The sequence below is a fragment of the Mycolicibacterium novocastrense genome, from assembly GCF_001499835.1.
GTDB lineage: Bacteria > Actinomycetota > Actinomycetes > Mycobacteriales > Mycobacteriaceae > Mycobacterium > Mycobacterium novocastrense.
In genome coordinates this window covers 230,687-404,378 of record NZ_LQIH01000012.1, presented here as the reverse complement: position 1 = coordinate 404,378, position 173,692 = coordinate 230,687, and the positions used below count along the sequence as shown (strand labels likewise).

The 173,692-nt window shown below is 66.6% G+C and carries 158 protein-coding genes (1 of these 158 only partly in view); 91 read left to right on the top strand and 67 right to left on the bottom strand.

The window, feature by feature from the left end:
* On the bottom strand, window positions 1-264 hold a 264-nt coding region (locus AU072_RS28785; protein WP_217266044.1), incomplete at its 3' end, for a hypothetical protein.
* Here AU072_RS28785 and AU072_RS27595 point away from each other — a divergent pair.
* Entirely contained in the window at window positions 218-661 is a 444-nt protein-coding gene (locus tag AU072_RS27595; RefSeq protein WP_064416715.1) for a cupin domain-containing protein, read from the top strand. The two genes, AU072_RS28785 and AU072_RS27595, sit on opposite strands and share 47 nt — an antisense overlap.
* Here the strand turns inward: AU072_RS27595 and AU072_RS12170 are convergent.
* Entirely contained in the window at window positions 600-2,282 is a 1,683-nt protein-coding gene (locus tag AU072_RS12170; RefSeq protein ID WP_064413998.1) for an Hsp70 family protein, read from the bottom strand. The genes AU072_RS27595 and AU072_RS12170 overlap by 62 nt on opposite strands.
* Before the next feature lie 110 nt (window positions 2,283-2,392).
* On the opposite strand from AU072_RS12170, the gene AU072_RS12165 reads away from it, so the two are divergent.
* The gene (locus tag AU072_RS12165) at window positions 2,393-3,898 is read left to right on the top strand and encodes an FAD-dependent oxidoreductase (protein WP_064413997.1); all 1,506 of its coding nucleotides are present in this window, start codon (window positions 2,393-2,395) and stop codon (window positions 3,896-3,898) included.
* Here AU072_RS12165 and AU072_RS12160 read toward each other — a convergent pair.
* A complete protein-coding gene (locus AU072_RS12160) occupies window positions 3,882-4,643 on the bottom strand; it encodes a DUF3159 domain-containing protein (protein WP_110765884.1) in 762 nt (253 codons plus the stop codon). The two genes, AU072_RS12165 and AU072_RS12160, sit on opposite strands and share 17 nt — an antisense overlap.
* A gap of 45 nt (window positions 4,644-4,688) precedes the next feature.
* Here AU072_RS12160 and AU072_RS12155 point away from each other — a divergent pair, with 45 nt between their 5' ends.
* The gene (locus AU072_RS12155; RefSeq protein WP_064414059.1) at window positions 4,689-5,147 is read left to right on the top strand and encodes a nuclear transport factor 2 family protein; all 459 of its coding nucleotides are present in this window, start codon (window positions 4,689-4,691) and stop codon (window positions 5,145-5,147) included.
* A 1-nt stretch (window position 5,148) separates the two neighbouring features.
* On the opposite strand, the gene AU072_RS12150 is transcribed toward AU072_RS12155, so the two are convergent.
* Window positions 5,149-5,802 carry a L,D-transpeptidase family protein gene (locus tag AU072_RS12150; protein WP_064414058.1) on the bottom strand — a complete coding sequence of 218 codons (654 nt, stop codon included), beginning with the start codon at window positions 5,800-5,802 and terminating at the stop codon, window positions 5,149-5,151.
* Window positions 5,803-5,910: 108 nt separating this feature from the next.
* Here AU072_RS12150 and AU072_RS12145 point away from each other — a divergent pair, with 108 nt between their 5' ends.
* Window positions 5,911-7,404 (top strand): bifunctional phosphatase PAP2/diacylglycerol kinase family protein, encoded by a 1,494-nt coding sequence (locus AU072_RS12145; protein WP_064413996.1) that lies wholly within the window; start codon window positions 5,911-5,913, stop codon window positions 7,402-7,404.
* Here AU072_RS12145 and AU072_RS12140 read toward each other — a convergent pair.
* Window positions 7,358-8,029, bottom strand: a complete 672-nt coding sequence (locus AU072_RS12140; protein WP_064413995.1) for a phosphatase PAP2 family protein — start codon at window positions 8,027-8,029, stop codon at window positions 7,358-7,360. The two genes, AU072_RS12145 and AU072_RS12140, sit on opposite strands and share 47 nt — an antisense overlap.
* Before the next feature lie 47 nt (window positions 8,030-8,076).
* Here AU072_RS12140 and AU072_RS12135 point away from each other — a divergent pair, with 47 nt between their 5' ends.
* Window positions 8,077-8,559, top strand: coding sequence for a hypothetical protein (locus AU072_RS12135; protein WP_064413994.1), 483 nt, complete (start codon window positions 8,077-8,079; stop codon window positions 8,557-8,559).
* A 34-nt stretch (window positions 8,560-8,593) separates the two neighbouring features.
* On the opposite strand, the gene AU072_RS12130 is transcribed toward AU072_RS12135, so the two are convergent.
* Window positions 8,594-10,081, bottom strand: a complete 1,488-nt coding sequence (locus AU072_RS12130) for an HNH endonuclease signature motif containing protein (RefSeq protein WP_064413993.1) — start codon at window positions 10,079-10,081, stop codon at window positions 8,594-8,596.
* 156 nt (window positions 10,082-10,237) lie between these two features.
* Between AU072_RS12130 and AU072_RS12125 the strand changes: the two genes are divergently transcribed.
* The 4 genes from AU072_RS12125 to cysC all read left to right on the top strand — a co-directional run bounded on the left by AU072_RS12125 (window position 10,238) and on the right by cysC (window position 15,250).
* Window positions 10,238-11,605: a sulfatase family protein gene (locus AU072_RS12125; protein ID WP_064413992.1), complete on the top strand. Its 1,368-nt coding sequence runs from the start codon at window positions 10,238-10,240 to the stop codon at window positions 11,603-11,605.
* A 65-nt stretch (window positions 11,606-11,670) separates the two neighbouring features.
* The gene (stf0, locus tag AU072_RS12120) at window positions 11,671-12,471 is read left to right on the top strand and encodes a trehalose 2-sulfotransferase (RefSeq protein WP_064413991.1); all 801 of its coding nucleotides are present in this window, start codon (window positions 11,671-11,673) and stop codon (window positions 12,469-12,471) included.
* A complete protein-coding gene (cysD, locus tag AU072_RS12115; protein WP_064413990.1) occupies window positions 12,468-13,379 on the top strand; it encodes a sulfate adenylyltransferase subunit CysD in 912 nt (303 codons plus the stop codon). The genes stf0 and cysD overlap by 4 nt, the downstream gene beginning before the upstream one ends.
* Complete coding sequence (gene cysC / locus AU072_RS12110; protein ID WP_064413989.1) at window positions 13,379-15,250, top strand: sulfate adenylyltransferase subunit CysN; 1,872 nt, start codon at window positions 13,379-13,381, stop codon at window positions 15,248-15,250. Before cysD ends, cysC begins: the two co-directional genes overlap by 1 nt.
* On the opposite strand, the gene AU072_RS12105 is transcribed toward cysC, so the two are convergent.
* Entirely contained in the window at window positions 15,238-15,999 is a 762-nt protein-coding gene (locus tag AU072_RS12105; RefSeq protein WP_064413988.1) for a trans-aconitate 2-methyltransferase, read from the bottom strand. The two genes, cysC and AU072_RS12105, sit on opposite strands and share 13 nt — an antisense overlap.
* A 41-nt stretch (window positions 16,000-16,040) precedes the next feature.
* Here AU072_RS12105 and AU072_RS12100 point away from each other — a divergent pair, with 41 nt between their 5' ends.
* Window positions 16,041-17,234 (top strand): alpha/beta hydrolase family protein, encoded by a 1,194-nt coding sequence (locus AU072_RS12100; protein WP_064413987.1) that lies wholly within the window; start codon window positions 16,041-16,043, stop codon window positions 17,232-17,234.
* Here AU072_RS12100 and eccE read toward each other — a convergent pair.
* The 13 genes from eccE to AU072_RS12035 form a co-directional block, all read right to left on the bottom strand.
* Complete coding sequence (gene eccE / locus AU072_RS12095) at window positions 17,221-18,138, bottom strand: type VII secretion protein EccE (RefSeq protein WP_064413986.1); 918 nt, start codon at window positions 18,136-18,138, stop codon at window positions 17,221-17,223. The genes AU072_RS12100 and eccE overlap by 14 nt on opposite strands.
* On the bottom strand, window positions 18,135-19,538 hold the full coding sequence (mycP, locus tag AU072_RS12090) for a type VII secretion-associated serine protease mycosin (RefSeq protein ID WP_064413985.1): 1,404 nt from the start codon (window positions 19,536-19,538) through the stop codon (window positions 18,135-18,137). The genes eccE and mycP overlap by 4 nt, the downstream gene beginning before the upstream one ends.
* A gap of 10 nt (window positions 19,539-19,548) precedes the next feature.
* Window positions 19,549-20,994: a type VII secretion integral membrane protein EccD gene (eccD, locus tag AU072_RS12085; protein WP_328586846.1), complete on the bottom strand. Its 1,446-nt coding sequence runs from the start codon at window positions 20,992-20,994 to the stop codon at window positions 19,549-19,551.
* Window positions 20,979-21,842: an ESX secretion-associated protein EspG gene (locus AU072_RS12080; RefSeq protein WP_064413983.1), complete on the bottom strand. Its 864-nt coding sequence runs from the start codon at window positions 21,840-21,842 to the stop codon at window positions 20,979-20,981. Before AU072_RS12080 ends, eccD begins: the two co-directional genes overlap by 16 nt.
* A 6-nt stretch (window positions 21,843-21,848) precedes the next feature.
* Window positions 21,849-22,139 (bottom strand): WXG100 family type VII secretion target, encoded by a 291-nt coding sequence (locus AU072_RS12075; RefSeq protein ID WP_064346860.1) that lies wholly within the window; start codon window positions 22,137-22,139, stop codon window positions 21,849-21,851.
* A 36-nt stretch (window positions 22,140-22,175) separates the two neighbouring features.
* Complete coding sequence (gene esxG / locus AU072_RS12070) at window positions 22,176-22,469, bottom strand: type VII secretion system protein EsxG (RefSeq protein WP_064413982.1); 294 nt, start codon at window positions 22,467-22,469, stop codon at window positions 22,176-22,178.
* A gap of 52 nt (window positions 22,470-22,521) precedes the next feature.
* Complete coding sequence (locus tag AU072_RS12065) at window positions 22,522-24,087, bottom strand: PPE family protein (protein ID WP_120270979.1); 1,566 nt, start codon at window positions 24,085-24,087, stop codon at window positions 22,522-22,524.
* A 2-nt stretch (window positions 24,088-24,089) separates the two neighbouring features.
* A complete protein-coding gene (locus tag AU072_RS12060) occupies window positions 24,090-24,398 on the bottom strand; it encodes a PE family protein (RefSeq protein WP_064404938.1) in 309 nt (102 codons plus the stop codon).
* Window positions 24,398-28,372, bottom strand: a complete 3,975-nt coding sequence (gene eccCa, locus AU072_RS12055; protein ID WP_064413981.1) for a type VII secretion protein EccCa — start codon at window positions 28,370-28,372, stop codon at window positions 24,398-24,400. Before eccCa ends, AU072_RS12060 begins: the two co-directional genes overlap by 1 nt.
* Window positions 28,372-29,937: a type VII secretion protein EccB gene (eccB, locus tag AU072_RS12050; RefSeq protein ID WP_064413980.1), complete on the bottom strand. Its 1,566-nt coding sequence runs from the start codon at window positions 29,935-29,937 to the stop codon at window positions 28,372-28,374. Before eccB ends, eccCa begins: the two co-directional genes overlap by 1 nt.
* Window positions 29,934-31,751 carry a type VII secretion AAA-ATPase EccA gene (gene eccA / locus AU072_RS12045; RefSeq protein ID WP_082680806.1) on the bottom strand — a complete coding sequence of 606 codons (1,818 nt, stop codon included), beginning with the start codon at window positions 31,749-31,751 and terminating at the stop codon, window positions 29,934-29,936. The genes eccB and eccA overlap by 4 nt, the downstream gene beginning before the upstream one ends.
* A 108-nt stretch (window positions 31,752-31,859) precedes the next feature.
* Entirely contained in the window at window positions 31,860-32,750 is an 891-nt protein-coding gene (locus AU072_RS12040; protein WP_064413978.1) for a class I SAM-dependent methyltransferase, read from the bottom strand.
* 150 nt (window positions 32,751-32,900) lie between these two features.
* Entirely contained in the window at window positions 32,901-33,791 is an 891-nt protein-coding gene (locus AU072_RS12035) for an oxygenase MpaB family protein (protein WP_064413977.1), read from the bottom strand.
* Window positions 33,792-33,871: 80 nt separating this feature from the next.
* On the opposite strand from AU072_RS12035, the gene AU072_RS12030 reads away from it, so the two are divergent.
* A complete protein-coding gene (locus tag AU072_RS12030; RefSeq protein ID WP_064414056.1) occupies window positions 33,872-34,492 on the top strand; it encodes a TetR/AcrR family transcriptional regulator in 621 nt (206 codons plus the stop codon).
* Between the two features lie 5 nt (window positions 34,493-34,497).
* Here the strand turns inward: AU072_RS12030 and AU072_RS12025 are convergent, their stop codons facing one another.
* Entirely contained in the window at window positions 34,498-35,073 is a 576-nt protein-coding gene (locus AU072_RS12025; protein WP_064413976.1) for a VOC family protein, read from the bottom strand.
* A 195-nt stretch (window positions 35,074-35,268) separates the two neighbouring features.
* Here AU072_RS12025 and AU072_RS12020 point away from each other — a divergent pair, with 195 nt between their 5' ends.
* The 5 genes from AU072_RS12020 (at window position 35,269) to AU072_RS12000 (ending at window position 40,368) form a co-directional block, all read left to right on the top strand.
* Complete coding sequence (locus AU072_RS12020; RefSeq protein WP_064413975.1) at window positions 35,269-36,411, top strand: alpha/beta hydrolase; 1,143 nt, start codon at window positions 35,269-35,271, stop codon at window positions 36,409-36,411.
* A complete protein-coding gene (locus AU072_RS12015) occupies window positions 36,387-37,424 on the top strand; it encodes a 2-hydroxyacid dehydrogenase (protein ID WP_235629860.1) in 1,038 nt (345 codons plus the stop codon). Before AU072_RS12020 ends, AU072_RS12015 begins: the two co-directional genes overlap by 25 nt.
* 9 nt (window positions 37,425-37,433) lie before the next feature.
* Window positions 37,434-39,665: an acyl-CoA dehydrogenase family protein gene (locus tag AU072_RS12010; protein WP_064413974.1), complete on the top strand. Its 2,232-nt coding sequence runs from the start codon at window positions 37,434-37,436 to the stop codon at window positions 39,663-39,665.
* Window positions 39,666-39,741: 76 nt separating this feature from the next.
* Window positions 39,742-40,017, top strand: coding sequence for a hypothetical protein (locus tag AU072_RS12005; RefSeq protein WP_120270978.1), 276 nt, complete (start codon window positions 39,742-39,744; stop codon window positions 40,015-40,017).
* Between the two features lie 39 nt (window positions 40,018-40,056).
* On the top strand, window positions 40,057-40,368 hold the full coding sequence (locus AU072_RS12000) for a hypothetical protein (RefSeq protein WP_064413973.1): 312 nt from the start codon (window positions 40,057-40,059) through the stop codon (window positions 40,366-40,368).
* A 34-nt stretch (window positions 40,369-40,402) separates the two neighbouring features.
* Here the strand turns inward: AU072_RS12000 and fadD2 are convergent, their stop codons facing one another.
* Window positions 40,403-42,259, bottom strand: coding sequence for a long-chain-fatty-acid--CoA ligase FadD2 (fadD2, locus tag AU072_RS11995; protein ID WP_082680805.1), 1,857 nt, complete (start codon window positions 42,257-42,259; stop codon window positions 40,403-40,405).
* A gap of 55 nt (window positions 42,260-42,314) precedes the next feature.
* Between fadD2 and AU072_RS11990 the strand changes: the two genes are divergently transcribed.
* From AU072_RS11990 to AU072_RS11980, 3 genes are all read left to right on the top strand, one after another.
* Window positions 42,315-43,559 carry a DNA polymerase domain-containing protein gene (locus AU072_RS11990; RefSeq protein WP_064413972.1) on the top strand — a complete coding sequence of 415 codons (1,245 nt, stop codon included), beginning with the start codon at window positions 42,315-42,317 and terminating at the stop codon, window positions 43,557-43,559.
* Between the two features lie 115 nt (window positions 43,560-43,674).
* Window positions 43,675-44,085, top strand: a complete 411-nt coding sequence (locus tag AU072_RS11985) for a hypothetical protein (RefSeq protein WP_064413971.1) — start codon at window positions 43,675-43,677, stop codon at window positions 44,083-44,085.
* Between the two features lie 133 nt (window positions 44,086-44,218).
* Window positions 44,219-44,590, top strand: a complete 372-nt coding sequence (locus AU072_RS11980; RefSeq protein ID WP_064413970.1) for an NYN domain-containing protein — start codon at window positions 44,219-44,221, stop codon at window positions 44,588-44,590.
* Here AU072_RS11980 and AU072_RS11975 read toward each other — a convergent pair.
* Window positions 44,574-45,209, bottom strand: a complete 636-nt coding sequence (locus AU072_RS11975; RefSeq protein ID WP_064413969.1) for a TIGR03086 family metal-binding protein — start codon at window positions 45,207-45,209, stop codon at window positions 44,574-44,576. The genes AU072_RS11980 and AU072_RS11975 overlap by 17 nt on opposite strands.
* A 51-nt stretch (window positions 45,210-45,260) precedes the next feature.
* On the opposite strand from AU072_RS11975, the gene AU072_RS11970 reads away from it, so the two are divergent.
* Both AU072_RS11970 and AU072_RS11965 read left to right on the top strand, forming a co-directional pair.
* Entirely contained in the window at window positions 45,261-45,695 is a 435-nt protein-coding gene (locus AU072_RS11970) for a MarR family winged helix-turn-helix transcriptional regulator (RefSeq protein ID WP_064413968.1), read from the top strand.
* Window positions 45,696-45,705: 10 nt separating this feature from the next.
* Entirely contained in the window at window positions 45,706-47,118 is a 1,413-nt protein-coding gene (locus tag AU072_RS11965) for an NCS2 family permease (protein WP_064413967.1), read from the top strand.
* Between the two features lie 6 nt (window positions 47,119-47,124).
* On the opposite strand, the gene AU072_RS11960 is transcribed toward AU072_RS11965, so the two are convergent.
* From AU072_RS11960 to AU072_RS11950, 3 genes are all read right to left on the bottom strand, one after another.
* A complete protein-coding gene (locus AU072_RS11960; protein WP_064413966.1) occupies window positions 47,125-47,790 on the bottom strand; it encodes a hypothetical protein in 666 nt (221 codons plus the stop codon).
* Window positions 47,791-47,814: 24 nt separating this feature from the next.
* Window positions 47,815-48,363 (bottom strand): CsbD family protein, encoded by a 549-nt coding sequence (locus AU072_RS11955; RefSeq protein ID WP_064413965.1) that lies wholly within the window; start codon window positions 48,361-48,363, stop codon window positions 47,815-47,817.
* Window positions 48,364-48,441: 78 nt separating this feature from the next.
* Window positions 48,442-48,921, bottom strand: coding sequence for a DUF4383 domain-containing protein (locus AU072_RS11950; protein ID WP_064413964.1), 480 nt, complete (start codon window positions 48,919-48,921; stop codon window positions 48,442-48,444).
* Between the two features lie 45 nt (window positions 48,922-48,966).
* Here AU072_RS11950 and AU072_RS11945 point away from each other — a divergent pair, with 45 nt between their 5' ends.
* The 6 genes from AU072_RS11945 to AU072_RS11920 all read left to right on the top strand — a co-directional run bounded on the left by AU072_RS11945 (window position 48,967) and on the right by AU072_RS11920 (window position 54,233).
* Window positions 48,967-50,013, top strand: coding sequence for a CobW family GTP-binding protein (locus AU072_RS11945; RefSeq protein ID WP_064413963.1), 1,047 nt, complete (start codon window positions 48,967-48,969; stop codon window positions 50,011-50,013).
* Window positions 50,014-50,041: 28 nt separating this feature from the next.
* Entirely contained in the window at window positions 50,042-51,001 is a 960-nt protein-coding gene (gene ligD, locus AU072_RS11940) for a non-homologous end-joining DNA ligase (RefSeq protein ID WP_064413962.1), read from the top strand.
* 49 nt (window positions 51,002-51,050) lie between these two features.
* Window positions 51,051-51,686, top strand: coding sequence for a TetR/AcrR family transcriptional regulator (locus tag AU072_RS11935; RefSeq protein WP_064413961.1), 636 nt, complete (start codon window positions 51,051-51,053; stop codon window positions 51,684-51,686).
* Window positions 51,687-51,724: 38 nt separating this feature from the next.
* On the top strand, window positions 51,725-52,645 hold the full coding sequence (locus tag AU072_RS11930) for a carbon-nitrogen hydrolase family protein (RefSeq protein ID WP_064413960.1): 921 nt from the start codon (window positions 51,725-51,727) through the stop codon (window positions 52,643-52,645).
* Complete coding sequence (locus tag AU072_RS11925) at window positions 52,642-53,010, top strand: hypothetical protein (protein ID WP_064413959.1); 369 nt, start codon at window positions 52,642-52,644, stop codon at window positions 53,008-53,010. The genes AU072_RS11930 and AU072_RS11925 overlap by 4 nt, the downstream gene beginning before the upstream one ends.
* A gap of 224 nt (window positions 53,011-53,234) precedes the next feature.
* Window positions 53,235-54,233: a YihY/virulence factor BrkB family protein gene (locus AU072_RS11920; RefSeq protein WP_064413958.1), complete on the top strand. Its 999-nt coding sequence runs from the start codon at window positions 53,235-53,237 to the stop codon at window positions 54,231-54,233.
* On the opposite strand, the gene AU072_RS11915 is transcribed toward AU072_RS11920, so the two are convergent.
* Together AU072_RS11915 and AU072_RS11910 are read right to left on the bottom strand one after the other, a co-directional pair.
* Window positions 54,203-54,817 (bottom strand): nitroreductase family protein, encoded by a 615-nt coding sequence (locus AU072_RS11915; RefSeq protein ID WP_064414053.1) that lies wholly within the window; start codon window positions 54,815-54,817, stop codon window positions 54,203-54,205. The two genes, AU072_RS11920 and AU072_RS11915, sit on opposite strands and share 31 nt — an antisense overlap.
* A 32-nt stretch (window positions 54,818-54,849) precedes the next feature.
* Window positions 54,850-55,932, bottom strand: coding sequence for an NAD(P)H-dependent amine dehydrogenase family protein (locus tag AU072_RS11910; RefSeq protein ID WP_064413957.1), 1,083 nt, complete (start codon window positions 55,930-55,932; stop codon window positions 54,850-54,852).
* 121 nt (window positions 55,933-56,053) lie between these two features.
* Between AU072_RS11910 and AU072_RS11905 the strand changes: the two genes are divergently transcribed.
* Complete coding sequence (locus tag AU072_RS11905; protein ID WP_064346916.1) at window positions 56,054-56,962, top strand: enoyl-CoA hydratase; 909 nt, start codon at window positions 56,054-56,056, stop codon at window positions 56,960-56,962.
* Between the two features lie 89 nt (window positions 56,963-57,051).
* Here AU072_RS11905 and AU072_RS11900 read toward each other — a convergent pair whose 3' ends face one another.
* Window positions 57,052-58,062 (bottom strand): acyl-CoA dehydrogenase family protein, encoded by a 1,011-nt coding sequence (locus tag AU072_RS11900; RefSeq protein ID WP_064413956.1) that lies wholly within the window; start codon window positions 58,060-58,062, stop codon window positions 57,052-57,054.
* Between the two features lie 101 nt (window positions 58,063-58,163).
* Between AU072_RS11900 and AU072_RS11895 the strand changes: the two genes are divergently transcribed.
* Window positions 58,164-59,324, top strand: coding sequence for an acyl-CoA dehydrogenase family protein (locus AU072_RS11895; RefSeq protein WP_064413955.1), 1,161 nt, complete (start codon window positions 58,164-58,166; stop codon window positions 59,322-59,324).
* On the opposite strand, the gene AU072_RS11890 is transcribed toward AU072_RS11895, so the two are convergent.
* The gene (locus AU072_RS11890) at window positions 59,313-60,101 is read right to left on the bottom strand and encodes a TetR/AcrR family transcriptional regulator (protein WP_064414052.1); all 789 of its coding nucleotides are present in this window, start codon (window positions 60,099-60,101) and stop codon (window positions 59,313-59,315) included. The two genes, AU072_RS11895 and AU072_RS11890, sit on opposite strands and share 12 nt — an antisense overlap.
* A gap of 125 nt (window positions 60,102-60,226) precedes the next feature.
* On the opposite strand from AU072_RS11890, the gene AU072_RS11885 reads away from it, so the two are divergent.
* Window positions 60,227-61,414: an amidohydrolase family protein gene (locus AU072_RS11885; protein WP_064413954.1), complete on the top strand. Its 1,188-nt coding sequence runs from the start codon at window positions 60,227-60,229 to the stop codon at window positions 61,412-61,414.
* Window positions 61,415-61,503: 89 nt separating this feature from the next.
* Here AU072_RS11885 and AU072_RS11880 read toward each other — a convergent pair whose 3' ends face one another.
* The 4 genes from AU072_RS11880 to AU072_RS11865 are packed head-to-tail and all read right to left on the bottom strand — an operon-like array spanning window position 61,504 to window position 65,339.
* Window positions 61,504-62,328: an enoyl-CoA hydratase/isomerase family protein gene (locus AU072_RS11880; RefSeq protein WP_064413953.1), complete on the bottom strand. Its 825-nt coding sequence runs from the start codon at window positions 62,326-62,328 to the stop codon at window positions 61,504-61,506.
* 1 nt (window position 62,329) lies between these two features.
* A complete protein-coding gene (locus tag AU072_RS11875) occupies window positions 62,330-63,403 on the bottom strand; it encodes a hydroxyacid dehydrogenase (RefSeq protein WP_064413952.1) in 1,074 nt (357 codons plus the stop codon).
* Window positions 63,400-64,515 (bottom strand): TauD/TfdA family dioxygenase, encoded by a 1,116-nt coding sequence (locus AU072_RS11870; RefSeq protein ID WP_064413951.1) that lies wholly within the window; start codon window positions 64,513-64,515, stop codon window positions 63,400-63,402. The genes AU072_RS11875 and AU072_RS11870 overlap by 4 nt, the downstream gene beginning before the upstream one ends.
* Window positions 64,516-64,547: 32 nt before the next feature.
* A complete protein-coding gene (locus AU072_RS11865; protein WP_120270977.1) occupies window positions 64,548-65,339 on the bottom strand; it encodes an HpcH/HpaI aldolase family protein in 792 nt (263 codons plus the stop codon).
* Window positions 65,340-65,416: 77 nt separating this feature from the next.
* On the opposite strand from AU072_RS11865, the gene AU072_RS11860 reads away from it, so the two are divergent.
* From AU072_RS11860 to AU072_RS11850, 3 genes are read left to right on the top strand one after another with little or no spacing between them, the layout of a single operon-like run.
* Entirely contained in the window at window positions 65,417-66,562 is a 1,146-nt protein-coding gene (locus AU072_RS11860) for an acetyl-CoA acetyltransferase (RefSeq protein ID WP_064413950.1), read from the top strand.
* The gene (locus AU072_RS11855) at window positions 66,562-66,993 is read left to right on the top strand and encodes a Zn-ribbon domain-containing OB-fold protein (RefSeq protein WP_064413949.1); all 432 of its coding nucleotides are present in this window, start codon (window positions 66,562-66,564) and stop codon (window positions 66,991-66,993) included. Before AU072_RS11860 ends, AU072_RS11855 begins: the two co-directional genes overlap by 1 nt.
* Window positions 66,990-68,297 carry an amidohydrolase family protein gene (locus AU072_RS11850; RefSeq protein WP_064413948.1) on the top strand — a complete coding sequence of 436 codons (1,308 nt, stop codon included), beginning with the start codon at window positions 66,990-66,992 and terminating at the stop codon, window positions 68,295-68,297. Before AU072_RS11855 ends, AU072_RS11850 begins: the two co-directional genes overlap by 4 nt.
* Before the next feature lie 15 nt (window positions 68,298-68,312).
* Here the strand turns inward: AU072_RS11850 and AU072_RS11845 are convergent, their stop codons facing one another.
* Window positions 68,313-69,881 (bottom strand): class I adenylate-forming enzyme family protein, encoded by a 1,569-nt coding sequence (locus AU072_RS11845; protein WP_064413947.1) that lies wholly within the window; start codon window positions 69,879-69,881, stop codon window positions 68,313-68,315.
* A gap of 55 nt (window positions 69,882-69,936) precedes the next feature.
* On the opposite strand from AU072_RS11845, the gene AU072_RS11840 reads away from it, so the two are divergent.
* Complete coding sequence (locus tag AU072_RS11840) at window positions 69,937-70,836, top strand: SDR family NAD(P)-dependent oxidoreductase (protein ID WP_064413946.1); 900 nt, start codon at window positions 69,937-69,939, stop codon at window positions 70,834-70,836.
* A gap of 3 nt (window positions 70,837-70,839) precedes the next feature.
* Here the strand turns inward: AU072_RS11840 and AU072_RS11835 are convergent, their stop codons facing one another.
* Window positions 70,840-71,649: an enoyl-CoA hydratase/isomerase family protein gene (locus tag AU072_RS11835; RefSeq protein WP_407937602.1), complete on the bottom strand. Its 810-nt coding sequence runs from the start codon at window positions 71,647-71,649 to the stop codon at window positions 70,840-70,842.
* Between the two features lie 112 nt (window positions 71,650-71,761).
* Here AU072_RS11835 and AU072_RS11830 point away from each other — a divergent pair, with 112 nt between their 5' ends.
* From AU072_RS11830 to AU072_RS11805, 6 genes are read left to right on the top strand one after another with little or no spacing between them, the layout of a single operon-like run.
* Entirely contained in the window at window positions 71,762-73,021 is a 1,260-nt protein-coding gene (locus AU072_RS11830; RefSeq protein WP_235629885.1) for a hotdog family protein, read from the top strand.
* A 7-nt stretch (window positions 73,022-73,028) separates the two neighbouring features.
* Complete coding sequence (locus tag AU072_RS11825; protein WP_064413943.1) at window positions 73,029-73,835, top strand: enoyl-CoA hydratase/isomerase family protein; 807 nt, start codon at window positions 73,029-73,031, stop codon at window positions 73,833-73,835.
* Window positions 73,836-73,842: 7 nt separating this feature from the next.
* Window positions 73,843-75,090 carry an acyl-CoA dehydrogenase family protein gene (locus AU072_RS11820; RefSeq protein ID WP_064413942.1) on the top strand — a complete coding sequence of 416 codons (1,248 nt, stop codon included), beginning with the start codon at window positions 73,843-73,845 and terminating at the stop codon, window positions 75,088-75,090.
* A complete protein-coding gene (locus AU072_RS11815; RefSeq protein ID WP_064413941.1) occupies window positions 75,087-75,899 on the top strand; it encodes an enoyl-CoA hydratase/isomerase family protein in 813 nt (270 codons plus the stop codon). Before AU072_RS11820 ends, AU072_RS11815 begins: the two co-directional genes overlap by 4 nt.
* Window positions 75,896-76,696, top strand: coding sequence for an enoyl-CoA hydratase/isomerase family protein (locus AU072_RS11810; protein ID WP_064413940.1), 801 nt, complete (start codon window positions 75,896-75,898; stop codon window positions 76,694-76,696). Before AU072_RS11815 ends, AU072_RS11810 begins: the two co-directional genes overlap by 4 nt.
* Complete coding sequence (locus AU072_RS11805) at window positions 76,693-78,138, top strand: class I adenylate-forming enzyme family protein (RefSeq protein ID WP_064413939.1); 1,446 nt, start codon at window positions 76,693-76,695, stop codon at window positions 78,136-78,138. Before AU072_RS11810 ends, AU072_RS11805 begins: the two co-directional genes overlap by 4 nt.
* Before the next feature lie 102 nt (window positions 78,139-78,240).
* Here the strand turns inward: AU072_RS11805 and AU072_RS11800 are convergent, their stop codons facing one another.
* Window positions 78,241-79,467 carry a cytochrome P450 gene (locus AU072_RS11800; protein WP_064413938.1) on the bottom strand — a complete coding sequence of 409 codons (1,227 nt, stop codon included), beginning with the start codon at window positions 79,465-79,467 and terminating at the stop codon, window positions 78,241-78,243.
* Between the two features lie 205 nt (window positions 79,468-79,672).
* Between AU072_RS11800 and AU072_RS11795 the strand changes: the two genes are divergently transcribed.
* Both AU072_RS11795 and AU072_RS11790 read left to right on the top strand, forming a co-directional pair.
* Window positions 79,673-80,197, top strand: a complete 525-nt coding sequence (locus tag AU072_RS11795; RefSeq protein ID WP_064414050.1) for a TetR/AcrR family transcriptional regulator — start codon at window positions 79,673-79,675, stop codon at window positions 80,195-80,197.
* Window positions 80,198-80,347: 150 nt separating this feature from the next.
* A complete protein-coding gene (locus AU072_RS11790; RefSeq protein WP_235629889.1) occupies window positions 80,348-81,481 on the top strand; it encodes an amidohydrolase family protein in 1,134 nt (377 codons plus the stop codon).
* Here AU072_RS11790 and AU072_RS11785 read toward each other — a convergent pair.
* The 4 genes from AU072_RS11785 to AU072_RS11770 are packed head-to-tail and all read right to left on the bottom strand — an operon-like array spanning window position 81,478 to window position 86,404.
* Complete coding sequence (locus tag AU072_RS11785) at window positions 81,478-83,022, bottom strand: class I adenylate-forming enzyme family protein (RefSeq protein ID WP_064413936.1); 1,545 nt, start codon at window positions 83,020-83,022, stop codon at window positions 81,478-81,480. The two genes, AU072_RS11790 and AU072_RS11785, sit on opposite strands and share 4 nt — an antisense overlap.
* Window positions 83,022-84,221 (bottom strand): acyl-CoA dehydrogenase family protein, encoded by a 1,200-nt coding sequence (locus AU072_RS11780; protein ID WP_064413935.1) that lies wholly within the window; start codon window positions 84,219-84,221, stop codon window positions 83,022-83,024. The genes AU072_RS11785 and AU072_RS11780 overlap by 1 nt, the downstream gene beginning before the upstream one ends.
* Window positions 84,218-85,204, bottom strand: a complete 987-nt coding sequence (locus AU072_RS11775) for an acyl-CoA dehydrogenase family protein (RefSeq protein ID WP_064413934.1) — start codon at window positions 85,202-85,204, stop codon at window positions 84,218-84,220. Before AU072_RS11775 ends, AU072_RS11780 begins: the two co-directional genes overlap by 4 nt.
* A 6-nt stretch (window positions 85,205-85,210) precedes the next feature.
* Window positions 85,211-86,404, bottom strand: a complete 1,194-nt coding sequence (locus AU072_RS11770) for an amidohydrolase family protein (RefSeq protein WP_064413933.1) — start codon at window positions 86,402-86,404, stop codon at window positions 85,211-85,213.
* A gap of 203 nt (window positions 86,405-86,607) precedes the next feature.
* Between AU072_RS11770 and AU072_RS11765 the strand changes: the two genes are divergently transcribed.
* From AU072_RS11765 to AU072_RS11745, 5 genes are all read left to right on the top strand, one after another.
* Window positions 86,608-87,726 (top strand): acyl-CoA dehydrogenase family protein, encoded by a 1,119-nt coding sequence (locus tag AU072_RS11765; RefSeq protein WP_064413932.1) that lies wholly within the window; start codon window positions 86,608-86,610, stop codon window positions 87,724-87,726.
* 14 nt (window positions 87,727-87,740) lie between these two features.
* Window positions 87,741-88,637 (top strand): TIGR03619 family F420-dependent LLM class oxidoreductase, encoded by an 897-nt coding sequence (locus AU072_RS11760; protein WP_064413931.1) that lies wholly within the window; start codon window positions 87,741-87,743, stop codon window positions 88,635-88,637.
* A 60-nt stretch (window positions 88,638-88,697) separates the two neighbouring features.
* Entirely contained in the window at window positions 88,698-89,330 is a 633-nt protein-coding gene (locus AU072_RS11755; protein ID WP_064414049.1) for a cysteine hydrolase family protein, read from the top strand.
* Window positions 89,331-89,419: 89 nt separating this feature from the next.
* A complete protein-coding gene (locus AU072_RS11750; RefSeq protein WP_064413930.1) occupies window positions 89,420-90,616 on the top strand; it encodes an amidohydrolase family protein in 1,197 nt (398 codons plus the stop codon).
* The gene (locus tag AU072_RS11745; RefSeq protein WP_064413929.1) at window positions 90,613-91,086 is read left to right on the top strand and encodes a MaoC family dehydratase; all 474 of its coding nucleotides are present in this window, start codon (window positions 90,613-90,615) and stop codon (window positions 91,084-91,086) included. Before AU072_RS11750 ends, AU072_RS11745 begins: the two co-directional genes overlap by 4 nt.
* Before the next feature lie 65 nt (window positions 91,087-91,151).
* On the opposite strand, the gene AU072_RS11740 is transcribed toward AU072_RS11745, so the two are convergent.
* The gene (locus tag AU072_RS11740) at window positions 91,152-93,509 is read right to left on the bottom strand and encodes a CaiB/BaiF CoA transferase family protein (protein ID WP_064414048.1); all 2,358 of its coding nucleotides are present in this window, start codon (window positions 93,507-93,509) and stop codon (window positions 91,152-91,154) included.
* Window positions 93,510-93,648: 139 nt separating this feature from the next.
* A complete protein-coding gene (locus AU072_RS11735) occupies window positions 93,649-95,106 on the bottom strand; it encodes an aldehyde dehydrogenase family protein (RefSeq protein ID WP_064413928.1) in 1,458 nt (485 codons plus the stop codon).
* A gap of 276 nt (window positions 95,107-95,382) precedes the next feature.
* Here AU072_RS11735 and AU072_RS11730 point away from each other — a divergent pair, with 276 nt between their 5' ends.
* The 8 genes from AU072_RS11730 to AU072_RS11695 are packed head-to-tail and all read left to right on the top strand — an operon-like array spanning window position 95,383 to window position 102,114.
* The gene (locus AU072_RS11730) at window positions 95,383-96,555 is read left to right on the top strand and encodes a cytochrome P450 (RefSeq protein ID WP_082680860.1); all 1,173 of its coding nucleotides are present in this window, start codon (window positions 95,383-95,385) and stop codon (window positions 96,553-96,555) included.
* Window positions 96,555-97,736: an acyl-CoA dehydrogenase family protein gene (locus tag AU072_RS11725; RefSeq protein WP_064413927.1), complete on the top strand. Its 1,182-nt coding sequence runs from the start codon at window positions 96,555-96,557 to the stop codon at window positions 97,734-97,736. Before AU072_RS11730 ends, AU072_RS11725 begins: the two co-directional genes overlap by 1 nt.
* Before the next feature lie 15 nt (window positions 97,737-97,751).
* The gene (locus AU072_RS11720) at window positions 97,752-98,309 is read left to right on the top strand and encodes an FAS1-like dehydratase domain-containing protein (protein ID WP_064413926.1); all 558 of its coding nucleotides are present in this window, start codon (window positions 97,752-97,754) and stop codon (window positions 98,307-98,309) included.
* Window positions 98,309-98,722: a Zn-ribbon domain-containing OB-fold protein gene (locus AU072_RS11715; RefSeq protein WP_064413925.1), complete on the top strand. Its 414-nt coding sequence runs from the start codon at window positions 98,309-98,311 to the stop codon at window positions 98,720-98,722. Before AU072_RS11720 ends, AU072_RS11715 begins: the two co-directional genes overlap by 1 nt.
* A 17-nt stretch (window positions 98,723-98,739) precedes the next feature.
* Window positions 98,740-99,852, top strand: a complete 1,113-nt coding sequence (locus AU072_RS11710) for an acyl-CoA dehydrogenase family protein (protein ID WP_064413924.1) — start codon at window positions 98,740-98,742, stop codon at window positions 99,850-99,852.
* The gene (locus AU072_RS11705) at window positions 99,849-100,301 is read left to right on the top strand and encodes a MaoC family dehydratase (RefSeq protein WP_064413923.1); all 453 of its coding nucleotides are present in this window, start codon (window positions 99,849-99,851) and stop codon (window positions 100,299-100,301) included. The genes AU072_RS11710 and AU072_RS11705 overlap by 4 nt, the downstream gene beginning before the upstream one ends.
* Window positions 100,302-100,309: 8 nt before the next feature.
* The gene (locus AU072_RS11700) at window positions 100,310-101,482 is read left to right on the top strand and encodes a lipid-transfer protein (RefSeq protein ID WP_407937599.1); all 1,173 of its coding nucleotides are present in this window, start codon (window positions 100,310-100,312) and stop codon (window positions 101,480-101,482) included.
* A gap of 29 nt (window positions 101,483-101,511) precedes the next feature.
* Window positions 101,512-102,114, top strand: coding sequence for a TetR/AcrR family transcriptional regulator (locus AU072_RS11695; RefSeq protein ID WP_064413921.1), 603 nt, complete (start codon window positions 101,512-101,514; stop codon window positions 102,112-102,114).
* A gap of 5 nt (window positions 102,115-102,119) precedes the next feature.
* Here the strand turns inward: AU072_RS11695 and AU072_RS11690 are convergent, their stop codons facing one another.
* From AU072_RS11690 to AU072_RS11680, 3 genes are all read right to left on the bottom strand, one after another.
* The gene (locus tag AU072_RS11690) at window positions 102,120-103,349 is read right to left on the bottom strand and encodes a cytochrome P450 (protein ID WP_064413920.1); all 1,230 of its coding nucleotides are present in this window, start codon (window positions 103,347-103,349) and stop codon (window positions 102,120-102,122) included.
* Window positions 103,346-104,566 (bottom strand): CaiB/BaiF CoA transferase family protein, encoded by a 1,221-nt coding sequence (locus tag AU072_RS11685; RefSeq protein ID WP_064413919.1) that lies wholly within the window; start codon window positions 104,564-104,566, stop codon window positions 103,346-103,348. The genes AU072_RS11690 and AU072_RS11685 overlap by 4 nt, the downstream gene beginning before the upstream one ends.
* Before the next feature lie 72 nt (window positions 104,567-104,638).
* Window positions 104,639-105,169 carry a nuclear transport factor 2 family protein gene (locus tag AU072_RS11680; RefSeq protein WP_064414046.1) on the bottom strand — a complete coding sequence of 177 codons (531 nt, stop codon included), beginning with the start codon at window positions 105,167-105,169 and terminating at the stop codon, window positions 104,639-104,641.
* 135 nt (window positions 105,170-105,304) lie between these two features.
* Between AU072_RS11680 and AU072_RS11675 the strand changes: the two genes are divergently transcribed.
* Window positions 105,305-106,915, top strand: coding sequence for a class I adenylate-forming enzyme family protein (locus AU072_RS11675; protein WP_064413918.1), 1,611 nt, complete (start codon window positions 105,305-105,307; stop codon window positions 106,913-106,915).
* A 132-nt stretch (window positions 106,916-107,047) separates the two neighbouring features.
* A complete protein-coding gene (locus AU072_RS11670) occupies window positions 107,048-108,127 on the top strand; it encodes an NAD(P)H-dependent amine dehydrogenase family protein (RefSeq protein WP_407937598.1) in 1,080 nt (359 codons plus the stop codon).
* Here the strand turns inward: AU072_RS11670 and AU072_RS11665 are convergent.
* Complete coding sequence (locus AU072_RS11665; RefSeq protein WP_064413917.1) at window positions 108,124-108,906, bottom strand: SDR family NAD(P)-dependent oxidoreductase; 783 nt, start codon at window positions 108,904-108,906, stop codon at window positions 108,124-108,126. The two genes, AU072_RS11670 and AU072_RS11665, sit on opposite strands and share 4 nt — an antisense overlap.
* Before the next feature lie 89 nt (window positions 108,907-108,995).
* On the opposite strand from AU072_RS11665, the gene AU072_RS11660 reads away from it, so the two are divergent.
* Entirely contained in the window at window positions 108,996-109,808 is an 813-nt protein-coding gene (locus tag AU072_RS11660) for a mycofactocin-coupled SDR family oxidoreductase (protein WP_064414044.1), read from the top strand.
* Here AU072_RS11660 and AU072_RS11655 read toward each other — a convergent pair.
* The 3 genes from AU072_RS11655 to AU072_RS11645 form a co-directional block, all read right to left on the bottom strand.
* Entirely contained in the window at window positions 109,805-110,761 is a 957-nt protein-coding gene (locus AU072_RS11655; protein ID WP_064414043.1) for a hypothetical protein, read from the bottom strand. The genes AU072_RS11660 and AU072_RS11655 overlap by 4 nt on opposite strands.
* A gap of 206 nt (window positions 110,762-110,967) precedes the next feature.
* Window positions 110,968-112,032 (bottom strand): spirocyclase AveC family protein, encoded by a 1,065-nt coding sequence (locus tag AU072_RS11650; protein WP_174523768.1) that lies wholly within the window; start codon window positions 112,030-112,032, stop codon window positions 110,968-110,970.
* Between the two features lies 1 nt (window position 112,033).
* Window positions 112,034-113,263 (bottom strand): cytochrome P450, encoded by a 1,230-nt coding sequence (locus tag AU072_RS11645; protein ID WP_064413916.1) that lies wholly within the window; start codon window positions 113,261-113,263, stop codon window positions 112,034-112,036.
* 153 nt (window positions 113,264-113,416) lie between these two features.
* Here AU072_RS11645 and AU072_RS11640 point away from each other — a divergent pair, with 153 nt between their 5' ends.
* The 3 genes from AU072_RS11640 to AU072_RS11635 are packed head-to-tail and all read left to right on the top strand — an operon-like array spanning window position 113,417 to window position 115,008.
* On the top strand, window positions 113,417-114,058 hold the full coding sequence (locus AU072_RS11640) for a hypothetical protein (protein WP_064413915.1): 642 nt from the start codon (window positions 113,417-113,419) through the stop codon (window positions 114,056-114,058).
* Window positions 114,058-114,237 (top strand): (2Fe-2S)-binding protein, encoded by a 180-nt coding sequence (locus AU072_RS27590; RefSeq protein ID WP_082680857.1) that lies wholly within the window; start codon window positions 114,058-114,060, stop codon window positions 114,235-114,237. Before AU072_RS11640 ends, AU072_RS27590 begins: the two co-directional genes overlap by 1 nt.
* A 12-nt stretch (window positions 114,238-114,249) precedes the next feature.
* On the top strand, window positions 114,250-115,008 hold the full coding sequence (locus tag AU072_RS11635) for an SDR family oxidoreductase (protein ID WP_064413914.1): 759 nt from the start codon (window positions 114,250-114,252) through the stop codon (window positions 115,006-115,008).
* 62 nt (window positions 115,009-115,070) lie between these two features.
* Here the strand turns inward: AU072_RS11635 and AU072_RS11630 are convergent, their stop codons facing one another.
* Window positions 115,071-115,913 (bottom strand): SDR family oxidoreductase, encoded by an 843-nt coding sequence (locus tag AU072_RS11630; RefSeq protein WP_064413913.1) that lies wholly within the window; start codon window positions 115,911-115,913, stop codon window positions 115,071-115,073.
* A gap of 97 nt (window positions 115,914-116,010) precedes the next feature.
* Here AU072_RS11630 and AU072_RS11625 point away from each other — a divergent pair, with 97 nt between their 5' ends.
* Window positions 116,011-117,096, top strand: a complete 1,086-nt coding sequence (locus AU072_RS11625) for an NAD(P)H-dependent amine dehydrogenase family protein (RefSeq protein ID WP_064413912.1) — start codon at window positions 116,011-116,013, stop codon at window positions 117,094-117,096.
* A 16-nt stretch (window positions 117,097-117,112) separates the two neighbouring features.
* Here AU072_RS11625 and AU072_RS11620 read toward each other — a convergent pair whose 3' ends face one another.
* Window positions 117,113-118,165: an NAD(P)H-dependent amine dehydrogenase family protein gene (locus AU072_RS11620; protein WP_064413911.1), complete on the bottom strand. Its 1,053-nt coding sequence runs from the start codon at window positions 118,163-118,165 to the stop codon at window positions 117,113-117,115.
* A 12-nt stretch (window positions 118,166-118,177) separates the two neighbouring features.
* Window positions 118,178-119,416: a cytochrome P450 gene (locus tag AU072_RS11615; RefSeq protein ID WP_064349337.1), complete on the bottom strand. Its 1,239-nt coding sequence runs from the start codon at window positions 119,414-119,416 to the stop codon at window positions 118,178-118,180.
* 125 nt (window positions 119,417-119,541) lie between these two features.
* On the opposite strand from AU072_RS11615, the gene AU072_RS11610 reads away from it, so the two are divergent.
* Window positions 119,542-120,630: an NAD(P)H-dependent amine dehydrogenase family protein gene (locus AU072_RS11610; protein WP_064413910.1), complete on the top strand. Its 1,089-nt coding sequence runs from the start codon at window positions 119,542-119,544 to the stop codon at window positions 120,628-120,630.
* Between the two features lie 36 nt (window positions 120,631-120,666).
* Here AU072_RS11610 and AU072_RS11605 read toward each other — a convergent pair whose 3' ends face one another.
* Entirely contained in the window at window positions 120,667-121,812 is a 1,146-nt protein-coding gene (locus AU072_RS11605) for an ABC transporter substrate-binding protein (RefSeq protein WP_064414041.1), read from the bottom strand.
* A 73-nt stretch (window positions 121,813-121,885) separates the two neighbouring features.
* Between AU072_RS11605 and AU072_RS11600 the strand changes: the two genes are divergently transcribed.
* From AU072_RS11600 to AU072_RS11565, 8 genes are all read left to right on the top strand, one after another.
* The gene (locus AU072_RS11600) at window positions 121,886-122,518 is read left to right on the top strand and encodes a TetR/AcrR family transcriptional regulator (protein ID WP_064414040.1); all 633 of its coding nucleotides are present in this window, start codon (window positions 121,886-121,888) and stop codon (window positions 122,516-122,518) included.
* Window positions 122,519-122,639: 121 nt separating this feature from the next.
* Window positions 122,640-123,428, top strand: coding sequence for an SDR family oxidoreductase (locus AU072_RS11595; protein WP_064413909.1), 789 nt, complete (start codon window positions 122,640-122,642; stop codon window positions 123,426-123,428).
* A 28-nt stretch (window positions 123,429-123,456) separates the two neighbouring features.
* Window positions 123,457-124,911 (top strand): aldehyde dehydrogenase family protein, encoded by a 1,455-nt coding sequence (locus AU072_RS11590; RefSeq protein ID WP_064414039.1) that lies wholly within the window; start codon window positions 123,457-123,459, stop codon window positions 124,909-124,911.
* Complete coding sequence (locus tag AU072_RS11585) at window positions 124,912-126,072, top strand: NDMA-dependent alcohol dehydrogenase (protein WP_064413908.1); 1,161 nt, start codon at window positions 124,912-124,914, stop codon at window positions 126,070-126,072. It abuts the gene before it with no gap.
* A 203-nt stretch (window positions 126,073-126,275) separates the two neighbouring features.
* Window positions 126,276-127,931, top strand: coding sequence for a PP2C family protein-serine/threonine phosphatase (locus AU072_RS11580; protein ID WP_064413907.1), 1,656 nt, complete (start codon window positions 126,276-126,278; stop codon window positions 127,929-127,931).
* Window positions 127,928-129,013 (top strand): cobalamin B12-binding domain-containing protein, encoded by a 1,086-nt coding sequence (locus AU072_RS11575; RefSeq protein ID WP_235629887.1) that lies wholly within the window; start codon window positions 127,928-127,930, stop codon window positions 129,011-129,013. Before AU072_RS11580 ends, AU072_RS11575 begins: the two co-directional genes overlap by 4 nt.
* The gene (locus tag AU072_RS11570; protein WP_064413906.1) at window positions 129,010-129,366 is read left to right on the top strand and encodes an STAS domain-containing protein; all 357 of its coding nucleotides are present in this window, start codon (window positions 129,010-129,012) and stop codon (window positions 129,364-129,366) included. The genes AU072_RS11575 and AU072_RS11570 overlap by 4 nt, the downstream gene beginning before the upstream one ends.
* A gap of 5 nt (window positions 129,367-129,371) precedes the next feature.
* Window positions 129,372-130,190 carry an MOSC domain-containing protein gene (locus AU072_RS11565; RefSeq protein ID WP_064413905.1) on the top strand — a complete coding sequence of 273 codons (819 nt, stop codon included), beginning with the start codon at window positions 129,372-129,374 and terminating at the stop codon, window positions 130,188-130,190.
* On the opposite strand, the gene AU072_RS11560 is transcribed toward AU072_RS11565, so the two are convergent.
* Complete coding sequence (locus AU072_RS11560) at window positions 130,147-131,040, bottom strand: LysR family transcriptional regulator ArgP (protein ID WP_407937601.1); 894 nt, start codon at window positions 131,038-131,040, stop codon at window positions 130,147-130,149. The two genes, AU072_RS11565 and AU072_RS11560, sit on opposite strands and share 44 nt — an antisense overlap.
* 61 nt (window positions 131,041-131,101) lie before the next feature.
* Here AU072_RS11560 and lysE point away from each other — a divergent pair, with 61 nt between their 5' ends.
* The 11 genes from lysE (at window position 131,102) to AU072_RS11505 (ending at window position 140,009) form a co-directional block, all read left to right on the top strand.
* The gene (gene lysE, locus AU072_RS11555) at window positions 131,102-131,701 is read left to right on the top strand and encodes an L-lysine exporter (protein ID WP_064413903.1); all 600 of its coding nucleotides are present in this window, start codon (window positions 131,102-131,104) and stop codon (window positions 131,699-131,701) included.
* A gap of 52 nt (window positions 131,702-131,753) precedes the next feature.
* On the top strand, window positions 131,754-132,557 hold the full coding sequence (locus tag AU072_RS11550) for an SDR family oxidoreductase (protein WP_064414037.1): 804 nt from the start codon (window positions 131,754-131,756) through the stop codon (window positions 132,555-132,557).
* On the top strand, window positions 132,557-132,850 hold the full coding sequence (locus tag AU072_RS11545; protein ID WP_064413902.1) for an EF-Tu/IF-2/RF-3 family GTPase: 294 nt from the start codon (window positions 132,557-132,559) through the stop codon (window positions 132,848-132,850). The genes AU072_RS11550 and AU072_RS11545 overlap by 1 nt, the downstream gene beginning before the upstream one ends.
* Window positions 132,851-132,997: 147 nt before the next feature.
* Window positions 132,998-134,107: a YeiH family protein gene (locus tag AU072_RS11540; RefSeq protein ID WP_064413901.1), complete on the top strand. Its 1,110-nt coding sequence runs from the start codon at window positions 132,998-133,000 to the stop codon at window positions 134,105-134,107.
* A 13-nt stretch (window positions 134,108-134,120) separates the two neighbouring features.
* A complete protein-coding gene (locus tag AU072_RS11535; RefSeq protein ID WP_064413900.1) occupies window positions 134,121-135,038 on the top strand; it encodes an ABC transporter substrate-binding protein in 918 nt (305 codons plus the stop codon).
* A gap of 12 nt (window positions 135,039-135,050) precedes the next feature.
* Window positions 135,051-135,752, top strand: coding sequence for a queuosine precursor transporter (locus tag AU072_RS11530; protein ID WP_064413899.1), 702 nt, complete (start codon window positions 135,051-135,053; stop codon window positions 135,750-135,752).
* A gap of 75 nt (window positions 135,753-135,827) precedes the next feature.
* Window positions 135,828-136,517, top strand: coding sequence for a 5-oxoprolinase subunit B family protein (locus AU072_RS11525; RefSeq protein ID WP_064413898.1), 690 nt, complete (start codon window positions 135,828-135,830; stop codon window positions 136,515-136,517).
* Window positions 136,514-137,401: a 5-oxoprolinase/urea amidolyase family protein gene (locus AU072_RS11520; protein ID WP_064414036.1), complete on the top strand. Its 888-nt coding sequence runs from the start codon at window positions 136,514-136,516 to the stop codon at window positions 137,399-137,401. The genes AU072_RS11525 and AU072_RS11520 overlap by 4 nt, the downstream gene beginning before the upstream one ends.
* A gap of 26 nt (window positions 137,402-137,427) precedes the next feature.
* Complete coding sequence (locus AU072_RS11515) at window positions 137,428-137,997, top strand: GNAT family N-acetyltransferase (RefSeq protein ID WP_082680859.1); 570 nt, start codon at window positions 137,428-137,430, stop codon at window positions 137,995-137,997.
* Between the two features lie 186 nt (window positions 137,998-138,183).
* Window positions 138,184-139,332, top strand: coding sequence for a uroporphyrinogen-III synthase (locus tag AU072_RS11510; RefSeq protein WP_064413897.1), 1,149 nt, complete (start codon window positions 138,184-138,186; stop codon window positions 139,330-139,332).
* Window positions 139,329-140,009, top strand: a complete 681-nt coding sequence (locus AU072_RS11505) for a sirohydrochlorin chelatase (protein WP_064413896.1) — start codon at window positions 139,329-139,331, stop codon at window positions 140,007-140,009. Before AU072_RS11510 ends, AU072_RS11505 begins: the two co-directional genes overlap by 4 nt.
* Before the next feature lie 29 nt (window positions 140,010-140,038).
* Here AU072_RS11505 and nirD read toward each other — a convergent pair whose 3' ends face one another.
* Together nirD and nirB are read right to left on the bottom strand one after the other, a co-directional pair.
* Window positions 140,039-140,386: a nitrite reductase small subunit NirD gene (gene nirD / locus AU072_RS11500; RefSeq protein ID WP_064413895.1), complete on the bottom strand. Its 348-nt coding sequence runs from the start codon at window positions 140,384-140,386 to the stop codon at window positions 140,039-140,041.
* Window positions 140,383-142,938: a nitrite reductase large subunit NirB gene (gene nirB / locus AU072_RS11495; RefSeq protein WP_064414034.1), complete on the bottom strand. Its 2,556-nt coding sequence runs from the start codon at window positions 142,936-142,938 to the stop codon at window positions 140,383-140,385. Before nirB ends, nirD begins: the two co-directional genes overlap by 4 nt.
* A 210-nt stretch (window positions 142,939-143,148) precedes the next feature.
* On the opposite strand from nirB, the gene AU072_RS11490 reads away from it, so the two are divergent.
* Window positions 143,149-143,583: an Hsp20/alpha crystallin family protein gene (locus tag AU072_RS11490; RefSeq protein ID WP_064413894.1), complete on the top strand. Its 435-nt coding sequence runs from the start codon at window positions 143,149-143,151 to the stop codon at window positions 143,581-143,583.
* Between the two features lie 54 nt (window positions 143,584-143,637).
* Here the strand turns inward: AU072_RS11490 and AU072_RS11485 are convergent, their stop codons facing one another.
* Together AU072_RS11485 and AU072_RS11480 are read right to left on the bottom strand one after the other, a co-directional pair.
* Window positions 143,638-143,931, bottom strand: coding sequence for a hypothetical protein (locus tag AU072_RS11485; protein ID WP_064413893.1), 294 nt, complete (start codon window positions 143,929-143,931; stop codon window positions 143,638-143,640).
* A 28-nt stretch (window positions 143,932-143,959) separates the two neighbouring features.
* A complete protein-coding gene (locus tag AU072_RS11480; RefSeq protein WP_064413892.1) occupies window positions 143,960-144,718 on the bottom strand; it encodes an isocitrate lyase/PEP mutase family protein in 759 nt (252 codons plus the stop codon).
* A gap of 111 nt (window positions 144,719-144,829) precedes the next feature.
* Between AU072_RS11480 and AU072_RS11475 the strand changes: the two genes are divergently transcribed.
* The 5 genes from AU072_RS11475 to AU072_RS28300 all read left to right on the top strand — a co-directional run bounded on the left by AU072_RS11475 (window position 144,830) and on the right by AU072_RS28300 (window position 149,145).
* The gene (locus AU072_RS11475; RefSeq protein ID WP_064349304.1) at window positions 144,830-145,123 is read left to right on the top strand and encodes an Rv0250c family protein; all 294 of its coding nucleotides are present in this window, start codon (window positions 144,830-144,832) and stop codon (window positions 145,121-145,123) included.
* 45 nt (window positions 145,124-145,168) lie between these two features.
* On the top strand, window positions 145,169-146,008 hold the full coding sequence (locus AU072_RS11470; RefSeq protein ID WP_064413891.1) for a succinate dehydrogenase subunit SdhC: 840 nt from the start codon (window positions 145,169-145,171) through the stop codon (window positions 146,006-146,008).
* A 33-nt stretch (window positions 146,009-146,041) separates the two neighbouring features.
* Window positions 146,042-148,057: a fumarate reductase/succinate dehydrogenase flavoprotein subunit gene (locus AU072_RS11465; protein ID WP_235629888.1), complete on the top strand. Its 2,016-nt coding sequence runs from the start codon at window positions 146,042-146,044 to the stop codon at window positions 148,055-148,057.
* The gene (locus AU072_RS11460) at window positions 148,054-148,806 is read left to right on the top strand and encodes a succinate dehydrogenase/fumarate reductase iron-sulfur subunit (RefSeq protein ID WP_064413890.1); all 753 of its coding nucleotides are present in this window, start codon (window positions 148,054-148,056) and stop codon (window positions 148,804-148,806) included. Before AU072_RS11465 ends, AU072_RS11460 begins: the two co-directional genes overlap by 4 nt.
* A 177-nt stretch (window positions 148,807-148,983) precedes the next feature.
* Window positions 148,984-149,145: a hypothetical protein gene (locus AU072_RS28300; RefSeq protein ID WP_090344556.1), complete on the top strand. Its 162-nt coding sequence runs from the start codon at window positions 148,984-148,986 to the stop codon at window positions 149,143-149,145.
* Between the two features lie 54 nt (window positions 149,146-149,199).
* Here the strand turns inward: AU072_RS28300 and AU072_RS11455 are convergent, their stop codons facing one another.
* Window positions 149,200-149,688: a flavin reductase family protein gene (locus tag AU072_RS11455; protein WP_064413889.1), complete on the bottom strand. Its 489-nt coding sequence runs from the start codon at window positions 149,686-149,688 to the stop codon at window positions 149,200-149,202.
* A gap of 182 nt (window positions 149,689-149,870) precedes the next feature.
* On the opposite strand from AU072_RS11455, the gene AU072_RS11450 reads away from it, so the two are divergent.
* Window positions 149,871-150,539: a GAP family protein gene (locus AU072_RS11450; RefSeq protein ID WP_064413888.1), complete on the top strand. Its 669-nt coding sequence runs from the start codon at window positions 149,871-149,873 to the stop codon at window positions 150,537-150,539.
* Window position 150,540: 1 nt separating this feature from the next.
* On the opposite strand, the gene pe is transcribed toward AU072_RS11450, so the two are convergent.
* From pe to AU072_RS11430, 4 genes are read right to left on the bottom strand one after another with little or no spacing between them, the layout of a single operon-like run.
* Complete coding sequence (pe, locus tag AU072_RS11445) at window positions 150,541-151,680, bottom strand: acyltransferase PE (RefSeq protein ID WP_064413887.1); 1,140 nt, start codon at window positions 151,678-151,680, stop codon at window positions 150,541-150,543.
* Window positions 151,677-153,389 carry an AMP-binding protein gene (locus tag AU072_RS11440; RefSeq protein WP_064414032.1) on the bottom strand — a complete coding sequence of 571 codons (1,713 nt, stop codon included), beginning with the start codon at window positions 153,387-153,389 and terminating at the stop codon, window positions 151,677-151,679. The genes pe and AU072_RS11440 overlap by 4 nt, the downstream gene beginning before the upstream one ends.
* Window positions 153,390-153,415: 26 nt before the next feature.
* Window positions 153,416-156,427: an MMPL/RND family transporter gene (locus AU072_RS11435; protein WP_064413886.1), complete on the bottom strand. Its 3,012-nt coding sequence runs from the start codon at window positions 156,425-156,427 to the stop codon at window positions 153,416-153,418.
* A 27-nt stretch (window positions 156,428-156,454) separates the two neighbouring features.
* On the bottom strand, window positions 156,455-157,876 hold the full coding sequence (locus AU072_RS11430; RefSeq protein ID WP_064413885.1) for a condensation domain-containing protein: 1,422 nt from the start codon (window positions 157,874-157,876) through the stop codon (window positions 156,455-156,457).
* 243 nt (window positions 157,877-158,119) lie between these two features.
* On the opposite strand from AU072_RS11430, the gene AU072_RS11425 reads away from it, so the two are divergent.
* The gene (locus AU072_RS11425; RefSeq protein ID WP_064413884.1) at window positions 158,120-168,949 is read left to right on the top strand and encodes a type I polyketide synthase; all 10,830 of its coding nucleotides are present in this window, start codon (window positions 158,120-158,122) and stop codon (window positions 168,947-168,949) included.
* Between the two features lie 22 nt (window positions 168,950-168,971).
* On the opposite strand, the gene AU072_RS11420 is transcribed toward AU072_RS11425, so the two are convergent.
* On the bottom strand, window positions 168,972-170,054 hold the full coding sequence (locus AU072_RS11420; RefSeq protein WP_064413883.1) for an NAD(P)H-dependent amine dehydrogenase family protein: 1,083 nt from the start codon (window positions 170,052-170,054) through the stop codon (window positions 168,972-168,974).
* Between the two features lie 238 nt (window positions 170,055-170,292).
* Here AU072_RS11420 and AU072_RS11415 point away from each other — a divergent pair, with 238 nt between their 5' ends.
* Window positions 170,293-172,128, top strand: coding sequence for an acyl-CoA dehydrogenase (locus tag AU072_RS11415; protein ID WP_064413882.1), 1,836 nt, complete (start codon window positions 170,293-170,295; stop codon window positions 172,126-172,128).
* Window positions 172,129-172,359: 231 nt separating this feature from the next.
* On the opposite strand, the gene AU072_RS11410 is transcribed toward AU072_RS11415, so the two are convergent.
* On the bottom strand, window positions 172,360-173,292 hold the full coding sequence (locus tag AU072_RS11410; protein ID WP_064413881.1) for a TIGR03564 family F420-dependent LLM class oxidoreductase: 933 nt from the start codon (window positions 173,290-173,292) through the stop codon (window positions 172,360-172,362).
* Window positions 173,293-173,451: 159 nt separating this feature from the next.
* Window positions 173,452-173,692, bottom strand: the end of a protein-coding gene (locus AU072_RS11405) for an acetyl-CoA C-acetyltransferase (protein ID WP_064413880.1). Its footprint extends 1,058 nt past the window's final position; only the last 241 of its 1,299 coding nucleotides appear in the window; its start codon lies off the right edge, out of view; it ends in the stop codon at window positions 173,452-173,454.

The window sequence follows — 173,692 nt, the reverse complement described above, 5'->3', positions numbered from 1 at the left end:
CACCACGACGCCGACCACCACGACAACGACGACGACAACCCCGCCCACGACGACCACCACCGCACCGACCACGACGACCGCTTCCGCCACGGCGACCACCACGCCGATGACGACCACATATCTGACCGTGCCGTTCGTGCCGGTGCCGATTCCGATCCAGGTGCCGCAGAACCCGTACCAGCCGGTGCCGTAGGCCGACAGCGGAGATAATGCGGCGATGAACCGGTTACATCCCGTCGCGGCGGCCCTGGCGATCACGGCCACGCTGACCGCACCGTCGGCGGCCGCCACACCCGCACAGGGCGACATCGAGCGCACCGACCTGGCGAAGGGTACGACGGATGCGCCCATCGCGATCGTCTCCGTGGGCCACCCGACCACCCTCTACGTGCAGAACCTGGTGCTCGCCCCGGAGTCGAGCAGCGGTTGGCACACTCACCCGGGTCCGGAGTACTCGGTGATCAACGGCGGCGAGGTGAGTCTGCAGACGGCGGGTGCCTGCCTACCTGCGGTCTTCGGGGCCGGCCAAGCGATCTTCGTCCCCGCCGGAGTCCCACACGTGGTGTCCAACAAGGGTTTTGAGCACGCGCAGGCAACAGTCACCTACACGTTGCCCGCCGACCGCGCGGTGCGGGACGACGCGCCGGCCGCCTGCCCGTAGGGCTAACGCCCGTACGTGTACTCCGGCTCATGGAACCGGTTGATGATCGGAATCCGCTCGATGATGCGGTCGCGTAGCCGCGGTTGCGGAGGCGGGACGTAAGCAGGTGCCGGCGGCGGCGCGTACACCGGTGCCGGTGGCGTGTACGCCGGGGCGTTGTCAGCGTCACGGTCTCGACCGGGGGCGGCGGCGCCTCGGGGGCGACCGGTTCGGGCGCCGGTGCCGACGACGGCGGAACCGGCGCGGTCTGCGGCGCCGGGGTCACACCGGTACTGCCGGTCGCGCTGGTCAGGGCGATCGCCACCCCGCCGACCGCGACCACCGCGATGGCCGCGGCCACGCCCATCACCAGCCCCGGTAGCCGCTGCCAGATCCGCGGTTCGTCGATCGGCCCGTCCGTGGGAGGCACGTACTGCGCGGGCGCCGGGCGCATCGGCCCGGAGTCATACGGGGTCTCATAGGGTCCCGAGCCGGTGTAGGGCACGGGGTCGTCCGCCGCGTCGTCCTGCGACCAGGCCAGCGCTCGAAAAGTCGACGACCCGGGGGACTCGGCCGCCGGCTGCGGCGCCGGCGCCAAACCCGTCGGGGCGTCCGCAGGAGTCACGGGCGCCAAGCCGGTCCGCGCCTCGGCGGCCGAGGTGTACGCACCGATCAACGCAGCACCCTTCGCGGCGTCGAGTCCCGGTTGCGGCGTGGCGAACACCGGCATGCCGGAGCGCTCGGCCAGCCGCCGTCGAATCAACGGCATGCCTGCGCCACCGCCGGCAACGACCAGGGCAGCGATGTCCTTCCAGTCAAATCTGTTGCGCTGCAACGTGTCATCGATCGCAACAAGGACACTGTCCAGCTTTGGCGCGACCAGAGCCTCGAGCTCGTCGCGTGTCACCCGGACCGCCAGGTGATGGTCCGGCAACTGCACGTCGACGTCGGTGGCTTCGTGCGTCGACAACTGTTCCTTGGCGTTGCGGCACTCGTCTCGCAGGCGGGACAGTGACCCCACGGCGGCCGTGCTCAAAGGGTCGTCGGCACCCGAGCCCGCGAGCCCGGCAAGGATGTGGCTCAGCAGGGCTTGGTCCACCAGGTCACCGGAGAACTCCGTGTGACGAGTCGTCTCGTCGATGGGCTCGAAGGCGTCACCTGCATCCGCCAACGTGATGCTGGTTGCGCCGCCGCCGAAATCGACCAACGTCACCACCCCCTGTGCCGGGAGGCCGAGGTCGCTCTGCAGTGCGGTCAGCGACGCCTTGGCATCCGAAACGAGTCGGGTGATCGTGGCGTCGGCGCCAAACAGGGGATGCCCGCGCAGTGCGCTGCGCAGCGTCCGCAGGGTGGCCGGCCCCCAGTGCGCGGGCACAGCGATTGAGACGTCGGAGGACGCCGGGCCGCTGCCTTCGACGAGATCTGCGAGCGCGGCGACCAACAGTCGGTCGGCCGAGTGCGACGATCCGTCGGCGGCGACCAGTGGTACGTCGTCACCCACCCGCTCGACGAAGCCGGACATCACGGTGCCGTCCGGCACGGTGAACACCGAACGACGGAGCACGGGCTGATCGGCTCGATTGTCGATGCGTACCGCGACCAAGTTCGTCGTCCCGATCGACAACCCCAATGGGTCGCTCATAACGGAGGACACGATAGTCCTCCGACCACCGGGAACCGGTCAGACACTCCGTGCGAACCCCGTTCGGGGGCCACGGTTTTGGGGTGCACCAAACGGGTACCTGCAATGCCATGACATCTCTGTGGCTAGCAAACCGCGTCGAGCGGCCGACACCGCCCGACCCGCTGGTCGAATCGGACCGGTCGGCCGACGTCGTCGTGGTCGGCGCCGGCATCACCGGCCTCATCACCGCGGTGCTCCTGGCGCGGGCCGGCAAGGACGTGTTGGTGCTCGAAGCCCAACGCGTCGGGGCGGGCGCCACCGGCAACACCACCGCCAAAATCAGCCTGTTGCAGAGCACCAAGCTCTCGAAGATCGTCTCCAAACACGGGCCCGGGACGGCCAGGCAGTACGTCGAGGGCAATCGCGAGGGCCTGGAGTGGTTGGTCCAGCACTGTGAGGCGCACGGGCTGTCGGTGCAACGCGAGGACGCCTACACCTACGCACAATCCGAGCAGGGTGTCCCCTCCGTGCGCCAGGAGCTACAGGCGTGCGAGGCCGCGGGATTGGACGTCGACTGGGTCGACGACGCCGATGTGCCCTTCCCGTTCCACGGTGCGGTCCGGCTGGCAGACCAGGCGCAGTTCGACCCGATGCCGTTGCTCGACAGCCTGGTCGTGGAGCTCGACGAACGGGGTGGACGGCTGGCGCAAGGCGTTCGGGTGCAGAAGGTTTCGAATGACGGCGACAGGCTGGCGTTGGGTGTCCGCACCACCGCGGGTGACGAATTCGACGTGCATGCCAAGCAATGTGTTCTCGCGACGGGCATCCCGATCCTGGACCGCGGCGGTTTCTTCGCCCGCCTCAAACCGCAGCGCTCCTACTGCATGGCCTACAAGGTGCCCGGCAACATCACCAGGGGTATGTACATCTCCGCCGACTCGCCCACCCGGTCGCTGCGTTATGCGCCGACACCGGACGGCGATCGGCTGATCGCCGGTGGCGCAGGACATCCCGTCGGCCACGAGAAGAGCCCGGCCTCGTCGGTGCAGGAACTCGACCAGTGGACGAAGCTGCACTTCCCCGGCGCGATGCAGACGCATTACTGGTCCGCGCAGGACTACTCGCCCATCGACGAACTGCCCTACGTCGGGCCGATCCTGCCCGGCAACGACAAGATCTTTGTGGCAACGGGTTTCGACAAGTGGCGCATGACCAACGGTACGGCTGCCGCGCTGGCGCTCTCGAGCCGCATCCTCGGGGGGCGGATGGACTGGGCCAAGGCCTTCGACAGCTGGAGCCCGCACGAGCTGTCGGGAATCCCGAAGGCGATGCAGACCAACGCGCAGGTGGCGCTCTATCTGACGCGCGGGTGGATCACGCCGGTCACCCGCATCCTCAATCGCACCCCCGAGGAGGGCGGTGTGGTCAGTGGCCCGCCATGGGATCTGGAGGCGCGAAGCGTGGTCGACGGCCGCGAATATCGCGTTTCACCGGTGTGCCCACACCTCGGCGGCATCGTCAATTGGAACGACGCCGACGAATCGTGGGAGTGCCCACTGCACGGCTCGCGGTTCGCACCCGACGGGACCTTGCTCGAGGGTCCCGCTACCCGCAATCTCACTGCGGCGCAGTAGTTATCGGCTTCTCCGGCAGAAAGCGCCGGACGGCGATCGACCCGACGATGCCGACCACGATCAGCGTGATCGCGACCGTGTCGGACGTGGAATCCGACACCCAGCCGACGATTCCGGTGACCGTGAGGAAGGGTGGAAGCCAGTCGATGGCACCCGACCACGAGTCCGACTCGCCCGTGGCGTAGTCGGGATAGAACTCGGTGAACGATGCGGCGAAGACGAGGGCGCCGATGGGGATGATCCACGCGGTCCAGAAGTTGTCGTTGTCGCGCAGGACGGCGTCGCCGATGCCCCCCGAGATGGCCGACACCACGAACGCGGCGGCCCATGCGCCGGTGATCGCGAAGTTGATGCGCCGGAACGGTGCGGTGTCCCAGAACTCACGAGGCGTCGTGTCCTTCGCGTACGCCATCGTGAACGGACGCCGCACGATCAGCGTGCCGACCGCGAACACGGCCAACACGATGTTGCTGAGCTCGCCGGACCACAGCTGCAGCCAATCGATCACCCGATCCGGCGCGAGGAGGCCGATCACGGCGAGGGCACCGAAGTAGGCGATGGTCAGTGCTTCAAGGGCGTGGACGGGAACACCGCGGCGGGTGCCGACCCAGAGTGTCAGCAGGGCGAGTCCCAGCGCCGCGGACGCGGCTTCCTCGAACCGGCCCGGACCTGCGACGACCGCCATGAGGATCCATGGCGCCAGCCCCGCAAACGGAGATTTGACATAGGCGTCGAGAAATTTCATGAGCGGACTGTACGCGCTGCGGAGATGTTGTGCTGCAATGTCGGCATGGGTGACATCGACGAGATCCAGCAAGTGAAGTTCCGCTACCTGCGCGCGCTCGACACCAAACACTGGGATGAGTTCGCCGACACCCTCACCGAGGACGTGGTGGGCAAGTACGGCGAATCGATCGGCGAGGAGCACCACTTCACCAACCGCGACGAGTTGGTCAAGTTCATGCGGAACTCGCTGGGCCCCGAGATCATCACCGAACACCGCGTCACCCATCCCGAGATCACCGTCGATGGTGACGAGGCGACCGGCACGTGGTACCTGCAGGACCGGGTGATCGCACCGGACTTCAACTTCATGCTGATCGGCGCGGGCTTCTATCACGACAGGTACCGGCGGACCAGCGAGGGATGGCGGATCAGCGAAACCGGTTACGACCGCACCTATGACGCGTCGATGTCACTCGAGGCGTTGAACTTCAAGGTGAAGCCCGGTCGGGCACTGAACATTTGAATCACTGAGCGATCGCGATCAACGCCCCCGGCCGAAGCCAACGCATGATCTCGACCAGCTTGCCGTCGTCGATCGCCACACATCCGGCCGTCGGCCCGCCGTCGGTGGCGTGCAGGAAGAACGCGCCGCCGTTGCCCGGCACCCGCGCCTTGTTGACCCCCATCACGACCGCGTGCACATACTGCGGGATCTGGAGATTCTCGGTGCCGCTGGCCGGGTCGGTGTCGAACGGGCACTGCGCCTTCTTACAGACCTGCATGGTGTTGTACGTCGGGCTCTTCATGTCGCCGTCCCACCAGTGATCCGGCCCGACCTGCACGTAGGGCAGACCTCCGCCGGGGTTGGGCGCCGTGCCGAAGGCGAAGTCGAGCGTGAAAACACCCATCGGGGTTTTCATTTCGCCGTCATGGCTCTGCGGAGTCATACCGTTGGCGCCGATCCAGGCCGGTATACCCGCCGCGACCGGTTGCCAGCCCGCCGCGGTCCGCTGGTAGACATCCATCTTGGCCTTCGAACCACCCACGCCGACAACGGAAATCACCTGAGTAGCCGAACCCACCGACCCTGCGAACCACGGAAGGGTCTGCGCCTGGCCGACGGGGGCGACCGCAAGGACCATCAAGCCCACACACAGCAGGGTCAGCAGTCGGCGCACCGACACATGCTAGGTCGCGGCGCGCTGTGATCCCCGTATGCCACGCGGCCCTGTGACTGATCTGCGATGACACGATTATTTTCCGACGCAGGTGGATACGTTGGGGAGATGGATGTTGCGCAGGTGGTCGGCCGGCCCGCAGGTCTACGGCGAATCACGCACGGTCTCGGCGCGCTCGACCGGGAGATCTTCGATGCGATCGCCGAGTCGCCGACCCCGCTGCTCGACACGGTGATGCCGCCGCTGACCCGCGCGGCCGACCATTCCAAACTGTGGTTCGCGATCGCCGCGGCCCTGGCCGCCACCGGTAACCCTCGCGCGCGGCGCGGCGCGGTCCGCGGGGTGCTCACGCTGGCGGCGACGAGCCTGATCACCAACCAGGGCGCCAAGCGCATCCGGCGACGGCCCCGTCCGCTGTTCGACGCCGTACCACTGGTGCGCCGTACGCGCCGTCGACCCACGTCCAACTCGCTGCCGTCCGGGCACTCCGCGAGCGCCGCAGCCTTCGCGGTGGCTGTCGGACTGGAGAGCGCTTCGCTCGGACTCCCCTTGGCGCTTCTGGCTGGCCTCGTCGGGTTGTCCCGCGTCGCCGTCGGCGCCCATTACCCCGGGGATGTGATCGCCGGATTCGGCCTGGGTGCCGCGGTCGCGGTGCTGGGCGGGCGGGTGGTGCCTCCAGTGGTGCCGACGAGGCTTCCGACCGCCGACCCGCTGCGGGTGGACACCCCGCCGCGGCCGGAGGGGGCCGGTGTGGTGCTGGTCGTCAATCCGGCGTCCGGCAGCGGGACCGGGGCAGACATTCTCGAAGAGGTCCGGGATGCGTTGCCGCGCGCTGTGATAGTCGAGCTTTCCGATGGCGATGACTTCGACGCGGCGTTACGCGCGGCGGCTCAGCGCGCTGAGGTTCTGGCGATCGGCGGCGGAGATGGAACGGTGTCGTGCGCGGCGGCCGCGGCCATCGAGGCGGGTGTGCCGCTGGCGGTGTTCCCGGGGGGTACCTTCAACCACTTCGCGAAGGACATCGGTTGCGACACGGTGGAAAAGACCGTCGACGCGATTCGGCGGGGCAGTGTCGCCTGCGTCGACATGGTGTGTCTGAACGAGAAGCAGATGGTGGTCAACACCGCGAGTATCGGGGCGTACCCGGCGTTCGTCCGCACACGAGAGAAGTACGAACGCAAGATCGGCAAGCCGCTGGCCGGTCTCTACGCGATGTATCACACGTTGCGGCACGAGGATCCGGTCCGCATCCGCTATGACAACAAGACGTTGCAGACGTTTCTGTTCTTCCTCGGCAATTCGGCTTATCTGCCTTCGGGATTCGCGCCGTCGCGGCGGGACCGGATGGACGACGGCCTGATGGATGTCCGGATCCTCGAGACCGGTCACCGGTTCAGCAAGCTGCGCATCCTGGTCGACGTCGCACTCGGCAGGCTCGAGCGCAGCCCGTTCTACCACGAGATGCGGGTACCCGAGTTCGAGTTCACCGCAGTCGACGGTCCGACGCTGTTGGCGCACGACGGTGAGATCGGAACCGAGTGCGAAAGGGCCAGCTTCAGCGTGCGATACCGGGCGCTTCCGGTGTTTCGTCCGCTTCCGTGACCCAAGACGACGGCCGCACGGTCAGCAGGCAGAGCACGAAATAGGCGTAGCCCAAAGCCCACCCGGCCATGACGTCGGTCGGATGGTGGACGTTGAGCACTACACGCCCGACGCCGATGAGGACGACGACGCCGATGCCCGCGACGATGAGCCACGCGCGGGCGGATGGACGCACGGCAGGTAGAGCGACTGTCAGCAGAGCGAGAACCGCGACGAGCACCCCGAGGGCATGGCCGGAGGGAAACGCTGTTCCCAGCGCGTCGACGAACGCGGTATCCGGGCGCGGACGGTCGGCGGCCCCCTTCGCGATCTCGGTGACGAGTCCGGCCAGTTCCACCGTCACGATCAGGAATATCGCGATGCGGATCCGGCGGCGCACGAACGCGACAATGATGAGGACAACGGTCACCACGCGGAACATGCCGGGCCCGAGAGCGGTGCAGAAGACATCCCATCCGAGCACCCACCCCGGATGGTCGACTCCCAGCGGGTAGAAGGCGTCGAGCGCCGCCGAATCGATGTCGACCAGCCATGCCCACTGCTGCGCGGAACCGATCCACAGCAGGGCATACACCGCGACCGCGGCCAGTGCCGATACCACCAGCCGAGGCGTGTGTGATGCCATCGTCCACCTCTACCACGTGGGTGCTGAGGCCGTTAGGGTGACTGCTCATGGCCGTGTTCCTGCGCAAGCTGCTCCGTATCGGCGGTATGCCAGACGATTTGCGGGCCGAGGTGGAAGCCGAGGGTGTGCTCTTCCTCGCCGAGTACATCGCGGTGACCCGACGGTTCAGTGGCAAGATCCCGGGACGACGTGCGAACGCGAACGTCACGAGTTACGTGGGCTCGCTGGCGCTGACCAACCAACGCGTACTCGCCACGCTGTCGACTGTGCCCAAGCTGGCCGGCCGCACCATCGATCAACGCTGGGACGCTAGGCAGTCCGGGACCGTCACCGCCCAGTTCTCGGAGACCGGTGTGCAGCTCGATGTCGACATCGCCGGTGTCGATTCCCGCTTCACCGGCGAACTTTCGATGCATTACAAGGTCTCCATCCCCGAGGACGTCCTCTCGCGCCTCCCCCGACGATCGGTGTCCTTCGATGTCCCGCCCGAATACGTGTTCCGGGCCGTGGGAGTGCCCTACGACCCGTAGGTGGCTGCTATACCGCGCGCTCGCCCCGTCGCTTTCAGAAGGGTGGGGGTTTGTTGCGTTCGGCGAGTTGTGCGTCGACGATCGGTTGGTTGTGGCGGCGTTCGTCGTTGATGGCTTGGGTTCGGGCTTGGGCTCGGGTTTGTTTGCGGCGCGGCATTTTCAGGGTGCGCGCGTCGTCGGATGCGGTGTCGATGTTGGAGTCGATCAACGCTGGGGCGGTAGGGCGGCACAGTTCGGGAAACAGCAGCCGGCTGCCAGGGTGGGTGATGTAGGTCTGGCCGTGTCGCGAGGTCCATTCGATCATGCCGTCGCGGTGCTGTACTTCGCGCCAGCCGGCGAAGGTTTTGAGCAGGTGGTGGTGTCGGCACAGGCATTTGAGGTTGGAGGCTTGGGTGGGCCCGACCGGATAGGCCACGCTGTGGTCGATGTCGCAGTCGGTGGCCGGGACATCACAGCCGGGGAACCGGCACGTCATGTCGCGGCAGCGCACAAACCACGCCAGCGCCTCTGAGGGGCGGTAGCGCGGTTCAGGCCCGGCGTCCCCGGGATGGATGACGGGTTGGATCGTGGCGGTGCCAGCCAGCTTGGCTGCCAGCAGCGGGGCCGGTAGCAGGCCCTTGCCCATCAAATAGCCCGGGTCGGTGCCCGCCGGAGCGGACGGTGGGTCCTCCTCGCTGGAGGGCACGCGCCCGTCCAACGTGGCCGGGGTGTCATCGGTCAGTGACTCTTCGCGCGCGATCATGTGCATGACCACCGCACTCGGTGTCGCCGCCGCGGCGCCGCAGTCGGGGCGCCCACAGCCACAGGCCAGGCGGTCGGCGCCCTGGCCGAGGGCGCCCAACGCATCAGAGCGGCGTTGGTCAACGGTACGTGGGTCGTGGGCACATACCGCGGCGGCCATCGCATCCAGGCGGGTGTCGAGGGCTTGGCCGTCGGTGGCCAACAATGTGGCTTCCAGCGCGACGGTGCCCGACCCGTCGCGGGGGTCGTGGATATCGACATGGCGCCCGCGTGCGGCGTATTCGGTGCGCCGCACCGCGGCGGGGTCATAGCGGTCCACGCAGGTGTCGATGGCGGTGTGCAACCGCTCGGTGGACAGGGTGCCCCACTGGGTCAGCTGGGCGGCCAGCTCGGCGTCGAGTTTGGCCAGGGCGCCCGCATCGCGCACCAGGCGGCTGCGGTGTGCCACTGCGGCCACGGTGCGGTACGAGATCGCCCCGGTGGCGAACACCGCGCTCACCGCCGGCAGGCGCCGGCGCAGGTCATCGGCGAGCAGCAACTGGTGGGAGGCCACCCCCAGCGAGACGCCTTGGGCGGCGGCGACCTCGGCGGCCGCGATCGCCCAGTTGTCGATGCACCACTGCTCACGGTCGACGGACCCCGCTTCACTGATCAGGCGATCGAGCACGTCAGCGGCGGCCGCCAGCCGGTACGCGCTGGCGGCGTTTTCCACCCGCGCCCACGCCCCGACCGCACCCGCACCCCGGGCACTGCCGGCCGCGGCCACCAGTTCATCGAACATGTGATCGAATCTATCGACCTGCTGGTGGTGGGACCAGCGGTCAACACCGATCTGTGGATGAATCCCAACTTGGGGATAACCCGCCGACCGAGCCGAAGGCTTGCCCCATCGGGCCGAGCACGCTGAAGTGGGACGTCGACGACGAAAGGATGTGACGTGACAGACCGACGCCGGGACAATGTGCTGATCATTCACTGGCACGACCTCGGCCGCTACCTCGGCGCCTACGGCCACCACGATGTGTCGAGTCCGCGTCTCGACGAACTCGCCGCCGAAGGCATTCTGTTCACTCGCGCGCACGCGACTGCGCCGCTCTGCTCGCCATCGCGGGGATCGTTGTTCACGGGCCGCTACCCCCAGAGCAACGGACTCGTCGGCCTGGCCCACCACGGATGGGAATATCGCGCGGGCGTCCGTACGCTGCCCCAGATTCTGTCCGAATCAGGTTGGCACACTGCATTGTTCGGTATGCAGCACGAGACCTCGTATCCTGCCAGGCTCGGCTTCGATGAGTACGACGTCTCGAATTCCTACTGTGATTACGTCGTCGAACACGCAACGCGGTGGCTGACCGAGCCGCCCGAGAAGCCGTTCCTGTTGACGGCGGGCTTCTTCGAGACACATCGACCGTACCCGCGCGACAGGTATGAACCCGCCGATGCCACCGGCGTCGACGTCCCCGGATATCTGCCCGACACTGCGGAGGTCCGGCAGGACCTCGCCGAGTTCTACGGATCGATATCGGTGGCCGACGCCGCGGTCGGCCGTCTGCTCGACACCCTCTCGGCGACCGGCCTCGACCGCACCACCTGGGTGGTGTTCATGACCGACCACGGCCCAGCACTTCCCCGCGCCAAATCGACGCTGTACGACGCGGGTACGGGCATCGCGATGATCGTGCGCCCACCGCGCGGCGCGACCATCCAGCCAAAGGTCTACGACGAGTTGTTCAGCGGCGTGGACCTGCTTCCCACACTGCTCGAAGTCCTCGGTGTCGAGATACCAGCCGGCGTCGAAGGCCTCTCACACAAGGCCGCTTTGCTGGCCTCCCCCGAGCCGCCCGTGCGCACCGAGGTGTACACCACGAAGACCTACCACGACTCCTTCGACCCCATCCGCGCGATCCGAACCAAGGAATACAGCTACATCGAGAACTACGCGTCGCGCCCGCTTCTCGATCTACCGTTGGATATCGCCGACAGTGCGCCCGGGCGAATCGTCGCCCCGCTCACCCGTACGGAGCGGCCGCAACGAGAGCTATACGACCTGCGCGCGGACCCCAACGAGTCGAACAACCTTCTGGCCCAACGCGGCTCGGACGTGGCGGAATCCATCGCCGACGATCTGGCCCTGCTGCTCAACGACTGGCGCGTCAAGACCAACGATGTGATCCCGTCGGAGTTCGCAGGCACCCGGATATCGGAGCGCTACACCGAAACATATCTGCGTATTCAAGGCCAGCTGCCGAGCCGCTCCGCACTCGCCGCCGAACGCGGCGTCACGGACGACCACAGCGACCAATAGTTTCGCTCAACATGAGCGAAAACTCCTGGGGTGTCGGATGTTTGCCCTGTGGGTAAGCTGCGCGCATGTCAGCCTCGAGGGCCTATCTCGTCCTGGCCTCCCAGCGCAGCGGCAGCACGCTGCTGGTGGAGTCCTTGCGCGCGACGGGTGTCGCCGGAGAACCCGGGGAGTTCTTTCAGTACCTGCCGAGCACCAGCCAGTCACCACAGCCCAGGCAGTGGTTCGAGGGTGTGACCGACGAGTCGATCCTGCGCCTCCTCGACCCGCTTGACGAGGGCAAACCCGACCTCGCTCCCCCGGAGATCTGGCGTGATTACATCCGCACGGTCGGCCGCACCCCCAACGGCATCTGGGGCGGCAAGCTGATGTGGAACCAGACTCCGCTGCTGCTCGATCGGGCCGGCGGGCTGCCCGACCGCTCCGGTACCGGCCTGTTGTCGGCCATCCGGGACGTCATCGGTAGCGACCCGTTCCTCATCCATGTCTTCCGTCCTGACGTGGTCTCACAGGCGGTTTCGTTCTGGCGGGCGGTGCAGACTCGGATATGGCGGGGCCGGCCCGATCCGGCACGCGATGCCCGGGCCCAATACCACGCCGGCGCCATCGCCCACGTCGTGACGATGCTGCGCGCCCAGGAAGAGGGCTGGCGCAACTGGTTCGCCGAGGAGGGAGTCGCGCCGATGGAAGTGCCGTACCCGGTGTTGTGGCGCAATCTCTCCCAGATCGTGGGCGATGTGCTCGAAGCGCTCGGACAGGACCGGCGGCTCGCGCCGGAACCGGTTCTCGAGCGGCAGGCCGACCAACGCTCAGATGCGTGGGTCGACCGGTACCGGGCGGACGCCGAAAGAGAAGGGCTTCCTACATGACAGTGGATACCCTGCACGTCGACGAGCTTCGACTGTTGGAGGCCGAGGCGGTGCACATCATCCGCGAGGTCGTCGCCGAACTGGAACGGCCGGTGCTGCTGTTCTCGGCGGGCAAGGACTCGATCGTACTTCTTCGCCTCGCGGAGAAGGCTTTTCGCCCGTCACCGCTGCCTTTCCCGGTCATGCATGTCGACACCGGCCACAATTTCGACGAGGTCATCGAGTTCCGTGACCGCCGAGTCACGGGCGAGGGGCACAAGTTGATGGTGGCGTCGGTGCAGGAGTCGATCGACAAGGGCCGCGTCCCCGATCCCGGGCCCGGGGCGTCGCGCAACCGTCAGCAGACCCGGACCCTGCTCGACGCGCTCGAAGAAGGGCGTTTTGACGCGGCGTTCGGCGGAGCCCGCCGCGACGAAGAGCGCGCCCGCGCGAAGGAGCGGATCCTGTCCTTCCGAGACGAGTTCGGCCAGTGGGATCCGCGGGCCCAGCGGCCGGAGCCGTGGTCGCTGTACAACGGCCGTATCAGGAAGGGCGAACAGGTCCGGGTCTTCCCCCTGAGCAACTGGACCGAACTCGACGTGTGGCGCTATATCGAGCTGGAGAACCTCGAACTGCCCTCGATCTACTTCGCGCACGAACGTGAGGTTTTCGAACGCGACGGCATCCTTCTCGCGGTGTCGGAGTACTCCAAACCCGTCGGCGGCGAGACAGCGTCCGTCGAAGAGGTCCGCTACCGGACCGTGGGCGACCTGACCATCACGGGTGCGGTGCGCTCCCGAGCCGTCGACATCGAGGGCGTCATCGCCGAGATCTCAGCTGCCACGGTGTCGGAGCGCGGCGAGACGCGCGCCGACGACCGCACCTCGGCCGCCGCCATGGAAGACCGCAAGCGCGAAGGGTATTTCTGATGACCCGCCAACTCCTCCGCATCACCACCGCCGGATCTGTCGACGACGGTAAGAGCACGCTGATCGGTCGCCTGTTGCACGACACCGACAGCCTGCCGACCGACCACCTCGACGCCGTCACCGACGAGGAGGGCATTGCCGACCTGGCAGCCCTGTCCGACGGTTTGCGCGCCGAACGCGAACAGGGCATCACGATCGACGTGGCCTACCGGTTCTTCTCGACGCAAACCCGAAGTTACATCCTTGCCGACACCCCGGGTCATGAGCGCTATACCCGCAATATGTTCACGGGTGCCTCGAACGCCCACGTCGCCGTCCTGCTCGTCGACGCCCGCGCAGGCGTGCTGCGTCAAACCAACCGGCACGCGCGCATCGCGAAGTTGTTGGGAATCAAGCACTTCGTCGCGACGGTCAACAAGATCGACCTCGTCGAGTTCGACCAACTGCGGTTCGCCGAGGTGCATACGCAGCTTCAACGGCTCTGCGCACGCCTCGGCAACATCGACATCACGGTGGTTCCGATTGCCGCCAAGCACGGCGACAACGTGGTCCACCGATCCCGCAACACACCGTGGTACGACGGGCCGACGCTGCTTGAATACCTCGAGAGCATCGAACTGAGCGCACCGCAGGCGCAATCGAGCAAGTTGCGCCTTCCCGTGCAGTGGGTGTCCCGCCCCACTGCCGACCAACGTCGCCGCTACACCGGAAGGCTCTCCGGTGGAACGCTCCAGGCGGGGGACCCGGTCGTCATCCTGCCTGCCGGTACCCGATCCACCGTGACACTCGTCGACACTCTCGATGACGAGCGCACCGTTGCTGTTGCGCCGCTGTCTGTTTCGGTGGAGCTGGCCGACGACATCGATGTCGGTCGCGGAGACGTCCTCGTCAGCGGATCCGACGACGCCGTCCTGCCCGTCCTTGCCCGCGAGCTCGACGCGACAGTGTGCTGGTTCCGGGAAGCTCCGTTGCGGGCGGGTGACCGGCTGGCACTCAAACAAGGTACGAAGACGGTCCGCGCAACCGTTCAGTCGCTGCACAGCCGCCTGGATCCAGAGACGCTCGATGACCTGGACAACCCTGTCGAGCTGGTGCTCAACGACGTCGGTGACGTCACGCTTCGCACGAGCTCGGTCGTGATCGCCGACCCCTACGCCGACAACAAGGACAGCGGCGCGTTCATCCTCATCGACGAGGCCACCAACGACACCGTCGGCGCGGGCACGATCATCGAACCGCGCGAGGTCAAGCCGGGCGAGCAGACACGTAACGACATCCGGTGGCACCCCTCCTCCCTCGACCGGGACTACCGGTGGTCGTCGACCGGTCAACGCGGGGCGACGATCTGGTTCACCGGCCTTCCCGCCTCGGGCAAGTCGACGATCGCGGTCGCCGTCGAACGCGCGCTCGTCGAATCCGGCGATGTGGCCTACCTTCTCGACGGTGACAACATCCGGCACGGGCTCTCCGACGACCTCGGGTTCTCGGCCGGCGACCGCGCCGAGAACATCCGCCGGGTCGGCCATCTCACGAGACTGTTCGCCGACGCCGGTGTGGTGGCGCTGGCGTCGTTGGTGTCGCCGCTGAAGTCGGATCGCGACACCGCCCGCGCCCTCAACGATGCCGCCAAACTGCCCTTCATCGAGGTGCACGTGGCCACCCCGGTCGGCGAGTGCGAACGCCGCGATCCCAAGGGCCTGTACGCCCGGGCCCGCGCGGGTGAGCTGAAGGGCCTGACGGGCATCGACGCACCGTACGAACCACCCGAGAATCCCGATCTGGTCCTTGACACCACCGAAGCGAATGTCGAGGATCTGGCCAAGCAGGTGATCGATCTGCTCAAGGCCAAACGGGACGCTCAGTTCACCTGAGCCACCACGAAAATGCGCCGGAACGGGAAGAACGTCCTGCCGTCCTTCCGCTTCGGATACGCCGCGTTCAGCAGCGGGGTCAATTCGTTGCGGAACTCGTTCCACTCGGTGTCGGTGAGCCTAGTGCGCACCGGGCGTAGCGCGGTTCCCGCGATCCAGTCCAGCACCGGGTCCTCACCGGTCAACACGTGCACGTAGGTGGTCTCCCACGCGTCGACCCTGCAACCGGCATCGGCGAGCAGATCTGCGTATTCGACCGGATCCTTCACCGGTGAGCCACGAAATGGGAAGTCTTGCAATCGTTCTGCCCAACGGTCCCGCTGGACGAGCTCACCTACCGTGCGGTGCGAGGGAGCATCGAAGTTACCCGGTACCTGCATTGCGATCCACGACCGCGCCGACAACTGTGCGGCCCACCTGACGAGTAAGCGTGGATGGTCGGACACCCAGTGCAGGGTGGCGTTGCTGATCACCACGTCGGTATCGGGTTTCGGCACCCAGTCGCCGATGTCACCGACGTTCGCGTCGATTCCCCTGTCGCGCGCGGCCCGCACCATTTCCGGCGAGCTGTCCAACGCCTCTATGCGAGCCTGCGGCCAACGCTGGGCCAATGAGGTCGTCAGATTGCCCGGCCCACAACCCAGATCCGCAACCCGCCGCGGGGCATCGGCACCGACCCTCGACAACAGATCGAAGTAGGGGCGCCCACGCTCGTCGGCGAACGTCAGATATGTGTCGGGGTTCCACATGTCGACAGTTTGACATCGCCCGATCGGGATACCATGCGGAAGTGAGCCAAACGGAGGCGAACCCGGTTGATCCGCCGATACCCGTTCCGGACGTCCCCGGCGCAGATGCCAGCGCAGGTCTGCCGCGGCGTGCCGACCTGACGCTGCGCCAGCGCTTCATCGTCGACTCGTCGGCCGTGGCGGATCTCGCCTTGCGCACCGCGATCGCATCACTGCTCGCGACGACGATGTTGCCGAGCCTGGCCGGCGGCCTACGCCGCTCGCAGTCGCGCGCGGAACGCGAACAGCTGCAGTTCTATGCCGAATTGGCCTCGGCGAAGGATCCCGCGCAGTCGTTCCCGGCCCCCACTTCACCGCCCCGGGTCGCATCGCGGGCAGCCAACCCGCTGGCCGAGTGGATCGCGAAGGGTCAGGTTCAGAACATTCGCTTCGAGAGCAGTTTCGAAGCGATCAACCCGGCCTTGCGCGCGCAGTGCAGCGGATTCGAACGCAACAACGTCGTCCACGCCCAGCACTGGCGCCACGACGACGGGCCACACCCGACCCTGTGCCTGATCCACGGGTTCATGGGTTCGCCGTATCTGTTCAACGGCCTGTTCTTCTCCCTGCCGTGGTTCTTTCGGTCGGGTTACGACGTCCTGCTGTACACCATGCCCTTTCACGGTCCCCGGGCGGAAAAGGGCTCCCCTTTCAGCGGCTACGGGTTCTTCGCCAACGGCTTCTCGGGCTTCGCCGAGGCGATGGCCCAGGCGGTGCACGACTTCCGCTCGGTCATCGACTATCTGGAGTTCACCGGTGTCGATCGGATCGCGTTGACCGGTATGTCGCTCGGCGGGTACACGTCAGCGCTGATCGCAGCCGTCGACGACCGGATCCAGGCCGTGATCCCCAATGTCCCTGTCGTCGCACCCGATCAGACGGTGGACGAATGGTTCCCCGCCAACAAAGTGGTCGGGCTGCGAAACCTGCTGACGGGAACCGACGCGGAACTCACCGGGGGCGCCACCCTGTTCTCCTCACCGCTGAACTACGCCCCGCTGGTCCCCAAGGACCGCCGTTTGATCATCACAGGTCTCGGCGACCGGTTGGCGCCGCCGGAGCAGGCTGAGATGCTGTGGGAACATTGGGACCGCTGCGCGTTCCACTGGTTCCCGGGCAACCACATCCTGCATGTCAGCCAGCCTGACTACCTGCGCAGGATGACCCGCTTCATGAAGGATTTCATGTTCGACTGAGCTCGGCCTGATTTCCCGCCGGCCAGTCGATCCGAGACAACTGATCGACGGTAACCGGCTTAGCCGGAAGATCGAATCTGCCAACGGCTTTGGGATCCAACGCCGTCAGTAATGGCCGCTGAACCCCGCGATGCGGTGCCAGTCCCGACACCGGGGCCCCGCGTACCGGCTCGGGTGTCCGGAACGCGCACACCGCCGCGACAGTCGGGTGCGCCGCCGAACCGCTGAACTCGACGGCGGTCCACGTCTCCGACGACTGGGACCGCACCTCGTCGAGAAGCTCACCCAGCCGCTCGTCGACCGGAATCCCGTATGCCGACACGAATCCGTCTTCGTCGTGGACACCGCGCCACTTCTCGCGGCCCTTTCCGATCAACGGCGCGTCCGAGTCGTCGACGGGCACCGCATCGAGCCCCGCCTCCCGCAGGTGATCGGCGAGCCGACGACCGGCGATCTCGGCAGTCTCGCGCAGGGGCAGCTCCGGTGAACGCGCCTGCAGAGCAACCAGATTCGCCTCGGCATCCAGGGTCAGGCTTATCCACGTGGTACGACTACCATCCACATCGCGGTTCGTCACGCGAACCTTCTCGCTGCGGACGCCGAACCGCTCGACGTAGCTCGCCACCAGGGCCAACGGCACACCGAGTCCCGACGGGTCCTCGACCCGCAACACCACGGTGGCCTGCTTCGCACTCTGCGGCTTCGGCGTGGAGTGGTTGCGTCGAAACACCGCCAACCGCCGGCCGAACATGTTCGTCACGAACTGGCCCCGCCACCATGCGAACACGACGACGACCACGGCGACTGCGATGCCGAAGATCCACCAATCCGTGGTTGTCTCCCACGGGTACGCCATGGCCGCCAGGACCACGGCCACCGACGCCAGCGCAATTCGAACGGTCACGATGCCTCCGCTTGGTTGTCTAGGTTCCTTCGCCGGTGGACCGCGACCGCGGCGGTGACGGCTGCGATCAGCGCCAGCACACCGGTTCCCACGAACGCGACCACCTTCGGGGTCTCATCAGGGGTGGCCGGTTGCGGCGGTGCGGCAACGGGCTGGGGTTCGGGCTCCCCGTTAGCGGCGACGGCCGCCGTCACGTCCCATGTCAGGGCGGCGACGGGGTCGACGAGTCCGGCGCCGGTCAGATTCGACGGCGCTCTCGCCGCCCCCTGCGCTCCGGCCGTGAGCCGATCCCGGACCTGTTCGGCGGTCAGCTCGGGAAACCGGCTCCGCACCAACGCCGCAACGCCGGACACGTAGGCGGCCGCGAAGCTCGAGCCGTTGAGTGGATACAGCCGGCCCCTCTCGTCGGGCAGCGCGTTGGCCAGGCCGCCACCGTCACCGTTGCCCACCGAGACAATGTCCTGCCCGGGTGCGCCGATTCCCACCCACGGGCCCGCCATCGTGAAATCCGATGGCCGCCCGGCAGTGTCGAGCGAACCCACCGAAAGCACGTAGGGCTGCCAGGACGACGGTATCGACACCGACGTCACCCCGGCCCAGTTGCGAGGGTCCTCCGGGCGGCTGGGATCCGACAACGGATTGGACGGACATGCCGACCCCGGGTTCAACCCCATCTTGTTGTTGCCTGCGGCCGCGACGATCACCGCGTCCTTGTCCACGGCGGCATACCGCAAGGCCGCGCCGAGTTCGTTCTGGTCGAGATTCTCCGTGGCGGGCAGACAAGTGACGGCGGAGATGTTGATGACCCGCGCGCCCAGGTCCGCCGCGCGGACAACCGCACGGGCCAGGGTGGCTACGTCGAGCGCGACGCGTGCCGTCGCCGGGTCCCCGCCGGTCTCGCGCGGGGAGAACCGCGACGACGTCGACCGGATAGCCAGCACGCGCGCGCCGGGCGCCACACCGGAGAACCCGTCGGCCCCCGGCTGGCCCGCGATCAGCCCGGCCACCAGCGTCCCGTGGCCGTCGCAATCGCTCAGTCCATCGGTCGACTCGACGAAATCTCCGCCGGGATCCACGTTCGGCAGCCGAGGCCCGGGTGTGACGCCGGTGTCGATGACCGCCACGAGCTGTCCGTCCCCGCGGCTGTACTCCCACGCACCCTCGAGGTTGAGCAGTTGTCGATTGGGGCTGGGCAAGCCGGGATCGCTACCGGGCAACACACCCGCACTGACACACGGCCCGCGTTGCGACTGCGGCTGGACGGGCCCGGCGGCACCCGACGGGGGCCGCACCGCCGGATCCACCTGGGGTGGCGTCATCGCCTGTGCGACCGGGGAACTCACACCCACGACGGCCACCGACGCCGTGGCGGCCAGTACAGTGCGCAGCCGGTCGCGCATCACCGATGCCTCATCGGTTGAGCACCCACGCGAACAGCCCGACGAGATAGGCCAGTACGGGGATCAGCGACGCGTCGATGCCGGAGGCCAGGAACCCGACCAGGCGACGCATGGGCAGCGAGTAGGTGTCCGGGGAGGCGACGCGCGGGAATGCCGCGACGATCACCCACACCACCGTCAAGCCGATGAGCGCCACCAGCGACCACCATGCGGCGCTGATGCGGTCGTCGACGCTGAACACGACCATGAACGAGATCGCCAGCAGGAACGGCTGGCTCAGCAACCACGCCTTGCACGGAGCGGAATCCCACACGCGTGCCCGCAGCACCGATCCGAGCGCCACTGCAGCCACGACGTACCACGCCCACGGCGACACGCCTTGGGGCGCAGCCAGTGTCAACGCTCCTGCGGTGGAGAGCAGCACTCCTCCGGCGATGAAGCCGGTCTGGTGCGAATCGCTGATCCGAACACGGCGCGGCAGATCGGCGAGCACCTTCATCGGGTGCGGCGCGGGGGTCGGGTCGCCGGGAGCCGGAATGACCGGCATCGGCAGCCGCGCCCACAATGCCGAGAGTTGGGCCGCCTGGACCGTGACCACCAACGCGAGCACCACCAGCACTGACCCGACGACGAGATGGTTCAGATGCCAGATCGTCGCGGCCCCCGCCGTGATCAGGGCACCGGCACCGACGACGGTGGCGGCCGTGAACACTGCGATGGCCCGTTGGGCGACAACGATGCTGACGATGGACCAGGCGGTCACGCCCGCGGCGGCGAGCAGCACATGTGACGGCCCGAACTCGCCGGGCACTCCGAGCGCGAGGGAAACTGCAATGGGCGCGAGCGCCGTCACGGCCAGCGCCGTGCCGAGCCGCGGGGAACGGCCCCACGTCAGCAGGGCCGCCAGCACCGTGAGCGCCGCTGCACCGCTGGCCACGGCGAGTCCGGCGAAGCCGCCGACGATTTCGCTGTGCGCCGCGGCAAACGCAGTGGCGATCACGATGAGCGTGATCACCGCCGCTGCCGCGCCACGCGCGATATGCGCTGCACCCCAGGGCTTCTCGCGGGCAGCCGAGAAGATGACGGCCGCGTCGCCGATATCCTCGACGATCCGCGGTGCCGCCGGACCGGCCGGAAGCGGTTGCAGCGCCAAAAGATCACCGTCGACGACACCGACGGTGTCCAGCGTGGCGTCCAGGCTGAACGGCGCACCGCCGACCGGCGCCAACGACAGCACCACCGGGGTCGCATCGCCGTACTCCTCGTCGGCGGGCATCGCCATCCGCCGCACGGCGGGCAGGATCTCGCGCAGCGGAAGCTCGGTCGGCAACGCCATGTCGGTGACTCGCCCGCCCGCCTCGCCCGCGGCGAGCACCGCGACGCGGACGATCGGCATCGACCGGGACGGGGCCGGATCCGCCAAAGACGCTGTCGCGCCGCTCAAACTGTCTGCCATTGATGTTCCGTTCTCTGGTTGGAGTCGAAGTCTCGGGTCAATCTCAGGTCGGGGAACCACGCCCCGTCGGGCAGCGTTGCGGTGAGCCGCTCGACCGCGGTGGCGATGGCCATCGGCGTGCCGGGCGTGAAGGTCGAGACCCATTCGCCGTCGAACGCCTTCGCCGGATAGACGAGTACCCGGCCCTCACGGGTGTCGACGACGCTGACGCCGACATCGGTGCTCACGCGGTGGCCGTCTCGGTGGTCACCGGCCACGATCTCCACATAACTGCGGTCCGTCGCGTAGGCCGCTTCGACGACCGCGCGTGCGCTCGGCGGGATGCCGAGGAACTCGATCACGTCGTCCAGCGTCGCGCCGTTGCGCAGCTTTTCGTCCGCGCGCGCGCCGATGCGCGCGGGAATCGCGAACTCGTCGAATCTGGCCGGCGGACGCCCCGACAGGCCGGCGGTGAGGATGGGAACCACGGCCTGCGGATGGTCCACCTCCAACGCGCTGAGGGTGACGAGGCCGCCGCCGCGCAGCGCGACGACGGTTTCGTCGTCGCGGCGCGCGACATGCCCGCGCAGCATCTTGCCCGAGCCGCGCACAAACCGGAGTTCGAGCCACCGCCGGGGCCGGCATGTCGCCGTAACCCATTGCCGGACATGGGGTTCGACGACGCCGTCGGCCGTCATCACGCCCATCTCGACCAGCTCGGCCGACAGCCTGTCCTCGACTGCCGCCCGCTGCGCGTGGTCGCTGTAGGGCGGGGTGATCGCCAACACCCACGGGTAGCTACCCGCCCCCGACGCGTCGGCGACGAACCAGGCCTGCTCCGCGGTCAGCTCGACTGCGTTAACTGCCACCGTCGGTTAGCCACCCCATTTGGCGCCTTCGGCCTGGTCCCGGGCGCTCATCGTCATGGTGTTCTGCTCGTGGGTGGCGGCCATCGCGCGGTATGCGCGCACCAGCTCCTCCAGGGCGAGGTTCCACTGCGCCTGCCACGCCTGATAGGTCGTGCCGGTGTCACCCTGCCAGGCCCCGGCCAGGGCAGCCTGCTCGCTGGCGATGTCTGCGCCGACGGCGTGCAGTGCGCCCGCATATCCGGCCATCTCACCCGAATGGGCCAGCATCGCCGGGTAGTTGTACATGATCTGCGACATCAGGTTCTCCCTTTTAGGTCTAGGTCAGTTCGAAGTTCAGATACCGGTGTAGGTGCTGGCCGCAGCCGCGTCCTGCGCCACATAGGTGCCCGCCGCGTCGCCCAGGTTGGCCTGCGCAATGTCGAGCAGGATGTTGACCTTCGCGGAGACCTCGAGGAAGCGCGCATGCGCTGCCTGGAAGGCGGCGGAGGATTCGCCCATGTGGAATGCCTGTGCCGACTGCGCTGCCTGCTCGGCCTGCGCCATGGTGCTGCGCATCAGCGCGGCCTTCGCCGAGAACGCGGCCTCGGATGACACGAGCTGAGGGATGTGAGCGTCCAGGAGGCTCATGGATGTTCCTTTCGGATAATGGTTCGCGGGAATGGGTTTGGGTCAGTTCGGTTCAGTCGTTTTCTCCCCCCTTGTGATCCCAGTCGCTGGGCAACATGGGTTCGGTGGGTCCGCCGCCGAAGGAGTCCCCGGCGAGCTCGGTCAGCCCACTGGCCTGCTCGGCTTCGGACTTGGTCGCTGCGCCGGTGAAACCCACTGCGCCCGCGCCCTTTTCCGATGCTGCGACATGCGGGCGCCGGGCCGTTTCGCGCGGCGGGGCCGCGTCCTCCGGCTCGTCGGGTTCGTAATCCATGTAGGCATCGGCGTACTGGCGTTGGTGGATCGGCTGCGGCTTCTTGCGGCGGGCCTTGCGTTTGGCCAGCGACGACGCGGCCGCGGCGGCGGCGGCCGACGCCGCGATGTCCGATGCGGGCGCCTTCAAGCCGGTGCCCTCGCGGAAGGTCGGGGAGACACCGTCTTCGGGGTCCGGGCCGGCGACCGCGTACGGAACCACCGGAGCCGCGGCGGGTGCCGGGGCGGCGCCCGCGGGCGCTGCGCCCGCAGCCACCGACGCGGCGGGAGCAGCCGGAGCCGCCGGAACCGTCGGCGCCACGGTGGCTATCGGTGGAAGCGACTCGGCGCGCGGCTCGGCGACGGGCCGGATGGGTGCAGGCGCGGGAGCGGGCGCAGGCTCGGGTGCGGCGGCCGGAACCGGCTCGGGGGTCTGCGACTGGACGATGAGGCCGATCAACAGCGGCAACCAGATCGGCGCACTGAAGATCAACGACCACGTGGTCCAGCCGAGCGGCTGCGTGATCGCCTGATAGAGAACGAACAACAGGATCAGTCCCGACGACGGGTTGAAGAGCCACCCGAAGAAGCCGTTCAGGAAGTCGCTGAGGACATCCAGGACGTTTCCGAAGAACTGTCGCGCGAAGTTGAGGATCGATTCGAAGAAGTCCTCGAAGAACCTCATGATCTCGCGCAACAGGTCCGCGATGGAGTCGGCGATGTTTCGTGCCCCGCCGGAGTCGGCCGCGGTGGCCAGCGCGGCGGCCTGCTGCACGTCGGCGGCGGCCGAACCCGCCTCACCCACGCCCGGCTTCAACACAAAAGGCGCCGGCGGCGTCATCGGCGTCGCCGCCACCGCGGCGCCCGACACCGCCTGATAGGTGCTCATCGTCGTGGCGGCTTGAATCCACATCCGAACGTAATCGGCCTCGTTCAACGCGATCGGAATCGTATTGATGCCCAGGAAGTTCGTGGCCAGCAGTACGGCGTGGGTGGACTTGTTGAGCGCCAGCTCAGCCATCGTCGGCATGGTGGCCACCGCGGTGGTGTAGGCCGCGGCGGCCGCCCCGTGCTGCGCGGCGGCGGCCGCGCTGTTCGCGCTGGCCTGGGCCAACCAGGCGAGGTACGGCGTATGCGCGGCCGCATACTGGGCGGCACTGGGCCCTTCCCATGCGCCGCCCTGCACCGTACCCAGCACGGCGGTCAACTCGGCTGCCGCCGAGGAGTATTCAGCCGCCAGCGACTGCCACGCACCCGCCGCCGCCAGCAGCGAACCCGGACCGGGTCCGCTGCTCAGCATCGCCGAGTGGACCTCCGGAGGGAGAGCCATCCAGATGGGAGCCGTCACGGTCAGCCTCCGGCGACCAGGTAACTCGCCGCGGCGGCCGCGTCACCGGTGGCGTAGCTCGTACCGGACTGGCCGACGCCGACTCCGGAGCGACCCAGTTCCTCCACACCGAGGGCCGCCATCGTGTTGTGCTGCGCGCCATGGGCGCTCAAGCTGACGGCGGTCTGGATCGACACCGCGTCGACGGCAGGCGGAATCACGGCGGTGACCGCGGGTGCGGCCGCGGCGTGGGCCGCTGCCAACCGGGCCGTCAACGCCTCGACAGCGGACGCTGCCGCGGCGAGGCCTTCGGGAACGACGCGAAGAGTCATCAGTTGAACTCCCTTCCACTGTTGCCGTTGTTTCCGGTATGTCCTGCCACCGCGTCCGCGAACGGGTTGACGAGTTGCAGGAACGTGGGGCCATCGCCGTCGTCCAGCAACATCGCGCGGCCTGCAGGAAGCCGACGGAAGCGATGTCCCCGGATCTTTCCGCTGTCCTGCGGGTTGCCCGACAGCATGAGGATCGCCGCCTGCAGCTCGTTGAGCCGGCGCAGCAGGGGTGCGGTCATCAGCGCGTGTGCCGAGCCGGTGGCCCGTGCGGTCACGATGACGCGCAGGCCCAGCTCGCTTGCCTGCGACAGCAATCCGATGATGCCGGTCCACGGCCGCTGGCCGACGAACGGTCCACTGACCGCGGGCGCGTCCGGGATCTGGTCGACGTCGTCGATGATCAGGTAGTGGGTGTGACCGTCATCGCCGGATCGGTAGTTCCACGTGCTCAGCTCCTGCGGTGACAGGCCGGCGGGCGGGCGGCGCTTCTCGAGCAGAGCTGTCAGCCCGAGCATCGCCGGGGTGATCCGGTCGATGTTCGGGGTGTACTCGTTGTCCGGGAACAGCGGCTCGTCGACCAGATGCAGACGCCGGTCGATCACCGTGAACGCGACGCGGTCCGGGGTGGAGTTCTCCCGGATGGTGCGAATCACGTGCCGCAGCAGGGTCGTCTTGCCCGACTTGGCATCTCCGAACACCATCAACAACGGGTTCTGGTCGAACGCGGCCGACACGGACGCGAGATCCTCCTCGCGTTGGCCGATGACCACCTGCTCCGGCGCCGGATACAGCGGTGCCACAGCGCTGGGAGCCAGATCGTGCGGCAACAACCGCACCGGCGGTGCGGTGACACCCCGATGGCGGGCGTTGATCACGCTGATGTCGCGCAGCGCCGGCTCGGCGAACAGGAAGTGCTCGGCGGCCATGGTCAGACCGCGGCCGGGCTGGTCGGCGGGCACGGCTTCGGCGGGCCGCCGCAGCGCACCGGTGACCCGCACATTGCTGTCGCGCGGATCCGACAGCTTCAGTTCGAGCCGCAGGCCCAGACCGTCGCGCATGGCCAACGGAACCTCGAGCCAGTTCGGTGTCGTGATGACGACATGGATGCCGTAGGACATACCGGTGTTCACCAGCTCGGTGACCTTCGACAGCAACGGGTTCCGGGTGTTGAAGGTGTCGGTGTTGTCTCGGCTGAACGCGTAGAGGTTGTCGATGACCAGGAAAGTCTCTCCGTACTCGTCGCGTTGACCATTACCCGAGTGTCCCCGCGCCTGGCGGGCACGAAGCAACTGCTCGAGCTCACCGAAGGTGCGCCGGATGCGCTCGGGTTCCAGCGGAGAGGCAACGCTACCGACATGGGCCAGGTCTTCGAGCGGCCGCAGCTGACCGCCGCCGTAATCCAGGCAGTAGAACGTCACATCGCGCGGCGAGTGCAGAGCGGCCGCGGACAGGATGAACGTTTGCAGCGCTGTGGTCTTCCCCGACTTCGGACCACCGTGGATCAGCAGATTGGCACCGGCGGACCTGGCGTCGAAGATCAACGGATCGCGCCGCATCGAGAACGGACGGTCGATCTCGCCGAGCGGCCAACGCCATTCGCGCTCGGTCACATCGGCGCGGGCGAGCAGCTCGTCGAGCGGGATCGGCTCGTCCAGCGGTGGCAGCCACAGCGGCGGCGCCTTCGGACCGTAGTGGGACAGCTGGTCACCGATGGTGGCGACCAGCTTGCGCGGCGGACGCTCCTCGTGAGCGGCGGGATCGGAAACGACGACCGTGTCGGCGGGCGCTTCGACGTGTCCCGCGGTGAACGGCTGTGGCACCGGAACCGATTGCACCACAACCGACCTCTCCGCCCGCGGCGGATCGTAGATGCCGTCGACATAGGTGCTGCGGAACTTGACCGGCAGAGCGCCCGGCGCAGGCACCAGGAATCCCTCGCCCTTGTGCTCGGGGCCGGCCTCGATGTGGAACGCGTCTTCCACACCGATGATCTGGCGACTGATGGCCGGGCTGGCCACCTTGAGCCCGATCCGGTACGAGGTGTTCTTGTCGATGTCCTTGATCCGGCCGACATCCAGCGTCTGCGACGCGAACAGGATGTGGATGCGGAACGAACGACCCTTGCGCGCAACGTAGTCGAACAGGTCGGCGTACTCGGGATGATCGGAGAGCATCAGCGAGAACTCGTCGGCGACCACCAGCAGCGTGGGCAGCGGCGGCAGGTCGTGGCCGGCCGCGATAGCCGCCTCGTATTCGAGCACCGAGTTGAACGCACTGCCCTGGACCCGGCGGCCGGCCTCCATCAGCAGTTGCTCGCGTCGTGAAACCTCGCCGCGCAGCGTGTCGGCGAACCGGTCGGCGAGCGAACGCTTCTCGGCCATGTTCGAGATGACGGCGACCACCTGCGGGAAGTCCCGGAAGATGTCGGCTCCGGCCTCACCCTTGAAGTCGGCGTAGATCACGATCAGCCGGTCGGCGGAGTGAGTCGTCAACAGCGACAACAGGATCGACATCAACGTCTGCGACTTGCCCGAGCCGGTCATGCCGATCATCAGGCCGTGCGGGCCCATACCGCCTTCGGCCTCGTCCTTGAGGTCGAAGATCAGCGGCTCACCGGTGGCGGTGACGCCGATGGGTACGCGCAGTTCGTCGGCGCGCGCCCGCGGCGCCCACAGGCTCGCCACGTCCAGCGCCGCGGCGTCCGGAATGCCGAGCAGCGTGGAGAAGGTCGCGACACCGGTGCTGCCGGTGCGCGCGTGGCTCGGGTTCGAATCCCACTTCGACAACCGGCGGGCGATGTGCCGCGCGGTCGCGACGTCGAGCTGATCGGCGGCGTCGACGTAGGGCTGCCAGCCGCCGGACTGCCAGCGCTGCAGTTTTCCGTCGGTCAGCTGCAGGATCGGCCGTTCCGGGTCGGGGTACTGCTCGCGGTGCGGCGGCTCGGCGACGCGTTGAACCAGCGTCACACCGGCCAGCCCGCCGCGCGGGACCAGCGCCGTGGTGTCCACGTCGGGATCGTCGACGATGATGAGCAGGTGCTTGACCTCGGCGTCGTCGTCGCTGCCGAACGGGGACCGGTCATCGAGCGCGGAGGCGAGCTGCGAGCGCAGTTCAACGATGTCCGACGACAGGTAGCGGGCGGGGCCGGCGCCGTCGATCGCACCGGGAATGTCGTTGTGGGGCAGCCACTTCAGCCACGACCAGTCGTCGCTCTCGATGTCCGGAGCCAACAGTGCGACGCCGAGCACGGCGGGGTCGTGCCAGGTGACGGCCTGGGCGATCCAGGCCCGTAGCGCTCCGCGGACCTCGTCGGGCTCACCGAGCACCGTGATCCGCGAGACCTTGCCGAGCCCGATACCGGTCGGTGCGGCCCGTACCGTCCGCTGCACGTCGAGCAGCGCGCGTAAGGCGCTGTGCGACACCGGCTCCAGGTCGACCTCGTCGGCGCTGTCCTTCACCCGCAGCGAGGCGTTCAGTGGGGCATCGTGCAATCCGGTGCGCACCACCAGGAAGTCAGGGTCGTGCGGATCGCGCTCCCATTGCCTGCGAGTGCCGGGGACGTCGATGAGCAGGCCCGGGTCCGGATGGGACCACTCCAGCGCCGCGCGCTGTTCGGCGGCATGTGCGCGCACGTTGTCCCGGACCACCGACAGGTAGCGCAGATAGTCGGCCCGCTCGGCATCGACCTCCTCGGTGCGCATCTTGTTGTCGGTGCCGCGGTAGAGCGCGGTCGCGGCCAGCAGCAGAACGAACGGAAAGAACAGCGTGGTCGGCGAGATCAGCCGCATGCCGGTGGCGAACAGCGCCACGATCATGCCGACGATCAGGATGACGATCAGAAACGGCAGCACCCGCCGCAGCAGTGACGGCGGAATCACCCGCGGCAGCTCCGGCGGCGGTTCGATCGTGATGGTGCCTTTGCGTGTCGTCGGCACCGGGATGCGGCGACGCGCCTCGAATATGAGCCGACTCATTACGGCGTCTCCCTCACGACAGCGGGGCGGGGGTCGGCGGCCAGCGCGTCATGGGCCAGCAACGCATCGCCTCGCGACAGCGTCGGGCCGGGCGCGAACTGGCTCAGCATCGACCATGGAATCGGTAGGGCGGGCGGGGTGAGGCCGAGCGCGGAGATGGCGTTCTCGTCACCGTCCACGTCGAGCCCGTACCGGACCCCGACATCGCTGAGCCAGAAGGCCGCGCCGCCGACGGGTGACGTCGACGCGCCCCCGCCGTCCTGACCGACCGTCTGGACCAGGTAACCGCGCCCGGGATTCAGCACGACCTGGTTGGCGGTCGTTCCGGACCCCGCACCGACCAGCGGCACGGGGCGCAGCTGATCGGACACCGGCAACGTGACCCCGGAACGCAGGTCCAGTGTCGCGCCCGTGGCATCGGCGGGCCGCTTCCACTGGGCGCACGTCAACGGCGCGTCGGCGGAGTCGACGAGCGAAATCGGCTCCGCGGGATAGGCATCGGTGTCGATGACGTCCGCGACGGGCAGACGTGCGATGTCGTCGGCGCCCAACCGCGGCGGCTGGTCGAGTCCGTACGAGTTCGCATTCCGCATGATTGCGGCGACGACCGGTGAAATCGGTTGCAGCCCTTCGCCGAGCACCGCGTAATGACGCAGGGTGTTGTCGGTGGCGAAGGCCGTGACCACCGCGCCGACCGGCGCAGGCGCCGGCAACGGGTATCGCGGCGGTTCCCCGGCGCCGGGGATGACCGGGGGAATCAACGCGGGAGCTTCCGGCACCGCATTGAACAAACCGGGTGCGATGGGGCGCGCGTCGGCGCCTGCGGTACCCAGACCGAGTGCACTGGTGACGGCGCGGTCGTTCATGTCGATCGAGCTTCGGCGCCCGTTCCACAACAGCCAGGTGCCGGCATTGGGACCGCTCGGGTTGGAGACCAGGATTGCCTTGTCATCGGGCAGCTGCGCCGCGCGCTCGCCGCCGTCGGTCAGCGGGCCCGCGATCATCGTGACACCGAGAGCCGGCCCCGAAACCCCGTCGCACACCGTCCAATCGGCGTCACGGGCGGTGCTCTGGACCATGCGTTCGGGTGCACCCGGGATGCCGATCAGATTGCCGCGGGGGAACTGGTCGATCTCGCTGGTCCTGACCTGCGACGGGTTGTCCGGCCGGCCCGCGATCAGGCGCGCCGACGTCAGGTTCAGCACCGGGTGCAGTTGCTCACCGAGGCGGACGTAGAGCGCGGAGGTGGTGCGGTCGGCGAGGATCGCGTCGTTGCCGGCGACGCCGCCCGGCCGGATCAGCGAGAACACGAAACACCCTGCCATCACGGTGATCAGCACCAGCGCGCCGACGAGCACCGAACGGGCTTGCGTGCGGAGCGGGTCGACGAGCATGCGGGTGTCGTGCAGCGCGACACCGGAGGCGATGCGTCGCATGATGAAGCGCCATCCGGTCACCTGATGACGGGTGACGAACCCGCGGCGGTACACGACCCGGTCGGGGTTCTCGTTGTCCGGTGTCCGCGAGGCGAACGCCCGGCGATCCGAATTGTCTTCAGTGCTCATTCGGGCACCGTCAGACCGAGGCCACGCAGCAGCGGAATGGCGGATTTGGTGACGTCTTCATCGGTAATGGTCATCAGCTCGTCATCTGTGAAGTCTTCGACATCGGAGTGATCAAGTCGGTACTCGCGCTCCTCCTCGGAACGCTCGACCAGGTTGCGGACGAAACGGCCGTTACCTGCAATGTCGAGGTTGCGCCTCTCCACGCCGGTGGCGTCCGGCGTCGTCGCCGCCGCCAACTGCCCGAACAGCGACTCCATGTGGGCGAGCGCCGCAGGTTCGAAGACGCTGTCGCGCTTCTCGGCCATCCGGACCGCGATCTCGACGAGTTCATGCGGTGTGTACGAAGGGAATTCGATGCTCCGGGTGAAGCGGGACCGCAGGCCCTCGTTGGTGTCGAGGAAGGCGTCGAGATCCTTGCGGTAGCCGGCGACGATCACGACCAACCGCTCGCGGTCGTTTTCCATGCGCGCCAGCAGCGTGTCGATCGCGACCAGGCCGAAGTCGTTCTTGGCGCCGGTCGACACCAGCGCGTAGGCCTCGTCGAGGAACAGCACACCGTCGAGCGCGCTGTCGATGATCGCGTTGGTCTTGGCCTCGGTCTCACCGATGTGCTGGCCGATCAGGTCGGCTCGGTGCACCTCGCGGACCGTCTCCTTCTTGAGAATGCCCAGCCCGCAATAGATTTTGGCGACGACGCGCGCGATGGTCGTCTTACCGGTACCGGGCGGGCCGGCGAACACCAGGTGGTTGGTGCGCTGGGCGACCGTCAGGCCGCGCTCCTGACGGCGGATGGCCATCGCGACCGAACTCTTCAGCCGAGCGACCTGGTACTTGACCTCGTCCAGGCCGATGAACTCGGCGAGCTCGGCCTCGGCCTCGATCAGCAGGTGCGCCTTGCGCTCCTTGGCGCCGGGGTCGACGAACTCGGACTCGCTGGGCTCGGTGGCGGGATCCCACGGATCGGAGCGGCCCTCGATACGCGCGGCCGTGGTCGGCACGATGCCGTAGGAGGTGTCCGACAGCGCGAGTTCGACCTGCTCGTTCTCCGGGTTGGCGGCGTAGAGCTCGGCGAGTACGTCGCCCGCGTCGAGCTCTTCGCCCTGGGCGCGCAGGCACAACGCCTTGACGAGGGTGCCGTCCACGGTCGCGACATCCACTGGGCCCGAGGGGTCTTCGAGATACGACAGGGCCGGCGCGTACATACCCAGGCGCGCCAGGGAGGTGCCGAGCGCGACGCGCGCCGCGTGTGCGTAGGTCTCGTCGAGACGGGAGTCGTTGACGATCGGCGTGATCAGCCGGACGACGTCCGACCACCGCTCGGTGCGGTAGTACATCGCGATCCGCACCCAGCGCGCATCCAGCCAGCTGGGGCGCCGGTCGATCAAGGGCTCGACGAGCTGATCCGCCTTTGCGTAGTCACCGGTGTCGCACAGCGTCACCGCATAGGCCAGCTGGAAATCGTCCGGTGTCGACGCCGAGAACTTCAGGTAGAGCCCGGTGTCGTAGGTGAACGCCAGATCGCGCTCGGCGAGCTGCACGTGGCGCTGGAGGACACCCGCCGTGGCGACGGTCTGCCAGATGGCCTCGAGCACCCTGGGACTGGTGTCCCCCGCCGCCGCCAGACCCGTCCACGCATCGCACTGTTCGCGGGCGATGCGGGTGAGCTCTGTGAAACCGGACAGGGCCGCGGCCGGATCCGGCGGGCGCCGACGGTCGTGCACCGACAGCCCAAGGGCCCGGCAACACGTGGCGAACCGACTCACCACGTCGTGGTCGACGCGCGAAGTCGCAGCAAAATCGGTCTGTAGCGGCACGCGCCGTGATCTCCCCGTAGTTATGGCAGGCTAACTTTCCGCCCGAAGTTAGCATTGACTAAGCTAACTTGTACAGACGCACGGGGTCCGCTCAGCGGGTGAACAAGCTCACGCCTTGACGGCGCTCACCAGGCTTATAGTCCCCGTCATCGTCGCCGCCTCCGACCCCCGCTCGGGCACCGGTCGGCCGTTTCTGCGCAACCAGTCCTCGAGGGTGATGGCCTCGGCGCGCCAGCCGCGGGCGCCGAACCACTGGGCGGCAGGTGCGTGCTGTTGGTTGTAGACGAGATTGAAGAACGCGTCCTCGTCCCCGGAGGACCGCTCTTCTTCCCTCTTCGCCTCGAAGGCAGCCGCGTCCATCGGTGCCGCCTCCTCCACGGCGGCGTGGCTGCCGGCGGCGGCCAGCGAGTCGATTCCGGTGAACAGCTCGCGCTGGGCGTCGGCCGGCAGGTAGATCAGTAGGCCCTCGGCGATCCAGGCCGATGGTTCGTTCGGGTCGAACCCGTTGGCGCGCAATGCTTGGGGCCAGTCGTCACGCAGATCGACCGGGACCTCACGGCGTTCTGCTCGCGGGGTGTGCGCGGTCAGGACCTGCCGTTTGAACTCGAGCACGCGGGGCTGGTCCAACTCGAACACCACGGTGCCGCCGGGCCAGTCCAGGCGGTACGCGCGCGAATCCAAACCCGCGGCCAGCAGCACAATCTGCCGGACTCCGGCGTCGGCGACAGCGCGAAAGTAGTCGTCGAAGTACCTGGTGCGGACAGCCTGGAAGTCGACGAAGGCCGCGCCGAAGTCGTCGGTTCGCAGGGGATGGTCGGGCGCTGCCCCGTCGAGCAGGTCCGCCCAGTCACCCCCCACCGCGCGACAGAAGGTCTCGGCGAAGGGGTCGACAGCGATCGGGTCGGGCTTCTGCGCCTCCAACGCACGGGCAGCGGCGACGAACAACGCGGTGGAGCCGACACTGGTGGTGATGTCCCAGGTGTCGTCGTCGCTACGCATGCGCCTCTTTGTACGCCGCGATTCTGACAGCACGCTGACAGGCCGCCCCAACATTCGCCAGCCTCTCGTGTGCGGTCAGATCGTCTTTTCGGCGCCTACCGTGAGGTTTTCCGATCTGAGTGCACACTAGAGCGCAATAGCTGGGCCGCCTCACACCAGCGGGCGGCCCGTGCGCACCCGCCAGTCCAGGTCTTTGAGCAGCACGTTGAACGGGAACTGCCGAACGAACCGGGGCATCACGTTGTTGATGCGGCCGAGTAGGCGCATCACCCGGTTGAACCGGCGCTGCTTTTTCGCGTCCCACGGCAGCCGCATCTCGTCACGGAAGCGCTGGGGCAGAAAACCGGTCGTGATGAAGAGGTTGAGCGCGTCGGTGCGCTTCTGCAACCAAGCCGGAGCCTTGAGTTTTCCGATCCGACCCGCGGCGAAGGGCCACAGGTATTCCCGCATCGCGTCGTCGATGTGGACCTTGTCCAGCGACTGCTGCCAGTACTCGTCGAAGGCCTTGCGGTCGGCGGGCCACATCTGGGCGGGCACCTGCAGCGTGGTGCCCAGCGCCGCACCGTCGCGGTAGTGGCGGTCGGCGGATTCGTCGTCCATCTCGCCGACGAAGACCCGGTACACGTCGACGAAACCCTTGTACAGGCAGGCCGCCACCCACAGCTGCAGGTCCTTATCGAACGCGTTGTACTCGACCGGGCTGTCCGGCAGCGAGTACACCTCGGCGTGCGACCGGTTGACCGCACGCCGGTACGTGGCCTTCTGCTCGTCGGTGCCCGCGAGGGCGACAGCGAGGTATGTGAACGTCGTCCGCGCCCGCTTGATGGGGTGCCGGTCGGCACGGCCACTCTCGACGCGGCTGTCCTTGACGCCGTATCCGACGCCCGGTCGCGAGAGTTCCATGATCACGTTGGCCGGTCCCGACAGCAGACCGATGCCGAGCATGGCGTCCTCGGGCGCGACGTTGCGACGCAGCTTGTGCCCGGGCAGCGGCGCATCGTTGACCGGTCTTCCGACGTGGTCGATCGGCTGGGAAACCATCGGGGACCCCTATCTCAAATGTGAGAACACGTGTTTCCTGATATTGCCCGCGCCCGGTGCCGGGTGTCAAGATGGCGGTCATGGCACAGGTCCGCCCCTACCGCGGCGTCGACGCGGCCCAACGCCTTGCGCAGCGCCGGCTGCGGCTGCTCGACGCCGGGCTCGAGTTGCTCGGCGCGGGTGCCGACGATCTCGCGGAGTTGACGGTGCGGGCCATCTGCGCCAAGGCCGGCCTCGGTGTCCGCTACTTCTACGAGACGTTCCGCGACAAGGACGACTTCGCCGCGCAGGTCTACGACTGGGTGATCGCCGATATCGCAGCGACGACCCAGGCGGCAGTCGTCGCGGCGCCGCCCCGCGAGCAGCCCCGTGCGGCGATGGCGAACATCGTCCACACCATCGCCGCAGATCGGCGTGTAGGCCGCTTGGTGTTCAGCGTTGAGTTGTCGAACACAGTGATCATGCGTAAACGCGTCGAGTCCACGGCCCTTTTCGCCCAGCTGCTGCTGCAGCATGTGGGTGCGGTCGTCCCCTACGACAACGAACTCGACGAAGCAACGGCGCATTTCGCGGTCGGAGGCGTGGGACAGACGATCAGCACATGGCTTGCGGGCCGCCTGGATCTGGCCGCCGACCAACTCATCGACCGGCTCGCGGCGAACATCAACGCGATCTCGGGTGTGCCGACGAACGACCCCTGAGAGGCTCAGGCGGTCACCCTCGGGCGCCGGTCCGCCGCGGTCCTCGGCGTGGCCTTCGCGTCGCTCTCGCTGAATTCTTTCGTCCAGCAGGCGAATTCGAGCGTAATGCCGTCCGGGTCCAGGAAGTAGAACGACCTGACATAAACACCGGGGTGCACCGTCGGCGAAACCTGCGCCTCGCTGTCGTCGTGATTGAGCACCGGACCCACCCGCACGCCCTTGGCCTTGAGGCGCTGTCGGTATTCGTCGAACTTCTCGGCGGGCACGTGAAATGCCAGATGGTTCATCGTACTGACGGCGCTGACGATGTCCCCGATTCCCGGAATGGCCTCGGGCGAGGAGATGCCCGCGACCCGGTCCGGCGCGTCGGCGAACCAGAAGAACGCGACGCAGTCGCCGTTGCCGGCATCGAAGAAGAAGTGCTGGCCCATGCCTCCGGGCAGATCGAGCGATTTGATCAACGGCATACCCAGGACGTTGCTGTAGAAATCGACGGTTTTCGCCATATCCGAGCACACCAGCGCGACGTGGTTGATGCCGCCGAGTTCGAACTCGGTGTTGGGATTGTCGGGCCTGATCACTGGGCGCCTCCTAGCGCGAATCTCTGGCCAGAAACGCAAATCGAATTTAGCATCAGGGACAGTCACGAGCAATGACGAACGGACCGGCACCGCTATGACGATCGTCCCGTACGCCCCGCTGCCGGTCAAACCGATCATCAAGATCACTGAACAGCCTGCAGCCCTTGGACTTTGGACAGATGGGGGGCGGCTCGAATGACGAGAACACCGTCGAGCAACGCCACACCGGGCGTCACCCGGGAGTTCGTCGGCCTCGACTCCCCGACGGCCCGGCGCGCGGGCGCGGGTGGACATCCGTGCCAGGGCCTCTATCACCGCGGCGTTGGCCGCAAACCGAAGGTCGCGATGATCGCCGCGCACTACCAGATCGATTTCTCCGAGCACTATCTCGCCGATTACATGGCCACCCGCGGTATCGGCTTCCTGGGCTGGAACACCCGCTATCGCGGGTTCGAGAGCAGCTTCCTGCTCGATCACGCGCTCGTGGACATCGGCGTCGGGGTGCGGTGGCTCCGCGAGGTCCAGGGCGTGGAAACCATTGTGCTGCTGGGGAACTCCGGCGGTGGTTCGCTGATGGCGGCGTACCAGGCACAGGCCGTGGACCCGCATGTGACGCCCCTTCCGGGGATGCGTCCCGCGGCAGGCCTGACCGACCTGCCGGCCGCTGACGGGTACGTCGCGACCGCGGCGCACCCCGGCCGTCCCGATGTGCTCACCGCCTGGATGGACGGGGCTGTCGTCGACGAAACCGACGCGGTCGCAAGCGATCCCCAACTCGATCTCTTCGACGAACGCAACGGGCCCCCCTTCGAGGCGGACTTCGTCGAACGGTATCGCGCTGCCCAGATCGCCCGAAACCACGCGATCACGGACTGGGCCGAGGCCGAACTGGAGCATGTGCGCGCGGCGGGTTTCTCCGACCGCCCGTTCACGGTGCTTCGGACATGGGCCGACCCGCGCATGGTCGACCCCGCCCTGGAGCCGACCAAGCGACCCGCGAACATGTGCTATGCCGGAGTGCCGGTGCAGGCCAACAGATCTGCGCGCGGTATCGCCGCGGCCTGCACCTTGCGTAACTGGCTCGGAATGTGGAGCCTGCGATACGCCCAGACCCGCGCCGAACCGCACCTCAACCGGATCACGTGCCCGGCGCTGGTGATCAACGCCGATCAGGACACCGGCGTGTTCCCGTCGGATGCCCAGCACATCTTCGACGCGCTTGCCGGCACGGACAAGGCACAGACCTCGATCGACACCGACCACTACTTCACCACTCCCGGGGCACGCAGCGAACAAGCCGATACCATCGCCAAGTGGATCGCGAAGCGGTGGCGTTAGACTCCGACTCGTCGCGCGGGCGCTCACCGCTGAGGGTCCTCGCTCACTTCACGCCCGGTTCGAAGGCCATCGATTTCGTTGCACCGCAATCCGATTGGCTCGACATCCGCTATTGCGCGGAGGACGACGACACCACCTTCTACCGTGAGCTCCCCGAGGCCGACGTGATCTGGCATGTGCTCCGGCCGATTTCCGGAGACGACCTCGCCAAAGCGCGGCGTTGCCTGTTGGTACACAAGATGGGCGCCGGGGTCAACACCATCGACGTGGACACCGCGACCGCCCTGGGCGTCGCGGTCGCCAACATGCCGGGGGCCAACGCCCCGTCGGTCGCCGAGGGCACCGTGTTGCTGATGCTGGCCGTGCTGCGCAGGCTGACCGAACTCGACCGTGCCACCCGCGGGGGCCGGGGCTGGCCGTCCGACCCGATCCTGGGCGAGACCGTGCGCGACATCGGCGGCTGCACGGTGGGTTTGGTCGGCTACGGCAACGTCGCAACGAGGGTCGAGCGCATCGTGCGGGCGATGGATGCCGAGGTCCTGCACACCAGTACGCGCGACGACGGCCATCCCGGCTGGCGTGCGCTGCCCGACCTGCTGGCCGCCAGCGACATCGTGTCGCTGCATCTGCCGCTGACCGATTCGACAGCGGGCATGATCGACCGCGCCGCGCTGGACCGGATGAAGCCGGGCACCGTTCTGGTCAACACCAGCCGCGGCCCCATCGTCGACGAGCCCGCCCTCGTCGAAGCGCTGCGGTCTCAGAAGTTGGCCGGCGCCGGCCTCGACGTCTTCGCCACCGAGCCCGTGCCGGTCGACAACCCGCTGCTGTCGCTCGACAACGTCGTGCTCACCCCGCACGTCACCTGGTACACCGCCGACACCATGCGCAGGTATCTGGAGCACGGTCTGGACAACTGCCGCCGACTCCGGGACGGCCGTGAATTGGCCAACGTCGTCAACGGTATCGTGTCTCCCAACCGACCGGTTATTAGGGACGGTCCGTCACAGTGAGGTGCAGGTATGCCCATCGCAATCAATCCTGAGCACAACGACTTGGCCGACTCGGTGCGGTCCTTCGTCGCTCGGGTGGCGCCCTCCGAGGTGCTGCACGAAGCCCTGGAGACGCCGATCTCCAATCCGCCGCCTTACTGGAAGGGCGCGGCCGATCAGGGCCTGCAGGGTGTGCACCTGTCCGAAGATGTTGGCGGACAAGGCTTCGGAATACTCGAGCTGGCCATCGTCGCCGCGGAGTTCGGTTACGGCGCGGTCCCGGGGCCGTTCGTTCCGTCGGCCATCGCCAGCGCGCTGATCGCCGCACACGACCCGAACGCCCCACAGCTGCCGAACCTGGCCTCCGGCGCAACGATCGCGACCTACGCCCTCGACTCGAGCCTGACTGCCACCCGGCACGGTGAAGGCGATGCCGCCGGACTGGTCATCCGCGGTGAGGTGCGTGCCGTACCCGCCGCGGCACAGGCGTCGCTGCTGGTGCTGCCGGTCGCCATCGAAAGCGGCGAGGAATGGGTGATCCTCGACGCCGACCAGCTGGAGATCGAACCCGTCACCAGCCTCGACCCGCTGCGCCCGTTCGCGCATGTGCGCGCGAACGCCATCGAAGTGGGTGACGACCGTGTGCTGAGCAACCTGAGCCGGCCGATGGCTCGCGCACTGATCTCGACGCTGCTGTCGGCCGAGTGCATCGGGGTGGCGCGGTGGGCCACCGACACCGCCGCCGCGTACGCCAAGATCCGCGAGCAGTTCGGCAGGCCCATCGGCCAGTTCCAGGCCATCAAGCACAAGTGCGCTTCGATGATCGCCGACACCGAGCGGGCCACCGCCGCCGTCTGGGATGCGGCCCGCGCCATCGACGAGTTCACCGCGCACGTGAGAAGCGGGCAAGACCCCGAAACCGGCTCTACCGAAGCCGCATTCGAGTTCGCGGCGGCCGTGGCGGCCACGCTGGCGCCCGAGGCCGCCCAGCACTGCGCCCAGGACTGCATCCAGGTGCACGGCGGCATCGGGTTCACCTGGGAGCACGACACGAACGTGTACTACCGGCGCGCGCTGGTGCTGGCGGCCGGTTTCGGCAGGCACGCCGACTACCCGCAACAGGTCGTCGACGTCGCGACCAGCACGGGGATGCGCAAGCTCAACATCGACCTCGATCCCGATACCGAGAAGCTGCGTGACGAGATCCGCGCGGAAGTGGCTGCGCTGAAAGCCATTCCACGTGAAGAGCGCAGTGTCGCGATCGCCGAGGGCGGCTGGGTGCAACCGCATCTGCCCAAGCCGTGGGGACGGGCTGCCGGTCCCGTCGAGCAGATCATCATCGCCCAGGAATTCGACAGCGGCCGGGTCAAGCGCCCACAGATGGGCATCGCGGCGTGGATCATCCCCTCGATCGTCGCGTTCGGCACGGACGAACAGCAACAGCGTTTCCTGCCGCCCACGTTCCGCGGCGAAATGATCTGGTGCCAGCTGTTTTCCGAGCCCGGCGCGGGGTCGGACCTGGCCAGCCTGACCACCAAGGCCACCAAGGTCGACGGCGGTTGGCGGATCACCGGCCAGAAGATCTGGACCACCGGGGCGCAGTTCTCGCAGTGGGGCGCGCTGTTGGCGCGCACCGACCCATCGGCGCCGAAACACAATGGGATCACCTACTTCCTGCTCGACATGGCCAGCGAGGGCGTGGAGGTCAAGCCGCTGCGCGAGCTGACCGGTAACGCGATGTTCAACACCGTGTTCATCGACGACGTATTCGTGCCCGACGAGATGGTGCTCGGCGAGGTGAACCGGGGCTGGGAGGTCAGCCGGAACACGCTGACCAACGAACGGGTTTCGATCGGCAGCAGCGAGCCGCCGTTCCTGGCCAGTTTGGCCGACTTCATCACGTTCCTTCAGGACGGGCAGTTCGACCAGATCGAGCAGCACCACGCCGGCAGGCTCATCGCCGAAGGACACGCCGCCAAGGTGCTCAACATGCGCTCGACGCTGCTCACGCTCGCCGGTGGTGATCCGATGCCGGCCGCGGCGATCTCCAAACTGCTGTCGATGAAAACCGGCCAGGGCTACGCGGAGTTCGCGGTGTCCTCGTTCGGCACCGACGGCGCGATCGGAGATCCGAAGCAGGAGCCTGGCCGGTGGGCGGAGTACCTGCTCGGCAGCAGGGCCACCACGATCTACGGCGGCACCACCGAGGTGCAGCTCAACATCATCGCCGAACGCCTGTTGGGACTGCCGCGCGATCCGTAAAGGCGCTTGCTCAACGGCGTAGCCTGAGATCAGCGGTTGCGTTCGAGCGGTTGGCGGTGAAGATGAGCGGCCAGCAATGAGTGGCTTGAGTGTCCGGATCGCCCGCGTCGTCGTCGGCGCCTCGGCGATGCTGGGGCTGTTGCTGGCGCCTGCGGTCTTCGCCGGTGATCCGGCGCCACGAGACCAGTCGGCGCCGTGCTATCCCGGCATCATCCCCGGGAACCCGTGGGCAACCTCGTGCAACTTCGGTAAACGTCCGCCGAAGATCCGCGGCGGTCCGCCCGACCAGACCGCGGTCATCGCGTGCCGTGACATCCCCGGATGCCTGTCGTGGTACATCAACGGACCCTGATGGGCGTTTAGCGATCGCACCGAAGGCAACAATTCAGTCATGACCAACGATGTCGAGAAGCGCTGGGACCGGCCCAAAGCGTTCCGGGCCGCCGCCACCTACACCGCGGTGGTGGTCGCGGTGGCCGCCGTCGCCTTCGTCATCTACGCCCTCGTGTCGAAGACTTCGGTCGTTGCCGCCTCGACCGTGCCCACAATCCTGTTGCTCGGCGGATTGGGCGCGTTCATCAGGACCTACCGCGAGTGGAAGGCCGAGGGCGCGTGGGTGCAGTGGCAGGGCGCGGGATGGTTCTTGCTGCTGCTGATGCTGGTGTGCCTGTCGATTCCGGGCGCCGCCGCGATGGCCGACTGAGACACCCGCCGTAGCGCGGGGTGCAGCGGCGTGACTAGTCCGACTTGTTGGCGTCCGCCTTCTCGTCAGCCTTCTCGTCGGCCTTCTTCTCAGCGCCGTCGGCCTTCCCCTTCTCGCCGCCTCCGTCGGCCTTGCCTTTCTCGCCGCCGCCGTCGGCCTTACCCTTCTCGCCGCCGCCGTCCGCCTTACCCTTCTCCCCTTTCTCGCCGCCTCCGTCGACGTCCATCTCCCGAAGTTCGCGTTTGAGGATCTTGCCGGTCGGATTGCGCGGCAACTCGTCGAGGAAGACCACCTCGCGCGGCACCTTGTAGCGCGCCAGATGCTCGCGGACGTATTGCTTGATGTCGTCCTCACCGATCGAGGCGCCGTCGCTCTTGACGACGAAGGCCCGCAACCGGTGACCCCACTCCTTGTCCTCGACGCCGACCGCGGTGGCCTCCACGACCTCCGGATGCCCGCTGATCAGGTCCTCCACCTCGGCCGGGAACACGTTCTCACCGCCGGACACGATCATCTCGTCGTCGCGGCCGCTGACGTAGAGCAGGCCGTTCTCGTCGAAATAGCCCACGTCGCCCGAGGACATCAGCCCGTCGATGATCTGCTTGTGGCCCCCGCCGGTGTAACCCTCGAACGGGAAGAAATTGCCGACGAAGATTCGCCCGACCTCGCCCTGCGGCAGTTCGTTGCCGTCGTCGTCGAGGATCTTGACTTTCACGCCCTTCACCACCGGTCCGACGGTCGCCGGGTTCTTCTCCAGATCCTGGGGCCGCGCGATCGTGGCGAACGCGATCTCGGTCGACCCGTACAAGTTGTAGATGACGGGTCCGAGCATCTTGAGCCCGCGTTGCGCCATCTCCGCGCCCAGCTGTGACCCCGAGACGAACACGATCCGCAACGAGGACAGATCGGGCTTGCGCTCCATACCGTCGAGCGCATCGAGCATGCGCGACAACATCACCGGCACGACCACCACCGCGGTCACCTTGTGCTTCTCGATGTCCTCGAGCACCTTCTCGGCCTTGAACCGTCTGCGGAGCAGCAGCGTCGTGCCCAACATCATCGAGATCGTCGCGTGCAGGAAGCCCAACGCGTGGAACATCGGCGCCGGAAGCGCGGTGATCTCGCCGCCCTTGAACGGCACATGCGACAGCACACCGCCGATCGGGGCGAGGGTGGGCGGCGTACTTCTGTTGGCGCCCTTGGGCGTTCCCGTCGTTCCGCTGGTCAAAATGATCACCGACGAGTGCTTGGTCGCCTTCGGTGCGGCCTTCCCCGAGTGGTGGGAGACGAAGTCCTCGAGCGTCTCGTCGGTGCTCTTCGACGGTTCGTCCTTGTCGGGGTTCACGCCGAGCGCGCGCAGCTTGCCCAGCGGCGGATCGGCCTTGGACACCACCTGGAAGTACTCGTCGTCGTAGATGATCAGCTTGGCGCCTTCGCGTTCGGACACCTCCTTGACCTGAGGACCGGAGAACTCACTGTTGAGCAGGATGATCCGCGCGCCGGTGCGGGCGGCGCCGTACAGCGCGACGAGGAACCACCGGTGGTTGCGGGCCAGGATCGCGACTCCGTCACCGCCCTTGACGCCCTTCTCCAGCAGGCCGTTGGCCACCGAGTGCGCGGCGTCGTCGAGTTCTTTGAACGTCATCTCGCCGAAGTCGTCGATGATCGCCGTGGCGTTCGGGGTGCGACGCGCGTTGAGGGCCGGGATCATCCCGAACTCGCCCCACCGACGGATGTCGGCGAGCATCGCGGCCACGTTCTGCGGGGGTTCGATCTTGAACGCACCCGCGCCGAACATCTTCGCGGCGTAGTGCAACTCGGCCGACCCGCGTTCGACGAGTTGCTGAGCCTTGGCGAACGCTTGCAGCGGGAGCTCCGAAAGTCTGGCCATGACCCCACCATATGTGACCCGCGTCGCACTGCGGCCGGGAAACTAGCATGACGCTATGGCCGCGACCCAGCACCTGGAGGTCGAGGGTCACCGGGTGCCCATCAGCCACCCCGACAAGGTCGTCTTCCCCGATATCGGCGTCAGCAAGTCGGACCTGATGCACTACTACCTCAGCGTCGCCGAGGGCGCCCTGCGCGGTGTTCGCGACCGGCCGATGATCCTCAAGCGGTTCGTCAAGGGCATCACCGAGGAGGCGGTCTTCCAGAAGCGCGCGCCGAAGAACCGGCCGGACTTCGTCGACGTCGCTGAGCTGAAGTACGCATCCGGGACGTCGGCGGCCGAAGCGGTGCTGCGCGATGCGGCCGGCTTGGTGTGGGCGGTCAACCTCGGCTGCGTCGACCTCAATCCCCACCCGGTCCGGTCGGACGATCTCGCGCACCCCGACGAGCTGCGCGTCGACCTCGACCCGATGCCGGGCGTCGAATGGCCGCAGATCATCGAGGTCGCGCTGGTCGCCCGCGAAGTGCTCGAGGACCACGGGTTGACTGCGTGGCCCAAGACGTCGGGATCGCGGGGTTTCCACATCTACGCCCGAATCCAGCGGCGGTGGCCGTTCAAGTTCGTCCGGCTCGCCGCGCAGGCGGTGGCCCGCGAGGTCGAACGCCGCGCGCCCGAGATCGCCACCGCGCGCTGGTGGAAGGAGGAGCGCGAGGGCGTCTTCGTCGATTTCAACCAGAACGCTTTCGACCGGACCGTCGCCTCGGCCTATTCGGTGCGCGCGACGCCGGACGCCAGGGTGTCGACGCCGCTGCTCTGGAGCGAGGTGCCCGGCTGCCGCCCCGATGCGTTCACGATCGCGACCGTGCCGCAACGATTCGCCGAACTCGGTGACCCGTGGGAGGGCATCGATGATTCGGCGGGATCGCTGGACGCGCTGTTGGACCTGGCCGACCGGCAAGGCCCGGCGGAGAAGGCACCGCGCGGCGCCAAACCATCGAGCCGTGGAACCGGCCGCCGGGTCTCCTCGAAGCCGCTCATCGAGATCGCCCGCACGAAGACCAAAGACGAGGCGATGGCGGCGTTGGAGAAATGGCGCCGACGGCACCCGTCCGTGGCCGAAAAGTTGGAGCCCGCAGACATTCTGGTCGACGGTATGCGCGGACCCAGCTCGATCTGGTACCGCATCCGGATCAACCTGCAACACGTGCCCGAAGGCGAGCGGCCCCCGCAGGAGGAACTGCTCGCCGACTACAGCCCGTGGGAGAACTACTCCGGCCCCCAGTGGATGCGCGATAGTTGACGTTTCATCAGCCCTTTCGCTTCTTACGAAAGTATTAGCCGCTGCTCCCGGTGGCCTTAAGTTGGCCGCTTACCTTGAGTACCAAGGTCGAGTTGAGGTGCTACAGGAGGCAGTGATGTACGGAAATCCGTCATTCGAATGCGCCGGCGCCCAGCTTCATGCGGTGTGCCGCCAGCTGGCGACTGTCGTGACGATCGATGGGATCATCGATGACACCAACATCGAACGGATCACCGCGTTCGCCCGTCGGTTCGTTCTCGCGGAGAAGCCGTTCGTCCTCAACCTCAGCGGTGTGAGTTCGTGCACGGGGCAGATTGTTTCGCTGATGTATGACATCGACGAGTGCTGCTTCGACACCGATGTGGAATGGATCGTCATACCCAGCAGGGCTGTCGAGCGCGTGCTGTGTGCTTCCGGCGTGAGTGTGCCGGTCGCCGATTCGGTACCCGATGCGCTTGCACAGTTCGCAAGCGACCTCAACCAACGGCGTCGCCCATTGCCGCTGTTGACCCAGAAGACCGCATAGCGGAAGGCGACCAGGTGCTACTCGATATTCGTTGGCTCGGTTACCTGCTTGGCCGTCGGCATTCGGCGGCCAAGCAGACCGGCCACGCCTACTGAACCCCCGACCGTCGGCCGAGGCCGGTCCTCGACACGCGATGCGGTGGATCGTCGACGGTATGAATGTGATCGGATCGCGCCCCGACGGCTGGTGGCGTGACCGTCATCGCGCCATGGCGACCCTGGTCGAGCGGTTGGAATCCTGGCGGCCGGACGGTGACGACGTCACCGTGGTGTTCGAACGCCCGCCCAAGCCACCGATCGACTCGTCGACCATTACCGTCACCTATGCCCCGCGTCCGGCGCCCAACTCGGCCGACGATGAAATTGTCCGCCTGGTCCGGGCCGACGACCGGCCGGGCGACATCAGCGTGGCCACGTCCGACCGCACCCTTGCCGATCGGGTACGCGAAGCCGGTGCGTCCGTCGTACCGGCGGAGAGGCTGCGCGACCTCATCGATCCGCGGTGACGCCTTCGGCCCGCCAGCCGGGAAATCGGCCCAGGTGGCGTAGCACCCGATCGAGGTCGCTCTCCCCCGCCTCCGGCGCCACAGCGCGGGCGAACGGAGAGTCGTCCGCGTCGCGGATCTCACCGTCGGGAACCGCCATCGCCAGTGGCAGGACCGCCGCCACCACGTCGTCGGGCAGCCCGAACGGCACGTCGATGCTGCGGGCGACGTCCCACCCGTGTGCGACGTAGTCGACGAAATGAAAACCGATCGCCATGGCACCCGCAACGGCGGCGTCCTCGCCGAACTCCGGTAACGCGAACGTCGACTCGAGCACGCCCTCGACAGCGAACGCGGCCAGCACCTCTGCAGCCGCCGCGGCATAGGTGCCCCCGGGATCGGCGCGGACATCCTCTGCGACGGTCATCGGCGCCCACATCGCAAGATCGCCGCCGGCGCCTCGAGCCGCGGCGGCGAATCCCTTGTGCTGCACGGTCATATGGGTCAGCAGCTCGAAGAGGTCCCACCCCTGACACGGGGTCGGGCGAGCGAGGTCGTCGGCCGTCACTCGCGAGACGACATCGACGGTGGCGTTGATCGCTGTTCGGTGGAAGGGTCGCGGATCGTTTATCGTATGCATTTGCTTACGATAAATGTTCGCTTATCATTGGTCAACGCTTAATATCCCTCCATGCCGCCCAAGTCGCGACGACGGGACCTCGCGGCGATGCTCGCCCCGCTACTGCGTCGCCTGATCGCCCTGGAGACCCCGGTGCTCGCCGAACACGACGTCTCGATGTGGGGCTACAGCGTGCTGTCGGCGCTCGACGAATCCCCGGTGCGCACCCAAGCCGCGCTCGCCGAGGCCATCGGCGCCGACAAGACCCGGATCATCCCCACGCTCGACGAACTCCAGGAGCGGGGCTATATCGAGCGGAGCCCCGACCCGGCCGACCGGCGTGTGCGGCTGCTGGCGATCACCGAAACCGGCCGCGCTCTGAAGGATTCGGTGCAGGCGCAGATTCAGCGCGGAGAGGAGCGGTTGCTTTCGGTGCTGTCGCCCGCCGACCGGCGAGCGTTCCTGCGCGCCCTGCACGAGATGACGGGTGTCGAGGACACCCCATAGGGTCTGAGGGGTGAACCGCCTCGACCGCTTCTTCGAGATCTCCGCGCGCGGGACGACGGTCGGCGCGGAGGCCCGCGGCGGCCTGGTCACGTTCATCGCGATGGCCTACATCATCGTGCTGAACCCGATCATCCTGTCCAGTTCCGAGGACGTCACCGGTCAGAGGCTGCAGTTCGCCGAGGTCTCGGCCGTCACGGCGCTGGCCGCGGGCGTGATGACGATCTTGTTCGGCCTCATTGCGCGGATGCCGTTCGCGTTCGCCGCCGGCCTCGGCATCAACTCGTTCGTCGCGACGACGCTCGTCGGCTCCCTCACCTGGGCAGAAGCCATGGGGCTGGTGGTGATCAACGGGCTCATCATCGTCGTGCTGGCGGCGACCGGGTTGCGGCGGTTGGTCTTCGATGCGGTGCCGATGCAGCTGAAGCTGGCCATCACCGCCGGTATCGGGCTGTTCATCCTGTTCATCGGCCTGGTCGACGCGGGGTTCATCGGCTCGACGGGGGCAGCGTCGCCGCCGGTCGGCCTCGGCGGCAACGGCAGCGGCTCCATCAGCACCGTGCCCACCGTCGTCTTCGCCTTCACGCTGCTGCTGACGGGAATCCTGGTGGCCCGAAAAGTGCGGGGCGGCATCCTGATCGGGCTCGTCACCGGCACCGTCGTCGCGGTCGTGATCGAGTCGATCTGGCACCTCGGGTCCGCCGCGGAAAAGCCCGGTGGATGGAGCCTGTCGGTTCCGACCCTGTCGGGGTCACCGTTCGCGCTCCCCGATCTCTCGCTGGTCGGCGCCTTCAGCATGGACAGCTTCGGGCGCATCGGGGTGATCGCCGCGACCATGTTCGTGTTCACGCTCGTGTTCGCGAACTTCTTCGACGCGATGGGCACCTTCACGGGGCTTTCGCGCGAGGCTGGACTCGCCGACGACAAGGGCACCTTTCCCCGCCTGCGGGCGGCCCTGATCGTCGAAGGCGCCGGCGCTGTGGTCGGCGGCGCATCGTCGGCCTCGTCGAACACGGTGTTCGTCGAATCGGGAGCAGGTATCGGCGAGGGCGCTCGCACTGGCCTGGCCAACCTCGTGACCGGCGTGCTGTTCCTCGCCGCGATGTTCATCTCGCCGCTGGCGTCGGTGGTGCCGACGGAAGTGGCCGCGGCTGCGCTGGTAATCGTCGGGGCGATGATGGTGTCGCATTTGCGCCACATCGACATCTCCGAGTTCTCGGTTGCGCTGCCCGTGGTGCTGACGGTGGCCACGATGCCGTTCTCGTACTCCATCGCCAACGGCATCGGCGTCGGCTTCATCGCGTGGGTGGTGCTGCGATCGGCAGCAGGAAAAGCCCGCGAGATCAGCCCACTGTTGTGGGTGGTCGCCGCGGGCTTCCTGCTGTACTTCGCGCGAGGCTGGATCGAGTCGCTGCTCGGGATCTAGCCGGCACTAGCGATCGGCTTGCCGCTTCTCTTTCTCCGCGTCGGCGAGATCCTCGATCTTCTCCGCCTGCGCACGCGTCGTCGCCGCATCGACGCGCTTGTCCTGAGCGTCGGCCATCTTGACGCTGGCCACCTTCGCGGCAGTGCGCTCCGCCGCATCGATCTGCTCTTCTTCGCGGCGTTTGGCGGTCTCGACGTTCTTCTTGCGCTGCTCGGCGATCTCGTCGGCCCTCTTCTTGTCCTCGACGATCTTCTTCTCGGCGTTCTCGACCGCCGCGCGCTTGCGCTGCTGGGCCTCGGTGCGCGCCTGGCGCGCTTCGGCTTCGGTCTCCTCGAAGGCCTTCTGCTTGTCCTGCAGCGCCTTCTCGCGGGTCACCTTCAGCTCTCGGCCCGCCTGCTTGACGTTCTCATCGGCGGCCGCGTCGAGCTCGGCCGCGCGGCGCAACGCGTCGCTGCGCTCGACAAGGGTGGCGCCGCGCTTCTGGAGTTCACGATCACCCAGCGCGGTGCCCACGGCAGTGTCGAGCATCCCCAGAGAACGCTCGTAGAACAGCCGGGCCAGCGCTTCGTCGTCCATCCGGGCGACGAACCGGTCGTCGATCAACTGCAGCGGCACACGGGCCACCTGGTACTGAAACTTCAGCACCGCCTTCGGAATAGCGGTGAGGCTCATGGTCAAGCTCCTTCTATGCCCTGCTCAGGCGTCGTCGTTGAGGTTTTCGGCCTGCCGCCGAATACGGGCGGCTTCAGCTTTCGCGCTCGCCGACTCCTCGACGGCTCCGCGGTGTTCTTCGAGTGCGTCGGCGAGCTGGGTGTCGGCGTCGTGCACCTCCGCCCGCTGCTCGGCTTTGGCCTCGCGGGCCTTGCGCTCGGCGTCGATTTCGGCCTGGGTGCGCTCCCGCTCGAGCTGCTGATGGGCGGCCGCTTCGGCGGCGCGCTTTTGAGCGGCCTTCTGGTTCTCCACCGCACCCTTTTCGGCGGCCGCTTCGGCATTGGCCGCGGTGCGCTCCTTGGCGCCTTCGCGCTTGGCCTCCACCACGTCGTTGCGGGCCTCCCGCGCCTCGGCGTCGGCGACCGCGTCGATCGTGTTGGCTTCTTTCCGCCGCTCGGCCTCGGCCTGCTGCAGTTGGCCTTCGGCGGTCAGCGAGTCGTTTCCGGTGATCGCGCCAAACATCTCTTTGGCCTTGCCCTTCACCGAGTCCATCAGGCCTTCTCGTGCCTGGCCGGCCTTGTCGTGGTCCGTCATTCGGGCCTCCTCTCAAGCCTCAAGGTTCCACGTCCGCGGGGGGCCGAAACCCCCTGTGGGCGGACGCACAGCAAATGGCTAGTCCCGCCGAAGATCAGGTGCGTCCCCGGTGCGGCCCAGCAGCACACCCAGGGCGAACATGCCTGCGGCAAGCCCCAGGTGCAGCCAGTTGTCGGCGGTGTTGACCGGCATGAAATTGGCCGGCGAATCGTGGTCGATCACCAGGCCGTACAGCCCTAACGCCGCGTAGACCAGGCCACCGCCGATCAGATATCCGCGTGCCGCGGTGAACGTTCCCGACAACGCGATGCCGAGGACGCCGAAGGCCAGGTGAACGATGTTGTGCAGCACCGAAACGTTGAACACGCCGAGAAGCTGGGCGCCCGAGTGGTGACCGGCGAACGTCAGTGCGTCGTAGTTCGTGGTCACGCCGGGGATGAAGCCCAGCACTCCGACAAGCAGGAACACCGCACCGACGGCCACCGCCGCGCGTTGCACGGGGGCGCGCCCCGCGGTCGGCGCCGCTTTGGGTGAGCCCTGAGATCCCGGAACAGCCATCGCCCGGCGGGATAGCCGTTCGAGCCCGATCGAAACGCTGCGATCATGTGTCGCGTGAGCACGACGACGATTCCGGCCATCGCCCTGACCGGCTACCTCGGCGCGGGCAAGACCACGCTGCTCAACCACGTGCTGCGCCAGCCGGGTGCGCGCGTCGGCGTCATCATCAACGACTTCGGTGAACTCAACGTCGACGCGGGACTGGTCACCGGGCAGGTCGACGAACCGGCGTCGATCGCCGGGGGGTGCATCTGCTGCCTTCCCGACGAGGGTGGACTCGACGACGCGCTGGCCAAGCTGGCCGACCCGAAGCTGGGTCTGGACGCCATCATCATCGAGGCCAGCGGCTTGGCCGACCCGATAGCGGTCTCGCGGATCATCCGATTCAGCGGGGTGGAGCGGGTGCGACCCGGCGGCATCGTCGACGTCATCGACGCCGCCGCGCATTTCGACACCGTCGACGATCACGCCACCCCGCCTGCCCGGTACGGCGCGGCGACGCTGGTGGTGGTCAACAAACTCGACCAGATACCCGAGGACGCCCGCGCAGAGACGCTTGGCCGAATCGAAAGGCGTGTGCGCGAACGGAATCCCGACGCGCACGTCGTGGGCGCCACGGCCGGACGTGTTGATCCGGCTCTGCTGTACGACGTGTCCGCGTCCGCCGACGTCGGTGAGCAACTCTCGTTGCGGGAACTGCTCGTCGACACCGAAGACGCGCAGGACCATCCGCACGTGCACGCCGATTCGGTCACCGTGACCAGCGCTGGTTGCGTCGATCCCGCAGCGCTGATCGACCTGCTCGAAACGCCACCCCCGGGTGTGTACCGGCTCAAGGGCACGGTCGCCGTCCGATACCGGGAGCGCACCCGCCGCTATGTGGTCAATGTGGTCGGCCCGTCTGTCCACATCGCGAACGCACCGTCGACGGCCCGAGTCGACGGGACGGCCAACGCCATCGTGGCGATCGGGACACACCTCGACGTCGACGACGTCCGGGTCCGCATCGCCGCGGCGCTGGCACCGTACGACGGCGCGGTGCCGGCCGCGGGGGTGCGACGTCTCCAGCGCTACCGCAGGCTCAGCATCTGAGTGCGACCCTCGCGCCTATGGTGAGGTGATGAGCGCCGACGAGCAGCGCGCCGGGGTGGAGTTGACGAACCTCGACCAGCCGTTGACTCCGGACGCCGATGCCACCAAGCGCGATCTGATCGACTACCTCGACGCGGTGTGCGACCGGATTCTGCCCGGCCTCGCCGGGCGTCCCCTGACGGTGTTGCGGGTGCTGCGCGGGCGGGCGCCGTTTATGCAGAAGAACGTGCCGAAGTACACCCCGGAGTGGGTGAGGACCGTCTCGATGTGGGCCGAGTCCTCGCACCGCGAGGTGCGCTATGCACTGTGCAACGATCGGCGCACCTTGCTATGGCTGGCCAACCAGCGCGCCGTCGAATATCACCCCACGCTGGGTCTGGCCGATGACATCTACCGCCCAACTCATCTGGTGCTCGACCTCGACCCGCCACCGGAGAGCGACTTCGCCGCCGTCGTCGCCGCGGCTCAGCTTGTGCAACAGGCACTTTCGGATTGCGGCCTGGCCGGAGCGGTGAAGACGAGCGGCGCAAAGGGAGTGCATGTGTTCGTGCCGGTCGACGACAGCGCACCGGTCGACGACGTCGCGGCTGCCACCCGCGCGCTGGCCGCCCGAGCCGAGGCGCTCGACCCATCCCGCGCCACAACGGCTTTCATCGTCGAGGACCGCGAAGGCAAGGTCTTCATCGACTCCACCCGCTCCGGTGGCGCGACCGTCGTCGCCGTATACAGTCCCCGGCTGCGCCCTGGCACACCGGTGTCGTTCCCGGTCGCCTGGTCGGACCTGGACCGCGTCACGCCGGCGGATTTCACCGTGCACAACGCGATCGACGCCCTGGGCGGGAGCGATCCGTGGGCGCAGGCGATGCCGGCACCGCAGAGGTTGCCGCCCGACCTCATCGAGCAGGGCCGCACCATCCCCGTGGCGCGGGTGGCCGCGATGCACGAGGGAAAGCGCCGGGCGCGGGCGCGACGCGCAGAGCGCGGCTGACGCCAGGTTGGCGCTGACGCATCGCGGCAGTTGTTCGTAGTCTCAAACGATGACCCCGCCGCCCAAGGCTCGACGCCCCGATCGCCGTACCGCGTTGACGACCTCGAACATTCTCGACACGGCCGAGCGGCTGTTCACCGAACGCGGGTTTCACGCCGTCACGATGGATGCGATAGCCGAAGCGGCCGACCTCGCGGTCGGCTCGATCTATCACCACTTCAAGAACAAGGAGCGGCTGTATCTCGCGTTGGTCGAACGCGCGCTGGAGGTGAATGAGCAAGCAATGGCCGGGGCCTACGGCAACGGACGCTCACCGATCGAGGAGTTACGCGCCGCAAGCGACGCCTACTGCGGATTCCACATGAGTAATCCGGGATACTTCCGGATGATCGCGCTGCGAACACTCGACGTTCCTCCCGGGGACATGGCCAGCGAGATAGAGCGCCGCATCGCCGACAAGGTCGAGCGGTTGGTGGGCGACATCGCCGACACCCTGCGCCGCGCCGATGCCGCCGGACAGCTGCGCTGTGCCGATCCGCATCGCACCTCGATGTTCCTGTGGGGCGCGTGGAACGGCGTGCTGTCCCTTCGTCTCCGACCCGACCGGCTGCGACTCGACGATTCCGAACTGCAGACGGTGCTCAACCTGGGGCGCGACATCGTCGAACGCGGGCTGCGGCCGTAGTCTTGAAGTGCCGTTCAATTTTGTAGTAGCGTTCAATTGTGACTTTGGTAGCGGCGGTCCAGCTGGAGGCGACCCTCGGTGACGTGAGCACGAACCTGACCGCCTGCGAACGCCTGGCCGACCAGGCGGGCCGTGCGGGCGCACAGATCATCGCGCTACCCGAGTTCTTCACCACCGGAATCGGCTTCGACGACTCACTCAAGGATGCCGCGCTGCCTGTGGACGGCGAAGCCACCGCGCTGCTCAGCGAGCTCGCGCGCCGCCACGGCGCGCTGGTCGGCGGCTCGTTTCTGTGCCGAGACCCCGACGGTCACGTGCGCAACGCCTACATCGCGGTAGACGCCGACGGCCTCGTTGGCCGGCACGACAAGGACCTGCCCACGATGTGGGAGAACGCCTTCTACGTCGGCGGAACCGACGACGGCGTGTTCCACCGGGACGGATATGACATCGGTGCGGCGGTGTGCTGGGAGCTGATGCGCACCGGCACGGTCGAACGTCTACGCTCGCGCGTCGATGTGGTGATGACCGGGTCCGGGTGGTGGTCCGTCCCTGCCTGGCCGCCCCGGGCCGTATCCGACCGCTGGGAACGCAGCAACGCGGCCACGGCCCGTCGGGCCGCGGCGTCGTTCGCGAAGTACGTCGGGGCACCGGTCCTGCACGCTGCGCATGCCGGCGAGTTGGCGTGCGCGATGCCGTGGCTGCCGATGCGGTACCGCGGCCGCTTCGAGGGGTCGACACTCATCACCGACGCCCGCGGAGAAGTTCTGGCGGAACGCCGGCCAGAGCAGGGACAGGGAGTTGTTCTCGCCGACATCGAGATCGGCCGCCGTACACCCGCATTGGACCCTCCGCGACAATTCTGGTTGCACCCGCGCGGTCCAGTCGCGACCGCGGCCTGGCACTACCAACGGTGGCACGGCCGCCGCTGGTACCGGCGTCATGTGATGGGCGCATGAGCACGATCGTGCGGGTCGGGCTGCTCGAACTGGCCTTCGGTGCGATGCTGGGATGGGTGGTAGCCGGCAATTTCATTGCGCCACAGCTGCTTCGGCGCGCCGGTGTGAATCACGCCCGCAGAATCCTGCAGGCACACCTCGACTACGTGATCATGGGCATCATATTGATCGCGGTCGGTTTGGCGGTACCGCAGTTGCCCGCCTGGATCGCAGCCGTGGTCATCTACGGCACCCTGATGAACCCAACGTTGTTCATTCCGTTGGCCTTCAACGAAGGACTCAAGGCGAATGCGATCTACCGCGTGGTGACGGTCAGTTCATTCCTTGCCACCAGCGTCGGGCTGACGCTGGTGGCCTTCCAATGACGACAAGAACCTGAGCAGGCAGCCGGCGCGGTTGGCCGGGCCGCTCCGGGTTTCATCACCGCGCCGATGGCGGTCGAGGACGCCGCCGCGACGGCTCAGTCATCGGCCGGCGGGCATCGCGCGTCACCGCGGAGGCCGCCGCTCGGCGACCGGTGCCGATACGCCGGATTGACGCACTCACGAAACGGGTATCGACCAGCCATCCATGCCGAGGGGGTCCCAACATGGTGGGCTGGCTGGACCGGCTGCAGCGACGCAACCGCCGCGTCGGGTTCGTCATCGCGGTGATCTACAAGTACATCGACGACCAGGGCGGCTATCTGGCCGCGCTGATCACCTATTACGCGTTCGTCTCCCTGTTCCCACTGCTGTTGCTGCTGACCACCGCGCTCGGGGTGATACTCGTCGGCCGCCCCGAAATACAGCAGCAGATTCTGCAGTCCACGCTCGGTCAGTTCCCCGTCATCGGTAGCCAACTCGAACGGCCGGAGCAACTCAGCGGTGGCGCCACGGCCGTCGTGGTCGGGATCGCCGGTGCGCTCTACGGCGGCCTCGGCGTCGGGCAGGCGCTGCAGAACGCGATGGACTCGGTATGGGCGGTGCCCCGCAACAACCGCCCGGACCCGATCCGGTCGCGGCTGCGCAGCCTGCTGCTGTTGTTCGTGCTCGGTTCGGCCGCGGTCACCGCGACGGTGCTCTCGGCGGTCGGCCACGCGACAGCCGGCCTGGGCTGGTTCGGCAAGGTGGGCGTCACCGTCGCCACCGTCGCCATCAACGCGCTCATCTGCCTGGTGGCGTTCCGAGTCACCACAGCCCGATCGGTGTCGTACCGCGACGTGTTGCCCGGCGCCCTCGCGGCGGCGGTGATATGGCAGCTGCTGCAGTGGTTCGGTGCGAACTACGTCTCCCATGTCGTCAGGTCGACCAGCGCGACCAATAGTGTGTTCGCGTTGGTTCTGGGCCTGCTGGCGTTCCTGTTTCTGGTTTCGGTGACGTTGGTGATGTGCGCCGAAGTCAACGTCGTCCGGGTCGACCAGCTCTACCCCCGCTCGCTGATGACACCGTTCACCGACGACGTCGACCTCACCCCCGCCGACCGGCGCACCTACACCCGTAGGGCGAAAGCCGAACGGGCGAAAGGTTTTCAGAAGGTCAGCGTGCGATTCGACGTGGACCGCGACGTGTCACCAGATCACCGCGGGTCGCGCGATGGCCAGGGTTGATCCCAGTTGTCGACCACCGCCACCTCCGACAACGGCTTGCGGCGAACGCTGTGGTGTCGGCCCGCGGGCCAACCGACGGTCACCAGCGCCGCCATCATCCAGTCGTCCGGAATGCCGACCAGCGAGCGCAGTTGGTCTTCACAACTGCTGTGCCACAACGTGATCGCCGCCCCCAGCCCCTGTGCGCGAGCCGCCAACAGGAAGTTCTGCACCGCCGGAAAGATCGAACCACCCTGCTGCAACTCAGAGGCCCCGGCCTGCGGGCGGACACAGAACAGAACGAGACCCGGTGCGGCGCCGCCGGTCCGCATGTGTTCGGCCATCGACCTCAGCACTCGCGACCTCGAATCGTCCTCGCCGTCGCCAGGTGCCGAGACTCCGTAGAACCGCTGCAGCTCCTCCCAGCTCCGATGAGCGGCCGCGGTGACCACCGCACGCACCTGCTCGGAGCGCAGCACCACGAACCGCCACGGCTGTTGGTTGGCGCCCGACGGCGCCCAGCTGGCCGCCCGTAGACATCTCTCCAGTGTGTCGTCGTCGACAGGGTCTTCGCGATACCGCCGCACCGCGGAGGCCGTTTCCATCACCGTCCAGATATCAGCGGACACGGCCGGGTTCACAACGCCGTGCCGGGTAGGACGCCCCGCCACGTGCCACCGCGCACAGGTCCGGTGATCACCGGCAGGTCCAGTGTCGACAGCATCCCGGGCGGCGCGGCCATCACAGCCGGGATGGCGTTCAACTCACGCATCACGGTCGCATACGTCAAGCCCCGCATGTTGTTTCCGCGCCCGTGCATCTCGATGTCGACGGTGTAGGTGGGCAGACCGTCGACGATGACGCGGTAACCCCCGTGCGGCGAGGGATGGCGTGGCCAGTCCGGAGCCGACCGCTCGCCCATGCGGGTGATGTGCTCGAGCACGACGCGCTCTTCGTCGTCCACCATGCCTGCCAGCTTGAACCGCATCCCGCCCATGGTGCCCGGCTCGATCCAGCCCGAGGCGACCTCGTAGCGTTCTGTGGCCAACCACTTGTCGATCGTGGTGAAGACGCGGTCGAGAGGAAGGCCCACGCCGTCGGCGACGAGATGGACTGTCGGCGCCCATAGTGCCGCAAGGCGCTCGGTGTCGAACAGCGGCGCCGGATGGTCGGGTGGATGCCCGAAACCCATGAAGTCGAACATGATTTCGGGCTGGTTGATCGGGCCGTAGTCGAGTAACTCGAGCATGGTGATGGTGTCGACTCGACTGCTGAATCCGGTCATAGTCAACGCGATGACGTCGTTGGCCCATCCGGGGTCCACGCCGCTGTTGAAGAAGCTTGTGCCACCTTCTTCACACGCCGACGCGATGAGGTCGGCGGTCTCCTTGTCGGCGGCAGGCGGGTAACACATCGGAACCAGGGAGGTGCACACCACGTTCTTGCCCGCGCGCAGACAGCGGGCGATGTCCTCGGCAGCCTCCCGGTAGCGGTAATCGCCCGAGGCGAAATAGGCGACCACATCGGCGTCTGACGACAGCGCGGAGTCGATGTCACGGGTGGCGATGACGCCGGTTTCGGGCATGCCGCACAGCGCACCCGCGTCCATGCCGTCTTTGGCCTCGGCGTGTACGACCACGCCCGCCAGGTCCAGGCCGGGGTGCGCGATCAGTGCGCGCAACGCGCCGACACCGACCTGACCCGGCCCCCAGAGGATCACCCGCGGGTTACCTTGGCAGTCCGACATGCACACCCTTTCCTACCCGCCCCGCCAGCCGTGAGAACATACCTTCTCAAATATTGATATCACCATTGTCGCAATCGAAGAACCGGAGGACACGATGAGCGAGTACCAGTTCCTGAAATGGGAGACCTTCGACGACGGCCAGATCGTGCGGATCTCGCTGAACCGTCCCGAGCAGCGCAACGCCCAGAACCGCGGGATGCTGGTCGAACTCGATGAGGCGTTCACCCGCGCCGAAGCCGATGACAACGTCCGCGTGGTCATCCTCGCCGGTGAGGGACCGATGTTCTCCTCCGGTCATGACATCGGCTCCAAGCAGGCCCGCGCGGAGTTCATGCCGGGACCCGGACAGCATCCGACGGCGGCCATCAACGGCGGCACGCGGGAGGGCGCCGAGAAGATCATGCTGCAGGAATGGCACTACTTCTTCCAGAACAACCTGCGCTGGCGCAACCTGCGCAAGATCACGATCGCCCAGGTGCACGGCGACGTGTTCTCGGCCGGGCTGATGCTGATCTGGGCCTGCGATCTGATCGTCGGCAGCGAAGAGGTGCGCTTCGCCGACGTGGTGGGCACCCGGCTGGGAATGTGCGGTATGGAGTACTTCGGCCACCCGTGGGAGTTCGGCCCGCGACGCACCAAGGAGCTGATGCTGACCGGCGACGCCATCGACATCGAGGAGGCCTATCGCCTCGGGATGGTGAGCAAGATCTTCAAGCGCGACGAATTGGCCGACCGCACACTGGAAATGGCGCGGCGCATCGCCACGGTGCCGACGATGGCGGCGCTGCTCATCAAGGAGTCGGTCAATCAGTCCGTCGACAACATGGGTTTCTACAACGCGCTGCAGTCGTGTTTCACATTGCACCAGCTGAACCACTCACACTGGGTCGGGGTCCGCGATGACAAGCGTGCCACCGCGGGCGAGGAGCAGGGCGTCCCGAACTGGCGCACCGCTCCCCCGATCGTGTTGTCGGTCAAAGACCAGGTGCGCGCCGAAGCCTGACGAGGTCCAGCCGGGCCGAACGTGGGTTACCGTCACACATTCGGCAGTTTGAGCGTGCATTAACCCCACACTCGCGGAAGGGGACCGGTTCAGCCGCTGACCGCTCCGTAGCGGGCATCCGCGACGCGGTCCAGGGCGACGGCGGGCTCGCCGAACGCCATGGCCCAGCCGCGCACCCGCCGGTAGTAGAGCTGGATGTCGCCCTCCATGCCGAAGCCGTAGCCGCCGTGGATGTGCAGGCTGCGATACGTCGCGTCCCGCGCGGTCTCGTAGGCGAAGGCGAAAGCCATCGCGGCCAGCTCGGTCGCACGGTCTGCTTCATCGGAGAACGCGCACGCGGCTTCGAACGCCAGCAGGCGCGCACCGTCGGTCGCGGTGGCACTGTCTGCAAGTGGGTGTGACACGGCCTGAAACGCCCCGATCGGGGTGCCGAACGCGTGCCGCTGCTTGGCGTAGTCGACCCCGATCTCGACGGCCTTCGCGGCGGCACCCACCAGAGCCGCGGCGGTGAGGGCAAGCCACAGGTCGACGGCGTTCGAGAACAACCGGCGGGCGTGCTCACCGTCGGCGAGAACGCTGACGTCGTCGGCGACGGTCACGTCCGCCAGCGGTAACGATCCGAGGTTCTGCACGTGAGTTCGGTTTGCCGTCGGCAACGTGACGAGACGCCCGCTGACCAACCCCACCACCGCATCGGCCACCGCACCGCCGGGCGCGAGTGCCAACACATCGCTGTCACAGGCGCGTGGCGCGAAGCTGACGAGCTTGTCACCCGACAAGGCCGAGCCCAACAGCTCGTCGCTGTCGCAGGCGGCCAGCAGCCGGGCGGCGATCTGCGCCTCGATGACCGGTGCCGATGCGAGGGCCCGGCCGTACTGCTCGGCGATCAGGGCCAGCTCCAGCTCGGAAGCTCCCCAGCCGCCGTCGGATTCGCCCACCGCCATCTCGACGACGCCCGTCTGGACCAGTGCCTCCCACAGCTTCGGATCGAATCCCAGAGGTTCGGCCGCCCGCACCCGTTGCGACGTCGACTCGCGCGCATACATCGCCGCGAAGGAGTCGACGAGTTGTCGTTGCTCGTCGGACAGGCTCAACTCCACTGAAGGTTCCCTCACGTGCGAATATGGCTACTCTCAGTTTTGAGAGTAGCATTATCGTCCACGTTGTCCGCCCGTGCTGTGCGACAGATTGGTTACTGCTCATGCACTTTCAGTCCGACGCCGCGACCGAAGCGTTCCGCGACGGTGTCCGAGAGCATCTGCACGGCGTGCTGACCCCCGACGTCGAAGAACGGATCTACCGCAGCGGTGTCGCGCACGACGACGACTTCGCCAAAGGACTCGTCGAAAAGGGCTACTTCGCCCCCGGCTGGCCGACCGAATTGGGCGGGCAGGATCGCAACGCCTGGGAGGAGCAGGCACTCAACGAGGAGCTGATGCGGACGGACGCGCCGGTATACCTGTCCGAGACCACCCGCATGGTCGCGTCGATCATCCGACAGATCGGCACACCCGCGATGAAGGAGCGCATCCTGCCCGGCGCTCTCAGCGGCGACGTCACCATTGCGCTTGGCTTCACCGAACCCGAATGCGGCTCGGATGTGGCCGCCGCCGCGACGAGGGCGATGCGTGACGGTGACGAGTGGGTCATCAACGGCTCCAAGATGTTCACCACGAACGGACACATCGCCGACTACGTCTTCCTGTTGGCCCGAACCAGTCCAGAGAAGCCGAAGCACAAGGGGCTCACGATGTTTCTCGTGCCGACATGCTCTGACGGCTTCGAGGCGCAAGCGGTGTGGACCCTGTCGGGCGAGCGTACGAACATCACCTTCTACAGCGACGTGCGCATCGGCGACGACTGGCGCATTGGCGATGTCGACGCCGGTTGGCAGGTGCTGGGGTTGTCGCTGCAGGACGAGCACGCATCGGGATGGGGACCGCACATCGCACGCCTGCTGCACCACGCCGAGCAGTGGGCGACCACCACACGCGCGCCCGACGACTCACCTGCGATCGCGAAAACCGATGTGCGGCGGCGGATCGCACGGGTGGCGATGGAACTCGAAGTGGCGATGCTGCTTCAGCGTCGCTGCGTCTGGATGACAGAGAACGGTCAGACACCGGTCGCCGAGGGGCCGATGTCGAAGGTGTTCTCGACCGAGGCGCTCGTACGCGCGAGCCAGGACATCACCGAACTCGTCGGGCCGGATGCGATGCGGTCTTTCTTCGATCCGACGGCACCGCAGCGCGGCCGCTTCGAACACCTCATGCGCTTCTCGCTGGGGACCACGATCTACGCCGGCACCAGCGAGGTGCAGCGCACCATCATCGCCCAGCGGGGGCTCGGTTTACCCCGTTAGGTCCTTGGCCTTGCGCGTTGTCCGCCTGCGCGGCGCCGCCTTGGCGGTCACAGCCTTCTTCGGGGCGTTCGCGGGCGGCGTCAACGCCTGCAGGCACCACGCCCACAACTGATCCTCGGTGAGTTCAGCGCCCTTGACACCCAGATGGAACACCCCGATCTGGGCGAGCGCGATGAGCGTCGAGTTCAGCAGCGTGGTGAGCTGGGCGGGCGTCAGATCCTTGCGGACCAGCCCCGCACGCGAGCACGCGGTGAGGATCTTGGTGAGCAGTTTCTGATGGGGCTCCCAGATCTTGGCGAAATCCGCGGGGCGCTCGATCTCCAAACTCAAGTTGTAGATCGTCATCACCCGGCCGCCGATGGCCTCCGACGACTCCGCGCGCGACAGGAATCCCCGGCAGAACGCCTCGAGCTGTTCCATCGGACCGTCGGCGGCCGCCACCTCGTGGCGGATCGCTTCGATGAACTGGCTGGTGGCGTTCTCGTACAGCGCCAGCAGCAGTTCTTCCTTGCCGGCGAAGTGCTGGTAGAACGCGCGCAAGCTGAGGTTCGAACGGTCGATGAGGGTCTGGATCGTGAAGTCGGCGCGACCGGATTCCTCGACCAGTTCGAGTGCGGTGGCCAAGAACCTCGAACTGCGCGCGAGCGCACGCGCACGCGCCTGACTCAGTCGCCGCTCGATCGTTCGCTCCTGCCAGCTGCCCGGCATCTCGACGTCGGTCTCGACGAGCTCCAGATCGGGTTCCGAGTCGCGGGCGCCCCGCTTCTTAGCAGTCATGATCACCTGAGAATACGCGTTCCCCTCGCCCAATTGCGATTCGCTGGTGCGCTACTCTTGGAAACGGACATTCTCGCCAAACGGGAATGGGTGTTGTCGCAAGCCGTCCCCGAAGGAGTGCAGCGTTGAGCGCAGACATTCTGATCGTCTCACCGGACGACCATCTGGTGGAACCGGCCGATCTGTGGACCAGCCGGTTGCCCGAGCGCTACCGGGACGTCGGACCGCGGATCGTCCGGCACCGCGGGCGCATGGACCCGTCGGTGACCTCCGATGTCGCGTTCATCGAGGATGAGGACGGCCGCGACGCCGACATCTGGCACTACGAGGATTCGATCATCCCGATTCCGCTGATCAGCGCTGCTGCCGGTTACGAACTCGACGAACTGTCCACCGACCCGATCACCTACGACGAGATGCGGCCCGGTTGCTATCGACCGGCCGACCGGCTCGCGGACATGGACGTCGCCGGCATCGAGGCCTCCGCCTGCTTCCCCAACACGCTGGTCCGCTTCTGCGGTCAGCGATTCCTCCACGCCAAGGACAAAGAGCTCGCATTGCTGTGCGTCCAGGCCTACAACGACTTCCAGATCGACGAATGGGGCGGCAGCTCGAACGGCAGGCTCATTCCGCTGGGCATCATCCCGTTGTGGGATGTCGAGCTCGCCGTCAAGGAGGTGGAGCGGGTTGCGGCCAAGGGAATGCCCGCGGTGTGCTTCTCGGAACTGCCTGCGCGACTGGACCTGCCGTCCATCCACAGCGGTTACTGGGACCCGTTCTTCGCCGCGTGCGAGAGCAACAACGTCGGCATCATGCTGCACATCGGGTCGAGTTCGTCGCTGACGAAGTCCTCACCCGACTCCCCGCACGTCGTCACCAGTGCGTTGATGGCGGTCAACTGCACCATCGCCCTGGTCGACTGGCTGTTCTCGGGCAAGTTGCGGCAGTTCCCCAAACTCAAGCTCGCCTTCGCCGAGGCGCAAGCCGGGTGGATCCCCTATTACCTGCAGCGCGTCGACGAGGTCTGGGAGGACCGGCGGGCCTGGGGCGGGATCCACCCGCTGCTGACCGAGCCGCCGAGCACCCAGGTGCCCGGACGTGTGTGGTTCTCCACGTTCGGCGACCCGGTCGCTTTTCGCATTCTCGATCTCGTCGGACCGGACCAGCTGATGTTCGAAACCGACTACCCGCACAACGACACGAACTGGCCCAACAGCATGGACGTCGCCAACAAGGCGACCGAGGGTCTCGACGAGGAGACCAAGCGGAAGGTGTTGTCCACCAACGCCAAGAACTTCTTCGGCCTGGTGTAACGGATGCCTTCCGCCCGACCGTGAAGTTTCGTACGCTACACGCCGCTGCGACCGTATGAGATCGCACGGTCGGAGCATCTGGGGACAGGCTAGCGCGCTTGCCAGTTGGGTTTGCGCTTCTCCAGGAAGGCGCGCGGACCCTCGATCGCGTCCTTGGTCAGGGCCACCTTCATCCGGTAGTTCTCGGCGAGCAGTTCCGCTTCGTAGATCGGCAGTGTAAGGCCCTTGCGCACCGCCATCCGCGAACCCCGCACCGCCAGGGGCGCATTGGAATTCACGATCTCGGCGACCTCCCACGCGCGGTCCATGAGCGTCTCGTGGGCCACCACTTCGGTGAAGACGCCGAGGTCGTAGGCGCGCTGTGCGTCGAGTTGCTCGTGCCTGCCCATCAGGATCAACCGCATGGCGACGGGCAGTGGCAGGATCCGGGCCAGCCGGACCCCCTCGCGCCCGGAGGTGACGCCGATGCTCACGTGCGGGTCCATCAGCGTCGCGCGTTCGGAGGCGATCGTGATGTCGGCCGTGGTGACGAGATCCATACCCGCACCACACGCAATGCCGTTGACGGCGCAGATGATCGGCTTGGTCATCTGCAGCCACGGGGGTGTCGCCTCCTGCGGCGCGTCCCATTGGCGCATCGAGCTGAGGATGGGCTCGCCCTGGTTGTCGATACCCGCCGCGTTCTCCATGTCGTGGTCGGCGGCCTTGTTGACGTCGGCTCCAACGCACAGCGCGCGGCCGGCACCGGTGATGATCACGGTCCAGATGTCCTGCGAACGTTCGATTTCGGAGTACACCTCGGCGAGTTCGGCGATCATCTCGTCGTTGATCGCGTTGAGCACCTCGGGCCGGTTCAACGTCACACACGCGGTGTGACCGCTGACCTCGAACGTGACGGTGTCGTAATCGCTCATCTCACTCCACAGCTGCCGTGTCGCGGGCGGTCGGCCGAACGCCCAGGATCTCTTCGAACCGGTCGCAGTAGCGCGGCCACACTTCCGGGTTGAGTAGCCGCGGTGGCATGTCTCCGGCGAAGATCGTCTGCCACTGGGTGGCGGTGGCGACCGCGATGTCGCGGGCCGCCTCGGCGGTGATGCCCGCGACATGCGGTGTGGCGACCACATTGTCGAGTCGCAGCAGCGGGTTGTCGTGTCTCGGCGGCTCCTCGTGGAACACGTCGAGCCCCGCCCCGGCGATCCGGCCGGCGGCCAAGGCGTCATAGAGGGCCGCTTCATCGTGGACCGGGCCACGTGCGGTGGTGATGAAGTACGCGGTCGGCTTCATCGCAGCAAACTGCTTGGCCTCGAACAACCCTCGAGTCTCGGCGGTCAACGGGCACGTGACCTGAATGAAGTCCGATCGTTCGACCAGTTCGGATAGGTCCACCCGAACCGCGCCTCGGGAGCCGGCGGTGGTGTCGTCGACGTAGGGGTCGAAAACCAGGACCTCCATACCGAACGGGGCACACAACTCAACGAGCCGTCCACCGATGGCGCCCAACCCGACCACACCGAGAGTCTTCCCGAACAGCTGAGTGCCCCGCAACGCCAATCGATCTCCGAGCGGACCGCTGCGCAGCGCCCGGTCGGCGGCGGTGATCTTCTTGGCCAGGTCCAGCATGAGTCCCAGCGCATGTTCGGCCACCGCTTCGGCGCCGGGACCGGAGTTGTTGCACACCGCAACCCCCGCGCGGGTGCACGCCTCGACGTCGATCACGTCATAGCCCGCCCCCGCCGAACACACGGCAAGCAACTGCGGGCAGCGATTCACCAGAGCCTGCCCGGCCAGCCACTGCGTACCGTCGCCGATCGAGGCGACGTCCGTTCGGGTGGCGACCTGATATCCGTGTGCCGATTCCAGTGCCGCCCAGCCTTGTTCGTCAGGCGCTTGGAGGTCGAGCTTGACGACCTCGATGTCGGTCTCCGCCAGGATGTCTCCTGCGACCTGATCGGTCCACCTCTCGTAGACCAGTCGCGGACGGGTGGTCATCGCTTGATTTTGGGCTTCGCCTGCGCCGCCTTGAACATGTCGGCCAGTGCGGGGTCGACGTTCTTGTAGTCATTGCGTGCGATCGTGCCGTCCCGCCCGGGAACGGGGTCATAGCCCAGGCGCAGATCTTTGTTCTCCATGTGGAAGTACTCCCGCCCGAGGGGCAGGCGGCGATCCTCGCGCGGAACCTCCATCCACGCCCGCAGGAAGCACCGGGCCTTCTTGGGGTCGGTGCTGCTGACGAAGTCCGAGCGGGAGTGACACATCGCGAAGTTGTTGGCGACGGCGGCCTCACCGGATTCCAGGCGGAACTCGACCTGCTGTTCGACCAGGATGTTGCGCAACAACTCGATGGCCTCGTTTTGTTCGGGGGTGAACTCCCGGCCGAGGGTGTGCATCGCCGGCAGGATACTGCTGTAGGTGAAGTTGATGCAGATACGACCGTCGATCTGGGAGAAGACCGGCACGTCATAAGGCGTCACGTCAGGTTGATCGTCGGGTTGCTCGCTGCGCCGGTGGTGCGGGAATCCCTGGTAGAGCACCGGGAGCAGGTCGGGGCGCTCGGTGAGCATCCGGTTGTGCGCTGCAGGGCCGCTGGCGAACTGGCTCTCGCCACCCTCGGCGGCGGGGTACACGCAGAGCAGCGACAGAATGTCCGCCGCATCGTTGTGCATCGCCAGCTCGGCTCGGGACTTGGTGCCACGCGCCGGTTGTACACCGTTGGGCAGCACCTCCTCTTGTACGCGCACCATGCGGTGGCCGAAGGAGTTGTTGGACACCAGATAACCGAGGTGAGTGCAGAACGCCCAGTAGATGCGTTCCAGGTCCTCGATCGAGTGCTGCTCGACGGGGAAACCGCGCACACACGCCAGCCCCCGCCCGAACATCAGCTCCCGATACAGCCGCGCGAGGTCCTCGTCGAGGTCCGGGTGCCGGGCATCCTCGGGCGTGATGTCGTCACGATCCTTGTGGGCGGTCTTTGCCAGAACTGATTCCAGCGCCGCCACATTGCGAGACGTCAGGTCGAACGCGAAGTCCTCCTTGCTGCTGAAGTCGGCACCGGTCCATGCCATCGGATCGCTGACTTGCTCGGTGTAGATCGCGGTGGGCATCCGTCCTCCTGTTGTCGTGACGAGGCTCTCGGTTATCGGCTCGCAGCACGCCTCTCGAGCTCACGCAGGGCATGCGCGCGGGCAGCGGCGGCCTCGGTCATCATTCCGACGTCGGTACCCGCCGAAATGAATCGCAACCCCAGCCCTGCAAAGCGTTCCAGCAGGTCAACGGACTTGATCCCGGCCACTCCCAGCGCCACGCCGTGTGCACGACAGGCCGCTGCGACAGAGTCTACTGCACGGTGAAAATGCTCATTCTCATATTGGCCGTGGATGCCCATCTCGGCCGTCAGGTCGCTGGGCCCCAGGAGCACCATGTCAACCCCTTCGACGGCCGCGATCTCATCGGACACCGCTACCGCGTCGGGTGTCTCGATCATCACCGCCACCACGGTGTGGCGCTCGAGTTCGGCCGTGAGTTCGGCGGCGGGACGAGGTGCGTAGCCACTCACCGCGTTGGGCCCGGAGATGGACCGATGGCCGACGGGTGGGTAGCGAGCGGCGTCGACGACCCCCTGCGCTTCCTGCGCCGAGTTCACGTGCGGCACAATCACTCCCACAGCTCCAGCGTCGAGCACACGCGCGATCACGGAAGGGTCGTGCGACGGTACCCGTACGAGGCCGGAGATACCGGCGCCGAGCGCGGCCACGCAGAGCATCCCGGCCGTTTCGAGCGAGCAGGCGGTGTGCTCGAGATCGACATAGACGGCGTCGTATCCGCAGGCCGCCGCGATCGCCGGGACATCGGGGGTGCGGGCATTCAACAACGCCAGGCACAACACCAGGCGATCGCCCTTCAGCGCATCCCGCAGCGGTCCCGGCACTCACTCACGGTAACCGAGCGAGAACCATGATTCCACTATCTGGGCAACGTCATTCTCGCCTGTGGTAACCATTACGTATGTCCGAGAACCGGGTCGCGGTCGTCGGCGCCGCGTTGTCCGATTGCGGCCGGGTGCCCGACAAGACGGCGATGGCGCTGATGGCGCAGGCCGCCCGGCGCGCCGTCGCAGACGCCGGCCTCACGAAAGACGACATCGACGGCTTCGGCGGCCACGGAACACTGTTGCCGCCCATCGAGGTGAGCGAGTACCTGGGCCTGCGACCGACCTGGGTCGACGCGACCAATGTCGGCGGTTCCTCATGGGAGGTCATGGGACGGCACGCGGCAGCGGCCATCGCGGCGGGCGAGATCGACGTCGCCCTGCTGACCTACGGTTCGACCGCACGCTCCGACGTCAAACGCCGGTTGCGGGCCTCGGCCGCAGCGCTGAGCACCGGCGGCGCGATGCAGTTCGAAGCGCCCTACGGCGCCACGCTGATCGCCAAGTACGCGATGGCGGCCAGGCGCCACATGATCGAGTACGGGACGACAGAGGAACAATTGGCCGAGGTCGCCGTCGCCGCCCACGAGTGGGCGGCAATGAACGAGAACGCCTTCGAGCGCGACCGGATCACCACGGCGGATGTCGCCGCGGCACCAATGCTCGCCGAGCCGTTCACCTCCAAACATGTGTGTCTGCGGACCGACGGAGGTGGTGCGGTCGTGCTCGCCAGCGAGCGGGTGGCCAAGGACTGTGCGAAGGAACCGATTTGGATTCTCGGCGCGGCCGACGCCGCCTCGCACGTGAGCATGAGCGAATGGCCCGACTTCACGACATCGGCGGCCGCACAAACGGGTCCGCTCGCCTTCGCGCAGGCGGGGGTGACCGCGGCCGACATCGACGTCTGTCAGCTCTACGACTCGTTCACCTCGACCGTCCTGCTGACGGTCGAAGACCTCGGGTTCTGCGCCAAGGGCGAGGGTGGTCCGTTCATCGGCTCCGGTGCGCTCCGTCCGGGCGGCGCGCTGCCCACCAACACCGACGGCGGCGGGTTGGCGTCATGTCATCCGGGGATGCGCGGAATGTTCCTGATGGTCGAAGCGGTTCGGCAACTGCGCGGCGAATGCGGCCAACGACAGGTCGAGGGTGCGCGGCTGGCGTGCGTGCACGCGATGGGCGGGTTCTTCACCCACAGCGCGACGATGATCCTCGGGAGGCAGTGATGCAGTCACCCAGCGGTCCGAACCGGCCGACCATCGATGCCGACAGCGAAAGCTGGTGGGCGGCGGTGCAGGATCGCACGCTGATGGTCAACAAATGCGGCTCCTGCGGCCGAAACTCGTTGTACGTCCGCCCGTTCTGCCCTCACTGCTGGAGTGAGGACGTGCGTCTCACGCCTGCCACCGGACGGTCGCGGCTCTACACGTGGAGCGTCATCCACCAGAACGCCGCGCCGTTCGACACCGTGCCTTACATCGTGGCGATGGTCGACCTCGAGGAGGGGCCGCGCCTGATGACTCAGATCGTCGACTGCCCGACCGAGCGGCTCAGTGCGGGTATGGAACTGGAGATCGGCTTCCGCGAGGACGACGACGGATTCGTCGTACCGGTTTTTCGACCGGCGCATGAAAGCACAGAGAGGAACCGGAAATGAACAAGGACGAGATGATCTTGATCAGCGTTGATGATCACATCGTCGAACCGCCCGATATGTTCAAGAATCATCTGCCCAAGAAGTACATCGATGAGGCGCCGCGGTTGGTGCACAACCCGGATGGGTCGGATACCTGGCAGTTCCGCGACACGGTGATTCCGAATGTGGCGCTCAATGCGGTGGCGGGGCGCCCGAAGGAGGAGTACGGGCTGGAGCCGCAGGGTCTGGATGAGATCCGGCCTGGCTGTTGGCAGGTTGATGAGCGGGTCAAGGACATGAACGCCGGCGGCATTTTGGGGTCGATGTGTTTTCCGTCGTTTCCCGGTTTTGCGGGTCGGCTGTTTGCCACTGAGGATCAGGAGTTCTCGCTGGCATTGGTGAAGGCCTACAACGACTGGCACGTCGAGGAGTGGTGTGGGGCCTATCCGGCGCGGTTCATCCCGATGACGCTGCCGGTGATCTGGGATCCGGTGGAGTGCGCCAAGGAGATCCGGCGCAACGCTGAGCGCGGTGTGCATTCGTTGACGTTCACCGAGAACCCGGCGGCCATGGGCTATCCCAGTTTCCATGATTTCGAGCATTGGAAGCCGATGTGGGATGCGCTGGTGGACACCGAAACCGTGCTCAACGTGCACATCGGTTCGTCGGGCCGGTTGGCGATCACCGCCCCGGATGCGCCGATGGATGTGATGATCACCTTGCAGCCGATGAACATCGTGCAAGCCGCGGCCGACTTGTTGTGGTCGCGCCCGATCAAGGAGTACCCGACGCTGCGGATCGCGCTGTCTGAAGGCGGTACGGGGTGGATTCCGTACTTTTTGGAGCGGGTGGATCGCACCTTTGAGATGCATTCGACGTGGACGGGTCAGGACTTCGGGGGCAAGCTGCCCAGTGAGGTGTTCCGTGAGCACTTCTTGACCTGTTTCATCGCCGATCCGGTGGGGGTGGCCACCCGCAATGCGATCGGCATCGACAACATCTGCTGGGAGGCCGATTACCCGCACAGCGACTCGATGTGGCCCGGAGCTCCCGAGCAGCTCGACGAGGTACTCACCGCCAACAATGTGCCCGACGACGAGATCAACAAGATGACCTACCAGAACGCGATGCGCTGGTATCACTGGGACCCGTTCACCCATATGACGCGCGAACAGGCCACCGTGGGTGCCCTGCGCAAGGCCGCCGAAGGCCACGACGTCTCCATCCAAGCCCTGTCGAAGAAGGAAAAGACCGGCGACGCGTCGGACTGGCAGGCTCAGATGAAGAAGGCCACCGCCAACGTCAGTGGCACAACCGGCGATTGACGAACGGCGGTCGGTTCAACCGGCAACGGTGAGGCGGTCGGCGAGTACCCGCGGCCTTCCCGCCGAACGTGCCTCGAGGGTGTTGCGTGGCACCTTGCCGTTGGCGTTGAGCGGCAGGGGTTCATCCCAGAACACCAGCTCCTCGGGCAGCTTGTACTTTGGCATTCCGCCCCCGACGAGGGCATCCGCCACGTCGGAGAGCGACATCTCGACGCCGTCGTCGAGCACCATGGCCACCGCCAGCCGTTCACCGGTGGTCGCGTCGGCAACCGAGTAAGCCGCACACTCTCGCACACCGGGGATCCGCGCTACCGCCTCCTCGACTTCCGCCGCGGGGATCTTCATCCCGTTGCGGATGACGATGTCTTTGATCCGCCCCACGATCCTCAGGCGGTGGTCGCTGACCTCGGCGACGTCGCCGGTTCGGAACCATTCCCCGTCGAACGCGTTCAGATCGTCCTCGGTGTCTGTGTAACCGAGGAAGGCGTGCGGGCCCTTGATACAACACTCGCCCGGGTCCGCCGCCGATCCCACCCGCACGTCGACGTCCTGCAGCGCCACACCGTCATCCGCGTGCCGCACCGCCTTGCTCTCGGTGCGCAGCCCCGATGTACTGACCGGCACTTCCGACGATCCGTACGCCCGCATCACGACGATGCCGAAATCGTCCTCGACTCGTTCGACGATGCGCCTGTCGAGCATCGTGCCACCGAGATACACCGCCCGCAGTGGCACGACGCTTCCCCTGGCGACCGCTTCGTCGAGCAGCCGGTCGAGCAGCCGGTCCGGACCGCCGTACCACGTTGCGCCGGAAGACAACAGAAGTTCACACGTCGCGTCGGGATCCCAGCGATCCTCGAGCACCACCGGTATGGCGAGCATGGGTCCGATGAACAGCGCCTGCAGCACGCCCGTCACCGAGGCGAGCGGGCTGATGAGGAAGATGCGGTCGTCCCCACCCAGTCCGGCGGCGGCGATGTAGTTGGCCGATGCCTTGGTGAGCGTGCTCAGCGAATGGACGACGCCCTTCGGTCGAGACGTCGTGCCGGAGGTGTAGAGAACGAAGGACGGCTCGTCGGCGGGACGCTTGGGCCCGTCGCTTACCGATGCCTCCGAGGTGCGAAAGACGTCGATCCAGGCACACGCGTCCCGCAAGGCTGCGTCGCCCGCCGGAGGCCAGTGCGGGGCCAGGCCGAACGGGGCCCCGGTGCGGGCCACGATGTCGGCGACCTGTGTCGCGCCCGCGCTGCGCGGCACGAGCAGTACGACCGCGTCGACGCGGATGGCGGCGTGTACGGCGATGACCGAGCCGATGTCGTTGCCGACCACAGCCACGACGGGTGTCGCCGCGCCGACACCGGCGTCGCGAAGCGCACGGGCCGCCTGATCGACCTGCTCATCCAGTGCCGCGTAGGTGATTTCGGTAGCGCGATCTATCAGCGCCGGTCGTGTCGGATACCGCTGGGCGGCCGAGCGCACGACGTCGAGCGGCCGGTCCGACCAGACGCCGGCGGCACGGTAGCGGGCCCTGAGACCGCCCGCCCGTTCCCGCGCGTGTCGCAGCAGCTCGGTGGCCGCACTCATGGTGTCCTCCGATGCAAATACCGATTCTCGTCAACGTAAATGTAACCTCTCAAGCATGGCGACAGATCAATACTCTTCGCGCGAGCGCTCATCGACATTGACCTTCGATGATCAGGTTGCCGTTGTCACCGGTGCGGGCGGAGGGCTCGGCCGCTGTCACGCACTCGAACTCGCCCGCCGCGGCGCCCGCGTCGTGGTCAACGATCTCGGCACCGCCGTCGACGGGCAAGGCGCCTCGATCTCGGCGGCGCAGGCGGTCGTCGACGAGATCACCGCCGCGGGCGGCACCGCGATCGCCAACGGCGACTCAGTCGCGACGGAGGACGGTGGTGCGGCGATCATCGCGGCGGCGATGGACGCCTTCGGACGGCTCGACATCCTCGTCAACAACGCGGGCATCCTGCGCGATGCGGCGTTCAAGAACATGACCGCCGAGCAGGTCGACGCGGTGATCTCGGTCCACCTGACCGGCGCTTTCAACGTGACCCGCGCCGCGTGGCCCATCATGCGCGAGCAGAACTATGGGCGAATAGTTCAAACCACCTCTGGTACAGGCCTTTTCGGCAACTTCGGGCAGGCCAATTACGGTGCGGCGAAGATGGGGCTGGTCGGGATGATGCATGTGCTGGCGATCGAGGGTGCGCGAAACGGCATCGCCATCAACGCCGTCGCGCCGATCGCTCGAACCCGGATGACCGAGGACATCATGGGTGAGGCGGGCAAGGCGATGGACCCGGAGTTGGTGACGCCCGTGGTGGTCTATCTGTCGCACCGGGATTGCGATCGCACCGCTCACATCTATTCTGTGGGCGCGGGCAAGGTGTCGCGGGTGTTCATCGGTGTCACCAAGGGGATCGAGAACCGCTCACTCACAGCCGAATTGGTGGCAGAGACGATTGACGAGATCGACGACAGCGCGACCTTCACCATCCGTGGCGGTCCGGCGAACGGGTGACCGTCACCGGCCCTGAAAGTTCGGCGGTCGGCGCTCGGCGAATGACCGCAGACCCTCCTGCAGGTCGGCGGTCCACGACACCACCTCCTGCGCCCATGCCTCCTGCTCGAAGGCCCGGTCGCGGCCCGATTCCGACGACACGGACAACAGGCGCTTGGTCAGTGCCAGCATGACGGTAGGGCCCGCGGCCAGGCGGCGGGCCAGTTCCTCGGCGACCGCGTCGGTCTCCTCCGGCGCCACGACACGGTTCACCAACGTGAGGCGCTCGCAGGTCGCGGCGTCGACGGGTTCTCCGAGCATCAGGAGTTCGGTGGCTTTGCGCAGCCCGACAATCCTGGTCAGCAGATGAATCGCGCCCGCGTCCGGCAGGATGCCACGATGCACGAATGCCTCCACCAGCCGCGCGTCGGTGGACATGACGACCAGATCGCAGGCGAGCATCAGGCTTGCGCCGGCACCCGCCGCCACACCCTTGACCGCGGCGACGACCGGCTTGTCACAATCGAGCACCGCGGAGATCAGTCGCTGATAACCCTTCTGCAGCATCAAAGCGACGTCTCCGGGCTTCTTCTCCACGGTGGGCTGCGCCGATTGCGGGCCCAACCCCGCACCCGAGCAGAAGTGCCGGTCCCCCGTCGCCCGCAGCAACACGCTACGCACCGAAGGATCGTCGTCGGCCTTTTCGAATGCGTCCGTGAGAGCTTCACGTGCCAACGGGGACAACGAGTTTGCGGCATCAGCACGGTCGATGGTGATCCGGCAGACACCATCGGATCCGACCGCGCTCTCGATGCCCGACCGCTCTTGAGTCAACTCGCTCACCCCTGCGTTAACGACGTTTCCGTTTTTCGGGTATCTTAATTTCCGCCGACGTCCCCGGGACAATATGTGCCGAACTGAGGAGGCCCGAACTGAGGAGGCATGCGTGACCCAGTCCTCGGCAACGGGCCAAATCACCGATGAGGGTTTGGCCAGGCTGCGCGCCCGCATCGGCGTCGCCGTCCCCCACACCCAGCCCCCGCATTACCGCCGGCCCAACGAGGACACGTTCCGGATCGTGGCGGAAAGCTACGGCGACGCGAACCCGCTGTGGTGCGATCCCGAGTATGCGACGAAGTCGGTCTGGGGTGAACCGATCGCGCCACCCGCGCTGATCGGCGGCGACACGTTGATCGGCGAGGACGAGGTCACCGAACTCACCCAGGAGGACAGGGAGCTGACCACCGGTGACCCGCTGCGCGGTGTTCACGCCTTCTATGGCGGGTCGTCGCGCGAGTGGTGGGCGCCGCTGCGCGCGAACCGGCGAGTCTTCCGGCGCAACGCCCTCGTCGCCGCGCTGGACAAGAGCAGCGAGTTCGCCGCCCGGGCCGTGCACGAATGGTCGGCGCAGGTGTTCTCCGACGATGTCGGCGTCATCCTCGGCGGCCAGTACCGGAACATGATCCGCACCGAACGCAGCAAGGCCAGGGGACGCAAGAAGTACGAAGACGTGGACGTCAAAACGTGGAGCGCCGACGAGATCGCCGAGATCGACGCGCGGTACGCCCGCGAGGCGCCCCGAGGCGCCGAACCGCGTTGGTGGGAGGACGTCGCCGAGGGCGACGAGATCGGCCCGCTCACCAAGGGTCCGCTCACCGTCACCGACATGGTGTGCTGGCACGTCGGGATGGGCATGGGCATGTACGGCGTGCGACCCCTGAGGCTGGCCTGGCAGAACAAGCAACGGATTCCGCGGTTCTACACACCCAACGAGCACGGCATCCCCGACGTCCAACAGCGTGTGCACTGGGACCCGAGCGCCGCGCGCAACGCGGGCAACCCGACGACATTCGACTACGGTCGCATGCGCGAGACGTGGCTCATCCATCTGTGCACCGACTGGATGGGCGACGATGCCTGGCTGTGGAAACTGGATTGTGAATTCCGGTTGTTCAACTACGTGGGCGATCTGCACACCGTCACCGGCACCGTCACCCGCAAGTACCTGGCCGACGGCGACCGTCCGGCGGTGGACCTGGACCTTGCGGCGACCAATCACCGCGGCCAAGTCACGACGCCGGGACACGCCACGATCCTGTTGCCCAGCAGGCAGCGGGGCCCCGTACGCCTGCCGGAACCCCCCGGCGGGGCGACCGACCTCGCCGATCTGCTGGTGGCCGTCTCAAACCGATTCGCCGAACATTGAGCCGGCCGTGACGTATCCGAACGTTCCCGGACTCCGGGCCGAGCAACAGGGCCCGGTTCTGCGGCTGACCCTGGACCGGGCGGCACGCCGCAACGCGGTCAACGACACCATGCTCGACGCGATGATCGGGCACCTGGCCCGGTGCGGCACCGACGAATCGGTTCGCGTCATCCGCATCGACGCCGAAGGTCCGGACTTCTGTGCGGGATCGGATCTGGTGGCCAACAACGCGAAGTCCGAGCGCAAACCGCGCGTAGGAAGCACGCAGCGGCGCCTGCCCAATAAGGCCAACCGGCTCATTCCCTTGCTGCTCGAAACTCAGGTGCCCGTCGTCGCTGTCGTTCGCGGCTGGGCGGCCGGCCTGGGTTTCCACCTCGCCTTGGCGTCCGATTTCTGCGTCGCAGCTTCCGACGCGGTGTTCTGGGAACCGTTCATGGCGCGCGGTTTTACGCCCGACAGCGGTGCGGCCTGGTTGCTGCCACGACTCGTCGGAATGGTTCGCACACGCCAGCTTTTGATGCTCGGCGAAGAACTGTCGGGGACCACCGCCGCGCAATGGGGCATCATCCATGGGGCCTGGCCGGAGGCTGAACTCGAGGGTTCGGCGACGGATCTCGTCAGCCGGCTCGCCACCGCACCCACGGTGGCGCTCGGCCTCACCAAGTGGCTGCTGCACAGCGGCAACGGTCTGGATCTCGACCGCCATCTGCAGAACGAGGCGATGGCCCTCGAATTATCGAGTCGCAGCGAAGATTTCAAGGAGGGCCTGGCCGCCTTCCGGGACAAGCGACCCGCGGAGTTCAAGGGTCGTTGAGGCGAACATGACAGCACTACCGATCACCGCGGAAACCGCCGCCGACGACGCCGTCGAGGTGGTGCGGCATTGGGTGCAGGCGGAGGTGCCGACCGAATGGCGCGCAGCGGCGGCCGAGGGCCCCGCCGCCCTGAGAGCCGCGCGGAGCCCCGCCGACTACCGGCGGTGGTATCCGACCTTTGCCCGAAGCGGCCTGGTGGCGCCGACCTGGCGCCCCGAACACGGCGGCCTCGGTATCGGCAACGACGTGGCTCGCGCGATCGAGAGCGTGCTCGCGCCGCTGCGGCTGACCCGGCTCAATCCGTTGGGCCTCAACAACGCCGCCGCTGCGCTGTTCAGCCACGGAACCGAAGAGCAACGGCGACGCTTCCTACCGCCCATCGTGCGAAACGAGGAGAAGTGGTGTCAGCTCTTCAGCGAGCCCGGCGCGGGCTCGGATCTCGCGTCCTTGGCGACCCGGGCGGTGCGCGACGGCGACCAGTGGGTGATCTCCGGACAGAAGGTGTGGACGACCTGGGCGGATGAGGCGGACTTCGCGATCCTGCTCGCCCGCACCGATCCCGATCAGCCGAAACACAAAGGCATCACGTACTTCCTGCTCGACATGCACCAACCCGGCGTCGAGGTGCGCCCGCTGCGCCAGATCACCGGTGAGGCGGAATTCAACGAGGTCTTCCTCGACGGCGCGCGGGTGCGGGACGCCCACCGGGTCGGAGAAGTCAACGACGGATGGCGGGTCAGCGCCTCCACCCTGTCGAGTGAACGCCAGATGGTGTCGGGCTCCGGATCGGGCGGCATGGGCCGGCTCGGCGGGTCCAGTGCGGAGCGACTGATCTCATTGGCCAGGGAAACCGGCCGGTGGGACGACCCCGTGACACGCAACAAGATCATGCGGCTCTGGGCTCAAGAACAGATCCGAGGATGGACCAACGCCCGTGTCCGCGCGGCACTCTCGGCCGGGCAATCCCCCGGTGCGGCTTCCTCGATCGGCAAGGTCCACCAAGCCACGCTCAACCAGCAGATCCAGGATCTCATGGTCGACCTGCTGGGCACCGCCGCAGTGGCGTGGGCCGCCACCGACGATCCGGATGCGATGCCCCGCGAGGTGCAGGGCATGATGCGCAGCCTCGCCAACGGCACAGAGGGTGGCACCACCGACATCAACAAGAACATCCTCGGCGAGCGCGTACTCGGGCTACCCAAGGAGCCGGATCCGTGGAAAGGGAAACCCTGGAAGGAGATTCCGCGCTCTTGACCGAATACGAGCGGTTGATCGTCGACACGTCGGACGGCATCGGGTGGCTCGTGCTGAATCGACCCGAGGCAGGCAACGCCTTCGATGCGTTGATGCTCGACGAACTCGAGGCCGCGTGGGCACAGCTGGATGCCGACCCCGACGTGCACGTGATCGTCAACGTCGCGAATGGCAAGGCGTTTTGCACCGGCATGGATGTGGTTCAGGTCGCGCGCGACAAGCAGGCCATGCGACGTCATTCACGCCGCACCCGCGACGCCGAGCTGAAGATCTCCTCGTGGCACTGCGGCGTGTGGAAGCCGGTGATCGCGGCGGTGAACGGGGTGTGCGCGGGAGGAGGCTTACATCTGGTCGCCGACGCCGACATCGTCATCGCGGCAGAGGAGGCGACATTCGTCGACCCGCATGTCTCGGTGGGGCAGGCGGTCGCCTATGAGGCGATCACCCTGCTACGGAAGTCGCCGATGGAGGCAATCACCCGAATGACGTTGAGCGGCAAGGGTGAGCGGATCTCCGCTCAACGCGCATACGAGTTGGGCATCGTCTCGCAGGTGGTGGCGGCCGGTGAGCTACGGGCGGCGGCCGCCGAGTTGGCGGCCGCGATCGCGACCAACTCGCCCACCGCCATGAGGGCGACCAAGAAGGCGTTGTGGCATTCACTGGAAGTCGGGTTGTCGGAGGCCAAGGCTGCGGCCACAGAGGAGATCTGGCGGTTGCGGAACCACCCCGACCACGCCGAGGGAGTACGGGCGTGGCGGGAAAAGCGCCCGGCCGACTGGCAACCGCTCGAACCGGTGGAGGCTTCGTGAGCTATCAGAGGTTGATCGTCGAACGCCGCGGTCCCGTCGGCTGGATCATCAACAACCGGCCCGACCGACTCAACGCCTACGACGCGCTGATGCGCAAGGAATTCCCCGCCGCGTGGGCCGAGTTGAACACCGATCCCGACGTGCGGGTGATCGTGCACACCGGCAACGGCCGGGCCTTTCAGGTCGGTGCCGACGTCGACGATCTCGACGGCGAGGGAATCAAGCAGTACCAGGAAACGATGCAGTCGCTGGACCTGAACCTGACCGGCTGGCACTGCGATGTGGGCAAACCCGTCATCACCGCCGTCAACGGGGTGTGCGCCGGCGGCGGCCTGCACTGGGTCGCCGACGCCGACATCGTCATCGCGGCGTCGGATGCCACCTTCGTCGACCCGCACGTATCCATCGGTCAGGTCAGCGCCCTGGAGACGATCGCGCTGATGCGCAAGATGCCCGCCGAGGCGGTGTTGCGGATGGCGCTGGTCGGCAGCCACGAACGGCTCACCGCGCAGCGCGCATATGAGCTCGGCATGATCAGCCAGATCGTCGATCCCCCCGACAAGCTTCGCGATGTCGCACAAGAGCTCGCCGAGAAGATCGCCAGAAACTCACCCGCCGCGATGCGGGCCACCAAACGCGCACTTTGGGGAGCGCTCGAGCACGGACTGACCGACGCTTGCCGCGAGGGGGCCAAACACCTGACGTCGATGTGGGGCCACCCGGACCAGGACGAGGGTCCGAAAGCGTTCGCCGACAAGCGAACACCACGCTGGCTGCCCCTGGAGCCGGACTCGTGAGCCTCTCCGACCTGCTGGACGATCTGCCCGCTGTCGCGGTACACACCCTGGCCGCCGATGTGTCTCGGGCAGACCTGATCGCGAGTGCGGACCGCCTGGCCGCGGTTCTCACTGACGGCGGGCTGATGACCGGTCAGGTGGTCGCGGCGATGCTGCCCAACGACGCCACCACGGTCGCGGCGCTGTTCGGTGTCTGGCGCTCCGGTGGTGTCTACACACCGCTCAACCCGCGGGCCGCCGACGCTGAGGTGGCCGCCCAGCTCGAAACCCTCGAGCCGGTCGCGGTGATCACGACGCCCGAACTGGCCCATCGCTTCTCGGAGTTTGCGTTGCCGGTCGTCACCGGGTCGAGCTTGGCGTGGTCACTGGCGCCGCACTCCACCTCGGCCGACGGGGCCCGGCGGTACGACGCCGATGTGGCGCTGTTGCAGTTCACCTCGGGGACGACCGGCCCGCCGAAGCCGGTGCCGCTGCGCCACTCCACGGTGCTGGACCTGATCGACCGGTTGCTGGAGAAACTTCGCGGGTCGAACCGTGGCCCCCGGAACACACCGCCGATGCCGAACCTGGTACCGCTCTCACTGTCGTTGTGGGCCGGTATCTACCAGGTGCTGTTCGCTTTTCGCGCGGGCTCCGGTGTCGTGCTGATGGACAAGTTCTCGGCCGCGGACTTCGCAGCGCTGGTGAAGCGCCACCAACTGCGATCCACCGTCCTGCCACCAGCCGCGTTGACGATGGTGCTCCACGACGATTCGGTCACCGACCTGGCCCCCCTGAAGATCGTCCGCTCCATCACCGCTCCCCTGTCCCCCGTCCACGCAGCCCGCTTCCGCGACAAGTTCGGTGTGCTTGTACTGAACTCCTACGGCCAAACCGAACTCGGCGGCGAGGTCGTCGGATGGTCGGCCGCCGACGCCCGCGAATGGGGGGAGACGAAACTCGGCTCCGTCGGACGCCCGCTTCCGGGCATCGACATCACGATCGCGGACGACGAGGTCATGGTCCGCACACCAACGACGGCCGCCCGCAAGATCGACCCCGCGTTCCTCGACAGGCTCACCGACGACGGGTGGTTTCACACCGGCGACCTCGGTTGGTTCGACGACGACGGATTCCTGTGGCTGGACGGGCGCGTGTCGGACATGATCAACCGCGGCGGGCTCAAGGTGTTCCCCGGGACCGTCGAAGAGGTGCTTCTGGCCGCCGACCGCGTGCGCGAGGCGGCCGTGGTCGGAGTTCCCGACGAACGACTCGGCGAGGTTCCGTGGGCTTTCGTGGTGCGCGCCGACGACGGGATCAGCGAGGACGGGTTGATCGCTTGGTGCCGTGAACGACTGACGCCGTACCGCGTGCCCGTGCGGGTGGTCTTCGTCGAGCGGCTACCGCGTAACGACGTGGGCAAGGTGGTCAAGCGCGAACTTCTCACCCTTGCCGACGCGTAATCCGAGGCCCGCACGGCCGAGCTGGCCCCCTCGGGGTTTGCGTCGTCGGACAGACATTGGGCGTTGCGGTGGGCATTTCATCAGCCCCTGGCGCCGCTGTCGTCAACGGCCCCCAGCGAGCACGAGGTCCAGTCGCTCGAGCCGGCGCACCAACAGGCTCGGCAGCCAGCGGCCGACGTCCGCGGCATCGACGTTCGCGGTGCGCTGGATCAGTTGGTCGATCACGATCCTGGCTTCCAACCGCGCCAATGATGCCCCTACACAAAAGTGCGCGCCCTTACCGAATGCGATGTGTCCCTTGCCGTCCGCCCGATCGAGTCGGAACGTGTCAGGTTCGTCAAAATGTGCCGGATCGCGATTGGCCGCACCCCACAGCAGCAACAGCCGCGATCCGGCGGGGAGCTCGACGCCGCACAACTCAGTGTCGTTCGTGACATGCCGATAGTGGCCCCGGAACGGGGGTTCGAAGCGAAGGACCTCCTCGAGAAAGGCACCGAGGAGTTCAGGACGATGGCGCAGCTGCCGTTGAATGTGTTTCTGCGTGGCCAGGATCCAGGCAGCGGAGCCAATCAGGGACGCGGTCGATTCCCCGCCCGCACTGAAGAGCGTGATCATCATGGCCAGGGCCCCGGTGTGGTCCACGATTCCCTCCGCACACGCCGCGGCCAGATCGCCGAGCAGACTGTCCTGTGCGCCGGCCCTCGCCCGTCCGAACTGCTCGGTGATGTAGGCGCCGAGTTCCATGACGTCTTTACCCGCAACCGCCAGTTGTTCCTCGGTCACCAGTCCTTCGACGAACTGGGTGGCGGAGTAGCCCATCCGGATGAGCATGTCGACATCGGAGTCGGGAACACCGATGATTCGGCAGACGACCATCATCGGCAGCCGGTTCGCCATGGCCGCCATCCAGTCGATCTCGCCGCCCCGGACACAGGAGTCGAAGATCCCGGCGGACGTGCCTGCGATGAACGGCTCCAGTTTGCGAATCCGTTTGGCGGCCAACTGAGGTAACAGCGTCTTGCGGTGGATTGCGTGTGAGGGATCGTCAGCGGTCGCCAGTACCTGTGTTGCTCCGCCGAGCTCGCCCATCGGGAATGCCGATACCGAGCCGTTCTGAAATGTCATCGTGGCCGTCAGATTCGACGAGAAGTCGTCGCATCGCGCGATCGCCTCATTCACCGCATCCCAGCCGCTGACGGCGAAGAATCCGCTCTCGCCTATCCGGTGGACGGGTCCGGTCTGGTGCATCCGCGCGTACAGCGGCGCAGGGTCTTGGATGAACCGATCGTCGAACAGCGCGATCCCGAGCTCGCCATCCACAACATTCATGCCTCGACGCTGGGTGACGACCTCGTATCGCGTCAACGGATGCAGACGAAGTCGAAATGCGCTATCGGTGATTAGGCACGCTCATGTCTCACCGTGCTGTCGCCAGCTGCGGAAATACTCGAACAAGCGCTGGGGTTTGTCTCAAATTTGAGATCATGGTCGTTCAGAGACGAGGAGGCTGGTGCCGGTGCCCGGCGATTGGGTGATGGGCCGCGACCGCCGCACCGCGGCTACGGACCGGATCCATGCCGCCGCGACCGAGCTGATCATCTCCGACGGGCTCGATGCCCTCGACATCGACAAGCTCGCCGCGCGGCTGCACTGTTCGCGAGCGACCGTCTACCGGTATGCGGGAGGGAAGGCCGAGATTCGGGACGCGGTTATCATGCGGCTCGCGGCCGGCGTGATCGAAAAGGTCCGGCACGCGGTCGACGGACTCAGCGGCGCGGATCGCGTCACTGCCGCGATCGACGTCGCCCTCGAGCAGATCAGATCCGACCCGATTCGCAAGCTCGCGCTCCACGCACCGAAGGCACCGGGATTGGCCGACCTCCACTCGTCTCCCATGCTCAGCCGGCTCGCCGCCGACCTCACCGGCATCACAGGCGACGATCCGCTGGCGGCGCAGTGGATCGTGCGCATCGTCGTGTCGTTGGCGTTCTGGCCTCCCTCGGACCCCGGCACGGAACGGGAGATGCTTCGACGGTTTGTGGCTCCGGCCTTCACCTAAGGTAAGCGGTTCCCTGTCGCTACGACCTGCCCGGTGAGAATGCGTCTTCTCTTTTCGCGATAACATCGTTACCGTTGCTGGATGCAGGGTCCCGAGAGGAGTCGACGCGTGAGCGCCAAACAGTTCGAGGTGTGGGATGCCGACAACCACATGTACGAGACCATCGACGCCTACACACGGTACCTGCCGGAGAAGTACTCGGAGGCATTGAAATTCGTCGACATCAAGGGTCGCAAGAAACTACAGATCCTCGGTGAAATCACCGAAACCATCCCGAACCCTACCTACGAGGTGATCCCGACGCCGGGCGCGTGGGCCGACTACTTCCGGGGCGTGAATCCAGAAGGCAAGACGCTGCGGGAGCTGGCCGCGCCCATAAGATGTCCCGACGAGTTCCGCCGCCCCGACCTGCGGCTAGCGTTGATGGACCGTCAGGGTGTCGACGGCGCGGTGATGTTCCCGACCACGGCGGGCATGCTCGAGGAACGCACGAAGTCGGATACCGAACTCACCCACGCGATCACCCACGCCTTCAACCGCTGGCTGCTCGAGGACTGGACGTTCAACTACCAGAACCGGATCTTCCCCGTCCCAGCCATCTCCCTTAACGATCCCTCACTGGGTGTCAAAGAGCTCGAATGGTGCCTGGACAACGGCGCCAGGACGGTACTGATCCGCCCGGCCCCGGTTCCGCGCGAAGACGGCACGTCGCGCTCGGCCGCCCTGCCCGAGTTCGATGACTTCTGGCGACTGGTCGAGTCGTCGGGCATCTCGGTGCAGATGCACAATTCGGACTCCGGCTATGAGCGCTACGTCGACGACTGGGAGGACCCAGCGGAATTCAACGGATTCGCGCTGAGCAAGCTGCGAGGCTTCATCTACGAGGAGAGCCGCAATATCTTCGATACCCTCGCTGCCTTCATCGCTCACGGGGTGTTCGAGCGCTTTCCCGGGGTACGCATCGGGGTGATCGAGAACGGGGGCTCCTGGGCGCACCGCTTGTTCGACGTCTTCGACCGCGTCTACCGCAAGCGGCCGTACGACTTCAGCGAGCATCCCAGCGACGCCTTCCGCAGACATGTCTGGGTGAACCCGTTCCATGAGGAGGACATGTCGCACCTCATCGACATCCTCGGCGCCGACCGCGTGATGTTCGGTTCGGACTACCCGCATCCAGAGGGCCTCGCAGAACCGGCGGATTTCGTCAAGGAACTCGAGGGCCTGCCCGCCGAGACCACCGCCCGGGTGATGGGCGGCAACCTCAAACAACTGATCGGCGTCTAACCGGGTCCGCCGAGTTGAGCGCGCAACTCGTTCTTCAAGACCTTGCCGGTGAGGTTGCGCGGCAATGAATCCACCAGCTGCAGGCTCTCTGGAGATTTGTGCTTGCTCAGCCCCTGCGCCCGGCAGTGTTCGGCCAGCATGGCCAACGTCACCTCGGTGCCGGGTCGGGCGACGACGACGGCGCACACCCGTTCGCCGGTGCGCGGATCCGGTACTCCGATGACTGCGACGTCCTCGACCGCAGGGTGGCTGGCCAAGACGCCCTCGATCTCCAGCGCCGAGATGTTCTCCGCATTGCGGATGATGGCGTCCTTGATGCGCCCGGTGATCGCGACGTTGCCGTCGTCGTCGATCCGTCCTCGGTCACCGCTGCGAAACCACCCGTCGGCGTCGAAGGCGTCGGCGTCCAGTGACGCATCGACGTAGCCGAGGAAGCACTGGGGCCCCTTGAGGCGCAATTCTCCTTCCTCGCCGACTCCTACCTCGCGCTCGTTTTCGTCGACCACGCGTATGGAAACCCCCGGAACGGGCCGTCCCACGGTGTGATCCAAAACCTCCGGTGCCCCGTCCGGCGGCGGCGAGGTCACCACCGGAAACTCGGTCAGGCCCCACGAGTTCGCGATTCCCGCTACCGAAAGCATCTCGCGCGCTTGGCGCCCCAGCTCGGGTGTGATCGGCGCGCCGCCCCCGACACACCCGCGCAGATCGGGGAAGAGCGGTTCGGGGCCATGTTGCCGCTGCGCAGCCATGTAGGCGACGAAGAACGGGGTCGCCGAACCGAGCATCGTCGGACGGTGCGCGGCGACGGCCTTCGGCGTGGCGACCGGATCGAAGGTGTCGAACAGGACCAGGCGCATACCGGTCAGCAGGCTGGCGGCCAGCATCGCGGCGCCGCCGATGTGCGAGACCGGAAACGCGATCGGGTTGATGTCGTTGTTCGAGGCGCCGAACATGCCCACCACCCCGGCCGACCCGGCGATCACCGAGCGGTCGCAGTGCCGGATACCCTTCGGTGCCGCGGTCGTGCCCGATGAGTAGTACACCCACCGCGCTTCCTCGGCGTCCGTCGGCGGCGCCGGCAGAAGCGCTGGATCACCCGACGGCAGGCGGAGTTCGCCGGTGATCGGCGCGCTGTGGTCGACGATCACGACCGTCATCGGTCGTTCGCGTACCAACTCGTCGGCGAGCGCGACATGATCGAAGTCGCGCCAGACACCGGGAACGATGAAGACCTCCGCACCGAGCTGGCTAGTCACAAAACGGATTTCGCTCTCGCGCCAGATCGGCAACACAGGGTTTTGGACCGCGCCGAGACGGGTCAAAGACACCATCACGACCATCGTCTCCAGAGTGGTCGGCAACTGCCACGTCACGACGGTGCCTCTGGTGACCCCACGTTCGAACAACGCCGCGCCAGTGCGTTCCGCCGCATCGTGCAACTGGCTGTTCGTCAGGCTGCGACCGTAGTCGTCGACGAGTACGACGCGGTCGGGGTGGTTCTGGGCCGCCGCTTGGATCAAACCCCAATAGGTTTGCGCCATCAGTGAGTCGGCAGTAGGAGGCGTCGTTTGGCCAGGATGTTGCGCATCATCTCAGAGCTGCCACCGGACACGGTGTATGCACGGGACCACAGCCAGCATTCTTTCAAACGCTGTTTAGCAAGCGCCACATCCGGATCGGTGGCGAGGGTGCAGACCATCGTCGACAGCTGCGCGCCGTAGGCCGAAACCCGGTGATACGTCTCGGCGAAACTGAGCTTAGCGATGGAACCGTCGCCTGTCTGCTCGGCGCCGGCCACCAGCCGTTCGACATGGTCGTCGATGAAGGCTTTCGCCACCTCGACCTCGACGGCCAACTCCGCGACCTGGTGCCGGATGTCGGCGTGTTGCAGTGCCGGCATGTCGTCGATGCGACCGTGGCGGGCCACCGTGACCAGATCGTCGATCAGAAGTTCCAGCAGGATGACGTTGCCGCCGATGCCGAACCGTTCGAAGTCCAGGCCCGCCATGATGATCGACCAACCCTGGCCGGGCTCCCCGATCAGGCTGTCGGGAGGGATCGTCACATCATCGAAGAAGACCTCGTTGACCTCGATCGCCTCGTTGATCGTGCGGATCGGGCGGATTTCGACACCCGGTGCGTTCAACGGCACGATGAACGCCGACAGTCCGTGATGACGCGACGACGTCGGGTCGGTGCGGATCAGGGCCAGGCCCATGTCGGCCCAGTGCCCGTCGGTGATCCACGTCTTCTGCCCGTCGATCACCCATGACCCGTCGGGCCGCGGGGTGCCCTTACAGCGCACTGCTGCGATATCGCTGCCCGCATCGGGCTCGCTGAGCAGCTGGCACCAGACGTGCTCGCTGCTCCGGATCGGCGGCAGCAGAGCGGATTTCTGCTCATCGGTTCCGAAATGCAACAGCACGTGGGCGGCCAGGTTGACCTGATCGACGGGGCGCGGAGCGCGGGCACGCAGGATCTCCTCGGAGACGATCCGATCGTGCAGGGGATGGTGATCGGCACGGCCGCCGTATTCGACGGGCCAGTCCGCGCCGACGAATCCCGCGTCGAACAGCGAGGCGAACCATGTGCGCAGCAGTACCTCTTGCTCGCCGGTCTCCGGCGCCCGGTGTCCCTCTCGGGCCTCGAACGGCGGTGCGTGTTCGGCGATGTGTGCCCGGACGCGGTCCCGGAACTCGGCAAGCTCGGCCTCGGTGGGCCGGGTCCGCGGGGCGCTCACCAGCCGGCCCTGTCGGCGAACAGGGCGCGGCTGGAACGCGGCGTCCCGAGCAGGCACGCGTTCGTGAACACTCGGCGCAGTTCATGATGCAGCGGGTATTCCCAGGTGAATCCGATGCCGCCCGAAAGTTGCATGCACTCGTCGACGGCCGCCGTCGTGTTCGCCGCGATGAAGGAATGCGCAGCGACGGACAGAGTGACCGCATCGCTCGTGGCGCCGTCGGCGGACAGCGCGCGGGCGGTTTTGGTGAGGACTGCGCGGGCCTTGGCCTCGAACACCAACAGCTCGACCAAACGGTGTTGTACCGCTTGGAAACTCGCAATCGGCGCGCCGAAGGCGATTCGTTCCTTGAGGTAGGCGACCAGCCGCTCGAAGGTGGCCGACAGTGCGCCGAGCGAATCCGCACTCAGCAGGACCCTGGCCAGTGCGAGTAGTTGCTCCGCTCGCTCGGGTCCATCGATGGGCGTGCTCTGCGCTCCGGAGAGGTCGACACGCCATACCGGCCGGTTGACGTCCAACAGCTCTTCGTCGACTTCCCGTGGCAGGGTGTTCGCCGCCTCGAACAGCTGAATTCCGCTGGTGCCGAACGTGACAATGATGTCCACCGAATCAGCGCCCGACACCCGCGTGACATCAGCGGCGAGTGCGCAGGCCGCCGCGCCCGTCCCGTCCAGCATGGCGGGCAACCACCGGTCACGTGTCTCGGGCGGGGCCGAACTCAACGCCGCAGCAGCGATGACGCTGCCGAGCCAGTGCGTCGAGTTTCCCGACCGGCCGAGTTCCTCTGCGATGACCGTCGTCTCCACCGGGCGCCACCCACTGCCGCCGAGATCCTCGTCGACCAGCAGTCCCGTCCAGTCCATCGCGGCGAGGTCTTTGAGGGAGTCGCGCGTTCCGCACCCGGCCAGGAAGTCTCGCGCCGCGCCACGTACCAATTCGATGTCGACTGCATCGTCGAGGGCGGCATCTCCCTCAGTGCCCACCGGTGGTCAGCTCCGCAGCAGCAGCTGTTCGGCGTTGTCGCGCATGATGCGCCGCTTCGCCGCGTCGTCGAGCGGGTCGAGGAGTTTGAGGAAGTCCGCCGGTTCGGCCAGGCCCTCGGCGTGCGGGAAATCCGAACCCATCACCAGGACGTCGTCGTAACCCAGGCTGGTGACGATGCCCGGGATGTCGTCCTCGGGGTAGGGCACGACGCGGACGTGCTTCCGGAAGATGTTCGAGGGCCGCTCGGTCAGCTTGCCTCCGATCCACGGGCCGTTGCGGCCCATGCCGCGGCTCTTGTCCATGTGTTTGAGGAAGAACGGCACCCATTCGGCGCCGTGCTCGGCGACCAACGCGTTCAGTTTCGGGAAGCGGCCGAACAGGTTGTCGAAGATCAACGCCGAGAGTGTGTCCTCGATCGGCCGCTGACCGTAGATGTTCATCCACTGCCATGCCGACATGTGCCACGACGCAGGGTCGGGATTGTGTCCCCAGGCAGGCGAGATCGCATTGAAGTACCAGAACGGCATGATGTGGTACACCAGCACGCAGCCGGCCTCCTGCAGCCGGGCGTACACCGGATCGAAATAAGGATCGCCCGGCGACCGCCCGTAGGCGGGCCCGGTCGGCAGCATCACGAACTTCGCACCCTCGGCGATGATCGCCTCGGTCTCGGCGATCGCGGAGTCGAGGTCGCGCAGGGACAACAGTGCGGTCGCGTAGATGCGGCCCTCGAAGTCGAAGCCCCACTCGTCGTCGATCCAGCGGTTGAACGACCGCAGGTTCGCGTACAGCGCCGCCGTGTCGTCGACGTAGTGTTCGGCGGCCAGCGCCATTCCGCTCGGATATATCACCATCCGCTCGACGTTCTGCTTGGCCATCACCGCGAGCCGCGCGGAACGTTCGATGTATTCCGGCTGCATGGGCTGTGGCTCGTAGGACTCCTCGGGGTTGCCCGAGCCCATCTGGCGCAGCATCTCCTTGAGCGAACCGGGGCGATACGCCACGTCCAGGCCGAGGCCGCCTTCGCTGTTGAACGTCGCGACGCGGTGACCGGCGAGAATCACCTCCACACCGTCTGCGCCCCGCACCGTCGTGATGGCTCGGTCCTTGAACTCCTCGGGTAGATATCGGGTGAAAGCGTCGCGCGTCTCATAGCAGTGCGTGTCGCAGTCGAAAATGCCGTAGTCAATGGTCGTCACCGCGCCGCTCCTTCATGCGAGAATGCTTATTCTCTCTTTCAGGAAAAGATACTATCCTCGATCGGTAATGCCTATCCGGGGTTACCTTCGATCGGATGGTGTCGCCGTCGGATCGGTCGCCTCGTCGCAGGTCACCGCGTCAGTGCGGAAGGAAAACATGACTGCACCAACGGTATTCGCCGTAGCTGGCGTGGACGGTGTGCATGTCTACGGCTGAGGTGGTCGATCACCGCGACCTGCGCGAGGCGGTTCGCGATTTCCTCACCACCCGGTCGCCGAGCAGCGCCGTGCGAGCCGCGATGGATTCTCCTACCGGCTATGACGAGCGGGTCTGGCGCGAGCTGACCGCCGACCTCGGGCTGGCCGCGATCGCCGTGCCCGAAGAGTTCGGAGGGGCGGGCGCGGGCCTGCCCGAACTCGCGGTCGTCTTCGAAGAGATGGGCGCGGCGCTGCTGTGCGCCCCGTTCTTCTCCACCGTGGCGCTCGCGATCCCGACGCTGCTCGCCAGCGGTGACGCGGCCGCGATGCAGGAGTACCTACCCGCAGTCCTCGACGGGTCACGGACCGCCACCGTGATCTTCAACGGACGCCTCGATCCATGGAACTCCGACGCCGTTACGCTGTCGGCACACAGCGACGGCCCCTCCCACCGGCTCCACGGGAACGCCGAACTGGTCCTCGACGGTCACACAGCGAATACCGTTCTGGTAACGGCGAATACAGCCGCGGGCATCTCGCTGTTCGCGGTGGACGGGGACCCTGACGGGCTTGGCCGTGAACCGTTGGCGACACTCGACCGGACGCGCAAGGTCGCAAGGCTGACCTTCGACGGCGTCGCCGCGCGGCTCATCGGTACCGACGGCGCCGCCGCGGCCGCCCTCGAGCGCGCACACCGAGTCGCGGTCATCGCGCTGGCCGCCGAACAGCTCGGAGCGGCGCAGCGATGCCTCGACATGGCCGTGGGCTACGCGAAAGAACGCATACAGTTCGGCCGTGCCATCGGCAGCTTCCAGGCCGTCAAACACCGCTGCGCGGACATGCTCGTACAGGTCGAGGGGGCGCGTTCGGCCGTGCGGCACGCCGCCGGCCTGGCCGAGGGTGAGGACCAGGCGGTGGCGGCCTCGGTGGCCAAGTTGGCCTGTTCGGAGGCGTTTCTTCAGGTGGCGCTGGACAACATGCGTATCCACGGTGGCATCGGATTCACGTGGGAGCACGACGCCCACCTCTACGTCCGTCGTGCGAAAGCCACCCAGCTGATCTTCGGTACCCCCGACTACCACGCGCAACGCCTGGCAGAGCTCGTCACATCATCAAGCCACTAGCCGGAAGGACCACCGTGACCGTTTCATATTCGCTCGAAATCCCCACTCAGCGGGTGGAGGAGGCATCGGAATTCGTCAATGCCGAAGCGATCGCCGAGGTAGCGCGCGCCGCCGAGTGCTGCGGATGGGCCGCCGTACACGTCACCGACCACCCGGCGCCCGATGCCAAGTGGCTCGACCACGGCGGGCACCACGCCCTCGATCCGTTCGTCGCGCTTTCGTTCGCCGCAGCGGCCACCACCGACGTGAAGCTACTGACCAATGTCTACATCGCCGCCTACCGCAACCCCTTCCTGGGTGCGAAGTCGATTCAGAGCCTCGCCGTCCTGTCCGGCGGCCGCCTCATCCTCGGCACGGCGGCCGGCTATCTGAAACCGGAGTTCAAGGCGCTCGGAATCGATTTCGACGCCCGGGGTGCGCTGCTGGACGAGGCGCTCGACGTGCTGAGCCAGGTGATGACCGGTGATGACGTCGCCTACGAAGGGTCGTCATTCGCCGCGCGCGGTGTGCGTCTGCGACCGCTGCCTGCGGCCCCGCCCATCTGGGTGGGCGGCAACAGCAAGCCCGCTGTGCGGCGCGCGGTGTCTCGCGCCCAGGGGTGGGCGCCGTTCAACACCTTCGGCTACGCGGCGGCGTCACGAACCGCGGAGATCTCCTCCCTCGAGGACCTCGAGGCCGCAATCGTGTGGGCCAAGAAATACGCTGCTGAAGTCGGTCGAACCGAGCCGCTGGACATCTGTTTCTCGGCGGGGAACCTGCTCGACGACAGCAAGTCCGCCGACGAACGGCACGCCACCATCGCGAAGCTCGAAGCCATGGGCGTGACATGGTTGACCATCGCACCTGCCGGCGCCAACCGCGCCGAGGTGATCGATCACGCGCGGGCGTTCGCCAAGGAGTTCATCGCATAAGGCCATCCATCTCGTGGTGATGTAAACACAAGTTGCCGCCACGCGATAATGTGTGTTCTCATGCCGCAACCACGCCTGCAAGACCTCCTCGATCCCGCCACGACCGCGCTGGTCACCCAGGAGTGCCAGGGCGGAGTGATCGGCCCGCAGGCCGGTCTACCGATGCTCGCAGAAGAGGCACGCCGCGAGGCGATCCCGAACATCGCGCGATTGCTCGACGCGGCCCGCGCGGCCGGGGTGACAGTGGTGCACTGCCTGATCCAGAAGCGCCCCGACAACCGCGGTTCGAACACCAACGCCAGGCTGTTCATGGCGGGTAAGTCCTTCGCCGCAGACCTGACGCCAGGAAGCCCGGGCGCCTCGGTACTGCCGGAACTGAATCAGACCCCTAGCGACATCGTCCTCACCCGTCTACATGGCGTCGGGCCCATGACCGGCACGGACCTCGACTCGGTCCTTCGGAACTTGAACATCAAAACCATTGTGGGTGTCGGTGTTTCGGTCAACATCGCCATCCCGAACTTCGTCATGGACGCCGTCAACCGGAGTTACCAGTTCGTGCTGCCCCGCGATGCGGTGAGCGGGTATCCGCGCGAGTACGCGGAGTCGGTCATCGACAACTCGTTGGCGCTGCTTGCGACGGTGACGACGACGGACGACGTCGTCCAAGCCTGGAAGGAAGTCGGCAGCTGAGCCGATATGGATGTCACCAACGCAGGGTGATAACGTCGTTCTCACTAGCCGTAAATGATCATATTCGCTGCTCTTAGGAGGTCGGCAACATGTCACCCCGGTCCCTGCCGTACCCGGTCTTCGACATCGACAACCACATGTACGAGACCACCGACGCGCTCACCAAGTACCTGCCGAAGCAGCACCGCGGCAAGGTCGGCTACGTCGAGGTCAACGGGCGGCCCAAGCTGGTCGTCAAGGACCACATCAGCCATATGATCCCCAACCCCACGTTCGAACGCGTTGCTCGCCCGGGCAGCGCCGAGGACTACTTCCTCGGCAACAATCCCGAGGGACTGAACTTTCGCGAGTTCGTCGGGGAGCCAATGAATGTCATCCCGGCCTTCCAGGCGCCCGCACCCCGGCTGGAGCTGATGGACGAGCTCGGTATCGACCAGTGCGTCATGTACCCCACGCTGGCCAGCCTCATCGAGGAACGCACTACCGACGACGTCGTCCTGACCCATGCGATCATCCACGCCCTCAACGAGTGGATGCACGAACACTGGACGTTCAACTACCAAGACCGAATCTTCGCCACGCCGGTGATCTGCCTGCCGCTGGTCGACGAGGCCATCAAGGAGTTCCGCTGGTGCCTCGAGCGCGGCATGAAGACCTTCCTCGTGCGGCCTGCCCCGGTGCCGAGCCGGTTCGGAGGTTCGCGCTCGATGGGCCTGCCGGAGTTCGACCCGTTCTGGCAGGAGGTCGTCGACGCAGGCATTCCCGTGACGTTCCACGCGGCAGACAGCGGCTACCAGAAGCACCTCATGGAATGGGAGGGCGGCGACGAGTACCTGTCGTTCAAGCCCAGCGCGCTGCGCGAGGTGGTGATGGGCTTCCGAGCGATGGAGGACACCCTGGCCGCCCTGATCTGCCACGGCGCGCTCTCGCGCTTCCCCGACTTGAAGGTTCTCGTCGTAGAGAACGGTAGCGGCTGGGTGCGAAACCTTTTGCGGCTGCTGGACAAGGCGTACCGGACGATGCCGAAGGAATTCGACGAGCATCCTGTCGAGGTGTTCAAGCGCAACGTCTACATCCACCCGTTCCTCGAGGATGACATCAAGGGAATCATCGAAATCATGGGTGAGGACCACGTGATGTTCGGCTCGGACTTCCCCCACCCCGAGGGCATCGGCGATCCGCTGAGCTTCGTCGACCGGCTGGAGGGGTTGTCGGAGACCACGAAGGCGAAGATCATGGGTGGCAACGCCATCGAGCAACTGGGCCTCCAAAAGGTCCCGGCGTGACGCAGACGACCGCGTCGCCGACGGAGTACGACGGGATCGCTGCTTTCGAAGAGCACGTGGGCGAGCATCTGGGGTACAGCGCATGGCGACAGGTCACCCAGAGGGAGATCGACCTGTTCGCCGAGGCGACGGGTGACCACCAGTGGATCCACGTGGACGCCGAGAAGGCGGCGAACGGGCCCTACGGCAAGACGATTGCCCACGGCTATCTCACACTGTCGTTGGTGCCGATTCTCGTCCAACAGATCTACAAGGTGACCGGCTTGTCGATGCAGGTGAATTACGGCGTGGACAAACTCCGGTTCCCGGCGCCCGTTCCCGTCGACTCGCGCATCCGCGCGGGCGCAGAGCTGATCAAGGTGGACCGAACCAACAACGGCGCGAGGGCCACGGTGCGGGTCACCGTCGAGGTCGAGGGCTCCGAACGGCCGGCCTGCGTCGTCGACACCATCGCCGCGATGGTGCCGTAGCGCGAAATTGCACTCATGCAGAGGTTCACTCGAACTTTCCCTGCATCATTTCAATCTCGACGAAGCTAACCGTTCAGTAGGCGTTCGCCGATGACGCGTCGCTCGCGCAGGGCGGCGATCTCCTCAGGGCTCAATCCAAGCGAGCCGAGTACCTCATCGTTGTGCTGTCCGAGAGTCGGTGAGGGGGTTCGGTGATGCCGCGACGGCCCCGGCGTGATCCGGAACGGCCATCCGGGGTACCGCTGCCGACCGGCGATCCGATGGTCCAGGTCTTCATAGAACCCGCGTGCATCTAGCTGGTCGACGTCGTACATCCGGTCCCCGGTCATCAGCCGCTGCGCAGGCACACCGCGTTGAAGCAACGCCTCGGCGAAATCGTCGGCCTGCCGCGCGGCCGCGCACTCCGCGATCACCTCGTCGAACTCGTCGTGGTGGCGCAACCGTGCCTCCGTCGACGCGAATCTCGGGTCGTCGCGCAATTCAGGGCGGCCGATCGCGTCGGTCACGGCCGCCCAGTCGTTGTCGTCGCGCACCGACAGTGCCAACCAATCGTCCTCTCCGGCAGCGGGATACACACCTTGTGCGTAACGGCGGTGCCGATTGCCCTCGCGCTCGCGCACACGTCCCGTCAAGGAATACTCGATGACGGGTTCGGCCGTCACCGCCGCGCCGACCTCGATCTGCGCCACCTCGATCAGCTGGCCCTCACCGGTTCGGCGCCGGTGTTCGAGCGCTGCGAGCAGCGCCACCGTGGCATGAACGCCTGCGATCGGGTCGGCCGGACCCTGCAGGTTGCACGGGGGACCGTCGGCATAACCGGTCACCGCGGACATCCCGGCCAGCTGTTCGATGTTCAGGGCCCATCCGACGTAGTCCCGCCACGGACCCTCGAGGCCGAACCCGGGCATGCGAACCATGACCACACCCGGGTTGATATCCACGAGTGAGTCGTAGTCCAACCCGAATTGTTCGACCACCCGCGGCGAGAAGTTCTCGATCACCACGTCGGCGTCGGCAGCGAGTCGCAATGCCAATTCCCGGCCGGCCTCGGTACCGAGGTCGAGGGTGATGTCGCGCTTGTTGAGGTTCGTGCCCTGCCACAACGGCCCGACCTCGTACCAGTCGTCGCTGTTGCGCAGTAGCGAACCCGAATACCGATGCCCGTCGGGGCGCTGAACCGACTCGACCTTGACGACGTCGGCGCCGAACGCGCCGAGATAGCAGGTGAGATACGCCCCGGCCCAAAATGTGCTGAGGTCAAAGACTTTCAACCCCGCGAACGGTTGCGATACTTCACTTCCGGCGGCGCGTTTGCGCTGTGTCTCCCACCGCGTGCCAGCCATCCCCAGGGTCGGTGCGGGTCGCGGCCCATCCACTGGCGTCCCCGACAACCGGAACGGTGCCCCCGGCCGTCGAAACCGTGCCCCTTCCGGGCCGGCGTCGACGAAGAATCCGCGGTCGCGGTATTGCGGGCAGTCCTGAATCGACGAGCCATCGTTGATGGGGGCGGCCGGAATCCGCATGGCCTGGCTCAGCTCGACGAGGTCACCGACGGAGATCGAGTCCAGCCAGGGCTGCGCCTTCGCGAAGAACTCATCGCGCTCGGGCCCGCCCAACATGATCGCGAGCTGGTGTTCGCCGAATTCAGGGAGCCCCATCATCGCGCAGACGTCCAGCCAGTGCTGCCCGGTCAGACAGTTGATGCCGATCCAGCCGTCGGCTGCGCGGACGATGCCCAACATCGGTGCGGCCTTCGAATTCGTCGGCAGTCCCATGCTTTTCAGTCGCTCGGCCATCAGCATCGGGTAGGGCAGCGTGCACAACAACGACTCGAACGCCGAGACGTCGGCCTCCACGAGGCGACCCGGTTCGGCGTCCGCGATGCGCAGGGCGGTCAGCGCCGCGAGCGCCGCGTAGCCTCCGGCGATGTACTCGGGTATGCGCGCTCCAACCTGCACGGGCGGTCGGCCGAACTCCCTGAGGTTCACCCAACCCGACGCCGCCTGCAAGGTCAGTGACGTCGACGGCTGGTCACGGCGGGGACCGTCCTGCCCGTAGTCCGAGATCCTCACGACGACGAGGCCGCTGTTGATCTGTTGCAGTGAATCGCGGTCGAGTCCCCAGTCGAATCGCTCGGCCGACCCGGCGGGCAGATCCTCGACCAGTAGATCGGCCCCGGAAATCAGCTCGTGGGCTTGTTCGACACCTCGCGGCGTTCCGAGATCGACTGTCAGGCCACGTTTTCCGGCGTTGAGATACTCGAACAACCCGCCGTGCTCCCGCGAACCTTCGCGAAACGGCCCCCACGTGCGCAGCGGATCACCCGTCGGCGGCTCGATCTTGCACACCTCGGCGCCGAGGTCGGTCAGCAGCTTGGTGCAGTACGGCGCCGCGATGTCGCTGCCCAGTTCGACGACCCGCAGTCCGGCCAGGGCCTCGCCCGGATCGATGGTTCGCTCGCAAGCGTCGCTCACGCCTCCACTCCTCCCCGCTGCGCTCCTCGCTGCGTTCCTCGTTCCTGCGGTACTCGCTGCGATGCTCGCGCGTCGTCGCCTTCGGGGCTCACGCCGGAACCCCGATCGCCTTGGGCTCCATGTACGCACGCAATCCCATGACCCCGCCCTCACGGCCGATGCCGCTCTGTTTGAAACCTCCGAACGGGGCGTCGCCGGGGATGGTGCCGTTGATCGAGACCTGACCCGTCCTGATACGCCGTGCGATGTCGACGGCGCGTTGGACATCGGTGCCCCACACCGCACCGCCGAGCCCGTACGCGGAGTTGTTCGCCACCGCCACCGCCTCGTCGTCGCCGTCATAGCGCAGCACGGTCAGCACCGGCCCGAAGACCTCCTCCTGCGCGATGTACGAATCGGGGCTCGTATCAGTCAATATCGTCGGCTCGAAATAGAACCCACCCGAGTGGCTTCGGGGACGGCCGCCACCCGTGACCACCTTTGCGCCATCGGATTCGGCGCGCTGGACGAAGCCTTCCACCCGCTCGAGGTGCTCGCTGCTGATCAGCGGCCCCATGTCCACCCCGTCCTCGGCGGGATTGCCGACCGTCACGGCTCGCGCCTTCTCGGCGAGCCGGCCGACGACCTCGTCGTGCAGCGCGGCGGGCACCACGAGCCGGCTGTTGAGGATGCACGCCTGCCCCGCATGCAGCGTGCACCCTTCGAACAACAACCGTTCGAGCAGTTCGTCGGTGACCTCGACGTCGTCGAGCAGAACCGACGCCGACTTGCCGCCGCATTCGAGCAGGATCCGTTTCATCGTCCTCGCCGCGCCCGCCATCACGTCGCGGCCGACCGCGGAGCTACCGGTGAAGCTCACCATGTCCACCCGCGGGTCCAGGGTCAGCACCTTGCTCGCATCGACGCCGGTAGGAGTGACGACATTGACGACTCCGGGCGGGATATCGGTCTCGTCGTCGATGATCCGGGCCAGGGCCAACCCGGCGAGCGGCGTCAGCGGTGACGGTTTCAGCACAACCGTGTTGCCCGCGGCCAGCGCCGCACCCACCTTCATCACGTTGAGGGTGTGGGGAAAGTTCCACGGCGTCATGATCGCCACCACGCCGAGAGGTTCGTACCGCAACAGCGTGGTACCCGCCGCCCCCCATGCGTCCATCGGCGCCTCGGCCGGCTCGAGCGCCAGTTCGGCGGAGTGTCCCGCCATGAATGCGGGACCGTCGACGTGGATCAACCGTTCGTTTGCTGTGCAACCCCACTCGGACTGCGCGAGCGCGTAGATCTCGTCGCCATGGGCCAGCAACGCATCGCTCAACTGCTGCAAGCACCGGGACCGCTCCTGCGGTGTGGCCGTCGCCCACGGCCCGGTGTCGAACGCGGTTCGCGCGGCGGCGATCGCCTGTTCGACCTGCGCCACCCCCGCATCCGGCGCCGACGCGATGACGGCCTCGGTCGCCGGATCGATGACGTCGTATCGGCCGCTCTCCGGCTTCACCCAACCGCCGTTGATGTAGAGGTCGTAGTCGTCGACAAGGGTGGATGCGGCCATCAGATCACTGGACCTTCCTAGTTACGGCTGCGGGCCGTCGAGCCATCTCACCCAACTCAAATGCCCGACATCTGCGCCTTGTGTGTACACCGGCCAAAGCCGCATAGTCAACGTTAGTGGCAATTATCCTGCGGCAATGCACATTGACACGGTGATCTTGCGTGCTGTAGACACAGTCTCACCGGACAGTTACGTCTTATTTGTCCGATGGCCCATGTGTTGAGGAGAGCCTGCGTGCCCATTGAATCCACGCCCCGACCGACCTCCGCTCATCCGCTGCACTCTCCGGACTTCTACGCCGGCGACCCCTACCCGGCCTACCGAGAACTGCGCGCGACGACTCCGGTGGTGTGGAACGACGTCACGAACTTCTGGGCGCTGACCAAGTACGAGGACGTGCGCTTCGTCTCGGGTCACCCGATGTTGTTCTCGTCGACACACGGCATCACCATTCCGGATCCCAGCCAGCCGGAGCCGGTTCAAGAAGGCAACCTGATCTTCACCGATCCGCCGCGCCACCGGCAGCTGCGCAAACTCATCAACGCGGGGTTCACCCGCCGGCAAGTGTCGTTGCTGGAACCCACGATCCGGCGGATCGTCGACGGCATTGTGAATGACATCGATCCTTCTCGCGAGTACGAGTTCGCCGAAGAGATCGCTTCTCCCCTACCCACCCGGATGATCGCCGAAATGCTCGGCGCCGCACCGGAAGACTGGGAAAAGTTCCGCACCTGGTCCGATGCCGCCGTCGGCACCGCCGACCCCGACATCGAGCTGGATCACCTGGTCGCACTCGGTCAGCTGTACGAATACTTCACCAAGTTGATCGAGGCCCGGCGCTCCGGCGAGGTCTCCGGACAGGACGATCTGTTGAGCATCCTGGCCGCCGCCGAAGTAGACGGGGAACGCCTGACCGACGCCGATCTGCTCAACTTCTCCTTCCTTCTCCTCGTGGCCGGCAACGAGACCACCCGCAATCTCATCGCGCTCGGTACGGCTGTGCTGCTGGATCATCCCGATCAGTTCGCACTGCTTCGTTCGGACCCGTCGCTTCTGACCTGCGCGGTCGAGGAGATGCTGCGCTTCACCAGTCCGGTGACGCACATGGCGCGAAGGGCCACCGCCGACGTCGAAATCCGCGGCCAGAAGATTCAGGCCGGCGACACGGTGGTGATGCTCTACGGCGCGGCCAACCGCGATGAGGAGATCTTCGGACCCACCAGCGAGGAGTTCGATATCACCCGGAACCCGAACCCGCACATCGCCTTCGGCGCCGGCGAGCATGCGTGTCTGGGCGCGCAACTGGCACGGCTCGAGGCCAGGATCATGTTCGAGGTGCTCTTCGGTACCTATCCGAGCATCGAGCTGACCGGGGACGTGACCCGCCTGCGCGCCACGATGGTGCCGGGCGTCAAACGCATGCCGGTGCGCCTGAAGGCGAGTGTGTGATGGACTTCGACTACACCCCCGAACAAGAGCGACTCCGCGCGGAGTTTCGGGAGCGCCTCGAGGCGGTGATGACCCCCGAGCGGCGTGCGGCGGTCTCCGGCCTGATGGAGGGTGGCGCGGCGATGGCCGAATGCAGGCGCGCACTCGGGGAGGCCGGTCTGCTCGGTGTCGCATGGCCCGTGGAGTACGGCGGACGCGGACTGACCGCGCTGGAGCAGTACATCTTCAGCGAGGAGGCGCGCCGCGTGCATGCGCCGTTGCCGATGATCACGCTCAACACCGTCGGACCCACTCTGATTCAGTACGGCACCGAGGAACAGAAGCAGAAGTTCCTTCCCGCGATACTCAAGGGCACCGTCGACTTCGCGATCGGCTACTCCGAGCCAGGGGCGGGCAGCGATCTCGCCTCGCTGCGGACGACCGCGGTGCGCGACGGCAATGAGTTCGTCATCAACGGCTCGAAGATGTTCACCAGCGGCGCGGAGTTCGCCGACTACATCTGGCTGGCGGCCCGCACCGATCCAGAAGCCAAGAAGCACAAGGGCATCACCGTGTTCATCGTGCCGACCGACTCGCCGGGGTTCTCGTGGAAACCCCTGCACACCATGCCCGGTGTGTCGACCTACTACACGTTCTACGACGACGTGCGGGTACCCGAGAGCGCGATCGTGCTCGGCGAGAACCAAGGCTGGAAGCTGGTGACCAACCAGCTGAACCTGGAGCGCGCGGCGCTCGGCAACCTCGGTGCACTCGAACCGTTGTTCGCCAAGACCGTGGAATGGGCCAGGACCACACCGCTGGACGACGGACGCGTCATCGACCAGCCGTGGGTGCAACAGGCCCTCGCGCGTGTTGAGGCGCAGGTCTCTGCCTACCGGTTGCTGAACCTGCGGGTCAACAGCAACATGAGCTCCGGCGCACTCGGCATGGGAGAGGCCTCGGCGGCTAAGGTTTTCGGAACTGAGCTCACCCAGCAGGTGGCCCGCGAGCTTCTCGACGTCGTCGGCCAGGCCGGCACCCGCAGGGGCTCCGACGCCCCTCTGAAGGGGGAACTCGAAAGCGCCTACCGCCTCGCCGTCATCAACACCTTCGGAGGCGGCGCGAACGAACTACAACGAGACATCATCGCCATGGCGGGCCTCGGGATGCCACGCGCACCCCGCGACATGCGAGCGTCCTGAGAAAGGAATCCAGCAGTGACCACAGCGAAAGACGAACTGCGCGAACGCCTCGACGCGCTCATCGGCAAGCCCACCGACGGTGTCGGCAAGCCGGTGCGCGCACCGGACCCGGTGAATGCGGCGATGATTCGCCACTGGGCATACGCCCTGAACGACATGAACCCGGCCTACCTCGACCCCGAGTTCGCGCAGAACTCCCGCTACGGCGACATCGTGTCGCCGCCGGTGATGCTGCAGACCTGGACGATGCCGCCGCCGAAGCTGGAGGGCATCCACGAGCGCGGCGGTGTGCCGATCGAGATGAAGGGTGAGAATCCGCTGCAGTTTCTCGCCGACGCCGGCTACACCGGCATCATCGCGACCAACTCCGAATTCGAGATCGAGCGCTATCCGCGGGTGGGAGACGAGATCACCTCCGAGACGGTTTTCGACTCGATCTCCGATGAGAAGAAGACGGCCATGGGCAACGGGTTCTTCGTCACATGGGTGACCACCTACCGCGATCAAAACGGTGAAGTCATCGGCCGCCAGTGGTTCCGCACGCTGCGGTTCAAGACGGGTGGGAGTGATTGATGGCCAGCAGACTCGCCCCCTCGATCAGTCCGGACACGGAGTTTTTCTGGTCCGGGCTCAAGGACCACGAGCTTCGCATCCAGCGCTGCACCGACTGCAAGACCTTCCGCGTTCCGCCGCGACCGATGTGCGGGAGCTGCCAGTCGCTCAACTGGGACTACGTCGTCTCCAGCGGACGCGGCACGGTCTACAGCTTTGTGATGCCGAAGTACCCGCCGCTGCCCTTCCTCGAGTATCCCTACGTCGTCGCGCTGATCGAACTCGATGAAGGTGTTCGCATCGTGTCGAACCTGTGCGATATCGAGCCCGAGGCGATTGAGGTCGGAATGCCCGTCGAAGTCTTCTACGAGACCTTCGAGGCTCTGCCAAGCGGGGAAGAACTGGTGCTGCACCAGTTTCGGCCCGCGCGCTGAACTAGAGGAAGCCACACATGGATTTCACCTTCACCGAGGAGCAGGAGACCGTCGCCAAGGTCGCCCGACAGCTCTTCGAGCACCGCGCCACCCCAGAGCATCTGACCGCGCTCGAGGCCGGCGAGGTGCGGTATGACGCCGCACTGTGGTCCGAGTTGGCGTCGGCCGACCTGCTCGGAATCGCGCTGCCCGAATCCGTCGGCGGCACCGGCGGAGGTTTTCTCGAGTTGGGCGTGCTGCTCAGCGAGGTCGGATACAGCGTTGCGCCGGTCCCGGTCTACGCGACGCTCGCCCTCGGCGCCGATACCATTGCCCGGCATGGCGATTCGGAGCTTCAACGGCGGTGGCTGCCCGGGGTGGTCGACGGCAGCACCCTGTTGACCGCGGCACTGGCCGAACCGGGCAACTCGGATCCGACCGCGCCGCGGACCACCGCGCGGGCCGACGGGCAGGGCTGGCGGCTCACCGGCGCCAAAGAGTTGGTGCCCGCGGCGCAGATCGCGTCGGCCATCGTCGTATCGGCCACGACGGACGACGGACCCGGCCTGTTCGTCGTCGAAACAGGCGACACCGGCGTAGATGTGACGGCGGCGCCCACGACCAACGGCGAGCCCTTCGCCGACGTCGAATTGACCGATGCCATCGGGTCGCGGCTGACCGAGCGAGCCGATGCCGACATCGTCCGCGCGCTGTACAGCAGAGCGCTGGTGGGGTTGTGCGCGATGCAGATCGGCGTCGCCGACCGTGCGCTGAAGCTGGCCGCGTCCTACACCAGCGAACGTGAGCAGTTCGGCCGCCCCATCGGATCGTTTCAGGCCGTACAACAGCGTTTAGCCGACGCATTCATCGACACCGAAGCGATCCGCTGGACCACGTGGCATGCGGCCTGGCTGATCGCCGAAGGCAGGCCCGCCGAGCGCGAAGCAGCAATCGCCAAGTTCTGGGCCGCCGAGGCCGGAGCGCGGGTCACCGCGTCCGCCCAGCAGGTACACGGCGGCATGGGCATCGACGTCACCTACCCCCTGTCCCGCTACTTCCTGTGGGCCAAGCAGATTGAACTCGCGCTCGGCTCGGCATCACAGCAGCTGTCCCGGCTCGGCAACGCATACGCGGAAGGACCAAACCAATGACCTCGACCCTGAAGCGCACCACCACGCTCGCGTTCAACGACGTCAACGTCGGCGACCAGGTGACGCCGCTCGACGTTCCCGTCACCACCACGTTGATCGTCGCCGGTGCGATAGCGTCCCGTGACTACATGCCGGTGCACCACGACCGCGACTTCGCCAATTCCCAAGGCTCCAAGGACATCTTCCTCAACATCCTGACCACCAACGGACTGTGTGTGAAGTTTCTACACGACTGGGCGGGACCCGAGGCCATGGTCAAAAAGCTGTCCATCCGGCTCGGGGTGCCCGCCTATCCGAACGATCCGCTGCGATTCGAAGGCAGCGTCACTGACAAGTCCTCGGCAGACGGCGAGGGGCTCATCGAGGTCACCTTCAAGGGCGCCAACAGTCTGGGCGATCACGTCAAGGGCACGGCGGTGCTGAGCCTGCTCGAGGGCGTCGAGGCATGAGTCGAGGCGTGGCTAAGGACGGCATCGGCGGCAGGGCCGCGCTCGCCGGCATCGGTCAAACCGAATTCTCCAAGGAATCCGGCCGGACCGAAATGCAACTGGCATGTGAAGCGGTCAAGGCGGCCATCGAAGATGCGGGCCTGAGCCCCAAGGACATCGACGGCATGGTGACGTTCTCCGTCGACGAGAACGAAGAGATCGAGGTCGCCCGCAACGTCGGTATCGAGAACCTCACCTTCTTCACCCGGGTGCCGCACGGGGGCGGCGCCGCCGCAGGAACCGTGATGCAGGCCGCGATGGCGGTCGCAACGGGTGCGGCCGAGGCCGTGGTCTGCTATCGGGCTTTCAACGAGCGCTCCGGGTTTCGGTTCGGTGGTGCCGGGCGCCAACCCGGTGTCACCCCGCTGTGGATGGCCCCGTATGCCCCGTTCGGATTCATGACACCGGCGGCGTGGGTTGCTCTGCACGCTCAGCGCTATATGAGCACGTACGGCGTCACCAACGCCGACTTCGGCAAGATCTCCGTCATCGACCGCAAGCACGCGGCCAAGAATCCCGATGCCTGGTTCTACGACAAGCCGATCACCCTTGAACAGCATCAGGAATCACGTTGGATCATCGAGCCGGTGCTGCGTCTGCTCGACTGCTGTCAGGAAAGCGACGGCGGGGTCGCGATGGTGGTGACCAGTGTCGAGCGCGCGCGTGATCTCGCCAAGCCGCCCGCCGTGATCACGGCCGCGGCCCAGGGCGCCGCATACGACGGCGAGGTGATGACCAGCTACTACCGCGAGGACATCACCGGCCTTCCCGAGATGGGCGTGGTCGGCGAGAAGCTCTGGCGCAACTCCGGATTGAAGCCCAAGGACATCTCGACCGCGTTCTTGTACGACCACTTCACCCCGTTCGTGTTCACTCAACTCGAGGAACTCGGATTCTGCGGACGGGGCGAAGCCAAGGACTTCGTCTCGGTCGACCAACTCTCGCTGGGTGGCCGGATGCCGATCAACACCAACGGCGGGCTCCTGGGCGAGGCCTACATCCACGGGATGAACGGCATCACCGAAGGCGTCCGCCAGATCCGTGGCACCTCGTACAACCAGGTCGACGATGTCGAACACGTGCTGGTGACCTCGGGCACCGGCGTCCCGACCAGCGGCCTCATCCTGGCGCCGGACCGCTGAGCGGTTAATGTCGTGCGGTGGCGTCTGATATGACTCAGTCGGTGGCGGTCGACACCCGGGATGTCATCATCTCGGCCGCCTTCTCCTGCTTCCGGACGCGGGGGCTGGCCAAGACGACCATCGTCGACATCGCCCGCGCCGCCGACGTGTCACGCAGCACCTTCTACGAGTACTTCCGGGACAAGGAGACGATCGTCGAAGCGTGCGCCGAGGCGGCGTCGCAACGGTTCTACCGCAACATGGCCAAGGCCATCGACCGCCACGGGGGCAGCACGCTGGAGGGACGGTTGACACGCGCCGCGGTCTTCGTCGCCCAGGCGCGTCGGGTGGTTGAGCCCGAGGCGTACTTCGACGCAGCAGAAGTCAGCCTCATGATGACCAAGAACGCTGCCACGCTCCTGAAGGAATGCGCTGATTTTCTGACCCCTTATGTGACCGCGGCGAAGCTGACCGGTGAGGTCCGTTCGGACCTCGACGTGCCGTCGGCGTGTGAGTGGTTCGCCCGAATGTTGTTCTCGCTGTTCACCACTCCGTCAGCCGTGATCGATATGCGCAACGACGACGCCGTGGCCGAATTCGTACGCGCATACGCGGTGAACGGATTCGTCGACAACTCCCGGCGCCGGCGGTAGCTGCTTCAGGAAGTCCGGCGCACCGGGACGTTGGAATAGCCGCACACGTTCGACATGGCCACGCGACGGAGTCCGTCTCGGTCGACCTCGTACTCGGGGATGAGGTCGAGCAGGGCATCGAGCGCGATACGACTTTCCATTCGCGCCAGGGCCGCTCCGAGACAACTGTGTATGCCGTAACCGAAAGCGAGGTTGAAGCCCATCTTGCGGTCCCGGTCGATGTCGAGTCGGTCAGGATCGTCGAACATCCGCTCGTCGCGCAGGGCTGACCCGGTCACCAGCAACACGGCCGCATCCTTGGGAATCATGGTGCCGTAGTAGGTGACATCGCGCGTAGTGGTACGGATCTGATACTGCGACGGCGCTTCGTATCGCAGCAGTTCCTCGACCGCGGCGGGGATCTTGCTGCGGTCATCGCGCAGCTTTCGCCACTGATCGGGGAAGTCCGCGAACGCGACCATCGCGTTGCCCACCAACTTCGTGACCGTTTCCGCGCCGGCGCCTCCAAGCATCGTGGCGAAGCCAGTGATGTCGACATCGGAGAGCTTCTCCACCACGCCGTCACGCTCGATCTCGGTCTCGATCAGACGGCTGATCATGTCGTCCTGCGGCGCCGCGCGACGCTGTCGCACGAGGTCGTAATAGTAGAGGCCGGTGTTCACTGAGGCCTCGTATCCGTCTCTGGGAACCGCGATCTCACCGGGACGGCGTTCGAGTAGGAGATCGAGCCAGCGTCGGATCTGGTCCCGATCCGCCTTCGGGACACCGAGCATGGTCGTGATGACCTCGTTCGGGAACAGCGCGGAGAAGTCGGCGACGACGTCGAACTGCTCGGGGTTCACGGCGTCGATGCGCTCGTACACCTTCTCGCGCACCATGTCCTCCAACGCGGCGATCGCGCGCGGAGTGAACACATTGCTGACCAGTCGCCGCATCTTCTGATGCTCCGGCGGATCCATCGAGATGATCACCTTCGGCACCGGGATGGCGTCGTCGTGCGCCTTGACCATGTCCAGGGTGGCGCCCCTGGCCGACGAGAAGGTCTCATAATCCTTCGTGGCGGGCGCCACGTCGTCGTAGCGCGTCAGCGCCCAGAAGTCCCACTTGCTGCTGTAGTAGATCGGCGCCTCGTTGCGCAGGCGGCGGTAGGTGTCGTACGCGCCGTCGAAGAAGTCTTGCGAAAACGGGTCGAATTCGACGGGCCGCCCAGCGACGTGATGCGGCGTCGCGCTCACAAAATGGCTCCGGATTCCTTGAGCTCTTCGATGGTGCCCCACTCGATTCCGGCGTCCATGAGGATCTCCTCGGTGTGCTGACCGTGCTCGGGCGCACCACCGGGGGTGACCGACCGCTCGTCGAACTGAACGGGGTTGGTGGGCAGCGAGAACGGCACGCCATTGACGGTTTCCGTGTGTGCGACATATCCGTTGGCTGTGATGGCGGGGTCCTCGCAGAGCTCACCCGGGGTCTGCACAATGCCCCACGCGCCTGAGAGCGCTGCCAGCGTCTCCCGCCATTCGGCCAGGGTGCGCTTGGCGAATGCCTCGTCGAGCAAGGCGATGAGGCTGACCCGGTTCTCGAACCGCGATGCCGGGTCGGCGAATCGGGGATCGTCGATCAATTCCGGAAGCCCGATCACGCGCATCGCTTCGGCGTAGAACTTGTCGAGTTGCAGCATCATCAACTGGACGTAGCGCCCGTCCTTCGTGCGGTACGTCCCCACGAGAGGGTTGGGCGCATCCGCATGGCCGAATTTGGGAATGGCGCTGCCACCGTGGATTTGGCTCACCGCGACGTCGGGGCTGAGGTTCCAGGCCGCGAGGCCGAGCAGCGACACGTCCACGACCGATCCCTCGCCGGTCGTGGCCTTCTTGTACAGCGCCGCGGCGATACCGCCCGCGATGGTCATGCCGCCGAGCAGGTCACCGAATGCCGGGCGAGAGCGGACGAGCTCGTCCTTTTCCTCCGTCAACGCGGTGGCGATCCCCCCGCGCGCCCAATACGAGACGCCGTCGTAGCCCGGCTTGTCGGCGTCCGGACCCTTGGGGCCGTGGCCGGATCCCCGCACGTACACGATGCTCGGGTTCACTTCGCGAATGTCGTTGACGTCGATCCCGAACTTCCGGCGGCGCTCCGGCAGATAACTGGTCAGAAACACATCACAGGTCTTGGCCAGCGCGTGCACCACCTCCCGACCGCCCGGCGTGCTCAGATCCACACCGATCGACTTCTTGCCGCGATTCGGGATCTCGATCATGTAGTTGACCGAACCACCGCCCTCGTCGACGATCCCCATGGTGACGAGACCACGCTGCGGATCACCGCCGTCACGCGGTTCGACCTTGATGACCTCGGCACCCCACTCGGCGAGCACTGCACCTGCTGACGGCACGAAAGTCCATGCGGCGACCTCGAGCACCCGAACTCCGCTGAGCACGTTATCGACGGAAATGTCGTCCTCCTACAGGCGTTAACGGGCATTTTCAGATTTGAGAATCACACTATCGTGGGGCTTGCGTGCGCGCTACGGCCGCCGGGACAGGCGCTCGGGAAGCGCCGGGTCACCGCTGTCCCAGAACGCCCGCCAGGTCGGCATGCGGTGGGGCATCTGTGCGCGCAGCGGCACATCGGTGGGCCACCGGATGAATTCCGGGCCGGGCCGCTCGGTCACGTCGACGGAGTACCAGGGATGCTCGCGTCGCTTGACGAAGTACCAGGCGCCGTCGCGACGCTCGTAGACGTCGTCGTAACGCATCGTGATGACATACCACCCGTCGCCGTCCTCATGCTCGGCCCGGCAGTATGTCGAACCCGTCGCATGGTCAGGATCGGCGAAATCGAATGCATGCCCGCAGATCAGGTGGATGCTTCGATAGAACCTGCGAAGCACCTCGTCGTACCACTGCCTGAGCGCAGCTCTACCGATGCCGTGTGACCCTGCGTGCACGTCGTCGACGAACAACGCCACCAGGGCATCGAGATCCCGCGCATCGAGCGCCATGGCGTAGCGGCTGGGCAGTTGGGCGATCTCGAGGCTGGACTCGAGTCGATCCACCCGGTCGGATACCGACATGGCCGGAGTCTAAAGCCGGAGGCAATCAGCGAGAACCGATATTCTCGTTTCCGGAGATGATGGCTATCCTGTTGAGGCCAGCCCGTCCGAGCGCAGGACTGCTAAGGAAACCACCCCGTGCCCTTCCCGACACTCACGCCCACGATCCCCGCCCTCGTCAGATCGTCTTCGGCGCGGTTCGGAGACAAGCCGTTTCTCATCTCGGAGGGTCAGACGCTGACCTACGCCGACCTGGATCTGCAGTCCGCTCGGTTGGCGACGGCGCTGCTCGACGAGGGCTTCGGCAAGGGCGACCACGTCGGCATCCTGATGCCCAACAGCGTCGACTGGGCGATCGCCTGGTTCGCAACCACCCGTATCGGCGCGGTCGCGGTGCCGCTGAACACCTTCTACAAGGCCTCCGAGTTGGCGTGGACGGCCCGGCACGCGGATCTACGCGCAATCCTCGCGCTGTCGGGCTTCCGTGGCCACAGTTTCCTCGACCGCCTCGAGGAGGCGCTGCCCGGCCTCGCCGGCCAGTGCAGTCCCGGCAGGCTGGCCGTGTCGGGTGCGCCGTTTCTGCGCACGATCGCGGTGTGGGGACGCTGCGACCGGCCGTGGGCGACGACGCTGCCGGTCGGGGCGGGTGAGCGATACGGCTCCGACTTCTTGGCGGAGGTCGAGTCGTGCGTGACACCGGCCGACGACGCGATGATCATCTACACCTCGGGCAGCACGGGAGACCCGAAAGGCCCTGTGCACACGCACGGTACGTTGGTGCGCCACACGTACAACCTGACCTTCGACTATGGCGTCACGAACACCACGGTGATGTTCACGGCGATGCCGTTCTTCTGGGTCGGTGGATTGATCACGGGAATCCATGCGGTGATCCACCACGGTGCGACGCTGGTGACCCAGCCGGCGTTCGACGCCGCTGACGCGCTGGAGTTGATCGAGCGTCATCGCGCGACCATCACGCTGGGTTGGCCACAGCAAGGCAAGTCGCTGGCCGAGCACCCGGACTTCGCGCGGCGCGACCTGAGCTCGGTGCAGCGCACCAGCATGCCCGCCATCGTGCCCCCCGAACGCCGGCCCAAGGGGCCCAATGCACTGGGGATGACCGAACTCTGCGGCAACCACATCGGCGTCGACCCGTATCCACCGCAACCCGTCGATCGCTCGGTGACGGGCGGCTATTCGATCGAGGGGTTGTCGCATGTTCTCGTCGACCCGGAGACGGGAGACCCCGCCCCCCCGGGCCGTGACGGTGAGATCTGGGTGCGTGGCTACTCGCTCATGCAGCGGCTGTACAAGCGTGAGCGGGAGGACGTGTTCACACCCGACGGCTACTACCGAACGGGTGACTGCGGAGTCCAGTACGACGACGGCTGGATCACGTTCACCGGGCGGTTGGGCGACCTGATCAAAACCAGTGGCGGTACCAACGTCACACCGGGAGAAGTGGAATCGGCCCTGTCCAGTTGCGACGGCGTTCTCGAGGCGTATGTCGTCGGGGCCGAGGACGGCCACAACGGAACGATCGTGGCCGCGGCGGTGGTTCCGCGCGGCGACGCACAGCTGGACGCCGAGGCGCTGCGGGCAGACGTCCGCAGCCGCCTCTCGGCATACAAAGTCCCGAAGTTCATCTGGGTCACAGTCAAAGAGGCGCTGCCGTTCACCGCCACCGGCAAGGTCAAGAAGTCGGACCTTGCCAAACAGCTCAGTGATCTCCTGTCCAAGAGGTGAGTCCGTAGCTCTCGCGAAGACGGTTTCCCATTATCGGAAACTTGCATTCTCGCTCCGGTACATTCGCGACGAGGCATTGGAACCGGGCCACCTCCCCGATCCCCGCCCTGGGATACCGAAGGAGTTCAATCCGTGACTGACAAGCCATTACGGGTCGCCGTCATATCCACCGGTTGGATCAGCAGCCTGTCGATCCGTGCGATCGTCCGACGGCCGCACCTGGACCTGGTCGGGGTGTGGGTACACAGCGCCGAGAAGGTCGGGCGCGACGCCGGCGAGATCGTCGGACTGGGTCCCATCGGGGTGGCCACGACCGGTGATCTCGACGACATCATCGCCGCCAAGCCCGATTGCGTGGTCTACGGTGCGGCCAGCCCGGAGATGGACGCCGCCGCGGTGCGCGATTACGTCCGTCTGCTCGCTGCCGGACTGAATGTGGTGACCACCAACACCCCGGGAATGATGTTCCCGGACAGATGGATCCCGCAGCTGGCCGATCAGGTCCGTGCCGCCGCGTTGTCCGGAGGAGCCACGATCTACACGTCGGGTATCGAACCCGGCTTTGCCGGCGACCAGCTGGCGGTGCTGCTGAGCACGCTGTCGAACACCATCCGGTCCATACGGGCGCAGGAGATCTTCGACTACTCGGCGTACCCCAACCGGGACCTCATGATCGACGCGATGGGCTTCGGCAAGCCGCTCGATTTCACGCCGCTACTCGAACTCGACGGTGCCCAGCAGTTCGCTTGGGGACCGCCGATCGGGCTGGTGGCCAAGGCTCTCGGTGTCGAGCTCGAGAAGGTCACCGAATCCTACGAGCGGGTCCTCACCCCGCGAGATCTGCATGTCGCGTGCGGCACCATTCCCGCGGGAACCTGCGGCGCGGTGCGAGCGGAAACGACCGGCGTCGTCGATGGCCACCCCGTGATCACAATCGAGCACATCAACCGGATGGCCCCCGACCTGGCGCCCGAGTGGGCGTCGGCGCCCAACGGCACCTACCGGCTCATCATCGAGGGCCAACCCCACATTCGGTGCGACCTGAAACTCGGCACCGAGGACACACCGGAGTCAGGCAACGCCAACGCAATGGAGGCGACGGCCATGCGGGTCGTCAACGCCATCCCCTACGTCGTCGAAGCGGCGCCGGGAATCGCCACGTCGCTGGATCTGCCGATCACGGCACCCCGCAACGCACTTGACTTCGGTTAGACCGTGAACATCGGTCCGCGTGGCGCGCCGCGGACCTCGTTTCCTCCATCGATCGCAAAGCTCTGCCCCGTCATCCAGCCGGACTCGGGTCCAGCCAGGTAGCGCACGCCGGGAGCGATGTCATCGGAGACACCCAGCCTGCCCAGCGGCACCCGTTCCAGGAAACTGCTCGTCAGCTCCTCGAGGTGGATGTAGCCCTGGGTCGTGGCCGCTTCTGTCAGGCCCGGACGTACCGCGTTGACTCGGATGCCGCGCGGGCCCAGTTCTGAGGCGGCGACGCGGATGAACATCTCGAGCGCGGCCTTGCCCGCCGAGTAGTGCCCCAGCCCCTCCATCGGAATCTTGGCAGATGTCGACGAGATGAACACGATCGAACCGCCGTCCGTCATCAGCGACGCCGAATAGCGCAGCGCCAGAAAGTTCGAGCGCAGGTTGCCCATCACGAAATTCGTGAAGGTTTCGAGGTCCTGTTCGATGAGCGGCCCCGTGCCGCCGCTGGCCACGGTGCCGATGACGATGTTCAGCCGATCGTGGACATCGTGGGCCGACTGTGCCGCGGCCCTCACGGTGTCCTCGTCTTCGGGATCCCCCTTGTGCAGCACAATCTCCGCATCCGGCGCGGCTTCGTGGATTCGGTCACGCGTCGCTTCCAGCCGTTTCATGGATCGCCCGAGCAGGTACAGTGTCGCGCCGTCGATGGCCAGCAGTCTGGCTGAAGCCTGAGCGATCCCGGCAGATGCACCGAGAACGAACGCCGTCTGACCGTCGAGCACACCCATGACCGGAGAAGCTATCACTTACGCAACGGACGCTCTCCAAAACCGTTAATCCGAATTCTCGGGTGCGGTAGCGTGCGCGTGTGCCCGACATGACCGACAAGGTCGCGCTCATCACCGGGGCGGCCCGCGGACAGGGACGCGCTCACGCCGAAAGGCTCAGCGCCGATGGCGCCGACGTCATTCTCGTTGACATCGCCGGCCCGCTACCACCGAGTGTCCCCTACGATTCCGCCACGCCTGAGGATCTGGCCGAGACGGTGGAGATGGTGAAAGCCAATGGCCGGCGGTCGGTGACGGCGGTCGTCGACATCCGAGATTACGACGGTCTCTGTACCGCCGTCGACAACGCGGTCGCCGAGCTCGGCCGACTCGATGTCATCGTCGCCAACGCGGGAATCTGCGTGCCGGCCGCGTGGGATCACGTGTCGCCGCGCGACTTCCGGGACACCATCGACATCAACATCGTCGGCACCTGGAACACGGTGATGGCAGGAGCCAAGCACATCATCGCCGGCGGGCGGGGTGGCTCCATCATCCTCGTCGGGTCGGCCGCCGGCCTCACCGTGGAGCCGTTCATGATCGCCTACACGGCCAGTAAGCACGCCGTCACGGCGCTGGCCCGTTCGTTCGCCGCCGAACTCGGTAAGTACCACATCCGAGTGAACAGCTTGCACCCCGGCTCGGTGGCGACGCCGATGGGAAGCGGTCGGATGATCGAGGCGATGGCCGAGGCGGGGAAGTCGAATCCGGCGCTGCGCCCCGGGTTCACGAAGCAACTCCTGCCGGACGCGATCACCACGTCCGACGACATCGCCAATGCGGTCGCGTGGTTGGCATCCGACGAGGCGAGATTCGTCACGGCTGCCGCCATTCCGGTGGACGTCGGCGTGACGGGCAGCTAAACGCTGGACTGCCGGGTGACGACCGACGGCCCCGACAGGGGGCTGGAGATCACGCCGGGTGGAGCTCCAACAACGCTCGGGATGGCGTTCACCGCCGCGAGCGCCGTCGCCACGACACCGGGATTCACCCGGTCGTCGCTCGATTGCTCGAGGTGCAGTTCGAGGCTCATGTTGGGATTGCCGTTGACGCGGAACACCATTCCGCCTTGGCCTTCGCGTGCCGGCTTGGGCCAACGATCGGGCCACGGCGTACTGCTGACCGTCGCGAAGTATTGAACCGCGACGGCAGGGCGACCTCTGACGATCCCGGCGAGTTGCCACCGGTGCGCACAGATCGTCCCCTCGGGGATGACACCGAGCGCGGTCGGAAGGTCCGTCGGCGCGAGCAGGGTCTCCCAATCCAGCTCTATCCCGTCGAGTTCGAGTCCGAGGATGTCGGCGATGTAGGTCACCACCGTGCTCCAGTCTTTGTCGACCTTTCCAGACGCGATTCGAACCGGCACATGGCCGTCGGGCTTACCGAATCCCATCGACTCATGGAGGACGTCCCATATGGGGTATGCCTTGTCGAGGTCGACCGCGTATTCGTCCATCCGGTACGAGTCGACTCGACCTGCTCCTGCCAGCAGAGCCGTGGGGATGTTCAGGCTGATGAACCCCGGCTCGCTACCGGTGGCATAGAACGTTGAAGTACCCTCAGCGGCTGCCCTTTCGAGGTCTTGTCTCCATGGCGCGGGTGCGGCCGGGGGATAGATCATCGGGATCAGCGAGAACGTCACCACATTGACCCCGGCTCTGAGGTACGTGGCGATGTCCGCGATCGCCTCTTCTTCGCGTCGGACGGCGGTCGCGCAATACGTCACGCAGTCGGGTTTCAGCGCGAGAACAGCTGAGAGATCATCGGTCGCACCAACTCCGACAGCTGGTGCACCGCACAGTTCTCCCGCGTCCATCCCGGCCTTCTCCGGTGTCGATACCTTGACCCCGACGAGATCTAGCGACGGGTCCTCGATGACCGCGCGCAACGCCTCCCTGCCGGTCAACCCGGTGCCGACGTGGACGACTCGATAGCGACGACAGTCGGTCACGGTTCTCTCCCTCCTCGCCCCTGCAGGGCAACAGTTCGCGTCATCGTGGGACAGGCCTGGGACAGACCATGTCAGTGGTAGAACGGTCCCGGCTTGCCGGCTTCCTCGAGATGACCGTATGGGTCGTACAGGTTTACATTCGGATAGGGGTTCTGATCGAAGGAAGGCCGCGACAGACCTGCCTCCCGCAGCCCGGACAACACGGCCAGCGGCACAGCGAACGACACCAGGCCCACCGTCGCAGATATCAACAACTGCCGGGTCAACGTCACCTTCGGGCGCCCCCGCCTCGCGGGCATCCAGCACGCAAGGCGGTTGATCAAGACCAGTTCGCCACTCTCGTCCCGCACGCACATCACGGCGACCATGGCGAAGATCGGAGCGTCGTAGACCGCCATGATCAGGGGAAAGTGGATATGACCGATGTGCAGCACCGGACCGACTGCCTCTGTGTAGTAGAAGATTCCGGCTCTCATCCAGGTGAACTGGATGAGCCCGTTTATCGGGACGGCGATGATCGTCGCACCGATGAACACCCGCAGCAGTCTGCGCGGCGCCAACCAGCCGATGCAACGCATCACCGGATCCAAGAACCGGTCGTGCAACTTCAAGAACCCCAAACCGTTCAGCAGATAGTAAGCGGCGTAGCCGCCCAGGAACGCCAGCGCCGGTTCGAGATTCGGCGAGATGTTCACGTACGGCCAGGACAGCGGGAAGTGCAACATGCGGGGATCGAATATCGCGAACGTCGCCCAGTTCGCCAGTGGATCCAGCGCCCCGGTGATCAGGCCGGCGAACGCGATGATGACCGCCCAGTGCACCTTTCGCTGCCGCCACGACAACCACACCAGAACGGTGATCAGGCCGATCGCCAACGGGATCGAGCTGATGGAGACGGCCAGCGGCCAGTTGTCGAAGCCGAGAAAGGGCGGATACGGATCGGGGCCGGGATCCGGGTTCGCTTTTTTCGGGTCCCCGTGCAGACCTGTCTGAATGTTCGCGATCGTCACGATGGCGAACGCCAGGTAGGCGATGAAGAACAGCGACCACCCGATCCTGGCGGGCCACGGGGAGAAGTGTGTTTCGGTCGGTTCTCCGGGAGCGGAGTCCGGTGTGCGGTCAACGGTATTGGTCACCTCATACCGCCACCGGAAGCGTGGCCCACCCTCTGACGCTGGTGGTGTGAGCGCGTTTGGCCGCCGCGTAATCGACTTCCCAGTCCGGCCATCGGCTCAGAACCTCCTCGAGCGCCACCCGCGCTTGCATCCGCGCGAGGGCGGCGCCGAGACAGAAGTGAATTCCGCGACCGAATGACAAATGAGTGGCCTGCCGGTGGATGTCGAACCGGTCCGCGTCCGGGTACTGGCGCTCGTCCCGATTCGCCGAACCGTTGATCAGCAACATCACCGAACCCTCGGCGACCGTCTGGCCATAGAGTTCGACATCACGAGCGACATAGCGTGCCTGTACAGGCGACGGTGCCTCGTAGCGCAGCACCTCCTCGATCGCCGCGGGGATCAGACTGAAATCTTCTGCTAATTCACGGCGTTGGTCCGGGTGGTCCGACAGCAGTTGTCCGGCAAAGCCGATCAGCCGCGTCGTCGTTTCGTTTCCCGCGCCGACGAGCGTGCCGGCGTAGGTCAACACCTCTCCGCGAGTCAACCGCCTGCGGCTACCGTCACGTTCCTCGATCTCGGCGTTGACCAGTTCGGTCATCAGATCGTCTGATGGGTGGTCATACCGCCAATCGATGAACTCCTCCAGCATCGAGCCTTGTCGCGTCAGCATGTCGTCGGCCACTTCGACCAGTTCACCGTCTTTGAGTTCGAGAAGCCGGTCGGTGTTCTGACGGATCGCGATCTGCCTGTCCTCCGGTATGCCCAACAGATATCCGATGGTGCGCATCGGCATCCATGCTCCGAGGTCGGCGATGAAGTCGAACGTCTCGGCGTTCTCGAGTGGCTCCAAGGCGCGCCGGCAGAACTCTCGCGCCAACGGTTCGATAGCAGCCATTCGCCGTGGCGTGAACACACCCGACAACAGGCGGCGATGAAAGTCGTGGATCGGAGGGTCCTCGAACAGGATGATGCCCGGCGGTACCTCGACGCCGTTGAGGATGATGTCGATGGTGGTGCCCTTGCCCGAGCGGTAATCCTGCCAATTGGCCAGCTCACGGGCGACGTCGGTGTGCCTGGTCAGCGCGTAGAAACCGTATTTGTCGTTGCGGTAGAGCGGCGATTCGTCGCGCAGCCTCTTCCATACGGGGTAGGGATCGTCGTCGATGTCGAAGTCGAACGGGTCGTAGTACGGCTCAACCTTCACCCTGTAGGTCACCCTGTGAGAATAGGCTTTATCGGTCGTCGTCATGGCTGATTTCTCGCGGCACGGCCTCCCGGTGCGCGCCGCCGAGCGCCCGCGTCGCAGTCGTCTACCGTCACAAACGCCCGTATGAGAATATGAATTCTCGCATCGAGGAGAGGTCGGGTGCGACTGCAGAGAACGGGATCGAAGGAGGCGGCAATGGCTCCAGCCGCCGTACGCAACTTCATCTTCGCCGTCGAGTTCCGGATCGCCGAATCCGAGCGCGTGGGACCGGTGCTCGCGCAGCACGAGGAAAGTCTTCGCGATCTCGGCGCGCGGTATGCGTTCGTGTACGAGTCGGTGGTCGACCCCGGGAAGGTTCTGGTCGTCATCGGGATCCGAACCGAGCGGCCGCTGCTCGACCTCCTCCGCTCCCCGTACTTCTTCGACTGGTTCGACGCGGTCGGCATCGAAGATCTCCCCGCCGTCTTCGCCGGCGAAGTCGTCGAGCGATTCGACCTCGGCGAGCCCCCCGAGCCGGGTACCGAGGTGGTGGTTGCCGCCGTCACCCGGGTCCAGAACGTCGAGGTCTTCATGGCTCGCGTGCGCGAATCACTCGCCGACTTCGACCGCTCAGGAATTCGCCGAACACTCGTGTACCGCGCCTTCGACACCCCTCGCGAAGTGCTCTTCCTTCATCAGCTTGCGACGGCCCGTACGGCGTTGCAGTGGATCGCGGACTCCGACATCGCTTCGGAGTGGCTGACCTCCGCCGGCGTCGGCGCATATCCGCCGGTCTTCGTCGGGCGGTTCGTCCATGCGATGCGGCTGGCCGAGACGGCCGGGACGGATCTGCATTGATGTATGTCTGCTTGTGTCTCGGCATAACGATCGAGGCGGTCTCCGATGCCGTCGCCTCAGGCGCCAGGACGTCGCGTCAGGTGTCCGACGCCTGCGGTGCCGGATCGGACTGTGGCAGGTGCCGACGAACGATCCGCTCGATCATCAAATCCGCGGAAGCGGAAACACAAATCAGGTAGGAGAAGCACGGCATGAGCGATCGACACTCCAATATCGAGGGCGCGCGGATGCTCGTGATCGGCGCATCCTCGGGCATTGGTCACGCGCTTGCGCGGGCGGCTCACACCAGGGGTGCCCGTGTCGCGCTCGCGGCCAGACGGGTCGAGCTCCTGTCCGGGCTGGCCGAAGAGCTCGACGGTTCCGCGCACGAGCTCGACGTCTCCGATCCACGCGCGATCGAGCGGGTCGTCGACGAGGTGGCCACGACGTTCGGCCACCTCGATGCGGTGGTGTTCACCAGCGCCGTGGTGCCGTTCGCGTTGATCGAGGAAACCGACGTCACGACGTGGTTGCACGCCTACGCCGTCAACGCGGTGGGCGCATCGCATGTGCTGCGTGCCGCGCTCCCCCACCTCGCCGACGACGCGGTCGTGCTCGTTGCGTCCAGTCACGATGTCGGTAGGCCACGCGCGGGCGTCGCGGCCTACCACGCCAGCAAGGCCGCGCTGGACGAGATTCTGCGATCATGGCGGGCCGAGCATCCGGAACTGGCCGTCATCCGTGTCAGCGTCGGCCCGACGGAGGGCACCGAGATCCTCCGCGGGGCGGACCGGGACCTACTGGCCGATCTTTACCGGGCCTGGGCACAGGAGGGTCAGATTCCGGCGAAGATGTCCGCCGTCAACGACGTGGCCAACGCCATGCTGTCGTTGATCGCCATGTCCCGCGCCAATCCCACGGTCGTGAGCGACATCGTGCACCTGGCCCCCCGCCTGAGCGCCGGCCGATAGACGTTGCCAGTCGGGGGATTTGGATTCGGCGGCTGGGCTCCATCGGGGGTGCGAGGGAACGGTCAGCTGTTCTTCGACATCTCTGCGGCGGCCGTGTCGGCCCACTGCGCGTGGTGCCGGCCCATCGTCATGGCGCCGTTCCACCCGCCGTCGGTCCACAGCACCTCACCGCCGACATAACTGAACCGCGGGCTGCCGAGACAGACCAGCGGCCAGGCTTGTTCCTCGGCAGTCGAATAGCGTCCGACCGGTCCGACCGCCTCATCGACGGTCTCCTTGCCCATCAGGTTCTGGAAGGCCGGCATCATCGCCGTCTCGGTCGGGCCGGGGTTGATGCAGTTGATGCGGATGCCGCGGCGGCCGAGTTCGGGATACCACCAGCCCACCCACGCATCGATGATGTACTTCGAGTAGGCATAGCCGCTCCACGACCACAACTTTTCGTTGGCGGTGAGCCATTCGACAGCGGCCTCGAACCCCTTGGTTTCGAGCAGGCCTGTGATGACCTTGATGTGGTCCTGCCAACCGATCGCGGCCGACGATGAGATCACGCTGATCGCCGACCCTTCGGGCATCTTCGGCACGAGCTGCTCGGCCAGGTGACGTGCCCCGACGAAGTTGACCAGAATCGTGTCCCATTCGCTGAACGGCGGACCGGGCAGCCCCGCACAGCTGAAGAGCCCGTCGACGGGGCCGTCGATGGAGGCAGCGACCTCTTCGATGCTCTTGGCGTCGCGCAGATCGATCTGTTGCGCGCGGGCAACGGGAACGGTCGTCGGTTGGATGTCCAGGGCGGTGACCGTCGCACCGAGATCGACGAGGATTTGCGCGGTCGCCTGGCCCATACCCGACGCCGCACCTGTTACAACCACCGACTTGCCCCGGTACCTCAGCACATCGTCCACGGCGCGCTCCTGTAGAGAATTTCATTTACCGATTGTGAGAACCTACGTTATCACCGGTGTACTGTCGCACTGTGACGGTTTCGAACGGGGCCGCCCCATGACCGCCGGCAGCCGCCCACTGCGGATCATTCAATGGGCCACCGGCGCTGTCGGCTCCGAAATGATCACCACCATCCTCGATCACCGCCCCGACCTCGAGTTGGTCGGAGCCCGCGTGTATTCCGACGCCAAGAACGGGGTCGACATCGGGACCCTGGTCAACAGAACCCCCATCGGCGTCACCGCCACCACTGATGTCGCCGCAATCCTCGAGTTGGACGCCGACCTCGTCTTGTACGCACCGTCTTTCACCGACCTCGACGATGTCTGTGCGTTGCTCGAGAGCGGAAAGAACGTGGCAACGCCGTCATTTCTGTTCCACCCTCGGCGCATTCCCGAGGCCGACCGGGACAAGGTCCTGGCGGCGTGCGAGAAGGGCAACAGCACCATCCACGGCAGTGGGCTCAACCCGGGCAATCTGTCTGGTGTGCTGCCGCTGGCACTGTCGGGCATGAGTCGCACGATCGATCGCCTGACGCTCCAGGAGAGGGCCGATTGGACGCTGTGGGAGAGCACCGGAATCACCTTCGATGGAATGTGGTTCGGCCGACCGGTTGACGAGGTGACCCCCACGGCCAACACGTACCTGAGTTTTCTGACGAAGCTGTTCGTCGAGCAGACCTGGTTCATCTCCGACAGCTTGAATGCCGACATCGACGACGTCTCGGTGACCCTGGAAACGGTGCCGGCAACCAAAGACCTCCAGATCTTCGATCACGTGGTGCGGCAGGGCAGCACGGCCGGACAGCGCTGGAATTTCATCGGACATCGGAACGGTGAACCGTTGATCGAATTCGAAACGCTCTGGACCGTCGGCGGTGAGTATCCCGACCACTGGCCGCAACCGCTCGATGGCTGGACTCTGACCATCGAGGGCGATCCCTCAATGCGCACGCACTTCTTTCCGCTGGCCAGCTTCTCGCGCGAGGCGTCGATTGAGGAGCACGTCCGCGCGGGCCTCATCACGGTGGCGATGCAGGTCGTCAATGCCATCCCGGCGGTCTGCGCGGCGCCCGCAGGGTTCGCGACGATGGCGGACCTGCCACTCATTCGCAGCTACACGGGATTCGGCAACAAGCCCTGACATCGCTCGGCGTCAGTTAGCCGCTGCGGCTGGTCCAGTGCGCGACAAACGGCGCGATGACCGACAGGTCATACAGCCCCGGCTCAGCCGCGATGACCGTGGGTATCGCGTTGATCGCATGCATCGCGGTGGCCAGGCACCCCTGTTCGGCGTGGTCTTCACCGCGGGAACCGATTTCGAGGTGTATTCGCATATTCGGCTCACCCTCGAAGGCGAGCTCGTATCCAATCTCGTTCGGCCAATGCGGGGCCAGATCGTCAGCCATGCGGGTGAGATGCTCGACCGATATCGTCGTCTCGCCGCAGTCGACGACCACGCCGAACCGCATGGCACCGACGGTGCCCGAGGGGATCTCACCCGCGGCGACGGTCAGCGCGCGCGGCGTCGTCACGACCTCACGGAAGCCCTCGACCGCACGGATTCGCAGGCCGAGCGCCTGAGCAAGCACCGTCGCGCTACCGATCCATGCACTCGCCGCGTACTCGGCGTTGGCGAGCAGTGGGGTTGTGTCGTCGGGTGCGTGCCCGAAACCCATGGCATTGAAGATCAGGTCGTGACTGGCGTAGGTGGAGTAGTTGAGCACTTCGCGGACGGTGATCCGGTTCGTCTGCTGTGTGAGCCGCGACAGTAGGGGCGCGATCGACTCGCCGAAGAAGCCCGGGTACAGGCCCACCCCGAGGAACGATGATTTGCCTGCCTCACAGGCATTTTCGATGCCGTCGGCCAGCGAATCGTGCAGTGAGCGCGGATGGATGAACCTGCTGCCCGTGGCGACAACATCCTTCCCCGAGGCAAGCAGATCGCAGACGTCAGCGAAGCAGCCCGGGGTGTCGGTCTCGACCTTGCCCATGTAGAGCACCACGTCGGCGTCGGTGGCGATGATGGCGTCGCGGTCGTCGCTGGTGACCACTCCCGCCTCGCCGACGCCGCACAACGTGCCCGCGTCGACACCGGCTTTTGCCGGATCGTAGACACGAACACCGACGACCGTGAGATCGGCCCTGCCGAGGATGTGGCGAAGCGCCATCATCCCCGTCACTCCGGTCGCCCACTGAATCACTCGCGTCATACGGTCGCTACCTCAATCCCACACGACGTCAAGTCGAGGGGGCGAGCGGAACATCGTTCCGGTGATGTAGGGCGCCGGGGCGTCGGGATCGAGCCGCAATCCGGGTAATTCGTCGAACAACGCGTTGAAGATCTTCGTGGTCTCGAGTCGAGCCAGATGCATGCCCAGGCAGACGTGGGCCCCGTGCGCGAACCCGATGTGCGGCTTGCGTTCCCGGAAGATGTCGAATTTCTCCGGTTCGTTCCACCGTGTTTCGTCGTGGTTCGCGCTACCGAGGCTGAGCATCATCGTCGCGCCTTCGGGTACGCGAACTCCGCCGATCTCGGTGTCGCAGGTGACCTCGCGCATGAAGTTGAGCAGGGGGGTTTCCCAGCGGATGCCTTCTTCGATGGCCTGCGGCAGCAGGGTGCGGTCGGCGCGAACCGCGTCGAGCTGATCGGGATGGGTCAGCAGTGCGTAGGCCAGACTGGCGGTCGAGCGTGATGTGGTCTCGGCGCCGGCGGGCAGCAGGTTGCGCATGAAACCGTAGATCTGTTCGTCGGACATCTTCACGCCGTTGACCTCTGCGGCCGCGAGGATGGACACCATGTCGTCCTTGGGCTCCTTGCGCCGGTCGGCAAGGATCCCGACGAAATACTCCTTCATCTTCGCCGATGCCCGCATCGCGCAGTCCATATCGCCGCGGAAGCCCAGTAGGTCGATCGCCAGTCGGTGGAAGTGCAGGACATCGGAATCAGGAAGTCCCAGTAGGGCTGCGATCACCCGCACCGGAATCGGCATGAACACCGCGTCGACCAGGTCGGCACGCTTGGCGTCCTTGATTTTCGCGATTGTTCGGTCGACCAGCGGGCCGACGAGTTCGGTATCCCAACGCTTCATCGATGAGCGAGCGAAGGCGAACTCGTGGAGCTTGCGGTAGATCGCGTGTTCGGGGTCCTGCATCTCGAGGATGGTCGGGCCCTGCAGTGGCCGCACGACGTCCTCGTAGCAGCGGGTGCTGAAGGTGATGTTGTCGGTGAAGATCGCCTTGACGGTGTCGAACGTGTACGCCGTGAAGGTCGGCGGGCCGTCTCCCGAATTGCCGATCATGCCCATCTCGGGCCACCCGGCGTGCACCGGCGCCTGCGCGCGCAGCTCCTTGAGGAAGGGATACGGGGTGGCGTCACCGTCGGCGCCCATGCCTGCATTGAATTTGTCTTGGGCGTCTCGAATGCTCTGCTCGAGATCCTCGACGCTCGCCGGCTCGAACATGCGACGACTCCTCACTGCGGATCGGCCGCTATCAACATACACCCTGGTGGTTGCCGACCTCCATCATGTACGTTGGGCCGAAGCCAAGCCATTGTCTCAGCGAAAAGCACACCGGGAGCGTTCGATTGGTAACTCGAGTCGTTCAATGGGCCACGGGCGCCGTCGGTCGCGCGGCGCTGGCGGAACTCATTGAGAACCCTGATTTTCAATTGGCCGGGGTGCTGGTGTACGACCCGGCGAAGGCCGGTCAGGATGCCGGGTCGCTTTGCGGCCTTCCGGCGAGCACCGGCGTGCTCGCTACCACGGACAAGAACGAGATCTTCGGACTCGGCGCTGACGTCGTCATCCATGCCGCCAGCAAGGCCCATGCCGTCGACACCAACGCCGACGACATCTGCCGACTGCTCGCGGGGGGCACCGACGTCATAACGACGACGTCCTACAATCACCTGCCCACCTACGGCGCCGAGACTGAAGCGGCCTTCGCGGAAGCCTGTCGCGCGGGACAGTCCCGATTCCACGCCGCGGGCGAGAATCCGGGCTTCATGTTCGAACGCCTGGTGGCGACCGTGACGGGGCTGAGCAAGACGATCGATCGAATCGACCTCTACGAAGCGACCGATGTTTCGGCGGTCGACAGCCGACCCATGCTCGTCGATCTTATGGGCATGGGCAGACCGCCCGAGGACGTCAGCGTGGACTCGCCGATCATCAAGAAGCTCGACATGGCGTACCGCCAGGCGCTCAACGCCACCGCCGACGTTCTCGGCGTCACGCTCTCGCACGTCGAGGTGTCCGTCGACGCCACCACGCTTCCGCACGACCTCGAGGTGCTGGCGGGCACCATCGAAGCGGGAACGGTCGTCGGCCAACGGTTCTCATGGGTCGGACACTGGTCAGGCCGCCCCTTGTTGGCGATTCACGAGGAATGGGTGCTGACGCGCGATCTACCCCAGTGGGGACTGAAGCCGCTGGCCGCCGGAGAGAAGGCGCCGTTGATCCGCGCCGTCATCAAGGGCGAACCGAGTTTCGAGCTCGCACTCGACGTCGGCTGGGACGGCCAGGTGCCCAGCGGACAGCACGCCCAACCGGGGCATCTGATGATCGCGATGGGCGCTGTCCGGGCGATCCCCTACGTGAGGGCCCAGCCGCCGGGGATCGTCACGGCGCCGGTGTTCGGTGCGATCCAGCTGGGTAGCCAACGCCGAAACTGAGCCTGCGGGAAATTCGCGCCATCGTCGGGCACAAGCTCAGTCTCGGCGGATACCGACCGCGCGCGAAATGTTGTCGCTCGGCGCCGCGTGGAATACGTGTCCGCTTCCATCCGGCAGCACCCGCCGCGCGATCAGGTAATCGGAGCCCAGCCAACCCTGCCTGATGTAACGGCCGAACCGGAGGAAGGTACCCGGGGCTCCGCTCGCCGACGGCACGAGCTTCACCTGCTCGATTCCCTCTTTGACCCCTCCGCCGGTCAGCGGCCTCGCCGCCGCCAGACCCCGCGCGATCACGGTCGCGACGTCGTGGCACAGGCCCGGCATCGAGTGCGCCGGCCGGCGGCCGTAACGCGCTTCGAATCGGTCGAGGAAGGCCTGCCCGACATCGTTGCGCTCGTCGTAGCTGTCGAGACCGACCCAGCCGCGCAGGTGGCGCATCCACTCGGCGTTGATGTGCGCCATCTCGAACGCCGTCGTGGTGTAGCGCGGCGGATCCCAGCCGGCACTCTCCAGGGCGTCCGAGAAGCCCCACAACCCGTGGCCGAAGCCAACGTGGACAAGGGCATCGGGACCGGTGGCCCGGAGTTCGGCGACCACCGCCGCCTTGTCCGCTTCGACCTGCGGGATGGCCGCCGTGGCCACGACCTTCAATCCCGCTGCGGAATAAGCCTTCTCGGCGAACGTCAGATACTCCTTGCCGATGAGAGAGGCCTCATATGCGATGGCGATACGCGACCTTTCATCGCCGAGCATCACCGCGGCGAGCATGACGGGCTCCTCGGGCATCGACCCGTTGTTGAGCGCGAACGTCCACTCCCCGAGCGCCTCCTCCGATCCCGACAGGATGAGATTCGGGACCGTGGCGACCCGGTTGGCGTGCGCGGACAGCGGCACCGCGTTGTCGGAGACGTACGGGCCGAAAATCACCAGGCAGCCTTCGGCGACCAGCTCGTCGTAACCGCGTTCGACGGCGTGGTACGTGCCGTTGGGCAGGCCGATGACGTCGCGGCGTACCACCTCGATCGGCCGGTCGACGAGCCCGGCGGATACCGCTTCGTCAAATACCAGCCGTAGCGTGTCGAGCGTGTCGTCCTCGGTGCCGGACCTGGTCGGATAGTCGTTGAGCAGGCCGACTTTCAGCGGGGCGACCGATCCGTACGCGCGAACACCTTCGTCTGCCACATCCAGCAACATACAACATGCAGGTTGTCTGGCAACGCTAACCTACACCGTGAATGTTGCTACCATGCTCGGCATGGCCAAGCGTGGTGGCACGGACTCCGAACGACGTGCTCGCGGAGATCAAACCCGTCGCCATCTCATCGATGCCGGGCGCATCCTGTTCGTGCAGAAGGGCTACTTCAACACCAGCATCGGCGACTTGGTCGAGACCTCGGGCGTCGGCACCCGCGGCGCCTTCTATCACCACTTCAAAGACAAGGCCGAACTCTTCCGCGCGGTGTTCGAGGAGGTCGAGCGGGACCTCACATTGCGCTCGCTGTCCTCCCCGCCGCGCGGCGCAGACTCGTGGGAACGCCTCTGCGCCGGTCTTCACGGCTTCCTCGAGTCGGCGCTCGAACCCGAGGTGCAGCGCATCATGTTGGTTGACGGACCCGTCGTCTTGGGCTGGCGGACCCTGCGCGCGATCCAGGAGGACAACAGCATCGCGTTGATCAACGAGATGGTGCGCAATGCCATCGCCGAAGGCAGCATCGACGATCTGCCCGTTGCCGAGCTCACGCACATGCTCGTCGCATCGCTCGAGGAGGGCGCGCTCCTGGTGGCACACGCGAAAAGCCCCGGCCGAGCACGCGGTCGTGCGGCACGGATCCTCGACCGGCTTCTGCTCAGCTTCGCGACGGAACCGCGCAAGGTGGTCAGGCGGTAGTAATGATCAATTCGCGTCTCAGGGTGATCGCCTACCGTACGGAAATGAGCGTTTCCGTTTTTGATTATCCTTCTTCTACCGGACTGATAATGTTGCTTCGCCCTCGTCTCAAGGAGATCTGATGTCAGACGCGCCACCGCTGCGAGTCGCCGTAGTCGGAGCGTCCGCGGGTCTCGGCCGCTGCATCGGTATCGGGCTCGCGAAGGAGGGCGCCCGGGTCGCGTTCCTCGCGCGGCGTCGTGACCGCCTCGAGAACGCCGCCAAGGAGGCGGGCAGCGGTGCGGTAGCCGTCGCGTGTGACGTCACGGACGCGGACGCTTGCGAACGCGCGATGACAGCCGTCGTCGAAGAATTCGGCGGTCTCGACGCCCTGGTCTACACGACCGGCGTCGGCGTCCTCGCCCCGCTGACCGAGGTGACGGGTGAGCAATGGGCAAATCTGTTCGCCACCAACGTCACCGGCGCCTCACTCATCACCGCGGCGGCGGCACCTCACCTGGCCGCCAACGCGGGTTCGGCGGTGTACCTCTCGTCGCTCAGCGCTTCCTATTCCGCCCCATGGCCCCTGCTGGGTGCCTACGCCGTATCGAAGGCGGCGCTGGACAAATTGGTCGAGGCCTGGCGCATCGAACACCCGAACATCGGCTTCACCCGCCTGGCGGTCGGCGACTGCTTCGGCGGTGAGGGAGATTCCCAGACCGAGTTCAACAAGACCTGGGATCCGCAGGCGCTCGAGAACGCCATCCGGTTCTGGATGGACAACGGTTACATGCAGGGCGGTCTCGTCGAGGCCGATCACCTCGTTGACGTCGTGCACAACGTACTTCGTTGCGGTAACAGCAGTTTCATCCCCTATCTGACATTGGCTCCCAGACCATCGGGCGCCGTGGCCGAACTTCGACAGTGGTGAAGGACACCCGGTGACCCACGAATCACGCATGCTCATCGACGGCAAGCTCGTCGAATCCGAAACGGGCCAGCAGTTCGACAACATCAACCCCGCGACCGAGGAGGTTCTCGGGGGCACCGCCGACGGCACCCGTGCCGACATGGAACGGGCGGTGGCGGCCGCCCGCCACGCCTTCGACCACAGCGACTGGTCGCGAGACGGTGAAGCCAGGGCCGCAGGACTGCGTCAACTGCAGGCGGCGCTGGAGGCCGAACGCGAGGAGATCCGCGGAGAGCTCATCGCAGAGGCGGGCTGCCCACTGCTGAGCACCTTCGGACCGCAGCTCGACGTTCCGCTCAGAGAGGCCTTGAGTTGGCCGGCCGATATGATCGCCGAGTTCCCCTGGAAGCGAACGCTTCCCGACAAAGACGCCTTCGGCATGGGCACCCTCGCCGCACGTGAGGTCTGGAAGGAACCCGTCGGGGTGGTCGGCGTCGTCACGCCCTGGAACTTCCCAATCGAGATCATCCTCAACAAGATCGGGCCGATCCTGGCGATGGGCAACACGATGGTGCTCAAGCCCGCTCCCGATACGCCCTGGAACGCGACCCGTATCGGCCGGATCATCGCCGAGCAGACCGACATTCCGCCGGGAGTGATCAACATCGTCACCTCGTCGGACCATCTGGTCGGTGAAGTGCTCTCGACCTCTCCCCTCGTCGACATGGTGGCCTTCACCGGGTCGACGGCGACGGGGCGACGCATCATGAAGGCGGCCGCCGACACCGTCAAGCCCACATTCCTCGAACTCGGCGGCAAGTCGGTGTATCTGGTGCTCGACGACGACGGCGACATCAGCGCAACAGTGGGCGGCAGCGCGTTCATCTCCATGCACGCCGGGCAGGGCTGTGCCATGCCGACCCGCCTGCTGGTGCCCAACAGTCGCTACGCCGAGGCGGTCGAAATCGTCAAGGTCGCCATGGAGAAGAACAAGTACGGTGACCCCACCGACCCCTCGGTGCTGCAAGGCCCCCAGGTATCGAAACGCCAGCAGGACAGGGTGATGGGCTATATCGAGAAGGGCAAGCAGGAAGGGGCACGGGTCGTCACCGGCGGCAACATTCCGGCTCACCTCGAGAAGGGGTTCTTCGTCGAGCCAACTGTTTTCGCCGACGTCGACAACCGGATGACGATCGCCCAGGAGGAGATCTTCGGCCCGGTGCTGTCGGTCATCGGATTCGACGACGACGACGATGCGGTGCGCATCGCCAACGACTCCATCTACGGCTTGTCGGGCGTGGTGTTCGCCAACGACTTGGACCGTGCCAAGTCCGTAGCCAGCCGGATCCGCACCGGGACCCTCGGAATCAACGGCGGTCTCTGGTACGGCGCGGACGCCCCGTTCGGCGGTTACAAGCAATCCGGTGTCGGACGGCAGTGCGGCATCGAAGGCCTCGAAATCTTCACCGAAACCAAAACTGTCGGCTGGCCGAAGGAGTCGTAGATGAAGGCACGAGCGGCCGTGTTGCGCGGAGTGGGCATCGACTGGGAAGTCACCGACGTCGAGCTGGACCCGCCCCGCGCAGGCGAGGTTCTGGTCAAGATGGCGTACGCGGGGATCTGCCATTCCGACGAGCACTTCTACACCGGCGACAGCGTGCCGAGCCCGGAGATGGAAGAGCTGATGCGGGCGTCCGGCGTGCCGGTGCCCGAATGGTTCCCGATGCTCGGCGGCCACGAGGGATCGGGCGTCGTCGAAGAGGTCGGCCCCGAGGTGAAGACGCTCAAACCCGGTGACCACGTGGCGATCTCGTTCTTCCCCGCCTGTGGGACCTGCCGTTGGTGCGTGACCGGACACACCTATTTGTGCGACGTCGGCGCCGACATCTACAGCAAGGCGATGACCACCGACGGCACGTGCAGACGCCATGTCGGCGACGAAGACCTGATGGCGATGATGCAGGTCGGCACCTTCTCCGAGTACGTCGTGGCGTCCGAACGCTCGCTGGTGAAGGTCAACGACTGGATCCCGCTGGAGGCTGCGTCCCTCGTATCCTGCGGCGTCACAACGGGTTTCGGTTCTGGCTCCGTGGCGGCGGGAACCCAACCCGGTGACACCGTCGTGGTGGTGGGAGTGGGGGGCATCGGCATGAACGCCGTGCAGGGCGCGAGAGTCGCCGGCGCCAAGCACATCGTCGCCGTCGACCCGAACGAGTTCAAACGCGAGATCGCGCCCACCTTCGGGGCGACGCATACCGCCGTCGATGCCGGCGCGGCGCTGGAACTGGTCAAGGAGATCACCTGGGGTGTGATGGCCGACCGTGTCGTGCTGACACCGGGTGTGGTGCCGGTCGACCTCGTGATGGTGGCGCTGATGCTGCTGCGCAAGGGCGGCACCTGTGTGCTCACCGGCATGGCGAAGGTCAGCGACCTGATGGTTCCGCTGAGCCTGCCAGACATGGTGAGTTCGTGTAAGACCCTCAAAGGGGTCCTCTACGGCGAGATGAATCCCCGCGAAGCCATGCCCAGACTGCTGTCGATGTATGAGGCCGGCACTCTCAAGCTCGACGAATTGGTCACGCAGAAGTACAAGCTCGACGACATCAACGAGGCGATGAAGGATCTGCGATCCGGAAGCAACATCCGCGGCGTCATCGCTTTCTGAACGAGCGGTGCGGCGTCTTTTCAAGACAACGCCGGGCCAGTGCAGGGTAGAGTCGCTTTCATCAGGGGCTGAGCCCACGCCCTCCCAATGATGTGCCTGTCTGCAGGGGTGTGATGCTTTCCAGTTCCGACGTCGCTTTGCACGGTGACGACCCGAACGCGACCGCTCGTTTCGCGTCAATGCATCGTCAGCGCGGCTGACCGATGAGCAGCGACGGGAGCGTGAGAGCCGAGGCGCCCGACGAGGCAGCCGCCTGGCAGTCGGTTCCTCACCCCGTGGTGAAGGTCGACCGCTCGGGAGTCATTCAGGGATTGAGTGCGTCCGCGCGCGCCTTGCTGACCGACGCTGAGATCGGCACCAGGCTGGCGGACGCGACGCCGTGGCTGGCGCGCGCCCACGACCGCTTTCTAAGCGATCAGTCAGCCGACACCGGGAAAGCGTCGACCACCGGGAAGCTCAATGGGCGCGATTTCGAGGCACGCCCCGCGGCGCTGGCCGGCGGCGAGGTCGCGTGGTGGCTGGTCGAGGACGCCCACCGGTCGCTGTGGGACGTGCAGCAGGAGCTGGCCAGGGAACGGAAACGCGCGGCACTTCTCGATGACGTCTCGGCGGTGTTGATGGCGTCGCTGAACCTCGAGCGCTGTATGGAGGCGACGGCGCAGATGGCGGACCGCCATCTGGCGGACGCGGCGGTGGTCGTCGCGCCTGTCAGAGGTGCGCGGATGCCCGTGGTCTGCAGCGGACCCGATGGTGCCGCCGAACACCGCAGCGTGGATGCCGACCCGGCCGAGGTGTCGGGCCTGGGCGAGGCGCTTCGCGGGTTCCCGCCGGTGCCATCCCGCTGGATCGATCCCGCCTCGTTGCCGGACTGGTTGATTCCCTCGCATTTCGTCGGGCAGGTGGGGTCGGTCCTCATCACGCCGCTGCCCGGGCACGGCGTTCCCGCCGGCGCGCTGGTGCTGCTACGCCGCGACACGCACACGGTGTTCACCGAGAGTGAGGAACGATTCGCCCGGCTGTTCGCGACCCGTGCGGGTGCGGCGCTCTCCGCGGCGCGGCTGTATGCCGAACAGTCGGCGATCACACGCACCCTGATGCGCGACCTGATGCCGCCTCAATTGGGACCGAACGGGGATTTCGAGCTTGCCGGCGGCTACCGTGCGTCAGCCGACCATGAGTTTGTCGGTGGCGACTTCTATGACGTCCATCCCGCCGCGGACCCTAATGGCGAGACGCTTGTCGTCCTCGGTGACGTCTGCGGCAAGGGTCTGGAGGCCGCGGTACTCAGCGGCAAGATCCGCAACACGCTGCAAGCGCTGGCGCCGCTCGCCGACCAGCACGAAGCGGTGCTCAAGCTGCTCAACAGCGCGCTGTTGACCCCCGACAACAGCCGTTTCGCCACGATGGTGCTCGCCTCCGTCGCGCGCCGCGAGGGTCAGTTGCGGCTGCGGCTGACCTGTGCCGGGCACCCGCCCCCGCTGATCGTGCGCAACGACGGGACAGTGGAGCAGGCAGACACCCGCGGCATGTTGGTGGGCGCCCTGCCGCAGTTCAAAGCGAGGTCGACCGAGGTTTCGCTCGCGCCGGGTGAGACGTGCCTGCTCTACACAGACGGCCTGTCCGAGGCCCGCGGCGGCCCACTCGGTCAGGAGGCCTTCGGCGACGAGCGCCTGATCGGCGCGCTGGCGCAATGCGCAGAACTGCCCGCCGAGGCAGTTGTCGAGCGGATGATGATGCTCGCTTCGGAGTGGGTAACCGGCCGGGAACACGACGACATGGCCGTCGTGGCCATCACGGCGCCGCGCCGGACACATCTCAGCGCGGTCGACGGCCACACCGCAGGCAGGTACATAGCGTGAGCGGATCGGACATCGGCGCGGGAGTGACCGCGACCGAGCCCGCAGCGGTGCGCGAACGTCTGTGGCAAGCGGCGATCGACGCCGACGAGCAGGCCGCGGTCACCGCCGTCTTCGCCGCTGTGGACTCGGGCATGACGCCCGAGGACGCGCTGCTCGAGGTGATCGCGCCCGTCCAACGCAGGGTCGGCACGGAGTGGGCGGCCAACCGGATCACCGTTGCGCAGGAGCACGCGGCGACCGCGATCAACGATCGCGTCATCGCGGCTTTGTCGCAGCACCCGGCCGCCGGATCCCCCGACGAGGCCGGGCGCGTCACCGTGGCCTGCGTGGACGGCGAATGGCACGCGCTACCCGCGCGGCTGCTCGCCGAAGTTCTGCGTCTACGCGGCTGGCGGGTGGACTTCCTCGGTGCGCAGGTGCCGACGCCCCACCTGGTCGCGCACCTGCATCAGCACGCGCCCGACGCGGTCGCGCTGTCGTGCTCGATCCCGACCCGTCTACCCACAGCGCATGCCGCGATCAGTGCGTGCCAGGCCGCAGGCGTCTCCGTGCTCGTCGGCGGTGCGGCGTTCGGACCGGACGGCCGGTACGCGCAACTCTTGGGTGCCGACGCGTGGGCACCCGATGCCCGCGCCGCCGCGCAGTGCCTGCGCGCAGGCGTCGGCCGGCTTCGCCTCACCCCGAACCGGCCCGCCACGGACGAGCTGCCGCACCTGGCCGACCAGGAGTACTCGATGGTCAGCACGGCCAAACCGCAGCTGGTCAAGTTCACCGTCGCCGAGTTGGAAAACCGATTCCCCGCGATGCAGGACTACAGCGAAGCGCAACGCGACCACACCACCGAGGACATCGCCCACATCGTCGACTTCCTCGCGACCGCCCTGTACATCGACGACCCCGACCTGTTCACCGGCTTCATCGCGTGGACGGCCGAGGTGCTCAGTTCCCGCGACGTCCCGGCGACGTCGCTGATCCCCGCACTGGATCTGCTGTCCGCCCAGCTGCAAGACTTTCCACGAGCTCAGCGTCACCTGGCCGCTGCGCGTACCGCCCTGACCCCCGACACCACACCGACCGCATGAAACTCACCCTGAAGACCGACGTCACGATTCCGTCGGCACGCATCCACCTCGCCGGCGACCTCGACTACGGACATACCGCACCCCTTCTGGATGTCGTCTCCGAGCTGCTGTCCACCGACGCCGGCGTGAAAGAACTGCGCCTCGACTGCACCGAGCTGGGGTTCTTCGACTCCACGGGACTGTCGGCTCTGCTGGTGATCCATCGGGAGGCGGCACGCAGCGGTGCCGTGCTGCACCTCGACAACCGGCCGCCGCAGCTCGACCGCGTCCTGGAGATCACGGGCCTGGTCGACCATTTCACTTCGGGTGAGGCCACCGCACCCCCGCACCCTGATGAAATCGAGATCGGTTGACCGACATGACCGGACGCGTGGCCGCGCTGCAGCGCTACCCGGTGAAATCGATGCTCGGGGAAGTACGCGACCGGGTTCGGATCGGGCCCCTGGGCGTCGACGGCGACCGCCGGTACGCCCTCATCGACGAGGAGACCGGGCGCGTCGCCACCGCGAAGCACCCGAGGCGGTGGAGCACACTGCTGCAGTGCGCGTCGACCACCAGCGAGGACGGTAGCGTCACCGTCACCTTGCCCGACGGGCGCAGCGTGCCGGTCACCGAGGCTGCCGCTCCGCTGTCCGAACTACTCGGGCGCACAGTGCATATCGCCGACGAGCGGGCTGCCGGCGTGGTTCTCGAGCGGTCCGACCCACTGGAGGTGCTCGAACACGGCATCGACGCCGAGTTCGATCCGGTGCTGCTCGAACTCGGGCAGGGCGCACCCGGCGGCGCGTTCGTCGACCACTCCCCGGTGCATCTGATCACCACGGCCACGCTCGACGCGATCGGTGTAGGCATATCCGAGGCACTGCGGTACCGGCCCAACGTCGTCGTCGACGTCGGGTCTGAGCCCTTCGTCGAGAACGAATGGGTGGGAGCCGAGATCGAACTCGGCGAGGTCACGCTGCGCGTCACCCTCCCCACCCCGCGCTGCGCCGTTCCGACGCTCAAACACGGTGCGACCGAGCGACTCCCGGATGCGGTGCGCTACCTGCTGGAACACAATCGCGTCGAGGTCCCTGGCGGAGGGAAGCTCCCCTGCGCGGGGGTCTACGCCGAAGTTGTCGCCGTCGGCACCGTCAGCGCCGGCGACGAGGTGCGAGTACGCCCGCTGCAGCGGTGACCGCCTCGGTGACACGACCGACGATCGGGCTGTCCAGCTTCCAGCACTGCCAGAACAGCGGGACATCGAGATGCGCCCTCGCGATCCGCACGAACGATCCGTCGTCCAACTGCGGCCGGGCCAGCGCCTCGGGGAACATACCCCACCCCAAACCGGCTTCGACCGCGGCGCCGAAGCCCTCCGCGGTCGGCACGAAATGCTGTGGTCGGGAGATGTCGCGGTGAAACACCTTGCGCACCAACATGTCCTGAAGGGCATCGTCACGATTCCACGCCAGCGACGGCGCCCGACCGACCGCCGCCGCGGTAAAGCCGTCGGGCAGATACCGGTCGCGGTACTCCGGGCTGGCCACGGGGACATAGCGCATGACCCCCAGCGGTTGCACCCGGCACCCCGGCACCGGTGCGCGTTCGGTTGTCACCGCACCCATTACGACACCCTCGCGCAGCAGACGTGACGAGTGGTCCTGGTCCTCGATGCGGATGTCGAACAGCACATCGTCCAGGGCGGCGAACACCTCGGTGAACCACGTGGCCATCGAATCTGCATTGACCGCGATGGCGATTCGCGGAGCGGCGCCACCTCCGCCGCCCATCTCCGCGAGCGCCTCGGCCTCCAACAACGCCGTCTGCGTCGCCAGACGTATCAGCGGGATACCGGCTGCGGTTGCGGTGCAGGGCTTTTCGCGCACAACCAGCACCTGTCCGATCCGCTGTTCGAGCGCCTTGATGCGCTGGCTGACCGCCGACGGCGTGACGTGCAGCCGCGCCGCCGCCGCGTCGAACGAACCGTGCTCGATCACCGCGGCGAACGCCGCCAACTGCGCAGCATCGACGGTCACATTAGCAATGCTAATTCATATGCAGAATATTTAGCTGTACTGATGCTCGCCACGCTCCTAACGTCGGGGCGTGACGTCTCCGCTGCTGGTGGGTTTCCTGGCCTCGTTCGCCCTGATCGCCGCGATCGGCGCGCAAAACGCGTTCGTGCTCCGCCAGGGGGTTCGGCGTGAGCACGTGCTGGCGGTCGCCGCGGTGTGCACCGTGTCCGACGTCGTGCTGATCGCCGCGGGCATCGCCGGATTCGGGCTGGTGATCGCCGCACACCCCGGTGCAGTGGAGGTGGCCAGATACGGCGGGGCGGCGTTCCTCGTCGGCTACGGGGTCCTCGCGGCGCGACGCGCCCTGCGGCCCTCTGCGCTGACCCCCTCCGAGGAGGGGTCGGCGCGCCTGCTCGAGGTACTCCTCACCTGCCTCGCGCTGACCTGGTTGAATCCGCACGTCTATCTCGACACCGTGGTGCTGCTCGGCGCGCTGGCCAACGAACACCGCGACGGACGCTGGCTGTTCGGTGTCGGCGCGGTCACCGCCAGTGCGGTCTGGTTCTTCAGCCTCGGTTTGGGGGCGCGCAAGCTCGCCCGGTGGTTCGCCACACCGACGACGTGGCGCGTCCTCGACGGGGTGATCGCGGCCGCGATGGTCGGACTCGGGCTGTCGTTGGCCTTCGCCTGACGCAATCGGGTGATGCCGACCCCACCCAAGCGGGTATGAAGAGGTGGTGACCATGCCTCCCAGCTCCCGCAAGGCCGTATTCATCACCGGCGCCGCCGCCGGCATCGGCCGCGCCACCGCGCTCACGTTCGCCCGCAATGGATTCGTCGTGGGCGGATACGACATCGACGAAGTCGGGCTCAAGTCGCTGGCCGACGACATCGACCGGTTGGGCGGCGTCGCACACACGGGTCACCTCGACGTCACCGACCCCGACGAGATGGCCACGCGGGTGGGCGAATTCGCCGCGGCCGCAGGCGATCGGCTCGACGTGATGATCAACAACGCCGGGATCCTGCGGGCCGGACGTTTCGAGGAGATGGACATCGCCGGCCACCACAAGGAGATCGACATCAACGCCAAGGGTGTCGTCAACGGTCTGTACGCCGCGTTTCCCTACCTGCGCAAGACCCCGAACTCGGTCGTCGTGAATCTGTCGTCCGCGTCGGCGATCTACGGTCAGGCCGAGCTGGCCAACTACAGCGCCACGAAGTTCTTCGTCCGCGGGATCACCGAGGCGCTCGACATCGAGTGGAACCGCTACGGCATCCGCGTCATCGCGATGTGGCCGCTGTACGTGCAGACCGCGATGACCCACGACGTCAAAACCGGCACGACGGAATCCCTCGGCATCCGGCTGACGGCGCAGGACATCGCCGATGCGATCGTGGAGGCCGTCGAACCGTCGCGGCTTCGGCGCACCATCCACCAGGTGCACTTCCCAGTCGGAACGCAGACCAAGGTGATGACATTGGCGTCGCGGTTCTCGCCGGGCTGGCTGACCCGTTACGCCAACAAGAAGTTGTCGCGCTCCTGATGTTTCGGATGACGGTCGAGGACGTCTTCACGATCCGCAACCGCGGCGTGGTCGCGACCGGCCGGGTCGAGGCGGGCACCCTGCGTGTCGGTGACACCGTGCACATCAACGGAGGGCCCGGCATCACCGTCGCCGCCATCGAGCAGTTTCGCAAGCAGCGCGACGAGGTCAGCGCCGGCGAGAACGTCGGCGTGCTGTTCAAGGACATCGAGCGGACGCAGATCAACCGCGGCGACGTGCTCACCGCGTCCGGCGAGGCGCCGCCGATCGAATCGACCACCATCATCTGCTGAGGTTCGATTCGCGCTGATCGCAACGGATGCCTGCGCGCGTCGCCCGACGTACGGTCCGCGCATGAATGAGGACTGGCTCGCCGTCATTGTCGGCCTTTCGCTGCTCGCGCTCGTCCTGGTGGGTGCGATCCCGGGAAGCGTGATCCCGTGACCGAGCAGACGACCGCAACGACGAGGCCGCAGACTTCGGGCGTCGGTTACGCCGTCGCCGGGGTCCTCGTGGTACTCGGACTGGGCGCCGTCACGCGTTACCTGGAAGCGCAGGTGCCGCAGTGGGCCGATGGCACCGCGTTCGAGAGAGTCGCGAAATCCATCGAATTCCCGGTGTACGCCATCGCTTTGGGACTACTGGGCAACTTCGTGCTGTCACGCCTGGCCCTGCGCGACGCGCTGGCGCGCGGCTTTCGCACCGAGTTCTTCATCAAGACCGGCCTGGTGCTGCTCGGCGCGTCGATCAACCTCAAGGTGCTCGTCACCGCGGCGGGCCCGGCGATCATCCAGGCGCTGCTGCTGATCTCGATCGTGTTCGGCTTCACCTGGTGGCTGGGCGGAGTGCTGCGCCTGGAGGACAAACTGCGCGCACTGCTCGCGTCGGCGGTGTCGATCTGCGGGGTGAGCGCAGCCATCGCTGCGGCCGGCGCCGTGCAGGCCAAGCGCGAGCAACTCGCCTATGCGGCGTCCCTGGTGATCGCGTTCGCTCTGCCCTCGATCTTCCTGTTGCCTTGGCTGGCAGACGTTTTCAACCTCTCCGACGCGGTGGCCGGTGCCTGGATCGGCGGCAACATCGACACCACCGCCGCCGTCGCCGCAGCCGGCGCCATCGCCGGCGAGGACGCGCTGCAGATCGCGACGATCGTCAAGACCACGCAGAACGCGCTGATCGGGGTGGTCGCGATCGCGCTGACCGCCTACTTCGCGCTGAAGGTCGAACGGCGATCGGCGGCAGAGGCCCGGCCGTCGCTCGGGCAATTCTGGGAACGCTTTCCGAAGTTCGTGCTCGGATTCATCGCCGCGTCGATCGTCGGCACCCTGTATCTGGCATGGGGCGGGGACAAATCGGCGATCAGCACCGTCAACGATCTGAGGACGTGGTTTCTGATCTTCGCGTTCGTCGCGATCGGCCTGGAGTTCTCGCTCAAGGGACTCAGGGAGGCCGGATGGCGCCCGATCGCGTTGTTCGCGTCGGCGACCGTGGTGAACATCGTCGTGGCCCTCGGACTGGCCGTCGTGTTGTTCGGGAACTTCCAAGTCCGTTAGCTACGCTCGCCGGGTGGCCAAGGGGCTGACTCGGCGAGGGTTCCTGACGGCGAGCGCGGGCGCGGCGCTCGCCACCGCGGGATTCGCGGCCGGATGCGGTTCGGACAAGCCGGGCACCGTGGCCAAGGACGGCTCGGTCACCGTCAAGCACGCCTTCGGCGAGACCAAGATCCCGGCACCGCCCACGCGGGTGGTCAGCGCCGGACTGACCGGGCAGGACGACCTTCTCGCGCTCGGCGTCGTACCGGTGGCAGTGACCGAATGGTTCGGCGGTGAACCGTTCGCAGTGTGGCCCTGGGCGCGACCGAAACTCGGCTCCGCGCAACCAGCCGTGCTCAGCCTCGCCGAGGGCGTCCAAGTGGACCAGATTGCCGCGCTCAACCCCGACCTCATCGTCGCCACCAACGCCGGACTCGACTCGGACACCTACTCGAGGCTGTCGGAGATCGCGCCGACCGTCGCGCAATCGGGCGCCGACGCGTTTTTCGAGCCGTGGAAACAACAGGCCACCACCATCGGGCAGGCGGTGTTCAAACACGATGAGATGCAAGCCCTGATCGTGACCGTCGGCGATCGGTTCATCGCGGTCGCCGAAAGCAATCCCGGTTTCGCGGGCAGGACGGCGGCGCTGCTGCACGGTCATCTGTCCGGCGGTGAACCCCGGGCGCTCGCACCCGCATGGCGCGCCGAGTTCCTCACCGCGATGGGCCTGAACGTCACCGACGGACTCGACGCCGACGTGCTGATCTGGGCCACCGAGTCCGACGAGGAACAGGCAGCGCTGCTGGCCGACCCGAAGATCGCCGAGCGGGGCCCGGCGAACATCTTCACCGGCAAGGAACTCGCCGGCGCGATCGCGTTCGCCTCACCGCTGTCCTATCCCCTGGTGGCCGATCAACTGCCGCCGCGCATCGCCCAAGCGCTGGCCTGAGAAGATTGCGCGGTGACCGCCGACACCGAGGCCAAACACCGCGGGTTCGCGACCACGGGATCGGCCTACTATCCGACGCTGGTCGCGGTCTTCACCGGCCTGGTGCTGATCTCCAATGTCGCGGCGACCAAGGGCGTCGCCTTCGGCCCGATCATCGGGGACTGGTCGCTGATCACCGACGGTGGATTCGTCGTCTTTCCGCTGACCTACGTGATCGGCGACGTGTTGTCGGAGGTGTACGGGTTCAGGGCCACCCGGCGCGCGATCTACATCGCGTTCGTGATGGAGGCGCTGGCGGCGTTCACGTTCTGGCTCACCGCCGTGTTGCCGCCCGCCGACTTCTACACCAACCAGGCGGCGTTCGAGGCCGTGATGAAACCGTTCACCTTGTTGGTGATCGCGGGGCTGGCCGGGTTCCTGGTCGGGCAGACGCTCAACGCGTGGGTCGTGGTGAAGATCAAGGCCCGGGTGGGCGAGAAGCACCTGTGGGCCCGGTTGATCGGGTCGACGGTCGTCGGCGAGTTCGCCGACACCCTGGTGTTCTGCAGCATCGCCGCGGCTGCCATCGGGATCAACACATGGCGCGACTTCGCCGTCTACGTGGCGCTGGGGTGGGTCTACAAGACCGGGGTGGAAGTGGTCGTGCTGCCCGTGACGTACCGGGTGATCGCCTTCATCAAGCGTCGCGAGCCGACGTATCGGCCCGCCGCTTGAGGCATCGCTAAAACTCCTCTGGCAAGGCTCATAGAGCAGGGGTATTGCAAGCTACTCGCGGGTAATTTCTCAGGTATGACCGTGACAGCCGAAATGGAACGTGGCATGCGAGGCGCCGGCGCCGTTCCGATCCGCGACTACGGGGACCGGGCGCTGTTGCTCGAGTTCGACAGCACCGCCGAGGTGTTGGCGTGGACCGATGCGATCCGACGGGCCGACCTGCCCGGTGTCCTCGACATCGTGCCGGCCGCGCGCACCGTGTTGGTCAAACTCGAGGGCCCCCGGTACCAGGCGCCGACGCGTCAGCGTCTCGGCGGCTTACGCATCGACGCCGATCCGGAGGCGGAGTTGACACCGCCGGCCGACGGCCGTGCCGACGTCACCATCGACGTCGTCCACGACGGGCCCGATCTCGACGAGGTGGCCCGGCTCACGGGGCTGAGCCGCGACGACGTCATCGCCGCACACACCGGCAGCCTGTGGCGGGTCGGGTTCGGCGGGTTCGCTCCCGGTTTCGCCTATCTCGTCGGCGGTGACCGCCGACTCGAGGTGCCGCGGCGCTCCGAGCCGAGGACCAAAGTGCCCGCCGGCGCCGTTGGGCTGGCGGGCGAGTTCAGCGGCGTCTACCCGCGTGAGTCCCCCGGCGGCTGGCAGTTGATCGGCCGCACCTCGAAAGATCAAGCGGTGCTGTGGGACATCAACAGGGACAACCCGGCGCTGCTGACGTCGGGCATGTGGGTGCAGTTCCGGGCGGTCCCGTCATGACGACGACGCTGGAGATTCTGCGCTCGGGCCCGTTGGCTCTGGTCGAGGACCTGGGTCGTCCCGGGTTGGCGCACATGGGGGTGGGCCGCTCCGGGGCCGCCGACCGCCGCTCGCACACACTGGCCAACCGCCTGGTGGCCAACCCCGGCGATCGGGCCACCATCGAGGTGACGTTCGGCGGGCTGGCGGCGCGGGTACGCGGTGGCGATATCGCGATCGCGGTCACCGGCGCCGACACCGATCCGTCGGTCGACGGAGTGTTGTTCGGCACCAACAGCATTCACTATGCCCGTGACGGCGAGGTGATCTCGCTCGGCGCCCCGCGCTCCGGTCTTCGGACATATCTGGCGGTGCGCGGCGGCATCGACGTCGAGCCGGTGCTGGGCTCGCGGTCGTATGACGTGATGTCGGCGATCGGCCCGCAACCGCTGCGGGCGGGTGATGTGCTGCCCGTCGGCGAACACACCGAGGACTTCCCCGAACTCGACCAGGCTCCGGTCGCGGCCATCGAGGACGACGTGCTCGAGTTGACCGTGGTGCCCGGCCCGCGCGACGACTGGTTCGTCGACCCGGATGTGTTGATCCGCACGAACTGGCAGGCGACCAACAAGAGCGACCGTGTCGGCATGCGGTTGGTCGGCAGGCCGCTCGAGTACCGCTGGCCGGACCGGCAACTGTCGAGCGAGGGCGCCACACGAGGCGCAATTCAGGTGCCGCCGAACGGTTTTCCCGTCATTCTCGGACCGGATCACCCGGTCACGGGCGGGTACCCGGTGATCGGTGTGGTCGCCGACGAGGACATTGACAAGGTCGCTCAGGTGCGTCCCGGGCAAACCGTGCGGATGCATTGGTCGCAGCCGCGCCGACCGTTCGGGGACCGTTAGTCACACGACGCTGGTAGAAAAGCAGTGTGCATGTTCAGGATCCACTGACTTCCGTCGTGCGCATCCACAGCGCACGGCTGATCCATACCTCCGACCTCGACCCGGAGACCCGCGCGGACGCCAAGCGCATGGTCATCGGCGCCTTTGAAGGCGAGTTCACCGAAGTCGACTGGGAGCACTCGCTCGGCGGCATGCACGCGATGATCTTCGACCACGGCGCGCTGATCGCGCACGCGGCGGTGGTGCAACGCCGGCTGCTGTACCGCAACACCGCGCTGCGGTGTGGATACGTCGAAGCGGTCGCGGTGCGCGAGGACTGGCGCGGGCAGGGCCTGGCCCGCGCGGTGATGGACGCCGCCGAGCAGGTGATCCGCGGGGCGTATCAGCTCGGAGCCCTCAGCGCGAGCGACGCCGGCAGGCCGATCTACACGGCCCGCGGTTGGCTGCCGTGGCAGGGGCCCACGTCGGTGTTGGCGCCGGCCGGGTTGACCCGCACTCCCGACGACGACAACGCGCTGTTCGTGCTGCCCGTCAGTGTCGAGCTCGACACCACCGCCGAGATCACGTGCGACTGGCGCGACGGCGACGTCTGGTGAGACTCACACCCGTGCCGCGTGTCAGGTGAGGGGAAGTTCACGGCGGGGTCATCGCCCGGCATGTTGATGCAATAACGCCTCGTTAACGTCCGATTTCATGGAGGGCTGCAGGCTGCGGGCGGTGCCGACACGCTTCGGAAATGACCAAGTAATCGCTTGGAAACATGCGCTGCCTACACAGGTTCCATGACTGAGCCGGACTGGGCGCCGCTGACCGGATTCCGGGTGGCCGTGACGTCCGCTCGGCGCGCCGACGAGCTGAGCGCGCTGCTACGCCGCCGCGGGGCGACGGTGACCAGCGCGGCCGCGATCGAGATGGTGCCGTTGCCCGACGACGACGAACTGCGCACCCACACCGAAAGCCTGATCGCTGTACCGCCCGACATCGTGATCGCCACCACGGGCATCGGGTTCCGCGGCTGGATCGCCGCGGCCGACGGCTGGGGGCTGGCGAACGACCTGACCGCGGCGCTCGCGAAGGCGCGCGTCGTGTCGCGCGGACCCAAGGCGACCGGTGCGCTGCGCGCCGCCGGGCTACCCGAGGAGTGGTCCCCGGACTCGGAGTCGTCACGCGAACTGCTGCACTACCTCGTCGAGGGCGGTATCACCGGGCAACGGGTCGCGGTGCAGTTGCACGGAGCCACCGAGGACTGGGACCCGTTTCCCGAGTTCCTCGACGAGTTGCGTGCGGCCGGTGCCGAGGTCGTTCCGATCCGGGTCTACCGGTGGCACCCGGCCCCGCACAACGGCGACTTCGACCAACTGGTGGCCGGCATCGCCGACGAGAAGTTCGACGCGGTCAGCTTCACCTCTGCGCCCGCTGTCGCGTCGGTGCTCCTGCGGGCCAAAGAGATGGACCTGGAGAACCGGGTGATCGCCGCCTTCCGCGGTGACGTGCACGCCATGTGCGTCGGCCCCGTCACCGCCCGGCCCCTGGTCCGACTGGGCGTGCCGACATCGGCGCCGGAGCGAATGCGGTTGGGCGCGTTGGTCCGTCACATCACCGATGAACTTCCGCTGTTGTGTTCGCGCACCGTTCGGGTGGCCGGGCACCTGCTCGAGATACGCGGCACCTGTGTCCTGGTCGACGGCGCCGTCAAGCCGGTGTCGCCGGCAGGCATGGCGACGATTCGCGCGCTGGCCCACCGCCCGGGAGCGGTGGTGTCGCGCGCCGACCTGCTGCGGGCTCTGCCCGGCACCGGTACAGACACCCACGCCGTTGAAACAGCCGTGTTGCGACTGCGAACGGCGTTGGGCGACAAGAACATCGTGTCGACCGTGGTCAAGCGGGGTTACCGCCTGGCGGTCGAGGACGGTTTGGCGTACGCACCATGAGCTATCTACTGGTGGCGCACGGCACCCGCAAACGAAGCGGTGTCGCGCTGATCGGAAACCTCTCCGACCGGGTGTCCACGGCGCTCGGCGCCGCAGTCCACGTCGCGTTCGTCGACGTTCTCGGCCCGACACCGAGTGAAGTGCTGCAGACGCTGACCGATCGGACGATCCTGGTGCCGGCGTTCCTGGCGCGCGGCTACCACGTCAACGTCGACATCCCCGCGCACGTCGCGGCCAGCGGACACCCCGGCGTGACCGTGGCCGAGGCGCTCGGACCCAGCCCGGCGCTGACGCGTGTACTCATGGACCGCTTGATCGAATGCGGTTGGCGGCCCGGTGATTCGGTGGTGCTGGCGGCGGCGGGTACATCGGATGCCGGTGCGTTGTCGGACTTGCGGCAGATGTCCGCGTTGTTGTCGGCGGTGCTCGGCGATCGGGTCGAGCTCGCGTATGCCGCCACCGGCGAACCACGCGTCGCCGACGCAGTGGCGCGGCTACGCCGTGCGGGTGCGCGCAGGGTGGTGGTGGCCTCGTACCTGTTGGCCGAGGGACTGTTTCAGGACAGACTGCGCGACAGCGGGGCGGATGCGGTCGCCGATCCGCTCGGCACCCATCCGGCGATGGTGCGGTTGATCGCCAACCGGTTCCGCCGGGCCCGCGTTCCGCTGGCGGCCTGAGGGGTTTGCCCGCGAATGAGGAGGAGGCGTCAGCCGCGGACTTCGACCTGCCCGTCGGCGGTGAGGCGCGTCGGGTAGACCGGCAGCGAGACCTCGGGATCGTCGAGACACACACCGTCGTCGAGCGCGAAGGCCTGCTTCTTGATCGGCGACTGCACGGTCGGGCGGCCGCCCCGATCGCCGACGATGCCGCGCGACATCACCGCGGCCCCGGAGAACGGGTCGATGTTGCTTATCGCGTGCAGCGATCCGTCATCCAGACGGAACAGCGCCGCCTGACTGCCGTCGGCCAGTAACACGCCGACACCGCGGTTCGGAATCAGGAAGTCGTAATGGCAGGCCGTGGTCCAAACCTGAACCTCGTTGAGAATTGTCATTGTTGCGGCACCTTCGGCATTCCGATGGGAACGGGAACCTTGCGGCCGGACCGCTCGGTGAACTCGACAGTGGGATCGGCGACGTCGGGGGCGTTGACGAACGACACGAAGCGCGACAGTTTGTCCGGATCCTCGAGCACGCCCTTCCATTCGCATGCGTACCCCTCGACGTGGCGGGCCATCGCGGCTTCGAATTCGGCGGCCAGCCCCAGGGTGTCGTTGCAGACGACGTCGCGGAGATGGTCCAGGCCACCGTCCATGGCCTCCAGCCACGGCGCGGTGCGCTGTAACCGGTCGGCGGTGCGGATGTAGAACATCAGGAACCGGTCGATGTAGCGGATCAGCGTCTCGTCGTCGAGATCGCCGGCCAGCAGTTGCGCGTGCCGGGGCGACATCCCGCCGTTGCCGCAGACGTAGAGATTCCAGCCCTGTTCGGTCGCGATGACGCCGACGTCCTTGCTCTGGGCCTCCGCACATTCGCGCGCACAGCCCGATACCGCCATCTTGATCTTGTGTGGGGCGCGCAGACCGCGATAGCGCTTCTCGATCTCGACGGCCATGTCGACGGAGTCCTGTTGCCCGTAGCGGCACCATGTGCTGCCGACACAGCTCTTGACGGTGCGCAAGGACTTACCGTAGGCGTGCCCGGATTCCATGCCGCCGTCGACGAGGCGGCGCCAGATCTGCGGAAGCTGGTCGACGCGGGCGCCGAACATGTCGATACGCTGACCGCCGGTGATCTTGGTGTACAGGCCGAAGTCCCTTGCGATCTCGCCGATCAGGATCAGCTGCTCGGGTGTGATCTCACCGCCCGGTGACCGCGGGACGACCGAATAGCTGCCGTTCTTCTGGATGTTGGCCAGGAAGTGGTCGTTGGAGTCCTGCAGTGAGGCCTGCTCCCCGTCGAGGATGTGGTCGCTGCTCGTCGAGGCGAGGATCGAGGCCACCACCGGTTTGCAGATGTCGCAACCCTTTCCGGTGCCGAAGCGTTCGATCAAACCGGAGAAGGTGCGGATCTCGGTGGCGCTGATGATCTCGAACAACTCGGCGCGTGACTGGGAGAAGTGCTCACACAGCGCCTTGGACTGTTCGACACCCTCGGCCTCCAGCAGCTGCTTGAGCAGCGGCACACACGAACCGCACGACGTACCAGCGAGTGTGCATTTCTTCAGGCCGGGCACATCGGTGCAACCACCGCCGATCGCTTCCTTCAGATCACCCTTGGTGACGTTGTTGCACGAGCAGATCTGCGCGATGTCGGGGAGCGCCCCGACTCCCAATCCCGCCGCCCCGCCCTCGGAAGCGGGCGCGATCAGCGACAGTGGGTCACCGGGCAGTTCGCTGGCGACCATCGGACGCAGCACCCCGTAGGCCGACGCGTCGCCGACCAGGATTCCGCCCAACAGCGTCCTGGCGTCATCGGAGAGCACCAGCTTCGCGTAGGTCTGCTTGACCGGGTCGTTGACCACGACGTTCAGGCAGTTGGGCGTGCGGCCCTGGGCGTCGCCGAAGCTGGCCACGTCGACGCCGAGCAGCTTGAGCTTGGTCGACATGTCGGCTTCCGGGAACTCGGCGGCACCACCCAGCAGACGATCGGCCACCACCTCCGCGCTGGTGTAGCCGGGGCCGACCAGCCCGTAGCAGCGGCCCTCGATCGCGGCGACCTCACCGATGGCGTAGATGTCGGGATCGCTTGTGACGCAAGACAGATCGGTCAGCACACCGCCGCGTTGAGCGATGTCGAGGCCGGCCTCGCGGGCGAGTTCATCGCGCGGGCGCACGCCGGCGGCGAACACGATCAGGCCGGTGTCGATATGGCTACCGTCGTTCAGGGACAACCGCACTGAGTCGTCTTGATCGGATTTGCGCAGCGGCCGGTTGCGCTGTGCCGGTGCGATGCTCTCGGTGCCGACACCGGTGTGCACCTCGATGCCCAGGCCCTTGACCATCCGGCTCAGCAGCGCGCCGCCCGCCTCGTCGAGTTGCGCGGCCATCAGGTGCGGCGCCATTTCGACGACGTGGGTCTTCAACCCGAACGCCCGCAGCGCATTCGCCGCCTCCAGCCCGAGCAGACCGCCGCCGATCACGACGCCGACCGGCGTCTTGGAGCCCAGCGCCGTGTCGGCGCCGGCCCGGATCGCGTCGAGGTCGTCGAGGGTGCGGTAGACGTGACAGGCCGGTAGGTCGCGGCCCGGTACCGGCGGAACAAACGCATAGGATCCGGTCGCCAGCACCAGGGCGTCGTAGGGCACCTGCGCTCCGTCGGCGGTCGTCACCACCTTCGCCGTTCGATCGATCGCCGTCACCCGCGTGCCCAGTCGCAACTCGACCAGGTCGTCACCGGGATAGCCGTTACCCGCGAGCGCCAGTCGGCCGCGGTCCCAGTGTTCGGTGTATCCGGTGAGCCCGACCCTGTCGTATGCGGCGTCGGCCTCCTCGGCGAGGATCGTCACCCGCCATTGGCCGTCCCCGTCGCGGGAGCGCAGCGCCTCGACGAATCGGTGACCGACCATGCCGTGGCCGACCACCACCACGTTTCTCGTTGACTGCATGCCGCCGACGCTAAGCAGCCGATATTGCCGCAATGTCGCCTCGTGTGAAGCCGCGATCACGGTGTGCTCACATTCTCCGGCGTCCGATGTGAGACCGGTGCGATGGGTTCGCTGCCAGCGAACGCCCACTTGGAACATGAGCGTAGGTGACTCAAGTTCTATGGGATGAGTGACCGGCACGGTGCCGGTCCCGCAGCGAGGAGGACAGACATGAGCACGTTGGCATTACGGACTCGTCCCGCCTGGGATCTGGACCGGTGGGTACGCGACTTCTTCGGCCCCGCGACGGCCGAGGGCTGGGCCACGGGGGCGTTCACCCCCGCCGCGGAGATCGTCAGGGACGGCGACGACGCGCTCGTCCGCGTCGAGCTTCCCGGCCTCGACGTCGAGAAGGACGTGAACGTCGAGGTCGACCGCGGCTACCTCGTCATCCACGGCGAACGGCGCGACGAGCGATCCGAAGACAGAGACGGCCGCACGCTGCGCGAAGTGCGTTACGGGTCGTTCCGCCGATCGTTCAAGCTTCCCGAGCACGTCACCGGCCAGGACATCAAGGCCGAATACGACGCCGGTGTGCTGACGGTGCGGATCACCGACGCCCACAAGGGCCGCGAGACGCAGCGGATCGCGATCGAAAGCAAGTAAGCACTCCGACACCGCGGCCGGTGGAACCCGAGAGGTTCCACCGGCTTCGTCGTCTCAGCGTTCGGTCGTCGTGACGGCTGGAGAAGTGTCCGTCGGCGGCGGCTCCGGGGCCCGGACTTCCGTCGTCTCCACACTCGGCATGGTGTAGCTGGGTGTGGTCGTCGTTGTGGTGGTGTACGTCAGCGGAATCGACGTGGCGGCCGGCGGCGGCACGGAGGCAGGCACCCTCGCGGCGTCCGAGGTACGAATCACCGCGTAGATCAGAATCGCCACCAGCACGGCCGCGACCACGCCGGCGGCCAGCACCAGCGACTGGTCGTCCTGCCAGTTCAGATCGTCGTCGGGCATGTTCTCCGGTCCTTAGTTCAGCGCCGTGCTAAACCCAGCGCTGCAACATCTCCTTGGCCGGCGCCGACAGCGCGCGCTGCAGGAACGGCCCGAAGCTGACTCTCGCCACGCCGAGCGGCCCGAACGACGCGGGGTCGTCCTGGTCGGGCAGCCCGATCGCGTTCACCGGCAGAGGTAATTCGGATGTCAAGCGCCGCAACGTATCCGGATCGTGACGGCCAACGGGGTAGAGCACGTCGGCTCCGGCGGCCGCGGCTTCGGCCAACCGGGCGATCGCACGGTCGACGCGGTCGGACTCGTCGCCGTCCTGGCGCAGGAACAGATCCGTGCGGGCGTTGATCACCACGTGCACGCCGGTCGCATCGGCCGCCTCACGCAGCGCGCCGACAAGCTGCGCATGCTCGGTCGCCGAGCGCAACCGGCCGCCCTCGCTGTGCACGGTGTCTTCGATGTTGAACCCGACGCCGCCGGCCTCCAACAGCCCCTCGATGAGCCGCGCGGGCGTCTGGGCGTAGCCGGACTCGAGGTCGACTGAGACCGGGACGTCGACCGCCGCGGTGATCTGCTTGACGCGGGCGATCACGTCATCGAACGACATGCCCTCCTGGTCGGGTTTGCCGACGGAATCGGCCAGCGGGTGGCTGCCGACGGTGAGCGCAGCAAATCCCGCGTCGACCGCGAGCCGTGCCGACCAGGCGTCCCAGACGGTCGGCAGGATCACCGGGTTTCCCGGTACGTGCAAGGCCAGCAGGGCGTCTGCCCGTTCTTTGAGGACCTGGTCGGGCATCGGGCCGTCTCCTTCGATTTGACGTGATCTGTCTCACGGTGCACTGCATGATGTAGCTAGCATCGGGTGTCGTACTGTGATGCCTGACACCCTTCAGCCCAAGGAGGTCAATTGTCCAGCACTACCGAACTTGCCGAGCTGCACGAGCTAATCGGAAGCCTGCGGCGGTGCGTGACATCGTTGGCGTCGAGATACGGGGACACCCCGGCGACGCGTCGCATCGTCAACGACGCCGAACGCATCCTCAACGACATCGACCGTCTCGACATTGACGCCGAAGAGCTGGAGCTGGCCCGAGGCGTGGTGCACCACCACGCCGGAGACCGCATCCCGATCCCGGACACTCAGTACGACACCGATTTCTGGCGCGGCGTCGACGACGAAGGGCTCGGCGGCGTCCGCTGACGCGGACCGCCGAGCACCGGGACAACTCAACACCGAAAGGCAACAGTGAGCGCACCCACCGCCGACCGCAAGGCGACCGGCGTCTTTTCGCCGAGCCGTGCCGAGATCCCGCAACGCACCCTGCGCACCGACCGGTGGTGGCAGTCACCGCTGATCGTGAACCTGGGCTTCGCGGCCTTCCTGATCTATGCCACGGTGCGGGCGTTCATGCAGAAGTGGTACTACGTCGCCGACTACCACTATCTGACGCCGTTCTACTCGCCGTGTCTGGCGAAGTGGAACGCCGCCGAGCAGTCCGGGTGTATCCCGGAGTCCAGCCACTTCGGCCAGTTCCTGCCCGACGTGTGGTGGCTGCCGTATGCGGCGGTGTCGCTGCCGTTCCTGTTGCTGTTCCGGTTGACCTGCTACTACTACCGCGGCGCCTACTACCGCTCGGTGTGGCAGTCGCCGACGGCTTGTGCGGTGCCCGAGCCCCGGGCGCACTACACGGGTGAGACGCGGCTGCCGCTGGTCATCCAGAACACGCACCGCTACTTCTTCTATATCGCCGTGGTCATCTCGCTCATCAACACCTACGACGCGATCGCGGCGTTCCGTTCGCCCGACGGTTTCGGATTGGGGTTGGGCAACGTCATCCTCGTCACGAACGTGGTGCTGCTGTGGACCTACACGCTGTCGTGCCACTCCTGCCGTCACGTCGTCGGCGGCCGCCTCAAGCACTTCTCCAAACACCCTGTCCGGTACTGGATGTGGAGCCAGGTCAGCAGGATGAACACCAGGCACAAGACCTACGCCTGGATCACGCTCGGCACGCTGATGCTGACCGACTTCTACATCATGCTGGTGGCCAGCGGGGCCATCTCTGACCTGAGATTTATTGGCTGACAGCCTTTTCCAAACGGTAGTGAGGTTTATTTGATGGCGGAATCTGATGCTCTTCGCGCAAGCGGCTCATCGGAGTCTGATGCTCTTCGCGCAAGCGGCTCATCGGAGTCTGATGCTCTTCGCGCAAGCGGCTCATCGGAGATCGAACGGCACTCCTACGACGTCGTCGTCATCGGCGCCGGCGGCGCGGGTTTACGCGCGGTCATCGAGGCACGCGAACGCGGCCTGAAGGTCGCGGTGATTACGAAGTCGTTGTTCGGCAAGGCCCATACGGTGATGGCCGAGGGCGGCTGCGCCGCGGCGATGGGCAACGCGAACCCGAAGGACAACTGGCAGGTCCACTTCAAGGACACCATGCGCGGCGGGAAGTTCCTCAACAACTGGCGCATGGCCGAGTTGCACGCCAAGGAAGCTCCGGACCGGGTGTGGGAGCTGGAGACCTACGGCGCGCTGTTCGACCGCACCAAGGACGGACGGATCAGCCAACGCAACTTCGGCGGGCACACCTATCCGCGGCTGGCGCACGTCGGTGACCGCACCGGCCTGGAGATCATCCGGACCCTGCAGCAGAAGATCGTCTCCCTGCAGCAGGAGGACAAAGAGGAGTTCGGCGACTACGAGGCCCGCATCCGGGTCTTTCACGAGTGCACGGTCACCGACCTGATCAAGGACGGCGACCGGATTGCCGGTGCCTTCGGCTACTACCGCGAAGGCGGCAACTTCGTCCTGTTCGAAACACCGGCGGTTGTGCTGGCGACCGGCGGCATCGGCAAGTCCTACAAGGTGACGTCGAACTCTTGGGAGTACACCGGCGACGGGCATGCGCTGGCCCTGCGCGCGGGCGCGACGCTGATCAACATGGAGTTCGTCCAGTTCCACCCGACCGGCATGGTCTGGCCGCCCAGCGTCAAGGGCATCCTCGTCACCGAGGGTGTGCGCGGTGACGGCGGAGTGCTGAAGAATTCCGACGGCAAGCGCTTCATGTTCGACTACATCCCTGCGGTGTTCAAAGGCCAGTACGCCGAGAGCATCGAGGAAGCCGACCAGTGGCTCAAGGACAACGACTCCGCGCGTCGCACCCCTGACCTGCTGCCCCGCGACGAGGTGGCCCGTGCCATCAACTCCGAGGTGAAGGCCGAGCGCGGCACCCCGCACGGCGGCGTCTACCTCGACATCGCCTCGCGGCTGCCGGCCGAGGAGATCAAGCGGCGGCTGCCGTCGATGTACCACCAGTTCATGGAGCTGGCCGAGGTCGACATCACCAAGGAGCCCATGGAGGTCGGGCCGACGTGCCACTACGTGATGGGCGGCATCGAGGTCGACCCCGACACCGGTGCGGCCAAGACGCCGGGGCTGTTCGCCGCCGGTGAGTGCTCCGGTGGCATGCACGGCAGCAACCGGCTGGGCGGCAACTCGCTGTCGGATCTGCTGGTGTTCGGCAGGCGCGCCGGTATGGGCGCGGCCGACTACGTGCGCGCGCTCGGTGAACGTCCGAAGGTGTCCGACACCGCGGTCGAGGAATCGACCAAGTTGGCGCTGCATCCGTTCGAGGGCCCGTCCAACGGCGATGCCGCCGAGAACCCGTACACCCTGCAGCTGGATCTGCAGGACACGATGAACAGCCTGGTCGGCATCATCCGCAAATCAGACGAGATCACCGAGGCCATCGACAAGCTCAAGGAGCTTCGCGAGCGGTACAAGCGGGTCCGGGTGGAGGGTGGCCGGCATTTCAACCCGGGCTGGCATTTGGCCATCGACCTGCGCAACATGATCCTGGTCAGCGAGTGCATCGCCAAGGCCGCGCTGGAGCGCACCGAAAGCCGCGGCGGGCACACCCGCGACGACTATCCGTCGATGGAATCCAAGTGGCGCAAGACGCTGCTCGTGTGCCGGGCAGAGGGTGAAACCGTGGTGCCCGACATCGACATCACCCGTCAGGACCAGGTGCCGATGCGCGACGACCTGCTGGAGCTGATCGACATCGAAGAGTTGGAGAAGTACTTCACCCCCGAAGAACTCGCAAACCACACGTCTAGGAGAGACGCATGAGCTACCAGGCAAAGATGCGAGTGTGGCGTGGCGACGACAACGACGGCGCGCTGCAGGACTATTCGGTTGAGGTCAACGAGGGTGAGGTGGTGCTCGACATCATCCACCGGCTGCAGCAGACCCAGACCGGCGATCTGGCCGTGCGCTGGAACTGCAAGGCAGGCAAGTGCGGTTCGTGCTCGGCGGAGATCAACGGCAGGCCCCGGCTGCTGTGCATGACGCGGATGTCGACCTTCGCCGAGAACGAGGTCATCACGGTGACTCCGCTGCGCACCTTCCCGGTGATCCGCGACCTGGTGACCGACGTGTCGTTCAACTATCAGAAGGCCAGGGAGATCCCGGCGTTCACGCCGCCGAAGGACCTGCAGCCCGGCGAGTACCGGATGGCGCAGGAGGACGTCAACCGGTCACAGGAGTTCCGCAAGTGCATCGAGTGCTTCCTGTGCCAGAACGTCTGCCACGTGATCCGCGATCACGAGGAGAACAAAGAGGTGTTCGCCGGTCCGCGGTACCTGATGCGTCAGGCCGAGCTGGACATGCATCCCCTCGACGTGCACGAGCGTCGCGCCGAAGACGCGCAGGAAGTGCACGGCCTGGGCTACTGCAACATCACCAAGTGCTGCACCGAGGTCTGCCCCGAACACATCAAGATCACCGACAATGCGCTGATCCCGATGAAGGAGCGGGCCGCCGACCGCAAGTACGACCCGGTGGTGTGGCTCGGCGACAAGCTCTTCCGGCGACGGTAGGAGCCGGAGAAGACGGCTTGAGCCGGCGACGCTAGGAGCCGGAACCTCACTAACGGGTTGATCGCATGCACCAGGTGCGTGCGATCAACCCGTTAAGGCTTTCCGCCGACGCACACAAATCCACGGATACGTGGGTACCCTGCGGGTAGCGGCCAATCAACGACGAAAGGTTGCATCGTGGCACTTCGACACCCGCATAGCATCAACGACATTCGCACCGCGATCCGCGAGCTCAGCACCCGCGCGGTTCTCGCCCGCAAGGAAGGCCGAGTCGCCGACGCCGACGAGCTGGAGCGACGGGTGGCCGGCTACCGCGAGGAGCTCAGCGCGCGGCCCTGACCGTGGCCATTTGAGTGCGCTTCCGCTCGCCGGGCGACCGGTTGCGCACCGGGATCACCCGCTGTTGAGGCGGCGGAACGTGCTGCGGTGAAACACGATCGGTGCGACGTCGGCGTGCACGGTGATATCGCAGACCCGAAGGATCACGATCGTGTGATCGCCCGCGGGGACCAGTTGCTCGATCACGCTTTCCAGCCATACCGCGGTGCCGTCGATGAAGACCGCGCCGGATTCCCGCGACACGGTGTGCAGGCCGGCGAACCGATCACCCGTCTTGGCGGCCAGCGTTCGCGCGGCTTCGTCGTGGGCCTCGCCGAGCACGCTGATTCCCAGTGACGGGAGATCCTTGAGCCTGGGCCAGGTCTCCGAGGTGTTCTGGACGCAGAACGACACCAGCGGCGGGTCGAGCGAGACCGGGACGAACGTGCTCGCCGCCAGTCCGATACGGGTGCCTTCCGCCTCCGCGGCGATCGCGATGACACCGGACGGGAAATGCCCGAACGCTTCGCGCAGTGTCGCCGGGCTGAGATCAGTTGCGCTCATATCCCATCCATCTTCACACGCGTCCGCAGTCGGTGGCCACGTCCGGGTCACCCACCGGAACGCCATCAGCTGTGGATGCGGCGCCGGTGAGGGTCGGGATCGTGGTGAGCACAACAGGTAACGTGACGCGCATGCTCGAGCCATCCGCAGTTGACCGGTAGGCCCGGGGACCGACGAAACCCATGTGGGTACCGCTCCTGTTGATGGCCGTTGCCGTCAGTCTGGAGCCGTTTCGGGTCGGGATGACGGTGCTGATGCTCAACCGCCCGCACCCGACGCGCCAACTGCTGGCCTTCCTCGGCGGTGGTTTCGCGATGGGCACGGCCGTGGGCGTCGTCGTGTTGTTCATGCTGCGCCCGGCCCTGGGGTCGGCGCGCTTCACCCTGCCCATGGTGCAGATCGTGGTCGGCGCACTTCTGCTGCTGAACGCGGCGCTGGTGGTCACGGGCGTATGGGCACGCGGGCGCGACGCGGCGGCCCTTGCCGAGGCCAGGGTCGGACCGCTCGCCGGCCGCGCCCGACGAGTGCTCGAGGGCCGGTCGCTGTGGACGGCAGGAGTCGCTGGACTCGGCATCGCGCTGCCGTCCGTCGACTACCTCGCCGCGTTGGCGCTGATCGTCGCCTCCGGCGCCGCCACCGCGATCCAGCTGGGCGCCCTGCTGTTGTTCAACGTGGTGGCCTTCGCTCTCGTGGAGATCCCGCTGCTGTGCTATCTGGTGGCGCCGGACCGCACCCGTACCGCATTGACGACGCTGTACGACTGGCTGCGGGCACAAGGCCGTCGCGGAGTCGGCGCACTGCTCGCCGTGATCGGCTGCGTGCTGCTCGCGGTCGGGTTCGCCGGCCTGTAGCTCAGGGCTTCGGTGGCGGCTGGTTGTTCAACACGTATTGCATCCCGGAGAGCAGCTGCGACACCGGGTCCGCGCCACCGCCGAAGGCGGCCTGGGTGGCGGGTGCGGTGACCTCCGCGGGGTCGTAACCGTTCACGGGGTCGACGGTGATGGGCGCGGTCAGCGGGTTGTCGTGACGCGAATAGCCGGCATCGACATAGGGTTTGAGCACCGCGTCCAGCTTGATCAGCGTGTCCTTGTCCACGCCGAGGTACTTGAACGGCAGCACCAGCGGCAGGTGTTCCTCGGGAATCATGAACGTCGTGGTCTTCGCGCCGCGGGAGTTCACGGTCGTCCGGATGTTCTGCGGGGGCACCATGCTGGGACCGGTGAACGCCACCGCGGTGTGACCGGTCGCCAGGCCCACGATCGCGTTGGCCACCGAGATCCAGTTGTCCGGGCGGTCGGGCCAGTCGGCGATGCTGTCGTAGGCCGAGATGAACTGATAAGTGTCGTACTGGCTTTCGACGGGCGGCGGGATGCGGTAGTCGAGCGACGGCACGACGCTGCCGACGGGAAACATCTGCGTCAGGAAGCTCTCACCGAAGGCGTGCCGGGCCACCGGGTCGCCGTAGGTCGCGAAGCTCAGCTCGTTCGGCGGCGGGGCGGCCGGGTCGTAGGCGAGCCGCGCCTGCACGTCGTTGAGCACCATCGCGCCCTCCGACAGCCCGATCGCGGTGCCCGGACCACCCGCCTTGATCGCGTCGATCAGGTTCGGCGCGCCGACGTCGACCGATTCCCCGACGCTGGGCCCGTCGAGTCCGAGGCCCGGCACATAGCGGTCCCCGAACGCGCCGATACCCGGGAACAACCGCTCCAGGGTGTGGCCCTGCACCTGACCGGCGGGGTAGTCGACGATCTGCCTGTCCAGTCCCGGGAACCAGTCGGCACCCGTGCGCATGATGTATTCGTCGTACGGGATGCCCAGCACGTGGGCACCGCCCAGCGCATATCCGCGGCCGGGCGTGCCCAGAGGCGGTGGACCGTCGCCCGACGGGGCGGGCGGCGGTGACGGCTCGTCGGCCACCGCGATCCCGAGTCCCAGAAACCCCGCGGCGCCGAGGGTTGTCAGCGCAGCGCCGAAGGCGAGGAACCGCTTCATCTGGAGTCCAATCGCGCGAATTGATTCTGTTGATACAGCTCGACGCAGGCGGCCCGGCGAATCTTGCCGCTGGTGGTCGTGGGGATCGCACCGGCAGCCACCAGCACGATGTCCTCGACGCTCAGGCCGTGCACGTTCGAGATCGCCGCCTTCACTTCGCTTTTGATCGCAGCCAGTCGACGGATCACCTCGTCGTCGAGCTCATCGGGCTTCTTGAGCTCGAGGACCGTGACCAGGCGCTCGGTTCCGTCGACCGGAACCGCGATCGCCGCGACCCGGCCGCGGGTGAGCTCCTGTACCGTCGCCTCGACATCCTCGGGATAGTGGTTGCGGCCCCGGATGATCAGCAGGTCCTTGATGCGGCCGACGATGAAGAGCTCACCGCCGTGGACGAATCCGAGGTCGCCGGTGCGCAACCACGGCGTGGCCGGCGTGCCCGGAGGCGGGTCGACAAGCGTTGCCCCGAAACAGCTCTGCGCGTCGGGACCTCTACCCCAGTACCCGTCGGAGACGTTCTCGCCGTGTACCCAGATCTCGCCGACCGCGCCTTCGGGACGCTCGCGGCAGGTCTCGCCGTCGACGATACGTAGCGAGGGCGACTGCGGCACGCGGTATTTGACGAGTGCCGTGCCCTTTCCCGCTGCGCAGGGCAGGACCCGGCCGGCACCGAGTTCCTCGGTGTCGAAATGGCCCGCGGGCGAGTCTTCGTCCCACGTTCCCGTGGCGACGAAGACGGTTGCTTCGGCCAAACCGTAGGCGGGACGCATCATGTGATCGCGAAAGTTGAAGTGTGCGAACCGATCGACGAAGCGGTGCAGCGTCGCGGGTTCCACCCGTTCGGCACCGCTGATGATGCCGACCACCCCGCCGAGATCGAGCCCGTTCAGATCCTCGTCGGTGGTCTTGCGGGCGGCGAGGTCGAACGCGAAGTTCGGCGCCGACGACCACGCGTGCGGGTTCTCGGCCAGCGCGCGCACCCAGCGGGCCGGCTTCTCCAGGAACGCGACGGGGCTCATCAACTCGGCGCGTCGCCCGCACAGGATGGGCGCGCAGACCCCCAGCACGAGCCCCATGTCGTGGTAGAAGGGCAGCCACGAAACCAGCGTGGCGTCGGGCGGCAGCGGTGACTGTGCGAAGAACTCCCGCATCAGCTGATCGAAGTTCGCCGTGAGGTTGCGGTGGGAGATCTTCACTCCCGTCGGCAACCTCGTTGAGCCCGAACTGTATTGCAGATAAGCGATGTCGGGAAGCTCAACCGGATCGCGTCCCGTGTGCCCCTCGGCGTCCAGGTCGAGTGCATCGATCTCGACGAGCTTGGGCACCGTGTCCAGACGTGACCGGTCGATGAAGTCCCCGACGTCGCCGGCGGCCGCCGACGTCGTGAGGACCACCGTGGGTTGAGTGTCGGCGAGCACCGAACTCACCCGGTCGTGTCCGGAGCCGGGATGGGGCAACGGCAGCGGGACCGCGATGAGCCCCGCCTGCATCGACCCGAGGAACGCCGAGATGTACTCCAGGCCTTGCGGGGCGAGGATCACCGCCCTGTCGCCGGTGGTGCCGTGTCGCCGAAGATCGCGCGCGACGTTGACGGTGCGCCGCGCCAGTTGCGACCAGGTGAGGGTTTCCCGGGACCCTGCCGGGTCGCGCGAGTATTCGGTGAAGGTGAAGCCGGCGTCGTCGGGGCGCATGCTGGCACGACCGTGCAGCATCGACAGGATCGAGGAATCTGACGGGCTCACGAGGTATCCGCTTCCACTCGGCTTGACGACATCGCCGCGGGGCGCCGCACGCCCGCGACTCGTGACGGCCACCAGTTCGCACGCCCGACCAGCGCGGCGACCGCGGGCACGGTTATGGTGCGAACAACGAACGTGTCCAACAGGATTCCGACCCCGATCACGAAACCGCCCTGGATGACGATCCCGATGCTGGAGAACAGCAGGCCGGCCATCGACGCGGCGAATATCAGTCCGGCCGCGGTGATGACCCCGCCCGTCGACCCCAGTGTTCGGATCACGCCGTAACGGACGCTGTGCGGCGACTCGTCGCGCAATCGGGACACGAACAGCATGTTGTAGTCGGCGCCCACCGCGATCAGCACCACGAACGCCAAAGGCGGGACGCTCCAATGCAATTCCTGGCCCAGGAGCAGCTGGAACGTGAGCACCCCGATACCCAGCGCCGCGAAGTACGACACCACCACAGACCCCACCAGGTAGAGCGGCGCGATGATCGCACGCAGCAGCACCATCAACGTCAGCAGCACGACGATCAGGGTCGCGGCGATGATGAACCGGATGTCCTGCTGGTAGTAGTCGCGGGTGTCGCGCAGCGCCGCCGGGAAGCCGCCCATCGAGATCGTCGCGTCGGCCAGCGCGGTGTTCGGTTGTGCGCCGCGGGCGACGTCGTGGATCTGATTCACCTGGTCCATCGCCTCGGCGCTGAACGGGTTGAGCTTGGTCTGGACCAGGTATCGCACGGACCGGCCGTCTGCCGAAATGTAGGCTGCGGCCGCCTTTTTGAAGTCCGGCAGGTTCAGCACTTCCGGCGGGATATTAAAGCCGGCCTGCGAGGGATCCGAGGCGTTGCTGCGCATGGTCAGCAGGAAGGTCGACGCCTCGTTCAGCCCGGCGGCGATCACCTTGACCTGTTCGACGAGTTGGTCCACCCCGCCCGCCACTTCCCGGCTGCCCGTGGCGAGGCGGTTTGCACCGCGCTGCAGGTCGGTCAGACCGCGCTGCACTCCGCCGGGTTGGTCCAACCCCATCGTGTTGACCGCCCGGGCGACGCTGGCCATCGCGGCGTTGAGTTTGGCCACCGCCTCGTTGAGGGTCTGGCGGTCCTCGACACCTTGGAGTTCCTGCGCCAGACCGTTGATCTCGTCGAGGCTCCCGTCGTCACGCGCGGCGACCAACCGCTGGAACTGCATTCGGGTGTCGACGCAGGACGGGTTGGCGTCGCACACCGCATTGCCTTGCAGCGCGGTCAGTACCGGGCCGATCCATGCGAACAGGTCCTTGACCGCGCGGAAGTTGACGCCCATCGAGTTGCCCAGCGCGTTGATGCTCGCGACGAGCTTGGCCGCGGTCTCGACGTCACGCACCAGCTTGTCACCGCCGTACTGCGTGCGCGCCGAGGAGAACGTGTCGACGAGGTTCTGGATGCTGGGCGCGATCGCGTCGATCTGTCCACGCACGTCGGCGAGGCTGTCGGCGAGCGTGTCGGCCCCGTCCCTGAGTTTGTTCAGATCCCCGCTGCGTTGGCCTATCTGCGCGGACCCGTCCGCCAGCCGGTCCCCCACGATGCCCGCCTGGAAGGTCGCCCGGAATTCCATCGGCACCTCGCCGACCGGGCGGGTGATACCGCTGACCAGGCCGACGTCTTCCAGTTGCGCCACGCGCGACGCCATCTGCTCGAGATCGGCGAGGGCTCGCGGCGTCCGCAGGTCGTGCGGGGACTGGATCAGGATGTACTCGGGGATGGACTGGTTGACCGGGAAGTGGCTTTCCAGCGCGGCGTACCCGACCGAACTCGGCGACGACGCCGGCAACACCTTGCGGTCGTCGTAGTTGTAGTCGGCGAACACGGCGATGCCGGCCAGCAGCGTCAGCGCGAGCAGGCTGGCGACCAGATGCGGCACGGGCCTGCGCACGATGCGGATACCGGACCGCCGCCAGAACCGCGCGGTCAGTTCGCGCCGCGGTTTCACCCAGCCGCGCGGCCCGGCCAGCACCAGGATCGCCGGGAGCAGGGTCACGCCCGCCAGGTAAGCGATGCCGATGCCGATCGCCGACGACACACCGACGGTCCGGAAGACCCCCATCTGCGCGAAGCTCAACAGCAAGAACGTCACGCCGACCGTGGCGGCGGACGCGGTGATGACCTTGCCGATCGAGATCATCGCCGCCTTGACCGCATGGTCGCAGCCGTCGCCCGACCGCACGTAGTCGTGGTAGCGGCTGATCAAGAACACGGCGTAGTCCGTTCCGGCACCGGCCATGATCGCGCTGAGGAACACGATGGACTGGTTGGAGACGCCCGCGCCCGTCAGTTCGGAGAACCCCGCGACGACGGCCTGCGCGATCAACAGCGACGATCCGATCGTCACCAGCGGCAGCAACATCGTGACCACGTTGCGGTAGACCAGCAGCAGCACTGAAAGGACCATGACCGCGATCGCGATCTCGATGGGCAGGCGATCGTTCTCGCCGGCGACGGTGAGATCGGCGACGGTGGCCGCCGGCCCGGTCAGGTACGCGGTGGCGGAGCTTCCTGCGACGCTCTGCTCGATCAGGTCCGATACCCGGTTGAAGGAGTCGAACGCCCGCGGTGTGCCCAGCTCCCCCTCGAGGCTGACCGGCAATACCCACGTCGTCTTGTCTTGACTGGTCAGGAACGGTCGCAGCTGTGGTGTGGCAATGAAGTCCTGCACCGATACGACGTCGGTGACGTTGTCGCGCAGCGCGTCGACGAGCTTGCGGTAGGTGGCCTCGTCGGCGGGCGTCAGCCCGTTCTCGTTGATCAGCGCCACCAGCAGCAGGTCGTCGTTGCCGGACTCACCGAACGCCTCGGCCATCCTGGCGGCGGTGACGCTCGACGGCGCGTCGGCGGGCAGGATCGCCAGCGGATGCTTCTGGGCCATCTCGCCCAGCGACGGCACCGCCAGCGGCAGCGCGACGACCATCGCGACCCAGACGCCGATGACCACCCACGGCCACCGCACCACGAGATCGGCTAGCCGACGCATATCGTCCTCAATTCGACCGGCCCCACGCTATGCGACGCGCCCCCACTGTCCCGAGTCGGCGACGCGTTCGCACACCGATCTCATCGTGTTCATATAGCGTGCAACGGATTTGCTGGCGACCGCATTGTCGGGATGCATGATCGCCATGACGGTGCCTTCGCCATAGCGGAATATGTAGACGGTCAGCTGATAGGAGAATCGGCCGTCGGGGTAGATCCCGATATTGTCCGCGAGCCCCATGTCCGCGGCCGCCAGAACCGCATTCAACGGTGCGGCCCCGGCATGGAAGAAATTGGACACGGGGAAATTCGGCCGCGGCCAATTCAACGAGGGCGCTAATTCCAGCACGCGGTAATACGGCACCTTGGCCATATTCAAATTCGAGTCGAACGAGGCCTGCGCCGACCACGCGGCCTCGGCGAACGAGGCCGCTCCGATCGGCACGGTGATCGGGATGAGCCCGGTGAACCAGCCCTGGGTCATGAAATTATCGGTTGCCGCACGGGAATCGCGCGGCGTGAGGCCGTAATAGGTGAGCGCACCGGTCAATTCGTGTTCGACCTGGGCGAGGCAGGCGAACAGTCCCCCGACAAAGCGCGCGCCCGCCTCCGCGCAGGCAGCTTCGAAGCGCTCCGTCTGCGCGGGCGTCATCAGCACTTCCGACGTCATGTCGCTGCTGGTCGCCTCGCGCGGGTTACCAAGGGGCAGAGGGAATTCGGGAAAGCCGCCGTCGTTGCTTTCGGCGAATTCGACCCATGCCGCAACTTCGGGCGAATCAAGGGTCAATTCGGATGTGCGTTCGCGCTCGCGGATACAGAATTCGTCGAAGCTTCCCGGCCCGGGCAGCTCGAGCGGCTCACCGCCCCCGCTCAACGCCGAATACATCCCGTTGGCTTCCAGCATCGTCGTGCCGATCAATGTGGCGTCGCCGTGAATGTGGTCCATCGCCGCGAAGAACGTGAAATGGTCCTCGTGCTGGATGATTCCGAAGGTGAAACAGCCCCATTCCAACGGGCTCGGTATGCCGACGACGTGATCGCGGATATCGTCGGCCGTCATCCTGCCGTGGTCGATCGGCACGAATTCGATGGCAGACGGATCCGCGAGCGCGTGGCGGATGAATTCGCCGTCATCGGTGTATTCGAACCAGCTGCGAAATGTGTCGTGCCGACGCAGATAGGAGTTCACGGCCTGATCCATGGCCGCGATATCGCATTCGCCGGAGACCTCGCAGCTCGCAATGATCTGCCGGGAGAAGTTCAATCCCGCCGCGGTCCGCTCGCAATAGTTCCGGAGGTGCTGGCGCTGCATATAGCTGACCGGCACCGAACTGACCGGCGCCCGTCGCGCCGCTTCGGCGGCCGCGGGCGTCGGATGCCAGGACGTGACGGAACCCGGTTTGAGGGACCATTCATCAAGCGCCCCAACGGTAATCTTGCCGATGCGCAAAACCTCAGTCCTCTACAGGTTCGCCTACTTTGCCGAGCTCCTGACCCGTCAGGAACCGCTGCCGGATCAACATACTCCCGCCTCGCGAGCGGCCGTGGCGCGACTGAAAAACGGGCGGGGGAGCCATCGCATCCCAACCGGAGTAGTGGAATAGTGGGGACCGAGGGAGTTTATTTACGGGAGCGTCACTGAGTCGGGACCCCCAGCCACCGATCAGCCACGGATGCAGAAGGGGGCAACGGCATGGCACTGGTCGCGGATCACGACCCGACGCCCCGCTTCGCCATCGTCGGATACGCGGCACGCTTCCCCGGAGCACGCGACGCCGACGAGTTCTGGGAGCTGCTGCGCGATGGCCGCGACGCGATCTCCGAGGTGCCGGCCGACCGCTGGAGCGCCGACGACTTCTTCGACCCCGAACCCGGGGCGCCGGGCAAGGTGGTGACCCGCCGAGCGGGCTTCATCGACGATGCGACGGGCTTCGACGCGCCGTTCTTCGGGATGTCCACGCGCGAGGCCAGGATGATGGACCCGCAGCACCGGCTCCTGCTCGAGACGGCGTGGCGCGCGGTCGAGCACTCGGGTATCGCGCCGACGGCGCTGGCTGGGACCAACACCGGCGTGTTCATGGGGCTCTCGACCCATGACTACCTCGGCATGGCCTCCGACGAGCTGACGTACTCCGAGATCGAGGCCTACATGGCGATCGGGACGTCCAACGCCGCAGCGGCGGGCCGCATCAGCTACCGGTTGGGCTTGCAGGGTCCGGCCGTGGCCGTCGACACCGCGTGCAGCTCGTCGCTGGTGGCCATTCACCAGGCGTGCCAGGCGCTGCGCCTGGGCGAATGCGACCTCGCGTTGGCGGGCGGGGTGAACGTGCTGTTGACGCCCGCGACGATGATCACGTTCTCCAACGCCCGGATGCTCGCCCCCGACGGCCGATGCAAGACCTTCGACGCGGCTGCCGACGGCTACGTGCGCGGTGAGGGCTGCGGCGTCATCGCCGTCAAACGCCTCGAGGACGCGGTCCGCGACGGCGACCGGATCCGGGCCGTGATCCGCGGTAGCGCAGTCAATCAGGACGGCGCATCCGGCGGGTTGACGGTGCCGAACGGCGTTGCGCAGCAGCGGGTCATCACCGATGCACTTGTACGCGCAGGTGTGCGGCCCGGCGACGTCGGATACCTGGAGGCGCACGGCACGGGCACCTCGCTGGGCGACCCGATCGAGGCGCAGGCGGCTGGTGCGGCGTTCGGCGCCGGGCGCGACGCCGACCGCCCGCTGCTGATCGGCTCGGCGAAGACCAACATCGGTCACCTGGAGGCGGCTGCGGGCATCGCGGGCGTCCTCAAGGTCGTGCTGGCGCTCGAACACGAATCGCTGCCCAAGCACCTCAACTTCGAGAACCCGTCACCGCACATCCCGTGGGAGCGGCTACCGGTCGAGGTGGTCACCGAGACGGTCCCGTGGAAGCGCGGCGACCGCCCGCGGATCGCCGGTGTGAGCTCGTTCGGATTCGCGGGCACCAACGCTCACGTCATCCTCGAAGAGGCGCCCGAGGTGCCCGCCGCCGCGCCGGAAGCGGTGCAGACGGCGCCGCGGTTCAGCGTCCTCCCGCTGTCGGGGCGCACACCGGCCGCGCTGCGCCAGACCGCCGAACGCTACCGCGCCTGGATGACCGAATTCCCCGATGCCGCGCTCAGCGATGTGTGCTTCACGGCGGGTGCGGGCCGCGCCCACCTGGAGCACCGCGCCGCGCTGGTGATCAACTCGGCCCACTCGGCCACCGAACTTCTCGGTGCGCTCGCCGAAGACCGTCCGGCGCCCGGCCTGGTTCGCGGGGAATGCTACGAGCCGCCGAAGTCGGCGTGGCTGTTCACCGGCCAGGGCAGCCAGTACCCCGGCATGGCCCGCGAGCTGTTCGACACCGAGCCGGTGTTCGCCGACACCATGCGGCGGTGCGCTTCGGCGGTTGCCGATGTGCTCGAAAAGCCTTTGCTCGACGTTATTTTCGATGTCGAAGGCCCGCAGGCCGACGAGACGCTGCGGCAGACGTCGTACGCGCAGCCCGCCCTGTTCGCGGTGGAGATGGGACTCGCCCGGCTTTGGCAGTCTTGGGGTTTCGAGCCTGACGTCGTGCTGGGCCACAGCGTTGGCCAGTACGCGGCGGCCTGCGTCGCGGGGGTGTTCGACCTCGAGGACGGTGCGCGACTGATCGCCGAGCGGGGGCGGCTGTTCGGCAGCCTGCCCGCGGGCGGGCGGATGGCCGCGGTGTTCGCCGGGAGCGAGCGGGTCGAGAACCTGACCGACGACTTCCCGAGCCTGTCGGTCGCGGCCTACAACGGCGCCAACACCGTGCTTTCCGGGCCAGGAGCGGATCTGGAGGCGGCCGTCACGCGCCTGTCGGCCGACGGGGTCCGGTGTGAGTGGCTCGAGACCAGCCATGCATTCCACTCGGCTTTGCTGGATCCGATCCTCGACGAGTTCGAGTCGTATGCGCAGCGGTTCAGTTTCGCTGCGCCACAACGGATCCTGATCGACAACCGCACCGGTGCCGCGCTCGGCAGGAGTGTCGAGCTCGACGGAACCTATTGGCGCCGGCACGCGCGTCAACCGGTGGAGTTCGCCAAGAGCGTGCGCACGCTCGCCGAGATCAACTGCAAGATGCTGCTCGAGATCGGGCCCCGGCCGGTGCTCACCGCCGCCGCGTTGGCGGCATGGCCCGACCCCGCCACCGCGCCCAAAGCGATCGCGTCCCTGCGGCCCGGCGTTGCCGACCACCGGCAGATATCCGAAGCGCTCGCCGACGCCTATGTGCTGGGTCATCTACCGGCGTTCGATGCCCTGCGCCGACCGGGTGTGCGGAAGGTCGATCTGCCCACCTATCCGTTCGAACACCGCGAGTACTGGTTCCGCGACGACCGGCAGCCCGCCGGGCAACGCCCCCGCAGCGACGGGCCGGCGCAGGACCACGCCGCTGAACCGGTGGCCGATCGCTACGAGATCCGTTGGGACAGAGCCGCTGCGGCGCCAACGACGGCTGGTCCCGCATGCGAATGGATCGTCGTCGCCGATGACCCCGACACCGTCCGGCCACTGACCGACGCGCTGACGACCCGGGGCGAGGAGTTCCGGATCGTCGGTCTTCCGGCCACCGACGCCGACGAGGCCGCGCTGACGGATGCGTTGCGCGCTGCGGGTGCCGACGCACCGACACTGCGGATACTGCACGCCGCAGCGCTGGACTCCCCCGCGGCACCGTCCATGCGGTCGTTGTTGCGCATGCAGCACCGCGTGCTGGGCGGAACGAGGCGGCTCCTTCGCGCCGCGGCCGCGGCCGAACGGCGCGCGCCGGTCTGGATCGTCACCCGCGGCGCACAGCGGGTCACCGCGGCGGACAGCGTGGTCCCCGACCAAAGCTGCCTGTGGGGTTTCGGACGAGCCGCGTCGCTGGAGCTGCCGCAGGTGTGGGGCGGCCTGGCCGACCTGGCGGAGTGCACCGTCGAGGAATGGTCTGGTCTGCTCGCCCGGATCACCGCGTCCGAAGGTTCCGGCGTCAGGGACGATCAGCTCGCACTGCGCGGGACGGACGTCTATGTACCTCGATTGACTCGCCGGGTGGAACAGCCCGCATCACTGCACGTGCGCTCCGACGCAACGTATCTGGTGACCGGCGGGCTGGGCGCGATCGGGCTGGAGATCGCTGCCCATCTCGCCGCGCACGGCGCCAAGCACCTGGTGTTGACCAGCCGGCACACACCCAGCGACGCGATCGGGCAGCGCATCGACACGCTGGCCGCACAACACGGCGCCGATGTGCGTGTCATCACCGCCGACGTCGCCGACGCGCACGACGTCGCCCGCCTGTTGGCCACCGTGGACGCCGAGCTCCCGCCGCTGACGGGGATCGTCCATGCCGCCGGTGTAATCAGCACCGCACCGCTCGGCGGCCTCGACGATGCCGAAGTCGACCGCGTCTTCTCCGGGAAGGTCTGGGGCGCATGGCATCTGAGTGAGGCAGCCGCCGACCTGGGCCTCGACTTCTTCGTCACCACCTCCTCCATCGCATCGGTGTGGGGCGGCTTCGGCCAGACGGCCTACGGCGCCGCCAACGCATTCCTCGACGGGCTCGCCTGGCGGCTGCGTGAACAGGGCGTCCCCGCTGTCAGCGTCAACTTCGGGCCGTGGTCGGCCGGTATGGCCGACGCGGAATCGCGTGCCCGCCTGGAACAGCGTGGGGTTCAGACGCTTTCCCCCGCCGAGGCGCTCACCGGCCTGGCCGATGTCGTGTCGGCATCCTCGGCACAGGGGGTCGTGGCCCGGATCGACTGGGCCCGGTTCCTGCCGCTCTACCAGCAGGCGGGTCGCCGCGGGTTCCTGGCCGAGTTGGAGCGTGAGGTGTCCGCCGCGTCGACCGCTGCCGCGCCGTCGGCACAGTCGGGTCCGACCGAGCTCGTCGAGCGGCTCACCAAAGCTCCTGCGCAACAACGTAAACGGTTGATAACCAATTACCTGCGCGACGCGGTCGCGGAGGTGACCCGCGTCGACGCCGCGGAAATACGCGAGGACGCGGGGTTCTTCGACCTGGGCATGGACTCGCTGATGGCTGTCGAACTCCGCCGACGGCTGGAACAGGGCCTCGGCAGAGAGATCCCCGTCACGCTGGTGATGGACCACCCCCGATTGTCCGACGCCGCTGACTACCTGCTCGGGGAGGTACTCGAGCTGACCAAGCAGGCCCAGCCGGAATCTCGGCCGGCGAAAGTCACTGCGCCGCCGCGCACCGATGAGCCGATCGCGATCGTCGCGGTGTCGTGCCGTTTCCCCGGCGCGTCGAACCCGGAGGCGTTCTGGGAACTGTTGTCCGGCGGTGTCGACGCGATCCGGGAGGTCCCCGAAGACCGGTTCGACATCGACGAGTTCTACGACCCCGACCCCGAAGCCGTGGGGAAGACGTACACACGGTTCGGTGGATTCCTCGACGGCATCGACGGATTCGATCCCGAGTTCTTCGGCATCTCGCCGCGTGAGGCCGTGTGGATCGAGCCGCAGCAGCGGCTGATGCTCGAAACCGTGTGGGAGGGCCTCGAGAGGGCGGGCTACGCCCCCGCGAACCTCCGAGGCAGCCGAACCGGCATCTTCGCCGGGGTCGCCGCCAACGAGTACGCACACCTGCTCTCGTCGGAGTCCGTCGACAAGATCGAGCCCTACTTCATCACCGGTAATGCGCTGAACGCGGTCTCTGGTCGGGTCGCCTTCGCCCTCGGCCTGGAGGGACCGGCCGTGGCCGTCGACACCGCGTGCAGTTCGGCGTTGGTGGCCGTCCATCAGGCCGTCCAGGCATTGCGCTCGGGTGACTGCGATATGGCCCTGGCCGGCGGGGTGAACGTCCTGCTGAGCCCGGTCACGGTGATCGCCGCGTCCCGTGCCCGGATGCTGTCGCCGGTCGGGCGGTGCAAGACCTTCGACGCCTCCGCCGACGGCTACGTGCGCAGCGAAGGCTGCGGCATGCTCGTGCTCAAGAGGCTCAGTGACGCCGAGCGCGACGGCGACCGGATCTGCGCCGTCATCCCCGGCAGCGCAGTCAACCAGGACGGTGCCTCAAGCGGTCTGACCGTGCCCAACGGTGGTGCGCAGCAACGGCTTATCAGCATGGCGCTGTCACGCGCAAACCTGACCGGTGTTGACGTCGATTACCTCGAGGCGCACGGAACCGGCACGCCACTGGGCGATCCGATAGAGGTGCAGGCGGCCGCGGCCGTCTACGGCGCCTCGCGCGATCCCGACCGCCCACTCCTGATGGGCTCGGTGAAGACGAACATCGGGCACACCGAGTCGGCTTCGGGGGCCGCGGGCCTGATCAAGGTCGTGCTGTCCTTGCAGAACGAGGCGATCCCGCAAAGCCTGCACTTCCAGGAGCCCAACCCGCACATCCCCTGGGACGCCCTGCCGGTTCGGGTGGTCGACCAGGCCAGACCGTGGCAGACCAACGGCAGGCCGCGCCGGGCGGGCGTGAGCTCCTTCGGTTTCACCGGCACCAACGCGCATGTGATCGTCGAAGAGGCGCCACAGTCGGCCACCGCGGACGAATACTCGTCGGACGGTCCTCCGGCCGAACCGGCCGATCTCCGCGAGCCGCTTCAGGTGTTGCCGTTGTCGGCGCGGTCGCCAGAGGCGCTGGTGGCGTCGGCGCAGCGATACGGCGACTGGCTGAACACGAACCCCAAGGTCGACATCGCCGACGTGTGCTACACGGCCGGTGTCGGCCGGTCGCATTTCGAGCATCGGGGCGCACTGGTGGTCGACTCGGTGCAGAGCGCCGGTGAGCTGCTGACCGACCTGGCCGACAACCGAAGCCGTCCCGGCGTCCTCCGCGGTGAGTGCGCCGATGCGCCGACCACCGCGTGGCTGTTCACCGGGCAGGGCAGCCAGTACCCCGGCATGGCGCGTGAATTGTTCGACAGCGAGCCGGTTTTCGCCGACACCGTCAAGCGCTGCGCGGATGCGGTCGACGGGCTCCTGCCGAAGCCGCTGCTCGAGGTGCTGTTTGCCGCCGACCGGGAAACCGGGTCCGCCCTACGGCACACGTCGTACGCGCAGCCCGCGCTCTTCGCCGTCGAAATGGGACTGGCCCGGCTGTGGCAGTCGTGGGGCATCGAACCCGACGTCGTGCTGGGGCACAGCGTTGGCCAGTACGCAGCCGCGTGTGTGGCAGGGGTGTTCAGCCTCGAGGACGGCGCCCGGCTCATCGCCGAGCGCGGACGGTTGTTCGGCAGCCTGCCCGAGGGCGGGCGGATGGCGGCGGTGTTCGCCGATGCCAAACAGGTCGAGGACATCGTCGGCGAATACCCGCGGGTGTCGGTCGCCGCGTACAACGGCCCCAACACGGTGGTGTCGGGACCCGCTGACGACGTCGAACACATCGTCGACCGGTTCACGGGCGAGGGTATCCGCTGCACGGCTCTGGAAACGAGCCATGCCTTCCACTCCGAGCTGTTGGATCCCGTACTCGACGAGTTCGAGTCGTACGCAGCGCAATTCGAGTTCGCCGCGCCGACCATCCCGCTGGTGTGCAATCGCACCGGGGCCGTGCTGACCGGCCACGCCAGTTTGGACGCCCAGTACTGGCGGCGCCATTCGCGCCAACCGGTGCAGTTCGCCGAGAGCGTGCGCACGGTGGCGGCGCTGGGATGCTCGGTGCTGATCGAAATAGGCCCGCAACCGGTACTCACCGGCGCCGCGGTGCAGGTGTGGCCGGAGCACGTGGCCGCGCCACGTCCGATCGTCTCGCTCCGCAAGGGCGTCGCCGATCGGCGCCAGATCACCGACGCACTGGCCGCGGCATATGTCGGTGGCCTGCGACCGGACTTCGCGGCGTTGCACCCCAAGCCGCGTCGCCGCCTGGAACTGCCGACCTATCCATTCCAGCGGCGTCGGTTCTGGCCAAGGACCTCCGGCATCCCTGTCGAAGGGGCCAGCAGCGCCGCTGCGTCCGGGCTTCTCGGCAGCGCGAAGGAACTCGCCTCGGGCGACACCGTCTTCACCAGCAGGCTGTCAGTGAGGTCACAGCCGTGGTTGGCCGACCATGTCATCTACGGGACCGTCGTCGTCCCCGGGGCGACGTATGCGGCGATGGCGCTCGCGGCGGTCGGCGCACCGGCGCAGGTGCGCGACGTCATCTTTTACGAACCGATCATCCTGCCCGAGAGGGCTTCTCGCGAGGTCCAGCTGACCTTGCGGCCGGAGGGAGATGGTGACGAATGGCGCTTCCAGGTGCACAGCCGCCCGTTCGGGGAACGCGGCGGCGAATGGTCGTTGAACGCCGACGGAACGGTCGTGAGCGGTGTCGGTGACCATCCGGCGTCGGAGGATCCGATCGACGAGGCGATCGAGCGGTGCAACCGCATGCGCCCGCAGGATCTGTTCGAGACCTTCGCCGACATGGAGCTGGCGTGGGGACCGACCTGGTCCGGTTCCCTGAAATCGCTGTGGTTCACCGAGGGTGAGGCCATCGGCGACCTGTTCGTCGGCGAAGAGTTGACCGAACAACTCGGCGACGAGCCGATGCATCCGGTGCTGATGGATCTGTGCACCGGCGTCACCTTCCCCGCGTTCCCATCGGAGCTGGCGATCGAACAAGGCGTCAACGACCTGTTCCTGCCGCTGCGGTATGGGCAGGTGACTCTTCGTGAGAAGATGCCGCGCCGGTTCTACTGCCGCGCTCGGTGGCGCACAGGTGAAATCACCAGCGAAACATATGTTTTCGACCTGGACTTCGTCAGCCGGGACGGGCGTCCGCTCGGCGGCATCAGGGAGTTCACCGTCAAACGCGCACCTCGTGAGGCGCTGCTGCGGGGCCTCGGTGGCGATGCCACCCGGCTGCTGTACACCCTGGGCTGGCACGAGGTACCGCTGCCCGACACCGACGCGGCCGGACCCGAAGGTACCTGGCTGGTCGCGGGATTCGACGAGCTGGCCGCTGCGCTGCCCGGCTGTATCGCCTACGACCGGCGGACCGACGCGCAACCGCTGGGCCGACAGTTGGCCGACGCGCACGGACGCGGAATTCCCTTCTCCGGTGCGGTATGGCGGGCAACCCCGCCGCGGCCGGGAGAGTCGAACACCGACGCGGCAGCCCGGATCGAAGCCGACATCGCCGACCTCCTCGACGCGGTGCACACCGTTGCACGTGGTGAGGCGAAATTGCCGAACGGTCTGTGGATCGTCACCGAACGAGCGGTGGCCACTGAATCCGGTGAGCCCGTCGACCCGGCGCAGGCGGCACTGTGGGGGCTCGGGCGCACCACGATCAACGAGGAGCCGGCGCTACGTTGCACGCTCGTCGACTGTGACGGCACGCCGGAAGCGGTGCGCGCGGTAACCAGTCTGTTGGCGGCACCGGTAGGCGAACCGGAACTCGCTCTGCGTCAAGGGAAGTTACTGGCTTCCCGACTATTGCCCTGGGCGCGAAGCGGCCACCTCACGGTGCCGCGGTCCTCGGAGTACGTCCTTGCGCCCACCGAACGCGGTGCGATCGACAATCTGCGGCTATCCGAAACCGAGCTGTCCCCACCGGCAGCGGGCTACGTGCAGGTCCGTGTGCAGGCCGCTGGGCTGAATTTCCGCGATGTGCTCAATGTTCTCGGCCTGTACCCCGGCGACCCGGGGCCGATCGGTGGCGACTTCGCCGGCGTGGTCACACACGTGGGCGACGGTGTGACCGGCCTCGAGGTGGGCCAACACGTCTACGGCTTCATGCAAGGCGCGTTCGCGAGCCGCTTCAACGTGCCGGCGCAGCTGGTCGCGCCGGTGCCAGACGGGCTGAGCGCGGTTGCGGCGGCGACGATTCCCGCCGCGGCGCTGACGGTTCGGCTCGCGTTCGACTGGGCGCAGTTGAAGGCCGGCGATCGCGTTCTCATCCACGCCGCCAGCGGTGGCGTCGGACTCTACGCGGTCCAGATGGCGCAGCAGCACGGCGCGATCGTGTTCGCAACCGCCAGCAAATACAAGCGTGAAACGCTGCGCAAGATGGGCGTGAAGTATGTCTACGATTCGCGTACAACGGATTTCGCTGATCAGATCCTGGCCGACACCGATGGTGCGGGCGTTGACGTCGTACTCAACAGCCTGACCAATGAGGGTTTCGTGGAAGCTACCGTACGGGCCACCGCCCAGAACGGTCGCTTCGCCGAGATCGCCAAGCGCGACATCTGGACACCCGAGCAGATGGCGGCCGCCCGACCCGATATCGCCTACGAGATCATCGCATTGGATCTCACCGCCTTGCAGAATCCTGACCACGTCAAGCGATTGTTGATCGAAGTCTCGGACGGGATGGCCACCCGCGAGTGGACACCGCTTCCGGCCGAGATCTACCCGATCACCGAGGCGAGGGCAGCGTTCCGGCGCATGCAGCAGGCCCGCCACATCGGCAAGATCGTGCTTCAGATCCCGAACCCGTTGCAGCCCAGGCCCGATCGGAGCTACCTGATCACCGGCGGCCTCGGGGCGATCGGTCTGCACACCGCGGGGTACCTGGCGCAGCTCGGGGCCGGCGACATCGTGCTGACCAGCCGTCGCGAACCCGGCGCGGACGCGCAGCGCGCGATCGACGAGATCACCGAACGCTACAAGTGCCGCATCCACGTCTTCGCCGCCGACGTCGGCGACGAGGCCGAGGTGGCACGGTTACTCGACCGGATCCGCGCGGAGTTGCCGCCGCTGGCCGGTGTGGCGCACCTGGCCGGGGTGCTCGACGATGCCCTGCTGTCCCAGCAGGATCTCGACCGCTTCCGGACGACGTTGCGCCCCAAGGCCTTCGGTGCATACCACCTGGACCGGTTGACGCGGGCCGACGATCTCGACTTCTTCATCGTCTCCTCGTCGGTGTCGAGTGTCTTCGGCTCACCTGGGCAGGCCAACTACGCGACGGCCAACGCGCTGCTCGACGGCCTGGTCGCGCGGCGCCGCGCCGAGGGCTTGCCGGCCACCGCAGTCAACTTCGGGCCGTGGGCCGAGGGCGGCATGGCGTCGTCGGAAGCCGTGCGCGCCAACCTCAACGCCCAAGGCCTGGTGCCGCTGCCGCCGTCGGCCGCGCTCAACGCGCTCAGCGAAGTCGTGGCGAACGGCACCGGCCAGGCGACCGTCGTGAAGGCCAACTGGCAACGGGCCGCGAAGCTGTTGGGTGCGGCCCGACCGCCGATCCTGGACCTCGTGCTGCCCCGTCCCGAAGGCGAAACCGTCGGCGACAGCGAATTACTGCGTCAGCTGCAGGAGATTCCGGTGCCGCAACGCGCGGCATTCGTCACCGAGTTCCTGCAACGCGAGGTGCAGGGCTTCCTGCGGTTGGCCCAGCCGCCCGCGGCGACCAGCCGCTTCCTGGACCTCGGAACCGATTCGTTGATGGCGATCGAACTGCGCAACCGGTTGCACAGCCAGTTCGGTGGCGCGTTCACTATCAACGCGACCGCGGTGTTCGACTATCCGACGATCGGCGGGCTGGCCGAGTACCTCGTCGGACAGCTGCCCGACGCGGAACCAGCTGAGATGCAGGCGGTTTCGGGGGCCGGCTGACCTCGCCGGACACGCGAGGGGGCTATTGAGCCCAGCGCTGGGCCTGGACCTCGGGCGGCAGCGTCGTCTGCAACGGTGCGTCGAGCCCGTCGTAGATACCGGGTTTCTGCTCGACGAGCCAGGCAAGGGCGCCGAGCAACCGATTGGCCGCGGTGGTGTTGCCGCCGTCGGCGCGGGTACCCCCGGGCACGTCGGCGCGCGTGGTGATGGTCAGCTGCGGATCGCCGTCGATGATCACGCGGTGGTCGCCGACGCCCTCATCGGGATACGGCCAGTCCGGCGCGCACGACGAGTGGATGCGGGTGATGTGGTCGATGACGATGCGTTCACGTCCGGCCGACTTTCCGATCACCTTCAACCAGAACGCGCCCTGGGTGCCCTTCTCGAACCGGCCCATCACCGTCTCGACGGGTTCCTCCAGCGGGCGTCGTTCGACCTCCTCGGCGATCTCGTCGATCTCCATTCCGAGGGTGCGGCCGACCAAGCGGATGTTGCCGCCCCACACCATGGTCGGGATCGACGGAAGCAACATCATCGGGGTCTCGCCCATGGACCCCCCAAAACCACACAGCACCCGCACAGAATGCGGCTGGTTGTAAGTGGAGTAGTCGAAGATCTCCTGGCAGTGGATGCTGTTGATCCTGGTGCACAGGCCGGCGGCGATCACCGCCAGCGCGTCGTTGCCCCAACCCGGGTCGACGCCGCTGACGAGCAGGGTGCAGTTGCCCTCTTCGGCGGCGCGGGTGAGCCGGTCGACCCACTCGGGTGGCGCCGAGCGCGGGTCGTAGAGCGAGTACAGCGACGGCGTCACCACATGCCTGCCCGCGCGTAGACAGCGCTCGATGTCGGCGACGGCGTCGTCCGGTCGGATGTCTCCGGAGGCCATATAGGCGACGGCATCGCAGTCGGCGAGCGCCGCGTCGACGTCGGTGGTGGCGGTGACGCCGGTCGACCCGTCGAGGGCGGCAAACGCAGCGGCGTCGCTACCCGCTTTGTCCGGCGATGACGTGATGACGCCGGCGAGTGTCAACCCCGGGAAAGCCACCGCCGAACGGATGGCCGCCGACCCCATGTTGCCCGTCCCCCAGACCGCGATGCGAAGCATCGCAACACCCTATCCGGGCCGGCGTGACGATTCTCACAATGGGCCTCAGCGCCTGCTCAGACAGCTGTCAACTGCGGATTTCGGTTCCCCGACCAACCGGGCGGTTAGTTAGGCCCCGGAAATTGTTTCGAGGTGGTTTGAGTTGAAGTTACTGATGGGTATAGTTCGGACAGTTACTGGTGGGTAACTTAAGCAACAAGTACCCAACCAACAGTGGCCGTCTCACCGAGGAGGAACTGTGAGCCACTATAAGAGCAACGTTCGTGACCAGGTATTCAACCTGTTCGAGGTCTTCGGCGTTGACAAGGCGCTTGGCGAGGGTGACTACGCCGAACTGGACGTGGACACCGCCCGCGAGATGCTCGGCGAGATCGCCCGGTTGGCTGAGGGTCCGATCGCCGAGTCGTTCGCCGACGCGGACCGCAACCCGCCGACGTTCGACCCCAACACCCACTCGGTGACGCTGCCCGACTCGTTCAAGAAGTCGATGCGCGCGCTGCTCGAGGGTGGCTGGGACAAGGTCGGCCTCTCCGAGGAACTCGGCGGCATGCCGATGCCCCGCGCGCTGCAGTGGGCGCTGATCGAGCACATTCTCGGCGCCAACCCCGCGGCCTACATGTACGCCATGGGCGCGGGCATGTGCGAGATCTTCTACAACAACGGCACCGACGAGCAGAAGAAGTGGGCCGTGCTGGCCGCCGAGCGCGGTTGGGGCGCCACGATGGTGCTGACCGAGCCCGATGCGGGCTCCGATGTCGGCGCCGGCCGCACCAAGGCCGTGCAGCAGCCCGACGGCACCTGGCACATCGACGGCGTCAAGCGCTTCATCACCTCGGGCGACTCCGACGACCTGTTCGAGAACATCATGCACCTGGTGCTGGCCCGCCCCGAGGGCGCCGGCCCGGGCACCAAGGGTCTGTCGCTGTTCTTCGTGCCGAAGTTCCACTTCGACCCGGAGACCGGTGAGCCCGGCGAGCGCAACGGTGTCTTCGTCACCAACGTCGAGCACAAGATGGGCCTGAAGGTCTCGGCCACCTGTGAGCTGTCCCTGGGTCAGCACGGCACCCCCGCCGTGGGCTGGCTGGTCGGCGAGGTGCACGACGGCATCGCGCAGATGTTCGATGTCATCGAGCAGGCCCGAATGATGGTGGGCACCAAGGCGATCGCCACGCTGTCGACCGGCTACCTCAACGCGCTCGAGTACGCCAAGGAGCGTGTGCAGGGCGCCGACATGACGCAGATGACCGACAAGACGGCTCCGCGCGTGACGATCACGCACCACCCCGACGTGCGTCGTTCGCTGATGACCCAGAAGGCCTACGCCGAGGGTCTGCGCGCGCTGTACCTCTACACGGCGACCTACCAGGACGCCCCGGTGGCCAAGGCCGTGCACGAGGTGGACGCCGAGCTCGCCGCGCGGGTCAACGACCTGTTGCTGCCGATCGTCAAGGGTGTCGGCTCCGAGCAGGCCTACGCCAAGCTGACCGAGAGCCTGCAGACCCTCGGTGGTTCTGGCTTCCTGCAGGACTACCCGATCGAGCAGTACATCCGCGACGCCAAGATCGACTCGCTCTACGAGGGCACGACGGCCATCCAGGCGCAGGACTTCTTCTTCCGCAAGATCGTCCGCGACAAGGGTGTGGCGCTGGCTCACGTGGCCGGTCAGATCGAGCAGTTCGTCAAGAACGAGTCGGGCAACGGCCGGCTCAAGGCCGAGCGTGCGCTGCTGGCGACCGCGCTGGAGGACGTCCAGGCGATGGCGGCCTCGCTCACCGGCTATCTGATCGCGGCGCAGGAGAACTCGACCGAGCTGTACAAGGTCGGCCTGGGCTCGGTGCGCTTCCTGATGAGCGTCGGCGACCTGGTCATCGGCTGGCTCCTGCAGCAGCACGCCGCGGTGGCCGTCGACAAGCTCGACGCGGGTGTCAGCGGTGACGACCGCGCCTTCTACGAGGGCAAGGTCGCGGTGGCGTCGTTCTTCGCCAAGAACTTCCTGCCGATGCTGACCAGCACGCGTCAGATCATCGAGAACCTCGACAACGAGGTGATGGAACTCGACGAGGCGGCCTTCTAAGAGCCATCAGCCGCATCGCTGAGACAAAACGCCCCCGGACTCTTCCCGGGGGCGTTTTGCATGGAGGCAAGACATAAAAGGGCGGGTTCGGGAGTGGCTTTTCCGAAGAGTCGGCAAGGGTTGAAAGCCGACCGCGCGAGACTGATGTGACGCACCTAGTTGCCCTCCCGAACCCGTCGTGCGACCGATCGTACGCCGGTGTTCTAGATCACACCAGGGCGAATTTTCTGCTCACTCGCCCGTGGCTCGCAGCAGCGCCCGGGTGCGTGCACGCGCCTCGGGGTCGGAGTCGAAGACGCTGGCGACGAACTCGTCGACGCCGGCGGCGGCCAGTTCGTGGAGCCGCTGTGACACCGTTTCCTCGTCGCCGATGATCGCGGCGTCCGCGGGCTCTGCGAAGCCCTCCCGGTCGAGCATGGCGCGGTACGACGGCAACTGTCCGTAGATGGCGAACTGGTCGGCGGCTTCGGCTCGCGCGCCATCGATGTCATCGGTGACGCTGATCGGCAACGACGCCACGACCCGAACCGAGCCCTCGTCGCGGCCGGCTTCCACGGCGGCCGTGCGCAGGGTCGGGATGATGTGGTCGGCCAGGGTCTTGGGACCCGTCATCCACGTCATCGTTCCGGCGCTGCGGCGTCCGGCGAGGCGCAGCATCTGCGGGCCGAGCGCCGCGAGGTAGACGTCGGGCCGCGGGGCGCCCGGCACCTTCAGCGAGCCGCGCGTCGTCCAGAACTCGCCGGAGGCGTCGGCGGGCTCACCGGCCAGCAGGGGCAGCAGCGCGTCGAGGTATTCGCGCATCTGCCGCACCGGCTTGTCGTACGAGATGCCCCACACCCCTTCGGTCACCATGCGATGGCTCAGCCCGATGCCGAGGGTGAAGCGGCCGCCGGCGATGGCGTTCAGCGTGAGCGCACGCTGCGCCAGTTGGGTGGGGTGCTGAATTTGGATGGGGATGACGCCCGATGCCACCTCAATGGTGTCGATCTCGCGGAATGCAACGGCCAGGACTGTCAGCAGGTCGGGGTCGTAGGGCAGCTGCGCCATCCAGACCCTGCGGAATCCTTCGTCGCGCAACGACGTCAGCTTCGTTATGACGACGTCGACCGGCGACCGGCCGTCGGCATCGGTGATGAGTCCGGTGAGTGCGACGCTGATCTGCATCGCACCATCGAAGCATGGGCGCCACAACGTTAAGAGCCCCGTACTGCCGTCGGGTCGGGGGGTCAGACGGCAGCACGGAGCTATCCGGTGTATCGGCGCGGTTCCGGGGGGCGTTACACGCTGCCGTCAGTATTCTTTTTTCCTCACCCGCCGGGCTGGTCAGGCCTCCAGAATGGCCGCGACGCCCTGTCCGCCGGCCGCGCAGATAGAGATCAGCCCACGCACCGGTTGACCGGTCTCCTTCTTCTTCTCGGCCAACTGCTTGGCCAGCTGCGCCACGATCCGCCCGCCGGTCGCGGCGAACGGATGGCCCGCGGCCAACGACGACCCGTTGACGTTGAGCTTCGACCGGTCGATCGACCCGAGCGCGGCATCCAGGCCGAGGCGTTCCTTGCAGTAC

Coding starts and splice junctions, on each gene's coding strand:
- AU072_RS27595 (WP_064416715.1), top strand. CDS start 218: ATGAACCGGTTACATCCCGTCGCGGCGGCCCTGGCGATCACGGCCACG.
- AU072_RS12170 (WP_064413998.1), bottom strand. CDS start 2,282: ATGAGCGACCCATTGGGGTTGTCGATCGGGACGACGAACTTGGTCGCG.
- AU072_RS12165 (WP_064413997.1), top strand. CDS start 2,393: ATGACATCTCTGTGGCTAGCAAACCGCGTCGAGCGGCCGACACCGCCC.
- AU072_RS12160 (WP_110765884.1), bottom strand. CDS start 4,643: ATGAAATTTCTCGACGCCTATGTCAAATCTCCGTTTGCGGGGCTGGCG.
- AU072_RS12155 (WP_064414059.1), top strand. CDS start 4,689: ATGGGTGACATCGACGAGATCCAGCAAGTGAAGTTCCGCTACCTGCGC.
- AU072_RS12145 (WP_064413996.1), top strand. CDS start 5,911: ATGGATGTTGCGCAGGTGGTCGGCCGGCCCGCAGGTCTACGGCGAATC.
- AU072_RS12140 (WP_064413995.1), bottom strand. CDS start 8,029: ATGGCATCACACACGCCTCGGCTGGTGGTATCGGCACTGGCCGCGGTC.
- AU072_RS12135 (WP_064413994.1), top strand. CDS start 8,077: ATGGCCGTGTTCCTGCGCAAGCTGCTCCGTATCGGCGGTATGCCAGAC.
- AU072_RS12130 (WP_064413993.1), bottom strand. CDS start 10,081: ATGTTCGATGAACTGGTGGCCGCGGCCGGCAGTGCCCGGGGTGCGGGT.
- stf0 (WP_064413991.1), top strand. CDS start 11,671: ATGTCAGCCTCGAGGGCCTATCTCGTCCTGGCCTCCCAGCGCAGCGGC.
- cysD (WP_064413990.1), top strand. CDS start 12,468: ATGACAGTGGATACCCTGCACGTCGACGAGCTTCGACTGTTGGAGGCC.
- cysC (WP_064413989.1), top strand. CDS start 13,379: ATGACCCGCCAACTCCTCCGCATCACCACCGCCGGATCTGTCGACGAC.
- AU072_RS12105 (WP_064413988.1), bottom strand. CDS start 15,999: ATGTGGAACCCCGACACATATCTGACGTTCGCCGACGAGCGTGGGCGC.
- mycP (WP_064413985.1), bottom strand. CDS start 19,538: ATGCGCGACCGGCTGCGCACTGTACTGGCCGCCACGGCGTCGGTGGCC.
- eccD (WP_328586846.1), bottom strand. CDS start 20,994: ATGGCAGACAGTTTGAGCGGCGCGACAGCGTCTTTGGCGGATCCGGCC.
- AU072_RS12075 (WP_064346860.1), bottom strand. CDS start 22,139: ATGTCGCAGATCATGTACAACTACCCGGCGATGCTGGCCCATTCGGGT.
- esxG (WP_064413982.1), bottom strand. CDS start 22,469: ATGAGCCTCCTGGACGCTCACATCCCTCAGCTCGTGTCATCCGAGGCC.
- AU072_RS12060 (WP_064404938.1), bottom strand. CDS start 24,398: ATGACTCTTCGCGTCGTTCCCGAAGGCCTCGCCGCGGCAGCGTCCGCT.
- eccCa (WP_064413981.1), bottom strand. CDS start 28,372: ATGAGTCGGCTCATATTCGAGGCGCGTCGCCGCATCCCGGTGCCGACG.
- eccB (WP_064413980.1), bottom strand. CDS start 29,937: ATGAGCACTGAAGACAATTCGGATCGCCGGGCGTTCGCCTCGCGGACA.
- AU072_RS12040 (WP_064413978.1), bottom strand. CDS start 32,750: ATGCGTAGCGACGACGACACCTGGGACATCACCACCAGTGTCGGCTCC.
- AU072_RS12035 (WP_064413977.1), bottom strand. CDS start 33,791: ATGGTTTCCCAGCCGATCGACCACGTCGGAAGACCGGTCAACGATGCG.
- AU072_RS12030 (WP_064414056.1), top strand. CDS start 33,872: ATGGCACAGGTCCGCCCCTACCGCGGCGTCGACGCGGCCCAACGCCTT.
- AU072_RS12020 (WP_064413975.1), top strand. CDS start 35,269: ATGACGAGAACACCGTCGAGCAACGCCACACCGGGCGTCACCCGGGAG.
- AU072_RS12010 (WP_064413974.1), top strand. CDS start 37,434: ATGCCCATCGCAATCAATCCTGAGCACAACGACTTGGCCGACTCGGTG.
- AU072_RS12005 (WP_120270978.1), top strand. CDS start 39,742: ATGAGTGGCTTGAGTGTCCGGATCGCCCGCGTCGTCGTCGGCGCCTCG.
- AU072_RS12000 (WP_064413973.1), top strand. CDS start 40,057: ATGACCAACGATGTCGAGAAGCGCTGGGACCGGCCCAAAGCGTTCCGG.
- fadD2 (WP_082680805.1), bottom strand. CDS start 42,259: ATGGCCAGACTTTCGGAGCTCCCGCTGCAAGCGTTCGCCAAGGCTCAG.
- AU072_RS11990 (WP_064413972.1), top strand. CDS start 42,315: ATGGCCGCGACCCAGCACCTGGAGGTCGAGGGTCACCGGGTGCCCATC.
- AU072_RS11985 (WP_064413971.1), top strand. CDS start 43,675: ATGTACGGAAATCCGTCATTCGAATGCGCCGGCGCCCAGCTTCATGCG.
- AU072_RS11980 (WP_064413970.1), top strand. CDS start 44,219: ATGCGGTGGATCGTCGACGGTATGAATGTGATCGGATCGCGCCCCGAC.
- AU072_RS11975 (WP_064413969.1), bottom strand. CDS start 45,209: ATGCATACGATAAACGATCCGCGACCCTTCCACCGAACAGCGATCAAC.
- AU072_RS11970 (WP_064413968.1), top strand. CDS start 45,261: ATGCCGCCCAAGTCGCGACGACGGGACCTCGCGGCGATGCTCGCCCCG.
- AU072_RS11960 (WP_064413966.1), bottom strand. CDS start 47,790: ATGAGCCTCACCGCTATTCCGAAGGCGGTGCTGAAGTTTCAGTACCAG.
- AU072_RS11955 (WP_064413965.1), bottom strand. CDS start 48,363: ATGACGGACCACGACAAGGCCGGCCAGGCACGAGAAGGCCTGATGGAC.
- AU072_RS11950 (WP_064413964.1), bottom strand. CDS start 48,921: ATGGCTGTTCCGGGATCTCAGGGCTCACCCAAAGCGGCGCCGACCGCG.
- AU072_RS11945 (WP_064413963.1), top strand. CDS start 48,967: ATGTGTCGCGTGAGCACGACGACGATTCCGGCCATCGCCCTGACCGGC.
- ligD (WP_064413962.1), top strand. CDS start 50,042: ATGAGCGCCGACGAGCAGCGCGCCGGGGTGGAGTTGACGAACCTCGAC.
- AU072_RS11935 (WP_064413961.1), top strand. CDS start 51,051: ATGACCCCGCCGCCCAAGGCTCGACGCCCCGATCGCCGTACCGCGTTG.
- AU072_RS11925 (WP_064413959.1), top strand. CDS start 52,642: ATGAGCACGATCGTGCGGGTCGGGCTGCTCGAACTGGCCTTCGGTGCG.
- AU072_RS11920 (WP_064413958.1), top strand. CDS start 53,235: ATGGTGGGCTGGCTGGACCGGCTGCAGCGACGCAACCGCCGCGTCGGG.
- AU072_RS11915 (WP_064414053.1), bottom strand. CDS start 54,817: ATGGAAACGGCCTCCGCGGTGCGGCGGTATCGCGAAGACCCTGTCGAC.
- AU072_RS11905 (WP_064346916.1), top strand. CDS start 56,054: ATGAGCGAGTACCAGTTCCTGAAATGGGAGACCTTCGACGACGGCCAG.
- AU072_RS11895 (WP_064413955.1), top strand. CDS start 58,164: ATGCACTTTCAGTCCGACGCCGCGACCGAAGCGTTCCGCGACGGTGTC.
- AU072_RS11890 (WP_064414052.1), bottom strand. CDS start 60,101: ATGACTGCTAAGAAGCGGGGCGCCCGCGACTCGGAACCCGATCTGGAG.
- AU072_RS11880 (WP_064413953.1), bottom strand. CDS start 62,328: ATGAGCGATTACGACACCGTCACGTTCGAGGTCAGCGGTCACACCGCG.
- AU072_RS11875 (WP_064413952.1), bottom strand. CDS start 63,403: ATGACCACCCGTCCGCGACTGGTCTACGAGAGGTGGACCGATCAGGTC.
- AU072_RS11870 (WP_064413951.1), bottom strand. CDS start 64,515: ATGCCCACCGCGATCTACACCGAGCAAGTCAGCGATCCGATGGCATGG.
- AU072_RS11860 (WP_064413950.1), top strand. CDS start 65,417: ATGTCCGAGAACCGGGTCGCGGTCGTCGGCGCCGCGTTGTCCGATTGC.
- AU072_RS11855 (WP_064413949.1), top strand. CDS start 66,562: ATGCAGTCACCCAGCGGTCCGAACCGGCCGACCATCGATGCCGACAGC.
- AU072_RS11850 (WP_064413948.1), top strand. CDS start 66,990: ATGAACAAGGACGAGATGATCTTGATCAGCGTTGATGATCACATCGTC.
- AU072_RS11845 (WP_064413947.1), bottom strand. CDS start 69,881: ATGAGTGCGGCCACCGAGCTGCTGCGACACGCGCGGGAACGGGCGGGC.
- AU072_RS11840 (WP_064413946.1), top strand. CDS start 69,937: ATGGCGACAGATCAATACTCTTCGCGCGAGCGCTCATCGACATTGACC.
- AU072_RS11820 (WP_064413942.1), top strand. CDS start 73,843: ATGACAGCACTACCGATCACCGCGGAAACCGCCGCCGACGACGCCGTC.
- AU072_RS11800 (WP_064413938.1), bottom strand. CDS start 79,467: ATGAATGTTGTGGATGGCGAGCTCGGGATCGCGCTGTTCGACGATCGG.
- AU072_RS11795 (WP_064414050.1), top strand. CDS start 79,673: ATGGGCCGCGACCGCCGCACCGCGGCTACGGACCGGATCCATGCCGCC.
- AU072_RS11790 (WP_235629889.1), top strand. CDS start 80,348: ATGTACGAGACCATCGACGCCTACACACGGTACCTGCCGGAGAAGTAC.
- AU072_RS11785 (WP_064413936.1), bottom strand. CDS start 83,022: ATGGCGCAAACCTATTGGGGTTTGATCCAAGCGGCGGCCCAGAACCAC.
- AU072_RS11765 (WP_064413932.1), top strand. CDS start 86,608: ATGTCTACGGCTGAGGTGGTCGATCACCGCGACCTGCGCGAGGCGGTT.
- AU072_RS11755 (WP_064414049.1), top strand. CDS start 88,698: ATGCCGCAACCACGCCTGCAAGACCTCCTCGATCCCGCCACGACCGCG.
- AU072_RS11750 (WP_064413930.1), top strand. CDS start 89,420: ATGTCACCCCGGTCCCTGCCGTACCCGGTCTTCGACATCGACAACCAC.
- AU072_RS11735 (WP_064413928.1), bottom strand. CDS start 95,106: ATGGCCGCATCCACCCTTGTCGACGACTACGACCTCTACATCAACGGC.
- AU072_RS11725 (WP_064413927.1), top strand. CDS start 96,555: ATGGACTTCGACTACACCCCCGAACAAGAGCGACTCCGCGCGGAGTTT.
- AU072_RS11715 (WP_064413925.1), top strand. CDS start 98,309: ATGGCCAGCAGACTCGCCCCCTCGATCAGTCCGGACACGGAGTTTTTC.
- AU072_RS11710 (WP_064413924.1), top strand. CDS start 98,740: ATGGATTTCACCTTCACCGAGGAGCAGGAGACCGTCGCCAAGGTCGCC.
- AU072_RS11705 (WP_064413923.1), top strand. CDS start 99,849: ATGACCTCGACCCTGAAGCGCACCACCACGCTCGCGTTCAACGACGTC.
- AU072_RS11695 (WP_064413921.1), top strand. CDS start 101,512: ATGACTCAGTCGGTGGCGGTCGACACCCGGGATGTCATCATCTCGGCC.
- AU072_RS11665 (WP_064413917.1), bottom strand. CDS start 108,906: ATGGGTGTGCTCGACGGTCAGACGGCGTTCGTTCTCGGTGCATCTGCC.
- AU072_RS11660 (WP_064414044.1), top strand. CDS start 108,996: ATGACCGACAAGGTCGCGCTCATCACCGGGGCGGCCCGCGGACAGGGA.
- AU072_RS11655 (WP_064414043.1), bottom strand. CDS start 110,761: ATGGACGCGGGAGAACTGTGCGGTGCACCAGCTGTCGGAGTTGGTGCG.
- AU072_RS11645 (WP_064413916.1), bottom strand. CDS start 113,263: ATGACGACGACCGATAAAGCCTATTCTCACAGGGTGACCTACAGGGTG.
- AU072_RS11640 (WP_064413915.1), top strand. CDS start 113,417: ATGGCTCCAGCCGCCGTACGCAACTTCATCTTCGCCGTCGAGTTCCGG.
- AU072_RS27590 (WP_082680857.1), top strand. CDS start 114,058: ATGTATGTCTGCTTGTGTCTCGGCATAACGATCGAGGCGGTCTCCGAT.
- AU072_RS11635 (WP_064413914.1), top strand. CDS start 114,250: ATGAGCGATCGACACTCCAATATCGAGGGCGCGCGGATGCTCGTGATC.
- AU072_RS11625 (WP_064413912.1), top strand. CDS start 116,011: ATGACCGCCGGCAGCCGCCCACTGCGGATCATTCAATGGGCCACCGGC.
- AU072_RS11620 (WP_064413911.1), bottom strand. CDS start 118,165: ATGACGCGAGTGATTCAGTGGGCGACCGGAGTGACGGGGATGATGGCG.
- AU072_RS11615 (WP_064349337.1), bottom strand. CDS start 119,416: ATGTTCGAGCCGGCGAGCGTCGAGGATCTCGAGCAGAGCATTCGAGAC.
- AU072_RS11600 (WP_064414040.1), top strand. CDS start 121,886: ATGGCCAAGCGTGGTGGCACGGACTCCGAACGACGTGCTCGCGGAGAT.
- AU072_RS11595 (WP_064413909.1), top strand. CDS start 122,640: ATGTCAGACGCGCCACCGCTGCGAGTCGCCGTAGTCGGAGCGTCCGCG.
- AU072_RS11590 (WP_064414039.1), top strand. CDS start 123,457: ATGCTCATCGACGGCAAGCTCGTCGAATCCGAAACGGGCCAGCAGTTC.
- AU072_RS11585 (WP_064413908.1), top strand. CDS start 124,912: ATGAAGGCACGAGCGGCCGTGTTGCGCGGAGTGGGCATCGACTGGGAA.
- AU072_RS11580 (WP_064413907.1), top strand. CDS start 126,276: ATGAGCAGCGACGGGAGCGTGAGAGCCGAGGCGCCCGACGAGGCAGCC.
- AU072_RS11570 (WP_064413906.1), top strand. CDS start 129,010: ATGAAACTCACCCTGAAGACCGACGTCACGATTCCGTCGGCACGCATC.
- AU072_RS11565 (WP_064413905.1), top strand. CDS start 129,372: ATGACCGGACGCGTGGCCGCGCTGCAGCGCTACCCGGTGAAATCGATG.
- AU072_RS11550 (WP_064414037.1), top strand. CDS start 131,754: ATGCCTCCCAGCTCCCGCAAGGCCGTATTCATCACCGGCGCCGCCGCC.
- AU072_RS11545 (WP_064413902.1), top strand. CDS start 132,557: ATGTTTCGGATGACGGTCGAGGACGTCTTCACGATCCGCAACCGCGGC.
- AU072_RS11525 (WP_064413898.1), top strand. CDS start 135,828: ATGACCGTGACAGCCGAAATGGAACGTGGCATGCGAGGCGCCGGCGCC.
- AU072_RS11520 (WP_064414036.1), top strand. CDS start 136,514: ATGACGACGACGCTGGAGATTCTGCGCTCGGGCCCGTTGGCTCTGGTC.
- AU072_RS11510 (WP_064413897.1), top strand. CDS start 138,184: ATGACTGAGCCGGACTGGGCGCCGCTGACCGGATTCCGGGTGGCCGTG.
- AU072_RS11505 (WP_064413896.1), top strand. CDS start 139,329: ATGAGCTATCTACTGGTGGCGCACGGCACCCGCAAACGAAGCGGTGTC.
- nirD (WP_064413895.1), bottom strand. CDS start 140,386: ATGACAATTCTCAACGAGGTTCAGGTTTGGACCACGGCCTGCCATTAC.
- nirB (WP_064414034.1), bottom strand. CDS start 142,938: ATGCAGTCAACGAGAAACGTGGTGGTGGTCGGCCACGGCATGGTCGGT.
- AU072_RS11490 (WP_064413894.1), top strand. CDS start 143,149: ATGAGCACGTTGGCATTACGGACTCGTCCCGCCTGGGATCTGGACCGG.
- AU072_RS11485 (WP_064413893.1), bottom strand. CDS start 143,931: ATGCCCGACGACGATCTGAACTGGCAGGACGACCAGTCGCTGGTGCTG.
- AU072_RS11480 (WP_064413892.1), bottom strand. CDS start 144,718: ATGCCCGACCAGGTCCTCAAAGAACGGGCAGACGCCCTGCTGGCCTTG.
- AU072_RS11465 (WP_235629888.1), top strand. CDS start 146,042: ATGGCGGAATCTGATGCTCTTCGCGCAAGCGGCTCATCGGAGTCTGAT.
- AU072_RS11460 (WP_064413890.1), top strand. CDS start 148,054: ATGAGCTACCAGGCAAAGATGCGAGTGTGGCGTGGCGACGACAACGAC.
- AU072_RS11455 (WP_064413889.1), bottom strand. CDS start 149,688: ATGAGCGCAACTGATCTCAGCCCGGCGACACTGCGCGAAGCGTTCGGG.
- AU072_RS11450 (WP_064413888.1), top strand. CDS start 149,871: ATGTGGGTACCGCTCCTGTTGATGGCCGTTGCCGTCAGTCTGGAGCCG.
- pe (WP_064413887.1), bottom strand. CDS start 151,680: ATGAAGCGGTTCCTCGCCTTCGGCGCTGCGCTGACAACCCTCGGCGCC.
- AU072_RS11440 (WP_064414032.1), bottom strand. CDS start 153,389: ATGCTGCACGGTCGTGCCAGCATGCGCCCCGACGACGCCGGCTTCACC.
- AU072_RS11435 (WP_064413886.1), bottom strand. CDS start 156,427: ATGCGTCGGCTAGCCGATCTCGTGGTGCGGTGGCCGTGGGTGGTCATC.
- AU072_RS11425 (WP_064413884.1), top strand. CDS start 158,120: ATGGCACTGGTCGCGGATCACGACCCGACGCCCCGCTTCGCCATCGTC.
- AU072_RS11420 (WP_064413883.1), bottom strand. CDS start 170,054: ATGCTTCGCATCGCGGTCTGGGGGACGGGCAACATGGGGTCGGCGGCC.
- AU072_RS11410 (WP_064413881.1), bottom strand. CDS start 173,292: ATGCAGATCAGCGTCGCACTCACCGGACTCATCACCGATGCCGACGGC.